A 225,673-nucleotide genomic window follows, 5' to 3' on the forward strand; every position below is an offset into this window, starting at 1 on the left:
CAGGCGTCACGACAGGCTGAGGATCTTGCGCCAGGCGAGGCCGCGGATGGACCAGTCCCGCTTGCCCAGGGTGCGGGCGCGGATGGCATCGAGCGTGTCACCGAGAAAATCGTCGAACCACAAGTTGAGTGCGTCGCGCGGCAGCATCGCGTCGTGGCGTTCGCTGACGGTGACGTGGCTGCCCCCGGCGCCGTCGGGCGCGATCTGCACTTCGAACTCGCCCGTGGTCAGGGCGCGGTTGGGGGAGGCGGTATCGCCAAAAAAGCGGTAGCGATAGCGGGTTGGCGCCGTGCTTTCGAGCACCTGTTGGGTTTGATGTTCATAGGTGGAGGGCCCGAGTTTGTAGAGTACATCGAGCGTGTCGGGATCGTCGGGATGCGGCTCGACCCGGTGCAGGAGCGGTGCCCAGTGGCCCTCGGGGCCGTGGTCGCGGATGGCGAAGGATTTCCAGACCTCTTCCGGCGGCAGAGGCAGTTTGGCTATTCGGGTCGAGCGCCAGGCGAGGGCAAAGCGGAAGCGGTCGAGCGCGACGCCGTAGGTGACGGAGAAGAGGGCGACGAAAATGAAGAACCAGACGAAACCGCTGTAGCCCGGAGGCAGGCCGAGCAGGGCGGCAATCCGGGGGCTAAGCCCTAGGGCGACCTCGAGAAAGACCATGACGAAGGTCAGTTCGACGATATGGCGCCAGCGTGGCATCACCGCGACAAGCAGGGCGATGACGGCAAACACGGCGCCGGTCATCGCGAGACCGGCCGCGAAAAGGAGCGGCAGCCCCCAGAGAAGCCGCGAAGGCTCAACGCTGGCCAGATCGTGGCCGTTGCTGTGAAAGAACATGGTGAAGACGGTCAGCAGGAAAAAGAACCAGCCGAACAGAAGGCGGCGGCGCTGGCGGTAGATCAAACGGAACATGGCATACCCGGGCATTGACACTTAACCCCTCTGTCCAAGCAGGACATTGGGGCACGAGTGTGCGGATTTCGCGGAATTGCCATGGATGGCGGGTGACGCGCGCGACGCCCAACCCGCCAGCCAGTTGCCGCAGACGGGGAAATTTGGGGCAAGATGATGGGGCGGGTCAGGCGATGCGGCGTTCGGGCTTGGCCGAACTGGCTTCATTGCCCTGGGCGCGGCTGAGGGTGGGGGCATCGGCCGAAAGCAGGGCGAGGGCGTCGGCGGTGGAAAGCGCGGTGCAGAATTCGCCATGCAGGTTGGCGACCGACATGGCATGCACCAGCTCGGGGTCGTGGTCGGTTCCGTCAAGGGTGATACGGTTGGTGGTCGCGCAGGCATCCTCGGCGAGATAGGTGTCGAAGCCCATGTTGCCGGCCATGCGCGTCGTGGTTTCGACACAGAAATTGGTGAAATAGCCGGCGATCACCAGCCGCGAGATGCGGGCGCGGCGCAGCTGCAGTTCGAGATCGGTACCGATGAAGCCGGAATTGACCGACTTCTCGACCACGATATCGCCGGGTGCGGTCTCCAGCCCGGGCAGCTGCGCGCCGGTGGGCAGAGTGAATTTCAGCGGGCTGTCGGGCTCGATGCTGTCATGGCGGGTGAAGGCGACGACACGTCCAGCGGCGCGGAAGGCCGCCAGCAGGGCACGGAGGTTGTCCTCGCAGGCGGGATTGTTCATCCGCCCGGTGGGGCCGCCCCAATGGTCGAGCACGTGCACGCCCTTCTGCACGTCGATCAGAAGCAGGGCGGTGTCGGGTCCGAATTGCGCGATCATGTCAGGCCTCCTGGCGGTTGCCGGGCAAGGATAACGTGTTGATGGGAGCCTGCAAGGGAGCGACCGCGTCAGGGACGGGTGGCGATCAGGTAGACAATATTGTCCTGCCGGTCGGATGTGCGATCCCGTCCATGGCCGTGCCCTTGTCATTACCTTTGGCACTACCTTTGGCACTGTACGCGGTTTCGATCCCGGCGGTCTGGGCCTTGAACCGGGCGGGCGTACCGCCAGCGCAGGCGGTCTGGACCTTCTACGGGATCTGGCCGCGGCGCGTGCGTGCGTTGCCGACATGGGCGATCTGCCCGACTCTATCGTCGACGCAATATTTCCGCATCATCGAGATCGGTTGGGCCGCGCTGTAACCGCCGACGGAATAGACGTCTTCGATGTTGGCTGTGCCACGTTCGAGACGGAAAGAGAACCCTATGACGGCTTCGGCCTGCGCGGGCGCGACCAGGATGCAAAGCGGACAACGGAGGCAAGGGTAATGGCGTGAGGCCCGGCCCGTGTTATCTCCGGTTGACCGTAACGCGTGGCGCGATGTGAAAACCGCCGGCCTGTGTGTCAAGCGCCGGCACAGGGGTGAACCGCCTTAACCCCGCGCGCATTCGCCGCTTGCGGGGCGCGATGCGGGCAGGCATTGTGCCCAAAAGGTTGAAATGAACCGGGGCAGGGCCCACTTTAACTTTTCGGAAACGCGGAGGCGCCCCGCGCTGCCTGATCGAGGGGCCGGGCGCCTTGCCAAGAACAAGGATCAGACCCCATAATGAGCATGCAAGAGCCTTTGAATTCCTCCTATCCGGTGCTGCCGCTGCGCGACATCGTGGTGTTCCCGCATATGATCGTGCCGCTGTTCGTCGGCCGCGAGAAATCGGTGCGGGCGCTGGAAGAGGTGATGGCCGATGACAAGCAGATTCTGCTGGCCTCCCAGATCGACCCGAGCGTCGACGAGCCGGAGGTTGACGGCATTTTCAGGGCCGGGGTGCTGGCCAATGTTCTGCAGCTGCTGAAACTGCCCGACGGTACGGTGAAGGTGCTGGTCGAGGGGCAGGCGCGGGTGCGGATCACCGAATACCTGGAAAACGACCTGTTTTTCGAGGCGAAAGCGGAATACCTGACCGAGATGCCGGGCGACGCCGCCACCATCGAGGCGCTGCAGCGCACGGTGACCACCGAATTCGAGCGTTATGCCAAGGTGCGCAAGAACATTCCCGAGGAAGCGCTGGCGGCGGTGAGCGAGACCACGGATGCCGCGAAGCTGGCCGACCTCGTGGCGGGTCACCTCGGCATCGAGGTGGGTCAGAAGCAGGAGTTGCTGGAGACGCTGAGCGTCAGCGAACGGCTGGAGAAGGTCTATGGCCTGATGCAGGGCGAATTGAGTGTCCTGCAGGTCGAAAAGAAGATCAAAACGCGCGTCAAGTCGCAGATGGAGAAGACGCAGCGCGAGTACTATCTGAATGAGCAGATGAAAGCCATTCAGAAGGAGCTGGGTGACGGTGACGAGGGCGCGAACGAGATCGCGGAACTCGAAGAGAAGATCGCCGAAACCAAGCTGTCGAAAGAGGCCAAGGATAAGGCCGAGGGCGAGCTCAAGAAGCTCAAGAACATGAGCCCGATGAGCGCCGAGGCGACCGTGGTGCGCAACTATCTCGATTGGATGCTGAACCTACCCTGGGGCAAGCGCAGTCGGGTGAAAAAGGACCTGTACAAAGCGCAGGAGATCCTCGATGCCGACCACTACGGGCTGGAGAAGGTCAAGGAGCGGATCGTCGAGTACCTGGCCGTGCAGCAGCGCTCTAAGAAGCTGAAAGGCCCGATCATGTGCCTTGTCGGCCCGCCGGGCGTGGGCAAGACTTCGCTGGGCAAGAGCGTGGCCAAGGCGACCGGGCGCGAGTTCATCCGGATCTCGCTGGGCGGGGTGCGCGACGAGAGCGAGATTCGCGGTCACCGCCGGACCTATATCGGCTCGATGCCCGGCAAGATCATCCAGGCGATGAAGAAGGCCAAGACCACCAACCCGCTGATCCTGCTCGATGAGATCGACAAGATGGGCCAGGATTTCCGCGGCGACCCAGCCTCGGCGATGCTGGAAGTGCTCGATCCGGAACAGAATTCGACCTTCGTGGATCACTACCTGGAGGTGGAGTACGACCTCAGCAACGTGATGTTCCTGACCACGGCGAACAGCTACAACATGCCCGGGCCGCTGCTCGACCGGATGGAAATCATCCCGCTGGCCGGCTACACCGAGGACGAAAAGCGCGAGATCGCCAAGCAACACCTGATCGAGAAGCAGATCAAGAACCACGGCCTGAAAAAGGACGAGTTCGTGATCGAGGATTCGGCGCTGACCGCGATCGTGCGGCACTATACCCGCGAGGCGGGCGTGCGAAACCTCGAGCGCGAGATTGCCAAGATGGCGCGCAAGGCGGTGACCAAGATCGTCAAGGGCGAGGATCAGAAGATCGTCGTCACTGACGAAAATATCAGCGATTTCCTCGGTGTGAAGAAGTTCCGCTACGGCTTGGCCGAAGAACGGGACCAGGTCGGCGTGGTGACCGGGCTGGCCTATACCTCGGTCGGTGGCGAACTCTTGAACATCGAGGCGCTGCGGTTGCCGGGCAAGGGTCGGATGAAGACCACCGGCAAGTTGGGCGACGTGATGAAGGAGTCGATCGACGCTGCGTCATCCTATGTCCGCTCGATCGCGCCGCAGATCGGGGTCAAGCCGCCGCGGATGGACAAGTGGGACATCCACGTGCACGTGCCCGAGGGCGCGACGCCAAAGGACGGACCGTCGGCCGGTCTCGCCATGGTGACGGCTATCGTCAGCGTCCTGAGCGGCATTCCGGTGCGCAAGGACATCGCCATGACCGGTGAGGTAACCTTGCGTGGCAATGCGCTGGCCATCGGGGGGCTGAAAGAGAAGCTTCTCGCGGCGCTCAGGGGTGGCATCAAGACGGTGCTGATCCCCGAGGAGAACGAAAAGGACCTGTCGGAGATCCCCGACAACGTGAAGGAGGGGCTGAAGATCATCCCTGTCAAGCACGTGTCGGAGGTGCTGAAACTGGCACTGGTCTCGGCGCCTGAGCCGGTCGAATGGGACGAAGAGGCCGAAGAAGCCGCGGCCGCCGCGACGCTGGGTGACAGCGATGGCGTGAGCGCAACGGCGCATTAAGCCTTGCGCTTAACGCTTTAGAAAAATGGAAAAGCCGCTCTGTTTTGGGGCGGCTTTTTCTGTCCGGAGGTCGTTGCGGTGCCGCTCAGGTCGCCGAAACCGGTCGCCCGGCGGCGTCTTCCGGGCGCAGAACGGTCGGCCAGGCCGAGCCGCGCGTGTGGTGGTCTCTCGGTCCGCGGTCAGTCCGCGGTGGCGGCGAGGATCATCACGGCTGTCATGATCGCCAGCACGGCGACTGCGCTTGGCGCCGAGGAGGCGGCAGCCTCGGTCGTCACGAGGTCCTGTTCAATGATGGGATCGTTGAGCGAGCCGGCGGTTGCGGTGGTGGTGGTCAGAGCGGCCAGGGTCAGGCCAAGAACGGATTTTTTCATGTCGTCCCCCAAGTGGTACGAGAAATTGGCAGCACGGCCGTATCCGGCCAAAAACAGGACGATCCTAACGTCGACGTGTAAAAAGTCAATGTTCCTCGCGGGATGGCTGAGAAAGCTCAGATTTCCGTCGCGGTGATTTGGGCGCCGTTTCAGACCGGATGGCGGCTTCTCAGCGGGGCGGCACGCCTGCCCATTCCTGTGCGCGGGGGGCAGCTTTTGGGGGCGCTGCGCGAAGTTTAACTAGATATTGTGACGCGAAACGGTTAACCTGAAAAAAATAAGAACCGGAAAACAATCGGAAAAAACCCAGAGGCAGAGGCAGATGGCCAGCACCAAGACAACGAAAACCACGGCGCGGAAAACCACGCGGAGCACTGCCAGCAAGGCACGTGCGATGGAAACTCCTGAGAGCGCGGTCGAGACCGCGACTCAGGCCGCGAAAAAGGCGGCGGCACAGCCTGGCAAGGTCAGCAAGGCCAAGAAGATCCTGCCCAAGCCGAAAACAGCCGCCGAAACGCCGGCCCCGACTGTCGGCGCCCACACCGAGACCGGGCCGAATATGCCCGGTGCCCTGCGCAAGCGCGGGCTGATCGGGGCGGTGACTGAACGCGCGGGGATCAAACGCCGCGATGCCAAGGCCGCGGTCGAAGCGGCGCTGGAAATCCTGGGCGAGGCGATTGCCGAGGGCCGCGCGATGAACCTGCCCGGACTTGGCAAGGTCAAGGTGATGCGCACCAAGGAACAGCCCAACGCCAAGGTCTTCGTCACGAAAGTACGCCAGCCGATGGCCAGGGATGTTTCCGCACCCGAAACGGATCCCGATACGCCCCCGAAAGACCCTCTTGCAGAGGCTGCCGAGTGACGGTAAAGAGCGCTCCACCGGGTGATTAGCTCAGTGGTAGAGCGCTTCGTTCACATCGAAGATGTCGGGGGTTCAAATCCCTCATCACCCACCAGATTACGGAAGGCGCGCTCTAATCGGGCGTGCCTTTTTGCTTTCGAACCGCACCGTATCACCTGGCGTCACTCGGTGGCGCGCTTGAGAAACGCAATCAGATCGTCGCGGTCCTCGGCCCGAGTGATCCGCTGCATCGGCATTTTCGAGCGCGGGATGAAATGGTCGGGGCCTTGGTCGAACAGTGCGTCGATGGTGTCTTCGGTCCAGACGATGTTGGCGGCAAGCAGCGTTTCGGAATAGCGGTAGCCGGGCAGTGTGCCGGCCTCGCGGCCGAAAATGCCGTACAGGGTCGGGCCGGCCTTGCGGCTTTCGCCAGGCTCGAGCGCATGGCAGATCGAGCATTTGCGCATGAACTGGCGTTCGCCGTTGGGCATCGAGGCGGCGTCACGCAGGAACGAACGCGACGCGCTGTCGGGCGGCTCGACCTTGCCGAAGAGCGCCACCGGCCAGCCGTAGATCACGTTGTCTATACCGCCGGCCCAGATCATTTCACCGTCCGGCGTCCAAGCCAGCGCCCAGGCCGGGCCATCGCGCATGGCCTGGAAGCCTTTCGACAGGCGCCAGGCGTTGGTGTCGATGGTAATGATGTAGCCGTCGCCATAGCCGATGGCGAGCTGGCCGGTGGCGGCATGATGCGCCATGGCAAGGACCGGTTTGCGCTCGACGGCGAAGTCGCGCAGCTTGTCACCGGTCAAAGGGTCGATCACCCAGGTGGTGCCGTTCACCATGCCATAGGCCAGCCAGCTGCCATCCGGCGCCAGTACGATCTCGTTAATGCCGAAGCCGTTTTGCGACAGCGCGCGGGGCGGGTCGTCCCTGGTCAGGTCGAACAGAAGCAGGTCGCCTGCCGAGGTGGCGGCGTAGAGGTGGCGCCCGTCCGGGGCAAAGGCGACATCGTTGACGCCGCCACCGAGCTCGGTGAGCCAACGCGCTTGGCCGCCCGAAAGCGGCCACAGTGCGACAGTACCGTCCCAGCTGGCCGAGGCGATGGTCTGGCCGTCGGGCGACAGGGCCAGATCGGTGACCTTGCCCTTGTGGCGGCCGAGCAGGCGGGGGGCACCGTCCTGCCAGAGCCGCACGGCGAAATCGTCGCCGCCCGAGGCGATGACGCCGTCGCTGGGGAAAATCACGTCGACCACCGCCGCGTCATGGGCTTCGAGCCAGGTCGGCTCGCGCCCCTGCCAGAGTCCGACCGAATTGTCGAAGCTGGCCGAGGCGACCCGGCCGGCGGGCGACACGGCGAGCCCCATGACCGGCCCGCCATGGCCCTTGAGCGTGGTGAAGTCCTGCGCCGTGGCCGGGACGGAGGCAAAGGCGAGCAGTGCGAGTGCGGCGGTCGCCGCCGCGACGCGGAGGGAGGTGGCGGTTCGGCTTAGAGTGGTAACGTGTCGTGCCATGCGATCGTCCAGTTTCCTTGCCGCGAGGATAGGACAGGGCGGCGGGTCTTGCCTAGGGGGCAGCGCGGCCAGTGGCGGGGCGTTGCCCGTGTGGTTGCGGTGTCGCGCGGCGGGCTCTATGGCTTGGGGCAGCAATCGATCCGGAGACCTAGACATGTCGACCCATCCCCCTCTTTTCCTGCTGCGCCACGGACAGACCGACTGGAACCGTGATCGGCGCATCCAGGGACAGATGGAGTCGCAGCTGACCGAGTTGGGCCGGGGTCATGCCACGCGGCAGGGCGAGATCCTGGCCGGGCTGGACCTGCCCGAGGGGATCGCGGCCTTTTGCAGCCCGCAGCGCCGGACCCGGCAGACCGCAGAGATCGCGCTCGGCGCGGTGGAGCTGGACCCGATGTACGATGACCGCCTGAAGGAGGTCTATCTGGGCAGTTGGGAGGGGCATCTGCGGGCCGATCTGGAGGGGAAGTTCCCTGAGGTTTTCGCCGGGCGCAGCGTGTTCCAGACCTGCCTGATGAGCGATGGCGAGTCCGAGGCCGACCTGCGGGCACGGGTCGGGGCGTTCCTGACCGAGCTCGACCGACCGGCGGTGGTGGTGAGCCATGGCATCGCGTTGACTTTCCTGCGCGGCCTCGTTCTGGGGGCATCGCTGGAGGAGATGGACGCGATGGAGCGCGCCCAGGGCGTGGTGATCGAGTTGAACGGCGGTGTCGAGATAACCCACCGTTGAGCCTGGCGGCGGGAGCCGGGCCCGCGGGCCGCGCCGCCCGCGTGACCACCCCGGCGCGCCGGGCTGGTGTTGGAGCCGTAACCTGCCGGGATCAGAGCCGCATGAGATAGGTCTGGTGACCATCGACCACCAGCGCGCCGTCCTGGTTGTGGATACGGATCTCCAGCGTGATCGTGCCGGTGGTCTTGCGCGCCGCCTTGGCGGTGATCTCGAAGGCGGGATAGAGCGTGTCGCCGCAATAGACCGGTTTCAGGAACCGCGAGGATTGCTCGACGAAGCCGATCAGCGCCTCGCCCATCTGGTGGGCCAGCGGGCACGCGCCGATCGCGGCCTGGATCAACGTCTGGTAGCCATGCGCCATCAGATCGCGGTGACCGAGGCGGGCGAGATAGGCGCGGTCATAATGGATCGGGTGATTGTCGCCGCTGGCGGCCTGGAAGGCGGCGAAGACGCCTTCGGTCATGGTCCGCGACGGGGCGCGGAAGACCTCGCCGACCTCGAAGTCTTCGAAATGGCGAGGGCTGTGCATGTGGTGGGCGGCAGGGTCGAAGGTCATGGCGGCGCTCCTTTCCTGGCCAAGGGGAGCGCGGGGTGGCCGGTGGGTCAAGCCGGAATTGTCTTGCGCGGGGCGTGCAGCCGCGGTAACAGGCGCGGCGCGGGTCGTTAGCTCAGTTGGTAGAGCGCTTCGTTTACACCGAAGATGTCGGGAGTTCGAGTCTCTCACGACCCACCATCTTTTCAATGACTTGGCGCGAAACTGCGACATGAGCGGTTGTCGTGGCTTTTCCGAATGTCTGACGGAAGTCAACGCGGGGCTCGGGATTGCCGTCGCGCGGAGAAGACGTTGCGGCATATCCCCTGCCTGCGGGTGACAGTCGGTGATGCAGGCGGCATGATCGCGTCCGGGGAGGATCAGTGATGCGGATGCACGACTTGCTGGAGGCGGCGGCGCGCGACAAGGGCACGGCGTTGGCGATCATCGACCACGACGGCGCGCGCCACAGCTGGGCCGACATGGCGGCCGGAGCTGCGGCGGCGCGAGCGGCACTGGCGGCGCGCGGCGTACGGCCAGGGGATCGGGTGGTGATCGTGTTGGAGAATTCGGCGGCAATGCTGGCCTGGCTCTTCGGAGCCTCGCAGCTGGGCGCGGTGGTGTCGCCGGTCAACGCCCGGTTGACCGGGCCGGAACTGGAGCGGATTGTCAGCCATGCCGACGCGGCGGCGGTGGTGTTCACGGTGGATACCGGGCCGGCGCCGCGCGCCCATGCCGAGGCGTTCGCGGCCGAGCGGGCCGAGGGGCCGGTTGGCGCGGTGGCAATCACCGTGCGACCCGGTGCCGAAGCCTTGCCGCCAGAGGACGACCCGGCGCGGCAGGTCGGTATACTGCTTTACACCTCGGGTACCACCGGTCAGCCGAAGGGGGCGATGCTGAGCCAGACCGCGATGGTGGCCTCGGCGGCGGCGAGCCGCGAGGCGCGTGACCTCGTCAGCGACGATCTGGTCTACCTGGCGCTGCCGATGAGCCATGTCTTCGGGCTGGCGACGATTCTCGCGGTGACGACCACGCAGGCGGCGGCCCGGCTGGAGGCGCGGTTCGATGTGGCGCGCCTGTTTGCCGCGCTCGATCACGAGATCACCGTGCTGCCGGCGGTGCCGCAGATGCATGCCCAGCTGTTCCACCACGCGCGGGCGCAGGGCGCCAGGCGCTATCAGGGCCGGTCGCTGCGCTATGTTTCCTCGGGCGGTGCGCCGCTCGATCCGGCGTGGAAGCGCGAGGCCGAGGCGTTTTACGGGCTGCCGTTGCAGAATGGCTATGGATTGACCGAAAGCGCGTCGGGCGTCTGCATGACCCGCAATGCCCTGGGCGATCCGGACATTTCGGTGGGAGTGCCGATGCTGGGCAGCGAGTTGCGGGTGAACCTCGAGGCGCCGGGGGCAAGCCCCGCCGAGGGGATCGGTGAGGTCGAGGTTGGCGGGCCACAGGTGATGCTGGGGTATTTCCGCGATCCGGTGGCTACGGCGGCGGCGCTGACCGGCGATGGCTGGCTTCGGACCGGCGATCTTGGGCGGTTCGACAAGGACGGCCGGTTGCACCTGGTCGGGCGGTCCAAGGAGATGATCATTCATTCCGGTTTCAACGTCTATCCGGCCGAGGTCGAGGCGGCGTTGACCGAGCACCCGGGAGTGATCCTGGCCGCGGTGGTGGGCCGCAGGGTCGAGGGCAACGAAGAAGTTGTGGGGTTTGTCACCTGCACGCCGGAGGCCGGGGTGAGCGAAGAGGCGTTGCGCGATTTCCTGCGCGACCGGCTGGCGCCTTACAAGGTGCCGAGCCGGATCGTGATCGCCGGGGCGCTGCCGGCGGCGCCGACGGGAAAGATCCTGAAGGCGCAGTTGCTGGCGCATTTCGCCGAGGCGCTGGAGGCGTGATCGGGTGAAGCTTGGATGGCGCACCGTGCTTGTTCTGTCGGTCGCCGGGGCTCGCCGACCGGTGCGAAAGGCTGTAGCAAGGCGCCATGAGCAGCTTTGAAATATTCATGGCCGTGGCGCCGGGGCTGGAAGACCTGCTGGCCGACGAGGCGCGGGCGCAGGGGTTTGACGAGGTCCGGGCGGTCGCCGGCGGGATCACCTGCCGCGGTGGTTGGACCGAGGTCTGGCGCGCCAATCTCGAGATGCGCGGTGCTGCACGGGTGCTGGTGAGGGTGGGTGAATTCCGCGCCTTCCACCTGGCCCAGCTCGACAAGCGGGCGCGGAAGTTTCCCTGGGGCGATGTCCTGCGGCCCGACGTGCCGGTGCGGGTCGAGGCGAGTTGCAAACGTTCGAAGATCTATCACGCCGGGGCGGCAGCGCAGCGGGTGGAACGGGCGATTGCCGAGGAACTGGGCGCGCCGATTTCCAAGGATGCGGCCGTGGTGATCAAGGTCCGGATCGACGACAACCTCGTGACGCTGAGCCTGGATGCCTCGGGCGAGGCGTTGCACCGGCGCGGCCTGAAACAGGCGGTGGGCAAGGCACCGATGCGGGAAAACCTTGCGGCGCTGTTCCTCCGGGCCTGCGGCTATGACGGCGGTGAGCCGGTTGTCGACCCGATGTGCGGCTCGGGCACCTTTCCGATCGAGGCGGCGGAGATCGCCGCCGGTCTGCAGCCGGGACGGGCGCGGCGCTTTGCCTTCGAAGATTTCGCCGGGTTCGACGCGACAGGTTTTGCGGCGTTGAAAAGGCCCGACCCGGCGCGGGTGCCGGGGCAGCGGTTCTACGGCTTTGACCGCGATCAGGGCGCGATCGGATCGGCGCGCGAGAACGCGGCGCGGGCGGGGGTGGCCGATTGGGTGGACTTTGCCTGCCAACCGGTGAGCGCACTTGAACCGCCCGCGGGACTGCCCGGCCTGGTCATCGCCAACCCGCCCTATGGCGGCCGGATCGGCAACCGCAAGCAGCTCTTCGCGCTGTACGGCAGTTTCGGACAGGTGCTGCGGCAGCGGTTTCAAGGCTGGCGCGTCGGGGTGATCACCTCGGACGCGGGCTTGGCCAAGGCGATGGACCTGCTCTTTGCCCCCGGGCCGGTGGTGGCGCATGGTGGGCTGAAGGTGCGGCTCTATCGCGCCGGGCCGCTGGGCTAGGGCCGGGTCAGGATCGCGGCACCAGCCGAAGCGGCAGCCGGGCCAGCGCGTGGATCGCGTTGTTGGGCCGCCACTCGGGCGGACCGGTCAGCTCGATCCGCTCGACCCGTTGGGCCAAGGCGCGCAGGATCGCCTGGCCTTCGGCGCGGCCGATGTTCTGGCCGACGCAGGCGTGAATTCCGGCCCCGAGGGCAAGATGGCCTGCGGTTTTTCGGCTGATGTCGAATCGATCGGGATCTTCCCAACGGGTCGGGTCGCGGTTGGCGGCGCCAAGCACGCAAAGGATTTTCGTGCCTTCCTCGATGGCGATGCCGGACACCTGGGTCGCGACGCCGGCGGTGCGGCAGAACGCCTGAACCGGAGAGGTGTAGCGCAGGGTTTCCTCGAACGCGGGCAGGGCCAGCGCGTCGGGATCCTGTTTCAACAGGTCGAACTGGTCGGGGTTCTGTGCCAGGCAAACCAGTGCATTTCCGATCCCGCTCACGGTGGTGTCGACCCCGGCCGAAAGCAGCGAACGGACCAGCATGCCAGCCTCGTCGGCGCTGATTTCACCGCATTCCGCGGCCGCGTGGATCGTCGCACCGATGCCGTCGCCGGTCAGGCTGTCCCGGGTGCACTGGGCATTGATCCAGGGGACGATATCGGGGGCCATCGCAAGCGCGCGGCGGCGCAACGCATTGTCGGGACCGATTGCATTGAACACCATCGAGGCATAGTCGATCAGCTTGCGCGGATCGGGGGTGCGAATACCGACTGCCTGTGGGAATACCTTGGTCGGGAAGGCTTCGGCGAGATCGGCCACAGCCTCGATCTCGCGGCCATGGGCCAGCGTATCGATCAGGTGTTCGGCGTCGTCGCGGAACGCCGTGCGCAGACTGGCCACCACTTTGGGCGAAAGCGCCCGCATGATGACGCGGCGGGTTTTCGTATGATAGGGCGGGTCGACCTCGAGTACGATCGACGGCGGACGCCACGGCTCTTCCAGCGCGAAATCCGACAGGCCGACGCCGCGGGACGAGGCGAACCGGTCGTGGTCAGAGAACACTTCGCGGGTGACGTCATAGCCGCCGCAAATCAGCATGGCATAGCGCGGCAGATAGGCAAAGGGACCCTTTTCGCGCAGGGCGTTGAAAAACGGGACCGGGTTCTTCAGGACCGCCTCGTCATATGGATCAACATCCCAGACCGGAACGCCCGTTGGCGGCAAAATGGGTTTGTGGCCGTGAATGAGCGGTTGGATCGGCATGATCTGTACTCTCCCCGATCCAGCGTGGAAGCGGATACAGCCTGCGTCAAGTGTTTCGCCCGCGGGCAACCTTAGACGGTGCGGAAAAAGGAAAGGGCTCAGCGAGTTTTCGCTAAGCCCTTGAAACTTTTGGCTCCGGCGGTAGGGATCGAACCTACGACCAATTGATTAACAGTCAACTGCTCTACCGCTGAGCTACGCCGGAACTGTGCCGCGTCATATAGCAATCCGAATCCGGCCCGTCCAGAGGGTTTTGCCAGAAAACCCAGTGAATTTTCCGGCCGGGTCAGGACAGGACGAAGCTGGCGTCGGCGGCCAGAGCCGGGCTGGGGCGGACCCGCCTTTTCCCCGTCAGATCAACGAGATGGGCAAAGACGTTGCGGGTGGCGGCGCCGAGAAGAGCGGCCGGGACCTCGGTATAGATGCGGCAGGCGAGGTCATAGGCGGTGGCCGGGCCGTCCGCGAGGGCGGCGAGGATTTCGGCTTCGCGGCCGCGGCGATGATCGATCAGCCAGTCGAGCCGGCCGGCAGGGTCGTCGATCGGGGCGCCGTGGCCGGAATGGAAGACCCGCCAACGCCCGGCGCGCAGGCGGGCGCAGGAGGCCATGAAATCGGTCAGATCGCCATCGGGGGGCGACACCAGCGAGGAGGCCCAGCCCATCACGTGATCGCCGCAGAACAGCGCATCGCCCCAAGCGAAGCTGAGGTGGTTGCCGTAGTGGCCCGGCGTGTGGATTGCCCGCAGCGCCCAGCCGTCGCCGGTGACGGTTTCGCCGTCGACGAGGGTGATATCGGGGTGGAAGGCGGCATCGACGCCTTCGCCGCCGCCGGCCAGGCCCTGGGACGCCAGCCGCTGCATCATCTCGGACCGTCCAGCCTGCCAGTCGCCGAAGGCCAGCACCGGCGCGCCGGTGGCCTTGCTGAGCGCCCGCGACAGCGGCGAGTGGTCGACATGGGAATGCGTGACGAAAATATGCGTGATCTCCTGCCCCGGCTTCACCGCCGCGAGAATCGCCGCGAGATGCGCCTCGTTTTTCGGGCCGGGGTCGATCACGGCAAGGCCGCGGCTGCCCAGCAGGTAGGTGTTGGTGCCGCGATAGGTCATCGGCGAGGGATTGGGGCAGAGCACGCGGGTCAGGCCGGGTTCGATCGCGATGGCCTCGCCGGGCGTGGGGTTGAAATCGTCGGGTGGTTGCATGTCTCTTCCTTGTGGGCCGGAACGGGGCTAGGAATAGGCATGTTTTTCGGATGGCTCAAACGCTATATGCCGCGCTCGCTCTACGGGCGGGCGGCGCTGATCCTGATCCTGCCGGTGGTCACGCTGCAACTGGTGGTCTCGGTGGTCTTCGTGCAGCGCCATTTCGAAGACGTGACGCGGCAGATGACCCGGGCGGCCTGCCGCGAGATCCGGCTGGTTGCAGGGGCTTTCGAGGAGGGCGGCGCGGTCCGGGCCGCGGCGCTGGCGGAGGCGCTGGACATCAGCCTGCGCCCGATGCCGGCGGGCGGCGTTCCGACCGACGACAGCCGGCGGTGGTACGATTTCTCGGGTCTGATTATGTTCGAGGAGTTCAGTGAACTGGTGCCCGGGCTGCAGGCGATTGAGCTGCCCGATGACTTCGTGGTGCGGGTTTATGTCGACAGCGCTGCGGGTCCGCTGCAACTGGAGTTTGACCGGTTGCGGGTCTCGTCGCGCAATCCGCATCAGCTGTTTGCCAACATGCTGTTCTTCGGCATCCTGCTGACGGTGATCGCCTTCATCTACCTGCGCAACCAGTTGCGCCCGATCAAGCGTCTGGCGCGGGCGGCCGAGGCGTTCGGACGGGGGCGGCACGTGCCGTACCGGCCCACCGGCGCGATCGAAGTACGGGCGGCGGGCAACGCGTTTCTGGACATGCGGGCGCGGATCGAGCGCCAGATCGAGCAGCGCACGTTGATGTTGTCGGGGGTGAGCCACGACCTGCGGACGCCACTGACCCGGATGAAGCTGGGCCTGTCGCTGCTCGACGAGGCCGACCGCGCCCCGCTGGAGCGCGATGTCGAGGAGATGCAGCGGCTGCTGGACGAGTTCCTGTCCTTCGTGCGCGACGCCAGCGAGGGCGAGGTCGAGCCCACCGATCCGGTGGCGCTGGTCCGTCAGATCGTCGAGGATTGCCAGAGAACCGGCGACGACGTGGTACTGCGCGAAGCCGTGGGCGACGGCGAGGTGGCGTTGCGGCCAGTGGCCATGCGGCGGGCGGTGGAGAACCTGATTTCAAACGCCGTGCGGTACGGGTCGAAGGCCGAGGTGTCGGTTGAGTTGACCGAGAAGAGCCTGCGGATCCGGGTGGAGGATGACGGGCCCGGCATCCCGCCCGAGCGACGCGAAGAGGCGATGCGGCCCTTCACCCGGCTCGACGCGGCGCGCAATCAGAACCAGGGAACCGGCGTCGGGCTGGGTTTGTCGATCGCGGTCGACGTGGCCCGCGCCCATGGCGGTATGCTGCGGCTGGGCGACAGCGAGATCCTGGGCGGGCTCAGGGCCGATATCGTGATTGCGCGGTGAGACGAGGGCGCGGCCCGGACCATCGCGCTATGTGGTGCTCTTTCTTGGCCAAAATACTCAATGGCGTCTGACCGACGCCGGCGCGACAGCGCGAGACAAGGCGCCCCGGGCGACGCCGCAGGCGGCGCAAAACCTGTTCATTTGATCCGGAGATCCTGGAGCGGGTAGCGGGAATCGAACCCGCGCGTTCAGCTTGGGAAGCTGACAGGCTACCATTACATCATACCCGCCGCTGGTGGGGGGATAGCGCGCGCACCCGGATGGGTCAAGCGGGCGTGTGAGCCTCGGCCGCAAAGAGGGCACGGGCGATGAGCGCCAGCGCGACGAGATAACCCAGAGCGCCGAGGGCGGGTATGCCCGAAAGGTTGAGCGGGCTCGATAGCACCACGGTCAGGAGGCCCCATCCGGTCGCCAGGAGCAGCGCGGCGACGAGCAGCCGGCGGGCGGCACCTGGCGTGTGGGCCGAGATCGCGGGCAGCGCCAGCGCCAGGCCCGGAGCCAGCGCCACGAGGTCGTAGTCATAGCTATAGGGGCTGACGCCGAGACCGCCGATCGTGGCCAGCGCCAAAAGGTGCGGCATCTGCCAGCGGCGCAGCAGGGCCGTGACAATGAGACCGAGCACTGTCAGCGCCAACAGCGCCTGCGCCGCCAGCGCCAGCGCGGCCGGGGCGCCAAGGGAAAAGGCGAGCGCGAATGCCGAGGTCATGCGCTGCATCGGATAGGCGCCCTGGTGCAGGAAATTCGCGCTTTCCCGCACGCTGTGCAGGAAGGCGCTCCAGATCTCGGGGCCGAACGCCCAGGTCGCCAGGCCGAGGGTCAGGATCAGCGTCACCATCGCGGCGATCACCATCGCCGCGCCGCCGCGGAAAAGCGCCACCAGACCAAGGCCAAGACCGAGATGAGGCTTGTAGGCCAGCAGGCCGAGCGTGGCGCCGGCGGCGGCGGGCCGGGGCCGCAGGGCGAGCCAAAGGGTGAGCGCGAATAGCAGCGCGGTCAGAAATCCGTTCTGGCCGGCGCGGATGTTCATCAGCGTGGCCGGGAGGGTCAGCATCAACGCCGGGATGGCGGCGGTCGGGGCGAGGCGAAAGAGAGCCCAGATCAGCGCGGCAAGACTGAGCCCGGTAAAGAGCGCATAGCCGATCCCGACGGGAAGGTACGACAGCAGTTCGGTAAACAGCCCGAACTGCGGCGGATAGGTCCAGGGCATGAAGATCTCGCCGCCCGGCTGCTGCGCCTGCCAGGTCTCGAAACCGGGGGCGTCGTAGGGCAGGGCGGGCTGGCCGCTACGGGACAGTTCGCCGACATAGTGAAAGATCTTGTAGTCGATCGTGCCTGGCTCTTGTCCCAGCCAGTGCGGCGCGCCGATCTGGATCGCGGTAATGGCGATCAGTGCAAGCAGCACGAACAGCGTGGTACGAAGGGTTTGTGGCCGCACGGTGACGAGCGGTTGCGCCTGTGGGTCGGTGGTCATGCCCGGTCTGCCCTCTGCCTGCGGGGTTGATCCCCGGTTCTACTAACAGCGTAGCACCGCGCCGGCCTGCCGTCCATTTCAACGCGGGTGGGCCTCGGCGCTGGGGTCGATCTCGTGATCCTCGGGGATGTGACGTGGCTCGAACAGCGGCAGGTACCAGATGCCGAAAAGCCAGGCGCGGCGATACCATTTGACCGTGCCTTTCTCACGGCGTTTCAATGATTTAGGAAAGAACTCCATCAGGCACCACAGCGGGGCCAGCACGCCGTGGGTATGGGAGTTGTGTGGCTTTGCAGTGGCTTCGGGCTTGGCATATTCGTAGCCGCCGGGGGTTTTCTTGTCGGTGTCGCCCTCGAGATACCATTTGCGGTTGCCGCGTTTGAGGCGCAATCCGGGCTTTCGCGGTCCCGGCAAGGGCGCGCGGCGGGCGCGCTTGCGGGCGGCATTGTCCTCTTTATCGGCCTGTTTTTCCTGCTTTTCCAGCGCATCAAGCATCCACAAGAGGCTGATCTTGCCGAGACCGGACTCGTCTTCGCGCGGCGAGCCGCCGACATCGGAATGATAGCCGGGGAACCAGCGTTGCACGACATATTGGGTGCGCTTGGCCTTGGGGTTGCGGAAATTGTTGCCGAAATAGAGCGGGGCACCGGTGTCGTCGAGTTCGGGCTGCCAGTGCTGGGCGCGGAACAGCGAGCGGCGGTCGTGGATGGAAAGCGCGTGCAGCACGATGCGGACCGAGACATTGGCGTTGACGCTGGCATGGGTGCCGAGTTCGGCCAGGCTGCCATAGGACCTGAGGTTCTTGAGCGGGCGGCGGAAACGGATGATCGAGCTGACCGTGTCGAACAGCATCAGCGCACGGATGGCGGCGGGTGTGGGGTCAAGCACGTGCTCGTATTCGCGCAGGGCCTGGAACACCTTGTCGTCTTTTTCGGTCTTCTCGAAATCGGTAACCCGGCGGTAGGCGCGGAAGACTGGCGTGATCAGGTGCAGCCGGGAGGGATCGACCAGGCCGAAATTGTGGATGAACCCTGCCAGCACCCGCGCGGCATAGGCGCCGCGGGAAAAGCCGACAATGTAGATATGGTCGTTCTCGGCGGCATCGTCTGACAGGCCCGGATCGTCTTTCTGCTTGCGCTCTTTCGTGCGGTAGGTGCGGCAGAGCGTGCGATAGGCCTGCAGCACGTCGTCTTCCAGCCCGTAGCCGAACGCCTGACCGAGAAGACCCTGCACCGCTTGGCGGGTGCGGCCGAAGAATTGTGGGCCGTCATAGGTGCCGACGCCCATGAAGTAGTGCGCCTGCTGATCGGCGTCGTCCTTGTCGAGCGCTTTGTAGAGCTTCAGCACGTTGGATTCGCGATCGCCGATTTCGTTGCCGGTGCCGTCGATGCAGAGAATGATCTTGGTCATGGGTAATGCTCCCGGAGAATGGCCTCAGGGTAGAGCGGCGTACGCGATAATCAACCTTCTGATCACTCAGGGGCGAAAAGCAGCGGTAGGCGGGCGCTGCCCCAGGTGATGTGCCACAAGGCATAGTATCCCAGCCGCGCGCCATAGGCACCGAGAAGACCGTAGCGGCGCAGCAGGGCGAATTGCGCCAGCGCAAAGCCGGCGAGGTTGAGGCCGAGAAAGAGATCGCGCCAGAGCGGTGTCGCTGGGTCGCGGCCCAGCGCGATCTGGAAGGCCGGTTCGGCACAGGCGGCAATCGCCGCGGCGGGCCAGAACAGGCGAAGCCTGGGCCGGAGCCTGCTTGCGAGGCCGAGCAGCAGGGCCAACGGCACCACGTGAAAGACGGCCTCGGCGGTCAGCGCAATGGAGATATAGAACAGCAATCCCTGCGGCAGGGTGACGTTGATCGTCGGCGGCCACGGGGCAATGATGTCAACCGTGACGGTTGGCAAGGCAAAGGCCAGTCCGACCGCGGGGATCAGCAGGCGCGCGCGGCCGCGAGTCGGGCGGGCGGCGATCCAGTCGTCGCGGTGCAGGCTGGCGAGGCCGAACCCGGCCAGCAGGGCCGCGAAGGCGGTACCCGCGAGCGCCGGCAGCGGCCCATAATAGGCGGCGAAGGGCATACCGGGGAACAGACCCGAGAGTGCGGTGCAGGCCAGTGCCAGTAACGCCACGGGCAGCCAGCCGGGCGGCAGTCGCGCGGGCACGCGCCTCAACCCGGGTCGCGCAGGTAGTCTTCTTCAGTGACCTTTTCCAGCCAGTCGGCGGCGCTGTCGCCCTGTTTTTCCTGACACGCGATATGGGTCATCGCGCAGTCAGGGGCGGCGCCGTGCCAATGCTCTTCTCCGGGGGCGAACCAGATGACGTCGCCGGGGAAGATCTCGTGCACCGGGCCGCCGCGGGTGCCGATACGGCCCTTGCCCGAGGTCACAATCAGGGTCTGGCCGTAGGGGTGGGTGTGCCAGGCGGTGCGGGCGCCGGGTTCGAAGGTAACAGTGAGGGCGTTGAGCCGGGCCGGTTCGGGTGCCGAAATCACCGGATCGAAACGGACGGTGCCGGTAAAATAGTCGGGATTGGGCAGCGCCGAGGGGCGCGAGCCGGCGCGATGAATGTCCATGAGATGGGCCTTCCTTCGGGTTCTGACGTGACTGGACCTACCCTAGGTGCTCAGCCACGGTTTCTGAAGGCCCGGGTGAAGAAAAAAACCGTATCATCAGGCCTGGAAAAATTCACCTACAGGTTGCATTCTGAAGCGACCGAAGGTAACCAAACGATCGGGGGCAAGTAATGAGGAATACGCGGTGAAGTTGAAGGTTGTGCTCGCCCTGCTTTTCGTGATGGTCGGGGCAGGTGGATATTGGTTTGGCAAGAGAAATCTTCCGACATCTCAAGACCTTGCCGGCATGATGGTTGCGCTGTCTCCGGATCTGGAGCCGGGGGCAATAGAACTTGTGGGATGCCAGCTGACGCAGCGGGTCGACAGGCCGGCAGTGGATGGTAAGGGATTCACGCGGAACGTGCTGACCGCCGATCTGTCACTGTTCGAGCTGGAAAATGTCGGTTTGCGGCCAAGCCAGGCTGGGACCATCGTCTACTTGGCAGAACGCAAGCCAGTTTCGACCCAGCTGATCGACCAGGCTGAGCGGCTGGTTCGAGTGGTGCCGGCGGTGATTGCGACCGAGGCCAGCACGCCAAGCCTGTCCAGGGGCACGCGCGATGACCAGACGCCCAGAGGTGATGTTGCGGCAATGTCGCGCGACAAGATCCGGGAGGTCTTTGCCATGCCCGAGGCCAACCTGGCCTTCCGGTTGACGAGCCGCGCGACAAGCGACGAGGGCGGACAGGCAGGCTTACCCGAGCCGCACCCGGACGCGCCGCGCTTCCATGCTTTCGCCGAATCGGTGATGGCGCTTGATGCGCCGATGTCGTCTCAGGTGAGCCTGCTTTATCGCGGCCCGACTGCGGCGCCGGAGCAATTGCTGGCCGGGACGGTAGAGGTGCCGAAAGAACTGGTGTTCACCCTGCGGTCGGAAGGCAGCGCCAAGATGCTCGGGGCCGCGCTTTATCGCTATCAGGTTGCGCATTGCAGGCAACGCTGAGACCGGGCGCCTGGCCGCGCCGCTGGGGAGGAGCGTTTAGCTCCGCCGCCGGCGCCGGCCGCCGCGGCCTTCGCCGCCGCCGGTGTTGAAATTCACCTGCGGCAGGGCGACAGCGTTGTTCAGGATCGGGAAAGGCTCGGCCGAGTTTGGCAGGGCCGAAGCGTTGACGAAGTGCTCCTGGAAACGCGGTTCGACGGCGGTTTCTATCTTCTCGATCCGAAGCACGGTTTCCTCGATTTCGCCACGCGCGGTACGGTTCAGCAATGCAATGCGAGCGCCGGTGCCGGCGGCGTTGCCGGCCGAGGTGACCTTGTCGAGCGGGCAGTCGGGGATCATCCCCAGCACCATCGCGTGCTTTGGCGAGATATGGGCGCCGAAGGCTCCTGCCAACACGATGCGGTCGACGGTATCGGTGCCGAGCTTGTCCATCAGCAGCCGGGCGCCGGCATAGAGCGCGGCCTTGGCCATCTGGATGGCGCGGATATCGGGGTTGGTGACTGTGATGCGGGGGACGTCGGCACCGCCGTCCCAGAGCACGTAGGAATGGGTGCGGCCGTCCGGGATGCAACGCGGCGTGCCGACCTGCTCGGCCGAGCCAATCAGGCCGGAGGCATCGACGATACCGGCCAGACGCATTTCGGCGATCGCTTCGATGATGCCAGAGCCGCAGATGCCGGTGATTCCGGTGGCGGCGATTGCCTGTGCGAAGCCGTCCTCGTCGGACCACAGGTCGCAGCCGATGACGCGGAAGCGGGGATCCTTGCTGGCCGGGTCGATCTCGACCCGTTCGATGGCGCCCGGCGCGGCGCGTTGGCCGGCGCTGATCTGGGCGCCCTCGAAGGCCGGGCCGGTGGGCGAGGAGCAGGCGAGCACACGTGTTTTGTTGCCGAGCTGAATCTCGGCATTGGTGCCGACATCGACGATCAGCACCAGATCGTCTGACTTGTCGGGGGCCTCGGACAGGGTGACGGCAGCTGCGTCGGCGCCGACATGGCCGGCAATACAGGGCAGAATATAAGCCCGCGCCGCCGGGTGCAGCGACAGGCCCAGATCGGCAGCGCGCAGGTGCAGCGCGTCCGAGGTGGCCAGCGCGAAGGGGGCCTGGCCGAGTTCGTAGGGGTCGATGCCGAGAAACAGGTGGTGCATCACCGGGTTCATCACGAAAACCGAATCCATGACCAGCCCCTTGTCGATGCCGGCCTCGGCGGCGATCTGGGTGAACAGCGCGTTCATGCCGTCGCGCACCGCGTCAGTCATTTCCTGCGCGCCGCCGGGGTTCATCATCGCGTAGGAGACCCGGCTCATCAGGTCCTCGCCGAATCGGATCTGGGGGTTCATCAGGCCGGAGGAGGCCACCACCTCCCCCGAGCGCAGGTCACATAGATGCGCCGCGATGGTGGTCGAGCCGAGATCTACGGCAAGCCCGTAGACCGCACCGTCATAGAGCCCGGGCCAGAGATGCATGATCCGCGGACGGTCGTCGTCTTCGCCGGTGTGCAGCGCGGCGGTGACTTTCCAGGCGCCTTTGCGCAGGGAGGGTTGCAGCGCGTGCAGAATGTGAAGATCGGCTTTCACATCTTTGATATTCCACTGTTTTTTCAGGGCGCGGATCAGCCGCTCCAGGTCGCCAGAGGGGTCGTGCATGTCGGGCTCGTCGACCTCGACATAGAAAAGCCGCACCGAGGGGTCCATGGTGATGTCGCGGGCTTCGGCGCGCTTGCGCACAACCTGTTTGTGGACCTGGGATTCGGGCGGCACGTCGATGACCACGTCCTTGAGGATCTGGGCCTGGCAGCCAAGACGGCGGCCCGGCGTCAGCCCGCGTTTCTGATCGTAGCGCTCCTCGACGGCGTTCCAGTCCGACAGCGCGTCGGCGGCCACGGTGACGCCGTGCTTGGGGAATTCACCGTAGGACGGCGTGACCTGGCATTTCGAGCAGATGCCGCGGCCACCACAGACCGAGTCGAGATCGACACCGAGTTGACGCGCGGCAGTGAGCACAGGGGTTCCGACCGGAAACCGGCCGCGTTTGCCGGAGGGGGTGAAGATGACGAGGGGATCGTTGCTCATCGCATGCCTTTGCTGCTGTTGCGGTTACCATAGGGGCTTTGCAGACAGGGAAAAGATGCGGAGCGGCATAATCTTTTCCGGTTGCGGCATTTTCCGGGCGTTCGCGTGGGTCGAAAGGCAGCAACGGACAGGCCGAACCCGCGCGCTCCCCGAGGTTTTTCGGTCAAATCAAGGGGACGCCGACGTCAGCGGAAGCCGCGGGCGTGGAAGATGAAGCCGAGCGTGTTGAGCAGAAGCTGGGCGGCAAGAATGGCGGTGCCGCCGGTGGGGTCGTAGTCGGGGGCAACCTCGACCAGGTCGATGCCGACCACCTGGTGATGCTTGGCCACCTGCTGCAGCAGTTCCAGCACGTCGTAATAGAGAAAGCCGCCGTGGCTGGGCGTGCCGGTGCCGGGCGCGATCGAGGGGCAGAAGGCGTCGATGTCGATGGTGACATAGACGCGGGCGCCCTTTGGGATGCGTTTGCGCAGCGCCTTGGGGCCAAGGGCGCGGGCCTGGCGGACAGAAAGGATATCAGAGCCCATGGCGCGGGCGTCGTCATAACCTTCCTTGGCGGTGGAGCTGACGTTGCGGATACCGACCTGGGTGAGGCCGGTGACATAGGGCTTCTCGGCGGCGCGGCGCATCGGGTTGCCGTGACCGAAGCGGACGCCGTGGCGTTCGTCGACGAAATCGAGATGCGCGTCGATCTGCAGGATGTGGATATCGCCCTGATCATCGAAGGCGTTGATGCAAGGGATGTTGACCGAATGGTCGCCGCCGATCACGACGGGCAGGGCACCGGCGGCCAAGGCGGCGCGGACACCGGATTCGATGTTGGCGTGGCTGTTGATCGTGTCGGTATGGACGATGTCGGCATCGCCCATGTCGACGATGCGCACCGAGCCCGGCAGGTAGGTGGCGTCGTCCTCGTGGTCATAGGCCCCGGCGTGGCCGAAGGAGAAGAGCGTGCTGGCTTCGCGCACGGCACGTGGCCCGAAACGGGCGCCAGAGCGCCACTGCGTGCCGAAATCGAACGGCGCGCCAAGGATGGCGGCATCGGCCTCGATCGCGGACCAATCCTCGACGTAAGGCCGCTTGCCGAAGGTGGCGATGCCGACGAAGGGCAGGTTCAGGCGGCCGGTTTCGTATCCATGTCCGCTCATGGTTGTGCTCCCGTGTTTTGGGCCGAGCGTGGCCGGGTTTGCCGCAGGGGGCAAGAGGCGAATTGGGGTTTTCCCCGGCCCGTATCCGTGCGATAGGGACGCGCCAACCGAACCCATGCCATGGAGGGCGATGATGGAGATTCGTGAGGCGCTGACCTTCGACGATGTATTGCTTGTTCCCGGCGCGTCCGCCGTGCTGCCCAGCACCGCCGACACCCGGACCCATGTCACCAAGTCGATTGCTCTCAATATCCCGCTGCTGAGTTCGGCCATGGACACGGTGACCGAGGCGCGTATGGCAATCGCCATGGCCCAGGCCGGCGGCATGGGGGTGATCCACAAGAACCTGAGCGTCGAGGAACAGGCGCGCGAGGTGCGGCGGGTCAAGCGGTTCGAGAGCGGCATCGTCTATAACCCGGTGACGCTTCGGCCTGACCAGACGATTGCCGATGCCCGGGAACTGGTTGCCCGCTACAATTTCACCGGCTTCCCGGTGGTCGACGAAAAGGGCCATATCGTCGGGATTGTGACCAACCGGGACATGCGCTTTGCCAATTCCGATGATACACCGGTCAGCCTGGTGATGACCACGGACGATCTGGCGATGCTGGCCGAACCGGCCGATCTCGATGAAGCCAAGTCGATGATGCGCGCGCGGCGGATCGAGAAGCTGCTGGTGCATGACGGCAAGGGCAAGCTGACCGGGCTGCTGACGCTGAAGGACACCGAGCAGGCGGTGCTGAATCCGACGGCCTGCAAGGACCGTCTGGGTCGGCTGCGGGTGGCGGCGGCGACAGCGGTGGGTGATGCCGGCTTCGAGCGCAGCGAGGCGCTGGTCGATGCCGGCTGCGACATCATCGTGGTCGACACCGCGCATGGCCATTCCGAAGGCGTGATCGAGGCAGTCAAGCGGGTCAAGGCGCTGTCGAACGAGGTGCAGGTGATTGCCGGTAATGTTGCGACCGGCGAGGCCACGAAGGCATTGATCGACGCCGGGGCCGATGCGGTCAAGGTCGGCATCGGGCCAGGCTCGATCTGCACCACGCGGATGGTGGCGGGCGTCGGCGTACCGCAGCTGACCGCGATCATCGATTGCGCTGCCGCGGCCGGTGACGTGCCGGTCATTGCCGATGGCGGCATCAAGTTCTCGGGCGATTTTGCCAAGGCAATCGCGGCGGGGGCCTCCTGCGCCATGGTGGGCAGTATGATTGCGGGCACCGATGAAAGCCCGGGCGAAGTGATCCTCTACCAGGGCCGGTCGTTCAAGTCCTATCGCGGCATGGGGTCGCTTGGCGCCATGGCGCGGGGGTCGGCCGACCGCTATTTCCAGAAGGACGCGGCCAGTGACAAGCTGGTGCCGGAAGGGATTGAGGGGCAGGTACCCTACAAGGGCTCGGCGGGCGCGGTGATCCATCAGCTGGTGGGGGGGCTGCGCGCGGCGATGGGTTATACCGGCAACGCCACCGTGGCGGAGATGCGCAAGAATTGCCGCTTCGTGAAGATCACCGGCGCGGGGCTCAAGGAATCCCACGTCCATGACGTGCAGATCACCCGCGAGAGCCCGAACTACCGGCTGGGCTGATGACCCCGGGCGCGAGGGTTCAGGCGGCGATCGACTGCCTTGACCGGATTCTGGCCGGAGACCCGGCCGAAAAGGTGCTGACGGGCTGGGCGCGCGGCGCGCGCTATGCCGGCTCGAAGGACCGCGCGGCGGTCCGTGACCATGTCTATGACGTGCTGCGGCAGAAACGCGCCTGCGCCGCGCTGGGCGGTGGCGAGGGCGCGCGGGCGCTGATGATCGGGCTGATCCGGTTGCAGCGTGCGGATCCCGCGGCGGTGTTCACCGGCAAAGGCCACGCCCCGTCAGTTCTGACCGCCGAGGAGCTGCGCACCGGTCAGGATGCGCCGCCGCCGCAGCCCGAGTTGCCCGACTGGCTGTTGCCGCAGTTGGAAGCCCGCTATGGCGGCGACCTGGCCACCGCGCTGGCGCCGCTGGCGCGGCGGGCGAACGTGTTCCTGCGGGTCAATTTGCGCAAGGCCGACCGTCAAGGCGCGATGGCGGCTCTCGCCGAGGAGGAGATCCCTGCGGAACCGGCGGAGTTGGCGCCGACGGCGCTCAAGGTGACCGCGGGGGCGCGGCGGATCAGCCAGTCGCGAGCTTATCGCGAGGGGCTGGTCGAGCTGCAGGACGCCGCCAGCCAGGCAGCGATGGAGACACTGCCGCTGCGCGATGGCATGACGGTACTCGACTACTGCGCCGGCGGTGGCGGTAAAACGCTCGCCCTGGCCGGGCGGGCGCGGGCGACCTACTATGCCCATGACGCCAACCCGCAACGGATGCGCGACCTGCCGGCACGGTCGGCGCGGGCCGGAGTGACGGTGCGGCAACTGGCGACGGAGGAGTTGGCCGGGCAGGGGCCGTATGACCTGGTGCTCTGCGACGTGCCCTGTTCGGGCAGTGGCACCTGGGCCCGCGACCCCGATGCCAAATGGCGCCTGACGCCCGAGCGGCTGGCGGCGCTGAACACCATCCAGGACGAGATCCTCGACGCCGCGGCAGCGCTGGTGGCCGAAGGCGGACTGTTGGCCTACACCACCTGCTCGCTGCTCGCGGTGGAAAACGAGGGGCGCATCGCCGCGTTCCTGGCGCGACATCCGGACTGGACGTGCTGCTTTTCCCGTCAATGGCACCTGTACGACGGCGGTGACGGGTTTTTCGTGGCACACTTGATCCGGTAGCAATTCCCGGTAAAAATCAACCAATGGAAGATTTTCGACTGCGGTTAACGCGACTTTTACCATTCCATCGGCATTGTCGGTGCAGGATTCGTCTGAGGGGTTGATTTCTTTGGCCTATGCGGCGCTAACGCCAGGACAAGTGACGCGCACAGCGCTGGAACTTCGCCCGCGCGCCGGGGTGATTGCGATCCTGGCCGGGCTGTTTCTCGCCGCGGCCTTCCTGCGCGGCAGTGACCCGCTGGGCCTTGCGTTCTGGCTGGCGGGCGGCACGCTGACCGCGCTCGTGGTGGTTATTTTTTTGCTGATCGGATTGTTCCGGACGCGCAATCGGCGGGCTCAGGCGGCGGTCTCTGAATTCGTCGCACATGATTCCGCGCCTTGTTTCGTGACTGCCGACGATGGCGAATTGTGGTACGTCAACGCGGCCGCCCGGACCCGCTTCGCCGGCGAGGCAATGACGCTCGCGGCACTTCTGGGCGATGTCTTCGCCAGCCCGCAGGCAGTGCTGAGCCGGTTGCGGTTGCTGGCCGAGAAGCGCGGCGCGGCGCGCGAGGATATCGTGACCCGGCGGGGCAAGGTGCGGCTCTCGACCCATCGGCTGGCCGGCGGTGACTATCTCTGGCGTTTCGAGGAGATCGGCCCGCGGCCGGACGCGACGGCACCCGAGGGGATCGTGTTTCCCGCGCTGACCATCGCCCGCAACGGCACCGTTTTATTCATGAACGAGGCGGCCCGAGACCTGGTGGGCGAGCGGGTCAAGGCGGTGGAGCGGCTGTTTCCCGACCTGCCGATCCGGCCCGGCGCGGTCAATCTGCTGACCACCGCGGCAGGGCCGAAACCCTGTTTTCTTGTCGAGCGTCAGCTGGCGGGCGACCGTCGTGAACTGGTCCTGATCCCGGCGCAGGAGGTCCCGCGTTCCGCCGAGACGGACGACGCTGGTGACTGGTCGGCGGTCGAGGCGCTGCCGGTACCGCTGTTGAAGATCGCCCCCGACGGCGCGGTGCTGCGCTCGAACCGGCTGGCCCGCGACCTGTTGGGACAGCGGACATGCGAGGGCGTGCACCTGGCGACGCTGATGGAAGGGCTGGGGCGTTCGCTGACCGACTGGCTGTCGGAGGTGGCGACCGGGCGCGAAACCAACTCATCGGAATTCTTGCGTGTGGTGCGCGACGATCGCGAGGTGTTCGTCCAGGTTATGCTGAAACGGGCCTCGGACCCGGCCGACCCGGCGCTGGTGGCGGTGTTGAATGACGCGACTGAGCTGAAAACGCTGGAGGCGCAGTTCGTGCAGAGCCAGAAGATGCAGGCGATCGGCCAGCTGGCCGGCGGTGTGGCGCATGATTTCAACAATCTGCTGACGGCAATTTCGGGTCATTGCGACTTGCTGCTGCTGCGCCACGACCAGGGTGACCCGGACTATAGTGACCTGGTACAGATCAACCAGAACGCCAACCGGGCGGCGGCGCTGGTCAGCCAGTTGCTGGCGTTTTCGCGCAAGCAGACCCAGCGGCTCGAGGTGCTCGACCTGCGCGATACGCTGAGCGACCTGACCCACCTCCTGAACAGGCTGGTGGGCGAGAAAGTCGTTCTGACGCTGCACCACGACCCCAAGCTGCGCAGCCTGCGTGCAGACAAGCGCCAACTCGAACAGGTGGTGATGAACATCGTTGTCAACGCCCGCGACGCCATGACCGAGGGCGGCGAGATCCGCATCGAAACCTGCAATATCAGCTATGACGCCCCACAGCGGCGGGATCGCGCGACGGTGCCGCCGGGCGACTATGTCTCAGTGGAGATCCGCGACGAGGGCACGGGCATTCCGTCCGACAAGCTCCAGAAGATCTTCGAGCCGTTCTATACCACCAAGCGCACCGGCGAGGGCACCGGTCTGGGTCTGTCGACGGCCTACGGCATCGTCAAGCAGACCGGCGGCTTCATCTTCGCTGACAGCGCGCCCGGCAACGGTTCCTGTTTCACCCTGCTGTTTCCGGCCCACCGGGGCGATCAGCCGGGCGAGGCCGGGCAAACCGTCGCGCCGGAACCGGCGGCGGTCTGTTGCGAGCCGCCGACGACCGCGGCCGGTCCCGAGACGGATGCCGCGGCGAGGGAGGAGACTGGGGGCGTGATCCTGCTGGTCGAGGACGAGGCCCCGGTGCGGGCGTTTGCCTCGCGGGCGCTTCGCCTGCGCGGCTATACCGTAATCGAGGCCGAGTCGGCCGAGGAGGCGCTGACCACGCTGGCCGAAACCGATCTCGCGGTCGATGTCTTCGTCACCGACGTGGTGATGCCCGGTTTGGACGGTCCGAGCTGGGTCCGCAGGGCTCTGGAAGACCGGCCTGACGTGCGGGTGGTGTTCGTTTCAGGCTATGCCGAGGACGTCTTCAGGGAGGGCCAGGCCGCGATCCCGAACGCGGTGTTCCTGCCGAAGCCGTTTTCTCTCAACGAGCTGACGGACACGATCCGGCGCCAGCTTCACTGACACGGCGCATCGGCGGCGATGGCAAGGGATGCGCTGAGCGCCCCGAGCGCGGGTGCGGGACGGCGACGCCGGGCTGGCCCGGGTGGGCGGCGTATCCGGCACGGGTGGCCGGGGCGTGGCCGATGCCTCTCCTGGCGAGGCAGGTTTCGCACCTCGCGCCGCATTCGACCCTGCATGGTCGGGCAACCCGGATCGTACAGGCTCGGGCAATCCCGGTGGCCCGTGCCACCTGGAGCCGGGACGACCGCGGCGACCCGCGCTATTCCGGTGCAATACTGTCCCAGAGAGCGAAATCCGCAGCGCAGGTGGCGCGCAGGCGGGCCTCGTTCTCGAGCGACAGGGTGAGGTCGGCAGGCGGCGAGACATTGAGCCGCGGCAGCTCGACGGTCTGGCCGAGCCGCTGTTCGAGGAAGCGCAGGAAGGTCTGCATCTCCTCGTAGCGGAAGAAATGCGTCACTGCGGTGCCGTTCGGCCGCGGTTCAACGAACTTGGCCTGAGACCCGACATTGGCGAAGACCTCGCGCGGCTCGGCCAGATAGCCGTTGACGAAATCCTCGAAGCTGAGGCCGCGCGTCGATTGCGGCGAGCCATCAAGGAATGGGCGGCCGCGGTAGCGGTACCAGCTGCCCAGCCAGCTGACCGGCTCGCGGATCACGGCGGCGATGTCGACATCCCCCACGAATTTATCCACCATCGGCCGGAAGTAGCGGTTGTAGCGATAGAGCGGCGCGTGCTTGAGATCGGGAGGCTCGAGAACGGCGATCGCCGCCTGCGGCGCCAGCGCAGCCTCGATTGCCGTGGTTCCGGTCTTGGGCACTGACAACAGAACGAGCTTCGCCTTTGAAAACACGAGCATTTTCGTTTCCTCCGTGGCCGGTCGGAAAATCCGGTCGCGCGTAAACTACTCTTTAACCATTCTAGAAAAAAGTGGAGGCAGGAAAAAATTCAGTTGAAATGTTCTCTTTTTGGTCCCATACGAAAGTCAGGCGGAACAAGGCATGAACAAAACTCCGGATTGCTGCCCGCGGGTGGCTGTGAAATAAGAAAGGCGACAGAGATGGCAACGGCAAAAGTTCTCGAGATGGACAAGGGCAATTCCGACAAGCAGAAGGCGCTCGACAGCGCACTGGCGCAGATCGAACGGCAATTCGGCAAGGGTTCGATCATGAAGCTCGGCTCGGAAAATGCCGTGCAGCAGATCGAGTCGACCTCGACCGGTTCGCTGGGGCTCGATATCGCCCTGGGCATCGGCGGCCTGCCCAAGGGCCGGATCGTCGAGATCTACGGACCGGAAAGCTCGGGCAAAACCACACTGACGCTGCATTGCGTAGCCGAAGAACAGAAAAAGGGCGGGGTCTGTGCCTTCGTCGATGCCGAACATGCGCTCGACCCGCAATATGCCAAGAAACTGGGGATCAACCTTGACGAGTTGCTGATCAGCCAGCCCGACACCGGCGAGCAAGCGCTGGAGATCACCGATACGCTGGTGCGCTCGGGTGCGGTCAGCATGGTGGTGGTCGACTCGGTCGCGGCCCTGACGCCGAAAAGCGAGCTTGAGGGCGATATGGGCGATTCCAGCGTCGGCGTGCAGGCCCGGCTGATGAGCCAGGCGATGCGCAAGCTCACCGGTTCGATCTCGCGCAGCAACTGCATGGTGATCTTCATCAACCAGATCCGCATGAAGATCGGGGTGATGTTCGGCAGCCCGGAAACCACCACCGGCGGCAACGCGCTGAAATTCTATTCCAGCGTGCGGCTCGACATTCGTCGCATCGGTGCGGTCAAGGACCGCGACGAGGTGATCGGCAACCAGACCCGCGTCAAGGTGGTGAAGAACAAGGTGGCACCGCCGTTCCGCCAGGTGGAATTCGACATCCTCTATGGCGAAGGGATCTCCAAGACGGGCGAGTTGATCGATCTCGGCGTGGCCGCCGGCGTGGTGCAGAAATCGGGCGCCTGGTATTCCTATGGCGATGAGCGCATCGGCCAGGGCCGCGAGAACACCCGCCAGTTTCTCAAGGAAAACCCGGCCATCGCGCTGGAGATCGAGGACAAGATCCGGGCGGCGCACGGGCTGGACTTCGACATGCTGGCTGGTCCCGACGGCGACGACACCGAAGACGCGCTGCTCGACGGCTGATTCCCCTAGAAAAGACCAGTTCGGGCCGCCTGATCGGGCGGCCCTTTTGCGTTCCGGGCACGGCGCGGCGTCAAGCCCTGTGGACAGGGGCGGGGCTTGGGGATAAACCCGGGCTTTGAACCGCAGATTGCTGCATGAGAGAGCCCGCACCATGCCCAGCCTGAACGATATCCGTTCGACCTTCCTGAATTACTTTGCCAAGAACGACCACGAGGTTGTGGCGTCCTCGCCGCTCGTGCCGCGCAACGACCCGACGCTGATGTTCGTCAACTCGGGCATGGTGCAGTTCAAGAACCTGTTCACCGGCGTCGAAACCCGCGACTACAAACGCGCCACCACGGCGCAGAAATGCGTGCGCGCCGGCGGCAAGCACAATGATCTCGACAACGTGGGTTACACCGCGCGGCACCATACCTTCTTCGAGATGCTGGGGAATTTCAGCTTCGGGGACTACTTCAAAGACGCCGCGATCCCTTTTGCCTGGGAACTGATCACCAAGGATTTCGGCATCGATGCCAACCGGCTCTGGACCACGGTCTACCACACTGACGATGAAGCCTTTGAAATCTGGAAAAAGGTCGGCGTGCCGGAAGAACGCATCATCCGCATCGCCACGAGTGACAATTTCTGGCAGATGGGACCGACCGGCCCCTGCGGGCCATGCACCGAGATCTTCTATGACCATGGAGATCATATCTGGGGCGGTCCGCCGGGCAGCCCGGAAGAGGATGGCGACCGGTTCATCGAGATCTGGAACATCGTCTTCATGCAGAACGAACAGTTCGAGGATGGCTCGATGGTGCCGCTCGATATGCAGTCGATCGACACCGGTATGGGGCTGGAGCGGATCGGCGCGCTGCTGCAAGGCAAACACGACAACTACGACACTGACCTGATGCGAGCGCTGATCGAAGCCAGTGCGGACGTCACCAGCACTGATCCGGACGGGTCGGGAAAGACCCACCATCGGGTGATCGCCGACCATCTGCGCTCGACCAGTTTCCTGATCGCCGACGGGGTGATGCCGAGCAACGACGGGCGCGGTTACGTGCTGCGCCGGATTATGCGCCGGGCGATGCGGCACGCGCATCTTCTGGGCGCCAAGGACCCGGTGATGTACCGGCTGGTGAATGCGCTGGTGCATCAGATGGGGGCGGCCTATCCGGAACTGGGCCGGGCGCAGGCGTTGATCGAGGAGACGCTGGAGCTGGAGGAGACCCGCTTCAAGCAGACGCTAGACCGCGGACTCAAGCTTTTGGACGAGGAATTGGCGGGGCTGTCCGACGGGGCCGATCTTCCCGGCGAAGCCGCGTTCCGGCTCTATGACACCTATGGTTTTCCACTAGATCTTACGCAGGACGCGCTGCGCGAGAAGGGGCGTGGCGTCGATGTTGCCGGGTTCGATGCGTCGATGGCAGAGCAGAAGGCCAAGGCCCGGGCGGCGTGGTCCGGCTCGGGCGAGGCCGCCGATGCGGCGCTTTGGTTCGACATTGCCGATGCGGCGGGGGCCACGGATTTTCTCGGTTATGACACCGAAACTGCCGAGGGGCAGGTCGTGGCGTTGGTCAAGGACGGGGTGCAGGTCAAGGCACTGAAAGAGAGCGAAAACGGCTGGGCGGTGCTGAATCAGACGCCGTTTTATGCCGAAGCCGGCGGCCAGGTGGCCGATCACGGCTACGTCCGCCGGCTCGAGGATATGGATGACGTGAGCGTTGTCTCCGACGTTCAGAAATTCGCGGATGGCAAGCTCGTAGCGCACAGGTTGTCGCCCAAGCGTGGCACGCTGTCAGTCGGCGATACCGTTGCGCTGGAGGTCGACCACAAGCGGCGCAGCAAGGTGCGGGCCAATCACTCGGCAACGCATCTGCTGCACGAAGCGCTGCGTGTCCACCTGGGCGAACACGTGGCGCAGCGCGGCTCGCTGAACGACGAGGACCGGCTGCGCTTCGATTTCAGCCACTCCAAGGCGCTGAGCGCGCAGGAGTTGCATGCCGTGGTCGAGGAGGTCAACGGTTTTATCCGCCAGAACAGTCCGGTGACGACGCGGGTCATGACCCCCGACGATGCCCGCGAGATCGGTGCACAGGCGCTGTTTGGCGAGAAATACGGCGACGAGGTGCGGGTCGTGTCGATGGGATTGGCGGCCACCGGCAAGGGATCGAACGGCGAAACCTATTCGATCGAACTCTGCGGCGGCACGCACGTCAAGCAGACCGGCGACATCGGGCTTTGCGTGATCCTGGGCGACAGCGCGTCCTCGGCCGGCGTGCGCAGAATCGAGGCGCTGACCGGAGCAGCCGCGTTAGATTACCTCGAAGAGCAGGCCAAGCTGGTGGCGAACCTCGCCGAAGCCGTAAAGGCGCAGCCGGGCGAGTTGGAAACGCGGCTGAAGGTGCTGCTCGACGAGCGCAAGGCACTTCAGAACGAGGTGGCGCAGCTTCGGCGCGAGCTTGCCATGGCCGGCGGGGCCGGGCAGGGCGGGGGGGACGAAGCCCGCGAGGTAGGCGGTATCCCGTTCTTCGCGCAGGTACTGCAAGGTGTCAGCGGTAAGGACTTGCCGGCACTGATTGACGAACACAAGAGGCGGCTTGGCACCGGGGCGATCCTGTTGATCGCCGAGACCGGCGGCAAGGCGGCGGTGGCGGCAGGCGTCACGGCGGACTTGACCGACAGGGTCTCGGCGGTTGACCTGGTGAAGGCGGCGGTGCCGGAACTGGGTGGAAAGGGTGGCGGTGGCCGACCTGACATGGCTCAGGGCGGCGGCGCCGATGCGTCCAAGGCGGACGCGGCGATCAAGGCGGCGGAAGCCGTGCTGGGAGGATGAGATGGGAGCACTCTGGATTGCGCATGTGACGGTCACCGACCCGGACGCTTATGGCAAATATGCCGAGCTGGCCGGGCCTGCGATTGCCAAGCATGGCGGCGCGTTCATCGCCCGCGGTGGGCGGTTCGTGCAGCTCGAAGGCAAGGAGAGGCCGCGCAACGTGGTGGCGAAGTTCCCCAGTGTCGAGGCGGCGGTTGCCTGCTACAATTCGTCCGAGTACCAGGAAGCGTTGAGTCATGCCCGTGGGGCATCCGAGCGCGAGTTGATGGTGGTGGAAACCTCGGAGTGAAGGCCCATATCTGACGGGTGATTGTCTCGTCGAGGGAGCCTGCCATGATCCGACTGCTCGGTGTCTTAATCCTGTTGTTGCAGCCAATTCTGGCGTCGGCCGAGGACTTGAAGGCACTGGAAAGCCCGACGGCGATTGTCCTGATGCGGCACGCGCTGGCGCCCGGGACGGGCGACCCCTCAGGTTTCCGGATGGACGATTGCACGACGCAGCGCAATCTTGATGACCGCGGACGCGATCAGGCGCGGCGGATCGGTGAGCGTCTGCGCACGCAGGGCATCGGCTTTGATGCGATCTGGTCGAGCCAGTGGTGCCGATGCCGGGACACGGCGGCGCTTCTGGGCCTTGGCCAAGTGGCCGAGGTGCCGGCGCTGAATTCCTTTTTCGCTGACCGCAGGCAACGCGATCCGCAGACCAAGGCCGCTCTGGACAAAATCGCGGCGGTGTCAGGGCGGCGGCTGCTGTTGGTCACGCATCAGGTCAACATCACCGCTCTGACCGGTATCTATCCGCAGTCGGGCGAGATCGTGGTGACGGAATGGCGCGACGGGGCGCTGGAGGTCACCGGCCGGATCCTGATCGATCCGTGACGCCGGCTGGCTTTTCCGGGCCGCCTTCCTCGCGGGCTGGTGTCGGTTGGCCCCCTTGGGCTCAGAGCAGCAGGTCTTCGACGATCTGCGATAGAAACTGGGTTTTTCCCGAGGTTCCGGACTTGCGATAGATTGCGGTGCTTTGCACACGAACAGTGCTTTCGCTGGTGTTACGCAGGCGCGCGATTTCCACAAGGGGCAGGCCTTTAAGGATAAACCAGGCGACCTCGGCTTCGGCCGGGGTGAGGGCGAGGCGAGCGAAATAGGCATCGACCTCTTCTGAAAACTTACCGGCGGTGAGGCGCAGGGCGGAGTTGGCGCGGGCGATCTCGCGTTGGGCCGACAGCGCGAGGCTGACGCCGAACCCGGCCCCGAGGACAAGCCCCAGCACGGCACCGATTTCGATAACTTCGCGCCACTGCCAGCGCAGGGGCAGCGTGGGTAAACCAAAAATCGACCCCAGAAGTTCCCAGAGAAAATAACCGCCGCACAGGCTCTGCACGGCGATCAGGGTCCAGACAAGGGCGGGGCGCTTGATCATTGGGCGCCAACGCGCTGACGGAATATGGCGTGGGTTCGGGAGATCCGCGGGCCCTTTCGCTTCAGTTGTTGCCGTTGCCGCTACCATTTCCGCCGCCGTTGCCGCCGCCGTTGCCACCGCCGCCATTGCCGCCATTGCTACCGCCTGCGCTGTCTGCCGCGCCCGCGGGTGCCGGGGCAGGTGTATCTACAACGGATGGCTGGGGATTGGGACGGGAGAACAGCCGGTCGCGCAGAATCTCGCCGGTGTGGCGGTTGAGCACGACCTCGCGCAGGGCGCGACGGTTTTCCGAAACGATCAGGGTACGCCCCAGCAAGGTGCGCCTGACGTCGGTGACGGTATAGCCTTCCGCCTCGAGCCGCGAGATCACCGGGGCGGCATAGTCATTCTGTGCCACCGCCGGCGTGGCCAGGGCGAGCAGAAGAGACAGCGCGAGAAAGCGGAGACGGGTCATTTTGGTTCGGTCCTTGCAACCGCAATAACGGTGATTGTTGGCGCAGCGCAAGCAGGGAAGGGTTGCGCTGCGCCAGTGCAGGCGCCTATTGGCCGGGGGTCAGCCTTTGCCCGGGCCGCCAGCGCCGTCGCCAGCGCCGGCGCCATTGCCCGGACCACCTGCGCCATTGGCAGAGCCGGCACCCGCCTCGGCAGTGCCGTCAGCTTGGGAAACGCCAACGCCATTGTGAGTCTGATGCTGATGGCGGCTCTGCGGATCCTGCTGCTCGCGGTGCTGATGCCGGTACTGATTCTGCAGTTCCGCGCCGTCGGTTTCTTCGGCCGGCTCGTCGGCCAGGGCGAACCCTGCGCTCAAGACGATTGCTGCGGCGGAAATGAGAAACTTGGTCATGATCTTTGCCTCGTTTGTTGCAATGTTGTCGTGCCGGTCATGTGCGACAGCACGAGAAAAAGAAGACCATGCCGCACCCGCCGACGATATTGGCGGAATGCGCTAAATCAGGCTCTTTAAGCGGTTCGCTTATGTGGGTTTAGGCGGTGGCCTTGGCGGCGCGCTTGCGCTCGTGTGGGTCGAGATGGCGTTTGCGCAGACGGATCGCGTTGGGGGTGACCTCGACCAGTTCATCGTCGTTGATGTAGGCGATGGCCTCTTCCAGGCTGAACTGGACATGTGGCGTCAGCCGCACCGCCTCGTCCGAGCCCGAGGCGCGCACGTTTGTCAGCTTCTTGCCCTTGAGTGGGTTCACCTCGAGATCGTTGTCGCGAGAATGCTCGCCGATGATCATGCCCTGATAGACCTTTTCCTGCGGGCCGATGAACATGCGGCCGCGCTCTTCCAGGTTCCACAGCGCGTAGGCGACGGCTTCGCCGTTCTCCATCGAGATCAGAACACCGGCGCGGCGGCCCGGGATCGGGCCCTTGTGCGGGGCCCAGCCGTGGAACACACGGTTCAGCACGCCGGTGCCACGGGTGTCGGTCAGGAATTCGCCGTGATAACCGATCAGCCCGCGCGACGGCACCAGCGCGATGATGCGGGTCTTGCCCACGCCGGCCGGTTTCATCTCGGTCATCTCGCCGCGTCGGGGTCCGGTGATTTTCTCGATCACCGCGCCGGAATAGTCGTCATCGACGTCGATGGTCACTTCCTCGATCGGTTCGAGCGTGGTGCCGTCTTGTTCGCGCATCAGTACCTGCGGACGCGAGATCGACAGCTCGAAGCCTTCGCGGCGCATGTTCTCGATCAGCACGCCCATCTGCAGCTCACCGCGGCCGGCGACCTCGAAGGCCTCGCCGCCGGGTGTGTCGGTGACCTTGATGGCAACGTTCGATTCAGCTTCTTTCAGCAGCCGGTCGCGGATGACGCGCGATTGCACCTTCTTGCCATCGCGTCCCGCAAGCGGGCTGTCGTTGATGCCGAAGGTGACCGAGATTGTCGGCGGGTCGATCGGCTGGGCTTCGATCGGGTCCTCGACAGCCAGCGCGCAGATCGTGTCCGAGACGGTGGCCTTGGCCATGCCGGCGACCGAGACGATGTCGCCGGCCACGGCCTCGTCGATATCGGCCATGGTGAGGCCGCGGAAGGCCTGGATACGGGTGACGCGGAACTGCTCGATCTTCTGGCCGACTCGGGACAGGGCCTGCACGGTCTGGCCCACCTTGATGCGGCCGGATTCGACGCGGCCTGTTAGGATGCGGCCGACGAACGGATCGGCACCCAAGGTGGTGGCCAACATGCGGAAATCCTCGTCGGCGTGCTTCTGCTGGCGCGGCGCGGGGACATGATTGACGATCAGGTTGAAGAGCGCGTGCAGATCCTTGCGGGGGCCATCGAGCTCGGGGTCAGCCCAGCCCGAACGCCCCGACGCATAAAGGTGCGGGAAGTCGAGCTGGTCGTCATCGGCGCCCAAATTGGCGAACAGGTCGAACACCTCGTCCAGGGCGCGGTCGGGTTCGGCATCGGGTTTGTCGACCTTGTTGAGCACGACGATGGGGCGCAGGCCCAGCGCCAGCGCCTTGGAGGTGACAAACTTGGTCTGTGGCATTGGGCCCTCGGCGGCGTCGACCAGCAGCACGACGCCATCGACCATGCTGAGGATGCGCTCGACTTCGCCACCGAAATCGGCGTGGCCGGGGGTGTCGACGATGTTGATCCGCGTGCCCTTCCATTCGACCGAGGTCGCCTTGGCCAGGATGGTGATCCCGCGCTCGCGTTCGAGGTCGTTCGAGTCCATGGCGCGTTCGGCCACGGCCTGGTTTTCCCGGAAGGCGCCGGATTGTTTGAGGAGTTCGTCGACCAGCGTGGTCTTGCCGTGGTCGACATGCGCGATGATCGCGATGTTGCGAAGATCCATGTGTGAGCATTTCCCTTGAGTTGGCGTGCGCCTACCCCGGGACGAGGCAAAAGGCCAGAGCGAAAGTGCCGCGGGTTGCGGAGATGGCGGGGTGTGATAAACGCGTGCGCAAACCAGTTGGGAAGACGCCATGAACCTGTTTACCGATATTCGTGCGGTCGTGATCGAAAGCCTTGCGGCGATGCAGGCCGAAGGGACACTGCCCGGCGATCTGGAATTCGACAATGTTGCGGTGGAACCGCCGCGCGATGCCGGTCATGGCGACATGGCGACCAATGCGGCGATGGTGCTGGCCAAGCCTTCGCAAATGAAACCGCGTGATATCGCCGAGGTGCTGGCCGGTAAGCTGTCGGCAGATGCGCGGATCGTCAGCGCCGAGGTTGCCGGTCCGGGTTTCCTCAACCTGCGGCTGGACGCGTCGGCCTGGCAAGGGGTCATAAAGGCGGCGCTGGCCGCGGGCGCGGGGTTCGGCCGTTCGACGCTGGGGCAGGGCAAACGGGTCAACGTCGAATATGTCTCGGCCAACCCGACGGGCCCTCTGCATGTCGGCCATACCCGTGGCGCGGTGTTCGGTGACGCACTGGCGAGCCTCCTGGATTTCGCGGGCTATGATGTGACCCGCGAGTATTACATTAATGATGGTGGCGCACAGGTCGATACGCTGGCGCGCTCGGTCTATGAACGCTATCGCGAAGCTTGCGGGCTGGAGCCGGAGATCGCCGAGGGGCTTTACCCGGGCGACTACCTGGTGCCGGTGGGCCAGGCGCTGAAGGAGATGCACGGCGACAGCCTGCTCGACAAGCCCGAGGCCGAATGGCTGGAGGAGGTGCGCGATTTCGCCACCGTTCGGATGATGGACCTGATCCGCGAGGACCTGGCGCAGCTGGGCGTGACGATGGACGTGTTCTTCAGCGAGAAGTCGCTGTACGGCACGGGCCGGATCGAGGCGGCGATCGAGGCGCTGCGCGACAAGGGATTAATCTATCGCGGCACGCTGGAGCCGCCCAAGGGCAAGACACCTGAAGACTGGGAGCCGCGCGAGCAGACCCTGTTCCGCTCGACGGCGCATGGTGACGATGTCGACCGTCCGATCATGAAATCCGATGGAAGCTGGACCTATTTCGCCCCCGACATCGCCTATCATTTCGACAAAGTTTCCAGAGGGTTCGACGCGCTTATTGATGTGTTCGGCGCCGATCACGGTGGCTATGTCAAGCGGATGAAGGCGGCGGTGTCGGCGCTCAGCGACGGCAAGGTGCCGCTCGACATCAAGCTGACCCAGCTGGTAAAGCTCTACAAGAACGGTGAGCCGTTCAAGATGTCGAAACGCGCCGGTACCTTCGTCACGCTGCGTGACGTGGTCGAGCAGGTCGGGTCGGACGTGACCCGCTTCCACATGCTCACCCGCAAGAACGACGCGCCACTGGATTTCGATTTCGACAAAGTGCTGGAACAGTCGAAGGACAACCCAGTCTTCTATGTGCAGTACGCCCACGCGCGGGTGTGTTCGGTGCTGCGCAAGGCCGCCGAGGCCGGCATCGTGGTGGATGACGCGACACTGGGCGCCGCCGATCTGGCGCAGCTCGGGCACGACGCAGAGCTGGCGGTGGCACGCAAGATTGCGGAATGGCCGCGACTGGTGGAAACTGCGGCCCGCAGCAACGAGCCGCACCGGGTTGCGTTCTTCCTTTATGACCTGGCCAGCGATTTCCATTCCTTATGGAACCGTGGCAACGATCAGCCCGAACTGCGTTTCCTGCAAGAGGACGACGCGGCCACGTCACAGGCGAAAATTGCACTCGCGCGGTCCGTGGCCGTTGTTATTTCCGCAGGTCTTGGTATTTTGGGCGTAACTCCGGCGGAAGAGATGCGCTAAACGCATCCTTCGCGACAACTTAGCCGGGGCACAGGCAGTAACGAGCTCCGGCGGCCATGCATCGCCCGGGGCACGAAAAGAGGCGACGATGGCAGAAATTCCTTTCGGCGGCAACGTGCCCGCGCCGAACCAGCCGGTGCAGGGCGGAAATGCGGTTCAAACCCTGGGAACGATCACCAACTGGGCCGGGGCCGTGGTCTCGCTGGCCCTGGTTGTGGGCGTCGGTATCTGGGGCTATCAGATGATTTCGCGCGACGTGTCGGGCGTGCCGGTGGTGCGCGCGGCCAGTAAGGCACCGATGCGGGTGGCGCCCGACGACCCCGGCGGCCGGCCGGCCCTGCATCAGGGGCTCGCGGTTAACGAGGTGGCGGCCGATGGCGCGGCGGCGCGGCCCGCTGACCGGCTGATCCTGGCCCCGGCGCCAGTCTCGCTCGAGGATGAGGACCTGCCGCAACGCGCGGCACAGGCGATCACGCCAGCTGAAACGGACAAGACCGACAAGACCGGCCGCTCTGGCGCGCTGGAGACGCCGCAGATGGAGTCGATCCGGGCCCTTGCCGATCAGTTGTCGTCGGGTGCGGCGCCGTTGGCCGGGGCAGACTCGGGGCCGGAAACGGTGCAGCCGACGGCCGCGGCGGCGCCGGAACAGCCCGAAGCCGAGGTTGCGGCCGCGATCGCGGAGGCGGTCAAGGCGGCTGCGGCCAAGCCCGAGATCAAGGGGGGCCTCAAGCGCTCGCTGCGTCCGGTCCTGCGCCCGGATGCGCTGAAGAAAGCGGCGGCCGTGGCGGTGCCGGAAGCCGCGTCGGCGAGGCCGGAAGTCGATCCGGCGGGCATTCCGGCTGGCACCAAGCTGGCCCAGCTCGGCGCCTTCGACAGCCCCGAGACGGCGCGCGGTGAGTGGGACAAGCTGAACGTGCGGTTCGCTGACTATCTCGATGGTAAACAGATGGTGATCCAGAAAGCACAATCCGGCGGACGCATCTTCTACCGATTGCGGGCGATGGGCTTTGCCGATCTCAGCGATGCGCGACGTTTCTGCTCGGCATTGGTGGCCGAAAAGGCCGACTGCATTCCGGTCAGCGCCAAGTGAGCGGTTGGGGCGCGACGATTCTCGATGCCGACGGGTTGACGCTGACCGCCGACGAGCGCGCCTTTTTCCGCGAGGCCGACCCGTTCGGTTTCATCCTGTTTTCCCGCAATGTCGAAAGCCCGGCGCAGCTGCGGCGGCTGACGGCCGAGATGCGCGAGGCGGTGGGCCGCGACGCGCCGATCACCATCGATCAAGAGGGCGGCCGGGTGCAGCGGCTTCGTGGGCCGCGCTGGCGCGACTGGTTGCCACCGCTCGAGCACGTGGAGGCGGCTGGAGACCGGGCCGAACGGGCAATGTATCTGCGTTACCGCCTGATCGCGCAGGAACTGCGCGCGTGCGGCATCGACAGCAACTGTGCGCCCTTGGTTGATGTCGCCCGGAGTGACACGCACCCCTTTCTTAGGAACCGTTGTTATGGGGATACGCCGCGGCATGTGGCGCGGATCGGTCGCGCCGTGGCGCAGGCGCATCTCGACGGCGGGGTGCTGCCGGTGGTCAAGCACATCCCCGGTCATGGTCGCGCGGTAGCCGACAGCCATCATGATCTGCCGCATGTCGATAGCGCGAAGGATGAACTGGACGTCGTCGATTTCTTTCCGTTTCATGCGCTGAATGATTTTCCGCTGGGGATGACGGCGCATGTGGTTTTCGAGGCGATTGACGATGCCCCGGCGACGCTGTCGCCCAGAATGATGCAATTGATCCGCGAGGAGATCGGCTTCAACGGGCTGATCATGACCGACGACATCTCGATGAAGGCGCTTAAGGGCGATCTGGGCGAGTTGAGCCGGCAAGCGCTCGCCGCCGGCTGCGACGTGATTCTGCATTGCAACGGCACGCTGGAGGAACGCCGACAGGTGGCGGAGGCCGCCGGTCGCCTGGGGCCGGCGGCGCAGGCCCGCGCCGAACGGGCGGTCGCGGCCCGGCATGAGCCCGACGAGATTGACATTGCCGCTCTGGACGCCGAACTTGAGGCGCTTCTGGAAGGCGTGGGGCATGGCTGAGGACACGGACGAATTTCAGGAAGATCAGGTGTCGGTTGCCGAACGGATGGCGGCCGAGGCGCTGATCGTTGACGTCGATGGGTTCGAAGGCCCGCTGGACGTCCTGCTGATGCTGTCGCGTACCCAGAAGGTCGACCTACGCAAGATCTCGGTGTTGCAGTTGGCACAGCAATACCTGGCCTTCGTCGAGCAGGCCAAGCAGTTGCGCATCGAACTGGCGGCCGACTACCTAGTGATGGCGGCGTGGCTGGCGTTTCTGAAGTCGAGGCTGCTGCTGCCGCCCGACCCTACAGAAGAGGGGCCGTCCGGCGAGGAGCTCGCGGCACATCTGGCGTTCCAGCTGGAGCGTTTGCAGGCGATGCGCGATGTCGCCGCCAAGCTGATGGCCCGCGATCGGCTGCAGCGTGATTTCTTCGCCCGCGGCGTCCCCGAAGATGTGATGCGGACACGCAAGGTCAACTACACGGCCAATCTGCTTGACCTGATGCAGGGCTATGCCCGCATTCGCACCCGCGACGAGTTTCGCCCCTTCGTTATGGACCGCGACGCAGTCTTCACCATGGAGCAGGCGCTCGACCGGATGCGCGGGCTGATTGGGTTTGCGGGCAGCTGGACCGACCTCTCGTCCTATGTGCCGGAAGGCTGGGATGCCGATCCGGGACGGCGGCGGTCCGCCACGGCGTCGACCTTTGCGGCGGCGCTGGAACTGGCCAAGGAAGGCAAGGTTGAACTGCGGCAGACCGAGACATTCGCGCCGATTCAGCTGCGAAAGAAGGATTAGGTGTGTGAGCGAACAAATTGAGGAAGAAGAGGAAAGCCTGTTCGAGGCGCCCCCCATCGCCGACCAGGAACGCATGGTCGAGGCGATCCTCTTTGCCAGCGCCGAACCTGTGAGCGTCAAGGAGCTGAACGATCGGATGCCACACGGATCGGACGCGGCCGAGGCGCTGGTGCATCTCCGGAAGCGTTATGAGGGTCGTGGTGTGCGAGTGGTCAAGGTGGGCGACGCCTGGGCGATCCGCACCGCGCCGGACCTCGGGTTCCTGATGCAGAAGGAAGTGGTCGAGACCCGCAAACTCAGCCGCGCGGCGATCGAGACCCTGGCGATCATCGCCTATCACCAGCCGGTAACCCGCGCAGAGATCGAGGAAATCCGCGGCGTCTCGGTCAGTCGCGGCACGGTGGACCAGCTCTTGGAGATGGAATGGATCCGCTTCGGCCGGCGCAAGATGACGCCGGGACGGCCGGTGACTTTCGTGGTGACGCAGAACTTTCTCGACCACTTCGGGCTGGAAAGCGCCCGCGATCTGCCGGGGCTGAAGGAGCTGCGCTCGGCCGGACTGCTGGAAAGTCGACCGCCACCGGGTCTGGGCCCGCAGCTGACCGACCCTGAAGAGGAGGATGAAGCCACCGAGGGGCAGAGCGAGTTGTTCGAGGATTGAACGCGTCACTGTCGGATGGCGAGCCGGGGACTTGCCACAATGTCGGCACAATCCCTATCTAGAATTGTACTGAGGCAGCAGCAAGGAGTGGCGCAATGAACGCCAACCAGATCATCAACATGATCATGCGCATGGTGATGCGCAAGGCGGTCAACAAGGGGTTGGATGCCGGCCTCGACAAGATCGCCGGCCGGGGCAAGACGCGCGACGAGATGACCCCGGAGGAACGCCAGCAAGCCCGCGCCGGCAAGCAAGCGGCGAAGCGGGCGCGGCAGGGCATGAAGATCGCCCGGCGCGCCGGGCGGATGTGAGGCGACTCAAACGGCGCGGAAATGCTTTGAGAGCTTCAGGCCCTGGCCCTGGTAGTTCGAAGCGATGTCCTGACCATAGAGCTGGCCGGGCACCTCGGCCATCCGTTCATAGACCAGCCGGCCGACGACCTGGCCATGTTCGAGCACGAACGGAGATTCGTGACAGCGCACCTCGAGCACGCCGCGCGAGCCGGCGCCGCCGGCCTGGGCATGGCCGAAGCCGGGATCGAAGAACCCGGCATAGTGCACCCGGAATTCGCCCACCATGGCGAGAAAAGGCGCCATCTCGGCGGCATAGGCCGGCGGGATATGCACGGCTTCACGGCTCACCAGGATATAAAAGGCACCCGGGTCGAGGATGATCTGGCCGGCGGAGGTGCGGATCTCTTCCCAGAACTCCGTCGGGTCGTAGAAGCCGATACGGTCCAGGTCGATCACCCCGGTGTGAGGTTTGGCGCGATAGCCCACGAGTGTGCTCTCGGCAGGCTTGAGATCGACCGAGAAGCCGAGGCCGCCGTCAATCACGGCATCACCATCGACCAGCGGACTTTCGGCGTGCAGCATGCGGAGTTCGTCGTCGGAGAGCACCGCCTGACCGGCGCGGAAACGGATCTGGTTCAGGCGCATGCCCGGACGCACCAACACCGAGAAGCTGCGCGGACAAATCTCGGCATAAAGCGGTCCGTCGTAACCTGGGGCGACGCGATCGAATTCCTCGCCGCCATCGGTGATGGTCCGGGTCAGCAGGTCGAGTCGCCCGGTTGAGCTTTTCGCATTCGCGACGGCCTGTACCTCGGGGGGCAGGGAGAGGCGCTCCATCAGCGGTACGACATAGACGCAGCCTTTCTCCAGCACCGCGCCGTGGGTGAGGTCGATCTGGTGCATCTCGAACTCTTCCAGCCGCTGCGCCACTGTGCGGCCCTCACCGGCGAGAAATGAGGCGCGGACCCGCCAGGCGCGGGTGCCGAGCCGCAGGTCGAGGCTGGCGGGTTGGACCTGTTCGGGCAGGATCGGAGGAGTCGCCGCGATCGCGCCGTCGGCGATCATCCGGTCCAGTTGCTGGCTTGCCAGAACGCCTGTCATGTCGGGCCTATTTTTTGTCCGTTTGACAGGTGATAACGCCCCAAGAGACCAAAGAAAACGCGAAATTGCCGATTTCGGGGCGGGCGGGGGCGAGCGATGGTCGGGCTAGCAGGATTCGAACCTGCGACCTCCCGTCCCCCAGACGGACGCGCTACCAGACTGCGCTATAGCCCGACGGTCTGGCTTACATAGCGGTTTTGAGCTCAGGAGCAAGGGGGAAAATCCGCGCCCGCAGGGGATTGTCTCGAGCTTATTCCGGGCCGGCAGCGCCTTGATGGGCGGCCAGCGCCGCCAGCTTGTCACGCAGGGCAGCGGCCTCAGTCATGGCCGAGGCGGCGAGCGGACGCCCGCGGCGCGCAGCCAGCGAAGCGAGTACACCCGGCGGCGCCGAGATCTCGTCATCCTCGGGGTCGGGCGGCAGGTCGATCATGGCCGGGCGCAGGGGCTCCGGTTCGGGTTCCTGTTCCGCCTCAGCAGTGTCGGGGCCCGCTTCGTCCGCCGCAGTAAGGTCGTGCGTAGCAGCGGTTGTGCGATGCAGGAACCCAGGCAGGTCCGCCGCCGGAGCCGTTTCCGGCTCGGCGCCGATGAGGTCGCCCGATTGGTCGCCCGATTCGTCCTCGGCGCCTGTCGCCGCGGCCGGTTCGGCGTCGGCCGGCGTTTCACCTTGGTCCGGGTGTGCGGCGGTTTCCGGCGTTCCAGGGGACGCCGGTTCGACGGCAGGTTCGGCTTCGGCGTCCGTATCGGCGGCGTCGATTGGCGGCGCTGCGAAGTCTTCGAGCACGCTGGTATCGCCGGCCGGGATGTCGTCCTCAGACCCGGTTGCCTGGCCGGCGGCCGTCTCGGTGTCTTCATCGACCTCGGCGGCCATGTCGGCCGCGATATCGTCCGGTTCCGGAACCGGCTCGGATGCGGTGTCGATGTCGCCCATGTCGTCAGCGCCAGCGGAGTCTGTGATCGGTTCGAAAGTCTCCGCTGCAACGGTCGCCATGTCGTCTGGACCCGTCCCGGCCACGTCGCGTTGGAAAGGCACGACCGAGGCGCTTTCCGCGGCGTCGTGGACCGGCGATTCCAGGCCCGCCGACTGGGTTTGCGCCAGGCTGCCTTCGACCGTGTCGCCGGTGTCGAATTCAAGCGGTTTTGAGAATGAGGAAACGTGCTTAACGCCCTGTTCTCGAAGTACTTTCTGCACACCCTTGATGGTCATGCCGTCATCGTGCAGAAGCTTCTTGATCCCCCCCAGAAGCTGCATATCGGTGGGGCGGTAGTAGCGCCGCCCGCCGGCGCGTTTGACCGGCTTGACCTGGCTGAATTTGCTTTCCCAGAATCGCAGGACATGGGCTGGAACCCCCAGCCAGTCAGCGACTTCGGAAATAGTGCGGAAGGCGTCGGCGGATTTCGCCATTGACTGCTCGTGCCTCCTCTGAAGGGTCTAGCGTTTGTTGCCCTCGGCGACCCGTTCCTTCATCAGATGCGACGGGCGAAAAGTGAGTACCCGACGCGGGTTGATCGGAACTTCCTCGCCGGTCTTGGGGTTGCGGCCAACGCGGGCGGCCTTTTCCCGAATCGAGAAGGTGCCGAAGGATGAGATCTTGACTTGCTCACCACGGACAAGCGCATCGGACATGTGCTGCAGCACGCTTTCCACCAACTGAGCGGAATCGTTGCGCGACAGGCCAACTTCGCGGAAAACGGCTTCGCTGAGGTCCATGCGCGTCAGTGTCTTATCACTCATTTGTCACCGTCCCCCCTTTGGTTTTCTCAACTCTAGGGGCATAGGAATTTCCGAGTCAATATCAATGGCTTGTAAGTCGCCGTTTCGTGGCGGTTTTTTGCAGTTTTCGTGGTCGCGCGGCGGTCTCCTACCAGCGCAGTACCACCGCGCCCCAGGCCAGTCCGCCGCCGATCGCCTCGGTGACGAGGAGATCGCCTGCTTTGATCTGACCACGCTCGACGCCCACCGACAGCGCCAGCGGAATCGAGGCGGCTGAGGTGTTGCCATGGTCCTGCACGGTGACAATGACGCGCTCCATCGGCACGCCCATCTTCTTGGCGGTGCCCTCGATGATGCGAATATTGGCCTGGTGCGGCACGATCCAGTCGACCGCTTCGTCGGTCAGTCCGGCCTTCGACAGCGCTGCGTGGGCGGTGGTGGTGAGCTTGTCGACGGCCTGGCGGAACAGCGGGTTGCCCTGCATTCTGAGCTTGCCGGAATGGCCGGTCGAAGACACCCCGCCATCGACAAAGAGCATGTCGCGGAAGCGGCCATCGGAATTGAGATCGGCGCTGAGCACGCCACGGTCTGCGGCGGTGCCATCACCCCTCTGGGCTTTCAGCACCAACGCGCCTGCGCCGTCGCCGAACAGCACACAGGTCGACCGGTCGGTCCAGTCCATGATGCGTGAGAAGGTCTCTGCCCCGATCACCAGGACGGTCTTGGCCTGGCCCGACAGCACCAGCGCGTTGGCGTTGGTCAGGGCGAAGACGAAGCCGGCGCAGACCGCCTGCACATCGAAGGCAAAACCGCGGGTCATGCCGAGGCCGGCCTGCACCATGGTGGCGACCGAAGGGAAGGTCAGGTCAGGGGTCGAGGTGGCCACGACCACGGCGTCGATGTCGTCGGGCTCCATCCCGGCCGAGGCGAGCGCCCGGCGGGCGGCGATGATCCCCATGTCCGACGTGGTTTCACCCTCGGCCGCGAAGTGGCGGCGCTCGATGCCCGAGCGCGAGCGAATCCACTCGTCCGAGGTCTCGAGCGTTTTCTCGAAGGCGCTGTTGGGCACGACGTTTTCCGGCAGGTAATGGCCGACGCCTTGAACGACTGCTCGTATGGTCATTTCGCGTCACCGCCCTTCAGGTCTTTGATGTCGCTGCCGTCGCTGGCCGCCATCGTGGCTGCGGCGATCCGCGCCGCGAGCTTCTCGGAGAAATGACTCTGACCAAGCTGGAACGCAAGCTTGACCGCAGCGGCAACGCCGGTGGCGTCGGCGCCGCCATGGGATTTCACCACCGTGCCGTTGAGCCCGAGAAAGACGCCACCATTTACCCGGCGCGGATCGATTCGCTTTTTCAGCCGCTGCAGCGAAGTATAGGCCAATAGCGAGGCAAGCCGCGACAGCGGTGTGTACTTGAACGCTTCCTTCAGGAAATATCCAATAAGTGAGGCGGTGCCTTCGCCGGTTTTCAGCGCCACGTTACCGGTGAAGCCGTCGGTCACGATCACGTCGCAACGGTTGCCGGGTATGTCCGATCCCTCGACAAATCCGACATAGTCGAACTTGGCGGCGGCGGCGTTCTCGGCAATCAGGTCGTTGGCAGCCCGCATCTCGGGACGGCCCTTGAACTCTTCGGTGCCGACATTCAGGAGCCCGACGCGCGGCCGTTCGAGCCCGAGCCCGTTGCGGGCATAGGACGCGCCCATCAGTGCATATTGCAGCAGGTCGCGCTCGTCGGCCTTCACATCGGCGCCGGCGTCGAGCATCACGTTAAATTCCTGCGGGTTGTGCGATGGCCACAGCACGGCGATAGCCGGGCGATAGACCCCGGGCAGCTTGCGCAGCCGTACCACCGACAGCAGCATCAGCGCGCCGGTGTTGCCGCAGGAGACGCAGGCGCTGGCCTCGCCGATGCGGACCGAGTCGAGTGCCGAGTACATCGACGTGTCCTTCGAGGCGCGCAGGATGTGGCCGGGCTTGTCGTCCATCGACACGACGCCCCGGGCATCGCGAATCTCGCAGCGCCCGGCAAGATTCTTCCGACGCGCGACCAGCGGTCCGATTACGTCTTTAGGCCCGTGCAGGATGAAAGCGATGTCGGGGTTGGCCTTGACCGAACGCGAAATGCCGGCGACCACGGTCGCCGGCCCCTTGTCGCCACCCATGGCGTCGACGGAAATGGTGATCCGCTCAGGCGCGTCGCCCGATGATGTCTGGCCGGGATGTACCTGTTCGCCAGTCATGCCGCGGGCGGACCCCGATGCGGCCTCAGGCCGCGTCTTCGTCGAGCTCGATCTCGTCGACCACCGCGACGATCTCGCGATCGTCATAGTGCCCGCAGGACGGGCAGACGTGGTGCGGGCGTTTCAGCTCGCCGCAGTTGGAGCACTCGTTCGGGTTTGCAGCAACCAGCGCGTCATGGGCGCGGCGGTTGTTGCGGCGCGATTTCGAGACTTTGTTCTGTTGGACAGCCATGTCGCAACCTCAATTCCATGTTCGCGGACCCATGCCCCTTCACCGGCATCCGGCTTCAGGCCACGCGTCCAGTTTCCTTTGAAGGCGCCTGGCGCCCTTTTCGCGGGTGTTGCAGGCTCTTATTCGGATCGCACCGGCCTGTCCAACACTAATTTCGCAAGAGTGCAGGAAAATAGCCGGAATCGGCCTTGGTGCAAGCGGTTTTTCCGCGTCGCAGCGAATTTTCCCGCGGCCGATTACTCGTCGCTTTCCAGCTTGTCGCGCAGCGCCGCAAGCCCGGCGAAGGGCCGGGCGTCCTCATCTGTCATTGGTGCCTTGCCCGGCTCGGTGAACTGCACGGTCTCGAGCGCGGCGCCGTCGGCGCGCGGATAGAGCGGCAGTGCCAGCGCCAGCGCCTCGGTCATCACCGCGTCGAGGTCGATCTCGACGCCCAGCTTCTCGATCGAGTCGTCTTCCGGCATCTCGATTTCCTCGCCCTCCATCGCCTCTTCCGGCAGATGGGCGACGAAACGACGGGTCACCTCGTCTTCGATCCGGGTGGTCACCGGCGCCAGCGTGACGACGCAGGGCTGCACCACGGTGGCCCCGAGCCGGGCGTGAAGTTGCCAGTCGGTTTTGCCGGCCGAGGCGATCTCGCCCTCGAAGCGCAGCTTGCGCAATTCGCTCAGTCCGAGGGCCGCAGCGATCTCGGTCATCCGGGCCCGATCGGGCGTGAGGTGGAAGGCTGTCGGCCGGTTTTGCGGCAGATCTGCCACCTTCAGACGCGTCGAACTAAACTGGGGCATGGCTTTTCCATTCTTGAAGAAAGGGGCGAAGCTGTTGTAAGCGGGATAAAAGGCGCAAATCGCCAAGGCAAGAGGGCAGCGGTATGGCGGGATTATCCAAAGCGAAGCTTGGGCTGGCAGTCCTCGTGCTCTGTGCCGTGTCGGCCTGCGCGGCAGTCTATCGCAACCACGGTTATGTTCCCAGCGAGGAAGAGCTTGCTGAAATCGTCGTTGGGGTCGACTCGCGTGCCACGGTCGATGACGTGATCGGGGAGCCGTCGGCGGGCGGGCTGCTTCAAGGCGGGGACTACTATTATGTTCGCAGCCGGGTGCGCCATTTCGGCATGCTCGAGCCGCAAGTGGTCGAACGCCAGGTCCTGGCCATCAGCTTCGACAGCAACGACGTGGTGCAGAACATCGAGCGGTTCGGTCTCGAAGACGGACGGATCGTGCCGCTGGCGCGGCGGGTGACCAGTTCCAGCGTCGAGGGCAAGGGGTTCCTGCGACAGCTTCTCGGCAATCTCGGAAACTTCGACCCGACTTCGATCTTCAACCAGGAGTGACCGCCGCCGTCGCGGAGAGCTTTGTTTGCTTGCGGTGTTTCATCGGCGTGTCATGACTTGCGTGCTATGCTTCGGGCGCCTGACTTTCTGACGAAAAGGAGAGGGCGATGGCGCTGGCTCTGGACAAGGGGTGTTATCGCGCGCGCTTTGCCGAAACCGCGGCCGAAATCCGCGCCACACAGGCGTTGCGGCACCGGGCCTTTTTCGGGCGCGACGGGATCGACGCCGATCAATACGACCCGGTCTGCCGCCACTTGATGGTGGAGGAGCGGGGCACCGATCGTTTGTTGGCGTGCTGTCGGGTCCTGTATTTGGCCCCCGGGCAGATCGGGCGTAGCTACTCGGCGCAGTACTACGGGCTCGCGGCCCTGGAATCCTTTGACGGCGCCATGCTCGAGATCGGCCGGTTCTGTAGCGCGGCGGGCAGGGCAGATCCCGACATCCTGCGTATCGCCTGGGCCGCGCTTGCGGCGTATGTCGATGTTAAGCATGTGAAAATGCTGTTTGGCTGTTCGTCTTTCGCGGGCACGGACGGGGCCGAGTATCTCGATGCCTTCGCCATGTTGCGGGAGCGCCACCTGGCGCCGAAACGCTGGCTGCCGCGGGTCAAGGCCCCCAAGGTGGTCCGCTTTGCCCAGCAACGGCGGCGCAAACCGGACGTGAAACAGGCAATGCGACGAATGCCGCCGCTTCTGAAAACCTATCTTTCAATGGGGGGCTGGGTCAGCGATCATGCGGTGGTCGATGCCCGGATGGGCACGCTGCATGTCTTCACCGGGCTCGAGATTGCCGCGATTCCGCCGGCCCGGATGCGGCTGTTGCGCGCCGCGGCCGCTTGACGCTGGTGCCGGGCGGGGATAGCTGACGGGCATGGCCCGGACACCGCTTCTGCAACTCACCGACATCGCGCTCACCTTCGGCGGGGAGCCGGTGCTCGACGGCGTCTCGCTGGTCGTGCAGCAAGGCGACCGGATCGCGCTGGTAGGGCGGAACGGTTCCGGAAAATCAACGCTTCTCAAGGTGATGGCGGGCATTGTTGAACAAGATCAGGGGGCCGTTGTGGCCGGACCCGGTGTGCGTGTCGGCTACATGGAGCAGGAGCCCGACATGGCCGGATTCGCCACACTCGGCGACTATGCCGCAAGCGGGTTGGAGCCGGGCGAACTCTACCGTGTCGAGAGGGCGGGCGAAGGGTTGAAATTCGATCCTGAACGCCCGGTCGAGACCGCCTCGGGCGGCGAGCGGCGGCGGGCGGCGCTGGCCAAACTGATGGCAGAGGCGCCGGAGTTGATGCTGCTGGACGAACCCACCAATCACCTCGATATCGAGGCCGTTCTGTGGCTGGAGCAGGAGTTGAAATCGATCCGCGCCGCCTTCGTTCTGATCTCGCACGATCGCGCCTTTCTACGAGAGCTTACGCGGGCAACCCTCTGGATAGACAGAGGAAACGTGCGAAGGCAGGAGCAGGGGTTCGCGGCATTCGAAGCCTGGCGGGACAAGATCTGGGAGGAGGAAGACCTCGCCCGCCATAAACTGGACCGCAAGATCAAGGCAGAGGCGCGATGGGCGGTGGAAGGCATCAGCGCCCGACGCAAGCGCAACATGGGACGGGTGCGGGCCCTGCAGGAGATGCGCCAGGAGCGCGCCGCCCAGATTCAGCGGCAGGGCACGGCGGGCATGGCGTTGGAGGCGGGCCCAAAGTCTGGCCGCAAGGTGATCGAAGCCAGCGGTATTTCCAAGACTTATGATGGCAAGCCAATCATTCGCGACTTCGACCTGACGGTGATGCGCGGGGATCGGGTGGCCTTCGTCGGGCCCAATGGCGTGGGCAAGACGACGCTGTTGAAACTGCTGATGCAGGAGACGGTGCCGGATACGGGGACGGTCAAGCATGGCACCAACCTGGAGGCGGCGGTGTTCGATCAGGCCCGGACTCAACTCGACCCTGAGGCGACGCTGTGGGACAGCTTGACCAGCGATCCTGGGATGCGGGTTTCGGGGCAATCGGATCAGGTGATGGTGCGTGGCAGCCCGCGCCACGTGGTCGGTTATCTCAAGGAGTTTCTGTTCGACGAGCGTCAGGCAAGAGCGCCGGTCAAGTCATTGTCAGGCGGAGAAAAAGCGCGGTTACTGTTGGCCAGGCTGATGGCGCGTGAAAGCAACCTGCTGGTGCTGGATGAGCCAACCAACGATCTCGATGTCGAGACGCTCGACCTGCTGCAGGAGCTGCTGGACGATTACGACGGCACCGTGCTGCTGGTCAGCCACGACCGCGATTTCCTCGACCGCGTGGCGAGTATCACCATCGCCATGGAAGGCAACGGCCGGGCCACGGTTTATGCCGGCGGCTGGAGCGACTACCAGGCACAAAAGGCCGGGGGCACGATTGGTGACGCGCCGGAAAAGAAAGAGAAATCAAAACGGTCCGCGGGAAAGCTGAAAGCGGTGGTCAAACCCGGTTCCGAGTCCAGATCCGGGTTGTCCTTCACCGAGAAACACCGGCTGGAAGAACTGCCCGCGGTCATCGACCGTCTGGAGGCGGAAATCGGCAAGCTCGAGGGCTTCCTCGCGCAACCGGACCTGTACACGGCCGAACCGGCTAAGTTTCAGAAGGCGACCGAGGCGCTGGTCGAGCGACAGGCATCGCTGCGGGCCGCCGAGGAAGAGTGGTTAACGCTTGCTGAAAAGGCCGAGATAAACGGTTAATCCGCGCCGCAGACGGCGGTATGGCACGCTGGCTGGCAGGCTGGCTGCGATGGGTATGGCAGAAAACGCGTTAACCTTGGTGATCCCGCGCAGGCTGCGGTAAGCCGGGCTTAAGCCCGGCCTACGGCAAAACGCCCCGGTCACTGCATCCGCAGGGCGCCATCGATGCGGATCACGGTGCCGTTGAGATAGCCGCACTCGACGATGAACTGCGCCAGCCGGGCGTATTCACTGGGATCGCCCAGCCGTTGCGGGCAGGTGACGTCGGCCGCGAGGCTGTCTTGCACCTCCTGCGGCAGGCCCATCAGCATCGGCGTGGCGAAGATACCCGGCGCAATGGTCATCACCCGGATGCCGCTGCGCGCGAGGTCACGCGCCATCGGCAGGGTCATGCCGACGATGCCGCCCTTGGAGCTGGCATAGCCGACCTGGCCCTTCTGACCGTCGAAGGCTGCAATCGAAGCGGTGTTGATGATCACGCCGCGGGCGCCATCGCTGTCGGGTTCGTTGCCGGCCATTTCGGCGGCCGCCAGCCGGGCGACGTTGAAGCTGCCCATCAGGTTGATGTCGAGAATCCGCTTGTAGTGGTCAAGCGAATGCGGGCCCTCCTTGCCCAGCGTCTTCTCGGCGGTGCCGATGCCGGCGCAGTTCACCGCGCAGGTGATGCGGCCCATGGCCTCTCTGGCCCTGGCGATGGCAGCGGCGACGCTGTCTTCGCTGGTCACGTCGGTTTCGGCGAAGGTGCCGCCGATCTCGGCCGCGACCGCCTCGCCGCGCGCGCTGTCGCGGTCGAGCAGGGTGACCTTGGCACCGGAGGCGGCGAATTGGCGGGCGGTGGCCTCGCCGAGGCCCGAGGCGCCACCGGTGATCACGGCGCAGGTGTCGGAGATTTGCATGGGACGGGCTCCTTCCAGAGTGAAATGAACGAGTGTTCAGTAACGCGGCGGGCGCGGGGTGTCAAAGTTCTGATGAGGCGTTGCGCCGGGCGATCAGGCGGTTCATTGCCCCGAGCGCCAGCACGGTAATTGAGATGCGGAAGACGTGGTGCAGGGTGACGAAGGCCGGGTTGGCCTGCAGCGAGAGGGCGACGAGGGCCATTTCGTTGATGCCGCCGGGGGCGAAGGTGATCAGCAGCACCTCGAAGGTCTGCCCCACGTAAGGCCGGATCAGCAACGCCAGCGCGCTGCCGATCGCCAACATCGCGGTGACCGAGACGACGGCAAGGCCGAGCCCCTTGACCAGCATCGCGCGGCTTAACCCGGCGAAGCGCATCCCCAGCGAGGCGCCGACCACGACCTGTGCCAGTTGCATCAACCAGGGCGGCACCGACAGCGGATAACCCGACAGCGCCAGTCCGGCCGACACCAGTAGCGCGCCGGTGAGCTGCCAGGCGGGCAGACGCAACAGCCGTCCGAGCGTGATACCGGCGGCATGGGCGGCGATGATGAGCGGCCAGTTGGTGGGCTCGGGCATGGCCGAGAGGCCCATGCCCGCGGCCGAGCCGACCGGGTGGCCTTCGTAGAGCGACAGACCCAGCGGCACCATGCCGATCACCGCCACGATTCGCAGGAACTGCTGGGTGACGAGACGGCGGATATCGGCCCCGGCGGCTTCGCCCATGGTGATCGCCTCGATCAGGCCGCCGGGGGCGGCCGAGTAATAGGCGGTTGCGTGGTCGTAGCCGCCGAGCCTGCGGAAAACCAGGTAATTGGCGCCGAACGCGATCGGCACGAACACCACAATGGCGCCCATCGACAAGGCCAGCGCCTGGGGCTGGGCCAGCAACTCGGGCGAGACCTGGGCGCCGATCACCAGCCCGATGATGGCGATGAACAGCACCCGGAACTTCATCGGGAAGCTGTAGCCCGCAGGCAGGAACCGCGGCAGGCCGATGGCGGGAATGGCGCAGGCGATCAGACTGCCGAGGAGCCAGGGCAGCGGCAGCGGTGTGTAGGAGGCCAGCCAGCCGCCGAAGCCGCCCAACCCGCAGAGCGCGAGGGTGATCAGGGCGGGGCGGACAAACGGCATGGGTCTCTTTCATTCGGGAGGATGGTAGGCCCGGCAGGACTCGAACCCGCAACCAAAGCGTTATGAGCGCTCTGCTCTAACCAATTGAGCTACAGGCCCATCCATTGCCTTAGCTAGCAGTTTGCGCCGCAGGGTCAAGCGGTGGCGGGCGGGCGGCGCGGGCAGGAGCGGGGGCGCTGCCCCCGCATCCCCGGGATATTTCTGGCAAGAAGAAGGGGCCTGGCAGGGACAGCGCGTTGCATGGCGACGCCGGATGGGGTAGGCGCTGCGGCAACTGTTACGGGGGATTGCGCCATGGGCAAGAAGAACGGGATCACCTATGCCGAGGCGGGCGTGGATATCGATGCGGGCAACGCGTTGGTGGAGCGGATCAAGCCGGCGGCGAAGCGGACGGCGCGGCCGGGGGTGATGGCGGGGCTCGGTGGCTTCGGGGCGCTGTTCGATCTCAAGGCCGCCGGTTATGTCGACCCGGTGCTGGTCGCGGCGACCGACGGGGTCGGCACCAAGCTGAGGATCGCGATCGACACCGGCGAGGTCGACGGCGTCGGCCAGGACCTGGTGGCGATGTGCGTCAACGACCTGGTGTGCCAGGGGGCGGAGCCGCTGTTTTTCCTGGATTATTTCGCCACCGGCAAGCTCGAGACCGAGACCGCGGCGCGGATCATCGAGGGCATTGCCGAGGGCTGCGTGCTGTCGGGCTGTGCCCTGATCGGTGGCGAGACCGCGGAGATGCCGGGGATGTACCCGGACGGCGATTTCGACCTGGCGGGCTTTGCCGTCGGCGCGATGGAGCGCGGCACGGACCTGCCTGAGGGTGTCGCCGAAGGCGATGTCCTGCTGGGACTGGGCTCGAACGGCGTGCATTCCAACGGCTATAGTCTGGTGCGCAAGCTGGTCGAGATCAGCGGGCTGGGCTGGGACGCCGACTGCCCCTGGGGCGAAGGCAGCCTTGGCGCGGCACTGCTGGCGCCGACGCGGCTCTACGTGACACAGGCGCTGGCGGCGGTGCGGGCGGGCGGCGTGCACGCGCTGGCGCATATCACCGGCGGCGGGCTGACCGAGAACCTGCCGCGGGTGCTGCCGGAGGGGTTGGGTGCCGAGATCGACCTGGGCGCCTGGGAATTGCCGGGGGTGTTTGGGTGGCTGCGCCAGACCGGTGGCCTCGACGAGGCCGAGATGCTCAAGACCTTCAACTGCGGCGTCGGCATGGTCGTGGTCTGCGACGCCGCTCGCGCCGGGGCGCTGAAGGCGCTGTTCGAGACAGAGGGCGAGCAGGTTTTCGAGCTCGGTCGTGTAACGGCAGGTGCGGGCGTGCACTACTCCGGAGCGCTCTGACGTGAAACGGGTGGCGATCCTGATTTCGGGCGGCGGATCGAACATGGTGAAGCTGGCCGAAAGCATGGTGGACGACCATCCCGCGCGGCCGGTGCTGGTGCTTTCGAACGACCCTGCGGCGGGTGGACTGGACAAGGCCCGCGCGATGGGGATCGCCACCGCAGCCGTCGACCACCGGGACTTCAAGGGTGACCGGGAAGGCTTTGAAAGAAAGCTGATTTCCATGATTGACGCGCATGCCCCCGACATCATCTGCCTGGCCGGGTTTATGCGCATCCTGACGCCGGTGTTCATCAATCAATATGCCGGGCGGATGCTGAACATCCATCCGTCGCTTTTGCCGAAATATCGTGGGCTGCAGACCCATGCCCGGGCGCTGGCGGCCGGCGATACCGAGGCGGGCTGTACGGTGCACGAGGTCACGGCCGAGCTCGATGACGGGCCGATCCTGGGGCAGGCACGGGTGCCGGTCGAACCGGGCGACACCCCCGAGACGCTGGCGGCGCGGGTGCTGGTGCAGGAGCACATCCTCTACCCGGCGGTGCTGCGCCGCTTTGCCGAAGGCAATCGCGCGCCGCTCTTTCTGCCGTGATTTGACGTGACGGGCCTTCTTCCTTTTCCGGAGAAAACCGCGTAAGACCCGGCAAGCCCGAGAAAAGAGACAAGAAGACCCGCCCGCATGCGCACCCTGACAACCACAGACGAGCTGGCGGCGTTCTGCGCGGCCGCGCGTCAGCACCCCTACGTGACCCTCGACACCGAATTCCTGCGCGAGCGGACCTATTATTCGAAACTCTGCCTGATCCAGGTCGCGATGCCGGGCGAGGGGGACGATACGGCTGTGCTGGTCGACCCGCTGGTCGAGGGGCTGTCGCTGCAGCCGCTCTACGAGCTGTTCCGCGACACCGATGTCGTTAAGGTGTTCCACGCGGCGCGGCAGGATCTGGAGATTTTCCAGGTCGATGCGCGGGTGATTCCCGACCCGCTGTTCGACACCCAGGTGGCGGCGATGGTTTGCGGCTTCGGCGAGCAGGTGGGCTATGAGACGCTGGTGCGCAAGATCGCCAAGCAGGGCCTCGACAAGACCTCGCGTTTCACCGACTGGTCGCGGCGGCCCCTGACCGAGGCACAGAAAAAATACGCGCTGGCGGACGTGACCCATCTGCGTGTGATTTATGAATACCTCAACGCAGAACTGGAAAAGACCGGCCGGGCGAAATGGGTGAAGGAGGAACTTGCGGTTCTGACCGATCCGGCGACCTATGAGATCCGCCCCTCGGAGGCGTGGAAGCGGGTCAAGACGCGGACCAGCTCGGGCCGGTTCCTGGCCATCGTGCGCGAGTTGGCCCGGTTCCGCGAGGGCTATGCCAAGGCCTGCAACATTCCGCGCAACCGGGTGTTCAAGGACGACGCGCTGGTCGAGCTGGCCTCGACCAAGCCCGCCAGCATGCAGGACCTGGGGCGGTCCCGGCTGCTGTTGCGCGAGGCGCGCAAGGGCGAGATCGCCGAGGGGATTCTCGCTGCGGTGCGGGCCGGAGTGGACTGCGATCCTGCGGATTTCCCGCGGCTCGACAAGTCCCGGGACAAGTTGCAGGTCAACCCGGCGCTGGCCGATCTTCTGCGGGTGCTTTTGAAGGCCAAGACCGAAAGCGCAGGGGTGGCCCCGAAGCTGATCGCACCGGCTTCGGATCTCGACGCGATCGCGGCGGGGATGCGCGATGTCCCCGCGCTCAGCGGTTGGCGGCGCGAGGTGTTCGGCGAGGATGCGCTCCGGCTTTGCGAGGGCCAGATCGCGCTTTCCGCGAAGGGACGCGATGTGAGGGTAGTGGAGCTCTGAGGCGGGCGCCTTGCGGGGGCGGACCCCATCCCCGGATGGCGCAACCGCGCCTCAGAACCGGCGCGAGGTGCTGCGGGCGTTGGTTGCGCCCTTGACGCGGATCGTGCGGATTCCGACGAGGTCGTTTTCGGTCAGGGCCTTGGCAGCGACAATCTCGCGGCTTTGCGGCGGGCCGATCAGCTCGCGCAGACCCGACGGCAGCGCCCGGAGCGTATAGGTCAGCGTGTCTTCGCGGCCGTCGTCCTCGTCTTCGACCAAGCGAACCTCGTGCCAGCCCTGGGTTGTGGCAATGCCCTTGACGCGAACGATGGCGCCGCCGGCGACGCGTTCGACCTGAAGCTCGGCGATGGTGTCGACCGGCACGCCGGCATAAGGCTGCGGCGGACGGCGGCGGAAAACCCCGCCGCCTTGCGGAATGAGCGGGTTGGTGTTGGCTTCGACCGGTTCAGAACGCGATCGGCCAAACCAGTTGAACGGATTCAGCGCCGAGTCGCGCATTGAGCCGCAGGCGGTGAGCAGCGTCGCTGCCGTAAGCCCAACGAGAATGGTTTTCCGCATCTGATCTGCCCTCTGACCCTGTTCCCTTGCCGCGTGTCCGCGCCTGCCCTGAAACGGCTTGTCTTTCGGGTTAGCGCATTCGGGGCGCGATGAAAAGACGCTCTGGACCTTCCGTGTCGCGTTGCCTATCTCGGATCACGTCGCAAGGAGAGGTGAATGATGGCCAGCGCAGCCTTTGAAGAGCTTGTCGAGGATTTCGAATTCCTCGAGGACTGGGAGGACCGCTATGCCCATGTGATCGAGCAGGGCAAGGCAATGGCGCCGCTCGACGCCGCGTTGAAGGTGCCGGCGACCAAGGTCGACGGCTGCGCCAGCCAGGTCTGGCTGCACCCGAAGATCGCGGACGGAGTGTTTTCCTTCGATGGCGATTCCGATGCCATGATCGTGCGCGGATTGATCGCGGTTTTGCGCAAGCTTTACAACGGCTTGCCGGTTGGAGCTGTACTGAAGGTGGACGCCCGCGCCGAGATGGGACGGTTGGGGCTCGACGAGCACCTGTCAGCCCAGCGGTCGAACGGTCTACGGGCGATGATCGAACGCATCCGCGAGACCGCCGCGGCGGCATGAAGCTTGGGGGCGCTGCCGCCAACCCCCAGGGATATCCTGGGCAAGAAGAAGAGGGTCAGAGTTTGGCCTGAGTGCCCAGGACGGTGGCGAGATCGCCGTAACCGGTGACACGGCGCTCGAAGGTCAGGCCCAGCCGGTCGGCGGCGTCCCGGGCTTTCTGCGTGATTGCCGGATCGTCGGTCTGGGCCAGGTAGACCAGTTTCTCGTAATGGCCGAAATAGGTGTCGCGCAGCTGCGGATGGCGGTCGAGGCCGAGCGGTCTCCAGACGAAGGCGTCGAACTGGCGGGCCAGGAAATCGGTCAGGTAGAAGGTCGTGATCTCGTCTTCACTTCGCTCGGCAAAGCTTTGGTTTCCTTCGAAAAAGCTGTAACAATGCGGACCTTCGATCAGCTCGACACCGAGCGCTTCGCAGTTGGCTTGGAGTCGGCCGCCGGTGCCGCAATCGGCGTAGGCGACGAAGACACGATCATAGCCTGCGCGGTGTTTTTCGATGGCTTCGACCACCCGGCCGGTGATCTTTTCCGGCGTGTTGTGCAGGATCGCGGGCAGGCATTGCAGGTCGATGTGGTCCCAGCCGTTGATCTCGATCAGGGCCAGGATTTCGCGCGCCAGCGCGCCGCAGGCAATGACGAGAATCCTACCCTGACCTTCGGGAGCGAGGCCGGTTTCCGTGAGGGTTTTATCGTCGAGTTTCACGGCCGGGGTCTGGACTAGTCGCCCTGGTCGCGCCGCAAGGCACGCAGAGCCAGTGACGCAAGCAAAACCAGCGGCAGGAGGGTACCGAGCGTGGCGCCGTTCAATTGGCCGGCGCGGGCCGCAAGAACAACCACCCAGATCGTGGCGCCGGCCGCGGCGATCACCAGCGACAGCAAAGTCAGATAGCGCAGCATGGTTCCTCCTTTGACCATCATTCAGTCTGGGTGCGGGCGCCGGAAAAGAAAAGGCCCCGCAAAGGCGGGGCCGGTCTGGTGTGTTCGAATGATCAGGCGGTGGCGCCCTGGTTGTGTTTGCGCGCGACGAGGGTCTTGGCGGTTTCCACGGCCACGGCGGCATCGCGGCAATAGGCGTCGGCGCCGATCGCCTTACCGAATTCCTCGTTCAGCGGCGCGCCGCCCACCAGCACGATCAGGTCGTCGCGCTTGCCGGTCTCGACCAGCGTGTCGATCACCACTTTCATGTAGGGCATCGTGGTGGTCAGCAGCGCCGACATGCCGAGGATGTCGGGTTCTTCCGACTCAAGCGCCTCCAGATAGGCCTCGACCGCGTTGTTGATGCCGAGATCGACCACTTCGAACCCGGCGCCTTCCATCATCATGCTGACAAGGTTCTTGCCGATGTCGTGAATGTCGCCCTTGACGGTGCCGATCACCATCTTGCCGACGCGCGGCGCACCGGTTTCGGCCAGAAGCGGCTTGAGGATGAACATGCCGCCCTTCATCGCGTTGGCCGCGAGCAGCACTTCGGGAACAAACAGGATGCCGTCGCGGAAATCGTCGCCGACGATTTTCATGCCGCCGACCAGCGCCTCGGTGAGGACCCGATAGGGCGCCCAGCCGCGCTCCAGCAGGATGTTTACGCTCTCTTCGATCTCTTCCTTGAGACCGTCATAGAGGTCGTCGAACATCTGCTGCACGAGTTCCTCGTCGTCGAGTTCGCTGAGGATGATGTCGTCGTCTTCCTCGGACATGGGCGCTTCCTTTGGCTGGGCGGGCCAGCGGCGGCCCGGTAACTGTTGTCCTGTGCCATGCTAATGCCAGATTGCCGCAGGGCGACTGTCCGAATTGCGACATTGGCCGGGCATTAGCCGACTTATGGCATGGATTTTACCGCCGGCGAACTGAAAATGATTCAATGCTGTCATGTGGTTCATTGTAAGTGTTCTTTTTTTGTTCTATTTTGCCGGCATGGAAATCGCCAAGGACGACAGAATAGCGCCGGAGCGGCGCCGGGCGCGGGGCGCAGTGAGCAATACCGGCGGCCGTTTCGAGGCGCAGACGCGCCAGGCGGCCTGCGATGGCTGGGACATCCCCGAGCCGCGCCCGGGGATCGAGACCGAGCTGCGGGTGGAATGGGCCAGATCGCTGATCACTTACAACCGCTCGCCGGACTTGCCGTTCGACCGCTCGATCAACCCCTACCGCGGCTGTGAGCATGGCTGCGTCTATTGCTTTGCGCGTCCCAGCCACGCCTATCTCGGGCTGTCGCCCGGGCTCGATTTCGAAACTCGGCTGGTTGCCAAGGCGAATGCGCCCGACGTGCTGCGGCGGGAGCTTTCGGCGCGGCACTACCGGCCCGCGCCGATCGCCATCGGCACCAACACCGACCCGTATCAACCTGTTGAACAGAAGCGTAAAATGATGCGGGCCTGTCTGAAAGTTCTGGCCGAGTTCCGACATCCGGTGGCGATCGTGACCAAGGGCACGATGATCGAACGAGACCTCGACATTCTGGCGCCAATGGCGCGTGACGGGCTGGTGCGGGTGGGCCTTTCGGTCACGACCCTGGATCCGGCCCTGGCAAGACGGATGGAACCGCGGGCACCGGTCCCGGCGCGGCGGCTGGCGACGATCCGGGCGCTGAGCCGGGCCGGGGTGCCAGTGCGGCTGATGGTGTCGCCGATCGTGCCGGGGCTGACCGATCACGAGATCGAGGCGATTCTGGCGGCCGGGCACGAGGCCGGTGCCAACGCCGCGAGCTGGATCATGTTGCGGTTACCGCTCGAAGTGTCCTCGCTGTGGCGGGAATGGCTCGAGGAACACTACCCGGCGCGCGCCGGCCGGGTGATGGCGCGGCTGCGCGAAATGCACGGCGGCAAGGATTACGACGCCCGCTGGGGCCATCGGATGCGGGGGCAGGGGCACTATGCCGAGATGACCGGTGCGCGGTTCCGGATGGCGGCCCGGCGGCTGGCGCTCGATGCCAGGCAGCCGGACCTGCGTTGCGATCTGTTCCGGGTGCCGAGCGACCAGATGACGTTGTTTTGACCTGCGCCGAAGCGTGCGGGGTGCTAGGCTGAGTTCATGATCGGACGTCTTGCCGCGGTTGTTGCTCTCGGCCTTGCCAACCCGGCAGGGGCGGAGGGGGTTTGCGTCGATCCCGGACCCTGGGAAGGCGCCGGTCCGGTGGTGTTCCAGGCAGTCGATGCTTTGGCACCGGAGTTTTTCGACCCGTCGGAGCCACCAACCGCCGCCGCCGTCGAACTTGAACCCGACATTCTGCAGACGGGTGGCGCGGGACTGGCCGGAACCGCCGTCGGCGCGCTGACAGTCGAGGGAACCGCGGTCTGCATCCGCCACCGCCCGGAATGGCTGGGCCTGCGCCTGGAGAATGGCGGCGACGCGCCTGCAGTGGCCCGAGTGGTCATCGCGACCGGGGACGGCGCGCTGACCGCGCGCTTGCCGGAGGTTGCCGGGGGCAAACATGTGTATGTTCTGTTGCGCGCCAGCCGCCCGATCGCCGGATTGCCGGCCTCGGCCTTCGAACTGATGTCGGCGAAATAGCGCCCAGCCACCGTCGCAAACGGTGAGCCAGATCGACTTTTTTCTTGTTTAGCGGTAGTTTGTGGTGTGAGCCACACGCTTTTTCGGCTCGCCGTGTATGAAGATTTTCTTTTACGAACAGCATATTAGACAAAGGAGGGCACATGTCCACTCTTCCCATGACAAGACTGGGGGCCGTCGGGGCCATCATGGCCGCAGCAACGCTGCTGCCGGATCCGGCCGGCGCCCGCTATGAGGCCAAGATGTACGCGATCACCGTCTGGAACGCAGGCTGCGCCGGGGGCACCCGCAACGCCTGGGACGACATGGTCGATGCCTGGTACGACGAAATCACCGACACCGGCTTTTCGTTGTTCGGCTGGTGCCTGTGGGGCCATTGCGGCGATGCGTTCTCGCGCGACGGCTCCTGGGTCAACGGCTCGATCGCCAACAGCTGGTTCGCCGACGCCAGCGTCGTGTCCTGGGGCAACGACACGCCGCGGCTCGACGATGGCGACGCGGTGATGATCGGCACCCATGGCGCCGACAGCGCGGGCGTCTGGAGCGGCACGATGCGGATCAACGAGGCCGGCGGCGGCGACTGTAACCTGCGCCGTGACGAGATGGAGATCGGCGACAGCGATCTCGAGTTTCTGCATCTGAGCTCGTGCAACTCGATGGACGACAACCAGTGGAGCAACTGGTGGCGGGCCTTCGGGCGGGCGCATCAGGTCGACGGGTTCCACGGCTTCATGTGGATCGGCACCGGGCTGATCTCGAACTATCGCAACTTCGCCGACGACGCGTTTTCCAGCGCCATCTCGGACGCCTGGCTGGACAACCACTATGTGCCCAACATCTCGGGCACGGATGACCAGTGCCCGGTGGCCTATGCCGTGGGGGCCAACCAGGCGGATGCGACCAACCGGCTGTTCAACGAACGCTATGACAACGTGTTCGCGGATCCCGGCTCGATCGGCTGGTGGCACGTCACCTATATCGCCGGCTGCGACCCGGCGAATGAAGGCGCATTGTGAGGGAGATGATGATGAAAACCTGGACAACCATACTCCCCGCCCTGGTCCTGTCGCTGGCGATCGGCCCGGCGCAGGCGCAGGACAAGCTCGAAGGTGAACGCCCGGCCCAGGCGGTCGAGGCGCTGGTCAAGCAGCTCGACGAGATCTTGCCGAGATGGGACGAAAGCATCCTGCAGCAACCCGAAACCGCGGACTGGACCGCCGATCTGACCCTGACGACTGTGATCCGCTCGCTGGGTGCGCGCGATCTGGCGGAGGTGGCGCAGAAAGCGCCCAATGGCGCCAGCTTCCTGCAAACCAAGGCCGAGGCGCTGCGGGTTGACCCGGCCCGCGGCTATGTGCGCTATGCCAACCGTGCGGCCGCGGTCGATCTCAGCCGCAAGGTGCCGCCCTTGCCCGAACCGCCCGAGGTGATGGAGCGGGGTATCGAGATTCTCTCGCGCCTCGGCCTGCCGCCCGGAGAATTTGCCAAGCCGCAGGTCGAAACCCAGATGGCGGCGGGCGGTTCGATCAAGGCCGAAAAACCCGAACGGGTCGATGAGGTCTATCGCCTGCTGGTGGTCGGCCGGGTGATCAACGACCTGCCGGTGTTCGGCTCGAACGCGCTGGTGGCCATGACTTCCAAGGCCGAGCTGCAGCGCCTGCGCACCCAGTGGCCGGTGTTCCGGATGGAACACAGCGACAAGCTGCTGGAGCGCGAAGTGGTGCTGCTGCAGTCGGCCGAGGTGCTGCTGGATCACGGGATCGCGGCGGGCGACGACCTGCGGGCGCAGCTGGGCTATGCCCCGGTCGCCGACGAGCCCGGCAGCGCCTATGTGCCGGTGGCGCTGATCGCCGGTGCGGTCGAGCCGACGCCGGTGATGATCTCGGTGCCGCTGGTCAGCCCGGGTGATTTCGACGAACGCTGATCGCTGGACTACGGAACAGAAAGCATCCGCCCGGTGGGGCGGGTGCCTTTGCCGTTTGTGGCAGGCGCGTCAGCCGCGACGCCGCCGCGTGCGGCGTTTCGGGGTCGTGTCTTCGCCGGTGCCATCGGCGGCCGAGGAAAACGGGCCGATCCGCGTGGTGATCTGATCGAGCGTCGGGCTCGGTCCTTTGGGCGTGTTTTCAAGCGCTTCGCGCATGGCCTTCAGGTGCTCGGGCATGGTGCCGCAGCAGCCGCCGATGATCCGTGCACCGCAATCGCGGGCGAGCACAGCGTATTCGGCCATCAGCGCCGGCGTGCCGTCGTAATGGATGTGGCCGTCGTGGTATTTCGGGATGCCGGCGTTGCCCTTGGCGATGATCGGGCGTTCGGACCCCTGCGCGACAAAGCCCAGCACGGTGCGCAACAGGTCCGAGGCGCCGACGCCGCAGTTTGCGCCGTAAGCCAGCGGCGGATTGGGCAGTTTCTCGACCATCGTCACCATGTCCGAGGAGGTCACGCCCATCATCGTCCGTCCGGCGGTGTCGAAGCTCATGGTGCCACACCACGGCATATCGACCAGGGCGAAGGCTTCCGCCGCGGCCTTGTACTCTTCCGGCGCCGAGATGGTTTCGAGCCAGAGCACATCGGCGCCGCCCTCCTTCAGCCCCTCGGCCTGTTCGTGGAAGATTTCGACCGCCAGCTCGTGGGTCAGGTTTCCCATCGGGGCCATGATTTCGCCGGTGGGGCCGACCGAGCCGGCGACAACCACCATCCGGCCCGCGGCATCGGCGACCTCGCGGCCGATTTCGGCCGAGATGCGGGACAGCTCGCGCGCCCGTTTCTCGGCGCCGTGCAGTTTCAGCCGCGCGGCGTTGCCGCCGAAGGAGTTGGTGAGGAAGATGTCGGACCCGGCCTCGACCGCGTTGCGGTAGAGGGTGGCGATCCGGTCGGGATGATCGACATTCCACATCTCGGGCGCGTCGCCCGACGAGAGCCCCATGTTGAACAGGTTGGTGCCGGTGGCGCCGTCGGCCATCAGCCAGTCACGGGTGTCGAGCATCTGGGCAAGGGTGTTGGTCATGGGGGCCGGATCTCTGAATCTACTGTGTCGCGTGTCCCTCTCATATCGGCGCCGCGGGTGCAATTCCGAAATCCTCAGCTTTTTCATGAGGCGGTGGAGTGGCGCATGGAGCGATGGCACCGGCCGCCATCGCCGGCAGCCCCCGGGGCCAACGCCGGGCGCGCCCGTTCAACGAGCACATCCGGAACCTGCCCCGCGTTTTGTTCGGCCGCCGCAGGACGGATCAGCGGGGCAGGGAGGCGTTTGTTCTTCGAGCAAACAAAAACGCGCCGTCCCGGTCAGGGCGGCGCGTTGTGCGAAAATGCTGGTCGGCCGGTCAGCCGGCTTCGTTCATCACCTGTTCCTTGGCTACCGGTGTCAGTTCCGCCAGCTTGGCGCGGATCGTGTCGGCATCGGCGATGTCGCCGAGATCGGCGGCAACCTTGCGGATTACGTCCTCGTGGCCGGCTTCCTCGAAATCGGCCTTGACCACCTCCAGAGCATAGGCATTGGCCGCGTCGCCGGTCTTGCCCAGCAGCTCAGCCGCCCAGAGACCGAGAAGCTTGTTGGCCCGGTTTGTGGCCTTGAACTTCATTTCCTCGTCGTGGGCGTATTTGTTTTCGAATGCGCTTTCGCGGTCGTCGAAGGTCGTCATTGGGCTTGTCTCCGCCGGGTGATTACGTTTGGTCCTGATATGCCCATCCGCAGGCCCAAGGGCAAGCCCCGTTTCGCCGGACGCGACAATGCTACCCGCCCGGCGCGCACGACATTGGCCCCTTTGCAAATTGGCCCCGTTGCAATAAGACGGCGCCAGGGACGGGACTCATCCCGGCCCAGATCCGAGGAGCCCCCATGGCACGGCGTAAGAAGATATACGAAGGCAAGGCGAAAACCCTGTTCGAAGGTCCGGAACCCGGCACCATCGTTCAGTATTTCAAGGACGACGCCACCGCCTTCAACGCCGAAAAGCGCGACGTGATCGAGGGCAAGGGCGTGCTCAACAACATGCTCTCGGAATACTTCATGACCGGGCTCAACAATATCGGCGTGCCCAACCACTTCATCCGGCGGCTCAACATGCGCGAGCAGCTGGTGCGGGCCTGTGAGATCATCCCGCTCGAGGTGATCGTGCGCAACTTCGCCGCCGGCAGCCTCAGCAAGCGGCTGGGGATCGACGAGGGCACGCCGCTGCCACGGCCGATCATCGAATACTGCTACAAGGACGACAAGCTGGGTGATCCTTTGGTCGCCGAAGAACATATCGCCGCCTTCGGCTGGGCCAGCCAGCAGGACATGGACGACATCGTCAGCCTGGCGCTCAGGGTGAATGATTTCCTCAGCGGCGTGATGTATGGTGTCGGCATCAAGCTGATCGACTTCAAGATCGAGGTCGGCCGGGTTTACGATGGCGATTTCCAGCGCCTGATCGTGGCCGACGAGATCAGCCCGGACAGCTGCCGGCTTTGGGATATCGCCACCGGCCAGAAGCTCGACAAGGACGTGTTCCGCCGCGATCTGGGGTCGTTGACCGACGCCTATTCGGAAGTGGCCAAGCGGCTGGGCGTCATGCCCAAGGGCGCGGTGCCGATGAAGCCGACGCTGATCAATTGATCCGCTCGGTGCCCGTGGTGCGGGCGGAGTTGAGGATTTTAGGCAAGATGAAGCAGGGGCGCCTGCGCAGGAAATCGGGGGACGGGCGATGAAAGCCAAGGTTTACGTGATGCTGAAACAGGGCGTGCTGGATCCGCAGGGCGAGGCGGTGAAACATGCGCTCGGCGCGCTCGGGTTCGACGGCGTGGAAGGCGTGCGCCAGGGCAAGGTGATCGAGCTCGATCTTGCCCCCGGCACCACCGAAGAAACCGTGAAAGAGATGTGCGAGAAGCTCTTGGCCAACACGGTGATCGAAAGCTACCGGATCGAGATCTGATGTTCCTGTTCAGCCAGCCCTTTCTCTGGACGGAGACGGCGGCGGGCGAGCGGATTGTGTCGTGGCGGGCCTGGGTGCTGCTTTGGGTGGTGCCGGCGCTGTTTGCCGTGGCGGCGCTGATCCTGCTGGCCGCGGCGTCATATCGGCAGCTCTCGACCGTTCCGGGCGAGGGCGAGGTGGTGCGGGTCTATGCCTGGGACGGTGAAACGATCTTCGATCGCGGCAGTATCAATTACAGCCCGGTGTTCCGCTATGAATTCGCGCCGGGCGACGTCACCGAGGCCACCAGCGGAATGTCGCACCCGGGGTGGAATTTCGAGATCGGCTCGCGCCACGCGATCCGCTACAATCCGAGGCGCAAGACCGACGTGGTGCTGCCCGGGGCGCATAACTGGGCGCCGGCGGCGGTGATTGCCGCGCTCGCGCTGCTGACCGGGCTGCCGGCAATCTGGGGTCATCGCCGGTTGCGGCGCTGGCAACGGGGAGGAAAGCGATGAAGGCAGCACAGCTTACCGGGTGGCGCAATCCGCTGGAGATTGTCGATCTGCCCGATCCGAGGCCGGGAAAGGGCGGCGTCGTGCTCCGGGTGCTGGCATGCGGGGTGTGCCGGTCGGATTGGCACGCCTGGGTCGGGGCCGACCCGGACGTGATCCTGCCACATGTGCCGGGCCACGAATTCTGCGGCGAGGTGGTGGCGGTGGGGCCGGGGGTGACGCGCTGGACCCCGGGCGACCGGGTGATCGCGCCTTTCATCCTGGCTTGCGGGGGGTGCCCCGACTGCGCCGCCGGCAACCAGACGATCTGCGCCCACCAACAGGTGCCGGGCTTCACCATTCCGGGCGCCTTCGCCGAGCTGATCGCGGTGCCGCATGCCGATCACAACCTGACCGCGCTGCCCGAGGCCATTGCGCCGGCGCTGGCCGCCGGGCTGGGCTGCCGTGTCACCACGGCCTGGCACGCGTTGACGGGCCGGGCTGCACTGCGCGCCGGGGAATGGCTGGCGGTGTTCGGCGGCGGCGGCGTCGGCACCGCCGCGTTGCTGTTGGGCCGGGCGCTCGGCGCGCGGGTCGTGGTGGTCGACGTGGTGCCCGCGAAGCTGGACTACGCCCGGTCGCTCGGAGCCGATGCGGTGGTCAACGCCGCCGACACCGATGCCGCAGAGGCGGTACGCGAGATCACCGGCGGCGGGGCCGACCTCGCCGTGGAGGCGCTGGGTATCGAGACCAACGTGGTGGGGGCGCTGAACTCGCTGCGCAAGCTGGGGCGGATGGTGATGGTCGGCATGCCGGCCGGAGACCACGTGTCCATGCGCCTGCCGATGGATGCGGTCTATTCCGGCCAATTGGCGTTTTTCGGCACCCGCGGCATGCCGGCGTGGCGCTATCCCAGCCTTTTGTCCCTGATCGAGGGCGGGCTGGTTGATTTGTCGCCGCTGGTGACACGGCAGATCCGGCTGTCGGACGCGACACGGGAACTGGCCGCTTTCGACGCGCCGGCGCCACCGGGGGTGGCGGTGATCACCGATTTCACGACGTAACCAACGCACCCGGCGGCCGCCTGTTCCGGTCGGTCAACCGGGAGACCATACAACGAGGATGTGATCATGCGGCGGTATTCCGGCGGCTGCCTTTGCGGCAATGTGCGTATCACGGCGTCGGGGGAGCCCGACAGGGTGGGGCTGTGCCATTGCCTGGATTGCCGCAAGCATCACGGCGCGCTGTTCCATGCTTCGGCGGTGTTTGCCGACAGCGCGGTGGAGATAGACGGCGACACGCGCGCCTATGCGGGACGCGAGTTCTGTCCGCGTTGCGGGTCTCCGGTCCTGGGCCGCAGCGGCGATGAGATCGAGGTCAATCTGGGCATACTCGATGCGCCGGATCAGTTCGTGCCGACCTACGAGCTCTGGACGATCCGGCGCGAGGCCTGGTTGCCACCGTTTCCGGGCGTCAAGAGGTATGCGCACGATCGCGACGCGACGGGGCGCTCGGAGCCGTAGGGCAAGGCGCGTCGGCAGGGTTGCCTTGGGGCGGGGCTGAGCCTATCAAGGCGCCACGGACCCGCCGCTGGACAAGGAGCAGATTCCATGCACGCCGCCGTCATCGTTTTCCCGGGATCGAACTGTGACCGCGACCTGGCCGTGGCCTTCGAGCATGCCGGCGCAAAGGTCTCGATGGTCTGGCACAAGGATGCCGACCTGCCCGATGGCGTCGACGTGGTGGGCATTCCTGGCGGCTTTTCCTTCGGCGATTACCTGCGTTGCGGCGCGATCGCGGCCAATTCGCCGATCACCCGCTCGGTGATCAACCATGTCGAACGCGGCGGCTATGCGCTCGGCATCTGCAATGGCTTCCAGGTGTTGACCGAGACCGGCCTGCTGCCCGGGGCGCTGCGGCGCAATGCCAATCTCAAGTTCCTCTGCAAGAGCGTAGATCTGCGGGTCGAGGACTGTGACACGCCCTATCTCAAGGGCTATGAGCCGGGCCAGGTGATTTCGATTCCGATCGCGCATCACGACGGCAACTACTTCGTGGACGACGACAAGCTGAAACAGTTGCGCGACGAAGGGCGGATCGCCTTCACCTATGTCGACAATCCCAACGGCTCGGTTGCCGACATTGCCGGGGTGGTCAGCCGCAACCGTCGGGTGCTGGGAATGATGCCGCATCCCGAACGCGCCGCCGAGCCAGCCCATGGCGGCACCGATGGCAAGGCGATGTTCGACGGGTTGCTGCGCGAGATGGCGCTGGCCTGAGCCGGGCGCCGGTCAGCCCGGTTTCAGCAGCGCGTCCAGCTGGTCACGAACGTCATCATCAGGTTCGTCGCGGGTGGCCTGGCGCAGCAGCGGCACGGCATCGGGCGGCCAGTCGGATTTGTCCCACGCCGTCAGCGCCCGGACGGCCATATTGCGGTTGCGGATCACCGGGCTGCGCAAGGCGGCCCGGATCAGCGGCCATCCCTTGCCGGGAAAGCGCTGCAGCTCCTGAACGATGAAATCGAGCGCCTGAAACCGATGCCAGTCCGGCCCGAGGCCGGTCAGCAGATCGGGCCCGGTGGCCAGCGCGTCGAGCGGCAGCCGGTCGATTGCGAGGTCAAGCACCCGGCCGATCCGGTCGGGGTCGTTGGTTTGCATCAGATCGTACCAGTGGTCCTGGGTGTCGGTCTCGCGCGCCTGGCGATCGAAGGCGAAGGGCCAGGGATCGATGCCGATCGCTGGCGCAAGTTTCTGAGCCATCCAGAACAGGCCGCCTTCGCCGTCACGCAGAGCGGTCAGCGTCAGATCGGCAAGCTCGCTGCGGGCGAGATAGGCCGCGGCATGGCGTTCGATGTCGGTGCTGTCAGTGGTGGACCAGACCGGCGGCGCGTCATCCGACGGCGCGGTGGTGCGGCGGGCGCAGCCAAGCAGGGCGACGGCGGCGAGGCCGCGGTCGAGCGTCGGCGGACGACCGGCAACAAGCTCCAGCCAGAGCCGGGCGGCAGCGGCGCCATCGGCGTAGTCGGCCATGTCTTCCGCCGGTCCGCCGGCGACGAGAGCGACGAAAATCCCCGCCGCACCGTCGAGCAGGGCGTCATCGGCTTCGGCGCCCGGCGCCGCAAGCTGGTCGAGCAGGCGGCCATCGGTGGCGGCGGTATAGGCCAGGTATTCGTCCATCACCGTGTTGCGGAAACCCTCGCGCACCAGCCAGTGGCGGAAGTCGGACCCGGCGTCGGCGGCCAGACGGGAGACCAGGTCGATCCGGCCCCAGCCCTCGACGGCGCGGGCAAGCGTTTCGAGCCGGTCCCGGGCAGTGTCTTCGGGCAGGGCGTTCGACACCGCCACGGCGGCGTATTTAGTGAATTCTTCGTGCCGGCCGAACAGCATGAAGAGCGGCTCGAACCTGTCGCTGTCGAGCATGCCCAGCATCGCGAGGGCGAATTTGACCGGTTCACGGTCGGGAGCCTGCCGTACGAGCCAGTCGAAAAACGCTGCAAACCGATCCGCCGGGGGCGGCTCGGCGCTGAGCTGCTCGATGGCCGGATCGACGATGGTGATCGCCCCGTCCAGAAGCAGGTCATAAAGCGTGGCGATCGCGCGCGCATCGGGCCGGCGCAGGACCGTGCGCAGCGCGTTGACCGCCGTGACCGCGTCAGTGACGTCATCGCTGCCGAAAAGATTGTCGAACGCGCCGGGAGCAAAGCGGAAGCTGCGGCCGGCATTGGCGGCCTCGGAGTCGGGAAGATCTTCGCGGTTCGGATCGACACCCCGGGCCTCGAGCGCCTTGAGATGATCATGAATCGACTGCCGGTCCGGCGCCCACGGGGCCGGAAAGTCGCCGGTTTGCCAGGTGCGACCGGAGATGAGAAAGGGAAGCAGGGCCATGGCGTGACTTTGCCGGTCGCGGCACGGCGCCGCAAGCTTTGCGTGGTCGGCGGGAACCGGCTGAGCCAATGGTCGAATTGGCGGAATACCGGCGACGAGAAACCCTGTTGCCAGCCATTGCTTGAGCGCGTCCGCCGCAGGGCGTAGAAAGACGTCATGGCACGTGCTGGAAAACCGATGCCGAGACGGCAGGAGCGCGCCCGCACCATCGGATGGCGGACGCGGCTGGCGCTGATCTTCCTGATCGTTATCGCCACGGTGACCGTGATCACGACCAACCGGTACCTGACCAACCGCTTCACCGAAACCACCCGCAACCGGGCCGAGCTGCGGCTGGCGCTGCATTCCGGCAACCTGATCAGCGAGCTCAGGCGCAATTCCATCGTGCCGCAGCTGCTGTCGCGCGACCCGGCGTTGATCGGGGCGCTGAATTCAGGTGATTTCAGCCAGTCGACCCAGCGGCTTTTGTCGTTTGTCGAGGAAATCGGGGCGGCGTCGCTGATGCTGCTCGATTCCGACGGGCGCACCGTGGCGGCGACCGACCGCAACAGGATCGGCGAAAACCATCGGGCGCAACCCTATTTCGTCGACTCGTTGCGCTCGAACCAGACGGTGTTCACCGTGTCGGAGCGCGAGTCCGGCGGCTATCGCTTCACCTATGCCCGCAAGATCGACTGGCAGGCGGAAAACCTGGGCGTGATCGCCGTCGAGGTCGACCTCAACAAATTCGAACGCGCCTGGGCAGGGTTCTCGGCGGCAGTTCTGGTGACCGATTCGACCGGCAAGATCATCCTGGCGACCGAGCCGCGCTGGCGCGGGCTGACCGAGGCCGAGGCGTTGCATCGCGAGCCGGTGTCGAGCGCCATCGAGCGCGCCATCCGCGCCACCGCCGACTGGACCGCGCTGCCAGCCGATGCCTATGTCCAGGGCGAGGCGGTGATGCGGATCGAGGGGAAGGTCCCGTTTCGCGGCTGGCGCATCGCCAGCTTCACCACCTATGCCAGCGTGCGCGAGAGGGTAAACGGCGTGCTGGCGCTGGAGATCATGGGATTCGCCATCCTGCTGGCGTTGGCCTTCTATTTCCTCAGCCGCAAGACAGCGCTTCGAATGGCCTTGTTCCAGCGCGAATCGGCAGAACTTCGCGCACTGAACGAACGGCTCCAGCGGGAAATTGCCGAGCGTGAGAAGATGCAGGGCCAGCTTGAGGTTGCCGAGCAGACGTTGGCGCAAAGCTCGAAGCTGGCCGCTCTGGGGGAAATGTCTGCCGCTGTCAGCCACGAGCTCAACCAGCCGCTGGCGGCGATGAAAACCTATCTGGCCGGGGCCGGGCTGCTCTTGCGCCGCAACCGGCCCGACGAGGCACTGGCGAGCTTCGCCCGGATTGACGACCTGATCGAGCGGATGGGGGCGATCACCCGGCAGCTGAAGTCTTACGCGCGCAAAGGCGGTGAGTCTCTGGCCCCTGTAAATATGGGCGATGCGCTTGTTTCGGCGCTCAGCATGATGGAGCCGCAGCTCAAGCGCCGCAAGGTTCAGATCACCCGCGGCATCCCCGAGCGTCCGGTGATGGTGATGGGCGACCGGGTGCGGATCGAGCAGGTGATGGTCAACCTGCTGCGCAACGCCCTCGACGCCACGCAGGGCGTGGACGACCCTCAGATCGACATCCTGTTGTCGGCGGGCGAAACGGCGACGCTGACGGTGCGCGACAACGGCCACGGGATCGAGGATCTCGACACCCTGTTCGAGCCCTTCTACACCACCAAGCAGCCCGGCGAGGGCGTCGGCCTGGGGCTTGCGATTTCGTCGGGCATCGTCAACGACTTGGGCGGGCGGCTGACCGCGCGCAACGCGGCCGCCGGGGGGGCTGTATTTGAGATGCAGCTTCCTATTTTGGAAGAGGAAGAAACGCAGGCCGCGGAATAGGCCGGCGCAGAATTGGCATCGGAGGATAGCCCCATGGCAAAAGCCATGAAAATCGCGATCATCGACGACGAGCAGGACATGCGGCAGTCGATCTCCCAGTGGCTGGCATTGTCGGGGTATGATACCGAAACCTTTTCCAGCGCCGAGGACGCGCTGAAGTCGCTGGGGCCGGACTACCCAGGCATCGTGATCTCGGACATCAAGATGCCCGGCATGGACGGGATGCAGTTTCTCAAGAAACTGATGGGCACCGACAGCGCCCTGCCGGTGATCATGATCACCGGTCACGGCGACGTGCCGATGGCGGTCGAGGCGATGCGCGTGGGGGCCTTCGATTTCCTGGAAAAGCCGTTCAATCCCGACCGGATGAGCGAGCTGGCCAAGAAAGCCACCAATGCCCGGCGTCTGACGCTCGACAACCGCCAGCTGCGCAAGGAGCTGTCCGATGGCGGCCAGCTGATGAAAAAGCTCATTGGCCAGAGTCCGGTGATGGAACGGCTGCGCGAGGATATCCTCGATCTCGGCCAGGCCGACGGCCATGTGCTGATCGACGGCGAGACCGGCACCGGTAAGACACTGGTGGCGCATGCGCTGCACGCGGTCGGCGCGCGCGCGGGCAAGAAATTCGTGTTGATCTCCTGCTCGGCTTACGAGGAAGACGCGCTGACCAAGCGGCTGTTCGGGCCGATGCAGCCCGAAGACAGCCAACTGCCGGCAGTCGAGGAAGCGCGTGGCGGCACGCTGGTGCTCGAGGATATCGAGACGCTGAGCGAGTCGATGCAAGGCAAGTTGCTGAGCTTCATCAATGACGAGGGCACGCCGCCCGAAACCCGCATCATCGCCATTTCCAACCTGCAGGAGCAGGGAAAAACCTGTGAGGATGCGCTGCGCCCCGATCTGTTCTATCGCCTGGCGGCGCTGCGCATCACCGTGCCGCCGCTGCGCCAGCGCGGTGAAGACATCCTGATGCTTTTCACCCGTCTCAGCGAGCAGTTCGCCGAGGAATACGGCTGTGACGCGCCGAAGGTCAGCGCCCAGGAAGCGGCGCAGCTGCTGCAGGCGCCGTGGCCGGGCAATGTCCGCCAGCTGATCAACGTCGCCGAGCGCGCGGTGCTGCAATCGCGGCGCGGCTCGGGCTCGATCGCGTCGCTTTTGATGAGCGACCACGAAGAAATGCAGCCGGTGATGACCACAGAGGGCAAGCCGCTGAAGGAATATGTCGAAGCCTTCGAGCGGATGCTGATCGACAACACCATGCGACGCCACAAGGGCTCGATCGCATCGGTCATGGACGAGCTCTGCCTGCCGCGCCGGACGCTGAATGAGAAGATGGCGAAATACGGCCTGCAGCGGGCGGACTATCTGTAGTCCGGCGGCGCCGCGGCAAGGCGCGCCGCGCGGTCAGGCCATGGCCGCGAGCAGCGGTTCGATGTCGATCTGTTGCGACAGGAAGAGGAAATTGCCGCGTGGCCGATCGCGCGGATCAGCGCGCATCGCCGCGTCGAGCGCGTCGCCGTCCATGCGCATCGGGTCCGGACCGATACTCCAGACTTGATAGCCGGCCTCAAGGAACATCTCGAAAGTGGCGCGGTAATCGGTGTTCTCCACCAGCGCGCCATCGCGGTTGATGGTGGAGCCGGTGATCTCGACAATCCAGCTGTTGTGCGCGCAGTCGGCGACGTGACGCGCCGCGCCGCGCAGGGCGAAATACTCGAACCCTTCGACATCTACGAGAAACAGCGTTTGGCCGGCGATATCGGGCACCACGTCATCGATCCGCACGACCGGCGTCTTCTGGTTGAGCGAGGCGGGTTTGCGGCTGTTGGCCGTCAGCGTGGCACCGGAAAAGGCACCGGTGATGGTGGCGACGGCGTTTTCATCACCCGCCGCCGCGTGGATCAGCAGCGTGCCACGATCGAAATCGTTTTGCGTCAGATTGTCGAGCAGCATGTGAAAATTCGCGTCGATCGGTTCGAAGGCGATGGCGGCGACGCCGGCGCTGCGCGCCAGGCAGGTGAAATAGCCGTAATGCGCCCCGACGTTCACGAACCGGTCGGCGCCAGACAGGAGTTTGTGGACGAGACGACGCTCGCGTGCCTCCCAGTCAGCGCTGAACTGGATCGGGATCCCCTTGTAGAGAAACCCGTCGGCGGTGCGCTGAAAGGGTTTGGCAAGGCGCCGGTTTTCGATGCGGCGGTCATTCAGAACCCGAAGACGCTCGGTCAGGGACGGTTTGGGCATCGCTCTTCCTGCTGCGTGACTTGTCCCGGACAGGAACCTGCATCGACCGGGCCGGAATAGACGTCGTTTACAGTCTGGCCGGGAAAAATGGAACGGTCTTTTCCTTACTGGCAACAGCACGGCAGCCGGAAGCAAGGGGCCGGAGAGGGTGACAAAATCGGGCCGTGGGCTTTTTGGCATTGTCATACCCCTGTTCCAGACCTTATGTAGATAGGACGGCTTTCGGCGCTTTACGGGCGTCGACCGCATGAGTTTCGCTGTCAGGAAAAGGGGTTACGGATCTACCGGCCCGATTCCGGACAGGCTGATTAGGCCCCGCACGGGGCTGCAAGATGGCCCGCCACCCCCACAGACGGGGTGCTCCGGGCTCCCTGAACGGGCGCCGGCTGGCCCTTTGGTCCTGGCGTCGGAGAAGAACCGCGATGAAGCGCGCGCAATCACTGAGTGCACGAGCAGGTGGCGAGACCGCCCGGCTCTGCCGCGCGTCCGACATTGCCCGAAACAGACACAACGCTTTGCCGGCCGCGCCCCCCGGGCGGGCGGGCTTGGCGTCGTGCACATGGAAAATATGGCTAAGAAAATGCTTATCGATGCCACCCACGCGGAAGAGACCCGCGTCGTGGTGGTGGACGGAAACAAGGTCGAAGAGTTCGACTTCGAATCCGAAAACAAACGCCAGCTTGCCGGCAATATCTATCTAGCGAAAGTCACCCGCGTGGAGCCCTCGCTCCAGGCGGCCTTCGTCGATTACGGTGGCAATCGCCACGGCTTCCTGGCGTTCTCGGAAATCCATCCCGACTACTATCAGATCCCGGTTGCCGACCGTGAAAAGCTGATGGAGGAAGAGCGCGCTTATGCCGAGGCGCTGCGCGCGCGCGAGGAAGAGGAAGAGAGAAAGCCGTCGCGGTCGCGCCGGCGACGGTCGTCGTCGAAAGCGGCCACAGCCGACAACGGCGATGCCGTCGAGACCAAGGAGCCGGACAACGGCGAAATCACCGGCATGGAGACGATCGACCTCGGCGACGAGGCCAGCCAGGACACGCTCGAGGGCCATTCGCCGATGGATCTTGTCGCCGAGACGCCGGTGGAAGAGCCGGAGGACGAAAGCGACGCCGGCGAAGCGCTGGCAGCCGAGGACGATGGCGACGCGGCGGATGCTGAGGCCGAAGCCGCGGAGGGCGATGCCGAAGCCGAGAAACCGGCCAGGCGCAGGTCGCGGGGACGATCATCGAAATCGAAATCCAGCCAAGCCGGGTCCGGTGACGACGAAGCCGGCAAGGACGGGGGCGATACGGCCGATGAGGACGGCGCCCGCGATGCCGCTGAAAAGGACGACAGCATCGAGTCTGTTGCCGATGATGACGACCAGGAAGACATCCGCCCGCCGCGCAAGCCGCGGCCACGGCGTTACAAGATCCAGGAAGTCATCAAGGTCCGCCAGATCCTGCTGGTGCAGGTCGTCAAGGAAGAGCGCGGCAACAAGGGCGCGGCACTGACCACCTATCTTTCGCTGGCCGGTCGTTATTGCGTGCTGATGCCCAACACCGCCCGCGGCGGCGGCATTTCCCGCAAGATCACCAATGCCGCCGACCGCAAGAAGCTGAAAGAGATCGCGAACGAGATCGACGTGCCGCAGGGCGCCGGGTTGATCGTGCGCACGGCAGGGGCCAAGCGCACCAAGACCGAGATCAAGCGCGACTACGAATACCTGCAGCGCTTGTGGGAGCAGATCCGCGAACTCACGCTCAAGAGCATCGCGCCGGCGAAAATCTATGAGGAGGGCGACCTGATCAAACGCTCGATCCGCGACCTGTATTCGCGCGAGATCGACGAGGTCCTGGTCGAGGGCGAGCGCGGCTACCGCATCGCCAAGGACTTCATGAAGATGATCATGCCGTCGCATGCCAAGAACGTGCAGCTCTATGCCGAGACGATGCCGCTTTTCGCGCGCTACCAGGTCGAAAGCTATCTCAGCTCGATGTTCAACCCGACCGTGCAGCTGAAATCCGGCGGCTACATCGTGATTGGCGTGACCGAGGCGCTGGTGGCGATCGACGTGAACTCGGGCCGCGCCACCAAGGAAGGCTCGATCGAGGAAACCGCGACCAAGACCAACCTGGAAGCCGCCGAAGAGGTGGCGCGCCAGCTGCGCCTGCGCGATCTGGCCGGTCTCATCGTGATCGACTTCATCGATATGGACGAGCGCAAGAACAACGCGTCGGTGGAAAAGCGCCTGAAGGACAAGCTCAAGACCGACCGTGCGCGGATCCAGGTGGGCCGGATCTCGGGTTTCGGCCTTCTCGAGATGAGCCGCCAGCGGCTGCGCCCGGGCATGATCGAGGCAACGACCCAACCGTGCCCGGCCTGTCATGGCACCGGGTTGATTCGCTCGGACGACAACCTGGCGCTGTCCATCCTGCGCCAGATCGAGGAAGAGGGCACCCGCGGGCGGAGCCGCGAAGTGCTGGTGAAATGCCCGGTGGGCATCGCCAACTTCCTGATGAACCAGAAGCGCGAACATATCGCCCAGATCGAGGCGCGTTACGGCCTTTCGGTGCGCGTGGAGGGTGACCCGATGCTGATCTCGCCCGATTTCAGCCTCGAGAAGTTCAAGACCGCCACCCGTGTCGTGCCTGACGCCACTGCGCCGGTGGTGTCGGTCGACACCTCGCTGATGGACCAGGTCGACAGCGAGGCGGAAGCCGACGAGGAGGACGAGGAGGAGACGCCCAAGCCCAAGAAGCGCCGTCGCCGCCGTCGTCGTCGCAAGCCGTCGTCGCAGACCAATGACGTCGAGGCCGCGGAAGAAACCGGTGACGTCGAGGAGGAAGACGACACGCTGACCGAAACCGAGGTGCAGGCCGGCGAAGAGCCGACGGCCGAAGCCGAAGTCGAGGAAAAACCCGTGGCGTCGCGGTCGCGCAGCCGGTCGCCCAGAGCCAAGGCCAAGGCGTCCGAACCGACCGAAGCCGAGGCCGAAACGGTCAGCGATGAGACGGCCGATGCCGGTGAGGAAAAACCCAAGCCGTCGCGGTCGCGCAGCCGGACGTCTAAATCGAAATCCAAGGCCGCGGCGGCCGGGGATGACGCGGCCCAGGCGGAGACGGCAGAGGTTGCCGAAGCGGTGGGCGGTGATGCGGAAGCCGAGGCAAAACCCAAGACGCGGTCGACGCGCAAAACCACCGGCAGCAGATCCACGTCGAAGAAGACCACCAAGGCCGAAACCGATACGGAAACCGCCGAAGAGGCGCCCAAGTCCAAGCCGCGCAAGGCGGTCAAGCCCAAGACCAATGGCGAAGATGCCCCCGAGACCGCCGGGGAAGCTGAGCCTTTGGAGGCTGTACCCGCACCGGCGCCCGAGCCGGTTGCCGCGGCCGAGCCCGCGTCCAAGTCGCCGCCCAAGCCTAAACGCAAGGGCTGGTGGTCGCTCGGAAAGGGCTGAGACCCGCAGCGAAAAAGACCAACGCCGCGGCCCCGGGCCGCGGCGTTTTCATTTTCGGCGGGGAAACTCAGCCCTTGCGGACGACGTAGAGCTGGGCACCGTCCTGCTCGACCGTCTCGACCAGGGTGTGACCCTGTTCGGCACAGAAATGCGGCACGTCGATCCGCGCCATCTCGTCATCGGCCAGCATGCGAAACTCGGTTCCGGCGGCAACCGGCTGCAGCCGCTTGCGCAGTTTCATCACCGGCAAGGGGCAGAGAAGACCGCGGGCGTCGAGATCGATGTCGCTCATGCTCAGGGATGTAGCCGGGGCGACCGGCGGCGTCCACGGCTTTGTGACATCTGGCCGCGTGACGTTGCCCGGCGTTTGGCCTACATCTGGGCGCATGTTCGGAATCGAAATCATCGATGCGGGGCTGTTGCCCGCGATGCTGGTGGCGCTGGTGGCGGGGGTGATCTCATTTCTCAGCCCCTGCGTGCTGCCAATCGTGCCACCCTACCTGGCCTACATGTCGGGCGTATCGGTGACCGACCTCAGCGAGGGGCGCAACCGGGCGATCCTGCCGGCGCTGTTCTTCGTAATGGGGCTCAGCACGGTGTTTTTGTTCCTGGGGTTCGCGGCCTCGGCGGTGGGGACCATGTTTCTGCAGTACCAGGGCTGGTTCAATACCATAGCCGGTATCCTGGTGATGATCTTCGGCGCGCATTTCGTCGGCGTCTATCGCATCGGCTTTCTCGACCGCGAAGCCCGGCTCGATGCCGGCGATCGCGGCGGCAGCGCCTTCGGAGCCTATATTCTCGGCCTTGCCTTTGCCTTCGGCTGGACGCCCTGCATCGGGCCGCAACTGGGCGCCATCCTGGGGTTGGCGGCGCAAGAGGGGTCAGTGGCGCGTGGCACGGTGCTGCTGGCGGTCTACGCTGCCGGGCTCGGTGTTCCGTTCCTGCTGGTGGCGGCCTTTCTGCCGCGGCTGACCGGGCTGATGGGCTGGATGAAACGCCACATGGAACAGATCGAGCGGGTGATGGGGCTTCTGCTCTGGACCATCGGGCTGTTGATGCTCACCGGCGGGTTTTCGACCTTCAGCTATTGGCTGCTGGAGACGTTCCCGGCGCTGGCGACACTGGGCTGACGGCGCGTTCGCCGGTCCTGTCGGACCGCCTCTCGGCGGCAGCCGCAGGCGTGGTCGCGCCTCACCCGGCGTGGATCCAGCCGCCGCCAAACACACGCGTCCCTTCCGTTTCATAGAACACGCAGGCCTGACCAGGCGAGACGCCCTCTTCGGGTGTCAGCAGTTCGACCTCGGCCGTGTCGGGACCAGTGGCCCGCAGAATCGCCGGCTGCGGGGGCCGGGTCGAGCGGACCTTGACCGAGATTTCGCGGGTCGCCACGCTTTCGAATGGCTCGTCGCCCAGCCAGTTAACCTCTTTCACCGGTACGATCCGGGTCGAGAGCGCCTCTTTCGGGCCGACAATGACCCGGCGGGTGTCGACGTCGAGTTTCACCACGTAAAGCGGATCGGAAAGTCCGCCGATCCCGAGGCCGCGGCGCTGGCCGATGGTGTAGTGGATGACGCCGCCGTGACTGCCCAGCACATTGCCGTCCATGTCGACGATATCGCCCGGTTCGGCGGCGCCGGGGCGGAGTTTTTCGATCACCGAGGCATAATTGCCGTCCGGAACAAAGCAGATGTCCTGGCTGTCGGGTTTCATCGCCACGGGCAACCCGTATTTGGCGGCGAGCGCGCGGGTCTCGTCCTTGGATTTGAGGTGGCCTAGCGGAAAGCGCAGGAAGTCGAGCTGTTCGCGGGTGGTCGAGAACAGGAAATAGGACTGGTCGCGGGCCGCATCGGCGGCACAGTGCAGTTCCGGGCCGTTCGGACCCATCTTACGCTGGATGTAGTGGCCGGTGGCCATGCAATCGGCGTCGAGGTCCTTGGCGGTTTCCAGCAGGTCCTTGAACTTGACCCGCTCGTTGCAGCGGATGCAGGGCACCGGGGTGGCGCCGGCAAGATAGCTGTCGGCAAATTCGTCTATCACCGCGTCGCGGAAGATGTTCTCGTAATCCAGCACGTAATGCGGAAATCCCATTTCCTCGGCCACGCGGCGGGCATCGTGAATGTCGATCCCGGCACAGCAGGCGCCCTTCTTGGCCAGCGCCGCGCCGTGGTCGTAAAGCTGCAGGGTGACCCCCACCACGTCATAGCCTTCCTCGGCCAGCATTGCCGCCACGACGGAAGAATCGACGCCGCCCGACATGGCCACGACCACGCGGGTCTCGGCCACCGGTTTCGGCAGCCCGAGCGAGTTAAGCGGCGGTGTTTGGTCGAGCGGCATGGACGGGCCTTTCAGGCGTTGCGCGGGAAGTTGCGGAAAATATAGGAAAATCCTAGACACTCTCAAGCACCGGTTTCACCGGCCGTTAAGGGCCGGCGCGGCACAACCCCTAAGAACAACACGAGGGTGCTGCGATGTATCTCAAAAAGGTTGACGGGCCAAGAGCCGTGACTCTGGCGGACGGCAAGGTGATGACTCGCGCCGATCTGCCGCCGGAAAACACGGTTCGCTGGGTTGCCAGCCGCAAGGCCGCAGTCGTTCGCGGGGTGGTCTACGGGCTGATCACCCAGGACGACGCACTGCGCCGCTACAACCTGAGCAAAGAAGAATTTCTCGAATGGTTGTCGGCAGTTACCGAGCACGGAGAAGAGGCGCTGAAGGCCACCTTGCTACAAAGGTATAGACAACTTTAACGCGAACATGCAACAAATGTGTCAGCGGTAACTTGTGGTTAACCATTTTTGTTCACGTTTGATTCCAAAGAGAACAGATTGCGGAGAGTTCCAATGCGTGTCCTGCTTGTGGAAGACGACCCCACAACCTCGAAAAGTATCGAGATGATGCTCACCCATGCCAACCTGAATGTGTATACGACAGATCTGGGCGAGGAGGGCATCGATCTCGCCAAGCTCTATGATTACGATCTGATCCTGCTCGACCTCGGCCTGCCCGACATGAACGGCCACGAAGTCCTCCGGCAGCTGCGCTTGTCCCGGGTGGACACACCGATCTTGATCCTGTCGGGTGCCGACGATACCGAGAACAAGCTCAAGGGCTTCGGTTTCGGGGCCGACGACTACCTGACCAAGCCCTTCCACCGCGAGGAACTGGTGGCGCGTATCCACGCGATCATCCGCCGCTCCAAGGGACATTCCCAGTCGATGATCAGGACCGGCAAGATCAACGTCAATCTCGATGCCAAGACGGTCGATACCGACGGCAAGCCGGTACACCTGACCGGCAAGGAATACCAGATGCTCGAACTCCTGAGCCTGCGTAAGGGCACGACGCTGACCAAGGAAATGTTCCTCAACCATCTTTACGGCGGTATGGACGAGCCCGAGCTCAAGATCATCGACGTGTTCATCTGCAAGCTGCGCAAGAAACTCGCCAATGCCACCGGCGGCGACAACTATATCGAAACCGTCTGGGGGCGGGGCTACGTGTTGCGCGATCCGGACCCGTCGGAGGTCGAGGAACCCCAGGTCGCGGTCGGCGCCTGAGGCACCGGTCCGGACCCTTCGCAGGAAGGATCAGGCTCGCACGTTCTCCCCAGCGTGCATACCACTCACGAGCCGATCGCCGCGCGGCCCTCCCTCGGCCGCGCGGCATTTCATTCGGGGCCGGCCGGTCCGATCTTTGCTGGCAGGCGCCAGGATTGAAGGCCGCACCGGATGGCGCGGTCTGACGCGCGGCGGGCGTCGCGAGGTCGGTCGGAGGCGGGAACGCCGCGTCGGCGCGGCGCCGCCCCAACACGGCGCGGGCTGGACCTTGACGCCGGCCATGCTATCACCGAGGCAGGAGAAATTGCCTTGGAGTGTGGTGGCGATGCGTGATCCGAAACCGGTGGAGGCTCTGAGCGAGGCCGAGGCCCGAGAGGAGCTGGCGCGGCTCGCCGGCGAGATCGCGGCCGCGAACACCGCCTATCACACCCGCGACGCGCCCGCGATCAGCGATGCCGCCTATGACGCGCTGAAGCTGCGCAACGCCGCAATCGAAGACCGCTTCCCGTATCTCAAGCGGGCCGACAGCCCCAGCGACCAGGTCGGCGGCGCGCTGGCGGAGGGCTTTTCCAAGATCACTCATGCCGTGCGCATGCTGAGCCTTGCCAACGCCTTCGACGATGCCGACGTGAGCGAATTCGACGCCAGTATCCGACGGTATCTCGGCCGTGACGGGGCGGTTGCCTACACCGCCGAGCCCAAGATCGACGGCCTCAGCCTGTCGTTGCGCTACGAAAACGGGCAGCTGGTTAGCGCCGCCACCCGCGGCGACGGCCAGGTCGGCGAGAACGTCACCGCCAACGCCCGCGAGATCGACGATATTCCGCAGCGTCTCGCCGACGCCCCTGACGTGCTGGAGGTGCGCGGCGAGGTCTACATGAGCCATGCCGATTTCGAAGACCTGAACGCCCGCCACGCCGCGCGCGGCGACAAGACCTTCGCCAACCCGCGCAACGCCGCCGCCGGCTCGCTGCGCCAGCTCGACGCGGCGATCACCCGTGACCGGCCGCTCAAGTTCTTTGCCTATGGATGGGGGGCGCTGTCGGAGCCGCTGGCCGACACCCAGATGGCGGCCATCGAGCGACTGGGCGGACTCGGGTTCCCGGTCAATCCGCTCACCCGGCTCTGCGACGGTCCCGAAAACATGCTCGCCCACTACCGCGAGATCGAGGCGCAACGCGCCACGCTCGGCTACGATATCGACGGGGTGGTCTACAAGGTGAACGATCTCGGGCTACAGCACCGGTTGGGGTTCCGCTCGACCACGCCACGCTGGGCCATCGCCCACAAGTTCCCGGCCGAGCTGGCCTGGACACGGCTGGAGGCGATCGACATCCAGGTCGGTCGCACCGGCGCGCTCAGCCCGGTGGCCCGGCTGACCCCGGTGACAGTGGGCGGCGTGGTGGTCAGTAACGCGACGCTGCATAACGAGGACTACATTGCCGGGCGCGACGCCAACGGCGCAGTGATCCGCCCCGACGACACCGGCGCGCCCAAGGATATCCGCGTCGGCGACTGGGTGCAGGTCTATCGCGCCGGCGACGTAATCCCGAAGGTGGCGGATGTGGATCTCGAGAAGCGGACGGAGGACGCGCAGCCCTACGTTTTCCCAACGGTCTGCCCCGAATGCGGCAGCGATGCGGTCCGCGAGGAGGGCGACGCGGTGCGGCGCTGCACCGGTGGGCTGATCTGCCCGGCGCAGGCGGTGGAAAAACTCAAGCATTTCGTCAGCCGCAAGGCCTTCGATATCGAGGGGTTGGGCGCCAAGCAGGTAGAGCTGTTCTATTACCTGAATTGGGTTCGTGCGCCCGCCGACATATTTTCGCTACAACGGCGCGAGGCGGACAAAACGCTCGATGACGTTGAGAGTGTTCTGAATTCTCTGTTCAAGAATGAGGAATGGCGAGAGGCTGTTTTTTCGGTGCTGGGAACCGCGCTGTCGTTGGACAGGATTACATTCCCTCACGACAAGGAAGAAGCGCATGATCATCTTGGACGGTTGATTGCTGCAGCTGGCAAGGAACCTCTCTCTGCCTTGAATGGCTGGGGCGAGACCAGTGCGGGCAACCTGTTTCAGGCCATCAGGGAAAAACGGGAAATCCCGCTGGCGCGGCTGATCTTCGGGCTGGGCATCCGTCATGTCGGCGAGGTGGCGGCGCAGGATCTGGCGCGGCACTACGGCGACTGGGACGCCATGGTGCGGGCGCTCGACTCAGCCCGGCCCGCGGCGCTGGCGCATCGCGCGGCGGACCAGGCCGTCGAGGCCGAGCGGGCGACCGCGGCGACGGACGGCCGCCGTGCCCGGGTTTCCGAGGTGCGGGCGGCGGCGTTGGCGGACTGCGACGTTCCGTCGGTGGCACAGGCCGCCTGGAGCGACCTGATCAGCGCTGACGGCGTCGGACCGGTAATGGCACTGTCGCTGTCGGATGCCTTCGCTAACCCGGAGGAACGCGCCGCCATCGACGCGTTGCGCGCAATGCTGACGCCGCTGGCACCCGAGGCGCGGGCGACGGAAAGCCCGGTGGCCGGCAAGACGCTGGTCTTTACCGGCACGCTGGAAAAGATGACCCGGGCCGAAGCCAAGGCCCGGGCCGAGGCGCTTGGCGCCAAGGTGTCCGGCTCGGTATCGGCTAAGACCGACCTGGTGATCGCCGGCCCCGGGGCCGGGTCGAAGGCGAAGAAGGCCGAGGACCTGGGCGTCGAGATGATCGACGAGGACGCCTGGCTGGCGCTGATCGAAGGCCTATGAGCGGGCGGCCGGAACCTCTGTTCCCGCTGTTCGCGGAGATCGAATCGCTCGAAGGCGTGGGGCCGAAGATCGCCCAGCATCTTGGCCAGATCGAGATCGAGAGGCCGCGCGACCTGCTGTTCACGCTGCCCTATTCCGGGATCGACCGGCGCAAGCGCGACACGGTGCAGGGGGCCGAACTGCCGGGCGTCGTGACGGTCGAGGTCACGGTCGGCCAACACCGTCATGCCACACGCCGTGGCGGCGCCTATCGCGTGGTGGTCGAGGATGCGCAGACCACGTTCCAGCTGGTGTTCTTCCACGCCCGTGATGAGTATCTTCGCCGTATCCTGCCCACGGGCGCGCGGCGGGTGGTCTCGGGTAAGGTCGAGCTTTTCGACGGGATCGCCCAGATGGTGCATCCCGACCACATTTTGCTGCCCGAGGACGCGGGCGATATCCCGGATTTCGAGCCGGTCTATCCGCTGACATCCGGGTTGACGCAGAAGACGATGATGAAGGCGGCGCGGTCGGCGGTGGCGCGGGCGCCGGAACTTGCCGAATGGATCGACCCGTTGCAGAAGGCCCATGCCGGCTGGCCCGACTGGCACGACGCGGTGGCGGCGGCGCATGCGCCAGCCACCACGGCCGACCTGGCCGATACCGCGCCGGCACGCGAGCGGTTGGCCTATGACGAGCTTCTGGCGCATCAGCTGACGCTGGCCCTGGCGCGCACCAGACTGCGCCGTGCCAAGGGGCGTGAAAGCCATGGCACGGGACGGTTGCAGAGCAAGGTGCTGGAGGCGCTGCCCTATAGCCCCACCGGCGCACAGACGCGCGCGATCAACGAGATCGCCGCCGATATGGGCAAGCCGCAGCGGATGAACCGGCTGTTGCAGGGCGATGTCGGCGCAGGCAAGACCCTTGTCGCCTTCATGGCGTTGCTGATCGCAGTCGAGGCCGGCGGGCAGGGGGTGATGATGGCCCCGACCGAAATCCTGGCACGGCAACATCTCGACGGGCTTCGCCCGCTGGCCGAAAGCGCGGGGGTGGTGCTGGAGATCCTGACCGGACGCGACAAGGGGGGCGAACGCAAGGCCAAACTGGCGGCGCTGGCCCGGGGCGATATCCAGGTGCTGGTCGGCACCCACGCGGTGTTCCAGGCTGATGTCGAGTTCCACGATCTGCGGCTGGCGATCGTTGATGAGCAGCACCGTTTCGGTGTGCGCCAGCGGCTGGAGCTGGGCAAGAAAGGCGCGGCGGCGGATGTGCTGGTGATGACGGCAACGCCGATCCCGCGCTCGCTTGCGCTGGCGCAATATGGCGACATGGATGTCTCGGTGCTGGACGAGAAACCTCCCGGGCGGCAGCCGATCAAGACGGCGATGGTCTCGACCGCACGGATGGACGAGGTGGTGGATCATCTGCGCCGGGCGGTGACAGAGGGTAAACAGGCGTACTGGGTTTGCCCGCTGGTCGATGAAAGCGAAAACGTCGACTACACCGCCGCCGAGGAGCGGTTCAAATATCTGCGCGCCGCCCTGGGTGAGGGCGTTGTCGGGCTGGTGCATGGCCAGATGCCGCCGGCCGAGAAAGATGCCGCGATGGCAGCGTTCCAGCGCGGCGAGACCAGCGTTCTGGTGGCGACCACGGTGATCGAGGTTGGCGTCGACGTGCCCAATGCCACGATCATGGTGATCGAACGGGCCGAAATTTTCGGGCTGGCACAGCTGCATCAGTTGCGCGGGCGGGTCGGGCGGGGAACGGGGGCTTCGTCGTGCATGCTGATGTATCGGGCACCGCTGTCGGAGGCGGGCGAAAAGCGGCTGACGACGCTGCGCGACACCGAAGACGGCTTCCGCATCGCCGAGGTCGATCTCGAAATGCGCGGTGCCGGCGACCTGATCGGCACGGCGCAGTCCGGCCTGCCGAAGTTCCGGGTGGCTGATCTCGAACGGCAGACATCGCTGCTCGCCGTGGCCCAGACCGACGCGCGTAAACTGCTGGCCGACGACCCGGGCTTGGACGCCGACCGCGGCCAGGCGGCGCGGGTGCTTCTGTGGTTGATGGAACAGGACCAGGCGATCCGTTTGATTTCAGTGGGTTAGTCAAAATATCTCGAAAAGTTCACAAATGTTCTTAAAAAGTTCTTTACAAGCGGTGATCAAAATGAGAACAAAGAGGCAACAAAACAATTCGAGCGCAGGAGAGACCAAGATGCTGAGCCAGATCGCCGATATCCTTCACCGCAGCCGCGACACGATCTGGCAGGATGCGCTCGGCGCCGTGGCGCTGATGGTTCTGCTGCTGGCCGGGCTGCACCTGCCCGGGATGATCTGAAATTTGAACGGTTTCTGCCACGTGATCTTCGGGGTCCTGCCCATGCGGCGCGTCTCTGTCCCAACCTAACCCGCGCCGCCGAGAACACTGCCTGTCTCACCCGCCAAGGGGTCTGCCTCATCCGCCCCCGGAGTTTCGGTGCGGCCCGACGCGAGATCACGCACCTTGCCGCCGCCCTGGTCCCCCAGGCGCGGCGGTTTTTTCTTTAGAAGGAGGCGTTAGTCGGCCAGCTTCACCAGCGCATGGCGCTTCTTGCCGGCCGAGAGCTTTACCGGTGACGCCAGCGCTGCGACATCGAACATTTGGCCCGGATCGGTCAGCGGGGCGTCGTCCACCCGGGCTCCGTTCTCGGCAATCAGCCGTTTGGCCTCCTTGCCCGATTTGACCAACCCCGAGCGCACGATGAGCTGCACCGCCGAGATACCGTCGCCCACGTCCTCCGCCGTCAGCTCCAGTGTCGGCAGATCGTCGCCCACGCCGCCTTTTTCGAACACTTCGCGCGCCGTGGCCTCGGCCGCCTCGGCGGCGGCGCGGCCATGCAGCAGGGCGGTGACCTCGTTTGCCAGCACGATCTTGGCGTCGTTGATCTCCGCCCCCTCCAGCGCGCCGAGCCGCGTGCACTCCTCTACGGCCAACTCGGTGTAAAGTTTGAGGAAGCGGCCGACATCGGCATCGGTGGTGTTGCGCCAGAACTGCCAGAACTCGTAGGGGCTCAGCATCTCGGCGTTCAGCCACACAGCGCCGTCCTGGCTCTTACCCATCTTCTTGCCGTCCGAGGTGGTCAGCAGCGGCGATGTCAGGCCATAGACCTCGACATCGAGGATCCGCCGGGTCAAGTCGATGCCGTTGACGATGTTGCCCCACTGGTCCGAGCCGCCCATCTGCAACAGGCAGCCATACCGGCGGTTGAGCTCCATGAAATCATAGGCTTGCAGGATCATGTAGTTGAATTCGAGAAAGCTCAGGGACTGTTCCCGATCGAGCCGCGATTTCACCGACTCGAACGACAGCATCCGGTTGACCGAGAAATGCCGCCCGATATCGCGCAGGAAATCGAGGTATTTCAGGTCGTCCAGCCATTCGGCATTGTTGACCATCATGGCGCCGGTGGGGCTGTCGTCATAGTCGACATAGGCCGCGAAAACCTGCTTGATGCCGTCGATATTGTCGTCGATCTGCGCCGGCGTCAGCAACGGTCGTTCCTCGGCGCGGAAACTGGGGTCGCCCACCTTGGTGGTGCCGCCACCCATCAGCGTGATCGGCTTGTGACCGGTCTTCTGCAACCAGCGCAGCATCATGATCTGGATCAGGCTGCCGACATGCAGCGACTTGGCCGTGGCATCGAAGCCGATATAGCCCGGCACCCCACCCTTGCTGAGGGCCTCGTCGAGGCCTTGGTAATCGGTGCAGTCGGCGAGAAAGCCGCGCTCGATCATGACGCGCATGAAGTCCGATTTCGGGTGGTAGGTCATGGTGCTTGTCCCTTGGTCGTCGCAGGCCTTATATGGCGGCGAAGCGTCGAGGAAAAGGCCATGTTAAAAGCGGGCAAGGTTCGGGCATTGGGGGCGATGAGCGGCACCTCGCTCGACGGGGTTGATGCCGCCGTGGTCGAGACCGACGGCGAGACGATCTTCGGCTTTGGCGAGACGCGCTACCGCGCCTATTCCGCGGCCGACCGCGCGGTGCTGCGCGCCGCGCTCGGCAAATGGCCGGGTGCCGATCTCGACGCGCCGGCGCGGGTGGTGCAGGTCGCCCATGTCGATGCGTTGTCAGGCTTCGATGCCGTCGATCTGGTGGGGTTTCACGGCCAGACCCTGGCGCATGATCCGCGCGGCCGGGGCACGCATCAGCTCGGCGATGGCGCCGCCCTGGCCGAGGCCCTGGGCGTTCCGGTCGTCTGGGATTTCCGCTCCGCCGACGTGGCGATGGGGGGGGAAGGTGCACCGCTGGCACCGTTCTTCCATTTCGCCTGCGCGCGCTGGATAGAGGCCGCCGGTCCGCTGGCGTTCCTCAATCTCGGCGGTGTCGGCAACATCACCTGGATCGATCCGGCAAAGCCGCGCCCGGACACGGAGGGGGCGCTTCTCGCCTTTGATACCGGCCCGGCCAACGCGCCGCTCAACGACCTGATGCAGGAACGGCTGGGACAGGATTGCGACCGCGACGGCGCGCTGGCCCGCCGGGGCCAGGTCGAGGACGGGGCGCTGGAACTGTTTCTCGACGATCCGTATTTCTTCCGCATGCCGCCGAAGTCGCTCGACCGGGATGCGTTTGCCGACATGATCGGGCTGGTGCGGGAACTCAGCGATGCCGATGCGGCCGCGACGCTGACCGCGATGGCCGCGGCGGCGGTGATGCGGGGGATGGAGCATTGCCCGGCACCGCCCGAGCGGCTGCTGGTCACCGGCGGCGGGCGCAAGAACCCGGTGATGATGCAGATGCTCGCAACCGCGCTCGACTGCCCGGTGCTGCCGGTCGAAGAGGTCGGGCTCGATGGCGATATGCTCGAGGCGCAGGCCTTCGCCTTCCTTGCCGTGCGGGTGATGCGCGGGCTGCCCACGTCCTGCCCGTCCACCACCGGCGTCCGTGCGGCCGTCGGCGGCGGCGAGGTGAGCTATCCGTTGCCCGGGGACGACGAGGCATAGGTGGGTTGCCCGCCGCCTTGTCGCTCAAACCTGACCCCACCGCGCGCAGCGTTCAGCCCGGGTGCTGTCAAATCCTTGCGGCACCGTGCGCCGGACGGGATACCAGCCAGCCTGCCAGACCGTCCCGTTTCACCGGGCGGTGGCGTCAACCAGGCTCGCGGACCGTCCCGACGCGCGGCGTCGCTCCGAAGGTTAGACCGAGCACGAGGCCCCGCCCAGAACGCAGAACTTGGCGCAGTGGGGATGGTTGAGAAAGACCTCGCGCTCGGCCTCTTCCAGGGTTGCGCCCAGTTCGAACTGCGGATCATAGGCCAGCAACGTGCAGGCCAGCACCGTGGGCTGTTCCGCCCCCTTGCGCTTTACCACCATGCGCGACGAGGCGCACATTACGTCCTCGGGTGCCTTGTTGAGGATACCCCAGCAGGCCGTGGTGATCTCGGGGACCTCCACCTGCGAGTCCATTTCCGGAAAAAGCACAGTTTCGCCATGATCTTGCGCGTCGATATTGAAGTTGTTTTCAGCAAAGAACACAGCATAGCCGGCGCGCGCCTCGGCCTCGGTTTCACCCCAGACGGTGCGCCCCGCGACGGTCATGCGGATCCCCTGATCGCGGAGCCAGGCCATGCCCTGAAGCGTCTTGCCGAAACTGCCGGCGCCGCGCTCGGCCTCGTGCAGGGCTTTTGTGTGGTGGTCGAGCGAGACGCGCAGGGTCATCTGTCCCCGATATCGGGTGTTCAGCGCCACCAGCCCTGCCTGCACCCGTTTACGCATCATCGGCCGCATGGCGTTGGTCAGAACCAAAACCTCGAATCCGCGTGAGAGAGCAGCCTCAAGCATTTGGATTATTTCAGGATTCATGAAAGGCTCACCGCCGGTGAAGCCGATCTCGCGGACCGGCCAACCGCGGGATTCGATCTGGTCGAGATAGGTTCCAACCTCGGATGCGGCGAGATAAACCAGCGCGTCGTTCTTCGGCGAACTCTCGATATAGCAGTTGGCGCAGGTAATGTTGCACAGCGTCCCGGTGTTGAACCACAGTGTTTCCGGATGCGTCAGGGCCACGCTGGCCCGCGGGCTGCCGTCCGCGGTGACATGGGGATTGACGAACTTGCCCTGGTTGGCCCGTGCTGTCTGGTCTTTCATATACCTGTTACCTTTCCGTCTAAGCCCTTGCTAGCGCGTGAAAAGCCCGGCGAAAACCCCGTCGTTTTCCAAGCACACCATTGTGAACGCATACGAGCGTGCTAGAGTGCGCTGAGGTGCGGGGCGCCCAGCCGTCCGGCAACACAAGAGGCAGAGATGGTATCACGCGTCATCCCCGTTGACCCGTTCGATCTGGTGATATTCGGAGCCACCGGCGACTTGGCGCGTCGCAAGATTTTGCCGGCGCTGTTCCGGCGGTTCTGCGCCGGTCAGATGGAGGGCGGATCGCGTGTCATCGGCGCCGCCCGCTCGGATCTAGATCGCGCTGCCTTTCACGAGGTCGTCCGCAGTGCGATCGCCGAGTTTGTCACCGACGGGCGCAACGACCCGGCGACGACCGAGGCCTTTTTGGAAACCGTGGATTATGTCACCCTCGATGCCCGCGGCGACACCGGTTGGGACGCGCTTGCGGCGAGGATCGACCCGGACCGGGTGCGGGCCTTCTATTTTTCGGTGGGGCCGTCGCTGTTCGGAGACCTCGCCCTGCGACTGCACCGGCACGGTATGGCCGCGGGCAAGGCACGGATCGTCGTGGAAAAACCCTTCGGTCGTGATCTCGCGACCGCGCAGGCGCTCAACGCCACGCTGGCGCAGCACTTTCGCGAGGACCAGATCTACCGGATCGATCATTATCTCGGCAAGGAGACGGTACAGAACCTGATGGCGATCCGGTTCGGCAACATGCTGTTCGAGCCGTTGTGGAACTCGCAATATGTTGATCACATCCAGTTCACCGTCGCCGAAACCGTCGGCGTCGCCGGGCGCGAGGAGTATTACGATCGCGCCGGCGCCCTGCGGGACATGGTTCAGAACCACATGATGCAGCTCCTGTGCCTGATCGCTATGGAACCGCCGGCGAAGTTTGAACCGAGCGCGGTGCGTGACGAGAAGCTCAAGGTGATCCGCGCGCTCGATCCGGTCAAACCCCAGGACATCGTGCGCGGCCAGTATCTGCCGGATGACGACAAACCCGGTTACCTCGAGCATGTTGGCGATCCGACCTCGACCACCGAAAGCTTTGTCGCGCTCAGGGCGCATGTCTCGAACTGGCGGTGGGCCGGTACGCCATTCTATCTGCGCACGGGCAAGCGTCTCAAAGCGCGGACTTCGGAAATCGCCGTGGTGTTCAAGGACGCGCCGCATTCGATCTTCGGGGCCGAGGCCGGGCGCCACCGCAACATCCTGACCATCGTGCTGCAGCCCAATGAAGGCATCGAACTGGGCGTGACCATCAAGGAACCGGGGCCGGGCGGCATGCGACTGATCGACGTGCCGCTTGATATGTCCTTCGCCGAGGCGCTCGGGCCGGAATCGGGCATGGTGGCCGATGCCTATGAGCGGCTGATCATGGACGTGGTGCGCGGCAACCAGACGCTGTTCATGCGCGGCGACGAGGTCGAGGCGGCCTGGGCCTGGACCGATCCCATCATCGCCGGCTGGGAAGAGCGCGGCGAAGCGCCGCTGCCGTACGATTCCGGCTCTTCAGGGCCTGTCGAAGCGCTGGCATTGATGCATAAGGACGGCAGACGCTGGCGGGAGATCCGAAAATGAACATCATTGACTATGCCGATGCCGACTTGATGGCTCTGGATGTGGCACAACTGATCGCAGGCGAGTTGGAGGATGCGCTGATGAGCGGCGGCCGCGCCACGCTGGCGGTGCCTGGGGGCGAGACGCCGGGGGCCATGTTCGACGACCTCAGCGGTGCCGATCTCGACTGGGATCGGGTCGATGTGATGCTGACCGATGAACGCTGGCTGCCCGAAGTGCATGTGCGCTCGAACGCGCGCCAGGTCAAGGAGCGCCTCCTGACCGACCGGGCCGCGGCGGCCCGGTTCCATCCGCTCTATGCTCCGGCCGAGCGCCCCGACGACGTGCTTGCCGACATCGAAGCGGGGCTGGTGCCCTGCCTGCCGATTACCGTCGCCCTGATCGGCATGGGCACCGACATGCATGTCGCCTCGTTGTTTCCCGGGGGCGACAACCTTGCCACAGGGCTGGCGGCGGAGGCGCCGATCCTGGTGCCGATGCAGGCCCCGGGTCTCTCGGAGGCGCGGGTGAGCCTGACGGCACGCGTTCTGAACGGTGCGCTGTCGAAACACCTAATGATCACCGGCAACCCCAAGCGCAACGCTCTGGAAAAGGCCGCGCATATGTCACCCGAGGACGCCCCGGTCGCGGCGATCCTCGAGGATTGTACCGTGCATTGGGCGCCGTGACAGCATGAGGGGCAGAACCGCATGAGGCTGGCAAAGGCATGGGCGGCGGTGGAGGCCGAGGCGGCGCGAGCCTCGAAGCGCCGGATCGCCGATCTCTTCGCCGCGCCAGACCGTGCCGCCAGCTTCTCGCACCAGGTCTGCGGCCTGCTGTTGGACTATTCAAAGACCGCGCTCGACGATGCCGCCCGGTCGGCGCTGCTAGCGCTGGCCGAGGCCGCGGATGTGGCCGGCCGGCGCGACGCGATGTTTGCCGGCGAGAAGATCAACAGCTCGGAACAGCGCGCCGTGCTGCACACGGCGCTGCGCGATCCCTCGCGTCCCCTCACGCTGGATGGCGAGGATGTGACCGCCACGATCCGCGAAACCCATGCCAGGATGATCGAGTTTGCCGCGGCGGTCCGGGGGAGCGGTTTCACCGGGCAGGGCGGGCCGATCCGCGATGTCGTCAACATCGGCATCGGCGGGTCGGACCTGGGCCCGGTGATGGCTGCCCGGGCGCTGGCCCCCTATGCCGACGGGCCGCGCTGCCATTTCGTCTCGAACGTCGATGGCGCCGATGTGGCTGACGTGATGGCGGGGCTCGATCCCGCAACCACGCTGGTGATCGTCGCCTCGAAAAGTTTCACCACGATCGAAACCATGACCAATGCCGCCACGCTGCGCGACTGGATGGCGAAAGCGGTCACCGACCCGGCGGCGCAGTTCGTGGCGATCTCGTCGCGCCCTGACCGGGCGGCGGAATTCGGTATTCCGGCCAGCCGCGTCTTCGGCTTCGGCGACTATGTCGGCGGACGCTATTCGGTCTGGGGGCCGATCGGGCTCAGCCTGATGCTTGCCATCGGGCCCGAGGAGTTCGATGCCTTCCGGGCCGGCGCGGCCGAGCTGGACGCCCATTTCCGCAGCGCTCCGCTGGCCGAGAACCTGCCCGTGCTGCTGGCGCTTGTGGGGCTCTGGCACCACCAGGGGCTGGGGTATCCGACCCGCGCGGTGCTGCCCTACGAACATCGGCTGGGCCGACTGCCGGCGTATCTGCAGCAGCTCGAGATGGAGTCGAACGGCAAGCGCGTTACCCGCGACGGCACACCGTTGACCCGGCCGTCAGGCCCGGTGGTCTGGGGCGAGCCCGGCACCAACGGCCAGCACGCCTTTTTTCAGCTTCTGCACCAGGGGACCCAGGTCGTGCTCTGCGAGTTCATGCTGGCGCGCGAAGGCCACGAGCCGCATCTGGCACATCACCACCGCCTGCTTCAGGCCAATTGTCTGGCGCAGTCCGAAGCGCTGATGCGCGGGCGCAGCTTTGCAACTGCCCGCGCCATCGCCGAAAAGCTCGGCTATGACGGCGAGGCTCTGAACTGCCAGGCGGCGCAGCGGGTGTTTGAGGGCAATCGCCCCTCGGTGACGCTGCTCTATGACAAGCTCACACCACGCACGCTGGGCAAGATTTTGGCGCTCTACGAGCACCGCGTCTTCGTCGAGGGCACCATTCTGGGAATCAATTCATTCGACCAGTGGGGCGTTGAGCTGGGCAAGGAACTGGCCACCGCGCTCGGTCCGGTGTTGGCGGGTGAGGACGCCGGCGCGGACAAGGATGGCTCGACTCTGGCGCTGGCCGCCTGGCTCCGGGATCAGGAATAAGGGAGGGAACGAGAAGACGCGTCCACCGCGCCCACGGATCGTCCCGCAACCTCTCTGCCGCCTGCGATCGGGCACCGGACCAGTTCCGGGACGCGTAAACCTGGTCTTCAGGCCGCCAGTTCCACCCAGACCGGCACGTGATCCGAGGGCTTTTCGCGACCGCGCACGTCTTTGTCGATCCGGCAATCGATCAGCAGGTCGGCGCATTGCGGGCTCAGCAGCAGATGGTCGATGCGGATGCCGTCATTGCGGTTCCAGGCGCCGGCCTGGTAATCCCAGAAGCTGTAGTTTTCCGGCGCTTGGTTAACCGCCCGAAAGGCCTCGGTGAAACCGAGGTTCAGGATGCGGCGAAAGGCGGCGCGAGATTCGGGCCGGGCAAGTGCATCCTCGGCCCAGGCTTCCGGCCGGGCGGCGTCCTCGTCCTGTGGAATGACGTTGTAGTCACCTGCCATCAGCACCGGCTCTTCGGTGGCAAGCAGCGCTTGCGCGTGGTCCCGCATCCGCGCCATCCACGCGAGCTTGTAGTCGAATTTCGGTCCCGGGGCCGGGTTGCCGTTCGGCAGGTAGAGCCCGCAGAGCCGCACCGCGACGTCACCGACGACCGTCGCCTCGATCCAGCGCGCCTGCTCGTCCTTGTCATCGCCGGGCAGGCCGCGCGTGACATCCTCGAGTGGCAGTTTCGACAGGATCGCCACGCCGTTGAAACTTTTCTGGCCATGGGTTTCGACGGAATAGCCCATGTCTTCGAAGTGAGAGCGGGGAAAGTTCTCGTCGACCGACTTGATCTCCTGCAGCAGCACCACGTCCGGTTCGGCGTCGGCCAGCCAGTCGCTCAGCGCAGAGATCCGTGCCTTGATACCATTGATGTTGAATGTCGCAATCTTCATGCCGCCTCGGTCCTCCTGAACTGCTTGTAGCCGGTTTCGCAGCGCGGCGGAACGGGATTCGCACCGTTGCCTGCCGACCTTGCCTAACCGGATTCGGGTAGGGCGATTCGGACCTTTTCGGGGCCGGAAGGTGTCTGCCGCCGGGGCCGAGCGCGACGTTATCCACAGGTTTGCGTCCGGCAGGCCGGCGGAACTGGGACACGAAAATCGTGAGAAAACAGCGGTGTAGATCAGAGAAGGGAGAAGTGGAAACTGAAAAACACGCAAAGGTTGAATAACGCTATTTGCAAAACCCGTTAAACGTGTAAGCGTGAAGTCACAGCCAACCAAGAGGAGAGAACTCAATGTCTGCACTTCGCAAAATCGCCCAGGAAACCTTCCAGCCTTCGACCACCAGCCTTCTCGATGGCGATGGTGTCGCGATGTTTTCTTCGGGTGCCGCACCCCGTATGGAAACCAGCCTGATCGGAGGAGACGCCACCGAGATGTTTTCCTCAGGCGCTGCCCCTGCGATAAGCGGCACGTTCGAGGGTGAGGCGACGGGTCTCTTTTCGTCCGGTGCCGCGCCGACCGCCAGCGACATCCGGTCCGGCGACGCGGTAGAAGCGTTTTCGTCGGGCGCCGCGCCGACCGCCAGCGACATCCGGTCCGGTGACGCGGTGGAAGCGTTTTCGTCCGGTGCCGCGCCGACCGCCAGCGACATCCGGTCCGGTGACGCGGTGGAAGCGTTTTCGTCGGGCGCCGCGCCGACCGCCAGCGACGCCCGGTCCGGTGACGCGGTGGAGGCGTTTTCGTCGGGGGCCGCGCCCCGCGCCGAAAGCGAGGCAGTGAACGGCGACGCCACCGAGATGTTCTCGTCGGGCGCCTGATCTTTCAGGCTAAGGAGGCTTCCCCAGAGACGGGGCGCCCGGGGGTGCCCGATCAAGCAGAAAGGACCTGTTCCCATGTCGAACGTCGTGCACCTGAATGTCCCGTCTCGTTCCGACCGCGAGGCCCAGCGCCACGCCGCCCTGCTGCGCAGTTTTGCGCAGCATCGGCGGCTGGGCGATGACGTTTTCTGGCTCAAGGAAAACGCCGAGCTTCTGAATATTCTTGAGTGCACCGGGACCCGGCCCGCCGCGGCGGCGCTGGCCGTACACGAGAAAGTCTATGTCCGGGTGGAACAACGTCTCGGGTTCTTCCCACAATACTACCGCTTTCTGCTGTCAATCTGCCTCGATCTCGAAGACCTGGGGTTCGGTGGTAAAAAGGGCGAAGTTCTGGTCGACTGGGTCGCCGGGGAAGGCCTGGTCGAGGCCGAACTGTCGGATCTCCAGCGTGGCGAGGCCCGTCGCCTGATGCTGCGCCGGGGCGTGGACCCGCTGGCACATGATGACGGGCTCGACGACCGGCTGCGCGGTTTCATCGCCCGTCCGGCCACTTTTGCGCTGCCCAACAAGAAGGCGGCTTACGAGCTGACCCACACCGTCTTCTATCTGTCGGAATACGGCCGCCGTGACCCGCGGATCGATGCGGATACCCGGCAAAGCCTCGATTTCGCCGGCACGCTGGCCTTTCTCGATCAGAATGCCGACCTGCTGGCGGAAATCTGCATCGCCATGCGCTATGCCGGTCTCACCCCACCGCAAATCTGGGAGGACTGGCTGGCGGCTCATTTAAGGGGTTTTGCTGTCGAGCGTGGCGAGCACCTGCCGGTCGGCGACGATTATCACGAGTATTTCGTCTGCAACTGGTTGATGGCGGCCGCCGGCGGCACCGCGTTCACCGGGCGGTTCGAAGAGGGCCGGATGGCCTTTTTTCGCCCGGAGACCGGTTTCGGTCCGCTGCGCGAAATATCGGAATGCATGTTCCACCTCGAAAACCGCACCGGCGACTGGGCCCGGATGCGTGGCGTGGTGGCCGAAAGGTTGTCGGAGGCCGGCCATCGGATCCTGTCGCTGGCCGAGGCCGCAAGCCAGGATTTCGAGCGGTTCTTTTCTGGCTTCGCCCGCACCGGGCTTGGGGCCGGTCTGCCGCCATCCCGGCAGGAGGCGCGGGCATGAAGGGGCTCGTCAGCGGCGGGGCGGGGCTGGTGGTGGCCTACACCGGTTTCATCGCGCTCGCCGACGCGATCACCAAATTTCTGGCCGCCGGTTATGCCGCGCCGCAGATGTATGCGGTCTCGGGCGTGGTGGTGGTGGCGCTTTGCCTCGCTGTGGCCCGGTTCAAGCCCGGGCGCGAACGTCTGCGCACGGTCTGCCGGCGGGCGATGGCGCTGCGTGCCGCAGCTACCGTGCTGGCAACGATCTGCTTTTTCCTCGCCTTCCGCCATTTAGCGTTCGCCGAGGTGTTTCTTTTCATCGGGGTGATGCCGCTTTTCGCGGCGCTGCTGGCGGGGCCGATCCTGGGCGAATACGCAAGCCCCGTCGCCTGGGGCGCACTTTGCACCGGCTTCGTCGGAGTGCTCTGCCTGTTTCCGCAGGGCTTCGCCGGGATGGGTCCGGGCCACGCGATAGCGTTGCTGGCGGCGCTGTTCGGCACGCTGTCGATCGTGCTTTCCCGCTATATCGGTTGCCACGAGTCGAACGGCCTGGCGCAGGTCTTCTACCCGAATCTTGCGCTTCTTTTGGTGATGGCGGCGGCGCTGCCCTTTGTCTGGCGCCCGATGCCACTTGCTGATCTGGCTCTGGCCGTCGGCTATGGTGTCACGCTGTTTGTCGCGCGCTGGTTGCTGGTGCTGGCGCTCCGCGGGCTGGCCGCGCACGCCGTCACTTCGCTGATGAAGCTGCAATTCGTGTGGATGGTGTTGATCGGCGCGTTGGTCTTCGGGGAATGGCCGGGTCCGCTCACCTTTCTCGGGGCCGGCATCGTGGTTCTGTCAGGGCTGTTTCTGGCCTACGAGGATCACCTGCGCCGTGCCCTCGAGGCGCGCCTGGTGCGCGCCTGACGGGCTCAGATCGAGAACGAGGTGCCGCAGCCGCAGGACGAGGTGGCGTTGGGGTTGTCGATCACGAACCGTGCTCCGATCAATTCCTCGGTAAAGTCGATCTTTGCCCCGGCCAGGAAAGGCAGGGAGACCGCATCGACCACCACCTTCTCGCCCTGACCTTCAAGCACGAGATCGTCCGCTTTCGGCTCGTCGAGGTCGATGTTGTATTGAAACCCGGAGCAGCCGCCACCCTCGACGGCGACACGCAGCGCTTTGCCTTCGGCGCCGGCGCCGATCTCGGAAAGGCGGGCAAAGGCGCGGTCGGTCACATTTGGCGGTATCTGCATTTGGGCTCCTCCACGGGCACGTGATCATCGGCAGACGGTTTCCCTCACCTGCGGAATGCAATATATGAAAGGTCAGACGCCCGGACAAGACAGGCAGATCACGTGATGGGCCAGACCGCGCCTTATGCGACCGCGCCGGAGCACAGCCGGGGACGGCTCTATCCCGAACCGGAAAGCGCCTTTCGCTCCTGTTTCCAGCGGGATCGTGACCGCATCATTCATTCCTCGGCGTTTCGGCGCCTGAAACACAAAACTCAGGTCTTCATCGAGCACGAGGGCGACTATTTTCGCACCCGTCTGACCCATTCCATCGAGGTGGCGCAGGTGGCGCGCACGATCGCCGGCTCACTGGGGCTCAATTCCGAGTTGACCGAGGCGGTGGCGTTGGCGCACGACCTGGGCCATACCCCGTTCGGCCATACCGGCGAAGACGCCCTGAACGAATTGATGGCGCCTTTCGGCGGCTTCGACCACAATGCTCAGGCGATCCGCATCGTCACCTCGCTGGAGCGTCACTATGCCGAATGGGACGGGTTGAACCTGACCTGGGAGACACTCGAGGCCATTGCCAAGCACAACGGTCCGGTGACCGGCGATCTTCCCTATGCGCTGGCCGAGTACAACGCCCGGCACGATCTGGAACTCTACACTCATGCCGGGGCCGAGGCTCAGGTGGCAGCGCTTTCAGACGACATCGCCTACAACAATCACGACCTGCATGACGGGCTGCGCGCCAGTCTGTTCACCGTCGCCGAAATCTCGGAATTGCCGATCCTTGCGGACTGTTTCGCCGAGGTCGACCGCAGATACCCGGGGCTGGAAAGCTATCGTCGTCGGCACGAGGCGCTGCGGCGGTTCTTCGGCGTATTGGTCGAGGACGTGATCACTGTCAGCCGCGCCGAGATCACCGCGCTGGCGCCGCAAAGGGTCGAGGATATTCGTGGGGCAGGGCGCATGGTGGTGCGGTTTTCGCCGGGGCTCTGGGCCGATCTCAAACAGATCCGTTCCTTCCTGTTCGAGCGCATGTACCGCGCTCCCAGCGTGGTCGAAATGCGCACCAAGGTCACGCAGGTGGTGCGCGATCTGTTTCCGCTTTATCTCTCGCGCCCCGATCTTCTGCCACGGCGTTGGCGCGAGGACGTCGCCGCGGCGGCCGACGAGGTGGCGCTGGCGCGGATCGTGGCCGACTACATCAGCGGCATGACGGATCGTTTCGCGCTGCAGGCGCACGAGCGGCTATGCGGCTGAGTCCGGCGACGACCCGGCCCAGCGGCGCGGTGGCGCGGGTGTAAAGGCAGCTTGCTCCGCGCAACACCGGCGCGGCGCCGCAGCCGAGCTTGAACCGGGCCAGCCCGGCACCGCGCTCGGTCTCGATCGGGCCGAGGTCGATCCGCGCCACGCCTTGCCCGGCCAACCAGGTCGCCGCCTGCCACAGGATCAGGTTATGGGCGGCCCGTGCCCGACCCGCCGACGTGAGATGGCCGATGTGATAGCTCGCCGCGCCCTCGTGAACCAGGAACAGCATCGCCCCCAACCGCTCGCCGCCGGCATGGGCAATGAACAGCTGCGCCTGATCCGGGGCAATCTGTGCCGCCGTGGCGGTGAAGGTGAGCGGCAGCCCGCGATAACCGCGCGCACGCCGCTGCGCCGCCTCCGCCTGCAGAAGCCAACCGTGGCGGCGGGCCGAAAAGCGGGCGCGCGTGACCCGCACCCCCGCCGCCTCGGCCCGGACCAGCCGGTTGCGCCACTTGCCCTTGATCCGCGCCCGGCGCTGCGCCTCCGTCGCGGTGAGGTCGAGCTGCGCCTCATATCCGCCGGTTATCAGCGGCAGGTGGCCTTCGGTGCGCAGGATCTTCTCTTCCAGCGGCGTCGCGCAATTCGTGATCAGCGCGCCGATGCCTTGCCGGCGCAGCAAACGAGGCAGGTCGTACAGCGCCTCGCGCCGCTCGGTGATCGAGGCGTTCTGTCGCCAGCGTGGTCCCCCCGGCATGAGAGCCAGCACTCCCAGCGGCCCGGCGCGGCGCAGGATCAGCGTTGCCCGACCGCTATCACCCAGCTGAACCATGTGGCAGTTGCGCCCCAGGGCCTGCAGCACCTCGCGGTACAGCCGCGATTGCGCCAGGCCGGGCGGGGTCAGACGACGGCCGCCGAGGATCGGGGAGTGAAAACTCATGCCCCCATTAACCCGGACATAACCTAAATCACGGTTAACTCCTGCCATGAAACGTCAGCCTGCCGCCGTCTACGGCCACCGCCTGGCCGCCGCCCGCCCAACGCTCTGGGTGCCGGCCCTGCTCGCCGGTCTGCTGTCGCTGCCGGTTGTCGCGGCGATGGTGTTCGGTGGGTTGTTCTGAAACAGACAAGGCCACCCGCGCGGGGTGGCCTTTTCCATCGCGGGCAGTTTCCAGTCGCGGGATCAGAACGGGATTTCGTCGTCGTAGTCGCGGCTCGGGGCGCTGCCGCCCGTCGAGCCGCTGTCATAGCCGCCGCCGACATCGCCACCCGAGGATCCGCCGTCATAGTCGCCGCCGCCACCGCCGCCGCCGCGCGAGTCGAGCAGCGTCAGTTCACCGCGATAGGGCCGCAGCACCACCTCGGTCGAGTAACGATCCTGGCCCGACTGGTCCTGCCATTTGCGGGTTTCGAGCTGGCCTTCGATATAAACTTTCGAGCCCTTGCGCAGATATTGCTCGGCAATCCGCACCAGCGGCTCGGAAAAGATCGCCACCGTGTGCCACTCGGTTTTTTCGCGCCGCTCGCCGGTGTTGCGGTCTTTCCATTGCTCGGACGTGGCAATCCGCAGGTTGCAGACCTTGCCGCCGTTCTGGAAGGTGCGCACCTCCGGATCCCGGCCGAGATTGCCAATCAGAATTACCTTGTTCACCGAGCCGGCCATCGCGTTCTCCTCAAGAATCCTCTCCAGTCGTTACTCCGGTTACACCACTGCAAAAGCGTGAAGGAAAGCTTAAAGTTTGAGATGAATCGTTCCGCTCCCGTGCCGGCAAAGGCCTGCCCGGGGCGAAATTACGCCGCCGCGACGACGCGGTCTGGCAAAATCAGTGAAATTATGTATAACCCGGACAAACGCATTTTGGGGGCGATGTGATCATGCGTGGTGTGATTTTCCTGTCGGCGGTCCTGGCCATGTCTGTGCCTTTGGGGGCAAAGGCTGACATCTTCTCGACCAAGCAGCGGTCGAAACTCTTCAAATCCCAGACCAAGGTATTGGATAGCCGCGCGTCGAGCCAGTACAAGGCATCCGTGCGGCTGCAGCCGCCCAGCGTCGACACGCCCACCAAATGGGGCAATTCCAAGAGCTACAATGGCAAGTATCGCGGGCCCTACCTGAGCATGGCCAAGGCCGCGGCGGCGCGCCACGGCGTACCGTCCGACCTGTTCCTGCGGCTGGTGCACCAGGAGTCGGGCTGGCGGGCGACGGCGAAATCGCACAAGGGCGCGATCGGGCTGGCGCAGCTGATGCCGGGCACGGCGCGCACGCTGGGGGTCAACCCGCATGACCCGTATGAAAACCTCGATGGTGGCGCCCGTTACCTGAAGCAGCAGTATCGCAAGTTCGGCTCCTGGCGGCTGGCACTGGCGGCCTACAATGCCGGGCCGAAGGCGGTGGAGAAATATGGCGGCGTGCCGCCCTACAAAGAGACCCGCAACTACGTGAAGGTGATCTGGGGCAGCTGAACGGGCCCCCGCTGACGAACAAGGCCGGGGAGAGTCCCGGCCTTTGTCGTTTCAGGTATCGGTCAGTTCCTTTTCGTGCAGCCAGGCCGCCTGGCGTGGCGCCCGCTTGGTGCGCGACCATTCCTCGAGCATCTCTTCCTTGACCTCGGCCGCCTTGGCCGCCATCGCCGCGGCTTCCGGGTCGTCATAGGCCAGTTCGATCCGGTGACCATTGGGGTCGAAGAAATAGATCGAGTGGAAGACCGAGTGGTCGGTCACGCCGAGGACCTCGACACCGTTGGCCTCGAGATGCTCCTTATAGGCGACCAGCGTGTCGCGATCCTTCACCTTCAGCGCCAGGTGCTGCACCCAGACTGGCGTGTTTTCGTCGCGGCCCATCGCGGGCTTGGTCGGCAGCTCGAAGAACGCCAGCACGTTGCCGTTGCCGGCATCGAGGAAGATATGCATGTAGGGGTCCGGCTCATGCGTGGACGGCACGAAGTTTTCGGCGAAGGCCAACGTGTAATCCATGTTGAGCATCTTTTTGTACCACTCGACCGTTTCCTTGGCGTCCTTGCACCGATAGGCGACGTGGTGAATCTGTTCGATCTTCAGTTCGGGCTTCATCTCGGGCGCTCCTTGTCCTGACTGTCCGGCGCACGGATAGTGGTTGCATTTGTAACCATCAAGGGAAATTGCCGCTGATGGTGAATTGACGCTGAACGGCGTCATATTCTCGCCAGAGTTGCGTGCTAGCACGCGATACAAGACGCCACGACCAAGGGGACCTGGCCATGAACGAGATCGAATGCGCCTGGGCGCAGCGGCGCATCAGCGAAGCATTTCTGAGTGCTTATCCTGACGAACCGGTGGCGATCCAGGCCCGCTGGCTCGAGGGTCAGGGACAGGACGCGATCGCGAACTGCATCCTTGCATCCGACGGCGCGGGCGCTGCAGGCGACGAGGACTATCTCCTCTGGCTGGTCGACCGCAAACTCGACCGGGCCAACGCGATTCGGCTGTTCTGGAAACTCTATCGGCCCGCGTCCTATGCCGCGAACCATGCCGGCGCGATTGCCGACACCTCGGACGATCCCCGGTTGCTGGCCGCCGCTGAAGTGGTCATCGACCGGTTCGAGCGGGGGTACTATCCCGAGGGTGAACTGGGTCTGTCCGAGGACGAGGCGCGGCGTTACCAGTTGGACTGGGAGGGCGGGCTCGCCGCGGCAACCGGTAAGGGGTTCGACCCCGATCACCATGCCCGCTATCGCATTCCCGCGGCCTTTTTTCGGCCGCTGCCGGGGCGGCCGGTGGCCGACGAGCCAGAGATCGGATCGCCCCCGACGCTGCCGTCGAACGGATCGCCAAGCGAAACGGCCGGGGAGGTCGGTGCCGTTATCGGGATGATGCAACAACGCGCCCGGGCCGGAAGCGACCACCAGTTCGGCACAGTGACCGACGGGACTACCGCGGAGAAATCGGATCGCCGAGACATTTATCTCATGTGCGGAGCCATCGCTCTCGTCGGGGTTTGGGCGATCGCCCAGTTCACCGAAGGCGGTTAAGGCTCCCGGATCTCGGCCCTGCCGGGCCGTCTCTGCCGGCAAGGCGGGCGGCGGGTTATTCCGCCGCCGTCGCCGTCGCCAACTTGATCACCGGCGTCATCTTGGCCAACTCCTCGTCGGACAGATGACACTTGATCTGGTGGCTGTCTGACAACTGGCGCACGGGCGGCACTTCCTTGTCGCAGAGCCCTCCCGCAACCTTGTCTTTCCAGCGGCAGCGGGTCTGGAACGGGCAGCCCGGCGGCGGGTTCATCGCCGAAGGAATGTCGCCCTCGAGCACGATATGCTCTTTTTCGACGTGGGTGTCGGCAATCGGCACGGCCGAGAGCAGTGCCTCGGTATAGGGGTGATAGGGCGGCGCGAACACGTCATCGGTCGAGCCCAGCTCGACGACATGGCCGAGATACATCACCATCACCCGGTCCGAGAGATAACGCACGATCGACAGATCGTGGGAAATGAACAGCAACGTCGTCTTCTCTTCGCGCTGGATCTCCATCAGCAGATCGGTCACAGCGGCCTGCACCGACACGTCGAGCGCCGAAACCGGCTCGTCCGCCACCACGATCCGCGCCCCGCCGGCGAAGGCCCGGGCGATGCCGACGCGCTGTTTCTGCCCGCCCGAGAGCTGCCGCGGCATGCGGTCGGCAAAGGCGCGGGGCAGTTTTACCAGGTCGAGCAGCTTCAACATCCGATCGCGCCGGTCGGCATCGCCGTCTCCGATGTTGAAAATCTCCAGTGCCCGAATGATCTGCCGGCCGACGCTCATCGACGGGTTCAGCGTGTCGAACGGGTTCTGGAACACCATCTGAACATCGGCCACGGTCTGGGTATCGCGGTGGTTGATGGGAATATCCTGGATCGGCTTGCCGTCCAGCTCGATGATCCCGTCGGTCGCAGTCTCCAGCCCCATCAGCACCTTGGCGAAGGTCGACTTGCCGCAGCCCGATTCGCCCACGATGGCCAGTGTTTCGGATTCGCGCGCCTCGAACGAAAGTGTTTCGTTGGCCTTGACCACCCGGGTTTCGCCGCCGCCGAACAGGGCATTGGCCGCGACTTCATAATATTTCTTCAGCTTGTCCATTTTGAGGACAACCCTGCCGATCTCGCCTTTTTGCTTGGTATCGGCCTTGGTGATCGGTGCGTTCCAGTCGATCTCGCGGAATTTCACGCAGCGTGATTCATGCTGCCCGTCACCGTCGACATCATCCATCGGGATGATGCCATGGTCGCAACGTCCGGCCTCGAAATAGTCGCAGCGTGGCCCGAAGTTGCAGCCGGGAGGGCGTTCGTGCGGCAGCGGGAAGTTGCCGGGAATGGCGACCAGCGGCCGCGCGTTCTTGTCGGCGCCCGGAAGCGGGATCGAGCGGAACAGCGCCTGGGTATAGGGATGCTGCATCTTGTTGAACACGGTTTCGATATCGCCGCGTTCCACCGCCTCGCCGGAATACATCACGCAGATCCGGTCGCAGGTTTCCAGCACCAGCCCGAGGTTGTGGCTGATGAACAGCATCGAGGTGCCGTATTTCTTGCCCAGGTCCTTGACCAGTTCCACCACCGCCGCCTCGACGGTCACGTCAAGCGCGGTGGTCGGCTCGTCGAGGATCAGCAAGCTTGGCTTGCTCATCAGCGCCATGGCGATGACGATACGTTGCTGTTGCCCGCCGGAAAGCTGGTGCGGAAAGCTCTTCAGCATCCGCTCAGGATCGGGCAGCTTCACATCCGTCACCACCTCCAGCGCCCGCTGATAGGCCTCGTGCTCGCTCAGCCCCTCGTGGATCATCGGCACTTCCATCAGCTGCTTGCCGATCCGCATGGCGGGGTTGAGGCTGGCCATCGGCTCCTGATAGATCATCGCGATCTCGTTGCCGCGGATGTCGCGTAGCTCTTCCTCGCTCATCCGCTCCATGTCGCGGCCCTTGAACTTGATCGAGCCGCCGACGATGCGGCCGTTCTTGCCGAGGTCACGCATCACCCCCAGAGCCACGGTCGACTTGCCGCAACCGCTTTCGCCCACCAGGCCCACGGCCTCGCCCGGCGCCACCTTGACCGAGAAATCCATCACCGCCGGGATCTCGCGCAGCCGGGTGAAGAAGGAAATCGACAGCTTGTCGATTTCCAGGATGTGTTCGAAGTTGTCATGTATCTTCGACATGTGTTCTTACTCCCTGTTCGGGGCCCGGGCCGCGCCCCCAAGGGCGCGGCCCGACAGCACCGTCAGTCCTTCAGACTTTCTTCGCGCAAGCCATCGGCCAGCAGGTTCAGACCCAGCACCAGGGTCAGAAGCGCAAAGGCCGGTGGCAGGGCAGGGTGGGGATAGACCGACAGCAGTTTGCGGCCCTCGTTGATGGTCGACCCCCAGTCGGGGCTTTCCGGCGGCAGCCCGAGGCCGAAGAAACCCAAGGTTCCCAGAAGGATGGTGGTGTAACCGATGCGCAGGCAGAAATCGACGATCAGCGGCCCGCGCGCATTGGGCAGGATCTCCCACAGCATGATATACCACGGGCCCTCGCCGCGGGTCTGCGCCGCGGCGACATAGTCGCGGGTCTGGATATCCAGCGTCAGCCCGCGCACGATCCGGAACACCGTGGGCGAGTTGACGAACACCACCGAGACGAAGACCACAAGGATGCCGCCGGGGATGTCGAAGAAATCGATCGGCCAGAAGCGGATCTGCGAATTGGCGCCGGAATCATTGATCGCCGAGGCATAGAACAGGAACAGCGGGATCAGCACCGCGGCGAGCCAGACATAGTTCTTCTGTGGTTGGATGCGGAACCGCGAGTTGATCAGCACCGCGCAGAAGATCAGCGGGAAGATGAACAGCACCGCCGCCATGTATTGCGGCAGCCCCGTCGCCACGATCTCGGGCGTCACCAGCAGATAGAACAGCAGGATCACCGGGAAGGCGAGGATCAGGTTGGCCAAAAAGCTCAGGAACGTGTCGAGCTTGCCGCCGTAATACCCGGCGGGCAGGCCCAGCGTGATGCCGACCATGAAGGCAAACAGCGTCGCTAGCGGCGCGATGCGGATCACGATCACGCTGCCTTCGACCATCCGGCTGAAGACGTCGCGCGCCAGGTTGTCGCCACCCAGCAGGTAGAACGGGTATTCCGCCATTTCTGCGCCGCGCAGCGGCGTGCCCGGCAGCTTGTTCTTCATCCCCGACACCTGGTCGAGCGGCGCGTGCGTGGCGATCAGGTCGAACAGCCCGACGAAGACCGCGGTGAACACCCAGAACATCACCAGGCCAAACCCGATCATGCCGATGGTGCTGTCGAACAGCTTGCCGTAAAGTCCCAGCTTGCGCTTGTAGTGGATCGACAGCGCGTAAAGCACCACCAACGCCGTCCAGACCGGCCAGAACCGCACCACGATCGACGCCAGGATGCCCCGGGTCTCGATCGCGCTGACCCATTTCTGATGCGCCATTTCCTCTGCCGGTGGCATCGCGCCTTCGTCGAGCCCGGCCAGCCAGGCGTCGTAGCCCGAGCCCTGCCAGATCAGCGTCACCGCCAGCCACAGCAGGACAAGGGCGCCGACGATATAAACCGACCATTTGAACAGCACGCCCATGAACGCAGCCGGGTCGTCGAAGAATGTGCCCATGAAATAGCTGAGCATCGCCGCGAAGATCCCCAGAAGCGCGATCACCAGAAGGATCCTGCCGAGGGTGGACAGCGACATGCCGCCGTCTTCGCTGCCGGTGAGTCCGGAATAGACATACAAGAAGCCAACGAACAGCAGCAGCAGAACCGCGATGCCGTTGACCAGCGAAAAGCTCGCATGCGCCGATGAACCGGTGAAGGCCAGAAGCGCTGCGCACAGTCCCGCGACGACCGCCAAGGTGATGAAGACCATCAGCAGGGGGGCGAAGCTCGCGCCGTAGGCGCCGAACCAGGTGAGTTGTTCCATGCTCTCGTTCCCCTTACGAAATCCGGATGCGCGGGTTCAGGAACACATAGCCGATATCCGAAATCAGCTGCGTGATCAGAACCACCACGACCGAGACCACCGAGACGCCCAGGAGGAGCTCGATGTCGTTGTTGCTTGCGGCCTGCACCAGCGTCCAGCCGAAGCCCTTGTAGTTGAACAGGGTCTCGACGATCACCACCCCGTTCAGAAGCCAGGGGATCTGCAGCATGATCACGGTGAAGGGGGCGATCAACGCGTTCCTGAGCGCGTGCTTCATCACGATGTTGCGGAAGCTCACGCCCTTGAGACGGGCAGTGCGGATGTATTGCGCGGTCATCACCTCGGCCATCGAGGCCCGCGTCATCCGCGCGATATAGCCCATGCCGTAGAGCGAGATCGTCAGCACCGGCAGGAAGAAGTTGTTGAAGTCGGCGTTCTCCATTGCCGCCGTCGCCGTGCCCTTGAACAGGGTCTTGCCCTCGATCAGGCCCCATTCCGCCAGCATCGGCGACAAGCCGTAGCGGGTCGACGCCAGCAGGGCGATGAAGATCACGCCCGAGACGTATTCCGGTGTCGCCGTGGTTATGATCGAAACCGATGACAGCGTGCGGTCGGTGCGCGAACCCTCGCGCATCCCGGCCAGCACGCCGACGATCAACGCCGTAGGGACCATCAGCAGCATCACGAACAGCATCAGCTTGCCGGTCAGCCCCAATCGCGTGCCGATGATCGAGGCGACCTCGTCCTTGAACACGGTCGACCAGCCCCAATAGCCCTGCAGGATGCCGCAATAGTTCGGTGCGTCCTCGGGGGCGACGCCGGGGTCGATGCAGCGCCCGGTCACCTTGCCGTTGGCGTCGGTGTACCGGTAGGACGGCACGACGCCGAGCCATTCGGCGTATTTTTTCGGCGTCGACTGCAGGTAACCGCCCTTTTCCAGCCACGAGGCGACGGCCTCGTCTGTCATGCGGAAGTTGCCCTGTGTCTTGGCGAGTTTCTCGAGGTTCGGGTAGAGGTTCGTCATGAAAAACACGACGAAGGTCAGGCACAAGGCCGTCAGAATCATCACCCCGACCCGGCGTAGAATGAACAGTCCCATTGGTTGCCCCCGTTGGTGGCAGACGACCCGTTTGACAGGCCTGTTTCTGGAGACGCGCTCTTGACGGCGCGTTGATCCGGTGGGGGCGCACCCTTGCGGATGCGCCCCGTGTTACGGCCTCAGACCTGGGTGGAGAACCACTTGTAGATCTGCGGCAGGTAGGCGATGTGCATGTCGCAGCCGCCCACGTTGTCGTTGAAGTGGCGATAGAGCGAGCGCCAGTAAGGCTGGATCGTCACCCCGTCCTCGACCAGGATCGCCTGCAGCTTGCCCGCGATCTCACGGCGCTTTTCGGCATCGGCGATCGCGTTGGCCTCGGCCAGCAACGTGTCGAATTCCGGGTTGGCATAGCCGAACTCGTTCCATGCCTCACCCGAGCGATACGCCAGACCCCAGACCTGGGTGGCCAGCGGGCGGTGGTTCCAGTTGGTCGAGCTGAACGCGTATTTCGTCCAGTCGTTCCAGAACGTGCTGCCCGGCAGGATGGTGCGCTTGACCTTGATGCCGGCGTCGCGCAGCTGCGCGGCCACCGCATCGGTGGTGTTTTTGCGCCAGTCGTCGTCGATCGAGTGCAGTTCGATCTCGACATCGGTCATGCCGGCAGCGTCCCAAAGCTCCTTGGCCTTGGCCGGGTCATGCGGCATGCGGCCGACATTGGGGTCGGTCTCGGGGTGCACCGGTGCGGCGTGGTGGTTGTCGGCCGGGATGCCGTTGCCGGCGTTGCCGAGCTCGAGGCAGATGGCGTTGTCGACGGCCATGGCCAGGGCTTGGCGGGCGCGCTTGTCGCCATAGATCTTGTTGCCGTTCTCGTCTTCGGCCAGTTGGTTGGGCCGGACAACGATGGTTGACCCGGTGGCGATCTCCGACTTGTTCCAGCCGAGCCCGTCCATGATGTCGACATAGTCGCCCACGGTCTCCCAGAACATATCAACCTCTTCGGCCTCGGCGGCAGCCACCCAGGCGGCCGGGTCGGTGCCGTAGTCGATATACTCGATCCGGTCGAGGTAGAAGCCGCCTTCCTCGAAGGCCTCGTCGCCCCACCACGGGTGGCCCGACTTGACCAGCACGGCCTTAACGCCCACTTCCAGGGTGTCCACCTTCATCGGGCCGGTGCCGATCAGCGAGCCAAGGTCTGCCGCCGCATCGAAGCTGGAATGGATGATCGCCGCGGGATAGTCCGCCATGCCCGGAATAATCGTGATGTCCGGGCTCGAGCATTTCAGCTTGACGGTGTGGCTGTCGACCACGGTGATTGCGCCGTCGGCGGCCTTCCCGGAATCGGCGTCGATCAATGACGCCATACGGCCGGCCATCGAGTTGCCCTCGACCGACTTGTCGCACCAGCCTTCGATGTTGCGGGCGACGTCCTCGGCGGTGAAGTCGTCACCGTTGTTCCACTTCACGCCCTTGCGCACGTTAAGAGTGTACTCGGTGGCGTCGTCGTTGACCTCCCAGCTTTCGACCAACATGCCGCGGAACGAGCCGTCGCTGTTGTATTCGACGAGATATTCCAGCGTGCCAGCGGAAAGCGCAGCGATCTGCGTCCAGTCGAACGTGCGCGGATCCTTGTAGGCGCGCACTTCCATCTGCATGCGCGCAGTGCCGCCGCGCTTCGGTGCGCCGTGCGACGCGGCCCTGACCGGTGTCTCAAGCCCGAGAAGGCCATAGGCTGCCGTCGCGCTCACCCCGAGCGCGGTGGTGCGGGTCAGGAACTCGCGGCGGCTCAGTTGGCCGGCCTTGACCTCCTCGGCATACATGTATGCCGCCTTGTGGATCGGTTGCCCGGTGGATGTTTTGGTCATCATGTTCTCCCTGTGACACGTTTGTTCGTATCGGGTCGGGAGAAATTGCGAGGCATCCCCGCTCGCGTGGCACTCCCCCCGATTGCCAGCCACATTCCCGCATGTTTGCCCCCGGTGCGTCAACGGGGGGTTTCGGCATTTCAAGTCAAAAAAGCGACATGCGGCCTGCCAAAATGCGACATTCGGCCTGTATTCGCCGCGACGAGCCGGTTTTCCGTGCAACCCCGGAAAAAAATTGCAGGCGAAGCCGTTAGCTGGCCTGGCGCCGTCGCGCGGCGGACTCGGCGCGCAATTGCGTCGGTGTGCGTCCGGTGTGATTCTGTATAAAGCGGGTGAAATAGGCCGCGCTGCGAAATCCCAGATGCGTCGCGATCCGGCCAACCGGGTGCGGGCTGTCAGCCAGGAGCTGCCGCGCCGCGTGCAGCGCGAGGCCGGTCAGCAGCGCGCCGGCGCCAAGGCCCGCGGCGCGCTTGCAGGCGCGGGCCAGGTGGGTGGGCGTCACTCCGAGCCGCGCCGCGTGGGCGGCGACCGTGTCGGAGGCATTGATGCACCCCGAAAGGTTGCGGGCAAAGGTCTGCGCCAGGCGCTGATCGGCACGCAGCCCGGAAGACTGCGCCGCAGCGAGTGTCTGCCGGCGCAGCCAGATCGCGATCAGGGTGGCATGGGCCCGCGCCGCGGCGGCGTGGAAATCGCGCTGAACCTGCTGTTCCTGGCTCATCGCCGTGGTCAGGGCGCTGAACTCGGCCTGGGCCTGTCGTGACGGCACCCGCAGGCACAGCGCGGCCTCCGGCAGTTGCATGTCGGGAGCATCCTGCGACGGGACAATCAGCGCCAGCCCGGACTGTCGCAGCTTGGCATCCAGGGCAAATAGCGTGCCCGCGGGCACGAAAAGCGCGGTATTGGGCGTCACTGTCTGGGCCAGCCCGTCAAGCAGTGCCGTGCCGTGCCCACGCGACACAAAGATCAGCCGGGCCGAGTCCGTGCTGTGCGGCAGCGACAGCCGCCAGCCATCGCCGCCAGCAATCTGGGCCAGGGGGTGGAGCTCTGGGCAGGAGGGTGGCATCGGGCGATATGTTGCGAATGGTCAATGAAAAGGTAAGTGACACTTGAGAAATTGCCGCGAAATGCGGCAAAAAGTCAAGCCATGGTGACCCGTTGCCAGTGCTTCATTCGCTTGCGGAACCAGGTCCGCTGGCGCTTGGCATACTGCCGGGTGGCGATGATCGCCGCCGTGCGGGCCTCGGCCAGCGTCATCTCTCCGCGCAGATGGGCGATCAACTCCGGCGCCCCGATGGCCCGGCTCGACGGTCGTGTCGGATCCCAGTCGGCCAGGTTGGCACGGGCTTCGTCCAACGCGCCCATCTCGAGCATCATGTCGAAGCGCCGTTCGATGCGCGGGTTGAGCCAGTCTTTCGGCGCTTCGATCAACAGCGGCACGGTCTCGGCCAGCGGCAGGCGGGGCGGCGGCGTCTCGTCCTGCCAGGCCGCCAACCCGCGCCCGGTGGCACGCAACACCTCCCAGGCCCGCTGCACTCTTGCGCGGTTGCTCCGGTCGATCCGAGCGGTGGTCTCGGGGTCGAGCCCGGCCAGCATGTCTTCGCGGCTCAGCCGGTCGGCTTCGGCACGAATGGCCGCCGGGGTCGGTGGGATTTCGGCCAGCCCTTCGGTGAGCGCGGCAAAATACAGCCCGGTGCCGCCGACGATGATGGCACGTCCGGCAAGATATGGCTCGAGATCACGCAGCCAGTGACCTACCGAATACGCGGCATCTCCCGGGACATGGCCGTACAAAGCATGCGGGGCGCGGGCGAGGTCTTCGTCCGACGGGCGTGCCGTCAGCACCCGCCAGTTGGCGAAAACCTGCAGCGCATCGGCATTGACGATCACGCCACCCTGGGTTTCGGCAATCTGCAGCGCAAGTGCCGATTTGCCGCTGGCCGTGGGGCCGGCGATCAGCACGTGCGTGTCGGGGGCGATGTCGTCGATCTCGATCATGCTTCCTGCCTAGCGCCGTTTGCGGCCAAGGAAAACCGACAGCATGCAGAGACAGAGAGCGTCGGCTTTCACGGATTGAACCCCGGGCGTTTTTGCAGCATCTTGCGGCCACATCCGACACGCTGCCCAGATGGAGTGCCCCATGAGCGAAACCGCGCCCGCCACCGCGTTCAAACGTGTCATGCTGAAAATTTCGGGCGAGGCGCTGATGGGCGACCAGGGCTACGGCCTGCATCCGCCCACGGTCCAGCGAATCGCCGAGGAGGTGAAATCGGTCCACGACATGGGGGTCGAGATCTGCATGGTGATCGGCGGCGGCAACATCTTCCGCGGCCTTCAAGGCAGCGCGCAGGGGATGGAACGCACCACTGCCGATTACATGGGGATGCTCGCCACCGTGATGAACGCCCTTGCCATGCAGTCGGCCCTGGAAAGCCTCGGCGTCTTCACCCGGGTAATCAGCGCCATCCCGATGGACCAGATCTGCGAACCCTATATCCGCCGCCGCGCCGTTCGTCATCTCGAGAAGAAACGCGTCTGCATCTTCGCCGCCGGCACCGGCAATCCCTATTTCACCACCGACACCGCCGCCACACTGCGCGCCTCGGAAATGTCCTGCGAGGCGATCTTCAAGGGCACCAAGGTCGACGGCGTCTATGACAAGGATCCGGTCCAGCACGAAGATGCGGTGCGCTACGACAACATCAGCTACGACGACGTGCTGACCAAGCATCTCAAGGTGATGGATGCCTCCGCCATCGCGCTGGCGCGCGACAACAACCTGCCGATCATCGTCTTTTCTCTGGACGAGCCCGGCGGGTTCCGCGGCATCCTTGCCGGCAAAGGCACCTATACAACGGTCGGCGGATAGGGCAAAAGAAGCCCCGGAAACCCGCCTGAGACAGGGAATACGACAAGATGGCCGACGAAGAATTCATGCTCGACACCGACGACCTCGAGCGCCGCATGCAGGGCGCGATGAGCGCGCTGAGAACCGAATTCGCCTCGCTGCGCACCGGACGTGCCTCCGCAGCAATGCTCGAGCCGATCGTGGTCGAGGCCTACGGGACACAGACCCCGATCAACCAGGTCGGCACCGTCAACGTTCCCGAACCGCGCATGGTCACCATCAACGTGTGGGACAGATCTCTGGTCTCGGCGGTGGAAAAAGCTATCATGAACAGTGGCTTGGGGATCAATCCTCAGACCAATGGGACGATCGTGATGCTGCCGATCCCCGAGCTTAACGAGGAACGCCGGCGCGAACTGACCCGCGTGGCGGCCCAATATGCCGAGCACGCCCGCGTCGCGGTCCGCCACGTGCGCCACAACGGCATGGAACAGATCAAGAAGCATAAGGACGACATGAGCGAGGACGACCAGAAGTTCTGGCAGGACGAAGTTCAGTCGCTTACCGACAAATATGTCGGCCTTGTCGACGAGGCGCTGGAACACAAACAAGGCGAGATCATGCACGTCTGAGCTTTGGCTCTCGGGCGGCATGCGAAAGGAGCGGGCTATGGCCCCCAAGGATCAGGCAGCCGGGCGAGGCCCGCGGCATGTCGCCATCATTATGGACGGCAACGGTCGCTGGGCCCAGGCGCGCGGCCGTCCGAGGCTGTTCGGCCACCATGCCGGCGCGCGCCGGGTGCGCGAGATCGTCGAAGCCTGCCCGGATCTCGGGGTCAAGTATCTGACGATTTTCGCCTTTTCGACCGAGAACTGGAAACGCACCCAGGTCGAGGTGGCGGGGCTGATGAACCTCTTCCGCCGCTACATCACCAAAGAGGCCAAGGCGCTGAAGGAAGACGGCGTGCGCGTGCGCTTCATCGGCGACCGGGTCCGTCTCGACAAGAAGCTTAAGGCGCTGATGGACGAACTCGAAGGGCTTACCGCCGGCAATGACCGGGTGCACCTGACTATCGCCCTCAATTACGGCGGCCGGGACGAGGTGGCTCGGGCGACAAAGCGGCTGGCGCAGGATGTCGCGGCCGGCCGTCTCGATCCCGAAACAGTGGATGAGGAAACGTTGCCAAAGTATTTGGATACATATGTTTTGCCGGATCCAGACCTGGTAATCCGCACCTCGGGCGAAGCTCGAATTTCCAACTTTCTGCTGTGGCAGTCGGCCTATGCCGAGTATGAGTTCATCGACACGCTCTGGCCCGATTTCACCGCCGAAATCTTCGAAGGCCTGGTGCGCAACTACGGCGCGCGAGAGCGGCGCTACGGCGGAGTGAAAGCATGAGCGACGGCAAGTGGGGCGATCTCGGTCCGCGTGCGGCCTCGGCCGTTGTGATGCTCGTTGTCGGCGCGGCGGCAATCTGGGCTGGCGGCCTGGTCTTCGCCGCTTTGGCGGTGGCGATTGTCGCGCTGATGATCTGGGAACTGGTGCGAATGATCCGACCGGGCCACGATTCTGCCGCGGTGCAGGAGGCCGCGCTGGCGGCGGCGGCCTTTGCGCTGGCGCTGTGGTTTCCTGGGTTCAGCCTGCTGATCCTGGGCGGGCTGGTGATCGTGCTGATGGGCCGCACGGGCCGGCATATGGCGCTGGTCGGGCTCTATACGGCGGGGATATTTCTTGCCGGTCTCGGGCTCGTCTGGCTGCGGCTCGATCACGGGCTGCTTGCCGCACTGTGGCTGATACTGGTCGTCGTGGCGACCGATGTCGCGGGCTACTTTGCCGGGCGTATTCTCGGCGGTCCGAAGTTCTGGCCGCGTGTCAGCCCCAAGAAAACCTGGGCGGGCACGGTCGCGGGCTGGATCGCGGCCGCGCTGGTGACGCTGTATTTCGCCTATGGCCTCTACGAGACGCCACCGCTGGCGCTGCCGCTGACAGTGCTGGCGGGTGTGGGGCTGTCCTTCGCCTCGCAGATGGGCGACGTCGCCGAAAGCGCGCTCAAGCGGAAGATGGGGGTCAAGGACAGCTCGACCCTGATTCCGGGCCATGGCGGCGTGATGGACCGGTTCGATGCCATGATGGGGGCCTCGCTGCTGGTGAGCGTGATCACCGGCCTGAGCGCGATCAACTTTTGAGGCGGGTTTCGATCTTTGGCGCCACCGGGTCAATCGGGCAATCCACCATCGACCTGATTGCTCGCGACCGCGATGCGTTCAACGTGGTGGCGCTGACCGGGGGCCAGAACATCGCCCTGTTGGCCACCGATGCGATCCGGCTCGGAGCCGATCTCGCGGTGACGGCGCAGGAGGCGCTGTATTCCGAGCTCAAGGCGGCGCTCTCCGGCACCGGTATCGAAGCCGCGGCTGGCGCGGCGGCACTCGCCGAGGCGGCGGCGCGGCCGGCCGACTGGGTGATGAGCGCCATCGTCGGGGCCGCCGGCCTCGCCCCCGGTATGACGGCGCTGGAACAGGGCTCGACGCTGGCTTTGGCCAACAAGGAATCGCTGGTCACCGCCGGCCCGCTGCTGATGCGGACGGCGGCGGTCCACGGGGCCACGGTGCTGCCGGTCGACAGCGAACATTCCGCCGTTTTTCAGGCGTTGGTGGGTGAAGACATGGCCGCGGTCGAGCGGATCGTCATCACCGCCTCGGGCGGCGCCTTCCGCGACTGGCCATTGGAAAAACTGGCCGATGCCACCGTCGAGCAGGCTTCCCGGCACCCCAACTGGGATATGGGTCAGCGGATCACCATCGATTCCGCGTCCATGTTCAACAAAGCCATGGAAGTCATAGAAACACATGAATATTTCGGAGTTGCGCCGGAAATGATCGAGGTGCTGGTGCACCCGGAGTCGCTGGTGCATGCGTTGGTTGGGTTCCGCGACGGTGCGCTGATGGCGCATCTCGGCGTTTCCGACATGCGCCACGCCATCGGGTACGCGCTGAACTGGCCCGATCGGGACCACCTGCCGGTGGCGCGGCTCGATCTGGCGCAGATCGGGCAACTGAATTTCCGCGCCCCGGATCAGGCCCGCTATCCCGCGCTGCGGCTGGCCCGCGCGGTGATGGCGCGCGGCGGATTGTCCGGCGCGGTGTTCAATGCCGCCAAGGAGCAGGCGCTCGACGCCTTTATCGAAAAACGATTGAAATTCATCGACATGGCTGGCGTGGTCGAAGACACGTTGACCCGCTGCGAGGCCGAAAAGGGCCTTATTGATGCCGAAATGACCCTTGATAACGTGGCCCGGGCCGACCAAATGGCCCGTATCCGCGCGGCCGAGATCATCGCTGCGGCGCGGTAGGGCAGGACGAGCAGGATCAAGAACAGGGCAGAGACTTGGATATCGCAGCAATCATTCCCACGCTCGGCGGCACCGCCTTCACCTTCGTTGCCTTCGTCGTGGCGTTGTCGGTGATCGTCGCGGTCCATGAATATGGCCATTACATCGTCGGCCGCTGGTCGGGTATCCATGCCGAAGTCTTCTCTCTGGGCTTCGGCCCGGTGCTTTGGTCGCGGATGGACCGGCGCGGCACCAGGTGGCAGGTCGCGGCGATCCCGTTCGGCGGCTACGTGAAGTTCCTCGGTGACGCCGATGCCGCTTCGGCCGGTGAAGATGAAGACGCCGTGGCGGAATTGACCCCGGAACAGCGCCGCCACACCATGGCCGGCGCGCCGCTCTGGGCGCGGGCCGCCACCGTCGCGGCGGGGCCGGTCTTCAACTTCATCCTCTCGATCCTGATATACGCCGGGCTGGTTATGGCCATCGGCCAGACCCGCGAGCCGATGACCATCGGGTCGTTCGAGCCGCTGCCCGGCGTGGTGAACGAGCTTCGCCCGGGCGACGAGATTCTCTCGATGGGCGGCGTGGTCGTGACCGACGAAAGCGGCAAGAGCGATTTCACCGGCGTGCGCGAGCAACTGCCGAAGGAGCCCGTCCTGACATATCTGGTCCGCCGTGACGGCGTTCAGCGCGAAGTCCGGGGGCCTTATCCCTTCCCGCCGCTGGTCAGCGAGTTGCTGCCGCTCTCGGCGGCGGCGGATGCGGGGTTGCAGGTGGGCGACGTCGTGACCGCTGTCGACGGTGCCGCGATCTTCGATTTCGACCAGCTCAAGCAAAAGGTCGAGGCCGCCACTGGCGCGCCGCTGAAACTCGACGTCTGGCGTGACGGTCAGATCAGTGAATTCGTGCTCAAACCGCGCCGGGTGGATGAGCCGCAGGCCGATGGCGGCTTCAAGACCGAATGGCGGATCGGCATTGCCGGGCGGCAGTTCTTCGAGCCCGCGCGGGATGCCCACGGTCCGATCGAGGCGCTCAAGCGCGGTGCACAGGCGACCTGGGACATCATCGCGCGCATTCCATCTTCGCTCTACAGCCTTGTGACCGGCGCGATTTCGTCGTGCAACATGGCCGGTCCGATCACCATGGCACAGGTCTCGGGCCACATGGCAAGCCAGGGAGCCGAGAACTTCATCAGTTTCATCGCGCTGATTTCTACCGCCATCGGGCTGTTCAACCTGTTCCCCATCCCGGTGCTCGATGGCGGGCATCTGGTGTTCTATGCCTACGAGGCGGTCTTCCGGCGCCCGGCGCCGCAACGGGTGCACATGGCGCTGATGGCGGTCGGCCTCTTCGTGGTTCTCAGCCTGATGCTCTTCGCGCTTGGAAACGACATCGTCTGCTGGCTGATGCGCAAGGAACTGCTTTGACCCTCTGAGAGCCGGTGGGGTTCAGCGACGGGTCGGGCAGGGCACGACAATTGCCCAATTGTCGCCGCATTTGCGGCCCGCATCTCGCCACAATCGAACCTCAGATTGAATGCAGGTCATTGTTATCAACTGAACAAGAGACGGGTCACATGCAAACCATTGCCAATGGATATCGCGGGCTTCACCTGCTGTGGAATCTCAACTGGGATCGCCTTCTCTACATCGGCACCATCGTGGTGGCGCTTCTGGCGGGGGCATGGTTCGGCTCGCTCTGATTTCTCTCCATTTGCACCGCGGTTTTGCGGTCACGCAAAGGGGCGTTCCTTACGGGCGCCCTTTCATCGTTTTTGACAAGTCCGCACTTACCCAGTAGTCAGGTTTCAAAGGGGTGTCTGACCGGGTAGTAAAATGACAAACAAAATACGGGGCCGGCAAACGGGCCTCATCGGGCAAACAGGAAAAACCCACCACATCATTGCGGCGTTTTTTCTTTCCATAGCAACGGCTTTCGCGGTTCTGCCGCAGGCGGTGCAGGCGCAGAACTATCGGTTCACCAGCGTTTCCATCGAGGGCAACAAGCGTATCGAGACCGGCACGATCCTGTCATACGCGGGAATCGCCCGCGGCCAGACGGTGTCGGCGGCCGAACTCAACGATGCCTATCAGCGCATCCTCGCGTCGGGGCTGTTCGAAACCGTGGAACTGACGCCCCGAGGGGGCACGCTGGTGATCGTGGTCAAGGAATACCCCACGATCAACCGTATCAATTTCGAAGGCAACAAACGGCTGAAGGACCAGGATCTCGAAGGCTTCATCGAGTCCAAGCCGCGGCTGGTCTTCAGCCCGACCCAGGCCGAGCGTGATGCCGAAACCATCGCCGAGGCCTATAATCAGAACGCCCGCCTTGGCGCTCGCGTCATTCCCAAGGTCATCCGCCGGTCTGACAATCGTGTCGACCTGGTGTTCGAGATTTTCGAAGGCGGCGTGACCGAGATCGAACGTATCGGCTTCGTCGGCAACCGCGTGTACTCCGACTCGCGTCTGCGTCGGGTGCTGGAATCGAAACAGGCCGGCTTCCTGCGGGCGCTGATCAAACGCGACCAGTTCCTCGAGGACCGGCTGCAATTCGACCAGCAGGTGCTGCGCGACTTCTATTTCTCGCGTGGCTATATCGACTTCCGCACCACCGGTGTAAACGCCGAACTGGCGCGCGAACGCAATGGCTATTTCCTGACCTTCAACGTCGAGGAAGGCCAGCAGTTCCGCTTCGGCGAGATCACCACGACCTCGGAGATCCCCGAGGCCGAGGCCGAAGAATTCCAGGCAATCCTGCGCATCCGCCCCGGGGTGGTCTATTCACCGACGCTGGTTGAGAACTCCATCGCCCGGATGGAACGCTATGCGATCAAGAAGGGTATCGACTTTCTGCGGGTCGAGCCGCGGATTGTCCGCAACGACCGCGACCTGACGCTGGACGTGGAATTCGTGCTCAGCAAAGGGCCGCGGATCTTCGTCGAACGGATCGATATCGAGGGCAATGCCACCACGCTCGATCGCGTTGTGCGACGCCAGTTCAAGGTCGTCGAGGGCGACCCGTTCAACCCGCGCGAAATTCGCGAAAGCGCTGAACGGATCCGCGCCCTCGGCTATTTCGAGAAGGCCGACGTCACCGCCCGGGAAGGCTCCTCGGCCAACCAGGTCATCGTCGATGTCGATGTCGAGGAAAAAACCACCGGCTCGCTCGGCTTCGGGGGGTCGTATTCGACCGACAACGGCTTCGGGCTGAACGTCCAGTTCCAGGAAGACAACTTCCTTGGACGGGGGCAGCGGCTGAACTTCACCGTCGCCGGCACCTCGGGGTCGCGCAACTACAGCGTGCAGTTCCTCGAGCCGGCCTTTCTCGGGCGCGACGTCGCCTTCTCCTTCGACATCGGGTATATCGAAACTACGGGTCGCAATGCCTACTTCAATACCGAGGTGGCAAATCTGGGCTTCGGTCTGGAATTCCCGATCGGCGAAAGGTCCCGCCTGGGCGTAAACTACAAACTGAATGCGACCGACATCTCTTACGATGCGAATTTTGGCCAGGATACCACGCCAGCCAACGGCGTACGCGATTGTATGGAAGACGGGCCGGCGGCGGTCTGTCTTGGCGATGTCATCGTAAGCGAGGCCAATCAGGGGCGGCGGACCAAAAGCTCGGTTGGTTATACCTACACTTTCGACTCGCGGTTGACCGGGCTCAATCCAAACAGTGGCGTCTTGTTCAGCTTTGGACAGGACATCGGCGGGCTTGGCGGCGACGTCGAGTTTCTCAAGAGCACCGCCAAGGTGATCGCTCAAACCAAGGTCCTGAACGAAGAGGTCACGCTGCGCGCGACCTTCGCTGGCGGTATGCTGAACACCAACAACGGCAGCAGCCGGGTGACCGATCGCTTCCTGTTCGAGCGGGATATCATGCGCGGCTTTGCCCCGGACGGGATCGGCCCGCGTGAGGTCTTGGCGGCGGAAGGCGTCAACGACGCACTCGGCGGCAACATGTTCGTGACCGCCTCGCTCGAAGCCCAGTTCCCGCTCGGGTTGCCCGAGGAATACGGAATAACCGGCGGCGTGTTCTACGACGTCGGCTCGGTTTGGGGGCTGGATAGTGGTACGCAGGCCCTTAGCGCGAATATCGTGGGCGAACCCTTCGACCTTCGCCAGGTGATTGGTGTGTCGGTGTTCTGGAAAACCCCGGTCGGACCGCTGCGGTTGAACTGGAGCAAGGCGTTGAAGAAACGCGCCTTTGACAAGGAACAGCAGTTCGAGCTGACCATCTCGACCGAGTTCTGAGGCCGGGCCGGTGACGGTGCGGGCCCTCGGGCGGGTGCAAGCCGCGGCGGCAGGTCTTCTGGCGCTGTGCCTCAGCTTTGTCCCGTTGTCGTTGGCGTCGCAGCAACTCGGTCTTCCCACCACCAATATCGTGGTGATCGACACCAATCAGCTCTTCGCCGAGTCGGCTTTCGGTCAACGGGTGAAAAATGAGATCGAGGCCGACAGCCGGGCGCTGGCGGCCGAAAACCGTCGCATCGAGGCCGAACTCGCGGCCGAGGAGAAGGCGCTCACCGAGGAACGTGCCGGCATGACACCGCAGGCGTTCCGCGACAAGGCGGACGCGTTCGACGCCAAGGTCCGCCGCACCCGCGAAGAGCAGGAAGCCAAGGCACTGGCCCTGGCCGAGGAAAGCGACAAGGCGCAACGACGCTTCCTGACCGTGGCCCAGCCGGTGCTCGAGGAGTTGATGGCGGAAACCGGTGCGGCGCTGTTGCTTGACCAGCGCGCGGTGCTGCTCAGCGTTCAGGAGATCAACATCACCGACGTTGCCGTGCGCCGGATCGACCGCGCCATCGGCGACGGCTCTGCCATCGTTCCGCAAGCCCCCGATCCGGATCCCGAGCCGGGCGACCCGGGACAGGACTGACGCCAGGTCTGCCGGTGCTGCCGCGGCTTGCCCTGTCGGGGCCAAGTTGCTAGGGACATCGGCGGCAGGCCACTGAGAAAAGGACAGGACATGGCAGAGCTCAAAAGCGCCGATATCGGGCTGATTCAGCGTATTCTTCCCCACCGCTATCCGTTTCTCCTGGTTGACCGGGTCGAGGATATCGACGGCTACACCAGCGCCCGCGGTATCAAGAACGTCACCATGAACGAGCCGCATTTCCAGGGCCATTTTCCCGGCACCCCGATCATGCCCGGCGTCACCATCATCGAGGCGATGGCCCAGACCGCCGGTGTCATGCTGGGCATTGGCATGGATATTGTCGACACCGACCTGCTGATCTATTTCATGTCGGTCGACAAATGCAAATTCCGCCGCAAGGTGGTGCCGGGCGACGTGCTGGAAATGCACGTGACGACGCTGCGCGGCAAACCCGGCGGCAAGATCTTCAAGTTTCATGGCCGCGCCGTGGTCGGCGAAGAGGTCGCGGCCGAGGCTGAATTCGCGGCCTATGTCGATTTCCAGGCGGACGCCGCCGAATGACCGCAGGGGCGCAGATCCACCCCTCCGCGGTGATCGAACCCGGCGCCGAGATCGGCGCGGGCTGTGTGATCGGCCCGTTCTGTCTGGTCGGGGCCGAAGTCAGACTCGGTCCCGGCGTGCATCTCAAATCCCATGTCGTCGTGACCGGCGCGACCGAGATCGGCGAAGAGACCGAAATCTTTCCGTTCGCTGTCATCGGCGAAATCCCTCAGGATCTGAAATTCCAGGGCGAAAACACCCGTCTGGTCATCGGCAGCCGTAACCGTATTCGTGAGCACGTCACCATGAACGCCGGCACCGCCGGCGGCGGTGGCATCACGCGTGTGGGCGATGACGGGCTCTACATGGCCGGCTGTCACGTGGCCCATGACTGCCAGATCGGTGATCGGGTGATAATCGTCAACAACTCCGCCATCGCCGGCCATTGCGTGATCGAGGATGATGTCATCGTTGGCGGGCTGTGCGGTGTGCATCAATGGGTGCGGGTCGGGCAGGGTGCGATCATCGGCGCGCTCAGCATGGTCACCAATGACGTCATTCCCCACGGCCTCGTCCAGGGTCCACGGGGCGAACTTGACGGGCTCAACCTCGTCGGCCTCAAACGCAAGGGCGTGAACCGCGCCGACATCACCGCACTCAGGGCCGCCTTCCAGATGTTGGCGCAGGGCGAAGGCGCGTTCCAGGAACGCGCCCGCCGTCTGGGCGAGGAGACTGACAGCGCTTACGTCCGCCAGATCGTCGATTTCGTCACCGCCGGCTCGGACCGGTCCTTCCTGACGCCGAGGTGAGGCCATGTTGGCGTTAATCGCAGGCGGCGGCGACCTGCCGCGTATCGTGGCGGCAAGCCAGCCCGAGGCGCCGCTGGTCTGCGCGCTGACCGGAAACCGGAGGCCCGCGGGATTGGACGTCGACCACTGGTTCCGGCTCGAGACATTAGGAACACTTCTGCTCACGCTTGGCGATCAGGGGGTCTCCGAGGTGTGCCTGTGCGGCGGGATCGATCGTCCCGCGCTTGACCCCGCAATGCTCGATGACGAGACCCGACCACTGGTGCCGCTGGTCATGGAGGCCTTGAAGAAGGGCGACGATGGCGCCCTGCGACTGATCCTGCAACTGTTCGAGCAAACCGGCTTCATCATCCGTGCGGCGCATGAGCTGGCCCCCGATCTGCTGCCGTCCGAAGGTGTTCTGACCGACAAGGCTCCGCGCGACACCCATGTCGCCGATGTCGCCACCGCCCGCGAGGTGGTGGAAGAAATGGGCCAGGCCGACCTCGGCCAGGCCTGTGTGATGCGCAAGGGGCAGGTGCTGGCCCGCGAAGGCGAGCCAGGCACCGATGCGATGCTCGCCACTTTGGCCCTGCCGCAGCCCGGGCCGGCAATGCCCTTGCGCGTGACGCTCGATGCCGCGGGCGGGCTCGATCCCGCCACCCGCACCTGGCTGCAGTCCTTTTCCGATGACGTGCACGAGGCGCCCGGTGCCGGCGCGATCCTCTACAAGGCGCCGAAGCCAGGTCAGGACCGCCGCGCCGATCTGCCTACCATCGGCCCGGGCACCGCCTTGCGTGCTGCCCAGGCCGGGCTCGACGGTATCGTGATCGAGGCCGGCGGCGTCATGGTGCTCGATCTGCCGCAAGTTCTCGCCGTGCTCGACGCCATGCACATGTTTCTCTGGGTGCAGCCGGGATGACGCCGCTCAAGGTCTTTCTCGTCGCCGGGGAACTTTCCGGCGACAAACTCGGACAGGCCCTGATGGCCGGATTGAAGGCGCTTGCCGGCGCGGTCGAGTTTCGCGGCGTCGGCGGGCCGGGCATGGCGGCCGAAGGTCTGTCCAGCCTGTTTCCGATGGACGAGCTGTCGGTCATGGGGCTGGCCGAGGTGCTGCCGAAGCTGCGTCATCTGTTTCGCCGCCGTGACGAGGTGGTCCGCGCCGTGCTCGACTGGCAACCGGACGTGCTCGTTACCATCGACAGCCCGGATTTCAGCTTGCGCGTGGCCAAGAAGGTCAAGGCGGCAAGCCGTATCCGCACCGTGCATTATGTCGCTCCTTCGGTCTGGGCCTGGCGACCGGGCCGGGCCGACAAGATGGCGCGCCATATCGACCACGTGCTGGCGCTTTTGCCGTTCGAGCCGCCGTATATGCAGGCTGCCGGGATGGACTGCGATTTCGTCGGCCACCCGGTGGTGAGCGAGCCGGTGGCGACCGCGGCCGAGGCACAGGGTTTCCGCGCCCGGCATCGGATTGACGGCGAGATTCTCCTGATCCTGCCCGGGTCTCGCCGGGGCGAGGTGACGCGGCTGGCCGACCGCTTCGGCGACACCCTGGGCCTGCTCCTTGAAAACCGTCCCGGTCTGCAGGCGGTCATCCCCGCGGCGGCACCGGTGGCCGAGATGCTGGCCGGTCTGGTTGCGGACTGGCCGGGTGATCCGCTGCTGCTCGATCCGCGGAGCTTTTCGGCGAACGGGTTTGCAGCCGAGAAACGCGCGGCATTCCGGGCCGCGGACGCGGCGCTTGCCGCCTCGGGCACGGTGTCGCTGGAACTGGCCGCCACCGGCACACCAATGGTGATCGGGTATGATCTGAGCTGGGTCAGCCGCCAGATCGTGTTAGGGCTGTTGCGGGTCGACACCTTCACCTTGGTCAACCTTGTTTCCGAGACCCGCGCGGTGCCCGAATTCATCGGCGACGCCTGCCGGTCAGCGCCGATGGCCGAGGCGGTGGCAGCCCTGCTCGATGCGCCGGAGCAACAACGTGCGGCGCTCGATCTCACCATGGAACGGCTCGGCCGCGGTGGCGAGGCACCGGGCCTGCGCGCCGCCCGCGCCGTGCTGGCCGGGCTCGGCGTCACGTCCGCGTGAGCTGACCGGCAAAGGTTAACGACTGATCCGGGGCGCGCTGACCCACCGCGCGCCAGACAGGGTGCCAGCCAGCCGGCCAGCCAGGGTGCCAGACACGCGAATCCGTCAAAACCTCGGGGTTAACGCAACGTACGATTGCCGCCTTACCCTCCCTCCGGAGATTCTGTAGCATGCCGTGCAAGAGAGGCATGGACATGGGTCAAGAAAGTCCGATCGAGGTGCGCCGGCGTCGGGTGTTCTACATTCCCGGCTACGACCCTATTCACCCCCGCCGTTATCGCGAGCTGTATCGAAAAGAGGCAGCCGAGCAGGCGAAGATCAGCGGCTACGAGATTGAATTGGAAGCAAAAAGGTCGGATGGCCCCTACGGCTGGCATGTCGTCGGGCGGATGGACGGGGCCGAGACCCAGACCGATGTCGAGGTGCTGGTGTGGTCGGACATCGTGCGCGACAGCATGGGGCACGGCATTTTCGCGACCTATGTCCAACTGCTGCACACCGCCTGGATCTACATCGGCTCGGGTGCGCTCTGGCGGCTGATGCGGCTTCGAAAGGGTCCGGTGATCGCCGCGCTTTACCCGGTGATATTCCTTGTCTTTCAACTTCTTACTGCGCTGCTCCTGGCCTGGGCCCTGGGCTGTCTTCTGGCCTTGGCCCATCCGTGGGCCGGCTGGGCGGGGGTGCTGATCGTGCCGGTGGTGCTGGAATGGTTCCGCAAGCGGGACGGCCGCTTGTTTGCCTATTACCTGATGCACGACTATGCCTATTCCGCCCAGTCGAAGGGCGTCAACCCGCCCGAGCTCGAAACCCGAATGGCCGAATTTGTCGATCGGATTACGCTGGCTTTACAAGGTGATAGCGACGAGGTGCTGGTGGTCGGCCACAGCTCTGGTGCACATCTGGCGATTTCGATTCTGGCCGATCTCATCCGCGCCGGGCGCGTGCCGGCTGACGGCCCGGCGCTGTCGTTTCTGTCGCTGGGGCAGGTGGTGCCGATGGTGTCATTCTTGCCGAAGGCCGGTCGGCTGCGAGCCGATCTGAAATTTCTTTCGCAAAGACCGGAGCTAAGCTGGATCGATGTTACCGCCCCGGGGGACGGCTGCGCCTTCGCGCTCTGTGATCCGGTCAGCGTATCCGGGGTGGCGCCGGCGACCGGCAAGCGCTGGCCGCTGGTCCTGTCCGCGGCCTTCACTCAAACCTTGTCGCCGGTCCGCTGGAAAGCACTCCGCTGGCGGTTCTTCCGCCTGCATTTTCAGTATCTCTGCGCCTTCGACCACCCCGGAGACTACGACTATTTCCGTATCACCGCCGGGCCGCTGACTCTGGGCACACGCTTTGACGGCCGCAACCCGTCGGCCAGCCGGATCGAGCGGCCGGTCAACAAGTTCACGAACGTCACGATCAATGACAGCCTTGCCGCCTAAGCCCCCGTCCCGACAGGGGAAAGTGTCGCTTCGCCGCTATGCCCGCCTGTTTCGGCAGGACATCCTGTCGGCGCAGCCGGCGCGGCTCTACCGCGCCTGGATGGCCGAGTTTCGCACCCCCTTCTTCCGCTCCTATCTGTGCAACGATCCCGAGTTGGTCGACCTTGTGCTGCGCCAGCGCCCTGACGACTTTCCCAAGTCCGACCGTATCCGCGAAGGGCTGGCCCCGCTCCTCGGCAACTCGGTCTTCGTCACCAACGGTGAAACCTGGAAACGCCAGCGCCGGATCATCGACCCGGCCTTCGAGGGGGGGCGGCTGAAGGAGGTTTTTCCCGCAATGTGGGATGCTGGTGTCGCAGCGGTCAACCGAATGGAAAAGCGGGCAAACGACCAGGCGACGGAGATCGAGGCCGAGACCAGCCACGCCGCGGCGGATGTGATCTTCCGCACGCTATTCTCGATCCCGATCGAACATGAGATCGCCAATGCCGTGTTCGACAAATTCCGTGAGCACCAGCGCGCCCAGCCGGTGCTGAACCTCGGGGCGGTGCTGCCCCTGCCACGCTGGTTCCCGCGCTTCCACCGCCGCCAGACGAAACGCACCGCCCGCGATATCCGGGCGCTCATCACCCGGCTGACCGCCCAGCGGATGGGGGAGATCCGGGCCGGGTCTGCGCCCGACGATCTCGCCACCAAGATCATGACCACGCCCGACCCGCAGACCGGCGATGTCTTCGACACCGAGGAAATGGTCGACCAGGTGGCGATCTTCTTCCTCGCCGGACATGAGACCAGCGCCTCAGCACTGGCCTGGGCGCTTTACCTTCTGGCGATGTATCCCGCGTGGCAGGACCGTGTGGCGGACGAGGCGTTGCGCACAATCGATCTGGAAAAGGCCGATTTCTCAATCATTTCCCGGCTTAAGCTTAGCCGTGACGTGTTCCGCGAAACGCTGCGGCTCTATCCTCCGGTTCCGATGATGGTGCGCGAGGCAGCGCGCCCGGAACATTTCCGCAGCCGCGATGTCGCGCCGGGAGCCCAGATCGTGCTGTCGCCCTGGCACCTGCATCGCCACGAACGTCTTTGGCAGCGCCCCGACGCCTTTGACCCGGGGCGGTTCGAGACCGAAAACGGCAAGGCCTGTCTTCGTGAAGCCTACATCCCGTTTTCGACCGGCCAGCGTGTCTGCACTGGCGCCGGCTTTGCCATGGTCGAAGGGCCACTTCTGCTATCGATGCTGGTCCGTGCCTACCGCTTCGATCTCGTGTCCGAGCGACCGGCGATGCCGGTGGCACATCTGACCGTGCGCGGCAAGGACGGAATCTGGTTGAAAATCTCCAAGCGAACTGACGGGTAGGCCGGGGTTAACCCCGGCCAGCCTATACCGTCACGCGTTGGCTTCGCGGATCTTGTTGGCCGCGTCCTTGTCATAGGCGACGCCCTTGTCGTCGAAGAGCTGGTCGAGCTCACCCGACAGAGTCATCTCGGTGATGATGTCGCAGCCGCCCACGAATTCGCCCTTGACGTAGAGCTGTGGGATGGTGGGCCAGTCGGAATAGTCCTTGATGCCTTGGCGGATGGCGTCGTCGGCCAGCACGTTCACATCGGCGAAGTCGACGCCCATGTAGTTGAGAACGCCGGCCACGCGGCTGGAGAAGCCGCATTGCGGCATGGTCTTGGTGCCCTTCATGTAGAGCACCACATCGTTCGATTTGACGGTTTCGTCGATCCGGTTTTTCGCGTCGGTCATGGGTTCTTCCTGTTCAGTATCAAAAGGGTAATCAGTCTGGTGCCCGCGTGGTCAGGGCCAGCGCGTGCAACTCGCCATCGGAGCCGTCCATCTTGCCCTTCAGTGCAGCATAGACGGCGCGCTGTTGCTGCACCCGGTTCATGCCACGGAAGGACTCGTCTACCACCATGGCAGACATGTGACGGCCATCGTCACCCTCGACGGTGATCCGGGCGTTGGGAAAGGCTTGTCTCAGCAGATCCTCGAGTTCCTGTGCGTAGACGGCCATGTGGTGCTCCCTCCGGTCTGATTTGCGGTGAATCTAGGGTGGGTAGCGAGGCGGTGCAAGACGGGAGCGGCGGGCTGCGACGAAAAGCTGTGTTTTCAGTGCAGTTTTTAGGCGCGGGCCCGGCCGGCATGCCGGGCAAGGCTTTTCAGGAAGTCGCGAACGTCCTCCGGGAGGGATCCGGTAGCCAGCCTCTTGGCGCGGGCAGGCGTCATGTTTTCCGGGCAAAGGGCGGTGACCAGCTCCTGCCGGCGGGCTTCGACCCGGGCGGGCAGGGCAAGCTCCTGTGCCGTGGCCAACAGACCGAGCAGGTCATGAATCGTGCGCAGGTGACGGAAGGTATCCATCTGCGGCCTCAACAGCGGCGGGTGATCCTGCCAGCTTCGGTTGTCGAAAAGCGATAGCGTCCGCTGTCCCGCGCCGGCGCAATCATACCGCACGCAGCCGGAGAATCCTCTTTTCTCAAGAGATTGATGGATTTCGCATCGGTGATGCCGCAGGTGCGGGCAGGGGACGCCGGCAGGCTTGTCGAGGGCAAACTCGGCTCCGTTGTCGAAGGCCAGCGCGACGCAGCACAGCGCCGCACAAGCCGGGCAGTCGGGCGCAAACGCTGGAGGATGCGAGATCAGCCGACGGCCTCCTCGAAGGCTCTGCGGAACAGCGCCGAAAGTTCGGCCAACGGGGCTTCGGAGCTGCCCATACGAACAGTGTCGCCGCCGAACTTGCCAACGCTCGCGATGGGCACGCCGGTCTGCCCGGCGGCCGTCATCAGGGCCTCGGCCGCATCGAAACTGCAGGCAATCAGATAGCGGCCCTGATCCTCGCCAAACAGTTGCGCGGTGTCGCCGTCATCGAGCTGCACACCCACGCCAGCAGCTTCGGCCATCTCAAAGGCAGCCAGCGCCAGCCCGCCGTCCGACAGGTCGGTACAGGCCTTGATCCATCCGGCATTGGCGCGGATGAACTCGCCGTTGCGCTTTTCCGCCTCCAAGTCCACTGGCGGGGCATCGCCCTCGGCCCGGTTGAAGACCTCGGCCAGAAGCGCGGATTGACCCAGATGGCCCAAGGTGTCGCCGACCAGCAAGGCCACGTGTCCATCGCGCGCCTGGCCGAAGATCGGAGTGTCGTCGGCCTTGATCAGCCCGACCGCAGCGATCGTGGGCGTGGGCAGGATCGCTTGACCGTCTGTTTCATTGTAGAGCGAGACGTTGCCCGACACGATCGGCATATCAAGTGCCGCAACGGCTGCGCCAATACCCTTGATGGCGCCGACAAATTGGCCCATTATCTTGGGTTTTTCGGGATTGCCGAAATTGAGGTTGTCGGTGCTGGCGAGCGGCGTCGCGCCGACGGCGGTGAGGTTGCGATAAGCTTCGGCCACCGCCTGCTTGCCGCCCTCGGTGGGGTTGGCCTTGACGTAGCGCGGCGTCACGTCCGAGGTGAACGCCAGCATCTTGCCGGTGTCATGAACCCGCACCACTCCTGCGCCCAGACCCGGTGTGCGCACGGTATCGGCCATCACCATGGTGTCGTACTGCTCGTAAACCCATTGTTTCGCTGCATAATTGGGCGACGCGATCAGAGTGCGCAGTCCGTCGATGGGATCGATCGCCGCGAAGGTGGTCGGATCGAGCGGCGCAACCGCCGGAGTGGCCACCCAGGGCCGATCGTATTCCGGTGCACTGCCCGACAGGGTCGCAAGCGGCAGGTCGGCCTTGACCTCGTTGCCGTGCAGAATGAGGAAACGGTCTTCGGGGATGGTCTCGCCGACGATGGCGAAATCGAGGTCCCATTTCTCGAACACCGCCCTTGCCTCGGCCTCTTTCGAGGGATCCAGCACCATCAACATTCGTTCCTGGCTTTCCGACAGCATCATCTCGTAGGCGGTCATGTTGTCTTCGCGCTGCGGCACGTCGTCGAGTTGCAGTTTGACGCCCAGTCCACCTTTGTCGCCCATCTCGACCGCCGAGCAGGTCAGACCCGCGGCGCCCATGTCCTGGATCGAGATCACCGCGCCGGTCTGCATCAGTTCGAGGCAGGCTTCCATCAGCCGTTTTTCGGTGAAGGGGTCGCCGACCTGTACGGTGGGGCGTTTTTCTTCAATGGATTCATCGAATTCGGCCGAGGCCATGGTGGCGCCGCCGACCCCGTCTCGGCCGGTCTTGGCGCCAAGATAGACCACTGGCATGCCGACGCCGCTTGCCGCCGAATAGAATATCTTGTCAGCGTCAGCCAGCCCCGCGGCAAAGGCGTTGACCAGGCAGTTGCCGTTGTAAGCAGGGTCGAAGCGGACCTCGCCGCCCACGGTGGGGACGCCGAAACAGTTGCCATATCCGCCGATGCCTTCCACGACACCGTGCACCAACTGTCGCGTCTTGGGATGGCCGACCTCGCCGAAGCTGAGCGAATTCATCGCCGCGATGGGGCGCGCCCCCATGGTAAAGACATCGCGCAAGATGCCACCCACGCCCGTCGCCGCGCCCTGGTAAGGCTCGATATAAGACGGGTGGTTGTGGCTCTCCATCTTGAAGATGACGGCCTGGTTATCGCCGATATCGACAACGCCAGCGTTCTCGCCCGGTCCGCAGATGACCTGCGGGCCCTCGGTCGGCAGGGTGCGCAGCCACTTCTTCGAGCTTTTGTAGGAGCAGTGCTCGTTCCACATCGCCGAAAAGATGCCGAGCTCGGTGAAACTGGGTTCACGACCGATGATTTCAAGGATGCGCTGGTATTCGTCGGGCTTCAGCCCGTGCGCCTCGATCAGCTCTTCGGTGATGGCCGGTTCGTCCGTCATTGCTCGTATCCCCCGCGGCTGGCCCTCAGGCCCGACTTTGCGCTTTTCTTAAGGGAACGGCCGAGCGGGGGAAAGAGCAAATGGCCGCGATCGGGCTGTGCAACCCGCGGGTCTTTCGGTCCGCCGCGCGAGGTGCGCCTGCAAGGGTGCGACGCGCGCAGAGGCTCGGATCAGAAATCGCCTTCGGCCGCGCGATCTAGAATATCCTGCATGATGTCTTTGACCTCCAGCGCCTCTTCCAGAAGTTCTGGAGGCAACGGTTTGCCGCCGTGGATCATCATGTCCATGTTGAGCGTGGTAATCCAGAGCTCGCCGTTTTCGTCCTCGACGAGGCTCACGCGGCAAGGCAGGTAAGCAGCGTAGGAGATATCGTGCTCGATCATCTTGGCGGCGGTCAGCGGGTTGCAGTACAGATAGATGTTGAGCTTGCGCCAGTCTTCCCCCTGCATGGCCGACACCTGATCGCCGAGTGGCAGTTCGCCGACGCCGCGGATGTTGCGATCGATCGCCACCGCCTTGATCGATTCGTCGACCTCCTCGAAGGTCAGCCCATCAGCCACCTTGGCCGTCCACACCGTGGCGGCGGCGGCATTGCCGGTTTCTGCCAGCTGGTCGGCCATGGCTTTGTAGGTGTCGAAAGCCTTGTCGTCGAAACCGTCGAAAGCGGTCTTGTAGGCCCAGAGTTGCGGGCCCACCCAGATGCCAAGCCCGACCGTGACCAGTCCGATCAATGCGAAAATACGTGTCAGCGCCAGCATGGACGTCCCCCTCCCTGTGACCGATTTCGGATCAACATAAACGAATGTGTGATTTTTTCAAAGCAACCAATGCAGCGTGGCATGGCGATTATGTCGCGCGGCGGCGGAGGCGACCGAGCGGCAGGGTTGCAGGTGGAGCAGGAAAGGCCAAAGGTGGTGCAAACGAGGGAGGTGGCAATGGACACTCTTGAAAACCCGTGGCGTGGCAAGGGTCTGACATGGGAGGGGCTGGAGGGGATTCCCTGGCCCAGCGTCGACGCCGGCGAAGTTCGCCGGTTGCTCGCGCGCTGTCCACTGGACGCCGAGACGCCGCTCGAACGGCGTGACGGGTTTGCCGGAGCCGGGGCGGTCTTCGTAAAAGACGAGCGGTACCGGATGACCCTGGGCAGCTTTAAGGCGCTTGGCGCGGCCTATGTCATTGCCCGCGATCACGAGGCGGGCCGAGCTAAGGGACGCACCTATGTTACTGCCAGCGCGGGCAATCACGGGCTCTCGGTGACCGCGGGCGCGCTGGCCTTTGGTGCCCGGGCGGTGATCTATCTGGCCGAGACCGTGCCGCAGGAATTTGCCGACCGGCTAGAGATGTTCGAGGCCCACGTCGTACGCCATGGCGCAACCTATGAGGAAAGCGTGGCGGCGGCTCAGAGGGCGGCTGAAGATAACGGTTGGGAGCTTCTGTCAGATACGTCCTGGCCCGGTTATGTCGAGCGCCCCTTCCGAGTGATGGAGGGGTATCTGGCGCTGGCAGAGGAAGCCGTTCGACAGATCGGCGAGCCGCCCACCCATATCTTCTTGCAGGCCGGGGTCGGCGGGCTGGCCGGGGCCTGCGCAGCCTATTTCCGCGAAGCATGGGGCGACGGGCCGCGCATCGTGGTGGTCGAACCGGCCGCCGCGCCGGCGCTGCACGATAGCGTCAAGGCGGGCCGAGCGGTGGTTACCCGGGGGCCGGTCTCGAACATGGGGCGGCTGGATTGCAAGGAACCCTCACTGATTGCGCTGAAAGGGCTGGCAAGGGATGCCGATGTCTTCGCGCTGATCACCGAGGAGGAGGCCGAGCGGGCGCTGCCGGTGCTTGACCGGGCAGGGTTCGAGACCTCGCCGTCGGGGGGTGCTGGCTTGGCCGCATTGCTTGCCGGGGAGCCGCTGGGGGCAGAGGCACGGGTGCTCTGTATTCTCAGCGAGGCGCCGGAATGAGCACACGGGGCTTTCCGGAGGAGGAGTACCGTGACCGGGTGGCGCGAGCACAGGCGGCGATGGAGACCGCCGGGCTGGCGGCGCTGCTGCTGACGACCGAGCCCGAGATCCGCTATTTCAGCGGTTTTCTGACCCGCTTCTGGGAAAGCCCCAGCCGGCCCTGGTTTCTGGTCCTGCCTGCGACCGGTGATCCAGTGGCGGTGATCCCGTCGATCGGGGCAGCCTTGATGGGACGGGGCTGGGTCAAAGACATCCGCACCTGGCCCGCACCGGACCCCGAGGATGACGGGGTAAGCCTGTTGACCGATACCTTGCGCGAACTCGCAGCGGACGGGCCGGTGGGCCTGCCGTCCGGCCCGGAGACGCATCTGCGCATGCCACTTGACGACTTCCGCCGGGTCGAAGCAGCGGCGATTTCATTCACGGACGATCACGGCGTCGTGGCGCAGCTCAGGGCGGTGAAGTCCGAAGCCGAGATCGCCAAGATCTCGCGTGCCTGCACTATTGCCGGCAAGGCCTTTGCCCGGATTGGTGAGGTGGCTCGCATCGGTCAACCGATGGAGGCCGTGTTCCGTGGCTTCCAGGCGCTGCTGTTGGAGGAAGGCGCCGACTGGGTGCCTTACCTGGCCGGCGGAGCAGGGCCTTTGGGCTATGCCGACGTGATCTCGCCGGCAGGACCGGCCCCGCTGTGCGAGGGCGATGTGCTGATGCTCGACACCGGTGCTGTGAGGGATGGGTATTTCTGCGATTTCGACCGGAATTTCGCCCTCGGCCGCGCCGACCCGCGAGCACATGCGGCCTGGGCGCGGCTGCTCGAGGCGACCGAGGCGGCGCGAGAGGCGGCCCAACCCGGGGCCCGGGCTTGCGATCTTTGGCGCGCCATGGCCGATCTTGTTGGCGGGGGAGAGTCCGCCGGACGGCTCGGGCATGGGCTCGGTATGCAACTGACCGAGGGGCTGTCGATCACCGCCAAGGACCGGACCGTGCTGGAGCCGGGTATGGTGATCACGCTGGAGCCCGGTATCGAAACTGCACCGGGACTTGTCCTGGTCCACGAGGAGAATATCGTGATCCGCGATGGTTCGGCCGAGGCGCTGTCGCCTTGGTCAAACGGCGCCCTGCCGGTGATCGGCTGACGGGCGGATCAAGCGACGCCGCGCGCCTCCGATCATTGGCCATAAAAAAAGGCCGAGCGCTAAGCTCGGCCGAAGTCCAACAGGGAGGTATGAAAGTGATGCGCCGTTAAGCACTGTTCACTCTCGATTGGTGAAATAGGCGGCAGTTCTTGTTCAATCAAGGTTCATTATGCCGCATGCGCAGCATTCCCGTTATGCGCCGTTTGCATAGCTCAGTCGGTCACTGTTCAACCGACTGTTTTTTAACCTGTTTACGATACGAGATGATCTCGTCCTGCACGAAATCGCGAAAGGCCGCGATGCGTTTGGAATGCCGCAGTTCCGCGGGAAAGGCGAGGAATACAGGGATTTCGCCCGATTCGATCTCGGGCAAGACGCGAACCAAATTCGGGAAGTCCTGAATAACATAGTCGGGCAGGACACCGATTCCGAGGTGGTGCAACACGCCCTGCAAAACGCCGAAGTAGTTGTTTACGGTCAGCATCGAAGCGATCTCGTAGCTCAGCAGATGCTGCACCAGCGAGGCACCGGCGCCAACCTGGGTTGAGCCGACATTCATGCTGATAAGCCGGTGCTGGTTAAGCTCGTCCAGTTCGGTCGGCGTGCCTTTGCGGTCCAGGTATTCCGGTGATGCGTACAGCCGCATGTGCACGCCCATCAGGCGTTTGCGGATGAGATCCGCCTGGCTGGGCTCTTTCATGCGGATTGCCACGTCGGCCTCGCGCATCGGCAGGTCGAGGACGCGTTCCTCGAGCATCAGGTCAATTTTGAGATCGGGGTACTTGTCGTACAGTGCGGCGAGTCGCGGCGCCAACCAGAGCGTGCCGAAGCCCGTGGTTGTGGTGACCCGCAATTCACCAAACACCTCTTCCTCGCTATCCCGAATGCGGGCGGTGGCGGTTTCAAGGCGTTTGACCATCGCGCGGGTGGCATCAAACAGAAGCTCGCCCTGTTCTGTCAGAATCAGTCCCCGCGCATGGCGATGAAACAGCGTCGTGTTGAGGGATTCCTCAAGTGATCTGATCTGCCGCGATACGGCCGACTGGCTGAGATGCAGCGTGTCTCCGGCGTGGGTGAGGCTGCCGGCATCGGCCACGGCGTGAAAGATTCTGAGCTTGTCCCAATCCATACGCGTAACTTTCTTGTTGAACCTGCCCGATGCAAGCAATCTCTGATCTTGGGTGAGGTTCTCTTGCAGACGTGACGTTAGAATGACGAAATTTGATTGGTAGGTCAATGATTATGACCTAAAATGCGCCTATATTGTCCATACGGCATCAGTTGAGGGAAGCGCGCGATGACCAAACACCAAGTGAGTTTACAGGATCGGTACGATTTGGAGAAATCTCCGGTCCTTCTCAACGGAACCCAGGCTTTGGTGCGCCTGATGCTCACCCAGAAATTCCGCGACACGCAGGTGGGGTTGAACACGGCCGGTTACGTGACCGGCTATCGCGGTTCGCCGTTGGGCGCGGTCGACATGATGATGAGCCGGTCAGAACGGATCCTGACCGGCGCCGACGTCAAGTTCGAGGCCGGGTTGAACGAGGATCTCGCCGCCACGGCGCTGTGGGGCGCGCAGCAGGCTGAACTACGCGGCGAGGGTAAATTCCATGGCGTGTTCGGGCTTTGGTACGGCAAGGGGCCGGGCGTTGACCGCTCAGGCGACGTCATGCGCCACGCCAACATGGCTGGCACCAGCCCCAATGGCGGCGTGCTGATGGCGATGGGCGACGATCACACCGGCGAGTCCTCGACCGTGCTGCACCAGAGCGAATGGGCATTGGTCGATTGCTACATGCCTGTGGTCAGCCCGGCGGGCGTTCAAGAAATTCTCGATTTCGGCATTTATGGCTATGCCCTGAGCCGCTTTGCCGGGGTCTGGGTTGGTCTCAAGGTGATGAAAGACACCATCGAGGCCACGGCCGTGGTCGACGGTGACCCGAACCGGATCAAGATCGTGACGCCGAAATTCGAGATGCCCAAGGGCGGGCTTAACATCCGGTTGATCGACGACAGGATCGAACAGGAAGCGCGTCTCATAGACTACAAGCGCCATGCCGCCGAAGCCTTCGCCCACGCGAACAAGATCGACAAGCGGGTCTGGGGCAAGCCGGGCGCCAAGATCGGGCTGGTGAGCCACGGCAAGAACTGGCTCGACCTGGAGCACGCGCTGGCGCTGCTAGGCATCGACGCGGCCGAGGCCGAACGGCTGGGCATCACCACCTATAAGGTGGGGCAGGTCTGGCCGCTCGACATGAAGGGCTTTGCCGAATGGGCGGACGGGCTCGACTTGATCGTGGTGGTGGAAGAAAAGCGCAAGCTGCTTGAAGTGCAGATCAAGGAAGCGATTTTCGACAACCGCCAGAGCCGTCGCGTCTATGGTTGGCACAAGGGCCAGTTTGGGGAAGAACTGTTCCCCAGCCGCTGGGCACTCGATCCGGTGATGATTGCGGAAAAACTGGGCGAGATCCTGATTGAGGAGGGGCGCGCCACCGACGGAATCAAGGCGGGCATGGCCGAGCTTGATCAAGCCCGCCGGGCCGACAATGCCGAGGAGATCGCCAGCCGGCTGGCCTATTTCTGTTCGGGGTGTCCGCACAACACTTCGACCAAAGTGCCCGACGGCAGCCGAGCCTATGCCGGGATCGGCTGCCACTTCATGGCGCAATGGATGGAGCGAAACACGCTGGGCTACACCCATATGGGCGGCGAAGGCGCCAACTGGATCGGCGAGGCGCCGTTTTCCAAGCGCGAGCACGTTTTTCAGAACCTCGGCGATGGCACCTATAACCACTCTGGCCGCCAGGCGGTTGTTGCCGCCATCGCCAGTGGTGTGAATGTCACTTACAAGATCCTGTTCAACGACGCCGTCGCCATGACCGGTGGTCAGACCCACGAGGGCGATCTCTCGGCTGAGCAGATCGCGCGCGAGCTCAAGGCCTTCGGCATTTCCCACGTGGCCCTGGTTTACGACGAGAAAGAGGACATCAACCTCGGTGCTTTCCCGGAAAACATCGAAAAACTGGAGCGGGCAGAGCTGGAGGATGTTCAAAAAAGGTACAGAAAAGTGAAAGGTGTATCTGCCATTCTTTATGTGCAGACCTGTGCTGCGGAAAAACGCCGTCGCCGCAAGCGCGGCACCTTCCCCGATATCGACAAGCGCGTCTTCATCAACACCGATGTCTGCGAAGGTTGCGGCGATTGCGGTATCCAGTCGAACTGCGTCTCGATCGTTCCGGTGGAAACCGAGCTGGGCCGCAAACGGGCCATTGACCAGTCGTCCTGCAACAAGGATTTTTCCTGCCTGAAAGGGTTTTGCCCCAGTTTCGTGACGCTGGAAGGCGCACAGATTCGCAAGGAGCCGACCACCGATCTCGACCTGCCGCACTTGCCGGCGCCAGAGCTGCCGGCCATCGACGGCACCCACAACGTGATCATTACCGGCGTCGGCGGCACCGGCGTGGTGACCATCGGCGCGGTGCTGGCACAGGCGGCCCAGATCGACGGGTTGGGCGCGGGCATGATGGAAATGGCCGGTCTTGCCCAGAAGGGCGGTGCGGTGCATATCCACGTGCGGTTGGCCAACAAGCCCGAGGACATCTCCGCCGTGCGCGTTGCCACTGGTGAAGCGCACGCGTTGATCGGCGGCGACCTTGTGGTCAGCGCGGGATCGAAGACGTTGGGTCTGACCAGTTCTGAGCGGACCGGCGCGGTAGTCAACAGCCACGAGATCATCACCGGCGAGTTCACCCGTCACACCGAGTTTGCGATCCCGACGGACCGGCTGGAGCTGCAATTGCAGGCGCGTCTGCGCGACAACCTCAGCCTGTTCGACGCCTCGGACCTGGCCCGCGTTACCTTGGGCGACAGCATCTTCTCCAACATGATGGTGTTCGGCGGCGCCTGGCAACGCGGGCTGATTCCGGTCAGCCACGATGCCATACTCGATGCGATCCGACTCAACGGCGCAGCGGTCGAGGCCAACCTGCGGGCTTTCGAAATTGGCCGCTGGGCGGTGCTGCATCCTGAAGAGGTCGCGAAGTTGATCGCGCCGATAGTGGTCGATATGCCCAAGACGCTGGAGGACAAGATCGCCTTCCGCGCGGACCACCTCGTCGAGTACCAGAACGCCCGGCTTGCCAAACGCTATCGCAAGCTGGTCGATAGTATCGGCGATGAGCGGCTGAAAGAGGCGGTTGCCAAGGGCTATCACAAACTGCTCGCCTACAAGGACGAATACGAGGTCGCCCGGCTGCATCTAAAAACCCGCGAGAAGGCCGCCGAGCAGTTCGAGGGCGATTTCAAGATGTCCTACCACCTCGCTCCGCCGCTTGTGTCGAAAGAGGGGCCGAATGGCCGTCCGCTCAAGCGTGAATACGGGCCCAAGATGGACAAGTGGATGAAGCTCCTGGCGAAGATGAAACGCCTGCGCGGCACCGCCTTCGACCCATTTGGCCGCACCGAAGAGCGCCGGATGGAGCGGGCGCTGATCAAGCAGTACGAGGCGGATATGGCCGAGTGGCTGCCCAAGGCCGACAGTGCCACCATGGGCTTGGTTGTCGAGCTGGCCGAGTTGCCGCTGAAAATCCGCGGCTTCGGTCCGGTCAAAGCCGCGAATGCCGAGGCGGCAGCAGCGCGGCGGGAAGAGATACTTGCGGCTCTCCGCAGCGGCGGCAGCCCGGAAATCGCCCATGCGGCAGAGTAACACGCGGCGCAGAAACGTCATTTGAGCGTCACGATCTCTGGTCAGGCTCGTGGCAGAGCCCTATGACGCGGCGTAACCGATTCGACGCAACCGGACTTCATATGGTGGACCAACGCCACATCGCCCGCGACATCTCCTATGCCCACTCCGCCGCCACGCGGGGCGGCCGGGCGATGATCCGTGTGATGGAAAATGCCACCGGCCGGATCAGCCTGATAAAACGGGCGCAAGGCTATGAACAGGAAGTCGCTGCCGGCCGTGATTTCTGGGAGGTGATGGTCGACCGCTACGGACTCAGTCTGAACCTGGTCGGCGGCAGCCTTGCGAACATTCCCGCCAACGGGCCGCTGATCGTGATCGCCAACCACCCTTATGGCATTCTAGACGGGCTGATGTTGGGCCATATCCTCAGCCGCACCAGGGGTGATTTCCGGATTCTGGCGCATCAGGTGTTCCGCAAGGCCGAGGACCTGAACCGGATCATCCTGCCGATCTCGTTCGAAGAAACCAAGGAGGCGGTGAAACTCAATCTCGAGACCCGCAAAGAAGCGCTGCGTTATCTCGGTGCCGGCGGGGCGATCGGTATCTTTCCCGGTGGCACGGTCAGCACTGCGGTCAAACCGTTCTCGCAACCATTTGATCCTGGCTGGCGGTCGTTTACGGCGCGGATGGTGGCGAAATCCGACGCCACGGTGGTACCGGTGTTTTTCGACGGCGCGACAAGCCGCTTGTTCCAGATCGCCAGCCATCTGCACACAACGCTACGTATGGGGCTGCTGATCAAGGAGTTCCGCAAACGGGTCGGCACGCCGGTGGATATTGTCATTGGTCAGCCGATTCCGCAGTGCGAATTGCAGGCGCGCGCAAAAGACGCGAAAGCGATGATGGATTTCCTGCGCAAATCGACTTATGAGCTGTCCCCGAAGCCGCTGGATTCTTCGGCCCGCGGTTTTGAGTTCGAAGAAAAGCATCGCGCGTAAACCCGGACGGGATCATGGCAGTAGGCATTTTTGACAGCGGCCTTGGCGGGCTGACCGTTCTCGACGCGGTAACGAGGCGATTGCCCGATGTTCCGTTCGTCTATTTCGGTGATAACGCCCACGCGCCTTACGGTGTGCGCGACGCCGACGACGTCTATCAGCTCACCTGCAAGGCGGTTTCGCGATTGTGGGACGAGGGTTGCGACCTGGTGATCCTGGCCTGCAACACGGCCAGCGCCGCGGCGCTGCGGCGGATGCAGGAAAGCTGGCTGCCATCCGACAAGCGTGTCTTGGGCGTATTCGTGCCGCTGATCGAGGCGCTGACCGAGCGGCAATGGGGCGACAACTCGCCGCCGCGGGAAGTGGAAGTGAAACATGTGGCACTGTTCGCCACCCCGGCCACCGTGGCCAGCCGTGCTTTCCAGCGTGAACTGGCTTTCCGCGCCATCGGTGTCGATGTCGAGGCGCAGGCCTGCGGCGGGGTTGTCGATGCCATCGAAGACGGTGACATGATCCTGGCCGAGGCACTGGTGCGCAGCCATGTCGACGCGCTCAAGCGGAAGATGCCCGACCCCGAGGCCGCGATCCTTGGCTGCACCCATTACCCGTTGATGGATAAGGAGTTCCAGGATGCACTCGGAGCGCACGTGAAGGTGTTCAGCCAAGCCAATCTCGTGGCCGAGAGCCTCGCTGACTATCTTGAGCGGCATCCCAACATGCTCGGCAGTGGGACTGAAGCGAAATTCCTGACGACCGGCGACCCAAGGAAGGTTTCTGATCGCGCCACGCAATTCCTGCGACGACGAATCGAGTTCGAGGCGGCTTGAGCCGTCACATGATTTGCGTCACAACTTTCTATCAAGAGACACGAGAAAGGGTTCGTCATGACCCAAAAAATCGCCATTCTGGGCGCCTCTGGCTATACCGGCGCCGAACTCATACGGCTGATTGCGACCCATGGGGAGCTGGACATAGCCGCGCTCGGCGCGTTTTCCAAGGCCGGCCAGAGTCTGGCCCAGGTTTTCCCGCACCTACGTCACCTCGATCTGCCCGACATGGTCGGGTTCGACGAGATCGACTTCTCCGAGATCGATCTCTGCTTCTGCGCCCTGCCGCACAAAACCAGCCAGGAGGTAATCTCCGGCCTGCCGCGCGATCTGAAAATCGTTGATCTGTCGGCCGATTTCCGGCTGCGTGATCCGGCGGCCTACGAAAAATGGTACGGCAATCCCCATGCGGCGGTGGAGATGCAGAAAGAGGCCGTTTACGGGCTGACCGAGTTCTATCGTGAAGAGATCGCGGGCGCGCGGCTGGTGGCCGGAACCGGCTGTAACGCGGCCACCGGGCAATACATCCTGAGGCCGCTGATTTCGGCCGGCGTGATTGGGCTCGACGACATCATTCTCGATCTGAAATGCGGAGTCAGCGGGGCAGGGCGGTCCCTGAAAGAGAACCTATTGCACGCAGAACTTAGCGAAGGCTACAACGCCTATGCCGTGGGCGGCACCCACCGGCATCTGGGCGAGTTCGACCAGGAATTCAGCTTGTTGGCGGGACGTGAGGTCAAAATTCAGTTCACGCCGCACCTGATTCCCGCCAACCGCGGCATCCTGGCCACCGGCTATGTCAGCGGAGAGGCGGACGCGGTGCATGCGGCCTTGAGCACGGTCTACGTCGATGAGCCGTTCGTCGAGGTGCTGCCTTTCGGTGAAACGCCCAGCACGCACCACGTGCGGGGATCGAATTTCTGCCATATCGGTGTGACCGGAGATCGCATCGCGGGCCGGACCATCGTGGTCGCGGCGCTCGATAATCTGACAAAAGGTAGCAGCGGGCAGGCCTTGCAGAACGCCAACCTGATGCTAGGTCTGAAAGAGACGCAGGGGCTGATGCTCGCGCCCTGCTTCCCGTAAAGGAGGCGACGGATGAAGGGTTTGAAGAAGAAACGCCGGGTCCAGGTGATTTTGCTGGCCGCAGTGGCGCTGGCAGTGTCGACGGCGCTGATCGGTTACGGCATGCGTGATGGCATAAACTTCTTCCGCTCGCCCACACAGGTGGTTGAAACGCCGCCGGCCGCAACCGAAACCTTTCGCCTCGGCGGGCTGGTTGAAGAAGGCAGTCTGATCCGCGGACAGGGTGAGACTGTCACTTTCAACGTGACCGATGGCGGTGAGTCGGTGCGGGTGAGCTACACCGGCGTTCTGCCTGATCTCTTTGCCGAGAACCAAGGCATGATCGGCACCGGGAAGTATGTCAACGGCGTCTTTGAAGCCTCAGAAATCCTTGCCAAACATGACGAGACCTATATGCCGCGCGAGGTTGTAGACGCGCTGAAAGAACAAGGCGTTTATCAGGAACCGGGCGATAGCTAAGGTCCGCATTAACTAAATCGTCGCAGGCTTTTCCGAGGTGTTCAGGAAAGGCCCGTGGGATGCGATCTGTTCGTGACATTGCAAAAGAAATCGTTGCCCGCGAGGGTGGTTTCGTCAATGACCCTGACGATCCGGGCGGGGCGACGAAATACGGGGTAACCGTTCACACCATGCGCCGGCTGGGGCTCGATCTCGACCGCGACGGCGCGGTCGGCATACGTGATGTCCAGGCGCTGAGCCGCGCTCAGGCAGTCGACATTTTCGTTGACCATTATTTCTACCGTCCTCGCATCGATCGCTTACCTAAGGCGCTGCAAGCCTCGGTTTTCGACATGTATGTCAATGCCGGCGCCAACGCAGTGAAGATCCTTCAGCGGCTCCTGCGGCAGATGAGGTTCGAGGTCGCTGTAGACGGTGCGATCGGGCCGATCACGGAAGCCGCCGCGCTGGCAGCAGCGCGAGCCGCGCCAGATCACATTGCCGATGCTTATGGCATCGCCCGGCGAAACTACTATTTTCGACTTGCCGACCGCCGACCGGCCAGCCGAAAGTACGCCCGCAGTCGCTCTGGCGGCAAGGGGGGATGGATCCGCCGGGCAGAAGAGTTCATCTCGCCCGCCTATCATCTCAGCGATGCCGAGTTCCGGGAAAGGATTGCGACATGGGGCTGATCGAACGGCTATTGTCATTGGTCTTCGGCAACGGCGGCCATGCATTGCGACAAACCGCTGAAGTCTTCCGGGAAAACGCCGAAGCCGCCTCGGTTCGCGCGGCCGAGACACATGGTCGGTCCGTGCGCCAGTTCGGCGGCGAGTTTGCCCATCCAGAGCGGGGGCTGTTCGACAGGATCATGGACGGAATCAACCGCCTGCCGCGCCCGGCGCTGGCGCTGGGCACATTGGGGCTGTTCATCGCTGCGATGGTCGATCCGGTCTGGTTCGCCGCCCGTATGCAGGGCATTGCCTTGGTGCCCGAGCCGCTTTGGTGGCTCCTGGGCGCGATCGTCAGCTTCTATTTCGGGGCCCGGCACCAGGCCAAGGGGCAGGAGTTCCAGCGCCAAATCACCCGAACGCTGGCCACGGTACCGCAGGTGGTCAGCAATCTGCACGCGCTCGAGGCGCTCGAACGTGGCGCGCAGAGCCCGGCGCTGGCAGCGACGGGCAATGATGCGGCGTTGGAACAGAACAGCCTCACGCCCGAGACGAATCCGGCGCTTGATACCTGGACGCGCGGGGCCGATCAGGGCCGCTGAGCGCGACAATGTGATCGGCATAGCGTGTCGAATGGCATTGGACCCGGCCTCGTGGCGTCCTATAAGAAAGACATGATCGCAGAACTCGGACATTTCACGCTTATTCTCGCCTTCGTCATTGCCTGTCTCCAGTCGGTGATTCCTCTCGTCGGTGCACAGAAACGTTGGCCCGGCTGGATGGGCTTTGCCGAACCGGCGGCCAATGCGCAGTTCCTGCTGACGGCGACCGCCTTTGGCGCACTGATGTATGCCTTCGTCGTTTCGGATTTCTCACTCAGACTGGTCGTGGCCAACAGCCATTCGGCCAAGCCGATGCTCTACAAGGTCACCGGCGTGTGGGGGAATCACGAGGGTTCGATGCTGCTCTGGGTGTTGATTGTCACCCTGTTCGGCGCCATGGCGCAATGGTTCGGCGGCAACCTGCCGCCAACGCTGCGTGCCCGGATTCTGGCGGTGCAGGCCATGATCGGCGCCGCGTTCTTCGCCTTCATCCTCTTCACGTCGAACCCGTTCCTGCGCAGTCCCGTTCCGCCGTTTGACGGCAACGATCTCAACCCGCTGTTGCAGGATCCGGGCCTCGCCTTCCATCCGCCGTTCCTCTATCTCGGCTATGTCGGCCTTTCGATGGCTTTCTCTTTTGCCGTCGCCGCCCTCATCGAAGGCCGGGTCGATGCAGCCTGGGGTCGCTGGGTGCGGCCCTGGACGCTGGCGGCCTGGATGTTCTTGACCATAGGTATCGGGCTGGGGTCGTGGTGGGCCTATTATGAACTCGGCTGGGGCGGCTTCTGGTTCTGGGATCCGGTCGAAAATGCCTCGTTCATGCCTTGGCTCATCGCCGCGGCGCTTCTGCACTCCGCGATCGTGGTCGAGAAGCGTGAAGCGCTTAAAAGCTGGACCGTGCTGCTGGCGATCATCGCTTTCGGCTTCAGTCTGATCGGCGCCTTCATCACCCGCTCGGGCATCATCACTTCGGTGCATGCCTTCGCCACCGATCCTGAGCGCGGCGTCTTCCTGCTGCTGATCCTGGTTGTCTTTATCGGCGGAGCGCTGACGCTGTTTGCCGCTCGGGCCGGAGTGATGCAGGCCAAGGGGGTGTTCGGCGTCGTCAGCCGCGAATCCGCTCTGGTGGTTAACAATCTTCTTCTGGGCGTCTCGGCCTTTGTGGTTTTTGTCGGCACGATCTGGCCGCTGGTCTCAGAGATGTTCTTCGATCGCAAACTTTCGGTCGGCGCGCCGTTCTTCAACCAGGCCTTCACCCCGTTCGTGGTGGTGCTCGGCCTGCTGTTGCCGATCGGCGCCATGCTGCCTTGGAAACGGGCACGGCTGGCACGCGTGGTGCGCCTGCTGACGCCGGCGGCGGTGCTGGCGCTGGCGGTCGGTGCATTGTTTTGGGCAATTCAGGCCGAACGCACGGCGCTTGGCCCGATTGGGTTGATGATGGGGACCTGGCTCATCGCCGGCGCCGCCACCGATCTCTGGCAGCGCAGCGGTCGGGGCGGTGCACGGCTTGGGCGTTTGATGCGGCTGCCGCGAGCCGATTGGGGCAAGGCGGTGGCTCATGCCGGTCTGGGTGTGACAATTGCCGGTGTCGCCGGGCTGATGGCCTGGGAGGTCGAGGACATCCGGGTGGTCCAGGAGGGCGAAACCTTCGATATCGCCGGCTATTCGATCACTCTTGTTGGGGTCGAGCGGGTGCCGGGCCCGAACTACATATCGACCATGGCGGCGGTTGCTTTGGCGCGCAACGGGCGGGAGATTTCGACACTGCTACCGGAGAAACGTGTCTATCCGGTCGCGGGCCAGCCCACCACCGAAGCGGCCATCGACAACGGTTTCCTGCGCGACGTCTATGTCGTGATCGGTGACCCGCAGGACGGCGGTGGCTGGGCGATGCGGGTCTATTACAAGCCGCTGGCGAACTGGATTTGGGGCGGCACGATCCTGATGGCGTTTGGCGGGCTTCTGTCCCTGAGCGATCGGCGCTACCGCGTCGCGGCGGGGGCCCGGAGAACGCGCGCCCTAGGAGTGCCGGCGGAATGAAACGGCTGATCCTTCTCTTGATGCTTTGGGCCGTGCCGGTTGCGGCGGTGCAACCGGATGAAATCCTTGCCGACCCGGCCTTGGAAGACCGGGCTCGGGAAATTTCCAAGGGGCTGCGCTGTCTCGTCTGCCGCAACGAAAGCATCGACGACAGCAACGCCGATTTGGCGCGTGACCTGCGCCTGCTGGTGCGCGAGCGATTGACCGAAGGTGATAGCGACGAAGAGGTGGTGGATTTCGTTGTGGCCCGCTACGGCGAGTATGTTCTGCTGAAACCCACCGCCAGCGGCTCGAATAGGGTGCTCTATCTTGCCGGGCCGGTGATGCTTCTGATCGCCGGAATTGGCGGATTGCTCTACCTGCGGCGCCGCTCCCGGGCGCAGGCCCCGGCCGAAGCGGCGCTCAGCGCAGACGAGGCGCGACGGCTTGACGAAATCATGAAAGGGTGACGTCAGGTTTCGCTTCTGTCCGGCTACGGGTTTCGGTTAGCTCGGTCCGACGAGGAGGACCGCCATGGTTTACAAGACGATCGCCTACGATGTGACCGACGATATCTGCGTCATCACGCTCAACCGCCCAGACAAGATGAATGCGCTGACCACCGCGATGCGTTCGGAAATCTCCGATGCGGTGAGCCATGCCGAAAAGGACGGGGCTCGGGTGATCGTCCTGACCGGTTCGGGCGGGGCGTTCTGCTCGGGGCAGGATCTGGGTGACGCCAACATTGGCGGACTCGACCTGGAACGCGGACTGCGCGACGAATACAACCCGATGCTCAAGACGATCTACGACAGCCCGGTGCCCGTCATCGCAGCGGTCAACGGCCCGGCGGCCGGAGCCGGGGCCAATCTGGCGCTAGCTGCGGATGTGGTGATCGCCGCCGAGAGCGCTTATTTCATGCAGGCCTTCACCCGTATTGGCCTTATTCCGGATGCCGGCGGCACCTACTGGCTGCCGCGGACCATGGGGGCGGCCAAGGCGATGGGCGCGGCGCTATTTGCCGAGAAGATCACGGCGAAACAGGCCGATGAATGGGGGATGATCTGGGAGGCGGTCCCGGACGAAGACTTCGAAGCCCGCTGGCGGTCCCGCGCCGAGTACCTCGCCAAGGGGCCGACGCGGGCCTTCCAACTCACCAAGCGGGCAATCCGCGGCAGCTGGGACGAAACCATCGACGGGCAGTTGACGGCCGAGGCCAAACTTCAAGGGAAGGCGGGCAAAAGCCGCGATTTCATGGAGGGGGTCGTGGCCTTCCTGGAAAAACGCAAGGCGCATTTCGAAGGCCGTTGAGGTCAGCTTGTAACGACATCGCCCCGGGGTCACCCCGGGGCGTTCTTCGGATTTGAGTGCGGTTCAGCGGTCTTCGACATCCACATAGCTGCGCATGGTGGCGCCGAGATAGAGTTGACGCGGGCGCCCGATTTTATGGGCCGGATCCGAGAACTGTTCCTTCCACTGAGAAATCCAACCCACGGTGCGGCTGAGCGCGAAGATCGGGGTAAACATCGAGGTCGGGAAGCCCATCGCCTCGAGGATGATACCCGAGTAGAAGTCGACGTTCGGGAACAACTTCTTCTCAGCGAAATAGGGATCCTCCAGCGCCTGTTTCTCCAGTTCTTTGGCGACCTGGAGAACTGGATTGTTCTCGATCCCCAGCAGGTCGAGCACCTCGTCGGCGGACTGTTTCATCACCGTCGCGCGCGGGTCGAAGTTCTTGTAGACGCGATGGCCGAAGCCCATCAGGCGGAACGGGTCGTTCTTGTCCTTGGCACGGGCGATAAACTCGGGAATGCGGTCGACGGCGCCGATTTCCTTCAGCATTTCCAGACAGGCCTGGTTGGCACCACCATGGGCCGGGCCCCAGAGACAGGCGATGCCGGCGGCGACGCAAGCGAATGGGTTGGCGCCCGAGGACGAGGCCAGACGCACCGTCGAGGTCGAGGCATTCTGTTCGTGGTCGGCATGCAGCGTAAAGATTCGGTCCATCGCACGGGCGAGGATCGGGTCGACCACGAAATCCTCGGCAGGGACCGAGAAACACATGTGCAGGAAGTTCGCCGCATAGTCGAGATCGTTACGCGGATACACGAAAGGCTGGCCGATAGAGTATTTATACGCCATCGCGGCGATGGTTGGCATCTTTGCGATCATCCGATGCGAAGCGATTTCGCGCTGACGCGGGTCGGAAACGTCGGCACTGTCCGCATAAAAAGCCGACATCGCGCCGACAACGCCCACCATCGTGGCCATGGGATGCGCGTCGCGGCGGAAGCCACGGAAAAAGTTGTGCATCTGCTCGTGGATCATGGTGTGGCGGGTGATAGTGGTTTCGAACACTTCGAGTTCCTTGGCAGTGGGAAGCTCGCCATAAAGCAGAAGGTAGCAGACCTCGAGATAGTGTGATTTCGACGCCAGCTGATCGATCGGATAGCCGCGGTGCAACAATACGCCCTCGTCGCCATCGATGTAGGTGATGGTACTGTCGCATGACGCGGTCGAGGTGTAGCCAGGGTCGTAGGTGAAAACGCCGGCTTCGGCATAGAGCTTGCGGATATCGATCACCTCCGGCCCCACCGACGGCGACAGCATCGGCAATTCGTATTTCTTGCCGTCAATGGTCAGCGTCGCGGTTTTTGAGCTGTCAGTCATCGCGTTTCCTCCGTTCATGTTTTTGTTCGCCCGCGCCGCGCCTTCCGGAGTTAAACCGGACCTCAACGCAGGCTCATTCCTAGCCAGGCGTGCTTACCAGACAATGAACCCCGTCAAGCCCCAGCAGCGTCGGACAGGCGGGCCAGCGTTTCGTCGCGCCCGAGAACCAACATCATGTCAAACACGCTGGGCGTCACCGAACGCCCCGCCAAAGCGGCACGTAATGGCCCGGCAAGCTTGCCGAATTTGGTTTCTCGTTGCTCGGCGAACTGGTTCAGAACCTGTTCCAGATCGTCACGCGACCAGCTAGCATTTTGCAGATGCGGCGTCAATTCTTTCAGTATACCACGGGATGCAGCGTCAAGGGCCTTGGCGGCTTTCTCGTCCGGCCGGATTGGCCGGTCGGAAGTGATAAAGGCCGCTTTTTCAAGAAGTTCCGGGAGCGTTTTGGCTCGCTCCTTGAGGACCGGCATGGCCTTCTCGAACAATGGAATTTTCGTCTCTGGCAACGAAGGTTGGCCGGTGGCCGCGAGGAAGGCCCGAAGCTCTTGCAGCAGTGCAGCATCGTCGCTGGCCGCGATATGCTGGCCGCAGATGTTTTCCAGCTTCTTGAAATCGAAGCGGGCAGGTGCGCGGCCGATTCCATCAAGGTCGAACCAGGACTTCGCCTGCTCGTCCGTGAAGAACTCGTCATCACCATGGCTCCAACCCAGCCGCGCGAGGTAGTTGCGCATGCCTGCCGCGGGATAGCCCATGGCCTGGTATTCTTCGACCCCCAGGGCGCCGTGGCGCTTGCTGAGTTTCTTGCCGTCAGGACCATGAATCAGCGGGATATGTGCCCAGATCGGGACATCCCAACCCATCGCCTCGTAGACCAGTTGCTGGCGCGCGGCATTATTGAGATGGTCATCGCCCCGCATCACATGCGTTACGCCCATATCATGATCGTCGACCACCACCGCGAGCATGTAGACTGGGGTGCCGTCCGAGCGCAGCAGGACCATGTCGTCGAGTTGATCATTGCGGAAGGTGACATTGCCCTGCACCCTGTCGCGGATCACCGTGACACCGTCACGTGGCGCCTTGAGCCGGATCACAAAGGGCATATCCGGATGGCCGGCGGGATCGGCGTCGCGCCAGGGGCTGTGAAAAAGGGTTGACCGTTTCTCGGCCCGGGCCTCTTCGCGGAAGGCTTGAATTTCTTCCTGCGTCGCGAAACATTTGTAGGCATGGCCGCTCTCGAGCATTGCCCGGGCAACCTCTGCATGGCGGTCGGCGCGGGCGAACTGGCTGACCGCCTCGCCGTCGTGATCAAGCCCCAACCAGGCGAGCCCCTTGAGGATTGCCTCCGTCGCCTCGGGCGTCGAGCGGGTCCGATCCGTGTCTTCGATACGGAGCAGGAACTTGCCGCCGCGACCGCGGGCATAGAGCCAGTTGAAAAGTGCCGTGCGGGCGCCGCCGATATGCAGGTATCCGGTGGGTGAGGGCGCAAAACGGGTGACGATCGGCTGGGACATCAGGCGTTAATCTTTCGGTAACCATGAACGGGATAGATTTGCCGCCTGTCTAGCCATCCGGCTTGGGAAGGACAAGGGATGGGCGCTTTGGCGCGGGTCGAAATGGCGCTGCTGGCGCAAAGGGGGCATTTGTTTCCGTGGGTTCCGGTGGTTCTGGCTTGCGGCATCGGCCTATATTTCGGTCTCACCTTCGAACCCGGTCTCGCCACGCTGCCATATCTCGGCGCGGGCATGCTGTTTTTGATCGTACCGACGCTGCTCTGGCGCTCGGGGTTCGCGGTGCTGCTCTGGGTGCCGGTTCTATTCGGCGTCGGCTTTGCGCTCGCAATGGTGCGGGCACATCTGCACGACAACCCGGTGCTTGGGTGGCGTTACTACGGGCCGGTCGAGGGACGGGTGATCGGTATTGACCGCTCTGCCAGTGGAGCGCCGAGAGTGTTGCTCGACACCGTCGGTCTGGCGAAGGTGGCACCTGAGAGAACGCCAGCGCGGGTTCGCATAGCGCTGCACGGGGCAGGCGGCGCAACCCCCGAGGCCGGCGCGCGCGTGATGATCACGGCGCATCTGTCGCCGCCCGGCGGGCCGGTGGAGCCGGGCGGTTTCGATTTCCAGCGCCATGCCTGGTTTCTGAAACTCGGCGCGGTGGGCTATTCCCGTACGCCTCTGCTGATCGTGACGCCGGCGCGCCGGGGGCAGATTCTTCTACGGGCACGCATGGAATTGTCCCGCCGGGTTCAGGCGGGCCTGCCCGGCGAAGCAGGGGCCTTCGCCGCTGCCATCATGACCGGCGATCGCAGCGGTATCGCGCCGGCGACGCTGCAGGCACTGCGTACAACGAACTTGGCGCATCTGTTGGCGATCTCCGGCCTGCATATGGGGTTGCTGACCGGGTTCGTTTTTGCCGCGGTCCGGTTGCTCCTCAACCTCTGGCCCGCGCTCGGTCTGCGCCTGCCGGTCAAAAAGCTGGCCGCACTCCTCGCCCTTGGCGTTGGCGCGGGTTACCTTGCTCTGTCCGGCGGCAACGTGGCGACCGAGCGGGCCTTCGTCATGGTGGCGGTGGCGCTGTTCGCGGTCGTTGCCGATCGCCGGGTGATCTCTTTGCGCTCGGTCGCGCTGGCCGCAACGCTGGTGCTACTGCTCTGGCCCGAGGCGCTGCTGGGCCCCGGGTTCCAGATGTCCTTTGCTGCCACGACAGCGCTCGTGGCTGTCTTCCGCTGGCTGCGTGAGGCCGAGATTGGCCTTGGCCCGGCCTGGGCGAAGCCGTTGCTGGCAACGGCGATTTCCTCGGCGGTTGCGGGTCTGGCCACGGCCCCGATTGCAGCGGCGCATTTCAACCAATTCGCGCATTTCGGGCTGATAGCCAACCTGGCGTCGGTACCGTTGATGGGGTTGCTGGTCATGCCGGCCGCCCTTTTTGCCGCGCTTCTAATGCCGTTCGGGTTTGAAGCGCCAGCATTGTGGTTGGCCGGATGCGGGCTCGATTGGATCCTCGGAGTGGCGCATCGCGTTGCTGCGCTGGAGGGCGTTCGCGGCGCGGTGCCCAGTCCCGACTGGCCGGTGTTGCCGATGATGGCGATGGGTTTCGTGATACTGGTTCTGTGGCGGGGGCGGGCGCGATTCGTCGGCCTCATGCCTGTCGCCGTGGCGGTGGTGATCTGGTTAAAGACTGAACGGCCGGAGGTGCTGATCGCCGACAATGGCGGGTTGGTTGGCGTGCTGGACAGCAGGGGCCGGGCATTGAGCCGGCCCCGCGGTGGCGGTTTCATCGCGGCCAACTGGTTGGAAAACGATGGTGACCCGGTCAGCCAGTCCGACGCGGCCGCCCGCTGGCCCGGGGCGGGCGAGACCTGGACAATTCACCATGTCACCGGCAAGCGGGCGCTGGAGGGGTTGGACTGTTCGAAAGGCGAAATCGTCGTCACCAACCAGAGCCTGGCGGACGCACAACGTGCGCAACTGCCATGCTTGGTCTATGACGCTCGGTTTCTCCGCCGTGAGGGTGCGCTGGCACTCCATCGTACAGAGACCGATGCCGTGAAAGTCGTTTCCGCCCGCGCGGTCACCGGCGAGCGGCTTTGGAACCGGCGGCGTGCGGGACAGGAACAGGATCAGTAGGTGCGGATCAGACCGACCAGCTTGCCCTGCACCTTGACTTTGTCGTCGGGAAAGACACGGGTTTCGTAGGCCGGGTTGGCGGCTTCGAGCGCGATTGCATTGCCTTTTCGCAGATAGCGCTTGAGCGTTGCCTCGTGATCCTCGACCAAGGCAACGACGATGTCGCCGTTGTCAGCCACCGATGTCTCGCGAATGATCACCACGTCGCCGTCATTGATCCCGGCGTCGATCATCGAATCGCCTTTGACCTCGAGTGCGTAATGCTCGCCGTTGCCGGAAAGCATCGAACTGGGCACCGCGACATTGTGCGAGGCATGGCTGATTGCCTCGATCGGGACGCCGGCGGCGATGCGGCCCATCACCGGAAGCTCGAGTGCCGCTGCTTCGACCGCGATGGCGTTGGCCGGCGGCGCGCTGTCGGGCCGGTCGCCTTCGATGACCCGTGGTGTGAAGCCCGACGGCTCACCGCCAAGCGACTCTGGCAGTTTCACGATCTCGATGGCGCGGGCACGATGTGCCAAACGGCGGATGAAACCGCGTTCTTCCAGTGCGGTGATCAACCGGTGGATGCCGGATTTCGAACGCAGATCCAGGGCCTCTTTCATCTCGTCGAACGACGGCGGTACGCCGTCACGCTGAAGCCGCTTGTGAATGAACTGCAGAAGATCGAGTTGTTTGCGGGTAAGCATGTCTCTGCCTCCGTCATGGCATTTCTTTGTGTTTGTTCTATGCATGTTCTCGTTTTGTGTCAATCAAAACAAGAACAAAACGGGGGCGATCTGGCTAAAGCGGGATATAGTCGATCTCGGCCCCGGTCGGCATGGCCTCGGCTCGCGGCGGTGAGATAGCCAGCGCATTGGCGCGCGACAGCAAACTCAGCAGCGAACTGTCCTGCCGGTCGAACACGGTGATCTTGCCTTGGTCAACGATGGCGCGTTGATAGTGCTCCCGCGGGCCATTGGCGCCCAACGGCCTGGTGAGCCGGGCCTTGAGTGCCGGGCGGCGAGAGGCCCCGAGACCAAGCATGGCATGGATCATCGGGGCCAGGAAGATGTGGCCGCAAACCATGGCCGAGACCGGGTTTCCTGGCAGGCCGACCATAACCGCGTTGCCCATGCGTCCGGCCATAAGCGGTTTACCCGGGCGCATTGCGATCTTGTAGAAGGCGCGCTCCATGCCCATGGCTGCGGCGACGTCCCCCACCAGGTCGTGATCGCCGACCGAGGCACCGCCGATGGTGACGATCAGGTCGGCGCCCTGCGCTAGCCAAAAGGTCGTCTCGAGGCTTTCACGGTTGTCGCGGGCAATTGGAAGCAGCCGCGGCTCGGCACCGAGCCGGGTCAGCAGAGCGTGCAGCCCGAAGGTGTTCGAGGCGATGATCTGGTCTCGCCGCGGGCGCTCACCCGGCATGACCAGTTCGTCCCCGGTCGAAATCAGCGCGACTGTCGGACGACGAGTGACCGGCACTTCGGCGACGTTCATCGCCGCCAGAAGTGCGACGTCCTCGGGGCTCAGGCGACGGGGGCCGGCAATCGCGTCGCCGGACCGGAAATCAGTACCGAGCGGGCGAATATTGTCACCCTGGTCCTGCGGCGCCACGATGGTGATCAGGTCACCGCGGCGCTCGACGTCTTCCTGGATTACCACGTGGCTGGCACCCTCGGGCACCGGCGCGCCGGTGAAGATACGCACCGCCTGGCCGGCCTTGACGGCTCCGTCGAACCCGTGACCCGCGGCGCTTTCCCCGATTACCTTGAACTGGGCGTGCAGGCCGGCCTCGGTGGCTTTGACGGCATATCCGTCCATGGCCGAGGCGGCGAACGGAGGCTGATCGCGCCGCGCCGCGACATCGGCGGCCAGCACCCGCCCTGCGGCCGAGATCAGCGGTACGGTTTCGTTGCCGAGCGGCGAAACCAGGGCGAAAAGACGCGCCAGCGCCTCGTCAACCGATATCATGTCGCCTCGTAACGGCCGGATTTGCCGCCATCCTTCAGGACGACCCGGATGTCTGAGATGACCATGCCCTTGTCGGCGGCTTTGACCATGTCATAGACCGTTAACGCCGCGGTCGAGACCGCGGTCAGCGCCTCCATCTCGACACCGGTCTGGCCGGTGGTTTTGACCGTGGCTTCGATCTGAACGCCAGGCAGGTCCGAGTCGAGTGTCAACTCCACCGACACCTTGGTGATCGCCAGCGGATGGCAGAGCGGGATGAGATCGGGCGTTTTCTTCGCCCCCATTATCCCGGCCAGCCGCGCCACCGACAGCACATCGCCCTTCTTGGCGCGTCCTTCCGAGATCAGCGCATACGTCTCGGGCGCAATCGTCACCTGACCCCTGGCTACTGCGACACGATCGGTCACCGCCTTGTCGGAAACATCGACCATATGGGCATCGCCCTTGGCGTCGAAATGGCTGAGATCGGCCATGGTCAAAGGCCCCCTTCAGATCTCAACGGATTGGCCAGCAGCGCCTCGGTCGCCGCGGCAACGTCGTCCTGTCGCATCAGGCTTTCGCCGATCAGGAAACAACGCGCGCCATAGCGCGCCATGTCGGCCAGGTCGGCCGGGCTGGACAGGCCGCTTTCACAGACGATCATACGGTCGGCCGGCACCAGTTTGCTCAGGCGCCGTGTGGTGTCGAGCGTGGTCTCAAACGTCTTGAGATTGCGGTTGTTGATTCCAATCATCCGGCTGTTCAGACGCGCGGCGCGCTCCAACTCGGCCTCGTCATGGACCTCTAGGAGCGCGTCCATGCCCCAGCTTGTCGCCGCATCTTCCAGTTCCTCGGCCTGATCGTCGGTGACGCTGGCCAGGATGATCAGGATGCAGTCGGCGCCAAGCGCGCGGGATTCGGCCACCTGGTAGGGATCGTACATGAAATCCTTGCGCAGCGCCGGCAGAGAACAGGCCTCGCGCGCCTGGCTCAGGAACTCTTTCGCGCCCTGAAAACTGGGCGTGTCAGTCAGGACACTGAGACAGGTGGCGCCGCCCTCCGCATAGGCTTTGGCCAGTTCGGGCGGGTCGAAATCTGCCCGGATCAGGCCCTTGGACGGGCTCGCTTTCTTGATCTCGGCGATCAGCCCATAACCTGCTCGCGACGCTTCGAACAGCGCCTCGGCAAAGGGGCGCACCGGTGATGCCTCCCGCGCCTCGGCTTCGATCTCTTCCAACGGCTTGGCGGCCTTGTCAGCAGCGATCTCGTCCAGCTTGTAGGCTTTTATGCGGTCGAGGACGGTTTCCGTCATGCGGCCTCCGATGTTGATTGTGCGAGGCAGTCGATCTTGGCACGGGCGGCGCCCGAGTCGATGCTCTCACGGGCCATCTCGACGCCTTCGCGCAGCTCGCTGGCCTTGCCGGCAATGGTCAGTGCGGCAGCGGCATTGAGCAGTACCGCGTCGCGATAGGCCGAAGGTTCTCCCTGGAGCAGGGCCTTGAAGGCTCGGGCATTGTATTCAGGTGTGCCGCCGAGGATGTCCGCGAACGGATGAACCGGCAGACCGAAATCCTCGGGATGCAACTCGGCCTCGCGGATCGAGCCGTCTTCCTCAAGCGACGCCACCCACGTGACGCCGGTGATGGTCATCTCGTCAGTTCCGTCCGAGCCGTGTACCAGCCAGGCATGGTCACTGCCGAGCTGGCCCAGGGTCTCGGCCATCGGGCGGATCAGGTCGCGGCTGAACGCGCCGGTCAACTGGCGCTTGACGCCAGCCGGGTTGGTCAGCGGCCCGAGAATGTTGAAGATCGTGCGGGTGCCAAGCTCGGCCCGGGTCGGCCCGACATGCGCCATCGCCGGGTGGTGCATCGGCGCCATCATGAAGGCGATGCCGCAGCTTTTGAGCGCGTTTTCAACAACTTTCGGCCCGACCATGACCTTGATCCCCATTTCGGTCAGGGCATCCGCCGCGCCCGACTTCGAGCTCAGGTTGCGGTTGCCATGTTTGGCCACCGGTACGCCGGCACCGGCCACCACGAAGGCCGTCGCGGTCGAGATGTTGAGTGTGCCCTTGCCGTCGCCGCCAGTGCCGACGATGTCGATTGCTTCGGTCGGGGCGGCAACCTTGTGGCATTTCGACCGCATCACCGCCGCTGCGGCGGCATATTCCTCGACCGTTTCGCCGCGGGTCCGGAGCGCCATCAGTAAGCCGCCGATCTGGCTTGGCGTAGCTTCGCCTTCGAACAGGATGGTGAAGGCAGTTTCAGCCTCGTCGCGGCTCAGCGGTCGATCGGCGGCGGCGCCGATCAGGGGTTTCAGCGTGTCGCTCATGCCGGCACCTTCATTTCGTCGAGAAAATTCTTCAGCATCTCATGGCCATGTTCCGAGGCGATGGATTCCGGGTGGAACTGTACCCCGTGGATCGGCAGGTCGCGGTGCTGCAGCCCCATGATAGTGCCGTCCTCCAGTTCTGCCGTGACCTCGAGGCAGTCAGGCAGGCTGTCACGCTCAACCACCAGCGAGTGATACCGTGTGGCCTTGAACGGGCTGGGCAACCCCTTGAAGATGCCTTTACCAGTGTGGCGGATCTCGCCGACCTTGCCGTGCACGATCTCGTGGCAGCGCACCACCTTGCCGCCAAAGGCCTGGCCGATGGTCTGGTGTCCCAGGCACACTCCCATCAGCGGCGTGCGCGTCTTGGCTGCAGCCGTCGTCAGTGCCAGACAGATACCGGCCTGATCAGGGTCGCAGGGCCCCGGGCTCAGCAGGATAGCCGCCGGTTTGAGCGCCATGGCTTGCTGGACGTCGAGTGCGTCGTTGCGTTTCACCACCACATCGACGCCCAGTTCGCCCAGGTAATGCACCAAATTATAGGTGAAACTGTCGTAATTATCGATCAGCAGCAGCATCTTGCCCACTTTCGCACGTTAAAGGGCTGGAGGCCCGGCCCTTGGTCGCGGTATACATGTTCAGGCTTGTTGCGCACCGTCAAGGGGGCGCACTGTCCCGACGGGCAGGAAAAATGAGGTAGACGCAGTGGCTAGGGGATTTCTGAGCGGCGCGGTGCTAGGGCTGACGGTTTCCGTCGTAGCCGCGGTGGGGCTGTCATTGCTGACCGGCGGTCCGGTCATGCAAGATGCCCCGCCTGAGGCGACCGCGCTCGATGTTCCGGCGGGCACGGAATTCCGCCAGTCGCGTGATGATCGCGCGACCAGCTTGCCGGCCAGCGAACCGGTGAGCGCTCCGGTTGAAGTGTCGAAAGTCAGGGCACCGGCTCCGGACACGCTTGCGCATCTGGAAGATGCCGATACCGTGCCGCCGCAGCCTCCCGCAACGGGCGCAGTGCAGGAGGCGCCTAGCGCACCCGCAGCCGAGAGCCTTCCGTCGGCGTCGACGGACATTCCGCTACTTTCTGACAGTCCGGTTCAGCCAGGTACCATTGCCGTCGCGCCACAACCGCCGACGGAAGAACCGGCGCCTTTGGTTTCGACCGAACCCGCTGAGCCGACGCCACCTGCCACAGAGGCCACGCAGACCGCCCAGCAGACCGAACCTGCAAGCGAGCCGCCACTCGATTCGGCGGCACAGGCGATGTCGGGAAAATCCGCCGATACCGATTCCGTGGGAAAGGCACAGCCCGAACCTGTGACAGAGCCGGAGCCCGAGACTGAAATCGCTGCCCCTGTGCCTGAGGTACAGAGCGTTGCCCCGGCAGAGTTGGCCGCGCCGGATATTCCGGACAGCGACAGCGTCGCGATGGCGGGCAGCGGGGCGGCGGATACGCCGAAACCGTCGGATATGGCGGGACAGGCTGTCAGCCGTGCCGAACCGGGATCCGCTCCTGACGTGGCGACGGCCCCTGCGGTACCGACACGACCGGCACAGGCCGAAACTGACCCCAAAACAGAGACGGCGGCACCGGCACCCGCCGCTGTCGCGCAAGCGGATTCCGGCGAGACCGCGACGGTTGTCAGCCGAACCACAGAACAGCCTGCCAAACCCGAGTCCGCGGCCCGGCAAACCGGGCCTGTGGTGACCGGCGCGGCCACGGACGCACAGGCGGAAACGGCGCCCGAGCCGTCCTCGGAGACAGCCATTCGTGTCGGCAAGCCGGCGTCGGGGTTCAAGAACCTTGGCACTGGGGTGCAGACCGGGCGGCTGCCTTCGGTTGGGAGCGGCGAAGAGCAAGGTGGCCGGCTACCGTTGCTGGGCGCCTCACGCGAGGCGCAGGCCGCCGCTGCGGACGACGGCGCCTCGTCGGCGCCCGACACCAGTGCCCTGCCGCCCGTCAAGCGCTTCGCTGCCGACTTCCAAGGTGTCGACGGAAAGCCGAAAATGGCAATCGTTCTTATCGATCAGGGGCCGGGCCCGGTTGGCATCGAAGCGCTGTCGAGCTTTCCCTATCCGCTGAGTTTCGCCATCGACACCAGCCGAGAAGATGCCGCTGAACGAATGGCAATCTTCCGCACGGCGGGGTTCGAGGTTCTGGCGATGGTAGCATTGCCGCAAGGGGCGTCGCCGACGGACGTCGAGGTGGCGATGCCGGTGCTGATGGGCAAGGTGCCCGAAGCGGTTGGCGTTATGGAGGCCCCGGGCGACGGAATTCAGTTTGACCGAAAGGTCAGCGACCAGGTCGCACAGATTCTAGCCGCCAGCGGTCATGGGTTGTTGTTGTATCCCAAGGGGCTGAACACGGCCCAGAAACTCGCGGCCAAGAACGGCGTACCGTCTTCGGTGATCTTCCGCGACATCGATGGACAGGACCAGAGGGCCGGTGCGATCAGACGGTTTCTCAGCTATGGCGCGCTCAATGCGGGCAACGAGGGCGGGGTCGTCCTGGTCGGTCGGTTGCAGCCGGACACGGTGACGGCACTGCTTCTGTGGGGCCTCGAAGATCGCGCGGGGCAGGTCGCGTTGGCTCCTGTGAGTCAGCTTTTGGACGCGCGATAGCTTCTTCAGCCCAGGTCCAACGCCAAGACGGTCGTCGGCACGAAAACGTAGAGGCATTTCGGCGAACCGAGTTAGGTCAACAACGGATCTGGGTCGATGCCAGTGGCAGGTGTCCGGACAAGAGCCAGCGATCGCAGGCGCACGGGTTTGGTGTCACTCCCGAAACTTGCGGAAACTGAGCCGACCAGTGATGCCTGAGCGGAAATCGGAAGAATTGGCCGGCACGGTCAGGTCCTGATTACGCAGCCGGAAGGTGGCGGTCATGAACACCCGCCAGTAGCGAACCGCGCGGGGTCCGAAGAGGCATTGCAGAACGAATCCCGATGAAAGCCGCCCATCAATCACGCCGCGAATCAAGGGGGCAGAACTCAGCTCCATCGCGCGAAAGACGTCGGCACAGAAAGCAGAGCCGCGGTCGTCGGAAAAGTATGGACCGTCGAGGAAGACGAAATCGTAGTCCGCCGGCGGAATGTTCCCGTGGATGTAACCGCGGAACATACCGACCTCGTAGAGTTCACGCGGGCCGTGGATGATCGCCGCTGTGTCGCGGTATTTTTCGGGCAGCTTGGCGGCAGCGATGTCATACCATTCCCGGACGCTTTCCATCGAAGTTACCCGGCCCGTATAAGCAGGATCCGCGTCGCGAAGTTTCTGCACCGCGGCAGACAGCACGAGGGTCGAAGCCCCGGTGCCGCATTCGAGAACCTCGGAGGGCTTGTAGGTCAGGATGCCATGAACGGCCCACCAGAGCGTTGCCCACTGCGTGCCGGTGGTATCGGATTGCTGCGCGTAGTCGGCAAGTTCCGAGTGAATGCCGGGCAGGGCTTTTTTCAAACGTGCGCGGCACCAGCGGTTGTAGAGCCGGTTGAGGACTTTGCGGGTCATGGTCGGGGTTCTCTGGTTGCGGTAAGGGCTGGGGCCGAGACCGGCGCATAGCGCAGGGTCGTGAAGCTGTCAAACCGGCAGGGGGTCAGGATCGGGGGGCGGGCAGGGCACGCCAGTCTCCGGGAAAGAGACCGTCGAGGCGCCATTCGCCGATTCGTGTCCGGATCAGCCGCAGGGTCGGGTGCCCGATGGCAGCGGTCATCCGGCGGACCTGTCGGTTGCGCCCTTCGGTGATGGTGAGCTCGAGCCAGCAGTCCGGCACCGACTTGCGGAACCGGACCGGCGGCGTACGCGGCCAGAGCCAGGCGGGCTCGGGCACGCGGCGAACCTGTGCCGGGCGGGTCGGGCCGTCCTTGAGGGTCACACCGCGGCGGAGCTTGTCGAGTGCATCGTCGGTGGGCAGACCTTCGACCTGCACGAGATAGGTTTTGGGCAGCTTGAAGCGCGGGTTGGAGATGCGGGCTTGCAGCCGCCCGTCGTCGGTGAGCAGCAAGAGTCCCTCGCTGTCCCGGTCGAGCCGTCCGGCGGGATAGACGTCTTTCTCGGTGATGTAATCCGAAAGCGTGGCGCGGGGACTGTCGGTGTTGCTCTTGTCGGTGAACTGCGACAGCACGGCATAGGGTTTGTTGAACAGGATAAGCCGGGTCATCGGTGCCGGGGTGGCGTGTTCGGGCCCCGTCCCGAAGGCGCAAGACGCAGCTGAATGGCTTCACCATCCCCTTGCGTGTTTTCGGAAAGATGACGCCGCAGAAGGTGCCGCGGCAAGGCGACGGGGTGGTGCGCCGGCTTGGCCGGTTCAACCATTGCCGTTGCCTGTGAACCGCGCGGCATCGGCGGCGGCGCGGCGGATGGCGTTGGACTTGTGTACCGTCTCCTGGTACTCGGCCTCGGGGTCGCTGTCATAAACGACGCCGCCGCCGGCCTGGATGTAGAGGTTTTCGTCCTTCACCACCGCCGTGCGCAGGGCGATGCAGACATCCATGTCGCCGCCTGCGCTAAAATAGCCGACACCACCACCGTAGATGCCGCGTTTCTCCGGTTCGAGTTCGTCGATGATTTCCATGGCGCGCACTTTGGGCGCGCCCGAGACGGTGCCGGCGGGCAGACCGGCCAACAACGCCGACAGCGCGTCGTGCTCGGGTGCCAGTTCACCTACCACGTTCGAGACGATATGCATGACGTGGCTGTAGCGTTCGATAATGAACTTTTCGGTCGGCCGCACGCTGCCGATCTTCGCCACCCGGCCGACATCGTTGCGGCCAAGGTCCAGCAGCATCAGGTGCTCGGCCAGTTCCTTATCGTCCGATAGCAGATCCCGCTCCAGGATGCGGTCCTCCTCCGGCGTGTGGCCGCGTGGTCGGGTGCCGGCGATCGGGCGGATTGTGATCTCGTTGCCGAAGACCCGGACCAGGATCTCAGGCGAGGCCCCCACGACCTGGAATCCGCCGAAATTGAAGTAGAACATGAAGGGAGAGGGGTTGGTGCGCCGCAGTGAACGATAGAGCGCAAATGGTGGCTGGCGGAAGACCTGTGTCCAACGCTGGCTGGGGACGACCTGGAAAATGTCACCGGCGCGGATGTAATCCTTGGCAGTTTCGACGGCCTGCATGTAGGCCTCTTTGGTAAAGTTCGACACCGGCGGGGCATCTTCGTGTGCCTCGCCAAGGTCGCGGCTGGCCTGCGGCAACCCGCGGTCGAGATCGCGAACTGCGTCCATCACGCGTTCGGCGGCCTGTGCATAAGCCGCCTTGGCCGATTGACCGTCGCTGACCCAGGCCGGCGAGCACACGCTGACCTCGCCCTTTACGCCGTCGAGTACCGCCACAACGGTCGGACGCAGGAGCGTGGCATCGGGCAAGCCCAGCGGGTCGGGCGGCACGTCGGGCAGGCGCTCGACCAGGCGGATCATGTCGTAGCCGAGATAGCCGAATAGCCCTGCGGCGGCGGCGGGCAAGTCGGCGGGTAAGTCGATCTTGGATTCCGCCAGCAGCTTCCGAAGGTTATCGAGAGGCTGGCCCTGTTGGTCCTCGAAATCACTGGCGTCGAACCGAGCGTGGCGATTCAGCCGGCTTGTTTCGCCATGACACTGCCAGATCAGGTCGGGCTTCATGCCGATGATCGAATAGCGTCCGCGCACCTCGCCGCCAGTGACGGATTCGAGCATGAAGGCATCGCGGGTGGCGCCGGTGAGCTTGAGCATCAGCGACACCGGCGTGTCGAGATCAGCCGCGAGCCGGGTATGAACCAGCTGGTTCTCTCCGGCCTCGTACGCAGCGGCGAATTCCTCGTAGGTGGGGGTTAGCTCCATGATGCGGCTCAGAGGTTGGCGTTCACGGCATTGATCGCCTGCTGGTTGAGTTCGAGGCCGGTCCGGGTCTGCACATCGTTGATGAAATACTGGAACAGATCCTGTGACTGGGCCGAGGCCGCCTGTTCGACCAGCGCGGCACCGAGCGCGCTGACATCCTGGTCGTTGGTGTCGGGCGGGTTGACCGCATCGAGCCGCACGATCAACGCGCCATCGGGAATTGGCAGCACCTGTGCCTCGCCCGGCTGCATTTCGAATACGGCCTGCAGGAATTGCGGCGTGGTCCCGGGAACAAAACTGCCACGGGTGATGTCGCGCTCTTCGGTGACAGTAAGGCCGAGCGCGGCCAGGTCGGCCTCAGGCGTGATCTGCGGCAACAGCGCCTCGGCCCGGGCAGTCAGGCGCTCGCTGAGGTTCTGTGCGCGCCAGGCGTCTTCCGCAGCGTCGCGTACCGCGTCCAGCGGTTGCAACTCGGGCGCAACCACTGCATCAAGGCGCATCGCCACGATACCGCCGTCATCGAGCGCGAAAATCTCCGGAAAATCCTCAATGGTGACGCGTCCAGCCTCTTGCTGGAAGGCGGCATAGCCCGCGGCGGCGTCCGAGGCATCGGGGGTCCAATCGACCTGTTCCAGCCGCACTTCCGTTTCCTGTGCCACCTCTTCCAGCGTCGCGCCGCCAGCCAGCAAGTCGTCGATGCCGTCGCGCATGTCGTCGATCATGCGCCGAGCGCGGTCGCCGGCAAGCTCTTCGCGCAGGTCATCGCGAGCGTCTTCGAAGCTGGTCGTGCGCGCGGCGAGCACGCCATTCACGCGAAACAGGGCAGGCCCCAGGTCCGAGGGAAACGGCCCGACCACGTCGCCGGTCTCGGCACCGAACACGGCCCCACCGGCTTCGCCGAGATCCGATTCACGAACATCGCCGAGATCGATGTCGCTAAGCTCCAACCCCCGTTCGGCGACGATATCTTCAAGCGTCTTGTCGCCCGACTCGATGGCGACCTTGGCATTCTCGGCCGCGGTATCGTCCGCAAAGGCGAGCCGTTCGACGAGACGGCGTTCCGGCTGATTGAATTCCTCGGCGCGTGCCTCGTACAGTTCCTTCAACGCGGCTTCGTCGACGTCGACCTGGTCGAGGATCATCTCGGGGGTCAGCCAGGCATAGGTGATGCGCTTGCGTTCCGGCAGGGTGAACAGGTCGGCGTTCTCAGCGTGAAAAGCGGTCAGCTCGTCTTCATCGGGTGCCGTCATCGGCGCGGCCAGGTCGGCCTCGGTCAGCTTGGCCCAGGTGAAATCACGGCGCTCCGCGAGGAAGGCGACCATGATGTCGGCATAGGTCTGGGAAGACGGCACTCCGGACAGCACGGCAGCCTGCAACAGCCCGCGGGCGAGTTCGCCGCGCAATTCGTTTTCAAAGTCGGATTCGGACTGGCCGGAGCGGTCGAGATAGAAGGTATAGGCCTCGCGATCAAAGCCGCCGTCGAGCCCTTGGAAGGCCTGGATCTGCAGCAACTGATCGCGCAGGTTTTCGTCACCCACCGATACACCGAGCGCCGCGGCTTCGGCATCGAGCGCCTTGAAAGCGATCAGCTTGGCCAACGCCAGTTGGTCTATGCCCATTTCGCGCGCCCGGTCGAAGGGCAGAGGCTGGCCGATCTGGGCCTCGATCGCGCGCATTTCGTCCTGCACGGCGCGAACATAGCGCGACACGGTGATCTCTTGGTCGCCCACCGTTCCAATCGAGCGTAGGTTTCCGGAGAAATTCGTCACACCGAAGCCGCCAAGCCCGAAGATCAAAAGCGCCATGAGCACCCAGACGACGGTTTTCTTTGTGCTGCCTGCTGCCATTGCGGGACCCTTTCCTGCCGGTCTTTGCGCCGCGTGCCGTTGCGGTCGAAATGATGCATATTGCTTTGCCTCGAGAGGAGCAAGGCCGGGCCGGTCAAAGTGCGAGGTTTTCCAGACGTTGAAGCAGGGCGGTGATGCCGGCACGGTCGATATTGGCGAACGCGATCCGCAACTGGCGGGCGCCGTCGGTGCTACCCTCAGGCTGAAACATGGTGCCCGGCAGAAGCAAGATGCCGGCCCTTTCAACCAAGATCGGCGCCAGCTTGTCAGAGGGCATGTCGAATGGGTGCTCGACATAGGCAAAATAGGCCCCCAGGCCGAGCAGTGTCCAGCCTTTCGCCTCAAGCCGTGAAAATCCTTCCGCGATCGCCGCGCGGCGGTCGAGAATTTCGGCTCGCTCGCCGGCGAGCCACTGACCGAGATTCTGCATCCCCCAAAGCGCGGCCCGCTGACCCAGTTGGTTGGGGCAGATCGTTACCGTGTCGATGAATTTCTCGACCTCCGACAGCAGCGCTTCCGAGGTGATCATCGCGCCGACGCGATGGCCGGTGAGGCGGTAGGCCTTGGAAAAAGAGTAGAGCTGGATCAGTGTCTTCGGCCAATCAGGATCGCTGAACAGATCATGCGGTGCGCCCGATTGGCCGTGAAAATCGCGGTAGGTCTCATCGACGATCAGGTGGATACCGTGGTCTCGCGCCAGCTCGAAAAAGGCGCGGATCGTGTCAGCGGGATATTCGACACCGCCGGGGTTGTTGGGTGTTACCAGTACAATGGCGCGGGTCCGTTCGGTGATCAGCTCTCGGGCAGTGTCCGGATCGGGAATGAGATCTGCTGCCGTGGGCAGCGGCACGGCTGAGAGGCCGCTCATGTCGCACCACATTTTGTGGTTGAAGTACCAGGGAGTTGGCAACAGGAGCTCATCGCCTTCGGCAGTAATCGCGGCACAAGCAGCGCAAAAGGCCTGGTTGCAGCCCGAGGTAATAGCGACCTGCCGGGACGCCACGCTGCCACCATAGAACTCCGACCATTGCCGCGCGATCTCCTGCCGCAGAGCGGGTAGGCCGAGATCGGGGCCATAGAGATGGGCCGAGATCTCGTGCTGCACGATACGGGCCATTTCGGCGCGCAGAGCTTCCGGAGGTGCAGCGACCGGGGCGGCCTGGCTCACGTTGATCAGTGGCCGGTCTGGCGGAAAGCTGACGCCTTGCATCCAGCGCTGCGCCTCCATGATCGGCGGGCGGAAGGTAACAGCGGTTCTGCTTGGTCTCATGCGGATGTTCCGGATCGCGAAGTCGGGTGCCTCTAGCGGGCGTGTTTCGGGCAGCAGGCAGGACGGGGCGCCGCTGTTCCATCATGCGTACTATACTCTCTGCGGAGAGACCTGCACTCTTCGCAGACGCAGGGGTTAGTCAACCCCGCGATAGGGTTGGACATACTGCAGCGCCATGTCCCAGGGGAAGAAGATCCAAGTATCCTGAGAGACCGAGGTGATGAAGGTGTCGGCCTGTTTTTCGCCCTCGGGCTTGGCATAGACGCAGGCGAAATGCGCTTTGGGATAGAGCTTGCGTACCAGTTCCAGAGTCTTGCCACTGTCGACCAGATCGTCGACCACCAGAATGCCTTCGCCATCGCCCATCATCTCCTTGTCGGGCGCCTTCAGCACTTCGGCCTCGCGCCGCTGGTCGGCCTTGCCGCCGCCGGAGTGGTAGGATTTGACCGAGATCGTATCAACCGTGCGGATGTCCAGCTCGCGCGCGACGATCATCGCCGGGGCCATACCGCCGCGGGTGATCGCCACCACGGCGCGCCAATTGCCAGCGTCGGGGCCTTTGCCGTCCAGCCGCCAGGCCAGGGCCCGGGCATCACGGTGGAGCTGGTCCCAGCTGACGTGAAAGCCTTTTTCGTGGGGCAGGCGGTTATCGGTCATGGCAGCGTCCTTTTACTTTTCGATCAGCAATCGCAGTCCCAGCGCGCCAAGCACGGTAGCAGCAATGCGATCTAACAGCGGTTTTGCGCCGAGGTAACGGTGACGAATGGCGCTTGTCGAGAGCAGTACGGCCAACGCGGGCTGCACCGTCCATTCGACGATCAGGTGATTGGCGAAGATGAACGCCTTTTCACTGGTGGTGAGGTCGGCGGGGAAGATTACCAGCAGGACGGCAGCGGCAAAAAGCACCGATTTCGGGTTTCCGAGATTGACCAGAAGTCCCGAGGCGAAGAACCGCTGGTGTGACACGGGTGCGGCCTGGCCGAGAGGTGCGTGGGCATGGATCCAAGTCTGCAGCGCGATCCAGATGAGATAAAGCGCGCCCGCAGCCTTGAGCGCAACATAGGCAAAGGGAAAGAGCGCAAAGAGCGTCTGCAGCCCCAGAAGCGCCATCAGTGTCCATGTTGCCGCCATTGTCCCCAGACCCAGCGCCACGGCAATACCGGCGGCGCGGCCGTGGGCGAGCGTTGTGCGTGTCAGGAACAGTAGCGACGGTCCAGGGCTGGCGATGGCCGCCAGCAGCGTGAGGTTGAAAGCGATGAGGTGGGCGAGCGTCATGCGTCGCCTCAGCCCTTTTCAATATCCGGCGCGTCTACCGCCTTCATGCCGACGATGTGATAGCCGGCATCGACATGCAGGTTCTCGCCGGTGACGCCCGATGCCAGGTCCGACAGAAGGTAGAGCGCAGAGCGACCGACATCGTCGATGGTGACATTGCGGCGCAGCGGCGAGTTGTATTCGTTCCACTTCAGGATATAGCGGAAATCGCCGATGCCGGAGGCCGCCAGAGTTTTGATCGGGCCGGCGGAGATGGCGTTGACGCGGATGCCGTCCTTGCCCAGATCCTCGGCCATGTATTTGACCGACGCTTCCAAGGCGGCCTTGGCAACACCCATCACGTTGTAGTGCGGCATCACCTGCTCGGCGCCATAATAGGTCAGAGTGAGCGCCGAGCCGCCGTCGCCCATCAGCTTTTCAGCGCGCTGCATGACCGCGGTAAAGGAATAGACCGAGATGTCCATCGTCATCAGGAAGTTGTCTTTGCTGGTGTCGACATAGCGGCCGCGCAGCTCGTTCTTGTCGGAAAATCCGATGGCGTGGACGATGAAATCGAGTTTTCCCCACTTCGCCTCGATCTCGGCGAAGGCGGAGTCGATCGAGGCGGGGTCGGAAACGTCGCAATCGATCAGCGTCTCGACACCCAGTTGCTCGGCCAGTGGCGCGACGCGCTTGCGGAAGGCATCGCCCATGTAGGAAAACGCCATCTCGGCTCCGGCTTCGGCGCAGGCCTTGGCAATGCCCCAAGCGATGGATTTGTCGTTGGCGAGCCCCATGATCAGGCCCCGTTTCCCCGCCATCAAGTTCGTTGACATCTGTCCCCCGTTCCCGCGTCGCGCGCGCCTTTATTGCTGTTTGATTTCTTTAGGCGATTGAATAGGGTGCATCAAGGGCGGGAAGAAGGGGGAAGAGATGTCCGACCGCAGCGGGATTTTTTCCGGTGACGATCCGTTTGCGATCGCCCGTGCGTGGCTGACAGAGGCCGAGGCCTCCGAGGTCAACGACCCCAATGCCATGGCGCTGGCCACGGTAGACGCGGACGGCCTGCCCAATGTGCGCATGGTGTTGCTGAAGGAAATCGAGGATGCGGCCTTCGTGTTCTATACCAACTATGAAAGCGTCAAGGCGGCCGAGATCGAAGGCGCCGGTAAGGCGGCTTTTGTGCTGCACTGGAAGTCGCTGCGTCGCCAGATCCGGGTACGGGGCACAGTGAGCCGCGAAGAGGGACCGCAGGCAGACGCGTATTACGCGTCGCGGTCGTTAAAAAGCCGTCTCGGCGCCTGGGCTTCACAGCAGTCGCAACCGCTTAGTTCCCGCGCCGCGTTGGTGGCCGAAGTGGCCAAGGTGACCGCCCGGGAGGGCATGAATCCGAAGCGACCGCCCTTCTGGGGAGGCTACCGAATTGTGCCCAGCGAGATCGAGTTTTGGGCCGACGGAGCGTTCCGATTGCATGATAGGTTCCGTTGGGTAAGGCAGGAACCTGATGAAAACTGGAGGATTCAGCGGCTCAATCCTTGAATTTCACGTTACGTGAAAAGCAAGTACTTGAACGAGAAAACATTTTTCTCCTTGAAACTGGTGGGCGCTTTGCGTCAGACAAGGAGTGGGGATGAATTTGATGGACAGGAAACTTGAAACAGGATGCGAACAGCGCCCGTGAAGTCTTCGGTCAGGTAAAGTGGTTCGATCCCGCCAAGGGATTTGGGTTTGTGGTGGCCGATGAGGGTGGACCAGATATTCTTCTGCATGCCAATGTTCTGCGCAATTTCGGGCAGAGTTCAGTGGCAGATGGTGCGCGTGTGCACATCCTTGTGCAGGAAACCGAACGCGGCGTTCAGGCTGTGGAAGTACTGAAGATCGAGCCTCCGGAGGGCACGGGCGGCCTGCCTTTGGCGGACTTTGCCGAGATCGATCCGAAGGTGATGGAAACCGCGCCACTGGAGCCGGCGCGGGTGAAATGGTTCGACAAGGGCAAGGGATTCGGTTTTGCCAACGTGTTTGGCCGCGGCGAGGACGTTTTCGTCCATATCGAGGTGCTGCGCCGCTCGGGCCTCGCCGATCTGTTGCCCGGCGAGGCGCTGGCGATCCGGGTGATCGACGGCAAGCGCGGCCGCATGGCGACCGAAGTCTGCGCCTGGGAGGCCGCTCTCAAACCCGAAGATCACTGAGCCGATGCGGCGCATTGTGACCATTGGTCTGTTGCGCGCATGTCTCGGTGGCGTGCTTTACCTGACATTGGCGCTTCCTGGATGGGCTGCCGGGTGCCGTGAGGATACCGTGTTCTTGCGCGGCCCCTGGGGGTCAGCACGGTTCACGGTCGAGATCGCCGACAGCATCGGTGAACGCGCTCGCGGGTTGATGCATCGCGAAAGCCTGCCAAAGAGCCATGGCATGCTGTTCATCTATCCCCGTCCCAGCGTCGTGTCTTTCTGGATGAAAAACACCCTGATCCCGCTCGACATGGTGTTCCTTGATCCCCGCGGTGTGGTGCGGCACGTGCACCATATGGCGGTCCCGGGCGACCGGACACCAATTCCCGGCGGAAAAGACATCCTGGTCGTGCTCGAAATAAACGGTGGGTTGGCTCGCGCCCTGGGAATCTCTCCAGGTAGCGAGATGCGGCACCCTGCTTTCGGTTCAGGCGCTGCCTGGCCTTGCACGTGATTGGGAACGTTGACCGTGATCCGATGAAAATGCGGATCAACGCGACTGGGCAAGGCAGAGCGCCGCGCCGTGCAGCGGTGCAGCTTCGTCGGTGATCAGGCGCAGGGGAAATTGGCGCATAAGGTCGCTATAGGCGCCCCGGGCGCCATAATGATGCTGGAAGCCCGGATCAGACAGGTGCTGGTAGAGCGCCCGTCCGACTGCGCCCGCGAGGTAAAGACCACCATAGGGCAAGTGGGTGAGCGCCAGCGAGCCGAGATAGGCGCCGAGCAGCCGCAGGGCGGCGGCAAGTGTGGCCTCGCACCCCGGTGCCGGGGCGGCAATGTCGTCGGCCGGGCGGCTTTCGCCGGTGCGGAGGCGGTGCAACCGCCTAAGCCCCGGACCCGACAGGGCGGCTTCGATGGCGGAACTGCCGAAATCCTGGATCAGGGCGGCCAGCAGCGACGCGTCTTCGGGCGTGGTGAAGGGCAGGGAGTGATAGCCGTGCTCTGCCGGTGGCACCCAGACTTTGCCATCAGGCAGGGGATGGGCGACGGCGGCGTTATTGCCGGTGCCCAGGGCCAGGACGAGGCGGGGCTGCTCTATGGCGCTGCCGGCAATCCCGGACACGGCGAGGGCATAGCCCATCGCCTGGAGGTCGTTAAGCAGCACGACATCGGTGCAGCCGGTGGCCCGCGCGATCTCGGCGCGGCTGATCTGCCAGTTGCGATTGGTCAACCGGATCGTCTCGCCGCTGACCGGACCAGCAGCAGCAAGACAGACAACGGCAGGTGTGACCTCCACGTCCTTCAGATACTCCTGCAATAGAACCGCGATGCCGGAGGCGCGGACATTGGCGATGCGGCGGATGCTGTCGTGGCGCAGACGCACACCGTCAGACAACGCAAAACGGCTGGTGGTGCCGCCGATATCGGCGACGAGAAAGGGGCGGACCATGCCGATAGGATGGCGCGAACCCCGGGACAAGAAAACCCCGCCTTTCGGGGCGGGGTGTTCGTTTCCTCCGGATGGCTCAGGCGCGGCGGCGGCGGCCTCCCGCTCGGCCACCACGACCGCGAGCCTCTTCACCGGGTTTCAGCGGTACCTTGTTGAAGCGGATCCACTCGGCGCCCCCCTCGTCGTTGTTGGTCAGGAAGTTGGCGGCACGGATCGCTTCCATCTCCTTGCCCGGGCGCGGCAGGGTAGAGCCGATGCCGAAGAGGGTGACAAAAGTTTCGTCGTCGATGTTTTCGGGAAGGATCACGCCAGCGGCAAGCACTTCCTCTTTCTTCGCCGCGATCGCCTTGGGACCGATGGGCAGGGCCACCGGGTTCATGATGGCGCTGGTCATGCCGGCGCCCATCGCCATTGGCAGGAAAGCATTGTTGATGCCGTGGCGGTTGGGCAGACCGAACGAGATGTTCGAGGCGCCGCAGGTGGTGTTCACGCCCAGCTCTTCGCGCAGACGGCGCACCAGCGTGAAAACCTGGAGTCCGGCGGTGCCCATGGCGCCGATCGGCATGACCAGCGGATCGACCACGATGTCATGCGCCGGGATACCGAAATCGGCAGCGCGCTCGACGATCTTCTTGGCCACCGCGAAGCGAACGTCGGGGTCCTCGGAGATGCCGGTGTCGTCGTTCGAGATCGCCACAACGGGGACATTGTATTTCTTGACCAGCGGCAGGATCGCTTCCAGCCGCTCTTCCTCGCCGGTGACCGAATTCAGCAGCGGTCGTCCCTCGGCGGCCGCGAGACCGTTTTCCAGCGCGCCGGGGACGGACGAGTCGATGCAGAGCGGTACGTCGACCACAGCTTGCACCACCTCGACCAGTTGCTTCATCAAAGTCGGCTCGACGAAATTGTTGTCGGCATAGCGCGGGTCTTCGGCCATCTTGTTCGAGAACACGGCGCCCGAATTGATGTCGAGCACGGTGGCGCCGGCCGCGACCTGGGCCACCGCGTCGGCTTCAACGCGCGAGAAATCGCCGCGTTCCAGTTCCTCGTTGAGGATCTTGCGGCCGGTCGGGTTGATCCGCTCGCCGATCACGCAGAACGGCTGATCAAAGCCGATGATGGCGGTCTTGGTTTTCGATTCGACGATCGTCCGGGTCATGGGGTTATCCTTGTTGCGCTGCGGACACCGCCTTGGCGCCGCCATGATCGATGGCCCATTGGGCGTTGGTCTTGATGCCGCCGAGCGGGAAGAAATGGACCTGCGCGATGTTGAAATCGGGATGCGCGGCCTTGTGGGCGGCGAGATCGGTCAGAATCTCGGTCGGCTCATAAGGCAACAGCAGCTTCGACACGTCCTTGGCGCGGCGCTGCAGCACGCGGATCGACGGACCGACGCCGCAGGTGACGGCGAACTTGATCATCGTCTGCAGCTTGGCCGGGCCGGCAATGCCGATATGCACGGGCAGGTCGATGCCGGCCTGCTTGAGCCCGTTTGCCCAGGCGATGATCGGTTTTGCCTCGAACGCGAACTGGGTGGCGATTGCCATCGTCGCGTCGCTGCGTTCCGAAAATTTCTGTTTCCATTGAAGGGCGTCCTCGACATTCTTCATGCTGCCGTCCGGGTCAATGTCGCGGTTGCCCTCGGGATGGCCGGCGACATGCAGCCGGGTGAATCCGGCCTTGTCGAACAGTCCGGTCTCCATCAGCTGCATCGAGCAGTGGAAATCGCCATGCGGTTCGGACACGCCTCCGGCAAGCAAGAGCGCCTGTTTCACATCGGCCTCGCCCTGGTACATCGAGATCCAGTTTTCCAGCGTCGCCGCATCCTTGATGATGCGCGCGGGGAAATGCGGCATCGCATCATAGCCTTCGCGCTTCAAACGCGCGGCGGTGGCGACCATGTCCTCGATAGGCGTGCCCTCGATATGGGCGACATAGACCCTTGTGCCCTTGGGCAGCAGATCACGGAAATCCTCGACCTTCTCAGCGGTGCGCGGCATCACCTCAATGGAGTAGCCCTCGAGGAAGGCCGCCATCTCGGGGTTGACGGGGGTGGCCAGATCGGCCTCTTTCTTGCGGAAGTTCAGCAAAGACATCATCGCACTCCAAAGGCGCATCGGGGGGTCAGTCCCGACCATCGTTGGCGATCAGGGCGCGGATGCGGTCCTGATCATATTCCGCGTCGATGCGGGCTGCTTCGCTTGCGGCTACATCGGCGGGCTCTCCGTCGACGGAATAGGCAGGCGCCTTGCGCCATTCGGCAAGATAGGCGTCGGTGTCCGACGCGCCTACCTTCATCGCGGCCCGGTCGATCGCCTGTTCGAAGCGCTCGGGCAGGGGGTGTTTAGCCCCGCGCCGTCCCTTGCCCACGATGACCTGGGCGGGGATATCGCGCCAATAAACGATGGTGACGTCCGGCATCAGCTGATTCCTTCCTAGTCCTGCGCCCTCTCTACTGGAGCGCCGGGGCGGGTAAGGGTCGGTTTTCGACGCCGCAACGCGATGTTGCGACGTCGCCAGAACCTAGAGCCTATGTGAAACGGGCGCCACCTGGGCACGCGCTCATAATTTTCAAGAAGATGTTGAACCGGGTCAGCCCAGCAAATCGCCATCCTCGCGCGTCACCGCGATGATCGCCGAACGCGGCACCGCAGCGCCGCCGTCGGGCCAATGCGAATTGCCGCGTTCGCCCGGGTGCTGGATGCCCACGAACATGGTGCGCCGGTCGGGTGACCAGCACAGGCCGGTGACCTCGCATTCCTTCGGCCCCACCAGGAAGCGGCGGATCTCGCCCGTCACCGGGTCGCCCGCCAGCATCTGGTTGTTGCCCTGGCCCTCGAAATCGCCTTCGTCCGAGTATCTGCCGTCGGTCTGGATCCACAGCAGGCCGTTGGAATCGAACGCCAACCCGTCGGGCGAGTTGAACATGTTGCCCACATTGACGTTTTCGGAACCGGCATAGGCGTCACCGTGCACCGCGGGGTTGCCCGCCAGGACGTAGAGATCCCAGGCGAAGCCGGCGGCGGTGTGGTCGCCACTGTCGGGACGCCAGCGCACGATCTGGCCGTAGTTGTTCTGCACGCGCGGGTTCGGGCCATCCGCCGGGGTCAGATCGCCGCCCTTGTTGGGCTTGATGCCGCGGTACCTGTTGTTGGTCAGCGCACAGTAAATCTCCGGCGCGTTGGGATTGGCGGTGACCCATTCCGGGCGGTCCATTGTGGTGGCGCCCACACTGGAGGCTGCCTGCCGGGTATGAATGCAGATTTCCGCCTTGATCATGCCGGTAACCTCTTCCGAAAGCTCTAGCCATTCACCGGTGCCGTTGGCATGGAAACGCGCCGCGTAAAGCGTGCCGTTCTCCATCAGGTCGTCGGTGTCGGTGCCCGGCGCATAGACGCCGTTCGAGACATAGCGATAGAGAAACTCGCCGCGCTCATCATCGCCCATGTAAATCACCAGTCGGCCCCCCGAGTTGAGGACGCATTCGGCGTTTTCATGCTTGAACCGGCCCAGGGCGGTACGTTTCTTCGGCACGGAGTTCGGGTCGGTCGGGTCGATTTCGACGACATAGCCGGCCCGGTTGGGTTCGTTGGGGGTCTTGGCGATGTCGAAACGGTCGTCGATCCGGGCCCAGCCGTAACCCCAGTCCTTGGCCGAGACGCCATAGCGTTTCAGCGCCGGATCGATTTCGACATCCTTCCGGTCTTCGGTGGCCTCGGACGAACTGAAATAGCCGTTGAAATTTTCCTCGCAGGCCAGGTACGTGCCCCAGGGCGTGGTGCCCGACCCGCAGTTATTCCAGGTGCCCCAAGTTTTGGTGCCGGTGGGGTCGGCGTCAGTTTTCATCAAATCGTGCCCGGCCGCCGGACCCGTCAGGGCCATTTCAGTGCGCGGCGTGATGCGGCGGTTGAAGGGGCTGTCGGTGACCACGCCCCAGCCATTATCTCCATGGGCCAGTTCGACTACGGTTACGCCATGAGCCAGCAGGCTTTTCTCGATCTCGTCTGCATTAGGGCCTTCGTCTCCGCGATTGCCCCAGATGATGGAGCGATTGGTGTATTCGTTGTTGACCGCCAGAAGCACCCGGCCGTCATGCGGAAAGATCTCCATGCCATCGGTGTTGTCGCCGAAGGCCAGCGCTTGGGTTGCGGCGGTGCCGCGGGTTTCCGGGTTGAATTCGGCGCCTTCGGACCAGAGGGGATCGGCCCAGCGCACGACGATTTCCGCCTTGTAGCCGGGCGGCAGGGTGACGGTGTCGGCGGTCGACGCGCCGATCTGTTCGAAGGCGAAGCGGCTGGTCTCGGCCCGCGCACCCGAAGGCAGTGTGGCGCCGCCCAGCGTGGCGAACCCGCCCACGGCCAGCACGCCGCCCACGAAGCCACGGCGTGACAGGGCGGCCTCGACCACGTCGTCGAAATCACAGGTCTCGGCGCGCGGGTTCAGCGCCTCGTCGAAATCGTCAAAGCTCATTTCATCCTGTTGGCTCATGTTCGGCTCCTGGTGAGATTGTTGTAAAAGACGATGCGCGCAAAATCGAGGCCAGCGCGCACAGGTCAAGCCATGCCGTTCGGGTATGAAAGCCATGTGACAATGGTGAAAGCTCTTGCGCGAGAACGGACCTGAGCCTACTTTGAACATAACTCGAAATGGAGGGCGTATAGCCATGGCGCCCAAGCGTCCCGAAGGTGCGGGCGCGTTCCCGAAACCGGTTGAGAGCCCCGCGCCCAATCCGCCGGATCCATCGCAGCTTTACGCCGCGCTGGATCTGGGCACGAACAGTTGCCGTATGCTGATTGCCCAGCCCAAGGGCAGCCAGTTTCACGTGGTCGATTCCTTTTCCAAATCCGTGCAACTCGGAGCCGGGCTGGAACGCACCGGACGGCTGAGCCGCGCCTCGATGGGGCGCACGATACAGGCGCTCAGGATCTGTCAGCAGAAGCTGAAGCGCCACAAGGTAAAGCGCATGCGACTGGTGGCGACCGAGGCCTGTCGCCGTGCCAGAAACGCCCGCGATTTTATCGCCCAGGTCAGGCGCGAAACCGGGTTGAGCCTCGAAATCATCCAGCCGGAGGAGGAGGCGAGACTCGCCGTGATCTCCTGTGCGCCGCTGGTCTCGACAAAAACCGAGCAACTTCTGGTCGTCGATATCGGCGGTGGCTCGACCGAGCTTGTCTGGATCGACCTCAGCTCGGTGCCGCAACGTGATCGGCCCCGCGCGATCATGCGGTTGCATGCCGGGTTCCACGGTGTGGAAAGCCTGTTTCCGGCGGCCAAGGTGGTGGACTGGATTTCGGTGCCGCTGGGCGTGGCGACCCTGCGCGATCAGTTTCGCGATGTCGAGGACGACTCCGCGCGGTTCGCTCTGATGAGCTGGTTCTTCGAAGAGAACCTCGCCGAGTTCGCCCCCTACAAGGACGAGCAGGCGCGTGAAGGCTTCCAGATTGTCGGCACCTCCGGTACGGTCACCACGGTGGCGGCCAGCCATCTCGGTCTGCGGCGCTATGACCGCACCAAGGTCGATGGTCTCAGGATGACCTCGGACCAGATCGACAAGGTGATCCAGGGCTACTTGCGGCTCGGCCCCGCCGGGCGCAAGCGCGACCCGCGCATCGGCCAGGACCGGCAGGCGCTGATCATGTCCGGCTCGGCGATCCTTCAGGCACTGCTCAGGTGCTGGCCCACCGACCGGCTAAGCGTCGCCGACCGTGGCCTGCGCGAAGGCCTGCTCTATGCCCAGATGAGCGCTGACGGCGTGCTGGAAGACGGGCCGTTTTGACATGGCAAAAAAACCTACTGGAAAGAACACGTCCGGGCGGGGCAGGCGCGATCTGACCGTCAAGGTCAAAACGGCCCGCGGGCGCAGGCTCAGCTCGACCCGCTGGCTGCAGCGGCAGCTCAACGATCCCTACGTGCAGCGGGCCCAGAAAGAAGGCTACCGCGGCAGGGCGGCGTTCAAGATCATGGAACTCGACGACAAGTATCGCTTCCTGGTGCCCGGGGCGAGGGTGGTCGACCTGGGCTGCGCGCCGGGGGGATGGATCCAGGTGGCGGTGCCGCGGATCAACGCGCTCGGCGAAAAGCCGGGCAAGGCGGTGGGACGGATCATCGGTATCGACCTGCAGGCGGTCGACCCCATTCCAGGCGCTGAGATCCACCAACTCGATTTCATGGAGGATGGCGCCGACGACAAGGTGAAGGAGTGGCTCGGCGGCAAGGCCGACGTGGTGATGAGCGACATGGCGGCGGCGTCATCGGGGCACAAGCAGACCGACCATTTGCGCATCATCGCGCTCTGCGAGGCGGCGGCATATTTTGCCTTCGATGTGTTGGAAGAGGGTGGCACGTTTGTTGCCAAGGTGCTGGCCGGCGGGGCCGAGGGCGAGCTGCAGAAGATCCTCAAACAGAAATTTGCCAAGGTGGCCAACGTCAAGCCGCCCGCGAGTCGTTCGGACAGTTCCGAAAAATTCGTCGTTGCCACCGGGTTCCGCGGCTGAACACCGTACTGCTGATCATACGCAGGCGCATACGCTTGCCGGTCTCACTCGACGGTGACGATCTGCCACTTGCCGCCCTTGAGGCGGATCACGCAGGCGCTTTCGGTTAACCGCGGCATCACCGTTGTGGCTCTGAGCGGCACCGTCCGAGCGATCTCGGCCGGGCAACGCGGCAGGCGTACATATTCATAGCTGCGGTCCCCCATGCATTGCGCGACGACCTGATCCCGTAGGCCGTCATTGGCATCCTCGGTGACGATTTCGGGTGGCAGCCGGCGGCCCGGAAAGAGCTGGCAGTTGCCAGCGGCGTCACAGATCCGGCGTGGCGGCAGAAGTGGTCCGGGGATCACCCGCGTGATCATCCGCGGCGGCACATCGGTCTCACCCATCACACGGCAGTTTAGAAGGTCGCGGTCGGCCCGGGCGACGGTCGTTCCAGGCTTGTAATACAGCCCCAATGGCATGCAGCCCACCAACAGGAACATCGCCGCGAAAGCGCGAAATTTCATATGCTTGCAAACCTTTTCACTAACCTGACGCGGGTATCCTAGCGCACGCCGGATTGGCTGACAAAGCAATTGACCCGCCTGCGCCCATCTGCCATTCAAAACCCGCAAGAGCTGGGGAGCATCGCTCCATGAAGGTCATAATCTGTGGAGCTGGCCAGGTAGGCTGGCAGATCGCGCGGCACCTCTCGGGCGAGAAAAACGATGTCACCGTGGTCGACAGCAATGCCGAGTTGGTGCGCCGCGCCACCGATACGCTCGACGTGCAGGGGATCTCGGGCTTCGCCTCTTATCCGGATGTGTTGGAACGCGCCGGCGCGCGGGACGCCGACATGATCATCGCCGCGACCTATTCCGACGAGGTCAACATGGTGACCTGCCAGGTGGCTCACTCGGTATTCTCGATCTCGCGCAAAATCGCGCGGCTCAGGGCGCAGAGCTATCTCACGGCGATCTATTCCGATCTCTACCGCCGCGACCACCTGCCGATCGACGTGGTGATCAGCCCGGAGCGCGAGGTCGCGGAAGCGGCGCTGCGGCGTCTAAAGGTGCCCGCGGCCTTCGATATCGAGAGCTTCCTTGGCGGCAAGGCCCAGTTGCTGGGCATCACCATCGATTCCGATTGCCCGGTGACCAACACGCCGCTGCGGCAACTGAGCGATCTTTTTTCCACTCTGCGGGTGATCGTGGTCGGGGTGCGCCGCAGGGGGCGGTTGTTCGCGCCCGAAGCGGGGGATCAGCTGTTTGCCGGCGACGAATGCTATCTGTGCCTCGCGACCGAAGACGTGCCGCGCACGCTCGAAGTGTTCGGCAAGTCCCATGCCAAGCAGGAGCGGGTAGTGATCATCGGAGGCGGCAATGTCGGGTTAGCGGTCGCCAGTGCGTTGGAAGGCGGTGAAGAACGCATTCGCGCCAAGGTGATCGAGAAAAGCCGCGCCGTGGCCGAACGCGCGGCCGACGCCCTGGAGCGCACCATCGTGCTCAATGGCGACGGGCTTGACGCGGCGCTGCTGGCCGAGGCCAGCATCGACCGCGCCGATGCGGTGCTCTGCGTCACCGATGACGACAAGACCAACATACTAGCCGCGGTGCGGGCCAAGCAGGCCGGGTGTCCCATGGCCATCGCACTGGTCAACGAGCCCAGCTTCGTTCCGCTGATGCAGCCGATGGGGATCGACGCCTACATCAACCCGCGCGCCACCACGGTGAGTTCGATCCTGCGCCACATCCGCCACGGGCGGGTGAAGGGTGTCTATTCGCTCGGCGATGCCGAGGCCGAGGTCATCGAGGCGGAGGTTCTGTCGACCTCGCCGGTGACCGGCCAGCAGATCCGCGACATCGACTTTCCCGAGGGCGTTCTCGTCGGTGCCGTAATGAAACAGGGCAAGGTGATGAAACCCTCTGGCGAGCTTCGGGTCGAGGAGGGGGACGTTCTGGTGATTTTCGCGATGTCTGATGACGTACCCGAGGTCGAGCGGCTGATGCAGGTCTCGATTGATTTCTTCTGAACGCCTCGTTTGCAAGGCAATCTGCGTGGCCCAATGATCCGTATCCGGCATATCCCGCTTTTCCTTGCTTTCGCCGGGCTGATGGCGGTGTCGATGTATCTGCCGGCGCTGCACGGTGTGCTGAACGACCGCTTCCGCGAAGCCCGGGCGTTTTTCTATTCCGGCACGCTGGGGTTGTTCGCCATTGCTCTCGTGACCATCGCACTGTCGGGGCGCCATCGCAAGGCGCGCGGCGGGCTGACCGATCTGGCCGCGCTGTTTGCTGTCTTCACGGTGTTGCCGCTTTATCTTGCCGTCCCGGTTTACGAAGGGCTGCTCACGACCTCGTTTCTCAACGCTTATGTCGAGATGGTGTCATCGCTGACCACTACCGGCGCGACGCTGTTCGAAGCTGACCGGCTGAGCGGAACGATGCACTTGTGGCGCGCCCAGGTCGGCTGGTTCGGCGGCCTGATCATGTGGATTACCGCCGCGGCGATCCTGGCGCCGCTCAATCTCGGCGGCTTCGAGGTCACGGCTTCGGCGGAACGGGGTCATGGCGACCAACCACTGGGCCTTTACGACCGAGCCGATGTCAACCGTCGGCTACAGCGCTCGGTTCGGCAGCTGACGCCGATCTATGTCGGGCTTACCGCCGTCCTGTGGGGCTGCTTGGTGATCGCCGGCGAACGCCCGCTGGTCGGGCTGATCCACGCAATGTCGACGCTTGCCACCAGCGGGATTTCGCCGGTAACGGGCGGGCCGGCGGACGGGCAAGCCGGGCTGCCGGGCGAGTTGCTGATCTTCCTGTTCTTATTCTTCGCCCTGTCGCGACTGACTTTTTCGTCCGACACCCTGACCGTGGCACGGGTGGGACCGCTCAACGATCCCGAATTCCGGCTTGGCCTGTTACTGGTCGCCGGCGTGCCGCTGGTGCTGTTTCTGCGCCACTGGATCGCCGCCTTCGATGTCGATGCGGTCGAAAACTTCGCCGCTGCGGGCCGGGCGCTCTGGGGTAGCATTTTCACGGTGATGAGCTTCCTGACCACCACCGGTTTCGAGAGCGCCGATTGGGCGGATGCGCGCGACTGGTCGGGGCTGGGCACGCCGGGTATGATCCTGCTGGGCTTGTCGGTGATGGGGGGCGGAGTGGCCACGACCGCCGGCGGGGTCAAGCTGCTCAGGGTCTACGCGCTCTACCTCAACGGCCTTCGCGAAATGGACCGGCTGGTGCATCCCAGTTCCGTCGGCCGGGATTCCGGCCACGGCCGTCGTATCCGCCGCAAGGGCGCCTTCGTGGCCTGGGTTTTCTTCATGCTGTTTGCGATCACCCTTGCAGCGGTGTCGGCGGTGCTGGCTGCACTCGGGATCGACTTCGAAAATGCCATTGTCCTGGCAATTGCCGCGCTCACCACCGCCGGCCCGCTGGTAACCGCCGGGGCCGAAACACCGATTTTGCTGGTCGAGATAGGGGCGGCCGCCAAGCTGGTGTTCAGCGCTGCAATGGTGCTGGGGCGGCTCGAGCTTTTGGCGATCATCGCACTTGCCAACCCGACCTTGTGGCGAGGCTGAGTCTCTGGCGTGGCCATTTTGACGCGGCTTGACGGAAGCGCTTGACGAGGGTGGATTTTTGCTCTGGACGCCCGCCCGGTGCCGCGACATACTCGGCTCCGTTACAGGGACGCGTCCGCACGGGGCGCCGGAGCAAGAAAAAAGGCTAAAACCATATGGCTTCCGACAAGCAAAACCTTCAGGATGCATTTCTCAATCATGTCCGGAAGACTAAGGTTCCGGTAACGATTTTTCTGATCAATGGCGTTAAACTCCAGGGTGTGATCACCTGGTTCGACAATTTCTGCGTGCTTCTGCGTCGTGACGGCCAGTCACAACTTGTCTACAAGCACGCGATCTCGACCATCATGCCGGCCCAGCCGATCAATCTTTACGAGGGTGAAGACGCCTCCTGATGGGTGATCCCGCCACAGGAGAACCGGCCGTCACCCGTGCCTGGGTTCTCCATCCCGATATCCGCACAGACGACCGCCGCCGCGACCCGGCGCGCGCGCTGGATGAGGCCGTGTCGCTGGCCGCAGCCCTGCCGGGGCTCGAGGTCGCCGGTGCGGAAGTCGTTCGTCTGCCGAAACCGCATCCGGGGATGCTGTTTGGCAGCGGCAAGGTCGCCGAACTGAAAGAGCGGCTCGAGGCCGCCGAAATCGAGCTGGTTCTGATCGACGGGCCGGTTTCGCCAGTTCAGCAACGCAACCTGGAAAAGGAATGGGGCGTCAAGCTGCTGGACCGTACCGGCCTCATTCTCGAAATCTTCTCAGACCGCGCCGCCACCCGCGAGGGCGTGCTGCAGGTCGAGATGGCGGCCCTTTCCTATCAGCGCACCCGCCTGGTGCGGGCCTGGACGCACCTTGAACGACAGCGCGGTGGTCTCGGCTTCGTCGGCGGCCCCGGTGAAACCCAGATTGAGGCCGACCGCCGCGCCATCGACGAGCAACTTGTCCGTCTGCGGCGCCAACTGGCCAAGGTGGTGAAAACCCGCGAACTGCACCGCAAAGCCCGCGCCAAGGTGCCTTTTCCCATCGTCGCGTTGGTCGGCTATACCAACGCCGGCAAGTCGACGCTGTTCAACCACCTGACAGGGGCTGAGGTGATGGCCAAAGACATGCTGTTCGCGACGCTGGATCCGACGATGCGGCGGGTTAAGCTGCCTGACGGTGGGCCGGAGGTGATCCTGTCCGACACGGTGGGTTTCATTTCGGATTTGCCGACTGAGCTGGTGGCCGCCTTCCGCGCCACGCTGGAAGAGGTGCTTGCGGCCGACCTCATCGTCCATGTGCGCGACATTTCGCATCCGGAAACCCAGGAGCAGGCCGAGGATGTCCGGGCAATCCTCGCCACACTGGGGGTGGAAGAAGACACGCTGCAGATCGAGGTCTGGAACAAGATCGATCTCCTTGATCCCGAGCACCGCGCCGCCGCGGTGAACAGCGCCGCGCGTGACGCCGATATCGTGGCGCTGTCTGCAGTCACGGGGCAGGGGATGGACGATCTGCTCACCGCCATATCCCAGCGTCTGTCGGGGCTGAGACACGAGACAGTGCTTGATTTGCCGTTCTCTGAAGGGCGCAAACGCGCGTGGCTGCATGCCGAGGGCGTGATCGAGGACGAGGAACAAACCGAGGATGGGTTCCGCCTGACGGTTCTCTGGACCGACCGCCAGGCGCAGAAATTTCACGATCTTTAGGGCTACTGCTTCGGCTCCGCCCGCGTCAGTTCCCGACCGGTACCAGCCGCGTGATCCCCACGGCTGCCGCTCTTGCCAAGCCTTCGTCCAGCGACATCGGCACGTATTCGCCGCGTCGCCACAGCGTCGCCATATCGTCGTAGTGGCGGCTGAGCGGATGGCCTGATTGCCCGGTAGAAATCACGAAAACCGAGCTGTCGGGATCGGCGAAATCATAGACCCCGCGATACCCCGCGCCGTGCACGTTCTGAAACGGGTCGGGTTCCACGCCGGATGCGACGCCCCGATTGAGCGTGTGATCGCCGCCCGAGGTCGATTGCCTGATGTTGACGAAATAGCGCAGCAGCGGCACCGCTCCCAGAGCGGCATGGTCATGCGCGACTTGGTGCGCATCGCCCCAGCGCAGGCTTTCCAGCGCCGTGCCATAGCGCTCCGAGAGCCACACCAGCGCCTCGTCAAGTGCCATTTGGGCGGTCTCGGGGCAGGTCTCGACGCGGGTCGATTGCAGCACGTCGCACCAGGCACTGGCGCCATCGATGTCGCGGAACACGCGTTCGAGGAACAACGGATCGACGGTGGCAAATTCCTCGGTCAGTGGCCCGAGTTCGTCCTGTACCAGCCGCCGTTGCAGCGCCCGCATCCAGGCGGCATAAATCAGCGGTTCGGGCAGGTGCTCGTACATCTCGCCGTTCCAGTTGACCAGAAGCTCCAACGCCCTTTGGCGCAGCCGTTCCGGGGAGCCGTCCGGGGCCGGGGTACCGGTGAACCAAAGATCGGCGCCGATCAGCGACAACAGCACCCGCGCCGACCAGCTGACGATATCGAGCTGCGCCTCGATGAAGCTGTCGCGGGTATGGACCTGGCGGCGCTGCATCAGCTCCTGCCAGCGCATCACCCGCTGACTGTCGCCCCAATCGAAGCTGACATGAGCCGGGAACGGGCGCTCTACGGTCTTGTTGTTGGTGTTGCCGACGATCCCGCCCGGCGGCGCAAGAAACTCGGGCCCGGCGGCATAGGGTGATAATCCCTGCCAACGGTTTTCCGACTTCCAGCCAAGGGTCGGTAGCCGGCCCTGGCTTTCGTGGGCTGCGTCGCGACGCGGCATGGCGCCAATGGTCTTCATCGCGATATTGATACGGTCGGCAAGGATCAGGTTCTGTGACGGCGCCACGAAAGGTTCAGCCGCGGCGATGGCGTGAGTGATGGTGTCGGCCTGCATCAGCGCGATCGCCGCGCTCAGCGAGGTGTCCATGCCGGTCAGCGCTGTCCACCGCACCGCGGCGACATGGCCCGGCGGGGTGATGGTGCCCACGTTTTCGTGGCTGGGCGGCAGGACGGGTCCATTCTCGGTCCAGCGCAGGGTCAGCGTAACTGGCGGTGCGTCCTTGATCTCGATGATGGTCTTGCGGGTTTCAAACAGCTTGAAGCCATCGGGCGTGCGATATTCCTCGGGGTTCTCCGGATTGAGCTCCTCCATGTAGAGATCGATGTCGTCCAGGTAGGACGAGGTCAGCCCCCAGCCGAGTTTCTTCGACCGTCCGGTCATCACCGCCGGCATGCCGGGGACGGTGCCGCCGATCACCCCGCCGCTGCCCAGTTCAATCCGTGCCAGGTACCAAATCGCCGGTGCCGAAAACCCAAGATGCGGGTCATTGGCCAGCAGTGTACCACCGGAGGCCGAGCGCTCGGGGGCCGCGGCCCAGGCGTTCGAGGCATTGGCGAATTGCCGAGCGCGAAACGGTGAAAGCGGGTGACGTGTTTGGGGCGGATCGTCGCCGGTGAGCTGCCGGGACCCAGGCAACTCTGGGACCAGAGCGGCATAGTCGGGCAGGGCGGCAATGCCGTTGCCCTGCGCATCGGGCAGGATATCGGCGACGCGGGCCGGATCGCGAAGTGCCAGCTGGGCCCGGGCGCGCAGGATCTCGCGTTGCAGGTGGTGCATGTTCTGCAGCGCCATCAGTTTGCCGGTGGCGATCGAATCCGCCGGTCGCCAGGGTGAAACAGGCGCGTTGAAAAGAAACATTTCCGGCGCACCGCGGCCCAGTGCGCCGCGGTTGATCTCGTCAAGCCGCGCGTTCACGCCCGCGGCGTAGGCCTCGAGCGCAGCCCGGGTTCCGGCGTCCTGCGCCGCGACCGATTGCTGCGCCAGCCGGTAGATGTCGAAGCGCCGCATCAGGCGATCGACGGGCAGTGTGGCCGTTCCGAACACTTCTGACAGCCGTCCCTGCGCTGTGCGACGCTGCACGATCATCTGCCACAGCCGGTCCTGGGCGTGGACATAACCCAATCCGAAGAACACGTCCTCGTCGGTCTCGCCAAAGATATGCGGCACATTGGCATTGTCGCGGATGATCTCGACCGACGCGCTCAGACCGCGCACCGCAAGCGTCTTGTCATAATCCGGCAGCGACCGGGACGCGAGGAAATAGACGCCGCCCAAAACCAGCAGGCCAACAACCAGCATCAGAACCAGCAGCCGCATCAGCCAGCGGAAAAGCCCTGCCATGTCCTGCCTGCCTCCTTGTTCGCGCCCGGCGCCTGCGACGGGAAAAGCCCTTGCCATTCCATGCGGCGCCAGACAAACCTTAAAGCGACGGAATGCAAGGGGAAAGACATGAGCAAGGTTGCTTTTCTAGGTCTCGGCGTGATGGGCTATCCGATGGCGGGGCATCTCGCCGCCAAGGGACACGAGGTTCGCGTCTACAATCGCACGACGGCCAAGGCCGAGGCCTGGGCCGCCGAACACGGTGGCGATTTTGCGCCGACACCGCGTGAAGCTGCGCTCGGGGCCGAGTTCGTGATGTCCTGTGTCGGCAATGATGACGATCTGCGCGACGTCTGCAGCGGCACCGATGGCGCCTTTGCCGGGATGGACCCGAACACCACCTTCGTCGACCACACCACGGTGTCGGCCGCGGTTACGCGCGAGCTTTACGCCGAGGCCGCCGCCAAGGGCATCGCTTTCGTCGATGCACCGGTCTCGGGTGGCCAGGCCGGGGCCGAAAACGGCGTGCTGTCGATCATGTGCGGCGGCGACCGGGCCGCCTATGACGGCGCCGAACCGGTGATGGCGGCCTATGGCCGTTCGATCAAGCGTCTGGGTGAGTCCGGGGCAGGGCAACTGACCAAGATGGTCAACCAGATCTGCATCGCCGGGCTGGTGCAAGGATTGGCCGAGGGGCTGCATTTCGCTCAGAAGGCTGGGCTGGACGGCAAATCGGTGATCGAGGTGATCAAAGGCGGCGCAGCCGGCAGTTGGCAGATGGAGAACCGGCACGAAACCATGCTCGACGATTTTTTCGAGTATGGCTTCGCGGTGGACTGGATGCGCAAGGATCTCGGCATCTGCCTGTCCACCGCCAACGAAAACGGCGCCTCGCTGCCGGTCACGGCGATCGTCGATCAGTTCTACAAGGATATCCAGAAGATGGGTGGCGGTCGCTGGGACACGTCCTCGCTGATCCGGCGGCTGAACGCGGCGGGGTGACCCTCGGCGTGGCCGGAAAAGCGGGATGACCTGGAACCTGTTTCATCAGATCGCGATCGGTAGCGGCCTGGTGCTGGGTTCTGTGTTGCTGTCAGGTGCAATCTTCTTCGCGCTGGAAATCGTCATGGCGCGGTCGCATCTCTGGCTGATCCGCCGGCCACACCTGCCCAAGCTGATCCTTGTGCTGATGGTGTCGGTCGTGGCCGCGCTTGGCATGATCACGGTCAGCGTCTGGGTTTGGGCCTTCGCCTACTATCATCTCGACATCTTCGTCACTTTTGAAGCGGCGCTGTATTTCTCGCTGGTCAGCTTCACCACACTGGGCTTCGGCGACATCATCCTGCCGCCCGAATGGCGGATCTTGTCGGGAATGACAGCGGCGAACGGGTTTCTCAATATCGGGATGATGTCTGCGGTGGTGCTGGAAACCTTGCGGGTGGTGCGCAAGAACCAGCTGGCGTCTTGAACATGGTTGCCTGCTGAGCACGCCTGCTGGCAAAAAGGAACGGAAACATCTTTAATACGTAGGGCAACGCCCGACCGCGGGTGGGCGGCCCATCGGATGATGGTGAGCGGCTTATGGTTCCACCTGCTTTCAACGCTTCACCGATGAGCGGCGTCGAAACGCGCGCGCCCCGGGGGGCGGTCGGGCGCTGCCCGGTCCGCTGACGCGGCTGTTCCGTGCAAAGGAAAGAGGTCGAACCGATAGTGTGGTCAAAGAGATCGGCCGACACGCCCGACTTACCGGGCGCGCCGGCATATCTCACGCAGGTGCTATTCCTGGATCGTTTGATCGATGATGCCGTAGACGCAGTTCGACGGAAACTTGCCGCCGTTGTTCTTGGCAAGCTGTGTCAGGTCCGGAACGCCGCCCTCCAGAAAGGCATCGAAGGTTCCGCCGCCCTTGCCTTCGGGGCCGTGACAAATTGCGCAACTTGACTGGTATTCAAGCTGACCCTAGCCCCTGAGCCACGGAGACTGTTGCGCAGAAACCAAAAACCGCACTTAAAATATGCGTCGATATCCGCTTGTTCATAGCGTTCTGCCGTCGTTAGATTTTCATCACGACGCGCTTCAATAGGTAGTTTGCAGAAATTTCGGGAACCGTGCAACTTATGGAGGTGCGGCGTCATATCCCAAACGCGTCGTCACCGCGCGGTGGCCGTGTCGTAAGATTGCAGAATGATGGGCGGACGGACTTGCCGCCTAGTGCGGCGCGGTGTTCGAAAAAAGCTGGATCACAACGATCCCGGCGATGATCATCGCAAGGCCCGCGATGGCGGCGAAATCGAGGCTCTGGCGGAACACCACGAAGCCGATGATCGCGATCAGAACGATCCCAAGCCCCGACCAGATCGCATAGACCACGCCCACCGGCATGTATTTCAGCGCATGCGCCAGAAGCCAGAAACTGACACCATAACCCAGCACCACGACCACCGACGGCATCAGCCGGGTGAACTGCTGACTGGCCTGAAGCGCCGTGGTGCCGATGGTTTCAGCCAGCACCGCAAAGAACAGGATGATATAAGGCATGGTCAGGCTCCTTTCCGCAGTGGATGCCGCGAGATTGGCGCATTTTTTTCCGCAGCGCGAGACGGGAACACCCGCCCGAAGCAATTTTCACGCAATGTATACCGTCGCACACATTGACTATTCGGATGCAACCGGATAGGCGAATGGCCAAGCAGACCAAGCCTTCAAACAAGCGTGGAGACACCGCCATGGCGAGCCGCCAAACCCCCGACATGATCTATACCAAGGTTGACGAAGCCCCGGAACTGGCAAGCGCCTCGCTCTTGCCGATCATCCGATCCTTCGCCGCCGCCGGCGGGATCGAGGTCGAGACCCGGGACATCTCGTTGGCCGGCCGTATCCTGTCGCTGTTTACCGACTGTCTGAGCCAAGATCAGCGCGTATCCGACGACCTGGCCGAACTGGGCGAACTGGTCAAGACGCCCGAGGCCAACGTGATCAAGCTGCCCAACATCTCGGCTTCGGTGCCGCAACTCGAAGCCGCCGTTGCCGAACTACAGGCCCAGGGCTATGCGTTGCCCGACTACCCGGCGGATCCGCAGACCGACGAGGAAAAGGAGATCCGCGCCCGCTATGACCGGGTCAAGGGCTCGGCGGTGAACCCGGTGCTGCGTGAAGGTAACTCCGACCGCCGCGCCGCGAAGGCGGTGAAGGAATACGCCAAGGCCAACCCGCATTCGATGGGCGATTGGAGCGCCGACAGCCCGACCTGCGTGGCTTCCATGCCTGGCGACGACTTTTTCTCCAACGAGAAATCCGCCACCATCACCGCGGGCCAAACCGGTAACGCCAAGATCATCTTCACCGATGCGAACGGCAATGAGACCAAGCTCAAGGGCGGGCTCAACTATGAAGAGGGCACCATCGTGGATGCCACCTTCATGTCGGCGAAGGCGTTACGCGCCTTTATCAAGCAGGAGATCGCCAGCATGCAGCCCGGTGTGCTGTTCTCCGTCCACCTAAAAGCCACGATGATGAAGGTGTCCGACCCGATAATCTTCGGCCACTTCGTAAGCGTCTATCTCGAGGATTTCATCGCCAAGCACGGGCAAGCGCTCGACTGGAATCCCAATGACGGCATCGGTGATCTCGAGGCCCAGATCGCCGGCAACGCCGACATGGAAGCCGATCTCAAGGCCGCGTTGGCCGCGCGCCCGCCGATGTACATGGTGAACTCGGATAAAGGCATCACCAACCTGCACGTACCCTCCGACGTGATCATCGACGCCTCGATGCCCGCCGTGATCCGCGCCGGCGGCATCGGCCGGGGCCCGGATGGCAAGCCCGCGCCGACCAAGTGCTGCATTCCTGACAACTGCTATGCGCCCGTCTATGATGAGACGATCGAGTATTTCAAGGCCAACGGTAAACTCGACGTCACCACCTGCGGCGCGGTCTCGAACGTCGGTCTGATGGCGCAGAAGGCCGAGGAATACGGGTCGCATCCCACCACCTTCGAGGTTCCGGCAGACGGCACAATCCGCATCGTGCTGGCCTCGGGCGAGGTGCTGCACGAACATGCCGTGGAGAAAGGCGATATCTGGCGCTCCTGCACCGTCAAGAAACTGCCGATCGAAGACTGGATCCGGCTGGGCATCCGCCGCCACAAGGCGACCGGCACCTCGGCCTTCTGGCTCGATGCCAACCGCGCCCATGACGCCGAGCTGATCAGATATGTCGAACCGGCGCTGAAAGAGGCCGGGCTCGACATCCCCATCATGGCGCCGCGCGAAGCCACCCGCTTCACTCTGGAAAACATGGTCGCTGGCCGCGACGTGGTCACCATCACCGGCAACGTGCTGCGCGACTACCTCACCGACCTGTTCCCGATCCTTGAACTGGGCACCTCGGCCAAGATGCTGTCGATCGTGTCGCTGATGCAGGGCGGCGGGCTGTTCGAAACCGGCGCCGGTGGATCTGCCCCGAAACATGTCCAGCAGTTGATGGAGGAAAACCATCTCCGGTGGGACAGTCTGGGCGAATTCTGCGCCCTTGGCGAAAGCTTCAAGTTCCTCGCCGACAAGGGCCGTGCCAAGGCCGGCGTGCTGGGTGCGGCCGTTGAAGAGGCGACGCAGAACGTCCTGCTGAACGGCAACTCGCCCGAGCGCAAGGTCGGCCAGAACGACAACCGTACCTCGCATTACTGGTTTGCGCGCTACTGGGCCGAGGCGCTGGCCGGGCAGAACCAGGACGTCGAACTGGCGGCACATTTCGCGCCGATGGCACAGGCGCTGGCCGACAAGGAAGAGGCGATCCTTTCCGAGTTGATGGCGGGCCAGGGCCAGTCCGTCGATCTCGGCGGGTACTATCACGGGGATTCCGACAAGACGGCCGCGGTGATGCGCCCGAGCGCGACGCTCAACGCCATCCTCGGCTGAACGCCGGACCCGCAGTGCTGCGTTACGGGCCGCTTCCTCCGGGAGCGGCCCAGTTCGCGCAAAACTATGCTGGAGTCCCTGGTCCATGGAGTTATGTGCAGATCGGCTTTGACGTCGAAATCGGACGGTAGTCCTGCTGTAGTGACTTCACCTATGTCGGCGGCAAGTCCCGGATCGGACGCCTCTGCGCGATTGCGCGGCACGTTGAGATCGGCGCGGTAAGCATCCCACCGGCTACCTCGCAACCCATCCGTTTCAACACAACCGGCGGCATTTCCGACGCGTGGCCGGGTACAAGGAGATTGAACGCGCCGGGTTTGATCAAGGCCCCGGCGTCGTGATCGGCCATATTGTCTGGATCAGCTCGCAGGCGGCATTCATGCGTGGGGTGACGATCGGCAACGGCGCCATCATCGGCGCGGGCGCGGCATTCACCCGTGAAGTTGCACCCTACTGCATCGTCGGAGACGTGCCGGCGAAGGCAATCCGCAAGCGCTTTGCGCCCGACATTGTTGACCGGTTGCAGGCGGTGGAATGGTCGAACCTGGACATCGGGCAGTTGTCCGGTCTCCCGGTCGACAATGTCGAGGCCGCGATAAAGCGGCTTGAGGCGATCCGGGCCGGGCAGGGCGCCTAGCGCATCTGCTCGACCCGCCTGAGCCGCAGCATCAGCAGGACGGCAAGCAAGCTCAACACGAAAACTCCCGTCGCCAGCGGCCGGATGGAGCCATCAAAGGCCAGCCCCAACGGCGCCGCCAGCGCCATGGCGAAGACAGTCGAGATCCCGCCGATCACCGAAGCGGCCATACCGGCGATATGGCCCAGCGGCTCCATTCCCATGGCGTTGAGATTGCCTATCGTGACTCCAGCCTGAAAGAACATGCTGGCCTGCCAGAACAGGAACAGTGCAAACTCCCACGTGGCCGGCAAGGCGATATACGATAGAGTCAGCATCATGCCCGAGATTGCCACCTGAACGGCGAGGGCCACGGTAACGATCCGGCGCATGCCGAAACGCATCACCAGCCGCGTGTTCAGCAGGCTGGCCGCCGCCACGCCGAGACTGAGGAAAAAAAACCAGACCGGAAAGGTGTCGGCCCGCCCGAAGGTTTGATCGAAGATCGGCTGCACGCTTTGCAGCATGGCGAAGAACATGCCGAAGCATAGGGTCAGCACCAGCGTCACAAGCCGCACCATCGGCAGGGCGAAGGCTTCGCGGGCGGCGGCGACGACGACGCTTGCCCGGAACGGCCGACGATTGCCGCGCGGCAGGGTTTCCGCAAGCCGCAGTTGCATCCAGGCCGCGCCAATGCTGCCGAACACCAGGAAGGCTACGAAAACGCTGCGCCAGCCGCCGCTGAGCGCGATGATGCCGGCGCCGATCAGCGGCGCAACCGCCGGGAACAACACGAAAATCATCATCACGAAAGACATGATCCGCGCCATCTCGCGCCCGGCGAACAGGTCACGGATAACCGCCATGCCCGCCACCCGCGGTCCGGCGGCGCCAAGCCCCTGCAACGCCCGGGCCAGCAGCATCAACTCCAGCGTCTGCGCCAGCGTGGCCAGCGCGGCACCGATCAGGTAGAGCCCAGCCGAGGCCAGGATCACCGGCTTGCGCCCAAAGGCGTCCGAAACCGGCCCCATCACGAAGGTGCCGAGCCCCAGCCCGATCACGAAGAAGGTCAGGATCAGTTGGGCGCGGTTCGGCGCCTCGGGCGTCAGTTCCGCGGCCATCCGGGGCAGGGCGGGCAGCATCGAGTCGATGGAAAACGCGACCATGGCAAACAGCATCGCCATCAGCGTGATAAATTCGACCCGGCCCATACCGGCTTTCGGCGTCCGGGCCTGCCCCGCGGCAGTGCTCATCGCAGCACCGCCGCCAGCCAGTCGCCGGCGCGGTCGAGCGCCGCGCGCCCCTCGGGGATCACCCGCGTAAGTGAGATGAAGGCATGCACCTGACCTTCGAACTCGACGAGCTCTGCCTGGCCGCCTGCCTTGTCCAGCGCCTCGGCCAGCAGATAGGCATCGTCGCGCAGCGGATCGTGCCCGGCGGCGATAATCAGGGCCGGCGGCTGGCCGGCAAGATATGGCGACAGGACGGGGGAAACCCGAGGATCGCTCAGGTCTCCGTGTTGGCCGAGATAAAGCTTGAGATACCACTCCATCCGCGTTTTGGGCAGCACGAAAGCGTCTCTCAGGCTCTCCATCGCCGGGGTCTGCATCCGCGCGTCGACGGCCGGATAAATCAGCAGCTGCGCCGCAGGTGGCGGAGCGCCGGCCTCCGCGAGGTCATGGATCAGAACCGAGGTCAGATTGGCGCCGGCACTGTCGCCGCCGACTGCCAGCCGGTCGGGCGCGATGCCAAAGTCGCCGCCGCGGTCGAGAAGCGCCAGATAGGCGGCGCGCACGTCGTCGGGCGCTGACGGGAACGGATGCTCGGGGGCTAGCCGGTAATCGTACGCGATCACCCGAATGCCGGCCCGTTCCGCCAGCGCGCCGCAGGTCCCATCGTGGCTGGCAAGCCCGCCCTGCACCCATCCGCCGCCATGCAGATAGATCAACGTCGGCTGCACTGCATAGGGATCGGCGCCGCGAGAGACATAGATCCGCGCGGGCCTGGATCCGGCAGCGCCGGGGAGGGTAAGGTCGTGACGCGCGATGTTGTCGGGGCAGGGCCGGTCGAACCGGGCCACCATCGCGTCCATCTGCGTCCGGCTTTCCTCGACTGTTGGCAGGCTGTCTCCCCCGCGCAGCAGCGTCGCAAGTTCGCCCACGATCTGGGCGCTGGCGTCCATCCGGCGACCGTCCACTTCGTGTAGACGACCGGCGTAAAGCGCGTGCTGCAGCGGCGCGGGCAAGGCCATTTTCGCTGCCGCCCAGACGACGCGCAGCCTGCTCATTCCGACGCTGCCGTGATCTGCCCGGCGATTTCGTCGATGACCCTCAACCAGAGTTCGGTCGGCTGTGCGCCCGGCACCGCGTGCTGTCCTGCGACAATGAAAGTTGGCACCGAGTTAACTCCCATCTTGCGAAATCCCGCTTCCTTCTCCGCAAGTTCGGCCTTGTCTTCGTCCGTGTCGAGAAGCCGCAGGATCACGCCCGCATCCAGCCCTGCGCTGTCGGCGATATCGGCCAGTACTTCGTGATCGCCGATATCTCGTCCTTCCTGGAAATAGGCGCGGAACAGAGCCGCCACCACCGGCGTCTGCCGGCCCTCGATCCCGGCCCAGTGAATGAGACGGTGCGCATCCTGCGTATTCGGCGTGCGCTTGATCTTGTCGAACTCGATCTCCACGCCAGCCTTCTGCGCGTGTTCCACGATCGGTTGATAGGCCTGGTATGCTCCGTCCTTGCCACCGAATTTCGCTTCCAAATAAGCCCGGCGCTCCATGCCTCCGGCGGGCATGTCGGGATTGAGCTGGAACGGGTGCCACTCGACGATGAAGGGATGTTCCGGACGCTGCTCCAGCGCCCGGTCGAGCTGAGTTTTCCCGATGAAGCACCAGGGGCAGATCGGGTCTGAGATGATGTCGAGCTTGACCATGGGCCGTCCTTTCGCGTGGGTCCGGCCTTGATAGGCAGTGCGCGGGGCGGGAACAAGGCGTTTTGCCGGCACCCGGGACCGGTCACCGCCGGTGGAGCGCCTTCAAGGCCTGGCGCTGCAACTTGCCGTTGGCATTGCGCGGCAGATCGCGCAGGTGCACCCAGAGGCGGGGTTGCTTGTATCGTGCCAGGCGCTCGGCCGCGTAGGCCGCAAGCGCGCTGTCGTCGAGCGGCGCGGCCGCCGTGTAGAACGCCGCGATCACCCGGGTATCGGCCTTGATCTCGATATCTGTCACGCCGATCTCGTCCAGTCCGGGGAAATCGTGTAGCGCCGCCTCGACCTCGAGCGGCGACACCCGATAGCCACCGGCATTCATCATGTCATCGACGCGGGCGTGGTATTCGATCTGGCCATCCGCGGCCATGCTGCCATGATCGCCGGTCAGGAACCATTCGCCGCGGAACCGCGCCGCAGTTTCCTCTTCCGCGCCGAGATAGCCCAGCATCAGCCCCGGGTCGCGTTTTGACACCGCGATCGTACCGTCCGCGCCCAGTGGCACCGGTTGGCCCGCGTCATCGACGATCGCCACCCGGCGGCCCTTCTGCGGGCGGCCCAGCGATCTGGCCGCGACGTCTGGCTGGCCCGGAGCAGCAGAGATGAAGGTCGAACATTCCGACATGCCAAACGCCTCGTATAGCTTCGTCCCGCTGGCCATTTCCCAGCCGCTGCGGATGGCTTCAGAGAGTTTTTCCCCGGCGCTCAGCCCATGTCGCAGCTTCGGCAGCGACAGATTGGTGTGGTGCTTAAGAATTTTTCGATAAACCCCTGGTGTTGCGGCAAAAATGGTTACGTCATGGCGCTTGAGCAAAAGCGGTAGCTGCTCGGGCGCCACGCCGGGTGCCGGAATGAGTGCGGTGGCGCCGATGCTCCACGGGTCCATCAGCCCGGTGCCGAGCGTGTAGGTCCAGTTGAACGCGCCGGCATGCAGCAGCCGGTCGCTCTCCTGCAGCCCATACCAGCCCTGATGCATCATTCCGCGGGCCCAGATTGCACGGTGGGCGTGCATCACTGCCCGCGGTTTCCCGGAGGTTCCCGAGGTGAAGATCACATAAGCCAGCCTGTCGGGATCGCCCATGTCATAAGAACAAGGTGACAGATCGCGCATCGCTTCGAGATCGGCCTGTGCGATCACCGTCGCGCCGGGGGCGTCGGGGCACGCGATGCCGTCTCCCAGCAGGATTGCAGCCGGGGAAAGGGTGTCGATCATTGACGCCACTTCACGTTCGGTGAGCTGCGACGAGGTTGGCACCGGCACCAAACCCGCGGCAATGGCCCCGAGATAGGCGATGGGGAACTCCACCGTATTGCCCAGCCGCATCAGCACGATGTCGCCGGGCGCCAACCCCGCCTGCATCAACCCCGTGCCGGTACCGCGCACGGCCGCCTCCAGCTTTGCGTAGGACCAGCGCTCTGCCTTGGCCGGGCCCAGAACCGCCAGCGCGATCTTTTCAGGCGACGCATGTGCCCGGCCCAGAACATGGGCGGCGAAGTTGAACGGCGCGGGGCAGGGCGGCCAGGGGCCGTCGTCGAAGAGCGAGTGCATGTCGCCTTGCTACGGCGCGATAAGGGGCATTGCAAGTATCGGTGCGGGCGCGAAAAACACGATGACGAAGCGCGGCCAGCCCTCTTTGGTCGGGATCGTTTGTGAAAACTTTGCCCGCCAAAGTCCCGAACCGCTGAGCAGGGTGAGTGGGCGCGAAGCTTGTGCAAATCAAAGGGGGCGCAGGAACAGGCCGCGAAACCGGCGGATTTGCGGCGCCGGATGCTTTCGAAAACCGGAAACGGCCGGGTGCCGACCACCGTGTCGCAACCGTCCAACCCGGACGACGCCGTTTGCGGCTCCAGACCGAAGGCTTCGAAGCGGTCGGATGAGGTGCGGCGATGCCGTCCACACCGATGGCTCGGTGGCATGCGACGTGATCTCGGTCAGCCAGGAGGACGCCACGGTGCTGTGGGTGACCTCGCTGGTATGAGTTTCACCGGCCGCGGTTGTTTCCCCCGGATCGCCCGCGATCCGGTTCGCGCCCGACCCCGCCCCCAGGGCGGGCGCGACATTGCAGCGTCTCAACCGAACGCATCCTTGGCAAATTGCTCAGAGGTTGCGCCAAGCCGACAACCGCCCTCGGGGCCGGGCGCGAACCTCTGTTTCGTTCCTAAGCCTCGGTAGTCGGGGGCAGTTCGGTTTCCGGCAACTTGTGAGCAGGTTTTTCTTCACCACACTCCCATTCCGGCCCTCCGAAAAACTCCCAAAACTCGGCCAGCATTTCGCAGCGCTTCTTTGGTCCCAGATCATCCCCAGAAACCGTCCACACCGTGCCGATGGCTGCCGCGAGGCCCGTCCTCAACAAAGCCAGCTTTTCGAACCACGGCTTGGCTTCCAGCTCAAGATCGTCTTTCGCCTTGGCTAGTTCCTTCTCCAACTGCGCGATCCGGGCGTTCAGACTGCCAATTTCTTCGCGCAGAGCCTGTTCCGAAGCCTCATTTTGCGGCTGATTGGCAAGGATATCCCCGATCCGTTTGAGGTTCGCCGGGACCAATTCCAACGATCTTAGAAACTCGGGCGTCTCGTTCAACCATTGTGCGGTTTCCATGCCAAACTGCTCAAAGCTTTGGTTGATACTCGCCGCAGCGTAAGTAACTGAAGCCACGGCACTTCGCGGGTGCCGGAACAGGTGGGTCACGTTCTCCGGTTCATACTCCGGCTCGCGCGATTGCCCCGCAGATTTTTCAGCTTCGTATTCGGCGCGAATATCCTCGATCTTCTCGGCGATATGCTCGGGACCCTTGTCCCAGTCCTGATCCGGGATCAGGGCGACGCAGCGCTGAAGCTCCCAGTCGAGCGGTTTGCCGAGGAACTGCTCGAAATCGAAGGCCACCTCATGGGATTTTGCATATCGCGTACGATTGACAGATTGGAAGTTGGAACTGTTTTTCGCGCATGCAGTGCCGCAGCGCCGCCACAATCATAGGGGAAAGTCGTGAAAAACCGCTTCGGCTGAAAGCGTTGCCGCATCAATAGCCCCACCCACCGGTGGTGGATTTTCTTCGACTAGGTTGCGTGTAACTTGGCTAGATGAACGTGCTCTTTCCACCAGGCTGTTGTCCTCGTCTGCTCGTAGTTTACTCACGATCACGGAACAGATCACACAACCAAGGGTAACCCATGCATCACTTTCGTTGAAATCAGTCCCGTGCGTTGCTTCAGAGTCCATGACTGTTAGCGCACGCAAAGCACAACGCGAGGCAAACCAGACCGACAAAAAACGATCACCCAACTCAAGGTTTTCAACGATTGTGCTGAACCGTGGTTCCACGTCCATTCTACGCACTCGACATTAGCAAAATTTCACGCCATATCCCCTTCATGACAGACCTCGCTCACATCCGAAATTTCTCCATCGTGGCCCATATCGACCACGGCAAGTCGACGCTGGCCGACCGGTTGATCCAATCGACCGGCACGGTCAAGGACCGCGACATGAAGGAACAGTTGCTCGACGCCATGGATATCGAGCGCGAGCGCGGCATCACCATCAAGGCCAACACCGTACGGATCGACTACACCGCCGACAATGGCGAGGCTTACGTGCTGAACCTGATCGACACGCCGGGCCATGTCGACTTTGCCTATGAGGTCTCTCGCAGCATGCGCGCCGTCGAGGGCAGCCTGCTGGTGGTCGACAGCACCCAAGGGGTCGAGGCGCAGACGCTGGCCAATGTCTATCAGGCGATCGACGCCGACCACGAGATCGTCCCCGTTCTGAACAAGATCGACTTGCCGGCCTCGGATTGCGACCGCGTCGCCGAGCAGATCGAGGACGTGATCGGCATCGATGCCTCGGGCGCGATCCGGGTTTCCGCCAAGACGGGCGAGGGGATCCACGAGACGCTGGAGGCGATCGTCAACCAGCTGCCGCCGCCCAAGGGCGACCGCGATGCGCCGCTGAAGGCGATGCTGGTCGACAGCTGGTACGACGCCTATCTCGGCGTGATCGTGCTGGTCCGCATCATCGACGGGGTGATGAAAAAGGGCGAGCGGGTCAAGATGATGTCGAACGGTTCGGTCCACCTGATCGACCGGATCGGCGTGTTCCGCCCCGGCATGATGCCGGTCGACGAACTGGGCCCGGGCGAGATCGGCTTCATCACCGCCTCGATCAAGCAGGTCCGCGACACCCGCGTCGGCGACACCATCACCCACGAGAAGAAGGGTGCCGAGAAAGCGCTGCCGGGCTTCAAGCCCAGCCAGCCGGTGGTGTTCTGCGGCCTGTTCCCGGTTGACTCGGCCGAGTTCGAAGACCTGCGCGACGCGATCGAGAAACTGGCGCTGAACGATGCTTCGTTCTCCTATGAAATGGAAACGTCGGCCGCTCTGGGCTTCGGCTTCCGCTGCGGCTTCCTCGGGCTCTTGCACCTCGAGGTGATCCGCGACCGGATCGAGCGGGAATACGATATCGACCTGATCACCACCGCGCCTTCGGTGATCTACCACGTCTACATGAAGGACGGCTCGCATTTCGAGCTGCACAACCCCGCCGACTTCCCCGACCCGTCGACCATCGACCACCTGGAAGAGCCGCGGATCAAGGCGACGATCCTGGTGCCCGACGAGTTTCTCGGCGACGTGCTGAAGCTCTGCCAGGACCGCCGCGGCATCCAGCTCGACCTGACCTATGCCGGCTCGCGCGCGATGGTGGTCTATGACCTGCCGCTGAACGAGGTGGTGTTCGACTTCTACGACCGGCTGAAATCGGTGACCAAGGGCTATGCCAGCTTCGATTACCAGATGACCGGCTATCGCCAGGACAACCTGGTGAAAATGTCGATCCTGGTGAATGAGGAGCCGGTCGATGCCCTGAGCACCATGGTCCACCGCGACCGGGCCGAGACGCGGGGCCGGGCGATGGTGGAGAAACTGAAAGACCTGATCCCGCGCCACATGTTCAAGATCCCGATCCAGGCGGCGATCGGCGGCAAGGTGATCGCGCGCGAGACGCTGTCGGCCATGCGCAAGGACGTGACCGCGAAATGCTATGGCGGCGACGCGACGCGAAAGAAGAAGCTCTTGGAGAAGCAGAAGGCCGGTAAGAAGAAGATGCGCCAGTTCGGCAAGGTTGATATACCTCAGGAGGCATTCATCTCGGCGTTGAAGATGGATGGGTGAGCAAGCCGGCAGAGCCACAGCATGAGCAATGAGTCACACAAAGTTGATCAAGAATTATTGAGTATTGGCGAGTATATTCATCAATACAGAGGCTTTTTTGATCTTCTAAAGCGGGCCGACGGGCCAAGCAAACCGTTAAAAGAAACTCTGATCTCACTTGACTTAATGTCAAATGCGGTCTCAGCTTCATTGCTAAGACAGGTCGCGGAGGGTCATTTAACCGCCGGCGAAATCCTTTTGAGGTCAGCCTTCGAAGGGCACGCTATTTCAGTGAAAATTCTCACACACAGCGAAGGGCCAGAATTTGCTAACTGGGAGTACAACTCATGTCTTGGAATTTTTTCAGCAGAAAAGGACATTAGGAGACTTCTGGAAATCAAAAAAAAGGCCAGTGCAATGGCAGCCTCTGAAAGTGCTGCCTTTGGTGAAACGTCCCAAACCTATATCGAAAAAGACATAGATCAAAGAGTTGAGAGCCTGAAAGAAGTCTGCAAAAATAAACGGATTAACCTCAATCCAAAAACGAAAAAGGGCCTATCGCAAAAAGACTACAATAACATCGCAGATAGCTGGCGTTTCGAGAGCCTGTGTGATCACCTTTCAAATGTCGGGATGCCCATTATTTTTGATGCGCTGGACTCCTACCAATTTGGAAGTAAAGCTGCGCATTTTGCATCGGAGAGCTTGTTGTATCACGAAAGCATGCAGCCTGGGTTCATGGTGGACAGCGGGAAGCCACACCGAGATCGTTTTGCCTATAACTGTCTTCGAATGATCGCCGAGCGAAAGCAGTTACTTTGGAAAATTCTGAAATTGGACGGTTACCCGCTTGAAAAGTCCATGGTTGAATTTTTTCGAGAACTCAAGAACAGAAGACATGTGGCCGTTTCGGGCGAGTTGCTCGGACTTTTTACGGTCAAGAAAGTAGACGGTCTAAACTTAACAATCGAGGAAAAGTCTCTGGCTGATGAAGAAGATTACCCAGCTGACAAGTTGTTCAAAGAGTAGTATTGCGGCGACAGGCGTCGAGATAAAACGTTGAAATATGCTGACCCGACAATCGGAAAGTTGCACATCGGTTAGTTGTTGACACCTGACGTTTATCCACTTGAACCAAAACCAAAATCTCACTTATCCACAGGAAATCCCCACGCAATTTCAAGGACTTATCCCCAAGAAATTTGCGCCGCCGCGCATTTTTCCCTTGCCCGACTCACCCATGCGGGCGCAGCCTGAACTTAACGCAAGGGGTCGCAAGATCCCGAGCGGGACGCGGCGGTCTTCCGGGGCTGGAGCGGGGAGGGGATAGGTTACACCGAACCCGGCCTCGTGTTGATAAAACCGGAACGCAGGTCGAAACATCGCGGCTCTTCGGGGCCAAAGGTGGGAAGGCAGCGCACAAAGCCATCGCGGTCGCCGGGGAGGGCGCAAGCCCGAGCCGGTCTGGGGGGACAGGCCCCATGGCTTCGGCCGCAAGGTCTGATCCCGCTGTGCAAAGGTTCGCAAGGACCCGCGCAAACCGAATAGCAGTGTCTTCGGGCGCTGCTGTTCAGGAAGGCGTCAGGACCGTGGCCTCGGCCACATGCGAAGACCGCGTCTGAGCACCTGGCGCCTTCTCCTGTTTTCAGACCCGCAATGCGACATCCGGACCGCCGGGCGACACCGCCGGGCCAGGCGCGGCCCTTTGACCAGGCTTCCCGAAACGGAACGGGACCGGTCTGCCATTTGGCGAACCGGCCCCGAAGCGTCAGAATTGCATTACCGCGTCTATGCACCTGTGGGGGCACATCTAACCGTGGGTTTGCGGCGCCGCAACTAGATGTCGGGGGTGCCCGCCAAATGTCGCTGGGCGTGGCGGTTTTGCATCAAGCCCCGCGCCGGATCACCTCCATCTGTTTCTCGTGCCACGGCGCGGCGCGCTCGATCTGGCCGCAAAGCGACATCAGCTCGGCATCGAGCCCGAAGGGGGCGGCGAAATGGATGCCGACGGGCAGGCCCTCGGCGCTCCAGTGCAGCGGCAGCGACACCGCCGGTTGGCCCGAGGCGTTGAAGATCGCGGTGAAGGGGGAATAGTCGAACACGCCGCCGGGGCCGTTGCGGTAGTCGAGGAAATCCGCGTTGTCGGGTTTGAGATAGCCGATTTCACAGGGCGGCTGGGCGAGCGTCGGCGACAAGAGGATATCGCAGTCGTCAAAGGCATGCGCCATGCGCCGCCCGAAGGCGTGGATTTCGCCGAGGGCGGCGAGGTAATCGGCGCCGCTGACGCCCTTGGCATACTCGACCGCGCCGAAGGTGACGCCGTCGACCATGTCCTCGGTCAGACGCGTATCCCCGAGGATCTTCGCCACCCGTCCGGCGGTGCCGCAGGCGACGATTTTCGTCCAGGCCTGCATCATCGCCGGCACGTCGAGCGTCTCTTCCGGCGACCAGGGATCGACCACGTGGCCGAGGTCCTCCATCAGTTTCGCGGCTTGCTCGACCCCCTCGACGCAATCGGGGTGCAGCGGGGTGCCGGTATAGGACGTGGTGGTATAGCGGATGCGCAACTGGCCCGGATCATGGGCCATGGCCTGGGCAAAGCTTTCCTCCATCACCGGCGCGGCATAGGGCGCGCCCAGCTCCGGGCCGGCGGTGGCATCGAGCAAAACGGCGGTGTCGCGCAGGCTGCGGGTGAGAAACCCGTCGATCGCCATGCCGCCCCAGCCTTCGCCCGACCCGGGTCCGCAGGGCAGGCGGGCGCGGGTCGGTTTGAACCCGACCAGACCGCAACTTGACGCCGGAATCCGCACCGAACCGCCGCCGTCCGAGCCATGCGCCGCCGGCACGATCCCCGCGGCCACCGCCGCGCCACTGCCGCCCGACGAGCCGCCCGAGGTGTGGTTCAGGTTCCACGGGTTGCGGGTGGGGGCGCCGTAGACGCCGGCCTCGGTTACCGGTCCGATGCCGAATTCGGGGCTGGTGGTGCGTCCGAAGGTATTGAGCCCGGTGACCTGCATGCGGGTGAAAAGCGTCGAGTCATAGCTCCAGCGCATACCGGCGCAGAGCCGTGAGCCGTTATTGGTCGGAAAATCCACCGCCTCGCAGCCGAGATCCTTGATCAGGAAGGGCACGCCGGCAAATGGCCCTTTTGGCAGGCCCTCGGCGATCTTGGCGCGGGCCACGTCCTCCTGGATATGCACCACTGCGTTCAGCTTCGGGTTCCACGCCGCGACTCGCGCCAACGCCGCGTCGAGCAACCCCGAGGCCGAAACCTCTCCCGAGTCGACCAGCCCTGCGAGGCCGATTGCATCGTTTTGCGCATAGATCTCTGAAACGGACATCGGCCCTCTCCCTGGTTTTTCCCTTGCAGCGTAGGGCTTGACGCTTGCCGGTAAAGAAAAACGCGGCGGCACACCGAGACATTCCGAACTTGATATATGTCAAAGACGCAATGTGATCCCTGAGCTAACCTTACTCGCAATACGGTCTGGCTTACCTCCCTTTGCCATGACCGGAAACTGCCCGGGGATCGCGATGGCTTCGCGCCCCGGGCCTTATTTTTTTCACTGATCGATTCTGCGACCCGGCCGGTCCGAATCTGAAACAAACCGACCAACATATTCTGAGTTTGATATAAGTCATATGCTGGGTTGCGACATAAGATGTAAAATGAAAATGAGAGCGAGGCTGCATGTGCGGCCAATCCGGAGATGTGTCGTGAAAAATCTGCGAAAACTGATCGCGGCCGTGGGTATCGGAGCGGTCGTGACCGCTCCTGCGCTGGCCAGTGAAACAACCGGGGCCAAGGTGGGAACGCCGCCCGCCGGGCCGAAGTCCATTACCGCGCCGGGCACAAGCACCGCTGATCACTCGAAGTTCGAGATCCTGAAAAAGGAGTTCGCCTCGGGGCCGGACGTGACCGAGGCCTGCCTCAGTTGCCACACCGAGGCCTCGGACCAGGTGCAGCATTCGATCCACTACAGCTGGGATTTCACCCATCCTGACACCGGGCAGTCGCTGGGCAAGTCGAAAGTGATCAATGCGTTCTGCGGCTCGGTGGCGGGCAACGAACCGCGCTGCACCTCCTGCCATGTGGGCTATGGCTGGAAAGACATGAGCCAGCCGCCGCCGCAAGCGGCCAGCGCCGTCGATTGCCTGGTCTGCCACGATCGCTCCGGGCAATATGCCAAATCGGCCACCGGGGCAGGGCATGTGCCACCTCCCGAAATCAAGCCCGGCATGATCACCATGACGGGCGCCCCCGCCTGGCCGGTTGATCTGAATAAGGCGGCGCAGTCTGTCGGTCTGCCGGGGCGCGACAATTGCGGCAACTGCCACTTCTATGGCGGCGGCGGCGACAACGTGAAACACGGCGATCTGTCCTCGGCGCTCTACATGCCCGAGGAATCGGTCGACGTGCACATGTCGCCCGATGGCGAGAACATGGTCTGCGCCACCTGCCATGTCAGCGACAAACACCAGTGGCCCGGCTCGCGCTATGACGTCACGGCCACCGATCCGCATGCGAACGATCCGCTCAAACCCGGTGAACGCCGCGACGTGGCCACCTGTGAAAGCTGCCACAGTGACAGCCCGCACCCGGCCACGCTGGCGGGCCTGAAACTCGACGATCACACCAACACGCTGGCCTGCCAGACCTGCCACATCCCCAGCTTCGCCCGCGGTGGCGTCGCCACCAAGACGCTGTGGGACTGGTCGACCGCCGGCCAAAAGGACGAAAACGGCAAGATCATCAAGCGCAAGGGCTATACCCAAGCGGACGGCAAGGAATTGCCGACCTATGTCACCATGAAGGGCGGCATGGCCTATGGCGAAGACGTGGTGCCCTATTACGCCTGGTTCGACGGCCAGGTGGAATACGCCAATGCCGAGCGGGAGATTGACCCCACCGGCGTCGTCGACGTCAACAGCATCAAGGGCGATCCCAACGACGGCCAATCACGCATCTGGCCGTTCAAGCGGATGGAAGGGCGCCAAGCCTATGACAAGGGGCTCAACCGGTTGGTCTTCACCCATGTCTTCGGGCCCGGCTCCGACACCGCCTATTGGGGCAATTTCGATTGGAACAAGGCGATCGCGGCTGGCATGCAGAAGGTCGGGCTCGACTATTCCGGCGAGTATGGCTTCGTCGACACCTACATGTACTGGCCGATCACTCACATGGTCGCGCCTGCGGAACAGGCGCTCAGCTGTGTCGAATGCCACAGCGCGGACGGCCGGATGGCCGGGCTCGCCGGCGTGTTCCTTCCGGGCACGGACAGCATGAACTGGGCCGGTATGCTGGGCCGCCTGATGGTGCTGGCCGCGCTTCTGGGCGTGCTGGCGCATGGCGCGATCCGGCTTCTGTCCGGCAAAGAAGGGGAACAGTGATGGTCAAGCGCATCGTCAAGGTCTATCCGCGGTTCGAACGGTTCTGGCACTGGTCACAGGTGATTCTTATCCTGACGCTGATGGTCACCGGGTTCGGCATCAACGGGCTGCACGGGTTCGTTTCTTTCGGCACCGCGGTCACCGTCCACACCATCGCGGCGCTTCTGCTGCTGGCGCTTTGGATCTTCTCCACCTTCTGGCTGGTCACCACCGGAACCTGGCGGCAATTCACGCCAACGCTCGAGGGCATGATGCACGTGATCTTCTACTATGCCGTGGGGGTGTTCAAAGGCAAAAAACACCCCTATCGCAAGGTGTTGTGGCGCAAACATAACCCTTTGCAGGCGGCCACCTATTTCGTGCTGAAATGGATTGTCTTCCCGGTGATCTGGATCACAGGGCTGCTTTACCTGACCTTTAATTTCTGGGGCAGCGCAGTCACGGATGCCAGCTTCTGGCTCTGGCTTCTGGCCAACCTGCACCTGCTGGCGGCTTACGTGATCGTCACCTTCCTCATCATCCATCTCTACCTGCTCACCGTCGGCGGCCACGGTTTCGGCGCACATGTCAAACCGATGATCACCGGCTATGACGAGGTCGAGCTCACCGCCGAGGAAGAGGCCTATCTCGAAGCCGACGAGCCGTGGCGCCTGAAGCCGCAGGAAGGCTGACCTCTCTCGTTTTCTCTCTGGTGCAACCTGCCCGGGGTCTCGTGCTCCGGGCTTCTTTTTCCGTCGCGCCGTGGCGCCGGGGCCGTGAACGAAAAAGCCCGCCGGGACGGGCGGGCTTTTTCTGGAAAACCGGTGGGTGAGGGGCTCAGCGACCCCAGCTGCGCACCGGGCCGCAATCCATGTGCACGAAGTTCGACCCCGAATAACGACCCACGCCGCCGGCGCGGCACGAGGAAGCGGCGCGGGCCATCTGGCTGACCGAGCGCGACGCGAGCCGCAGATCGGCGGCCTGGCCCTTCAAGTGCAGAGAATTCTTGGCCACACCCTTAGAACGGGCGCGCAACATCGCGTTGGTTTTCGGGCTGCGGTAGCCAGACAGCAGCATGTAAGGCTCGTTCACGTCCATCAGGTTGTGCGCGGCGGTCATGATGTCCATCGTGCGCATGTCGATGTTCTTGACGTCGTTGGTGCGCCAGTCGCGCATGAACCAGGTCAGTTCCTTCACCGCGTCCTTGATATAGTCGCCCTCGATCCAGTAGATCATGTCGATCTTTTCACCGGTCCGGGCCGAATACATCTTCAGCCGGCGGATATCGCCCGATCCGCGCAGGAAACCTGCGGCCTTGGAAAAGGTGGGGGCTGCCGTGAGTGTGGTTGCTGCAAACGCGCCCAAAAGCGCGCGCCTCGAAAAGCTCGTCGAGCTGTGTTCCGTCATGTCTAAAAGCGCCGTCCCGTCGCTTAGTCGCTTACCTGTGTCTTACGCGATGTTACGCGTGTCCTGCCATCTCTTCCCCAGATGCAACATTTCTATCGCACATATGGATTCGCCGGCCAAGTGGTGTTTCGGGGTCTCCAGATGGTATCAAGCAGTTTAGGCGGAATTTTGCTGAAAAAATATGAATCGTGGCGCGATTGCCGGTACGGATCTGAACAGCGATGTCCGAATGCCGCAGTCGGGTCAGGGTTTCCTAGCTGTTCAACTTGTGAATGGACAAGATATGGGGGTTTGGGCCACAACTGGCGAGAATTAGGGGTTTTTTGACGAAAACGGACGACGTCCAAGGGGAACGATGACGACATTTGGGGCGAAAGACATGATTGGCACAAAACATTTTCGAACGATCTGGCTGTGGGCCGCACTGGCGACGATCATGGCGCTGTTGACCCTTCCGGGTTCGGCGCAGGCGCAAACCAAGGTAACGGCGTTCATGCAGGCGGTGGCCGAAGCCGCGGCCAGCGACAAGGACATTGCCGCCTTCTACAAGGCCAATGGTTACAAGGGCATCTGGACCGGGTCCTTCGGCAAGGACGCCTCGCGTCGCAAGGCGCTGTTCGAGGCGGTCTCCAATGCGCCCGAACACGGCCTGCCGGTCGATCGCTACGATCCCGACGGTCTCAAGGCCCGGCTCAAGGCGGCCAAAACCCCGCGCGACCGTGGCTTTGCCGAGGTCGAGATGTCCAGAACGTTCCTGCGGCTGGCGCGCGACATGCAGACCGGCCTGGTGGTGCCACGCCAGATCGACCCGGGCATCGTCCGCGCCGTACCTTACCGCAGCCGGGTGTCGTATCTGGAGAATTTCACCAAGTCCAATCCGCGCAGCTTCTTCAAGGCGCTGCCGCCAAAGACCACCGAATACACCCGCCTGAGGAAGGAAAAGATCCGGCTCGAACGCCTCCTGGCTCGCGGCGGCTGGGGGGAACAGGTGCCGGCAAAGGCGCTCAAGCCCGGCCAGTCCGGGGCTGCGGTGGTGGCGTTGCGCAACCGCCTGGTGGCGATGAAATACCTGCGGCGCTCGTCGACCCAGACCTATGATGCGACAGTCCAGAAGGCGGTGCAGCAGTTCCAGCTCGACCATGGGCTTGCTGCCGACGGCGTGGCCGGCCCGGGCACGATCTCCGAAATCAACATGGGTGTCGCCGACCGGCTGAAATCGGTGATCGTGGCAATGGAGCGCGAACGCTGGCTCAACCAGCCCCGCGGCAAGCGCCACATCCTGGTGAACATCCCGGATTTCAAGGTCAAGATCATCGAAAACGACAAGGTTACATTCGAAAGCCGCGTCGTGGTCGGCGCCAACCAGCATGACCGACGCAGCCCGGAATTCTCCGACACGATGGAGCACATGGTGATCAACCCGACCTGGAACGTGCCGCGCTCGATCGCCGTCAAGGAATACCTGCCGATGCTCAAGCGCAATCCCGGTGCGGCCAGCCACTTGCGCCTGGTCGATGCCCGTGGCCGTACGGTTAGCCGCAACTCGGTGAACTTCGGCGCTTACACGGCAAAGACTTTCCCGTTCAATCTCAAGCAGCCGCCGTCGCGGCGCAATGCGCTCGGGCTGGTCAAGTTCATGTTTCCGAACAAGTACAACATCTACCTGCACGACACGCCGGCCAAGAACTTGTTCGAACGCGAAAGCCGCGCCTATTCGCATGGCTGTATCCGGGTGCACAAGCCGTTCGAACTGGCCTATGCGCTGTTGTCCAAGCAAAGCACGGATCCCGAAGGTACCTTCAAAAGCCATCTCGGCACGGGCCGTGAATCGGTTGTGCCGCTGGAAAGCCAGGTGCAGGTGCACCTGATTTACCGTACCGCCTTCACCGAGCCCAAACGCCGGACTCAATATCGCCGGGATGTCTATGGCCGGGACGCGAAAATCTGGAACGCGTTGGCCAAGGCAGGGGTGGCGCTGCGCGCTGTTCGGGGGTAAGCCTGACCCCGAAACACGGGGGCACGGATGAGCCACACGATCGCAGAGATCGCCGAGGCGCTCGGGGCGACAGCCCTGGGCGACCTCGATCTTGAAATCACCGGTGCGGCGGAACCGGCCGATGCCGGACCCGGCGATCTCGCCTTGGCGATGAAACCGGAATATGCCGCCGGCCTTGGGCAGGGTCACGCCTGCGCGGCGATGTTGTGGGAGGGGGCCGACTGGCAGGATCTGGGCCTGCAGGCGGCGATCATCCCCGCCCGGCCACGCTTTGCCATGGCCGGGCTTACAGCGGCGCTCGACCGCGGACACGGCTATACCACAGGCATCCATCCCACCGCGATCATTGGCGAGGGCGCCGAACTGGGCGAGCACGTCTCGGTCGGCGCCTACGCGGTGATCGGCGCGGGGGCCAGGATCGGCGCCGGCAGCGTGATCGGCCCGCAGGCCTATGTCGGTATCGACAGCCAGATCGGCGCCGCGACAGTCCTGCATGTCGGTGTGCGCATCGGTCCGCGGGTGCGGATCGGGGCCCGCTTCATCGCCCATCCCGGCGCCGCCATCGGCATGGACGGGTTTTCCTTCGTCACGCCCGAGGTCAACGCGGTGGAACAAGCCCGGGCCTCGCTCGGCGAAGAGGTCGATGCCGCGGCGCAATCCTGGGTGCGCATCCACAGCCTCGGTGCGGTCGAGATCGGCGACGATGTCGAAATCGGCTGCAACGCCTGTGTCGATGCCGGCACCATCCGGCCCACGCGCATCGGCAACGGCACCAAGATCGACAATCTTTGCCACATCGCCCACAACGTCGTGGTCGGCAATGACTGCCTGTTCGCGGCACTGGTGGGCATCGCCGGCTCGACTGTGATCGGTAGCAACGTCACCCTCGGCGGCCAGGTCGGGGTGACCGATAATACCCATGTCGGCGATCGGGTCGTGGCCGGCGGTGGCACCAAGATCCTCAACAAGGTGCCGGCTGGCCGGATCGTATTGGGCTATCCCGCCATCAAGATGGACCAGCATCTCGACATCTACAAAGCGCAACGGCGCCTGCCCAGGATGATGCAGGAACTGGCCGAACTGAAGACACGTCTGGCCGCGCTCGAAGCCAAGGGCTGACCCGGAGCCGCCGCTGGTCCGGGGCGCCGTAGCGAATTTGTCGCAATTCTTCTGTTCCGCTTGGGCGCAAAAGCGACTACATCAGCGGCAGCGTGAAAACCGGAGGGTCTTTCTGCATGGATATAAAGGAACAAGTCATCGCGATCATCGCCGAACAGGCGGTGCTGGAACCCTCCGACGTTTCGCCCGACAGTACCCTCGAAGACCTCGGCATCGACAGTCTGGGCCTCGTCGAGTCGATCTTTGCGATCGAGGAAGCCTTTGACATCTCCGTGCCCTTCAACGCCAACGCGCCCGAGGAAAGCGATTTCGACATATCGTCCGTGGCTTCGATCATCCGAGGCATCGAGACGCTGATTGCCGAGCAGAAGGACTGAGGTGCGGATGCATCGCGTTGTCATCACCGGGGCAGGCACGATCAACGCGCTCGGCCACAATGTGCCCGAGACACTCGAAGCGATGCGCGAAGGCCGCTGCGGCATCGGCCCGATCGATATCCCCGATGTCGATCGGCTCTCGATCCAGATCGGCGGCCAGGTCAAAGGGTTCGAAGCCGAGGGCCTGTTCAACCGCCAGCAAATCGCGCTCTACGACCGTTTTACCCAGTTCACCCTGGTTGCCGCACGCGAGGCCATCGCCCAGGCCGGGCTCGAGTTTTCCGGCGACCTGGCGGCGAAATCCGGCGTAGTGCTGGGGAATTCCGGCGGCGGTATGACCACGCTCGACGAGAATTACCGCTCGGTCTACGAAGCCGGCAAGAACCGGGTGCATCCCTTCGTCGTGCCCAAGCTGATGAACAATGCCGCGGCCAGCCATGTTAGCATGGAATTCAACCTCAAAGGCCCCAGCTTTACCGTCGCTTCGGCCTGCGCATCCTCCAATCATGCCATGGCCCAGGCCTTCCAGATGGTGCGTTCCGGCATGGCGCCGGTGATGATCACCGGCGGGTCGGAATCGATGCTGTGCTTCGGCGGGGTCAAGGCCTGGGAAGGTCTGCGGGTGATGTCGAAAGACGCCTGCCGGCCATTCTCGGCCAATCGTAATGGCATGGTGCAGGGCGAGGGGGCCGGCGTTTTCGTTTTCGAGGAATACGACCATGCTCGCCGACGCGGTGCCGAGATTCTGGCCGAAGTGGCAGGGTTCGCCATGTCCTCGGACGCCGCGGACATCGTGATGCCTTCGAAACAGGGGGCGGAGCGGGCCATCGCCGGAGCACTCAAGGATGCCCGGCTCAACCCGACGGATGTGTGCTACATCAATGCACACGGCACCGGTACCGCTGCCAACGACAAAACCGAATGTGCGGCGGTGGCCGATGTCTTCGGGGCGCAGGCCGACCACCTGATGATCTCGTCCACCAAATCGATGCATGGGCACCTGATCGGTGGTACCGGGGCCGTCGAGCTCTTGGCCTGCATCATGGCGCTGCGCGACGGGGTGGTCGCTCCGACCATCAACTACGACGAGCCCGACCCGGAATGTGCCCTCGACGTAGTCCCCAATGTCGCCCGCGAAGCCAAGGTCGAGGCCGCGCTGTCCAATGCCTTCGCCTTCGGTGGGCTCAACGCCGTGCTGGCGCTGAAAAGGATCTGAGGCGCGGTCAACAGAAAATCTTTGAAAAAGAAAAAGGCCGCCCACCCGGGCGGCCCTTGAAGATTGTCGAACTGGATACGCGGGATCAGTTCTCCACCACGCTGGCCGCGTCAAAGCCAGCGGTGAAACCATTGAGCGACATATCGAGTTCCACCTTCTGATCCGGGGCCGGCGCCGGCACCAGCGTTACGGTGGCCTTCGCGCCCTTTTTGAAGGCGGCGATGTCGGCGGCGGTGAAACCGATCCGGGCATAGCAACCGACCGGCGTGCAGAACGAGAACGGATAGCGCTTGCCCTTGGCGCCATCGACCGCAATCGTCAGCTGCGCCGTCAGCAGAGTCTCGAGCGGCACCGTCACCGTCGCGCCGGCCACGGCCTGGCCACCTTCCGGGAGGCGGAACAGCGCAACTTCTGCGACGTCGGTGCCCTGTTCGTCCTTCAGCAGCTGATACAGCTGGCAGGGCTCGTCACCTTCTTCAACCGGGTAGCATTGCAGTTTCCAGTCGCCATGCTCTTCGCGGAAATAGGGCTGCGGGATCTCGGCTGCTGCCTCCTGACCCATGTTGAGCGCGGCAGCGGCGTCTTCACTCTGAGGATCTTGTTCTCCGGCCGTGGTCGCTTCGGTCTGGGCCGAGCCTTCCGGCTTGGCGGCGGTGCCGGTGTCCTGCGCAAAGGCGGCCTGCGCCAGGCCAAGCGCCGCGATCAGCGGCAGAGTGCTGAGAATTTTGGGCATGTTTTTCCCCGTCCTGTTAATCAATCAAGAACTCCCCGGCCGTCTAGCACGGGCGTTGACGCATGTCAGGGCCAAACCCGACCCAAACCGTGGTTTTGCGGCGGTTTTTTGCCATCTTGCCCGATGGTGTCGGATCAGACCGCGTGCCCGTGCGCCGGCCAAAGAAAAAGAGGCCTGACGGCCTCTTCCTCGTTTTTGCTCCCCGTCGGACTGGCCGACTTAGTCATTGCCGGCACGCTATGATGAATCTAGCCATGGGTCAACAGCCATTGCGGCAATCTGGCACGGAAAAAAACCGCGCCCGAGGGCGCGGCCAGTCTGACAGGGAGGAAGTCAACCCATGAGCCCAAGAGGACATGAGGCCCCGGGTCGCGATTCATACTGGCAGGAATTGGTTAAGGATGTATTTTCAAGGCGATCGAATATTCTGTACGGGAGACAAGGGTTTGGAAAACGCGGTATTTGTCGGTGGCGGAGGCGAGGAGTATGGCGTCAAGCAGGGCCTCGCGCTGAACTATGCCAACCGCCATGGACTAGTTGCCGGGGCCACCGGCACAGGCAAGACGGTGACGCTGCAGATCCTTGCCGAGGGCTTTTCCGCCGCCGGCGTGCCGGTGTTCCTGTCGGACGTGAAAGGTGATCTCTCCGGCCTTGCCAAACCCGGCTCCGCCAGTTTCAAACTGCATGAAGCGTTCACAAGCCGCGCCGCCAAGATCGGCTTCGACGATTACACCTACGAGGGTTTCCCGGTCACCTTCTGGGATCTGCTGGGCCGCCAGGGCCACCCGGTGCGCACCACCGTGGCCGAGATGGGACCCTTGCTGCTGTCACGGCTTCTCGAACTCAGCGAGGCACAGGAAGGGATCCTCAACATCGCCTTCAGACTGGCCGACGAGGAAGGCCTGCCGCTTCTCGATCTCAAGGACCTGCAGGCGCTTCTGGTCTGGGTCGGCGAGAACCGCGATCAGCTCAGCCTGCGTTACGGCAATGTCTCGGTGCAGTCGATCGGCGCCATCCAGCGCCGCCTGCTGGTGCTGGAGAACCAGGGCGGGGCGCAGCTGTTCGGCGAGCCGGCGCTGGAACTCTCGGATATCATGCTGACCGACAAGGCCGGCCGCGGCCGCATCAACATCCTTGTCGCCGATCAACTCATGGGCAGCCCCCGGCTTTATGCCACTTTCCTGTTGTGGCTCCTCAGCGAGCTGTTCGAGGAACTGCCTGAGGTGGGCGACCCCGACAAACCGAAACTCGTGTTCTTCTTCGACGAGGCGCATCTCCTGTTCGAAGACGCCCCCAAGGCGCTCATCGACAAGGTCGAACAGGTTGCCCGCCTGATCCGCTCCAAGGGGGTGGGGGTCTATTTCATCACCCAGAACCCGGCCGACGTGCCCGAGGACATCCTCGGCCAGCTTGGCAACCGGGTACAGCACGCGCTCCGGGCCTTCACCGCCAAAGACCGAAAGGAGCTGAAACACGCCGCCGAGACTTATCGTGACAATCCGCGCTTCTCGATCGAGGATGCCATCCGAGAGGTTGGCGTCGGCGAGGCGGTAACTTCGATGCTTGAGAAAAAGGGCGTGCCCGGCATGGCCGAGCGCACCCTGATCCGTCCGCCATCGTCACAGCTCGGCCCGATCGAGCCGGGTGAACGCGCTGCTCAGATCAACGCTTCGCCCGTTGCCGGGAAATATGAGGAACTGATCGACAAACGCTCCGCCTATGAGATTCTCGCCAAACGCGCCGCCGACGCAGCGAAAGAAGCCGAAGAGGCGGAAGCCCGCGCGGAAGAAGAGGAAGAGCGCGCACGCGAATTCAAACAGGCACGCCGCTATTCCCGCGACGATGACGACGACCGCCGCTCCAGCCGCTCACGGTCCGGTCGCGGCGACAGTTTCGGCGAGAAACTGACCAAGAACGTAATGAAGGAACTGACCGGCACCACAGGCCGTCGCATCGTCCGCGGCATCCTCGGTGGGCTGTTCCGGGGACGCTGACAAACCGCCTGCAACCAGATTTTTCGCGCAACGCGTGCGAACGTGGCCGGGTCGCCCCCGCCGCGACATCACTTCTCGGGAATCAGGCCGCGTGGACTGAACCGCAGCACCAGAAGCAGGATCAGCCCCATGGTGAAAAGCCGCATATGCGCGGCGCTGCCCAGCAGGTGTTCCTTCAATGCGCTTCCTTCCGCCATGCCGGCGGTGATCAGCTGCATCAGTCCCAGGCCGATCGGTTCGACCTGCACCCAAAGGAACCAGATCAGGAACCCGCCAAGCACGGCGCCGAGATTGTTGCCGGATCCGCCGACGATCACCATCACCCAGATCAGGAAGGTGAAACGCAGCGGCTGGTAAGAGCTCGGTGTCAGCTGCCCGTCGAGTGTGGTCATCATCGCGCCGGCGACGCCACAGACCGCACTGCCGAGGATGAAGATCTGCAAATGCCGCGCGGTCACGTCCTTGCCCATGGCCTCGGCAGCAACCTCGTTGTCGCGGATCGCTCGCATCATCCGGCCCCAGGGCGAATTCAGCGCCTTCTGCGCCATCCAGAAGATGATCGCCAGAACGACCACGAACAGAATGGCATAGCCCACCTTGGTGTAAAGCGTCGAGGCCGTGACCGGATCGATCCCCAGCCCCTCGGCCCGGGCAACGAAAGCCGGGTCCTGTTGCAGGTCGATTTCGTAGGGAACCGGGCGGGGCAGGCCGGTGACGTTCTTCACGCCGCGCGCCAGCCAGTCCTCGTTCTTCATCACCGCGATGACGATCTCGGCAATCCCAAGCGTCGCGATTGCCAGGTAATCCGAACGCAGCCCCAGCGCCGTCTTGCCGATCAGCCAGGCTGCCCCGGCCGCCAGCAACCCGCCCACAGGCCAGGCCAGAAGCACCGGCAAACCCAGTCCGCCGAGATAACCGGTGCCGGCAGGGTTGACCGCCTCGACTGCCACGACACCGGCGTCGAAAACGAAGCGATAGAGGAAGAAGCCGCCTGCCAGCAGCGCGATCATCGCCAGCGAGCGTGCGCGCCCGGCGGCCATGTGGCGATGGAGCAGCACGGCGGCCACGATGGTTGCGGCGCCCAGGGCCAGCCCGGCCATCACCCGTGCGCCGCCAGCCGCCCAGGCGTCGCCCACCGGTGGCATCGACACCAACACTGTCGCCAGTCCGCCCAGCGCCACGAAGCCCATGACACCGACGTTGAACAACCCCGCAATCCCCCATTGCAGGTTTACGCCCAGCGCCATGATCGCCGAAATCAGCCCCATGTTGAGGATGAACAGCGCCGCGTTCCACGACTGGATGAACCCGGTCCCGGCAATCAGCGCGGCCACGCCCGCGAAGAGGAGTGTGTTTTTCACAGTGTCGCTCATACCGATTGCCCCTTGAACAGCCCGGTGGGTTTGAACAGCAGCACGATCACCAGGATCACGAAGCTGACGGCGAACTTGTAGTCCGTACTCAGAAGCTGGATCAGCCCGTCGGGGGCCAGCCCCTCGGGCGCCAAATAGCCAAGCACCTTCTTCCAGGCATAGGTGATGAAGACCTCGGAAAAGGCGATGACGAAGCCGCCGGCGATGGCCCCCAGCGGGTTGCCCAGCCCGCCGACGATGGCGCTGGCAAAGATCGGCAGCAGCAGCATGAAATAGACGAACGGCTTGAAGCTCTTGTCGAGTCCGTAAAGCACGCCGGCAATCGTGGTCAGGCCGGCGACGATCAGCCAGGTCACCAGCACCACGCGCTCGGGATTGATGCCCGACAGAAGCGCCAGATCCTCATTGTCGGAATAGGCCCGCATCGATTTGCCCGTCCGGGTGCGGTTGAGAAACCAGAACAGCGCCACCACCACGATAATCGCGGTCACCACGGTGATGCCCTGCGTGGTTTTCACGGCAAGACCTTCCTGCAACCCGGTCATCTGTTTGAAGTTGCGGGCCGAGATGATGAACCGTTCGCCATCGGAAAAGCGCTGGTCATCCGGTCCGATGATGATCCGCACCAGGCCGTTCATGATGAACATCACCCCCAGCGACGCCATCACGAAGATGATCGGCTTGGCCTTCTGCTGCCGATAGAAGCGGTAAACCGTTCGGTCAGTCAGCAGCAGCAGCGCCATGGTGCCCAGGATCGCGACCGGCAGCGCCAGCAGCGCGGTCGGCAGTGGGCCCAGCCCGACGCCCATGGATTGCAGCCACCAGGTCGTCAGCACGGCCAGCATCGCCCCGAAGGCCATGGTGTCGCCATGGGCGAAGTTCGAGAATCGCAGGATGCCGTAGATCAACGTCACGCCCAGAGCCCCCAGCGCCAACTGGCTGCCATAGGCAATCGCCGGGATGATCACGAAATTGGAAAGTGCCACCAGGGCGTTCAGAATGTCCATCAATCAGCTCCGCATTCGCCGTAATAGGTTGCCACCGCCGGGCCCGCCGCGATGTGAACCGACAGGATCCAGGTCAGCTGCCCCATGGTCAGAAGCTGGTAGCCGGCAAAGCCCTCCAGCACGGCGGTTTTCGCCACCGGACCGTCATAGGTGCCAACGATCTCCAGATCGCCGGTGGGGGTCGATACCTGGCCGGCTTCAAGATCGACGGTGATCTCCAGATCGGTTTCGGTGCAGGCCAGCGTGTTGTAGCATTCCTGCGCGAAGCGGCAGCTTTTCGGCTCTGCCAGCGCCGCGGCCGGCAGCAGCAGGGCAAGCAGGAAGACGGGCCGCCGCATCAGAACGCCCCCTCGCATGTTCCCAGATAGGTGATCGCCAGCGGTCCTTCATTGGAATGGGTGGTAAACCGCGCCGCCTGCGGCGTCAGCGACAGCAGGTATTCCGCCCCCTGGCCGGTGGCAAACAGCGTGGTCAGGCGCCCGGTCTCCTTCACCGCAACGACGGTCAGATCGCCATAGTCGGTACTGATGCCCTTGCCGTCGATATCCACCTCGATGGCAAAGCTGGTCCCGGTGCAGGCGTCGGCCTCATAGCACTCGGTCGAAAAAGCGCACGGAAAGGCCGTGGCAGGTCCGGCTCCGAGAGCGAGAACCATGAGCGGGATGGGCTTGAGCCCACCTTTTCCCCGGAACATCGTCATCCTCCCAGGAAACTCGCGCGCACTTCCGGGTCGGCCAGCAGCTCTTTTCCGGTGCCGGTATGGGCGTTGGCGCCCTGCACCAGCACATAGCCGCGATCCGCGATTTCAAGCGCCTGGCGGGCATTCTGTTCCACCATGAGCACCGGCAACCCGGTGCGCGCCACTTCGATGATCCGGTCAAACAATTCGTCCATCACGATCGGGCTCACACCCGCCGTCGGCTCGTCGAGCATCAACACCTTGGGCTGGGTCATCAGCGCCCGGCCCACGGCCACCTGCTGGCGTTGCCCGCCAGACAGCTCGCCCGCCGGCTGGTTGCGCTTTTCCTTGAGAATCGGGAAAAGGTCGAAAACCTGCTCCATCGTCGCGGAATAGTCGTCGGTCCGGATGAAGGCCCCCATCTCGAGGTTTTCCTCGACCGTCATCGAGGTGAAGATGTTGTGGTTCTGTGGCACGAAGCCCATCCCTTTCTGCACCCGCACCTGCGGGCTCAGATCCGAGATGTCCTCGCCGTCCAGCAACACCCGACCCTGCCGCAGGTAGAGCATGCCGAACACCGCCTTCATCGCGGTCGACTTGCCGGCGCCGTTGGGGCCGACGATCACCGCGATCTCGCCCGGGTTCACCGCGATGGTGCAATCATGCAGGATATCGGGGCCGTTCTTGCTATAACCGCCGGTCATGTTCTCGCCGATCAGAAACGGGCTGTCATCGTCGCTCTTGACGGCCTGACCGCTCTTGCGCGGTGCCACGCTGCCAGTCGCGGCCTTCGGGTTGGTGATGGACACGTCCTTGTTGCCCCTGTCGTCCTGATAGGCATTGCCGCTCATGCGCCAGCCTCCGCCTTGTCCTTGTTCTTGAGCCCGGTGCCGAGATAGGCCTCGATCACGTGTTCGTTGGCCTTGATCTCGGCCAGCGTGCCCTCGGCCAGCACCTTGCCCTCGGCCATGCAGATCACCGGGTCGCAGAGCTTGTCGATGAAATCCATGTCGTGCTCGATCACCACGAACGTATAGTCGCGCTCCTTGTTGAGCCGGATGATCGCATCGGCGATGGTGTTCAGAAGGGTGCGGTTCACCCCGGCGCCGACCTCATCGAGGAAAACGATCTTGGCATCGACCATCATCGTCCGGCCCAGTTCCAGCAGCTTCTTCTGCCCGCCCGAGACCTGGCCGGCCTTGTGATCGGCCAGATGCTCGATGGTCAGGAATTCGAGCACCTCATCGGCCCTGGCGCGCAGTGCGCGCTCCTCGTCGGCGATCCGTTTGCGTCCGAACCAGGTGTTCCACAGCTTCTCACCGGTCTGCCCGCCGGGCACCATCATCAGGTTTTCGCGGCAGGACATGCTGCCAAACTCATGCGCGATCTGGAAAGTGCGCAGCAAACCCTTGTGAAACAGCGTATGCGGCGGCAGGCCGGTGATGTCCTCGCCTGCCATCGTGACGCGCCCGGACGTTGGCTGAAGAACGCCCGCGATCACGTTGAAAAGAGTTGTTTTTCCAGCTCCGTTTGGCCCGATCAACCCGGTGATCGAGCGTTCCGCAATCTCCAGCGTTGCCCCGTCCACGGCGCGGAAGCCGCCGAAATGCTTGTGCACGTCTTCAACCCGGATCATGCACCTTCCCCCTGTCGGACCTGACGGTCTTTTTTGATTATGGAAACGGCCCGGAAAACTCCGGGCCGTTTCGTCGTGTTGGTGCAGATCAGCGGTACTGGACCGTCTTGTCCTTGCCGTCCTCGATCATGACTTCGCGGTAGTTGCCTGCCGCTTCGCCGGGGCCAACCAACTCGACGCCAGTGCCTCCGACAAAGTCGATGTCGCCGCCGGCTGCAAGGATATCGAGCGCCTTGGCCAGTTCTCCGGCCTGGATCGGCTCGCCGGGGGCGTTGGCCACTTCCATGATCTTCTCCTTGTAGACCTGCGGGTCCGAAGAGCCTGCGGCCTGCATCGCCAGCATGATCAGCGCCGCGGCGTCATAGGATTCCGGAGCGAACGGCGTGGTCGGTTCCCAGTCGGCACCCGCGGCGGTGGCCAGCTCCTTGAACCGGTTGGCGAGTTCTTCCGAGGGGCTTGGGTGCTGGCCGGTCGAGCCGTTGATTTCGCTGCCGAAATTCGCCACCAGCGCGTCCGAGATCATACCGTCGGGGAAGTGGAAGGTGTCGAACGCCCCGGTGTCGAGCGCGGCGCGCACGATGCCGGCACCGCCCTGGTCGACATACCCTGCCACCACCAGGCGCTGGCCGCCGGCCGCCGCCAGCGCGCCAACCTCGGCCGAATAGTCGGCCTTGCCGTCTTCGTGGGCCGCGTTGATCGTCACCTTGCCACCGGCGGCTTCGAACGCTGCCTGGAAGCTGTCGGCCAGACCCTTGCCATAGTCGTTATTGGTGTAAGTGACCGCAACTTCCTTGACGCCTTGCTCCATCAGCACCTCGGTCATCACCACGCCCTGACGCGCGTCCGACGGGGCGGTGCGGAAGAACAGACCATTGTCTTCGTTGTTCATGTGGCTCAGCGCCGGCGAGGTTGCCGAGGGCGAGATCATCACCACACCGTTGGGCAGCGCCACATTGGTCAGCACCGCGCCGGTCACGCCCGAGCAGTCGCCGCCGACGATGCCCTTGACGCCGTCTGAGGTGATCAGGCGTTCGGCGGCTGCCGTGGCCGCACCGGCATCGATGCAGGTGGTGTCGCCGTTCACGCCGGTCACTGTCGACCCGCCCAGAAGTTTACCTGAATCGCTGACTTCCTTGATCGCCATATGCGCCGCCGGGGCCATGTGGGCCACGGTCGATTCAATCGGGCCGGTGAAGCCCAGAAGCACGCCGATCTTGATGTCCTCGGCCGAGGCAGCACCCGCCAGAAGCGCGGTGGCCGCGGTCGTTGCGATGAGTTTTTTCATGGTTTTCTCCCTGATGTACCAAAAAAGGTCCGAAGCGGAGCGTATTCGCTTGATTGGCAAAAGAAAAGGCTATTTGCACGGTTTCTTGAAGCGAAGATGGGCCTGGCTCGTGCTAGGCTCTGGGCGCGAAAGAAACCAGCAAGGAGAGGCCATGAAACGCAGAAGCTTTGTCATCGGAGCTGCCGCACTGGCGCTGACGCCGGTCGGGCGGACTGCGCAGGCACAGGCGGTGCCGCGGATCGAACGCGTGGCATCCGGGTTCCGGGTGCCGTGGTCGCTGGCCTTCCTGCCGGATAGTGCGGTGCTGATCACCGAACGCGGCGGCCGGCTCTGGCGGCGGGCGCCGGATGGCGAACGGACCCGCATTAGCGGCGTGCCGACGGTCGCGGCCCGAGGGCAGGGCGGCCTGTTCGACGTGGTCGTGGCGCGCGATTTTGCCAGAACGCGCGAGGTTTTCCTGAGCTACGCCAAACCGCAGGACCGCGGCCAGGGCACGGCGTTGGCGGTGGCGCGACTTGACGGCGACCGCCTCGTAAACCTGCGGGTGATCTTCGAGATGGCCCCGGGTTCGACCGGCGGGCGGCATTTCGGTGGCCGCATCGTCGAGGCCCGCGATGGCACCCTGTTTCTCACCATCGGCGAGCGTGGCGACCGTCCATCGGCGCAGGACCTGTCCAACCACAACGGTTGCATCGTCCGCATCGGCCGTGACGGCGGCGTACCGGCCGACAACCCCTTCGTCGCGCAGGACCGGGCCCGGCCCGAGATCTGGTCCTATGGCCACCGCAACCCGCAGGGCGCGGCGCTCGACGCGCAGGGTCGGCTCTGGGCGGTGGAACACGGCGCCAGAGGCGGCGACGAACTCAACCGCATCCGCCGCGGCGCCAATTTCGGCTGGCCGGTGATCTCCTACGGCCGCCATTATTCCGGCGCGAAGATCGGCGAGGGCACCACCAAGCCCGGCATGGAACAGCCCGCCTTCTATTGGGACCCCTCGATCGCCCCGTCGGGGCTCGCCATCTATTCTGGCGCCCGGCGCGCCGACTGGGCTGGCGCCTTTTTCGTCGGCTCGCTGAAATTCGATCATGTCGCCGTGCTCGCTCCTGACGCCAGTCGCCAGATCGTCACTCTTCAGACACCCGAAACCGTGCGTGTCCGCGACGTCCGCGAAGGCCCCGACGGCGCGATCTGGTTCCTGTCGGAAGGCAACGGCACGCTTTGCCGGATCGTGCCCGGCTGATATCGTTGCGGCATGGCGCAATTGCACAAGGACCATTTCGCATGCCCCGATTGACCGCCCTTCTTTTAGCCGTTTCTCTGGCCGTTGTGCCGCTGCGCACCACCGCCGAGGAACGCGACAGCCTGTTCACCGACTACGCCGATTACAGCGCCTATGTCGATCGGATGCTGACCACCCGCGCCTGGGCGGATTTCATCCTGCGCATGGGCGGGCGCGACGAATACACGCCGCAGCAGCTGACCAAGATCGCCGCCGATTTCGACGCCATTTATCCCGCGGCGTTTACCCAGCGGACACTGTTCCGCGAGGTCGATCTCGGCGGCGGCATCCGGCAGGAGGCGCGCGCTTACTGGAACGGTGGCAGCTATCTGTTCTATTACGCGATCCTGCACCAGCGCGACGACGCGCTTGTGGTGCTGAACTTCTCGATGAACTCGAAAATCGAACCGGTCATGGCCAGGTTCTGAACCGGCGCCGCCCGGGGCTCAGATCGACAGCCGCGAGGCCTGGCTTCCGCGCTCGCGATAGGGCGTGGTATCGTAGTGCGCCCGGTAGCATTTCGAGAAATGGCTGGGCGAGGCGAAGCCGCAGGCCAGCGCCACGTTGATCACGCTCATGTCGGTCTGCATCAGCAGGTTGCGCGCTTTCTGTAGCCTGAGTTCCATGTAGTAGCGCTTGGGCGAGCGGTTCAGGTATCGCCGGAACAGCCGTTCAAGCTGCCGCGTCGACATGCCGACATCCTTAGCCAGGATCGAGGGGCTGATCGGCTCCTCGATATTGGCTTCCATCATCTGGATCACCTGGCTCAGCTTGGGGTGGCGCACCCCGATCCGGGTCGGCACGCTCAGCCGCTGGGTGTCCTGGTCGGTGCGGATCGAGCTGTAGATCTGCTGGTCGGCCACCGCATTGGCCAGGATCTCGCCATGGTCCTGGGCGATGATTTTCAGCATTAGGTCGATCGACGAGGTGCCGCCAGCGGTCGTCATACGGTTACCGTCGATCCGGAATACCGACTTGGTCAGTTCGACCTCGTCGAACTCCTCGGTAAAGCTGTCCTGGTTCTCCCAGTGGATGGTCGCGCGCTTGCCGTCCAGCAGCCCCGCCTTTGCCAGGGTGTAGGCCGCGGTGCACAAGCCCCCGATCACGATGCCCTTGCGCGCTTCGCGTCTGAGCCAGCTGATCAGCTTCTTGGTCGAGTTCTTCTGGATGTCGATGCCGCCGCAGACAAGCACCGTGTCGTCACGGTGCAGCTCGCCGAGATCCCCGTCGAGGTGGAACTCGGTGCCTGCCGAGCAGCGTATGGTTTCGCCGCCTTCGCCTAAAAGCCGCCAGGTGTAGAGCTCCCGACCCGACATCCGGTTGGCCAGCCTCAGGCATTCCAACGCCGAGGCGAAACTGAGCAGGGTGAAATCGTTGAGCAGGACGAAGACGAATCGCCGTGACCTGGCGCCCGTATCGGCGATTTCCACGGTTTGCCGCGTGTCGGACATCTCGGTTCGTCCCTGAAGCTCCTCCGCCGCACGATGCACCAGCGACAGAGATGGTCGTTATCCTGCCACAAGGACATGCGGGACGCGCGCCGTCAAGGGGGCGGCGGCGGTTGGAATCCCGGGCACTTCCGCGTGCTCGGTACCGCGGGTCAGGGCGCGCGGATCGACAATCCCTTCCCGACGCTTTTCTGTGGCTTATGCCATAGGGCTTTTGTATAGAGGGGCCTCAAACCGATCTTGACCGGAGAAAGACGATGACTGACTGGACCAGATCCGGCTGGCGCGCCAAGCCGCGCATCCAGATGCCGGATTACACGGATGACACCGAGCTGAAGGCCGTCGAAGCCCAGCTCGCGAACTATCCGCCGCTCGTCTTTGCCGGCGAGGCACGGCGCCTGAAAGAGCAGCTCGGTGCCGCCTCGCGCGGCGAAGCCTTTTTGCTGCAAGGCGGCGATTGCGCCGAAAGCTTCGAACAGTTCTCGGCCGACGCGATCCGCGACACCTTCAAGGTGATGCTGCAGATGGCGATGGTGCTAACCTACGGCGCCAAGGTGCCGGTGGTGAAGGTCGGCCGCATGGCCGGTCAGTTCGCCAAGCCGCGTTCCGCTCCCACCGAGGTTGTCGATGGCGTCGAATTGCCCAGCTACCGCGGCGACATCATCAACGAACTGGCCTTCACCCCCGAGGCCCGCGCGCCCGATCCCAAGAAAATGCTGCAGGCCTACACCCAGGCCGCGGCCACGCTCAACCTGCTGCGCGCCTTCTCCACCGGCGGTTATGCCGACGTGCACCAGGTCCATGCCTGGGTGATGGGCTTCGCCGAGGGCAAGAATGCCGAACGTTACCGCGAGATGGCGAACAGGATCACCGACACGCTCGATTTCATGAAGGCGGCCGGCGTCGACAGCTCCAATTCCTCGTCGCTTCGGACCGTCAGCTTCTACACCAGCCACGAGGCGCTGCTGTTGGAATACGAAGAGGCGCTGACCCGGGTCGATTCGACCTCCGGCAACTGGTTGGCCGGCTCCGGTCACATGATCTGGATCGGCGACCGCACCCGCCAGCCCGATGGCGCGCATGTCGAGTTCGCGCGCGGTGTGCTCAATCCCGTCGGGCTGAAATGCGGGCCGACGATGGAGGTGGACGACATCAAGCGGCTGCTGGAAAAACTCAACCCCGAGAACGAGGCCGGCAAGCTGACCCTGATCGCCCGGTTCGGAGCCGGCAAGGTGGGCGAACACCTGCCGCGGCTGATCCGCACGGTCGAGGAAGAGGGTGCCAACGTGCTCTGGGTCTGCGACCCGATGCACGGCAACACGATCAAATCGGCCACCGGCTACAAGACCCGGCCGTTCGAGAGTGTGCTGCGCGAGGTGCGCGAGTTCTTTGCCGTGCACAAGGCCGAAGGTACCGTGCCCGGCGGCGTGCATTTCGAAATGACCGGGCTTGACGTGACCGAATGCACCGGCGGCGTGCGCGCCGTCACCGAAGAGAACCTCTCCGACCGCTACCATACCGCCTGCGACCCGCGGCTCAACGCCTCGCAATCGCTGGAACTGGCCTTCCTGGTGGCCGAGGAACTCACCGCCGCACGGCAGGAGGCGCACGCCAAGGCCGGCTAAGCCATGACCGTTAGGTCACTTAGATAAAAAGAAAACCGCCCGGGCGCTTTGCCCGGGCGGATGTCGTCTGTGGCTTTGAAACGGCTTCAGTCGTCGGATTTCACCAGCCGCAGATAGACCGGACGCCGGGACTTGTCGATCTTGCGCGGGCCGGGCGTCTCGGCCTGCGGCTTGCGGCGCGGCGTGAACCCGGCCTGGGATTCACGGAACCCGGGGTTGTCGCGCACGCTCTGGCGCGCTTTTTCGCGTGCCGCGTCGCTTGATCGCGGCGCTGGCGGCGCGTCTCTCGAGGCTTTCGCGCCCTCCAGCGGCCGCAGCTCGGTGTGTATCACGTTGAATCGGCGCGGGGCGCGGCCGATCTGGCCGCGGGTTTCGAAACAGCCCAGCACCCGGCTGATATCGCCGAAATCGCTCATCAGCGGCAACAGCAGCATCCGGCCTTCCAGCGGAGGCTTGCCAATGCCGGCCTCGGCGCTCAGGCTGATCCGCGCCACCGCCGGCCGTTGCGTGACCTCTTCCAGAGTGTTGGAAAACGCCTGTCGACCCGCCGGCGGGATGAACGAACTGACCGGCATGCCCCGAACTTCCAGGCCCATAAGGTCGCTCAGATGCATCCCGGCAATCCGCAGCCGGGCCAGGCCCGGTGCGATCCTTTCCAGGATGAAGGCGTATTCCAGCGCGTTCTCGATGCCGCGCGGGTCGATATCCGAGCGTTGCGGCACCCTTCGATCCTGACGAAGGCCGTCCCAGTAGGCCTCTACCTGGCTCAAGGCCCGGAACCCCAGTTCGCCCCTGTAGCTCGACATTGAAATCACGTTCCCGTCTGCGTTTCCGAACCAGCCCATCTCGGATACCTTTTTGACACCGGTAAATCCCGCGCACGTGCCGGAGAGTCCCGTTAACACTATGTACGGAGAGGTTACTCATTTCTTAACGTGGCAGATTTCGAGTCAAAAATCTTTAAATACCGGGACACTTGGTTAACCCTCCACGCTTGCTCCCCGGGGTGATAAGGCTTTAGGACACGGGACCAGCAAGCAAGGGAGACGCCGGTGACGGTTTCGATGACAG

At 64.1% G+C, this 225,673-nt stretch carries 211 protein-coding genes, 6 tRNA genes and 1 pseudogene (1 of these 218 cut by a window edge); 115 read left to right on the forward strand and 103 right to left on the reverse strand.

The window, feature by feature from the left end; translation table 11 throughout:
- Positions 1–6: 6 nt before the first annotated feature.
- Together NO357_RS00580 and NO357_RS00585 are read right to left on the reverse strand one after the other, a co-directional pair.
- Positions 7–909, reverse strand: coding sequence for an SRPBCC family protein (locus NO357_RS00580; RefSeq protein WP_306733668.1), 903 nt, complete (start codon positions 907–909; stop codon positions 7–9).
- Between the two features lie 166 nt (positions 910–1,075).
- Positions 1,076–1,729: an isochorismatase family protein gene (locus tag NO357_RS00585; RefSeq protein ID WP_306733669.1), complete on the reverse strand. Its 654-nt coding sequence runs from the start codon at positions 1,727–1,729 to the stop codon at positions 1,076–1,078.
- Positions 1,730–1,896: 167 nt separating this feature from the next.
- Between NO357_RS00585 and NO357_RS00590 the strand changes: the two genes are divergently transcribed.
- Positions 1,897–2,091: a hypothetical protein gene (locus NO357_RS00590; protein ID WP_306733670.1), complete on the forward strand. Its 195-nt coding sequence runs from the start codon at positions 1,897–1,899 to the stop codon at positions 2,089–2,091.
- Between the two features lie 410 nt (positions 2,092–2,501).
- Positions 2,502–4,907 carry an endopeptidase La gene (gene lon / locus NO357_RS00595; protein ID WP_306734748.1) on the forward strand — a complete coding sequence of 802 codons (2,406 nt, stop codon included), beginning with the start codon at positions 2,502–2,504 and terminating at the stop codon, positions 4,905–4,907.
- 179 nt (positions 4,908–5,086) lie between these two features.
- Here lon and NO357_RS00600 read toward each other — a convergent pair whose 3' ends face one another.
- Complete coding sequence (locus NO357_RS00600) at positions 5,087–5,278, reverse strand: hypothetical protein (RefSeq protein ID WP_306733671.1); 192 nt, start codon at positions 5,276–5,278, stop codon at positions 5,087–5,089.
- A gap of 322 nt (positions 5,279–5,600) precedes the next feature.
- Here NO357_RS00600 and NO357_RS00605 point away from each other — a divergent pair, with 322 nt between their 5' ends.
- Positions 5,601–6,140, forward strand: coding sequence for an HU family DNA-binding protein (locus NO357_RS00605; RefSeq protein ID WP_306733672.1), 540 nt, complete (start codon positions 5,601–5,603; stop codon positions 6,138–6,140).
- 19 nt (positions 6,141–6,159) lie between these two features.
- Positions 6,160–6,234 (forward strand) — tRNA-Val (locus NO357_RS00610).
- A gap of 67 nt (positions 6,235–6,301) precedes the next feature.
- On the opposite strand, the gene NO357_RS00615 is transcribed toward NO357_RS00610, so the two are convergent.
- On the reverse strand, positions 6,302–7,633 hold the full coding sequence (locus NO357_RS00615; protein WP_306733673.1) for a c-type cytochrome: 1,332 nt from the start codon (positions 7,631–7,633) through the stop codon (positions 6,302–6,304).
- 154 nt (positions 7,634–7,787) lie between these two features.
- Here NO357_RS00615 and NO357_RS00620 point away from each other — a divergent pair, with 154 nt between their 5' ends.
- Entirely contained in the window at positions 7,788–8,363 is a 576-nt protein-coding gene (locus NO357_RS00620) for a histidine phosphatase family protein (protein ID WP_306733674.1), read from the forward strand.
- A 91-nt stretch (positions 8,364–8,454) separates the two neighbouring features.
- On the opposite strand, the gene NO357_RS00625 is transcribed toward NO357_RS00620, so the two are convergent.
- Entirely contained in the window at positions 8,455–8,919 is a 465-nt protein-coding gene (locus tag NO357_RS00625) for a MaoC family dehydratase (protein WP_306733675.1), read from the reverse strand.
- Between the two features lie 101 nt (positions 8,920–9,020).
- On the opposite strand from NO357_RS00625, the gene NO357_RS00630 reads away from it, so the two are divergent.
- The 3 genes from NO357_RS00630 (at position 9,021) to NO357_RS00640 (ending at position 11,980) form a co-directional block, all read left to right on the forward strand.
- A tRNA-Val gene (locus tag NO357_RS00630) sits at positions 9,021–9,096 on the forward strand.
- Positions 9,097–9,281: 185 nt separating this feature from the next.
- Positions 9,282–10,790 carry a class I adenylate-forming enzyme family protein gene (locus tag NO357_RS00635; protein ID WP_306733676.1) on the forward strand — a complete coding sequence of 503 codons (1,509 nt, stop codon included), beginning with the start codon at positions 9,282–9,284 and terminating at the stop codon, positions 10,788–10,790.
- 86 nt (positions 10,791–10,876) lie between these two features.
- The gene (locus NO357_RS00640; protein WP_306733677.1) at positions 10,877–11,980 is read left to right on the forward strand and encodes a THUMP domain-containing class I SAM-dependent RNA methyltransferase; all 1,104 of its coding nucleotides are present in this window, start codon (positions 10,877–10,879) and stop codon (positions 11,978–11,980) included.
- A 7-nt stretch (positions 11,981–11,987) separates the two neighbouring features.
- Here the strand turns inward: NO357_RS00640 and NO357_RS00645 are convergent, their stop codons facing one another.
- The 3 genes from NO357_RS00645 to NO357_RS00655 all read right to left on the reverse strand — a co-directional run bounded on the left by NO357_RS00645 (position 11,988) and on the right by NO357_RS00655 (position 14,424).
- Positions 11,988–13,226 (reverse strand): cytochrome P450, encoded by a 1,239-nt coding sequence (locus NO357_RS00645; protein ID WP_306733678.1) that lies wholly within the window; start codon positions 13,224–13,226, stop codon positions 11,988–11,990.
- 130 nt (positions 13,227–13,356) lie between these two features.
- Positions 13,357–13,431, reverse strand: a tRNA-Asn gene (locus tag NO357_RS00650).
- An 81-nt stretch (positions 13,432–13,512) separates the two neighbouring features.
- Positions 13,513–14,424 carry an MBL fold metallo-hydrolase gene (locus NO357_RS00655; protein WP_306733679.1) on the reverse strand — a complete coding sequence of 304 codons (912 nt, stop codon included), beginning with the start codon at positions 14,422–14,424 and terminating at the stop codon, positions 13,513–13,515.
- Between the two features lie 39 nt (positions 14,425–14,463).
- Here NO357_RS00655 and NO357_RS00660 point away from each other — a divergent pair, with 39 nt between their 5' ends.
- Positions 14,464–15,768 (forward strand): ATP-binding protein, encoded by a 1,305-nt coding sequence (locus NO357_RS00660; RefSeq protein ID WP_306733680.1) that lies wholly within the window; start codon positions 14,464–14,466, stop codon positions 15,766–15,768.
- A 156-nt stretch (positions 15,769–15,924) separates the two neighbouring features.
- On the opposite strand, the gene NO357_RS00665 is transcribed toward NO357_RS00660, so the two are convergent.
- From NO357_RS00665 to NO357_RS00685, 5 genes are all read right to left on the reverse strand, one after another.
- A tRNA-Gly gene (locus NO357_RS00665) sits at positions 15,925–15,998 on the reverse strand.
- A gap of 35 nt (positions 15,999–16,033) precedes the next feature.
- A complete protein-coding gene (locus tag NO357_RS00670) occupies positions 16,034–17,239 on the reverse strand; it encodes a glycosyltransferase family 87 protein (RefSeq protein WP_306733681.1) in 1,206 nt (401 codons plus the stop codon).
- Between the two features lie 78 nt (positions 17,240–17,317).
- Positions 17,318–18,649: a T6SS phospholipase effector Tle1-like catalytic domain-containing protein gene (locus tag NO357_RS00675; RefSeq protein ID WP_306733682.1), complete on the reverse strand. Its 1,332-nt coding sequence runs from the start codon at positions 18,647–18,649 to the stop codon at positions 17,318–17,320.
- A gap of 62 nt (positions 18,650–18,711) precedes the next feature.
- Positions 18,712–19,395, reverse strand: a complete 684-nt coding sequence (locus NO357_RS00680) for a hypothetical protein (protein ID WP_306733683.1) — start codon at positions 19,393–19,395, stop codon at positions 18,712–18,714.
- Positions 19,396–19,400: 5 nt separating this feature from the next.
- Positions 19,401–19,805: a (R)-mandelonitrile lyase gene (locus NO357_RS00685; RefSeq protein WP_306733684.1), complete on the reverse strand. Its 405-nt coding sequence runs from the start codon at positions 19,803–19,805 to the stop codon at positions 19,401–19,403.
- Positions 19,806–19,989: 184 nt separating this feature from the next.
- Here NO357_RS00685 and NO357_RS00690 point away from each other — a divergent pair, with 184 nt between their 5' ends.
- Positions 19,990–20,787, forward strand: a complete 798-nt coding sequence (locus tag NO357_RS00690; RefSeq protein WP_306733685.1) for a hypothetical protein — start codon at positions 19,990–19,992, stop codon at positions 20,785–20,787.
- Positions 20,788–20,823: 36 nt separating this feature from the next.
- Here NO357_RS00690 and NO357_RS00695 read toward each other — a convergent pair whose 3' ends face one another.
- Complete coding sequence (locus NO357_RS00695) at positions 20,824–22,857, reverse strand: ASKHA domain-containing protein (RefSeq protein ID WP_306733686.1); 2,034 nt, start codon at positions 22,855–22,857, stop codon at positions 20,824–20,826.
- Positions 22,858–23,042: 185 nt separating this feature from the next.
- Positions 23,043–24,002: an agmatinase gene (gene speB, locus NO357_RS00700; RefSeq protein WP_306733687.1), complete on the reverse strand. Its 960-nt coding sequence runs from the start codon at positions 24,000–24,002 to the stop codon at positions 23,043–23,045.
- Positions 24,003–24,135: 133 nt separating this feature from the next.
- Between speB and guaB the strand changes: the two genes are divergently transcribed.
- The 3 genes from guaB (at position 24,136) to NO357_RS00715 (ending at position 29,220) form a co-directional block, all read left to right on the forward strand.
- Positions 24,136–25,584, forward strand: coding sequence for an IMP dehydrogenase (gene guaB / locus NO357_RS00705; RefSeq protein WP_306734749.1), 1,449 nt, complete (start codon positions 24,136–24,138; stop codon positions 25,582–25,584).
- The gene (locus NO357_RS00710) at positions 25,584–26,741 is read left to right on the forward strand and encodes an RsmB/NOP family class I SAM-dependent RNA methyltransferase (protein ID WP_306733688.1); all 1,158 of its coding nucleotides are present in this window, start codon (positions 25,584–25,586) and stop codon (positions 26,739–26,741) included. The genes guaB and NO357_RS00710 overlap by 1 nt, the downstream gene beginning before the upstream one ends.
- Before the next feature lie 139 nt (positions 26,742–26,880).
- Positions 26,881–29,220 (forward strand): hybrid sensor histidine kinase/response regulator, encoded by a 2,340-nt coding sequence (locus NO357_RS00715; protein ID WP_306733689.1) that lies wholly within the window; start codon positions 26,881–26,883, stop codon positions 29,218–29,220.
- A 259-nt stretch (positions 29,221–29,479) separates the two neighbouring features.
- Here the strand turns inward: NO357_RS00715 and NO357_RS00720 are convergent, their stop codons facing one another.
- Positions 29,480–30,076, reverse strand: a complete 597-nt coding sequence (locus tag NO357_RS00720) for a gamma-glutamyl kinase (protein ID WP_306733690.1) — start codon at positions 30,074–30,076, stop codon at positions 29,480–29,482.
- Positions 30,077–30,277: 201 nt separating this feature from the next.
- On the opposite strand from NO357_RS00720, the gene recA reads away from it, so the two are divergent.
- From recA to NO357_RS00740, 4 genes are all read left to right on the forward strand, one after another.
- Positions 30,278–31,360: a recombinase RecA gene (gene recA / locus NO357_RS00725; RefSeq protein WP_306733691.1), complete on the forward strand. Its 1,083-nt coding sequence runs from the start codon at positions 30,278–30,280 to the stop codon at positions 31,358–31,360.
- Positions 31,361–31,511: 151 nt separating this feature from the next.
- Positions 31,512–34,184, forward strand: a complete 2,673-nt coding sequence (gene alaS / locus NO357_RS00730; protein WP_306733692.1) for an alanine--tRNA ligase — start codon at positions 31,512–31,514, stop codon at positions 34,182–34,184.
- A gap of 1 nt (position 34,185) precedes the next feature.
- Complete coding sequence (locus NO357_RS00735; RefSeq protein WP_306733693.1) at positions 34,186–34,473, forward strand: DUF1330 domain-containing protein; 288 nt, start codon at positions 34,186–34,188, stop codon at positions 34,471–34,473.
- A gap of 44 nt (positions 34,474–34,517) precedes the next feature.
- Positions 34,518–35,063, forward strand: a complete 546-nt coding sequence (locus NO357_RS00740) for a histidine phosphatase family protein (RefSeq protein WP_306733694.1) — start codon at positions 34,518–34,520, stop codon at positions 35,061–35,063.
- Between the two features lie 61 nt (positions 35,064–35,124).
- Here NO357_RS00740 and NO357_RS00745 read toward each other — a convergent pair whose 3' ends face one another.
- The 4 genes from NO357_RS00745 to typA form a co-directional block, all read right to left on the reverse strand.
- Complete coding sequence (locus tag NO357_RS00745; protein ID WP_306733695.1) at positions 35,125–35,604, reverse strand: helix-turn-helix transcriptional regulator; 480 nt, start codon at positions 35,602–35,604, stop codon at positions 35,125–35,127.
- Between the two features lie 61 nt (positions 35,605–35,665).
- Complete coding sequence (locus tag NO357_RS00750; RefSeq protein ID WP_306733696.1) at positions 35,666–36,058, reverse strand: hypothetical protein; 393 nt, start codon at positions 36,056–36,058, stop codon at positions 35,666–35,668.
- Positions 36,059–36,157: 99 nt separating this feature from the next.
- Entirely contained in the window at positions 36,158–36,448 is a 291-nt protein-coding gene (locus NO357_RS00755; protein WP_306733697.1) for a hypothetical protein, read from the reverse strand.
- Between the two features lie 139 nt (positions 36,449–36,587).
- The gene (gene typA / locus NO357_RS00760) at positions 36,588–38,408 is read right to left on the reverse strand and encodes a translational GTPase TypA (protein ID WP_306733698.1); all 1,821 of its coding nucleotides are present in this window, start codon (positions 38,406–38,408) and stop codon (positions 36,588–36,590) included.
- Between the two features lie 130 nt (positions 38,409–38,538).
- Between typA and argS the strand changes: the two genes are divergently transcribed.
- From argS to NO357_RS00790, 6 genes are all read left to right on the forward strand, one after another.
- The gene (gene argS, locus NO357_RS00765) at positions 38,539–40,284 is read left to right on the forward strand and encodes an arginine--tRNA ligase (protein ID WP_306733699.1); all 1,746 of its coding nucleotides are present in this window, start codon (positions 38,539–38,541) and stop codon (positions 40,282–40,284) included.
- 88 nt (positions 40,285–40,372) lie between these two features.
- Positions 40,373–41,374, forward strand: a complete 1,002-nt coding sequence (locus tag NO357_RS00770) for an SPOR domain-containing protein (protein ID WP_306733700.1) — start codon at positions 40,373–40,375, stop codon at positions 41,372–41,374.
- Entirely contained in the window at positions 41,371–42,378 is a 1,008-nt protein-coding gene (gene nagZ / locus NO357_RS00775) for a beta-N-acetylhexosaminidase (RefSeq protein WP_306733701.1), read from the forward strand. The genes NO357_RS00770 and nagZ overlap by 4 nt, the downstream gene beginning before the upstream one ends.
- Positions 42,371–43,159 (forward strand): segregation and condensation protein A, encoded by a 789-nt coding sequence (locus NO357_RS00780; protein WP_306733702.1) that lies wholly within the window; start codon positions 42,371–42,373, stop codon positions 43,157–43,159. The genes nagZ and NO357_RS00780 overlap by 8 nt, the downstream gene beginning before the upstream one ends.
- Positions 43,160–43,163: 4 nt before the next feature.
- Positions 43,164–43,820 (forward strand): SMC-Scp complex subunit ScpB, encoded by a 657-nt coding sequence (scpB, locus tag NO357_RS00785; RefSeq protein WP_306733703.1) that lies wholly within the window; start codon positions 43,164–43,166, stop codon positions 43,818–43,820.
- A 95-nt stretch (positions 43,821–43,915) separates the two neighbouring features.
- Positions 43,916–44,131, forward strand: coding sequence for a hypothetical protein (locus tag NO357_RS00790; protein WP_306733704.1), 216 nt, complete (start codon positions 43,916–43,918; stop codon positions 44,129–44,131).
- Between the two features lie 6 nt (positions 44,132–44,137).
- On the opposite strand, the gene NO357_RS00795 is transcribed toward NO357_RS00790, so the two are convergent.
- From NO357_RS00795 to NO357_RS00830, 8 genes are all read right to left on the reverse strand, one after another.
- Positions 44,138–45,214 (reverse strand): 2'-deoxycytidine 5'-triphosphate deaminase, encoded by a 1,077-nt coding sequence (locus NO357_RS00795; protein WP_306733705.1) that lies wholly within the window; start codon positions 45,212–45,214, stop codon positions 44,138–44,140.
- Between the two features lie 97 nt (positions 45,215–45,311).
- Positions 45,312–45,388, reverse strand: a tRNA-Pro gene (locus NO357_RS00800).
- A gap of 76 nt (positions 45,389–45,464) precedes the next feature.
- Positions 45,465–46,616: a MerR family transcriptional regulator gene (locus NO357_RS00805; RefSeq protein ID WP_306733706.1), complete on the reverse strand. Its 1,152-nt coding sequence runs from the start codon at positions 46,614–46,616 to the stop codon at positions 45,465–45,467.
- Positions 46,617–46,643: 27 nt separating this feature from the next.
- Positions 46,644–46,946, reverse strand: coding sequence for an integration host factor subunit alpha (ihfA, locus tag NO357_RS00810; RefSeq protein WP_306733707.1), 303 nt, complete (start codon positions 46,944–46,946; stop codon positions 46,644–46,646).
- A gap of 127 nt (positions 46,947–47,073) precedes the next feature.
- Positions 47,074–48,048: a beta-ketoacyl-ACP synthase III gene (locus NO357_RS00815; RefSeq protein WP_306733708.1), complete on the reverse strand. Its 975-nt coding sequence runs from the start codon at positions 48,046–48,048 to the stop codon at positions 47,074–47,076.
- Positions 48,045–49,169: a phosphate acyltransferase PlsX gene (gene plsX, locus NO357_RS00820; RefSeq protein ID WP_306733709.1), complete on the reverse strand. Its 1,125-nt coding sequence runs from the start codon at positions 49,167–49,169 to the stop codon at positions 48,045–48,047. The genes NO357_RS00815 and plsX overlap by 4 nt, the downstream gene beginning before the upstream one ends.
- Before the next feature lie 25 nt (positions 49,170–49,194).
- The gene (gene rpmF / locus NO357_RS00825) at positions 49,195–49,401 is read right to left on the reverse strand and encodes a 50S ribosomal protein L32 (RefSeq protein WP_306733710.1); all 207 of its coding nucleotides are present in this window, start codon (positions 49,399–49,401) and stop codon (positions 49,195–49,197) included.
- 236 nt (positions 49,402–49,637) lie between these two features.
- Positions 49,638–50,186, reverse strand: a complete 549-nt coding sequence (locus NO357_RS00830) for a YceD family protein (RefSeq protein WP_306733711.1) — start codon at positions 50,184–50,186, stop codon at positions 49,638–49,640.
- 83 nt (positions 50,187–50,269) lie between these two features.
- On the opposite strand from NO357_RS00830, the gene NO357_RS00835 reads away from it, so the two are divergent.
- The 3 genes from NO357_RS00835 (at position 50,270) to NO357_RS00845 (ending at position 53,434) form a co-directional block, all read left to right on the forward strand.
- Positions 50,270–50,728 carry an outer membrane protein assembly factor BamE gene (locus NO357_RS00835; protein ID WP_306733712.1) on the forward strand — a complete coding sequence of 153 codons (459 nt, stop codon included), beginning with the start codon at positions 50,270–50,272 and terminating at the stop codon, positions 50,726–50,728.
- Positions 50,729–50,835: 107 nt separating this feature from the next.
- Entirely contained in the window at positions 50,836–51,567 is a 732-nt protein-coding gene (locus NO357_RS00840) for a GNAT family N-acetyltransferase (RefSeq protein WP_306733713.1), read from the forward strand.
- Between the two features lie 31 nt (positions 51,568–51,598).
- Positions 51,599–53,434: an ABC-F family ATP-binding cassette domain-containing protein gene (locus tag NO357_RS00845; RefSeq protein WP_306733714.1), complete on the forward strand. Its 1,836-nt coding sequence runs from the start codon at positions 51,599–51,601 to the stop codon at positions 53,432–53,434.
- A 140-nt stretch (positions 53,435–53,574) separates the two neighbouring features.
- Here NO357_RS00845 and NO357_RS00850 read toward each other — a convergent pair whose 3' ends face one another.
- The 3 genes from NO357_RS00850 to NO357_RS00860 all read right to left on the reverse strand — a co-directional run bounded on the left by NO357_RS00850 (position 53,575) and on the right by NO357_RS00860 (position 55,561).
- A complete protein-coding gene (locus tag NO357_RS00850) occupies positions 53,575–54,330 on the reverse strand; it encodes a 3-hydroxyacyl-CoA dehydrogenase (protein WP_306733715.1) in 756 nt (251 codons plus the stop codon).
- A gap of 61 nt (positions 54,331–54,391) precedes the next feature.
- Positions 54,392–55,462, reverse strand: a complete 1,071-nt coding sequence (locus tag NO357_RS00855) for an AbrB family protein (RefSeq protein ID WP_306733716.1) — start codon at positions 55,460–55,462, stop codon at positions 54,392–54,394.
- A gap of 22 nt (positions 55,463–55,484) precedes the next feature.
- Positions 55,485–55,561, reverse strand: a tRNA-Ile gene (locus NO357_RS00860).
- Positions 55,562–55,756: 195 nt separating this feature from the next.
- Here NO357_RS00860 and purM point away from each other — a divergent pair.
- From purM to rnd, 3 genes are all read left to right on the forward strand, one after another.
- Positions 55,757–56,797 (forward strand): phosphoribosylformylglycinamidine cyclo-ligase, encoded by a 1,041-nt coding sequence (gene purM, locus NO357_RS00865; protein WP_306733717.1) that lies wholly within the window; start codon positions 55,757–55,759, stop codon positions 56,795–56,797.
- Position 56,798: 1 nt separating this feature from the next.
- Positions 56,799–57,389, forward strand: a complete 591-nt coding sequence (gene purN / locus NO357_RS00870; protein WP_306733718.1) for a phosphoribosylglycinamide formyltransferase — start codon at positions 56,799–56,801, stop codon at positions 57,387–57,389.
- Positions 57,390–57,476: 87 nt separating this feature from the next.
- The gene (gene rnd / locus NO357_RS00875; RefSeq protein ID WP_306733719.1) at positions 57,477–58,634 is read left to right on the forward strand and encodes a ribonuclease D; all 1,158 of its coding nucleotides are present in this window, start codon (positions 57,477–57,479) and stop codon (positions 58,632–58,634) included.
- Positions 58,635–58,685: 51 nt separating this feature from the next.
- On the opposite strand, the gene NO357_RS00880 is transcribed toward rnd, so the two are convergent.
- Positions 58,686–59,192, reverse strand: a complete 507-nt coding sequence (locus NO357_RS00880) for a hypothetical protein (protein ID WP_306733720.1) — start codon at positions 59,190–59,192, stop codon at positions 58,686–58,688.
- A gap of 159 nt (positions 59,193–59,351) precedes the next feature.
- Here NO357_RS00880 and NO357_RS00885 point away from each other — a divergent pair, with 159 nt between their 5' ends.
- Positions 59,352–59,759: a SufE family protein gene (locus NO357_RS00885; RefSeq protein ID WP_306734750.1), complete on the forward strand. Its 408-nt coding sequence runs from the start codon at positions 59,352–59,354 to the stop codon at positions 59,757–59,759.
- A 55-nt stretch (positions 59,760–59,814) separates the two neighbouring features.
- Here the strand turns inward: NO357_RS00885 and NO357_RS00890 are convergent, their stop codons facing one another.
- From NO357_RS00890 to NO357_RS00900, 3 genes are all read right to left on the reverse strand, one after another.
- Positions 59,815–60,456 carry a DUF1638 domain-containing protein gene (locus NO357_RS00890; protein ID WP_306733721.1) on the reverse strand — a complete coding sequence of 214 codons (642 nt, stop codon included), beginning with the start codon at positions 60,454–60,456 and terminating at the stop codon, positions 59,815–59,817.
- Positions 60,457–60,470: 14 nt separating this feature from the next.
- Entirely contained in the window at positions 60,471–60,650 is a 180-nt protein-coding gene (locus NO357_RS00895; protein WP_306733722.1) for a hypothetical protein, read from the reverse strand.
- 92 nt (positions 60,651–60,742) lie between these two features.
- Entirely contained in the window at positions 60,743–61,447 is a 705-nt protein-coding gene (locus NO357_RS00900) for a cobalamin B12-binding domain-containing protein (protein WP_306733723.1), read from the reverse strand.
- Positions 61,448–61,664: 217 nt separating this feature from the next.
- Here NO357_RS00900 and NO357_RS00905 point away from each other — a divergent pair, with 217 nt between their 5' ends.
- The 4 genes from NO357_RS00905 (at position 61,665) to NO357_RS00920 (ending at position 65,184) form a co-directional block, all read left to right on the forward strand.
- Positions 61,665–62,744 (forward strand): PA0069 family radical SAM protein, encoded by a 1,080-nt coding sequence (locus NO357_RS00905; RefSeq protein WP_306734751.1) that lies wholly within the window; start codon positions 61,665–61,667, stop codon positions 62,742–62,744.
- A 36-nt stretch (positions 62,745–62,780) separates the two neighbouring features.
- Positions 62,781–63,260: a hypothetical protein gene (locus tag NO357_RS00910; protein WP_306733724.1), complete on the forward strand. Its 480-nt coding sequence runs from the start codon at positions 62,781–62,783 to the stop codon at positions 63,258–63,260.
- Positions 63,261–63,403: 143 nt separating this feature from the next.
- Entirely contained in the window at positions 63,404–64,276 is an 873-nt protein-coding gene (locus tag NO357_RS00915) for a DUF6345 domain-containing protein (RefSeq protein ID WP_306733725.1), read from the forward strand.
- 11 nt (positions 64,277–64,287) lie between these two features.
- Entirely contained in the window at positions 64,288–65,184 is an 897-nt protein-coding gene (locus tag NO357_RS00920; protein ID WP_306733726.1) for a hypothetical protein, read from the forward strand.
- A 69-nt stretch (positions 65,185–65,253) separates the two neighbouring features.
- On the opposite strand, the gene bmt is transcribed toward NO357_RS00920, so the two are convergent.
- The gene (gene bmt, locus NO357_RS00925) at positions 65,254–66,264 is read right to left on the reverse strand and encodes a betaine--homocysteine S-methyltransferase (protein WP_306733727.1); all 1,011 of its coding nucleotides are present in this window, start codon (positions 66,262–66,264) and stop codon (positions 65,254–65,256) included.
- A gap of 316 nt (positions 66,265–66,580) precedes the next feature.
- Positions 66,581–66,898 (reverse strand): DUF1476 domain-containing protein, encoded by a 318-nt coding sequence (locus tag NO357_RS00930; RefSeq protein WP_306733728.1) that lies wholly within the window; start codon positions 66,896–66,898, stop codon positions 66,581–66,583.
- A gap of 197 nt (positions 66,899–67,095) precedes the next feature.
- On the opposite strand from NO357_RS00930, the gene purC reads away from it, so the two are divergent.
- From purC to purQ, 6 genes are all read left to right on the forward strand, one after another.
- The gene (purC, locus tag NO357_RS00935) at positions 67,096–67,854 is read left to right on the forward strand and encodes a phosphoribosylaminoimidazolesuccinocarboxamide synthase (RefSeq protein WP_306733729.1); all 759 of its coding nucleotides are present in this window, start codon (positions 67,096–67,098) and stop codon (positions 67,852–67,854) included.
- Between the two features lie 88 nt (positions 67,855–67,942).
- On the forward strand, positions 67,943–68,170 hold the full coding sequence (gene purS, locus NO357_RS00940) for a phosphoribosylformylglycinamidine synthase subunit PurS (RefSeq protein WP_306733730.1): 228 nt from the start codon (positions 67,943–67,945) through the stop codon (positions 68,168–68,170).
- The gene (locus tag NO357_RS00945) at positions 68,170–68,667 is read left to right on the forward strand and encodes a DUF3592 domain-containing protein (protein ID WP_306733731.1); all 498 of its coding nucleotides are present in this window, start codon (positions 68,170–68,172) and stop codon (positions 68,665–68,667) included. Before purS ends, NO357_RS00945 begins: the two co-directional genes overlap by 1 nt.
- Positions 68,664–69,707 (forward strand): zinc-dependent alcohol dehydrogenase family protein, encoded by a 1,044-nt coding sequence (locus tag NO357_RS00950; RefSeq protein WP_306733732.1) that lies wholly within the window; start codon positions 68,664–68,666, stop codon positions 69,705–69,707. Before NO357_RS00945 ends, NO357_RS00950 begins: the two co-directional genes overlap by 4 nt.
- Before the next feature lie 66 nt (positions 69,708–69,773).
- Positions 69,774–70,166 (forward strand): GFA family protein, encoded by a 393-nt coding sequence (locus NO357_RS00955; protein ID WP_306733733.1) that lies wholly within the window; start codon positions 69,774–69,776, stop codon positions 70,164–70,166.
- 87 nt (positions 70,167–70,253) lie between these two features.
- A complete protein-coding gene (purQ, locus tag NO357_RS00960; protein ID WP_306733734.1) occupies positions 70,254–70,922 on the forward strand; it encodes a phosphoribosylformylglycinamidine synthase subunit PurQ in 669 nt (222 codons plus the stop codon).
- A gap of 12 nt (positions 70,923–70,934) precedes the next feature.
- Here the strand turns inward: purQ and NO357_RS00965 are convergent, their stop codons facing one another.
- Complete coding sequence (locus tag NO357_RS00965) at positions 70,935–72,527, reverse strand: hypothetical protein (RefSeq protein WP_306733735.1); 1,593 nt, start codon at positions 72,525–72,527, stop codon at positions 70,935–70,937.
- A 156-nt stretch (positions 72,528–72,683) separates the two neighbouring features.
- Here NO357_RS00965 and NO357_RS00970 point away from each other — a divergent pair, with 156 nt between their 5' ends.
- Together NO357_RS00970 and NO357_RS00975 are read left to right on the forward strand one after the other, a co-directional pair.
- A complete protein-coding gene (locus NO357_RS00970) occupies positions 72,684–74,453 on the forward strand; it encodes a sensor histidine kinase (RefSeq protein WP_306733736.1) in 1,770 nt (589 codons plus the stop codon).
- A 33-nt stretch (positions 74,454–74,486) separates the two neighbouring features.
- Positions 74,487–75,821, forward strand: coding sequence for a sigma-54-dependent transcriptional regulator (locus NO357_RS00975; protein WP_306733737.1), 1,335 nt, complete (start codon positions 74,487–74,489; stop codon positions 75,819–75,821).
- A 33-nt stretch (positions 75,822–75,854) separates the two neighbouring features.
- Here the strand turns inward: NO357_RS00975 and NO357_RS00980 are convergent, their stop codons facing one another.
- The gene (locus tag NO357_RS00980) at positions 75,855–76,694 is read right to left on the reverse strand and encodes an FkbM family methyltransferase (RefSeq protein ID WP_306733738.1); all 840 of its coding nucleotides are present in this window, start codon (positions 76,692–76,694) and stop codon (positions 75,855–75,857) included.
- 568 nt (positions 76,695–77,262) lie between these two features.
- On the opposite strand from NO357_RS00980, the gene NO357_RS00985 reads away from it, so the two are divergent.
- Positions 77,263–80,136, forward strand: coding sequence for an Rne/Rng family ribonuclease (locus NO357_RS00985; protein ID WP_306733739.1), 2,874 nt, complete (start codon positions 77,263–77,265; stop codon positions 80,134–80,136).
- 67 nt (positions 80,137–80,203) lie between these two features.
- Here NO357_RS00985 and NO357_RS00990 read toward each other — a convergent pair whose 3' ends face one another.
- Entirely contained in the window at positions 80,204–80,428 is a 225-nt protein-coding gene (locus NO357_RS00990) for a sulfurtransferase TusA family protein (protein ID WP_306733740.1), read from the reverse strand.
- Positions 80,429–80,522: 94 nt separating this feature from the next.
- Here NO357_RS00990 and NO357_RS00995 point away from each other — a divergent pair, with 94 nt between their 5' ends.
- The gene (locus NO357_RS00995; protein ID WP_306733741.1) at positions 80,523–81,266 is read left to right on the forward strand and encodes a cytochrome c biogenesis CcdA family protein; all 744 of its coding nucleotides are present in this window, start codon (positions 80,523–80,525) and stop codon (positions 81,264–81,266) included.
- 61 nt (positions 81,267–81,327) lie between these two features.
- Here the strand turns inward: NO357_RS00995 and mnmA are convergent, their stop codons facing one another.
- A complete protein-coding gene (gene mnmA / locus NO357_RS01000; protein ID WP_306733742.1) occupies positions 81,328–82,470 on the reverse strand; it encodes a tRNA 2-thiouridine(34) synthase MnmA in 1,143 nt (380 codons plus the stop codon).
- Between the two features lie 134 nt (positions 82,471–82,604).
- On the opposite strand from mnmA, the gene sciP reads away from it, so the two are divergent.
- The 5 genes from sciP (at position 82,605) to NO357_RS01025 (ending at position 88,761) form a co-directional block, all read left to right on the forward strand.
- The gene (gene sciP / locus NO357_RS01005) at positions 82,605–82,883 is read left to right on the forward strand and encodes a CtrA inhibitor SciP (protein WP_306733743.1); all 279 of its coding nucleotides are present in this window, start codon (positions 82,605–82,607) and stop codon (positions 82,881–82,883) included.
- A 93-nt stretch (positions 82,884–82,976) separates the two neighbouring features.
- Entirely contained in the window at positions 82,977–83,693 is a 717-nt protein-coding gene (ctrA, locus tag NO357_RS01010; protein WP_306733744.1) for a response regulator transcription factor CtrA, read from the forward strand.
- A gap of 325 nt (positions 83,694–84,018) precedes the next feature.
- Positions 84,019–86,442 carry an NAD-dependent DNA ligase LigA gene (ligA, locus tag NO357_RS01015; protein ID WP_306733745.1) on the forward strand — a complete coding sequence of 808 codons (2,424 nt, stop codon included), beginning with the start codon at positions 84,019–84,021 and terminating at the stop codon, positions 86,440–86,442.
- On the forward strand, positions 86,439–88,529 hold the full coding sequence (gene recG, locus NO357_RS01020; RefSeq protein ID WP_306733746.1) for an ATP-dependent DNA helicase RecG: 2,091 nt from the start codon (positions 86,439–86,441) through the stop codon (positions 88,527–88,529). The genes ligA and recG overlap by 4 nt, the downstream gene beginning before the upstream one ends.
- Before the next feature lie 109 nt (positions 88,530–88,638).
- Entirely contained in the window at positions 88,639–88,761 is a 123-nt protein-coding gene (locus NO357_RS01025; RefSeq protein ID WP_306733747.1) for a hypothetical protein, read from the forward strand.
- Positions 88,762–88,979: 218 nt separating this feature from the next.
- Here NO357_RS01025 and tyrS read toward each other — a convergent pair whose 3' ends face one another.
- Positions 88,980–90,233, reverse strand: coding sequence for a tyrosine--tRNA ligase (gene tyrS, locus NO357_RS01030; protein WP_306733748.1), 1,254 nt, complete (start codon positions 90,231–90,233; stop codon positions 88,980–88,982).
- Positions 90,234–90,293: 60 nt separating this feature from the next.
- Here tyrS and NO357_RS01035 point away from each other — a divergent pair, with 60 nt between their 5' ends.
- Positions 90,294–91,406 carry an anhydro-N-acetylmuramic acid kinase gene (locus tag NO357_RS01035; protein ID WP_306733749.1) on the forward strand — a complete coding sequence of 371 codons (1,113 nt, stop codon included), beginning with the start codon at positions 90,294–90,296 and terminating at the stop codon, positions 91,404–91,406.
- 192 nt (positions 91,407–91,598) lie between these two features.
- On the opposite strand, the gene NO357_RS01040 is transcribed toward NO357_RS01035, so the two are convergent.
- A complete protein-coding gene (locus tag NO357_RS01040; protein WP_306733750.1) occupies positions 91,599–92,549 on the reverse strand; it encodes a radical SAM protein in 951 nt (316 codons plus the stop codon).
- Between the two features lie 156 nt (positions 92,550–92,705).
- On the opposite strand from NO357_RS01040, the gene zwf reads away from it, so the two are divergent.
- Genes zwf through pgi form a run of 3 tightly spaced genes read left to right on the forward strand, consistent with a single transcriptional unit; the run spans position 92,706 to position 96,463 of the window.
- Positions 92,706–94,160, forward strand: coding sequence for a glucose-6-phosphate dehydrogenase (zwf, locus tag NO357_RS01045; protein ID WP_306733751.1), 1,455 nt, complete (start codon positions 92,706–92,708; stop codon positions 94,158–94,160).
- Positions 94,157–94,828 (forward strand): 6-phosphogluconolactonase, encoded by a 672-nt coding sequence (pgl, locus tag NO357_RS01050; RefSeq protein ID WP_306733752.1) that lies wholly within the window; start codon positions 94,157–94,159, stop codon positions 94,826–94,828. The genes zwf and pgl overlap by 4 nt, the downstream gene beginning before the upstream one ends.
- Positions 94,829–94,855: 27 nt before the next feature.
- Positions 94,856–96,463, forward strand: coding sequence for a glucose-6-phosphate isomerase (gene pgi, locus NO357_RS01055; RefSeq protein WP_376744353.1), 1,608 nt, complete (start codon positions 94,856–94,858; stop codon positions 96,461–96,463).
- A gap of 107 nt (positions 96,464–96,570) precedes the next feature.
- Here pgi and xth read toward each other — a convergent pair whose 3' ends face one another.
- Positions 96,571–97,350, reverse strand: a complete 780-nt coding sequence (xth, locus tag NO357_RS01060; protein ID WP_306733754.1) for an exodeoxyribonuclease III — start codon at positions 97,348–97,350, stop codon at positions 96,571–96,573.
- Between the two features lie 344 nt (positions 97,351–97,694).
- Here xth and NO357_RS01065 point away from each other — a divergent pair, with 344 nt between their 5' ends.
- The 3 genes from NO357_RS01065 to NO357_RS01075 all read left to right on the forward strand — a co-directional run bounded on the left by NO357_RS01065 (position 97,695) and on the right by NO357_RS01075 (position 100,276).
- Entirely contained in the window at positions 97,695–98,219 is a 525-nt protein-coding gene (locus NO357_RS01065) for a DUF6749 domain-containing protein (RefSeq protein ID WP_306733755.1), read from the forward strand.
- A gap of 75 nt (positions 98,220–98,294) precedes the next feature.
- Positions 98,295–99,392: a DUF6902 family protein gene (locus tag NO357_RS01070; protein ID WP_306733756.1), complete on the forward strand. Its 1,098-nt coding sequence runs from the start codon at positions 98,295–98,297 to the stop codon at positions 99,390–99,392.
- Positions 99,389–100,276, forward strand: a complete 888-nt coding sequence (locus tag NO357_RS01075; RefSeq protein ID WP_306733757.1) for a DMT family transporter — start codon at positions 99,389–99,391, stop codon at positions 100,274–100,276. Before NO357_RS01070 ends, NO357_RS01075 begins: the two co-directional genes overlap by 4 nt.
- Before the next feature lie 5 nt (positions 100,277–100,281).
- Here NO357_RS01075 and NO357_RS01080 read toward each other — a convergent pair whose 3' ends face one another.
- A complete protein-coding gene (locus NO357_RS01080) occupies positions 100,282–100,605 on the reverse strand; it encodes a HesB/IscA family protein (RefSeq protein WP_306733758.1) in 324 nt (107 codons plus the stop codon).
- 105 nt (positions 100,606–100,710) lie between these two features.
- Here NO357_RS01080 and NO357_RS01085 point away from each other — a divergent pair, with 105 nt between their 5' ends.
- A complete protein-coding gene (locus NO357_RS01085; RefSeq protein WP_306734752.1) occupies positions 100,711–101,853 on the forward strand; it encodes a deoxyguanosinetriphosphate triphosphohydrolase in 1,143 nt (380 codons plus the stop codon).
- Here the strand turns inward: NO357_RS01085 and NO357_RS01090 are convergent.
- Positions 101,798–102,778: a GNAT family N-acetyltransferase gene (locus NO357_RS01090; RefSeq protein WP_306733759.1), complete on the reverse strand. Its 981-nt coding sequence runs from the start codon at positions 102,776–102,778 to the stop codon at positions 101,798–101,800. The two genes, NO357_RS01085 and NO357_RS01090, sit on opposite strands and share 56 nt — an antisense overlap.
- A gap of 46 nt (positions 102,779–102,824) precedes the next feature.
- Here NO357_RS01090 and NO357_RS01095 point away from each other — a divergent pair, with 46 nt between their 5' ends.
- A complete protein-coding gene (locus NO357_RS01095; RefSeq protein ID WP_306733760.1) occupies positions 102,825–102,959 on the forward strand; it encodes a hypothetical protein in 135 nt (44 codons plus the stop codon).
- Between the two features lie 62 nt (positions 102,960–103,021).
- Here the strand turns inward: NO357_RS01095 and ssb are convergent, their stop codons facing one another.
- Positions 103,022–103,501 carry a single-stranded DNA-binding protein gene (gene ssb / locus NO357_RS01100; protein WP_306733761.1) on the reverse strand — a complete coding sequence of 160 codons (480 nt, stop codon included), beginning with the start codon at positions 103,499–103,501 and terminating at the stop codon, positions 103,022–103,024.
- A gap of 212 nt (positions 103,502–103,713) precedes the next feature.
- On the opposite strand from ssb, the gene NO357_RS01105 reads away from it, so the two are divergent.
- Positions 103,714–104,301 carry a lytic transglycosylase domain-containing protein gene (locus NO357_RS01105; RefSeq protein WP_306733762.1) on the forward strand — a complete coding sequence of 196 codons (588 nt, stop codon included), beginning with the start codon at positions 103,714–103,716 and terminating at the stop codon, positions 104,299–104,301.
- 51 nt (positions 104,302–104,352) lie between these two features.
- On the opposite strand, the gene NO357_RS01110 is transcribed toward NO357_RS01105, so the two are convergent.
- Positions 104,353–104,895, reverse strand: a complete 543-nt coding sequence (locus NO357_RS01110; RefSeq protein ID WP_306734753.1) for a VOC family protein — start codon at positions 104,893–104,895, stop codon at positions 104,353–104,355.
- Positions 104,896–105,074: 179 nt separating this feature from the next.
- Between NO357_RS01110 and NO357_RS01115 the strand changes: the two genes are divergently transcribed.
- Entirely contained in the window at positions 105,075–105,845 is a 771-nt protein-coding gene (locus NO357_RS01115) for a hypothetical protein (protein WP_306733763.1), read from the forward strand.
- A gap of 55 nt (positions 105,846–105,900) precedes the next feature.
- Here NO357_RS01115 and NO357_RS01120 read toward each other — a convergent pair whose 3' ends face one another.
- From NO357_RS01120 to miaA, 6 genes are all read right to left on the reverse strand, one after another.
- Positions 105,901–108,000, reverse strand: coding sequence for a dipeptide ABC transporter ATP-binding protein (locus tag NO357_RS01120; RefSeq protein WP_306733764.1), 2,100 nt, complete (start codon positions 107,998–108,000; stop codon positions 105,901–105,903).
- Positions 108,001–108,062: 62 nt separating this feature from the next.
- On the reverse strand, positions 108,063–109,760 hold the full coding sequence (locus NO357_RS01125; protein WP_306733765.1) for an ABC transporter permease: 1,698 nt from the start codon (positions 109,758–109,760) through the stop codon (positions 108,063–108,065).
- A gap of 13 nt (positions 109,761–109,773) precedes the next feature.
- Entirely contained in the window at positions 109,774–110,859 is a 1,086-nt protein-coding gene (locus NO357_RS01130; RefSeq protein WP_306733766.1) for an ABC transporter permease, read from the reverse strand.
- 119 nt (positions 110,860–110,978) lie between these two features.
- Positions 110,979–112,661: an ABC transporter substrate-binding protein gene (locus NO357_RS01135; protein ID WP_306733767.1), complete on the reverse strand. Its 1,683-nt coding sequence runs from the start codon at positions 112,659–112,661 to the stop codon at positions 110,979–110,981.
- A 250-nt stretch (positions 112,662–112,911) separates the two neighbouring features.
- Positions 112,912–113,724: a helix-turn-helix transcriptional regulator gene (locus tag NO357_RS01140; protein ID WP_306733768.1), complete on the reverse strand. Its 813-nt coding sequence runs from the start codon at positions 113,722–113,724 to the stop codon at positions 112,912–112,914.
- Between the two features lie 74 nt (positions 113,725–113,798).
- A complete protein-coding gene (miaA, locus tag NO357_RS01145; protein WP_306733769.1) occupies positions 113,799–114,656 on the reverse strand; it encodes a tRNA (adenosine(37)-N6)-dimethylallyltransferase MiaA in 858 nt (285 codons plus the stop codon).
- Positions 114,657–114,798: 142 nt separating this feature from the next.
- Between miaA and pyrH the strand changes: the two genes are divergently transcribed.
- The 15 genes from pyrH (at position 114,799) to NO357_RS01220 (ending at position 129,924) form a co-directional block, all read left to right on the forward strand.
- Positions 114,799–115,527, forward strand: a complete 729-nt coding sequence (gene pyrH, locus NO357_RS01150) for a UMP kinase (protein WP_306733770.1) — start codon at positions 114,799–114,801, stop codon at positions 115,525–115,527.
- Between the two features lie 47 nt (positions 115,528–115,574).
- Complete coding sequence (gene frr / locus NO357_RS01155) at positions 115,575–116,138, forward strand: ribosome recycling factor (protein ID WP_306733771.1); 564 nt, start codon at positions 115,575–115,577, stop codon at positions 116,136–116,138.
- Positions 116,139–116,175: 37 nt separating this feature from the next.
- Positions 116,176–116,904, forward strand: coding sequence for a polyprenyl diphosphate synthase (gene uppS, locus NO357_RS01160; protein WP_306733772.1), 729 nt, complete (start codon positions 116,176–116,178; stop codon positions 116,902–116,904).
- Complete coding sequence (locus NO357_RS01165; protein WP_306733773.1) at positions 116,901–117,692, forward strand: phosphatidate cytidylyltransferase; 792 nt, start codon at positions 116,901–116,903, stop codon at positions 117,690–117,692. Before uppS ends, NO357_RS01165 begins: the two co-directional genes overlap by 4 nt.
- Positions 117,689–118,858 (forward strand): 1-deoxy-D-xylulose-5-phosphate reductoisomerase, encoded by a 1,170-nt coding sequence (gene dxr / locus NO357_RS01170; protein WP_306733774.1) that lies wholly within the window; start codon positions 117,689–117,691, stop codon positions 118,856–118,858. The genes NO357_RS01165 and dxr overlap by 4 nt, the downstream gene beginning before the upstream one ends.
- A 35-nt stretch (positions 118,859–118,893) precedes the next feature.
- Positions 118,894–120,264 (forward strand): RIP metalloprotease RseP, encoded by a 1,371-nt coding sequence (gene rseP / locus NO357_RS01175; protein WP_306733775.1) that lies wholly within the window; start codon positions 118,894–118,896, stop codon positions 120,262–120,264.
- A 149-nt stretch (positions 120,265–120,413) separates the two neighbouring features.
- Positions 120,414–120,539 carry a hypothetical protein gene (locus NO357_RS01180; protein ID WP_306733776.1) on the forward strand — a complete coding sequence of 42 codons (126 nt, stop codon included), beginning with the start codon at positions 120,414–120,416 and terminating at the stop codon, positions 120,537–120,539.
- 133 nt (positions 120,540–120,672) lie between these two features.
- Positions 120,673–123,096, forward strand: coding sequence for an outer membrane protein assembly factor BamA (gene bamA, locus NO357_RS01185; RefSeq protein WP_306733777.1), 2,424 nt, complete (start codon positions 120,673–120,675; stop codon positions 123,094–123,096).
- A gap of 10 nt (positions 123,097–123,106) precedes the next feature.
- Positions 123,107–123,724 (forward strand): OmpH/Skp family outer membrane protein, encoded by a 618-nt coding sequence (locus NO357_RS01190; protein ID WP_306733778.1) that lies wholly within the window; start codon positions 123,107–123,109, stop codon positions 123,722–123,724.
- A gap of 90 nt (positions 123,725–123,814) precedes the next feature.
- Positions 123,815–124,285: a 3-hydroxyacyl-ACP dehydratase FabZ gene (gene fabZ, locus NO357_RS01195; RefSeq protein WP_306733779.1), complete on the forward strand. Its 471-nt coding sequence runs from the start codon at positions 123,815–123,817 to the stop codon at positions 124,283–124,285.
- Entirely contained in the window at positions 124,282–125,073 is a 792-nt protein-coding gene (gene lpxA, locus NO357_RS01200; RefSeq protein ID WP_306733780.1) for an acyl-ACP--UDP-N-acetylglucosamine O-acyltransferase, read from the forward strand. Before fabZ ends, lpxA begins: the two co-directional genes overlap by 4 nt.
- Before the next feature lie 4 nt (positions 125,074–125,077).
- A complete protein-coding gene (locus NO357_RS01205; RefSeq protein ID WP_306733781.1) occupies positions 125,078–125,974 on the forward strand; it encodes an LpxI family protein in 897 nt (298 codons plus the stop codon).
- A complete protein-coding gene (gene lpxB / locus NO357_RS01210) occupies positions 125,971–127,143 on the forward strand; it encodes a lipid-A-disaccharide synthase (protein WP_306733782.1) in 1,173 nt (390 codons plus the stop codon). Before NO357_RS01205 ends, lpxB begins: the two co-directional genes overlap by 4 nt.
- Before the next feature lie 194 nt (positions 127,144–127,337).
- Complete coding sequence (locus NO357_RS01215) at positions 127,338–128,567, forward strand: hypothetical protein (RefSeq protein WP_306733783.1); 1,230 nt, start codon at positions 127,338–127,340, stop codon at positions 128,565–128,567.
- Positions 128,548–129,924, forward strand: coding sequence for a cytochrome P450 (locus NO357_RS01220; protein ID WP_306733784.1), 1,377 nt, complete (start codon positions 128,548–128,550; stop codon positions 129,922–129,924). The genes NO357_RS01215 and NO357_RS01220 overlap by 20 nt, the downstream gene beginning before the upstream one ends.
- 30 nt (positions 129,925–129,954) lie before the next feature.
- Here the strand turns inward: NO357_RS01220 and grxD are convergent, their stop codons facing one another.
- From grxD to NO357_RS01245, 5 genes are all read right to left on the reverse strand, one after another.
- Positions 129,955–130,317: a Grx4 family monothiol glutaredoxin gene (gene grxD, locus NO357_RS01225; RefSeq protein WP_306733785.1), complete on the reverse strand. Its 363-nt coding sequence runs from the start codon at positions 130,315–130,317 to the stop codon at positions 129,955–129,957.
- Between the two features lie 31 nt (positions 130,318–130,348).
- The gene (locus NO357_RS01230; RefSeq protein WP_306733786.1) at positions 130,349–130,585 is read right to left on the reverse strand and encodes a BolA/IbaG family iron-sulfur metabolism protein; all 237 of its coding nucleotides are present in this window, start codon (positions 130,583–130,585) and stop codon (positions 130,349–130,351) included.
- A 107-nt stretch (positions 130,586–130,692) separates the two neighbouring features.
- A complete protein-coding gene (locus NO357_RS01235) occupies positions 130,693–131,022 on the reverse strand; it encodes a hypothetical protein (RefSeq protein ID WP_306733787.1) in 330 nt (109 codons plus the stop codon).
- Between the two features lie 185 nt (positions 131,023–131,207).
- The gene (gene purL, locus NO357_RS01240; RefSeq protein ID WP_306733788.1) at positions 131,208–133,376 is read right to left on the reverse strand and encodes a phosphoribosylformylglycinamidine synthase subunit PurL; all 2,169 of its coding nucleotides are present in this window, start codon (positions 133,374–133,376) and stop codon (positions 131,208–131,210) included.
- Between the two features lie 170 nt (positions 133,377–133,546).
- Positions 133,547–134,134, reverse strand: coding sequence for a DUF302 domain-containing protein (locus tag NO357_RS01245; RefSeq protein WP_306733789.1), 588 nt, complete (start codon positions 134,132–134,134; stop codon positions 133,547–133,549).
- A 177-nt stretch (positions 134,135–134,311) separates the two neighbouring features.
- Here NO357_RS01245 and NO357_RS01250 point away from each other — a divergent pair, with 177 nt between their 5' ends.
- Together NO357_RS01250 and NO357_RS01255 are read left to right on the forward strand one after the other, a co-directional pair.
- Positions 134,312–135,328 (forward strand): pyridoxal-phosphate dependent enzyme, encoded by a 1,017-nt coding sequence (locus NO357_RS01250; protein ID WP_306733790.1) that lies wholly within the window; start codon positions 134,312–134,314, stop codon positions 135,326–135,328.
- Positions 135,325–136,464, forward strand: a complete 1,140-nt coding sequence (locus NO357_RS01255) for a M24 family metallopeptidase (protein ID WP_306733791.1) — start codon at positions 135,325–135,327, stop codon at positions 136,462–136,464. Before NO357_RS01250 ends, NO357_RS01255 begins: the two co-directional genes overlap by 4 nt.
- 220 nt (positions 136,465–136,684) lie before the next feature.
- Here NO357_RS01255 and NO357_RS01260 read toward each other — a convergent pair whose 3' ends face one another.
- Positions 136,685–137,593: a LysR family transcriptional regulator gene (locus NO357_RS01260; protein WP_306733792.1), complete on the reverse strand. Its 909-nt coding sequence runs from the start codon at positions 137,591–137,593 to the stop codon at positions 136,685–136,687.
- Between the two features lie 168 nt (positions 137,594–137,761).
- On the opposite strand from NO357_RS01260, the gene NO357_RS01265 reads away from it, so the two are divergent.
- The 10 genes from NO357_RS01265 (at position 137,762) to NO357_RS01310 (ending at position 149,106) form a co-directional block, all read left to right on the forward strand.
- Positions 137,762–141,172, forward strand: a complete 3,411-nt coding sequence (locus NO357_RS01265; protein ID WP_306733793.1) for an indolepyruvate ferredoxin oxidoreductase family protein — start codon at positions 137,762–137,764, stop codon at positions 141,170–141,172.
- Positions 141,173–141,273: 101 nt separating this feature from the next.
- On the forward strand, positions 141,274–142,152 hold the full coding sequence (locus tag NO357_RS01270; RefSeq protein ID WP_306733794.1) for a lysophospholipid acyltransferase family protein: 879 nt from the start codon (positions 141,274–141,276) through the stop codon (positions 142,150–142,152).
- A 14-nt stretch (positions 142,153–142,166) separates the two neighbouring features.
- Positions 142,167–142,979, forward strand: a complete 813-nt coding sequence (gene murI / locus NO357_RS01275) for a glutamate racemase (protein WP_306733795.1) — start codon at positions 142,167–142,169, stop codon at positions 142,977–142,979.
- Between the two features lie 57 nt (positions 142,980–143,036).
- A complete protein-coding gene (argC, locus tag NO357_RS01280) occupies positions 143,037–144,065 on the forward strand; it encodes an N-acetyl-gamma-glutamyl-phosphate reductase (RefSeq protein WP_306733796.1) in 1,029 nt (342 codons plus the stop codon).
- A gap of 12 nt (positions 144,066–144,077) precedes the next feature.
- Positions 144,078–144,524 (forward strand): cytochrome c maturation protein CcmE, encoded by a 447-nt coding sequence (ccmE, locus tag NO357_RS01285; protein WP_306733797.1) that lies wholly within the window; start codon positions 144,078–144,080, stop codon positions 144,522–144,524.
- A 59-nt stretch (positions 144,525–144,583) separates the two neighbouring features.
- Positions 144,584–145,195, forward strand: coding sequence for a holin-associated N-acetylmuramidase (locus NO357_RS01290; protein WP_306733798.1), 612 nt, complete (start codon positions 144,584–144,586; stop codon positions 145,193–145,195).
- Positions 145,186–145,776, forward strand: coding sequence for a holin family protein (locus NO357_RS01295; protein WP_306733799.1), 591 nt, complete (start codon positions 145,186–145,188; stop codon positions 145,774–145,776). The genes NO357_RS01290 and NO357_RS01295 overlap by 10 nt, the downstream gene beginning before the upstream one ends.
- 72 nt (positions 145,777–145,848) lie before the next feature.
- Positions 145,849–147,816: a heme lyase CcmF/NrfE family subunit gene (locus NO357_RS01300; RefSeq protein WP_306733800.1), complete on the forward strand. Its 1,968-nt coding sequence runs from the start codon at positions 145,849–145,851 to the stop codon at positions 147,814–147,816.
- Complete coding sequence (locus tag NO357_RS01305) at positions 147,813–148,265, forward strand: cytochrome c-type biogenesis protein (protein ID WP_306733801.1); 453 nt, start codon at positions 147,813–147,815, stop codon at positions 148,263–148,265. Before NO357_RS01300 ends, NO357_RS01305 begins: the two co-directional genes overlap by 4 nt.
- A gap of 64 nt (positions 148,266–148,329) precedes the next feature.
- Positions 148,330–149,106, forward strand: coding sequence for an enoyl-CoA hydratase-related protein (locus tag NO357_RS01310; protein WP_306733802.1), 777 nt, complete (start codon positions 148,330–148,332; stop codon positions 149,104–149,106).
- A gap of 63 nt (positions 149,107–149,169) precedes the next feature.
- On the opposite strand, the gene gltA is transcribed toward NO357_RS01310, so the two are convergent.
- Positions 149,170–150,465, reverse strand: a complete 1,296-nt coding sequence (gene gltA / locus NO357_RS01315) for a citrate synthase (RefSeq protein ID WP_306733803.1) — start codon at positions 150,463–150,465, stop codon at positions 149,170–149,172.
- Between the two features lie 113 nt (positions 150,466–150,578).
- Positions 150,579–151,982: a glutamate--tRNA ligase gene (gene gltX / locus NO357_RS01320; RefSeq protein ID WP_306733804.1), complete on the reverse strand. Its 1,404-nt coding sequence runs from the start codon at positions 151,980–151,982 to the stop codon at positions 150,579–150,581.
- Between the two features lie 78 nt (positions 151,983–152,060).
- Between gltX and NO357_RS01325 the strand changes: the two genes are divergently transcribed.
- On the forward strand, positions 152,061–154,097 hold the full coding sequence (locus NO357_RS01325; protein ID WP_306733805.1) for a ComEC/Rec2 family competence protein: 2,037 nt from the start codon (positions 152,061–152,063) through the stop codon (positions 154,095–154,097).
- On the opposite strand, the gene lexA is transcribed toward NO357_RS01325, so the two are convergent.
- The 6 genes from lexA to NO357_RS01355 all read right to left on the reverse strand — a co-directional run bounded on the left by lexA (position 154,091) and on the right by NO357_RS01355 (position 158,941).
- Positions 154,091–154,786, reverse strand: a complete 696-nt coding sequence (gene lexA / locus NO357_RS01330; RefSeq protein ID WP_306733806.1) for a transcriptional repressor LexA — start codon at positions 154,784–154,786, stop codon at positions 154,091–154,093. The two genes, NO357_RS01325 and lexA, sit on opposite strands and share 7 nt — an antisense overlap.
- A gap of 94 nt (positions 154,787–154,880) precedes the next feature.
- The gene (locus NO357_RS01335; protein WP_306733807.1) at positions 154,881–156,053 is read right to left on the reverse strand and encodes a molybdopterin molybdotransferase MoeA; all 1,173 of its coding nucleotides are present in this window, start codon (positions 156,051–156,053) and stop codon (positions 154,881–154,883) included.
- Positions 156,050–156,526, reverse strand: coding sequence for a cyclic pyranopterin monophosphate synthase MoaC (gene moaC / locus NO357_RS01340; RefSeq protein WP_306733808.1), 477 nt, complete (start codon positions 156,524–156,526; stop codon positions 156,050–156,052). Before moaC ends, NO357_RS01335 begins: the two co-directional genes overlap by 4 nt.
- A gap of 2 nt (positions 156,527–156,528) precedes the next feature.
- Positions 156,529–157,344: an indole-3-glycerol phosphate synthase TrpC gene (gene trpC, locus NO357_RS01345; protein ID WP_306733809.1), complete on the reverse strand. Its 816-nt coding sequence runs from the start codon at positions 157,342–157,344 to the stop codon at positions 156,529–156,531.
- The gene (gene trpD / locus NO357_RS01350; RefSeq protein ID WP_306733810.1) at positions 157,341–158,363 is read right to left on the reverse strand and encodes an anthranilate phosphoribosyltransferase; all 1,023 of its coding nucleotides are present in this window, start codon (positions 158,361–158,363) and stop codon (positions 157,341–157,343) included. Before trpD ends, trpC begins: the two co-directional genes overlap by 4 nt.
- On the reverse strand, positions 158,360–158,941 hold the full coding sequence (locus NO357_RS01355; RefSeq protein WP_306733811.1) for an anthranilate synthase component II: 582 nt from the start codon (positions 158,939–158,941) through the stop codon (positions 158,360–158,362). The genes trpD and NO357_RS01355 overlap by 4 nt, the downstream gene beginning before the upstream one ends.
- A gap of 127 nt (positions 158,942–159,068) precedes the next feature.
- Between NO357_RS01355 and NO357_RS01360 the strand changes: the two genes are divergently transcribed.
- Positions 159,069–160,982 (forward strand): divergent polysaccharide deacetylase family protein, encoded by a 1,914-nt coding sequence (locus tag NO357_RS01360; RefSeq protein ID WP_306733812.1) that lies wholly within the window; start codon positions 159,069–159,071, stop codon positions 160,980–160,982.
- Positions 160,983–161,135: 153 nt separating this feature from the next.
- Here NO357_RS01360 and NO357_RS01365 read toward each other — a convergent pair whose 3' ends face one another.
- From NO357_RS01365 to fabI, 8 genes are all read right to left on the reverse strand, one after another.
- A complete protein-coding gene (locus NO357_RS01365) occupies positions 161,136–161,867 on the reverse strand; it encodes an O-methyltransferase (RefSeq protein ID WP_306733813.1) in 732 nt (243 codons plus the stop codon).
- 85 nt (positions 161,868–161,952) lie between these two features.
- Complete coding sequence (locus NO357_RS01370; protein WP_306733814.1) at positions 161,953–162,516, reverse strand: rRNA large subunit pseudouridine synthase E; 564 nt, start codon at positions 162,514–162,516, stop codon at positions 161,953–161,955.
- A 147-nt stretch (positions 162,517–162,663) separates the two neighbouring features.
- Positions 162,664–164,175 (reverse strand): anthranilate synthase component I, encoded by a 1,512-nt coding sequence (gene trpE / locus NO357_RS01375; RefSeq protein ID WP_306733815.1) that lies wholly within the window; start codon positions 164,173–164,175, stop codon positions 162,664–162,666.
- 8 nt (positions 164,176–164,183) lie between these two features.
- Positions 164,184–166,022 carry a peptidylprolyl isomerase gene (locus tag NO357_RS01380; protein ID WP_306733816.1) on the reverse strand — a complete coding sequence of 613 codons (1,839 nt, stop codon included), beginning with the start codon at positions 166,020–166,022 and terminating at the stop codon, positions 164,184–164,186.
- A 94-nt stretch (positions 166,023–166,116) separates the two neighbouring features.
- The gene (locus NO357_RS01385; RefSeq protein WP_306733817.1) at positions 166,117–167,292 is read right to left on the reverse strand and encodes an aminotransferase; all 1,176 of its coding nucleotides are present in this window, start codon (positions 167,290–167,292) and stop codon (positions 166,117–166,119) included.
- 135 nt (positions 167,293–167,427) lie between these two features.
- Entirely contained in the window at positions 167,428–167,949 is a 522-nt protein-coding gene (gpt, locus tag NO357_RS01390) for a xanthine phosphoribosyltransferase (RefSeq protein ID WP_306733818.1), read from the reverse strand.
- Positions 167,950–167,961: 12 nt separating this feature from the next.
- Positions 167,962–168,567, reverse strand: coding sequence for a LysE family translocator (locus NO357_RS01395; protein ID WP_306733819.1), 606 nt, complete (start codon positions 168,565–168,567; stop codon positions 167,962–167,964).
- A gap of 8 nt (positions 168,568–168,575) precedes the next feature.
- Entirely contained in the window at positions 168,576–169,382 is an 807-nt protein-coding gene (gene fabI / locus NO357_RS01400) for an enoyl-ACP reductase FabI (protein ID WP_306733820.1), read from the reverse strand.
- A gap of 97 nt (positions 169,383–169,479) precedes the next feature.
- Here fabI and pdxH point away from each other — a divergent pair, with 97 nt between their 5' ends.
- The 3 genes from pdxH (at position 169,480) to NO357_RS01415 (ending at position 171,231) form a co-directional block, all read left to right on the forward strand.
- Positions 169,480–170,085, forward strand: a complete 606-nt coding sequence (gene pdxH / locus NO357_RS01405) for a pyridoxamine 5'-phosphate oxidase (protein ID WP_306733821.1) — start codon at positions 169,480–169,482, stop codon at positions 170,083–170,085.
- A gap of 113 nt (positions 170,086–170,198) precedes the next feature.
- Positions 170,199–170,735: a cold-shock protein gene (locus tag NO357_RS01410; RefSeq protein ID WP_306733822.1), complete on the forward strand. Its 537-nt coding sequence runs from the start codon at positions 170,199–170,201 to the stop codon at positions 170,733–170,735.
- 4 nt (positions 170,736–170,739) lie between these two features.
- Complete coding sequence (locus NO357_RS01415) at positions 170,740–171,231, forward strand: DUF192 domain-containing protein (RefSeq protein WP_306733823.1); 492 nt, start codon at positions 170,740–170,742, stop codon at positions 171,229–171,231.
- Between the two features lie 36 nt (positions 171,232–171,267).
- Here NO357_RS01415 and NO357_RS01420 read toward each other — a convergent pair whose 3' ends face one another.
- The 5 genes from NO357_RS01420 to NO357_RS01440 form a co-directional block, all read right to left on the reverse strand.
- Entirely contained in the window at positions 171,268–172,197 is a 930-nt protein-coding gene (locus NO357_RS01420) for a glucokinase (protein WP_306733824.1), read from the reverse strand.
- A 46-nt stretch (positions 172,198–172,243) separates the two neighbouring features.
- Positions 172,244–173,326: a dihydropteroate synthase gene (locus NO357_RS01425; RefSeq protein ID WP_306733825.1), complete on the reverse strand. Its 1,083-nt coding sequence runs from the start codon at positions 173,324–173,326 to the stop codon at positions 172,244–172,246.
- Between the two features lie 4 nt (positions 173,327–173,330).
- The gene (locus tag NO357_RS01430; RefSeq protein WP_306733826.1) at positions 173,331–174,263 is read right to left on the reverse strand and encodes a methylenetetrahydrofolate reductase; all 933 of its coding nucleotides are present in this window, start codon (positions 174,261–174,263) and stop codon (positions 173,331–173,333) included.
- A 28-nt stretch (positions 174,264–174,291) separates the two neighbouring features.
- Positions 174,292–174,588, reverse strand: coding sequence for a virulence factor (locus NO357_RS01435; RefSeq protein WP_306733827.1), 297 nt, complete (start codon positions 174,586–174,588; stop codon positions 174,292–174,294).
- Between the two features lie 171 nt (positions 174,589–174,759).
- Positions 174,760–176,655, reverse strand: a complete 1,896-nt coding sequence (locus NO357_RS01440; RefSeq protein WP_306733828.1) for a PhoX family protein — start codon at positions 176,653–176,655, stop codon at positions 174,760–174,762.
- 175 nt (positions 176,656–176,830) lie between these two features.
- Between NO357_RS01440 and NO357_RS01445 the strand changes: the two genes are divergently transcribed.
- Positions 176,831–177,943, forward strand: coding sequence for a Ppx/GppA phosphatase family protein (locus NO357_RS01445; RefSeq protein WP_306733829.1), 1,113 nt, complete (start codon positions 176,831–176,833; stop codon positions 177,941–177,943).
- A 1-nt stretch (position 177,944) separates the two neighbouring features.
- Complete coding sequence (locus NO357_RS01450) at positions 177,945–178,661, forward strand: RlmE family RNA methyltransferase (RefSeq protein WP_306733830.1); 717 nt, start codon at positions 177,945–177,947, stop codon at positions 178,659–178,661.
- Between the two features lie 44 nt (positions 178,662–178,705).
- Here the strand turns inward: NO357_RS01450 and NO357_RS01455 are convergent, their stop codons facing one another.
- Entirely contained in the window at positions 178,706–179,170 is a 465-nt protein-coding gene (locus NO357_RS01455) for a hypothetical protein (RefSeq protein ID WP_306733831.1), read from the reverse strand.
- A gap of 128 nt (positions 179,171–179,298) precedes the next feature.
- Between NO357_RS01455 and trkA the strand changes: the two genes are divergently transcribed.
- The 4 genes from trkA (at position 179,299) to hflX (ending at position 183,907) form a co-directional block, all read left to right on the forward strand.
- Complete coding sequence (gene trkA / locus NO357_RS01460; protein WP_306733832.1) at positions 179,299–180,675, forward strand: Trk system potassium transporter TrkA; 1,377 nt, start codon at positions 179,299–179,301, stop codon at positions 180,673–180,675.
- A 33-nt stretch (positions 180,676–180,708) separates the two neighbouring features.
- A complete protein-coding gene (locus NO357_RS01465) occupies positions 180,709–182,226 on the forward strand; it encodes a TrkH family potassium uptake protein (protein ID WP_306733833.1) in 1,518 nt (505 codons plus the stop codon).
- A 155-nt stretch (positions 182,227–182,381) separates the two neighbouring features.
- Positions 182,382–182,621, forward strand: a complete 240-nt coding sequence (gene hfq, locus NO357_RS01470; RefSeq protein ID WP_306733834.1) for an RNA chaperone Hfq — start codon at positions 182,382–182,384, stop codon at positions 182,619–182,621.
- Positions 182,621–183,907: a GTPase HflX gene (gene hflX, locus NO357_RS01475; RefSeq protein WP_306733835.1), complete on the forward strand. Its 1,287-nt coding sequence runs from the start codon at positions 182,621–182,623 to the stop codon at positions 183,905–183,907. The genes hfq and hflX overlap by 1 nt, the downstream gene beginning before the upstream one ends.
- A 25-nt stretch (positions 183,908–183,932) precedes the next feature.
- On the opposite strand, the gene NO357_RS01480 is transcribed toward hflX, so the two are convergent.
- Positions 183,933–186,413: a penicillin acylase family protein gene (locus NO357_RS01480; RefSeq protein WP_306733836.1), complete on the reverse strand. Its 2,481-nt coding sequence runs from the start codon at positions 186,411–186,413 to the stop codon at positions 183,933–183,935.
- A 108-nt stretch (positions 186,414–186,521) separates the two neighbouring features.
- Between NO357_RS01480 and NO357_RS01485 the strand changes: the two genes are divergently transcribed.
- Together NO357_RS01485 and NO357_RS01490 are read left to right on the forward strand one after the other, a co-directional pair.
- Entirely contained in the window at positions 186,522–187,394 is an 873-nt protein-coding gene (locus tag NO357_RS01485; RefSeq protein ID WP_306733837.1) for an NAD(P)-dependent oxidoreductase, read from the forward strand.
- Between the two features lie 25 nt (positions 187,395–187,419).
- Complete coding sequence (locus NO357_RS01490; RefSeq protein WP_306733838.1) at positions 187,420–187,860, forward strand: ion channel; 441 nt, start codon at positions 187,420–187,422, stop codon at positions 187,858–187,860.
- Positions 187,861–188,168: 308 nt separating this feature from the next.
- On the opposite strand, the pseudogene NO357_RS21390 reads toward NO357_RS01490, so the two are convergent.
- Together NO357_RS21390 and NO357_RS01495 are read right to left on the reverse strand one after the other, a co-directional pair.
- Positions 188,169–188,333, reverse strand: a pseudogene (locus tag NO357_RS21390) (c-type cytochrome); the annotation flags it as partial.
- A gap of 267 nt (positions 188,334–188,600) precedes the next feature.
- On the reverse strand, positions 188,601–188,930 hold the full coding sequence (locus NO357_RS01495) for a DMT family transporter (protein ID WP_306733839.1): 330 nt from the start codon (positions 188,928–188,930) through the stop codon (positions 188,601–188,603).
- 188 nt (positions 188,931–189,118) lie between these two features.
- Here NO357_RS01495 and NO357_RS01500 point away from each other — a divergent pair, with 188 nt between their 5' ends.
- Positions 189,119–191,308 carry an NADP-dependent isocitrate dehydrogenase gene (locus NO357_RS01500; protein ID WP_306734754.1) on the forward strand — a complete coding sequence of 730 codons (2,190 nt, stop codon included), beginning with the start codon at positions 189,119–189,121 and terminating at the stop codon, positions 191,306–191,308.
- A 283-nt stretch (positions 191,309–191,591) separates the two neighbouring features.
- Entirely contained in the window at positions 191,592–191,945 is a 354-nt protein-coding gene (locus tag NO357_RS01505) for an LbetaH domain-containing protein (protein ID WP_306733840.1), read from the forward strand.
- Here NO357_RS01505 and NO357_RS01510 read toward each other — a convergent pair.
- The 6 genes from NO357_RS01510 to NO357_RS01535 form a co-directional block, all read right to left on the reverse strand.
- The gene (locus tag NO357_RS01510; protein ID WP_306733841.1) at positions 191,942–193,177 is read right to left on the reverse strand and encodes an MFS transporter; all 1,236 of its coding nucleotides are present in this window, start codon (positions 193,175–193,177) and stop codon (positions 191,942–191,944) included. The genes NO357_RS01505 and NO357_RS01510 overlap by 4 nt on opposite strands.
- Positions 193,174–194,211 (reverse strand): alpha/beta hydrolase, encoded by a 1,038-nt coding sequence (locus tag NO357_RS01515; RefSeq protein WP_306733842.1) that lies wholly within the window; start codon positions 194,209–194,211, stop codon positions 193,174–193,176. Before NO357_RS01515 ends, NO357_RS01510 begins: the two co-directional genes overlap by 4 nt.
- Positions 194,208–194,855 (reverse strand): DsbA family oxidoreductase, encoded by a 648-nt coding sequence (locus NO357_RS01520; RefSeq protein WP_306733843.1) that lies wholly within the window; start codon positions 194,853–194,855, stop codon positions 194,208–194,210. The genes NO357_RS01515 and NO357_RS01520 overlap by 4 nt, the downstream gene beginning before the upstream one ends.
- An 82-nt stretch (positions 194,856–194,937) precedes the next feature.
- On the reverse strand, positions 194,938–196,458 hold the full coding sequence (locus NO357_RS01525; RefSeq protein ID WP_306733844.1) for a class I adenylate-forming enzyme family protein: 1,521 nt from the start codon (positions 196,456–196,458) through the stop codon (positions 194,938–194,940).
- Positions 196,459–197,068: 610 nt separating this feature from the next.
- On the reverse strand, positions 197,069–197,791 hold the full coding sequence (locus tag NO357_RS01530; protein WP_306733845.1) for a hypothetical protein: 723 nt from the start codon (positions 197,789–197,791) through the stop codon (positions 197,069–197,071).
- An 87-nt stretch (positions 197,792–197,878) separates the two neighbouring features.
- Positions 197,879–198,235: a hypothetical protein gene (locus NO357_RS01535; RefSeq protein WP_306733846.1), complete on the reverse strand. Its 357-nt coding sequence runs from the start codon at positions 198,233–198,235 to the stop codon at positions 197,879–197,881.
- Positions 198,236–198,279: 44 nt separating this feature from the next.
- On the opposite strand from NO357_RS01535, the gene lepA reads away from it, so the two are divergent.
- A complete protein-coding gene (lepA, locus tag NO357_RS01540; RefSeq protein WP_306733847.1) occupies positions 198,280–200,079 on the forward strand; it encodes a translation elongation factor 4 in 1,800 nt (599 codons plus the stop codon).
- 21 nt (positions 200,080–200,100) lie between these two features.
- On the forward strand, positions 200,101–201,087 hold the full coding sequence (locus NO357_RS01545; RefSeq protein WP_306733848.1) for a DUF5677 domain-containing protein: 987 nt from the start codon (positions 200,101–200,103) through the stop codon (positions 201,085–201,087).
- Between the two features lie 857 nt (positions 201,088–201,944).
- Here the strand turns inward: NO357_RS01545 and NO357_RS01550 are convergent.
- Positions 201,945–203,399 carry an amidase gene (locus tag NO357_RS01550; protein ID WP_306733849.1) on the reverse strand — a complete coding sequence of 485 codons (1,455 nt, stop codon included), beginning with the start codon at positions 203,397–203,399 and terminating at the stop codon, positions 201,945–201,947.
- 376 nt (positions 203,400–203,775) lie between these two features.
- Between NO357_RS01550 and NO357_RS01555 the strand changes: the two genes are divergently transcribed.
- Complete coding sequence (locus NO357_RS01555; RefSeq protein ID WP_306733850.1) at positions 203,776–205,449, forward strand: tetrathionate reductase family octaheme c-type cytochrome; 1,674 nt, start codon at positions 203,776–203,778, stop codon at positions 205,447–205,449.
- Positions 205,449–206,120: a cytochrome b/b6 domain-containing protein gene (locus NO357_RS01560; protein WP_306733851.1), complete on the forward strand. Its 672-nt coding sequence runs from the start codon at positions 205,449–205,451 to the stop codon at positions 206,118–206,120. Before NO357_RS01555 ends, NO357_RS01560 begins: the two co-directional genes overlap by 1 nt.
- A gap of 145 nt (positions 206,121–206,265) precedes the next feature.
- On the opposite strand, the gene mepK is transcribed toward NO357_RS01560, so the two are convergent.
- Positions 206,266–206,835, reverse strand: a complete 570-nt coding sequence (gene mepK / locus NO357_RS01565; RefSeq protein WP_306733852.1) for a peptidoglycan L,D-endopeptidase MepK — start codon at positions 206,833–206,835, stop codon at positions 206,266–206,268.
- Between the two features lie 379 nt (positions 206,836–207,214).
- On the opposite strand from mepK, the gene NO357_RS01570 reads away from it, so the two are divergent.
- From NO357_RS01570 to NO357_RS01585, 4 genes are all read left to right on the forward strand, one after another.
- Positions 207,215–208,831 carry a L,D-transpeptidase family protein gene (locus NO357_RS01570; RefSeq protein WP_306733853.1) on the forward strand — a complete coding sequence of 539 codons (1,617 nt, stop codon included), beginning with the start codon at positions 207,215–207,217 and terminating at the stop codon, positions 208,829–208,831.
- A 27-nt stretch (positions 208,832–208,858) separates the two neighbouring features.
- On the forward strand, positions 208,859–209,950 hold the full coding sequence (gene lpxD, locus NO357_RS01575; protein WP_306733854.1) for a UDP-3-O-(3-hydroxymyristoyl)glucosamine N-acyltransferase: 1,092 nt from the start codon (positions 208,859–208,861) through the stop codon (positions 209,948–209,950).
- A gap of 116 nt (positions 209,951–210,066) precedes the next feature.
- Positions 210,067–210,327: an acyl carrier protein gene (locus tag NO357_RS01580; RefSeq protein WP_306733855.1), complete on the forward strand. Its 261-nt coding sequence runs from the start codon at positions 210,067–210,069 to the stop codon at positions 210,325–210,327.
- 7 nt (positions 210,328–210,334) lie between these two features.
- Positions 210,335–211,543, forward strand: coding sequence for a beta-ketoacyl-[acyl-carrier-protein] synthase family protein (locus NO357_RS01585; RefSeq protein ID WP_306733856.1), 1,209 nt, complete (start codon positions 210,335–210,337; stop codon positions 211,541–211,543).
- 85 nt (positions 211,544–211,628) lie between these two features.
- Here the strand turns inward: NO357_RS01585 and NO357_RS01590 are convergent, their stop codons facing one another.
- The gene (locus tag NO357_RS01590) at positions 211,629–212,276 is read right to left on the reverse strand and encodes an invasion associated locus B family protein (protein ID WP_306733857.1); all 648 of its coding nucleotides are present in this window, start codon (positions 212,274–212,276) and stop codon (positions 211,629–211,631) included.
- 401 nt (positions 212,277–212,677) lie between these two features.
- Between NO357_RS01590 and NO357_RS01595 the strand changes: the two genes are divergently transcribed.
- Positions 212,678–214,270 (forward strand): helicase HerA-like domain-containing protein, encoded by a 1,593-nt coding sequence (locus NO357_RS01595; RefSeq protein ID WP_376744332.1) that lies wholly within the window; start codon positions 212,678–212,680, stop codon positions 214,268–214,270.
- A 68-nt stretch (positions 214,271–214,338) separates the two neighbouring features.
- On the opposite strand, the gene NO357_RS01600 is transcribed toward NO357_RS01595, so the two are convergent.
- From NO357_RS01600 to NO357_RS01630, 7 genes are all read right to left on the reverse strand, one after another.
- Complete coding sequence (locus NO357_RS01600) at positions 214,339–215,643, reverse strand: branched-chain amino acid ABC transporter permease (protein ID WP_306733859.1); 1,305 nt, start codon at positions 215,641–215,643, stop codon at positions 214,339–214,341.
- Positions 215,640–216,650: a branched-chain amino acid ABC transporter permease gene (locus NO357_RS01605; RefSeq protein WP_306733860.1), complete on the reverse strand. Its 1,011-nt coding sequence runs from the start codon at positions 216,648–216,650 to the stop codon at positions 215,640–215,642. Before NO357_RS01605 ends, NO357_RS01600 begins: the two co-directional genes overlap by 4 nt.
- Entirely contained in the window at positions 216,650–216,988 is a 339-nt protein-coding gene (locus NO357_RS01610) for a hypothetical protein (protein WP_306733861.1), read from the reverse strand. The genes NO357_RS01605 and NO357_RS01610 overlap by 1 nt, the downstream gene beginning before the upstream one ends.
- A complete protein-coding gene (locus tag NO357_RS01615; RefSeq protein WP_306733862.1) occupies positions 216,988–217,344 on the reverse strand; it encodes a hypothetical protein in 357 nt (118 codons plus the stop codon). The genes NO357_RS01610 and NO357_RS01615 overlap by 1 nt, the downstream gene beginning before the upstream one ends.
- A 2-nt stretch (positions 217,345–217,346) precedes the next feature.
- A complete protein-coding gene (locus NO357_RS01620) occupies positions 217,347–218,180 on the reverse strand; it encodes an ABC transporter ATP-binding protein (protein ID WP_306733863.1) in 834 nt (277 codons plus the stop codon).
- Positions 218,177–218,965, reverse strand: coding sequence for an ABC transporter ATP-binding protein (locus NO357_RS01625; RefSeq protein ID WP_306733864.1), 789 nt, complete (start codon positions 218,963–218,965; stop codon positions 218,177–218,179). Before NO357_RS01625 ends, NO357_RS01620 begins: the two co-directional genes overlap by 4 nt.
- 88 nt (positions 218,966–219,053) lie before the next feature.
- Complete coding sequence (locus tag NO357_RS01630; protein WP_306733865.1) at positions 219,054–220,250, reverse strand: ABC transporter substrate-binding protein; 1,197 nt, start codon at positions 220,248–220,250, stop codon at positions 219,054–219,056.
- 151 nt (positions 220,251–220,401) lie between these two features.
- Between NO357_RS01630 and NO357_RS01635 the strand changes: the two genes are divergently transcribed.
- The gene (locus NO357_RS01635) at positions 220,402–221,490 is read left to right on the forward strand and encodes a PQQ-dependent sugar dehydrogenase (protein WP_306733866.1); all 1,089 of its coding nucleotides are present in this window, start codon (positions 220,402–220,404) and stop codon (positions 221,488–221,490) included.
- A 41-nt stretch (positions 221,491–221,531) separates the two neighbouring features.
- Complete coding sequence (locus NO357_RS01640; protein ID WP_306733867.1) at positions 221,532–221,957, forward strand: hypothetical protein; 426 nt, start codon at positions 221,532–221,534, stop codon at positions 221,955–221,957.
- 18 nt (positions 221,958–221,975) lie between these two features.
- Here the strand turns inward: NO357_RS01640 and NO357_RS01645 are convergent, their stop codons facing one another.
- A complete protein-coding gene (locus NO357_RS01645) occupies positions 221,976–222,980 on the reverse strand; it encodes a GlxA family transcriptional regulator (RefSeq protein ID WP_306733868.1) in 1,005 nt (334 codons plus the stop codon).
- A 254-nt stretch (positions 222,981–223,234) separates the two neighbouring features.
- Here NO357_RS01645 and NO357_RS01650 point away from each other — a divergent pair, with 254 nt between their 5' ends.
- A complete protein-coding gene (locus tag NO357_RS01650) occupies positions 223,235–224,602 on the forward strand; it encodes a class II 3-deoxy-7-phosphoheptulonate synthase (protein WP_306733869.1) in 1,368 nt (455 codons plus the stop codon).
- Between the two features lie 86 nt (positions 224,603–224,688).
- Here NO357_RS01650 and NO357_RS01655 read toward each other — a convergent pair whose 3' ends face one another.
- Complete coding sequence (locus tag NO357_RS01655) at positions 224,689–225,408, reverse strand: PAS domain-containing protein (protein WP_306733870.1); 720 nt, start codon at positions 225,406–225,408, stop codon at positions 224,689–224,691.
- Positions 225,409–225,654: 246 nt separating this feature from the next.
- Here NO357_RS01655 and NO357_RS01660 point away from each other — a divergent pair, with 246 nt between their 5' ends.
- A protein-coding gene (locus NO357_RS01660) for a YicC/YloC family endoribonuclease (RefSeq protein WP_306733871.1) crosses the window boundary here: on the forward strand, positions 225,655–225,673 show its 5' end (the start). 872 nt of this gene lie beyond the right edge of the window; 19 of the gene's 891 nt are visible here — the first part of the coding sequence; it begins with the start codon at positions 225,655–225,657; its stop codon lies beyond the right edge, outside the window.

The sequence above is a fragment of the Marimonas arenosa genome (assembly GCF_030848945.1).
Classification (GTDB): Bacteria; Pseudomonadota; Alphaproteobacteria; order Rhodobacterales; family Rhodobacteraceae; genus Marimonas; species Marimonas arenosa.

Coding starts and splice junctions, on each gene's coding strand:
- NO357_RS00580 (WP_306733668.1), bottom strand. CDS start 909: ATGTTCCGTTTGATCTACCGCCAGCGCCGCCGCCTTCTGTTCGGCTGG.
- NO357_RS00585 (WP_306733669.1), bottom strand. CDS start 1,729: ATGATCGCGCAATTCGGACCCGACACCGCCCTGCTTCTGATCGACGTG.
- lon (WP_306734748.1), top strand. CDS start 2,502: ATGCAAGAGCCTTTGAATTCCTCCTATCCGGTGCTGCCGCTGCGCGAC.
- NO357_RS00600 (WP_306733671.1), bottom strand. CDS start 5,278: ATGAAAAAATCCGTTCTTGGCCTGACCCTGGCCGCTCTGACCACCACC.
- NO357_RS00605 (WP_306733672.1), top strand. CDS start 5,601: ATGGCCAGCACCAAGACAACGAAAACCACGGCGCGGAAAACCACGCGG.
- NO357_RS00615 (WP_306733673.1), bottom strand. CDS start 7,633: ATGGCACGACACGTTACCACTCTAAGCCGAACCGCCACCTCCCTCCGC.
- NO357_RS00620 (WP_306733674.1), top strand. CDS start 7,788: ATGTCGACCCATCCCCCTCTTTTCCTGCTGCGCCACGGACAGACCGAC.
- NO357_RS00625 (WP_306733675.1), bottom strand. CDS start 8,919: ATGACCTTCGACCCTGCCGCCCACCACATGCACAGCCCTCGCCATTTC.
- NO357_RS00635 (WP_306733676.1), top strand. CDS start 9,282: ATGCGGATGCACGACTTGCTGGAGGCGGCGGCGCGCGACAAGGGCACG.
- NO357_RS00640 (WP_306733677.1), top strand. CDS start 10,877: ATGAGCAGCTTTGAAATATTCATGGCCGTGGCGCCGGGGCTGGAAGAC.
- NO357_RS00645 (WP_306733678.1), bottom strand. CDS start 13,226: ATGCCGATCCAACCGCTCATTCACGGCCACAAACCCATTTTGCCGCCA.
- NO357_RS00655 (WP_306733679.1), bottom strand. CDS start 14,424: ATGCAACCACCCGACGATTTCAACCCCACGCCCGGCGAGGCCATCGCG.
- NO357_RS00660 (WP_306733680.1), top strand. CDS start 14,464: ATGTTTTTCGGATGGCTCAAACGCTATATGCCGCGCTCGCTCTACGGG.
- NO357_RS00670 (WP_306733681.1), bottom strand. CDS start 17,239: ATGACCACCGACCCACAGGCGCAACCGCTCGTCACCGTGCGGCCACAA.
- NO357_RS00675 (WP_306733682.1), bottom strand. CDS start 18,649: ATGACCAAGATCATTCTCTGCATCGACGGCACCGGCAACGAAATCGGC.
- NO357_RS00685 (WP_306733684.1), bottom strand. CDS start 19,805: ATGGACATTCATCGCGCCGGCTCGCGCCCCTCGGCGCTGCCCAATCCC.
- NO357_RS00695 (WP_306733686.1), bottom strand. CDS start 22,857: ATGAGCAACGATCCCCTCGTCATCTTCACCCCCTCCGGCAAACGCGGC.
- speB (WP_306733687.1), bottom strand. CDS start 24,002: ATGAGCGGACATGGATACGAAACCGGCCGCCTGAACCTGCCCTTCGTC.
- guaB (WP_306734749.1), top strand. CDS start 24,136: ATGGAGATTCGTGAGGCGCTGACCTTCGACGATGTATTGCTTGTTCCC.
- NO357_RS00710 (WP_306733688.1), top strand. CDS start 25,584: ATGACCCCGGGCGCGAGGGTTCAGGCGGCGATCGACTGCCTTGACCGG.
- NO357_RS00720 (WP_306733690.1), bottom strand. CDS start 30,076: ATGCTCGTGTTTTCAAAGGCGAAGCTCGTTCTGTTGTCAGTGCCCAAG.
- recA (WP_306733691.1), top strand. CDS start 30,278: ATGGCAACGGCAAAAGTTCTCGAGATGGACAAGGGCAATTCCGACAAG.
- alaS (WP_306733692.1), top strand. CDS start 31,512: ATGCCCAGCCTGAACGATATCCGTTCGACCTTCCTGAATTACTTTGCC.
- NO357_RS00735 (WP_306733693.1), top strand. CDS start 34,186: ATGGGAGCACTCTGGATTGCGCATGTGACGGTCACCGACCCGGACGCT.
- NO357_RS00740 (WP_306733694.1), top strand. CDS start 34,518: ATGATCCGACTGCTCGGTGTCTTAATCCTGTTGTTGCAGCCAATTCTG.
- NO357_RS00745 (WP_306733695.1), bottom strand. CDS start 35,604: ATGATCAAGCGCCCCGCCCTTGTCTGGACCCTGATCGCCGTGCAGAGC.
- NO357_RS00750 (WP_306733696.1), bottom strand. CDS start 36,058: ATGACCCGTCTCCGCTTTCTCGCGCTGTCTCTTCTGCTCGCCCTGGCC.
- NO357_RS00755 (WP_306733697.1), bottom strand. CDS start 36,448: ATGACCAAGTTTCTCATTTCCGCCGCAGCAATCGTCTTGAGCGCAGGG.
- typA (WP_306733698.1), bottom strand. CDS start 38,408: ATGGATCTTCGCAACATCGCGATCATCGCGCATGTCGACCACGGCAAG.
- argS (WP_306733699.1), top strand. CDS start 38,539: ATGAACCTGTTTACCGATATTCGTGCGGTCGTGATCGAAAGCCTTGCG.
- NO357_RS00770 (WP_306733700.1), top strand. CDS start 40,373: ATGGCAGAAATTCCTTTCGGCGGCAACGTGCCCGCGCCGAACCAGCCG.
- NO357_RS00780 (WP_306733702.1), top strand. CDS start 42,371: ATGGCTGAGGACACGGACGAATTTCAGGAAGATCAGGTGTCGGTTGCC.
- NO357_RS00790 (WP_306733704.1), top strand. CDS start 43,916: ATGAACGCCAACCAGATCATCAACATGATCATGCGCATGGTGATGCGC.
- NO357_RS00795 (WP_306733705.1), bottom strand. CDS start 45,214: ATGACAGGCGTTCTGGCAAGCCAGCAACTGGACCGGATGATCGCCGAC.
- NO357_RS00805 (WP_306733706.1), bottom strand. CDS start 46,616: ATGGCGAAATCCGCCGACGCCTTCCGCACTATTTCCGAAGTCGCTGAC.
- ihfA (WP_306733707.1), bottom strand. CDS start 46,946: ATGAGTGATAAGACACTGACGCGCATGGACCTCAGCGAAGCCGTTTTC.
- NO357_RS00815 (WP_306733708.1), bottom strand. CDS start 48,048: ATGACCATACGAGCAGTCGTTCAAGGCGTCGGCCATTACCTGCCGGAA.
- plsX (WP_306733709.1), bottom strand. CDS start 49,169: ATGACTGGCGAACAGGTACATCCCGGCCAGACATCATCGGGCGACGCG.
- rpmF (WP_306733710.1), bottom strand. CDS start 49,401: ATGGCTGTCCAACAGAACAAAGTCTCGAAATCGCGCCGCAACAACCGC.
- NO357_RS00830 (WP_306733711.1), bottom strand. CDS start 50,186: ATGCCCCAGTTTAGTTCGACGCGTCTGAAGGTGGCAGATCTGCCGCAA.
- NO357_RS00835 (WP_306733712.1), top strand. CDS start 50,270: ATGGCGGGATTATCCAAAGCGAAGCTTGGGCTGGCAGTCCTCGTGCTC.
- NO357_RS00840 (WP_306733713.1), top strand. CDS start 50,836: ATGGCGCTGGCTCTGGACAAGGGGTGTTATCGCGCGCGCTTTGCCGAA.
- NO357_RS00845 (WP_306733714.1), top strand. CDS start 51,599: ATGGCCCGGACACCGCTTCTGCAACTCACCGACATCGCGCTCACCTTC.
- NO357_RS00850 (WP_306733715.1), bottom strand. CDS start 54,330: ATGCAAATCTCCGACACCTGCGCCGTGATCACCGGTGGCGCCTCGGGC.
- NO357_RS00855 (WP_306733716.1), bottom strand. CDS start 55,462: ATGCCGTTTGTCCGCCCCGCCCTGATCACCCTCGCGCTCTGCGGGTTG.
- purM (WP_306733717.1), top strand. CDS start 55,757: ATGGGCAAGAAGAACGGGATCACCTATGCCGAGGCGGGCGTGGATATC.
- rnd (WP_306733719.1), top strand. CDS start 57,477: ATGCGCACCCTGACAACCACAGACGAGCTGGCGGCGTTCTGCGCGGCC.
- NO357_RS00880 (WP_306733720.1), bottom strand. CDS start 59,192: ATGCGGAAAACCATTCTCGTTGGGCTTACGGCAGCGACGCTGCTCACC.
- NO357_RS00885 (WP_306734750.1), top strand. CDS start 59,352: ATGGCCAGCGCAGCCTTTGAAGAGCTTGTCGAGGATTTCGAATTCCTC.
- NO357_RS00895 (WP_306733722.1), bottom strand. CDS start 60,650: ATGCTGCGCTATCTGACTTTGCTGTCGCTGGTGATCGCCGCGGCCGGC.
- NO357_RS00900 (WP_306733723.1), bottom strand. CDS start 61,447: ATGTCCGAGGAAGACGACGACATCATCCTCAGCGAACTCGACGACGAG.
- NO357_RS00905 (WP_306734751.1), top strand. CDS start 61,665: ATGGAAATCGCCAAGGACGACAGAATAGCGCCGGAGCGGCGCCGGGCG.
- NO357_RS00910 (WP_306733724.1), top strand. CDS start 62,781: ATGATCGGACGTCTTGCCGCGGTTGTTGCTCTCGGCCTTGCCAACCCG.
- NO357_RS00915 (WP_306733725.1), top strand. CDS start 63,404: ATGTCCACTCTTCCCATGACAAGACTGGGGGCCGTCGGGGCCATCATG.
- NO357_RS00920 (WP_306733726.1), top strand. CDS start 64,288: ATGAAAACCTGGACAACCATACTCCCCGCCCTGGTCCTGTCGCTGGCG.
- bmt (WP_306733727.1), bottom strand. CDS start 66,264: ATGACCAACACCCTTGCCCAGATGCTCGACACCCGTGACTGGCTGATG.
- NO357_RS00930 (WP_306733728.1), bottom strand. CDS start 66,898: ATGACGACCTTCGACGACCGCGAAAGCGCATTCGAAAACAAATACGCC.
- purC (WP_306733729.1), top strand. CDS start 67,096: ATGGCACGGCGTAAGAAGATATACGAAGGCAAGGCGAAAACCCTGTTC.
- purS (WP_306733730.1), top strand. CDS start 67,943: ATGAAAGCCAAGGTTTACGTGATGCTGAAACAGGGCGTGCTGGATCCG.
- NO357_RS00945 (WP_306733731.1), top strand. CDS start 68,170: ATGTTCCTGTTCAGCCAGCCCTTTCTCTGGACGGAGACGGCGGCGGGC.
- NO357_RS00950 (WP_306733732.1), top strand. CDS start 68,664: ATGAAGGCAGCACAGCTTACCGGGTGGCGCAATCCGCTGGAGATTGTC.
- NO357_RS00955 (WP_306733733.1), top strand. CDS start 69,774: ATGCGGCGGTATTCCGGCGGCTGCCTTTGCGGCAATGTGCGTATCACG.
- purQ (WP_306733734.1), top strand. CDS start 70,254: ATGCACGCCGCCGTCATCGTTTTCCCGGGATCGAACTGTGACCGCGAC.
- NO357_RS00965 (WP_306733735.1), bottom strand. CDS start 72,527: ATGGCCCTGCTTCCCTTTCTCATCTCCGGTCGCACCTGGCAAACCGGC.
- NO357_RS00970 (WP_306733736.1), top strand. CDS start 72,684: ATGGCACGTGCTGGAAAACCGATGCCGAGACGGCAGGAGCGCGCCCGC.
- NO357_RS00975 (WP_306733737.1), top strand. CDS start 74,487: ATGGCAAAAGCCATGAAAATCGCGATCATCGACGACGAGCAGGACATG.
- NO357_RS00980 (WP_306733738.1), bottom strand. CDS start 76,694: ATGCCCAAACCGTCCCTGACCGAGCGTCTTCGGGTTCTGAATGACCGC.
- NO357_RS00985 (WP_306733739.1), top strand. CDS start 77,263: ATGGCTAAGAAAATGCTTATCGATGCCACCCACGCGGAAGAGACCCGC.
- NO357_RS00990 (WP_306733740.1), bottom strand. CDS start 80,428: ATGAGCGACATCGATCTCGACGCCCGCGGTCTTCTCTGCCCCTTGCCG.
- NO357_RS00995 (WP_306733741.1), top strand. CDS start 80,523: ATGTTCGGAATCGAAATCATCGATGCGGGGCTGTTGCCCGCGATGCTG.
- mnmA (WP_306733742.1), bottom strand. CDS start 82,470: ATGCCGCTCGACCAAACACCGCCGCTTAACTCGCTCGGGCTGCCGAAA.
- sciP (WP_306733743.1), top strand. CDS start 82,605: ATGTATCTCAAAAAGGTTGACGGGCCAAGAGCCGTGACTCTGGCGGAC.
- ctrA (WP_306733744.1), top strand. CDS start 82,977: ATGCGTGTCCTGCTTGTGGAAGACGACCCCACAACCTCGAAAAGTATC.
- ligA (WP_306733745.1), top strand. CDS start 84,019: ATGCGTGATCCGAAACCGGTGGAGGCTCTGAGCGAGGCCGAGGCCCGA.
- recG (WP_306733746.1), top strand. CDS start 86,439: ATGAGCGGGCGGCCGGAACCTCTGTTCCCGCTGTTCGCGGAGATCGAA.
- NO357_RS01025 (WP_306733747.1), top strand. CDS start 88,639: ATGCTGAGCCAGATCGCCGATATCCTTCACCGCAGCCGCGACACGATC.
- tyrS (WP_306733748.1), bottom strand. CDS start 90,233: ATGACCTACCACCCGAAATCGGACTTCATGCGCGTCATGATCGAGCGC.
- NO357_RS01035 (WP_306733749.1), top strand. CDS start 90,294: ATGTTAAAAGCGGGCAAGGTTCGGGCATTGGGGGCGATGAGCGGCACC.
- NO357_RS01040 (WP_306733750.1), bottom strand. CDS start 92,549: ATGAAAGACCAGACAGCACGGGCCAACCAGGGCAAGTTCGTCAATCCC.
- zwf (WP_306733751.1), top strand. CDS start 92,706: ATGGTATCACGCGTCATCCCCGTTGACCCGTTCGATCTGGTGATATTC.
- pgl (WP_306733752.1), top strand. CDS start 94,157: ATGAACATCATTGACTATGCCGATGCCGACTTGATGGCTCTGGATGTG.
- xth (WP_306733754.1), bottom strand. CDS start 97,350: ATGAAGATTGCGACATTCAACATCAATGGTATCAAGGCACGGATCTCT.
- NO357_RS01065 (WP_306733755.1), top strand. CDS start 97,695: ATGTCTGCACTTCGCAAAATCGCCCAGGAAACCTTCCAGCCTTCGACC.
- NO357_RS01070 (WP_306733756.1), top strand. CDS start 98,295: ATGTCGAACGTCGTGCACCTGAATGTCCCGTCTCGTTCCGACCGCGAG.
- NO357_RS01075 (WP_306733757.1), top strand. CDS start 99,389: ATGAAGGGGCTCGTCAGCGGCGGGGCGGGGCTGGTGGTGGCCTACACC.
- NO357_RS01080 (WP_306733758.1), bottom strand. CDS start 100,605: ATGCAGATACCGCCAAATGTGACCGACCGCGCCTTTGCCCGCCTTTCC.
- NO357_RS01085 (WP_306734752.1), top strand. CDS start 100,711: ATGGGCCAGACCGCGCCTTATGCGACCGCGCCGGAGCACAGCCGGGGA.
- NO357_RS01090 (WP_306733759.1), bottom strand. CDS start 102,778: ATGAGTTTTCACTCCCCGATCCTCGGCGGCCGTCGTCTGACCCCGCCC.
- NO357_RS01095 (WP_306733760.1), top strand. CDS start 102,825: ATGAAACGTCAGCCTGCCGCCGTCTACGGCCACCGCCTGGCCGCCGCC.
- ssb (WP_306733761.1), bottom strand. CDS start 103,501: ATGGCCGGCTCGGTGAACAAGGTAATTCTGATTGGCAATCTCGGCCGG.
- NO357_RS01105 (WP_306733762.1), top strand. CDS start 103,714: ATGCGTGGTGTGATTTTCCTGTCGGCGGTCCTGGCCATGTCTGTGCCT.
- NO357_RS01115 (WP_306733763.1), top strand. CDS start 105,075: ATGAACGAGATCGAATGCGCCTGGGCGCAGCGGCGCATCAGCGAAGCA.
- NO357_RS01120 (WP_306733764.1), bottom strand. CDS start 108,000: ATGTCGAAGATACATGACAACTTCGAACACATCCTGGAAATCGACAAG.
- NO357_RS01125 (WP_306733765.1), bottom strand. CDS start 109,760: ATGGAACAACTCACCTGGTTCGGCGCCTACGGCGCGAGCTTCGCCCCC.
- NO357_RS01130 (WP_306733766.1), bottom strand. CDS start 110,859: ATGGGACTGTTCATTCTACGCCGGGTCGGGGTGATGATTCTGACGGCC.
- NO357_RS01135 (WP_306733767.1), bottom strand. CDS start 112,661: ATGACCAAAACATCCACCGGGCAACCGATCCACAAGGCGGCATACATG.
- NO357_RS01140 (WP_306733768.1), bottom strand. CDS start 113,724: ATGCCACCCTCCTGCCCAGAGCTCCACCCCCTGGCCCAGATTGCTGGC.
- miaA (WP_306733769.1), bottom strand. CDS start 114,656: ATGATCGAGATCGACGACATCGCCCCCGACACGCACGTGCTGATCGCC.
- pyrH (WP_306733770.1), top strand. CDS start 114,799: ATGAGCGAAACCGCGCCCGCCACCGCGTTCAAACGTGTCATGCTGAAA.
- frr (WP_306733771.1), top strand. CDS start 115,575: ATGGCCGACGAAGAATTCATGCTCGACACCGACGACCTCGAGCGCCGC.
- uppS (WP_306733772.1), top strand. CDS start 116,176: ATGGCCCCCAAGGATCAGGCAGCCGGGCGAGGCCCGCGGCATGTCGCC.
- NO357_RS01165 (WP_306733773.1), top strand. CDS start 116,901: ATGAGCGACGGCAAGTGGGGCGATCTCGGTCCGCGTGCGGCCTCGGCC.
- NO357_RS01180 (WP_306733776.1), top strand. CDS start 120,414: ATGCAAACCATTGCCAATGGATATCGCGGGCTTCACCTGCTGTGGAAT.
- bamA (WP_306733777.1), top strand. CDS start 120,673: ATGACAAACAAAATACGGGGCCGGCAAACGGGCCTCATCGGGCAAACA.
- fabZ (WP_306733779.1), top strand. CDS start 123,815: ATGGCAGAGCTCAAAAGCGCCGATATCGGGCTGATTCAGCGTATTCTT.
- lpxA (WP_306733780.1), top strand. CDS start 124,282: ATGACCGCAGGGGCGCAGATCCACCCCTCCGCGGTGATCGAACCCGGC.
- NO357_RS01205 (WP_306733781.1), top strand. CDS start 125,078: ATGTTGGCGTTAATCGCAGGCGGCGGCGACCTGCCGCGTATCGTGGCG.
- lpxB (WP_306733782.1), top strand. CDS start 125,971: ATGACGCCGCTCAAGGTCTTTCTCGTCGCCGGGGAACTTTCCGGCGAC.
- NO357_RS01215 (WP_306733783.1), top strand. CDS start 127,338: ATGGGTCAAGAAAGTCCGATCGAGGTGCGCCGGCGTCGGGTGTTCTAC.
- NO357_RS01220 (WP_306733784.1), top strand. CDS start 128,548: ATGACAGCCTTGCCGCCTAAGCCCCCGTCCCGACAGGGGAAAGTGTCG.
- grxD (WP_306733785.1), bottom strand. CDS start 130,317: ATGACCGACGCGAAAAACCGGATCGACGAAACCGTCAAATCGAACGAT.
- NO357_RS01230 (WP_306733786.1), bottom strand. CDS start 130,585: ATGGCCGTCTACGCACAGGAACTCGAGGATCTGCTGAGACAAGCCTTT.
- purL (WP_306733788.1), bottom strand. CDS start 133,376: ATGACGGACGAACCGGCCATCACCGAAGAGCTGATCGAGGCGCACGGG.
- NO357_RS01245 (WP_306733789.1), bottom strand. CDS start 134,134: ATGCTGGCGCTGACACGTATTTTCGCATTGATCGGACTGGTCACGGTC.
- NO357_RS01250 (WP_306733790.1), top strand. CDS start 134,312: ATGGACACTCTTGAAAACCCGTGGCGTGGCAAGGGTCTGACATGGGAG.
- NO357_RS01255 (WP_306733791.1), top strand. CDS start 135,325: ATGAGCACACGGGGCTTTCCGGAGGAGGAGTACCGTGACCGGGTGGCG.
- NO357_RS01260 (WP_306733792.1), bottom strand. CDS start 137,593: ATGGATTGGGACAAGCTCAGAATCTTTCACGCCGTGGCCGATGCCGGC.
- NO357_RS01265 (WP_306733793.1), top strand. CDS start 137,762: ATGACCAAACACCAAGTGAGTTTACAGGATCGGTACGATTTGGAGAAA.
- NO357_RS01270 (WP_306733794.1), top strand. CDS start 141,274: ATGGTGGACCAACGCCACATCGCCCGCGACATCTCCTATGCCCACTCC.
- murI (WP_306733795.1), top strand. CDS start 142,167: ATGGCAGTAGGCATTTTTGACAGCGGCCTTGGCGGGCTGACCGTTCTC.
- argC (WP_306733796.1), top strand. CDS start 143,037: ATGACCCAAAAAATCGCCATTCTGGGCGCCTCTGGCTATACCGGCGCC.
- ccmE (WP_306733797.1), top strand. CDS start 144,078: ATGAAGGGTTTGAAGAAGAAACGCCGGGTCCAGGTGATTTTGCTGGCC.
- NO357_RS01290 (WP_306733798.1), top strand. CDS start 144,584: ATGCGATCTGTTCGTGACATTGCAAAAGAAATCGTTGCCCGCGAGGGT.
- NO357_RS01295 (WP_306733799.1), top strand. CDS start 145,186: ATGGGGCTGATCGAACGGCTATTGTCATTGGTCTTCGGCAACGGCGGC.
- NO357_RS01300 (WP_306733800.1), top strand. CDS start 145,849: ATGATCGCAGAACTCGGACATTTCACGCTTATTCTCGCCTTCGTCATT.
- NO357_RS01305 (WP_306733801.1), top strand. CDS start 147,813: ATGAAACGGCTGATCCTTCTCTTGATGCTTTGGGCCGTGCCGGTTGCG.
- NO357_RS01310 (WP_306733802.1), top strand. CDS start 148,330: ATGGTTTACAAGACGATCGCCTACGATGTGACCGACGATATCTGCGTC.
- gltA (WP_306733803.1), bottom strand. CDS start 150,465: ATGACTGACAGCTCAAAAACCGCGACGCTGACCATTGACGGCAAGAAA.
- gltX (WP_306733804.1), bottom strand. CDS start 151,982: ATGTCCCAGCCGATCGTCACCCGTTTTGCGCCCTCACCCACCGGATAC.
- NO357_RS01325 (WP_306733805.1), top strand. CDS start 152,061: ATGGGCGCTTTGGCGCGGGTCGAAATGGCGCTGCTGGCGCAAAGGGGG.
- lexA (WP_306733806.1), bottom strand. CDS start 154,786: ATGCTTACCCGCAAACAACTCGATCTTCTGCAGTTCATTCACAAGCGG.
- NO357_RS01335 (WP_306733807.1), bottom strand. CDS start 156,053: ATGATATCGGTTGACGAGGCGCTGGCGCGTCTTTTCGCCCTGGTTTCG.
- moaC (WP_306733808.1), bottom strand. CDS start 156,526: ATGGCCGATCTCAGCCATTTCGACGCCAAGGGCGATGCCCATATGGTC.
- trpC (WP_306733809.1), bottom strand. CDS start 157,344: ATGACGGAAACCGTCCTCGACCGCATAAAAGCCTACAAGCTGGACGAG.
- trpD (WP_306733810.1), bottom strand. CDS start 158,363: ATGAGCGACACGCTGAAACCCCTGATCGGCGCCGCCGCCGATCGACCG.
- NO357_RS01355 (WP_306733811.1), bottom strand. CDS start 158,941: ATGCTGCTGCTGATCGATAATTACGACAGTTTCACCTATAATTTGGTG.
- NO357_RS01365 (WP_306733813.1), bottom strand. CDS start 161,867: ATGACCCGCAAAGTCCTCAACCGGCTCTACAACCGCTGGTGCCGCGCA.
- NO357_RS01370 (WP_306733814.1), bottom strand. CDS start 162,516: ATGACCCGGCTTATCCTGTTCAACAAACCCTATGCCGTGCTGTCGCAG.
- trpE (WP_306733815.1), bottom strand. CDS start 164,175: ATGGAGCTAACCCCCACCTACGAGGAATTCGCCGCTGCGTACGAGGCC.
- NO357_RS01380 (WP_306733816.1), bottom strand. CDS start 166,022: ATGGCAGCAGGCAGCACAAAGAAAACCGTCGTCTGGGTGCTCATGGCG.
- NO357_RS01385 (WP_306733817.1), bottom strand. CDS start 167,292: ATGAGACCAAGCAGAACCGCTGTTACCTTCCGCCCGCCGATCATGGAG.
- gpt (WP_306733818.1), bottom strand. CDS start 167,949: ATGACCGATAACCGCCTGCCCCACGAAAAAGGCTTTCACGTCAGCTGG.
- NO357_RS01395 (WP_306733819.1), bottom strand. CDS start 168,567: ATGACGCTCGCCCACCTCATCGCTTTCAACCTCACGCTGCTGGCGGCC.
- fabI (WP_306733820.1), bottom strand. CDS start 169,382: ATGTCAACGAACTTGATGGCGGGGAAACGGGGCCTGATCATGGGGCTC.
- pdxH (WP_306733821.1), top strand. CDS start 169,480: ATGTCCGACCGCAGCGGGATTTTTTCCGGTGACGATCCGTTTGCGATC.
- NO357_RS01415 (WP_306733823.1), top strand. CDS start 170,740: ATGCGGCGCATTGTGACCATTGGTCTGTTGCGCGCATGTCTCGGTGGC.
- NO357_RS01425 (WP_306733825.1), bottom strand. CDS start 173,326: ATGACCCGGACGATCGTCGAATCGAAAACCAAGACCGCCATCATCGGC.
- NO357_RS01430 (WP_306733826.1), bottom strand. CDS start 174,263: ATGTCTTTGCTGAACTTCCGCAAGAAAGAGGCCGATCTGGCCACCCCC.
- NO357_RS01435 (WP_306733827.1), bottom strand. CDS start 174,588: ATGCCGGACGTCACCATCGTTTATTGGCGCGATATCCCCGCCCAGGTC.
- NO357_RS01440 (WP_306733828.1), bottom strand. CDS start 176,655: ATGAGCCAACAGGATGAAATGAGCTTTGACGATTTCGACGAGGCGCTG.
- NO357_RS01445 (WP_306733829.1), top strand. CDS start 176,831: ATGGCGCCCAAGCGTCCCGAAGGTGCGGGCGCGTTCCCGAAACCGGTT.
- NO357_RS01450 (WP_306733830.1), top strand. CDS start 177,945: ATGGCAAAAAAACCTACTGGAAAGAACACGTCCGGGCGGGGCAGGCGC.
- NO357_RS01455 (WP_306733831.1), bottom strand. CDS start 179,170: ATGAAATTTCGCGCTTTCGCGGCGATGTTCCTGTTGGTGGGCTGCATG.
- trkA (WP_306733832.1), top strand. CDS start 179,299: ATGAAGGTCATAATCTGTGGAGCTGGCCAGGTAGGCTGGCAGATCGCG.
- NO357_RS01465 (WP_306733833.1), top strand. CDS start 180,709: ATGATCCGTATCCGGCATATCCCGCTTTTCCTTGCTTTCGCCGGGCTG.
- hfq (WP_306733834.1), top strand. CDS start 182,382: ATGGCTTCCGACAAGCAAAACCTTCAGGATGCATTTCTCAATCATGTC.
- hflX (WP_306733835.1), top strand. CDS start 182,621: ATGGGTGATCCCGCCACAGGAGAACCGGCCGTCACCCGTGCCTGGGTT.
- NO357_RS01480 (WP_306733836.1), bottom strand. CDS start 186,413: ATGGCAGGGCTTTTCCGCTGGCTGATGCGGCTGCTGGTTCTGATGCTG.
- NO357_RS01485 (WP_306733837.1), top strand. CDS start 186,522: ATGAGCAAGGTTGCTTTTCTAGGTCTCGGCGTGATGGGCTATCCGATG.
- NO357_RS01490 (WP_306733838.1), top strand. CDS start 187,420: ATGACCTGGAACCTGTTTCATCAGATCGCGATCGGTAGCGGCCTGGTG.
- NO357_RS01495 (WP_306733839.1), bottom strand. CDS start 188,930: ATGCCTTATATCATCCTGTTCTTTGCGGTGCTGGCTGAAACCATCGGC.
- NO357_RS01500 (WP_306734754.1), top strand. CDS start 189,119: ATGGCGAGCCGCCAAACCCCCGACATGATCTATACCAAGGTTGACGAA.
- NO357_RS01510 (WP_306733841.1), bottom strand. CDS start 193,177: ATGAGCACTGCCGCGGGGCAGGCCCGGACGCCGAAAGCCGGTATGGGC.
- NO357_RS01515 (WP_306733842.1), bottom strand. CDS start 194,211: ATGAGCAGGCTGCGCGTCGTCTGGGCGGCAGCGAAAATGGCCTTGCCC.
- NO357_RS01520 (WP_306733843.1), bottom strand. CDS start 194,855: ATGGTCAAGCTCGACATCATCTCAGACCCGATCTGCCCCTGGTGCTTC.
- NO357_RS01525 (WP_306733844.1), bottom strand. CDS start 196,458: ATGCACTCGCTCTTCGACGACGGCCCCTGGCCGCCCTGCCCCGCGCCG.
- NO357_RS01535 (WP_306733846.1), bottom strand. CDS start 198,235: ATGGACGTGGAACCACGGTTCAGCACAATCGTTGAAAACCTTGAGTTG.
- lepA (WP_306733847.1), top strand. CDS start 198,280: ATGACAGACCTCGCTCACATCCGAAATTTCTCCATCGTGGCCCATATC.
- NO357_RS01545 (WP_306733848.1), top strand. CDS start 200,101: ATGAGCAATGAGTCACACAAAGTTGATCAAGAATTATTGAGTATTGGC.
- NO357_RS01550 (WP_306733849.1), bottom strand. CDS start 203,399: ATGTCCGTTTCAGAGATCTATGCGCAAAACGATGCAATCGGCCTCGCA.
- NO357_RS01560 (WP_306733851.1), top strand. CDS start 205,449: ATGGTCAAGCGCATCGTCAAGGTCTATCCGCGGTTCGAACGGTTCTGG.
- mepK (WP_306733852.1), bottom strand. CDS start 206,835: ATGACGGAACACAGCTCGACGAGCTTTTCGAGGCGCGCGCTTTTGGGC.
- NO357_RS01570 (WP_306733853.1), top strand. CDS start 207,215: ATGATTGGCACAAAACATTTTCGAACGATCTGGCTGTGGGCCGCACTG.
- lpxD (WP_306733854.1), top strand. CDS start 208,859: ATGAGCCACACGATCGCAGAGATCGCCGAGGCGCTCGGGGCGACAGCC.
- NO357_RS01580 (WP_306733855.1), top strand. CDS start 210,067: ATGGATATAAAGGAACAAGTCATCGCGATCATCGCCGAACAGGCGGTG.
- NO357_RS01585 (WP_306733856.1), top strand. CDS start 210,335: ATGCATCGCGTTGTCATCACCGGGGCAGGCACGATCAACGCGCTCGGC.
- NO357_RS01590 (WP_306733857.1), bottom strand. CDS start 212,276: ATGCCCAAAATTCTCAGCACTCTGCCGCTGATCGCGGCGCTTGGCCTG.
- NO357_RS01595 (WP_376744332.1), top strand. CDS start 212,678: ATGTATTTTCAAGGCGATCGAATATTCTGTACGGGAGACAAGGGTTTG.
- NO357_RS01600 (WP_306733859.1), bottom strand. CDS start 215,643: ATGAGCGACACTGTGAAAAACACACTCCTCTTCGCGGGCGTGGCCGCG.
- NO357_RS01605 (WP_306733860.1), bottom strand. CDS start 216,650: ATGGACATTCTGAACGCCCTGGTGGCACTTTCCAATTTCGTGATCATC.
- NO357_RS01610 (WP_306733861.1), bottom strand. CDS start 216,988: ATGCGGCGGCCCGTCTTCCTGCTTGCCCTGCTGCTGCCGGCCGCGGCG.
- NO357_RS01615 (WP_306733862.1), bottom strand. CDS start 217,344: ATGTTCCGGGGAAAAGGTGGGCTCAAGCCCATCCCGCTCATGGTTCTC.
- NO357_RS01620 (WP_306733863.1), bottom strand. CDS start 218,180: ATGAGCGGCAATGCCTATCAGGACGACAGGGGCAACAAGGACGTGTCC.
- NO357_RS01625 (WP_306733864.1), bottom strand. CDS start 218,965: ATGATCCGGGTTGAAGACGTGCACAAGCATTTCGGCGGCTTCCGCGCC.
- NO357_RS01630 (WP_306733865.1), bottom strand. CDS start 220,250: ATGAAAAAACTCATCGCAACGACCGCGGCCACCGCGCTTCTGGCGGGT.
- NO357_RS01635 (WP_306733866.1), top strand. CDS start 220,402: ATGAAACGCAGAAGCTTTGTCATCGGAGCTGCCGCACTGGCGCTGACG.
- NO357_RS01640 (WP_306733867.1), top strand. CDS start 221,532: ATGCCCCGATTGACCGCCCTTCTTTTAGCCGTTTCTCTGGCCGTTGTG.
- NO357_RS01645 (WP_306733868.1), bottom strand. CDS start 222,980: ATGTCCGACACGCGGCAAACCGTGGAAATCGCCGATACGGGCGCCAGG.
- NO357_RS01650 (WP_306733869.1), top strand. CDS start 223,235: ATGACTGACTGGACCAGATCCGGCTGGCGCGCCAAGCCGCGCATCCAG.
- NO357_RS01655 (WP_306733870.1), bottom strand. CDS start 225,408: ATGTCGAGCTACAGGGGCGAACTGGGGTTCCGGGCCTTGAGCCAGGTA.